At 65.1% G+C, this 169,199-nt stretch carries 160 protein-coding genes; 75 read left to right on the top strand and 85 right to left on the bottom strand.

Annotated elements, in window-relative coordinates; genetic code table 11:
* Window positions 1–233: 233 nt before the first annotated feature.
* Window positions 234–851, bottom strand: coding sequence for an XRE family transcriptional regulator (locus tag FJ967_RS22865; RefSeq protein WP_140734077.1), 618 nt, complete (start codon window positions 849–851; stop codon window positions 234–236).
* A gap of 132 nt (window positions 852–983) precedes the next feature.
* Here FJ967_RS22865 and FJ967_RS22860 point away from each other — a divergent pair, with 132 nt between their 5' ends.
* The 3 genes from FJ967_RS22860 to FJ967_RS22850 are packed head-to-tail and all read left to right on the top strand — an operon-like array spanning window position 984 to window position 4,926.
* A complete protein-coding gene (locus FJ967_RS22860; RefSeq protein WP_140734076.1) occupies window positions 984–2,117 on the top strand; it encodes an FAD-binding oxidoreductase in 1,134 nt (377 codons plus the stop codon).
* Window positions 2,118–2,161: 44 nt separating this feature from the next.
* A complete protein-coding gene (locus FJ967_RS22855; protein WP_140734075.1) occupies window positions 2,162–3,766 on the top strand; it encodes an ABC transporter substrate-binding protein in 1,605 nt (534 codons plus the stop codon).
* A 59-nt stretch (window positions 3,767–3,825) separates the two neighbouring features.
* Window positions 3,826–4,926 (top strand): serine hydrolase domain-containing protein, encoded by a 1,101-nt coding sequence (locus tag FJ967_RS22850; protein WP_140734074.1) that lies wholly within the window; start codon window positions 3,826–3,828, stop codon window positions 4,924–4,926.
* 32 nt (window positions 4,927–4,958) lie between these two features.
* On the opposite strand, the gene FJ967_RS22845 is transcribed toward FJ967_RS22850, so the two are convergent.
* Window positions 4,959–5,684, bottom strand: a complete 726-nt coding sequence (locus FJ967_RS22845) for a 3-keto-5-aminohexanoate cleavage protein (protein ID WP_140734073.1) — start codon at window positions 5,682–5,684, stop codon at window positions 4,959–4,961.
* A gap of 211 nt (window positions 5,685–5,895) precedes the next feature.
* On the opposite strand from FJ967_RS22845, the gene FJ967_RS22840 reads away from it, so the two are divergent.
* Window positions 5,896–6,090 carry a hypothetical protein gene (locus tag FJ967_RS22840; protein ID WP_140734072.1) on the top strand — a complete coding sequence of 65 codons (195 nt, stop codon included), beginning with the start codon at window positions 5,896–5,898 and terminating at the stop codon, window positions 6,088–6,090.
* 77 nt (window positions 6,091–6,167) lie between these two features.
* Here FJ967_RS22840 and FJ967_RS22835 read toward each other — a convergent pair whose 3' ends face one another.
* Window positions 6,168–8,270, bottom strand: a complete 2,103-nt coding sequence (locus tag FJ967_RS22835; protein WP_140734071.1) for an EAL domain-containing protein — start codon at window positions 8,268–8,270, stop codon at window positions 6,168–6,170.
* A 230-nt stretch (window positions 8,271–8,500) separates the two neighbouring features.
* On the opposite strand from FJ967_RS22835, the gene FJ967_RS22830 reads away from it, so the two are divergent.
* The 7 genes from FJ967_RS22830 (at window position 8,501) to FJ967_RS22800 (ending at window position 13,119) form a co-directional block, all read left to right on the top strand.
* Entirely contained in the window at window positions 8,501–8,950 is a 450-nt protein-coding gene (locus FJ967_RS22830; RefSeq protein ID WP_140734070.1) for an ester cyclase, read from the top strand.
* Between the two features lie 332 nt (window positions 8,951–9,282).
* Window positions 9,283–9,465, top strand: a complete 183-nt coding sequence (locus FJ967_RS22825) for a hypothetical protein (protein ID WP_140734069.1) — start codon at window positions 9,283–9,285, stop codon at window positions 9,463–9,465.
* 83 nt (window positions 9,466–9,548) lie between these two features.
* Window positions 9,549–10,163 carry a hypothetical protein gene (locus FJ967_RS22820; protein ID WP_140734068.1) on the top strand — a complete coding sequence of 205 codons (615 nt, stop codon included), beginning with the start codon at window positions 9,549–9,551 and terminating at the stop codon, window positions 10,161–10,163.
* A 166-nt stretch (window positions 10,164–10,329) separates the two neighbouring features.
* Complete coding sequence (gene ada, locus FJ967_RS22815) at window positions 10,330–11,445, top strand: bifunctional DNA-binding transcriptional regulator/O6-methylguanine-DNA methyltransferase Ada (RefSeq protein WP_140734067.1); 1,116 nt, start codon at window positions 10,330–10,332, stop codon at window positions 11,443–11,445.
* Between the two features lie 21 nt (window positions 11,446–11,466).
* Entirely contained in the window at window positions 11,467–11,691 is a 225-nt protein-coding gene (locus FJ967_RS22810; protein ID WP_246675353.1) for a hypothetical protein, read from the top strand.
* A gap of 133 nt (window positions 11,692–11,824) precedes the next feature.
* Window positions 11,825–12,379, top strand: coding sequence for a methylated-DNA--[protein]-cysteine S-methyltransferase (locus tag FJ967_RS22805; protein WP_140734065.1), 555 nt, complete (start codon window positions 11,825–11,827; stop codon window positions 12,377–12,379).
* Window positions 12,376–13,119 carry a 2OG-Fe(II) oxygenase gene (locus FJ967_RS22800; RefSeq protein ID WP_140734064.1) on the top strand — a complete coding sequence of 248 codons (744 nt, stop codon included), beginning with the start codon at window positions 12,376–12,378 and terminating at the stop codon, window positions 13,117–13,119. The genes FJ967_RS22805 and FJ967_RS22800 overlap by 4 nt, the downstream gene beginning before the upstream one ends.
* Window positions 13,120–13,129: 10 nt before the next feature.
* Here FJ967_RS22800 and FJ967_RS22795 read toward each other — a convergent pair whose 3' ends face one another.
* From FJ967_RS22795 to FJ967_RS22775, 5 genes are all read right to left on the bottom strand, one after another.
* The gene (locus tag FJ967_RS22795) at window positions 13,130–14,080 is read right to left on the bottom strand and encodes a sigma-70 family RNA polymerase sigma factor (protein ID WP_140734063.1); all 951 of its coding nucleotides are present in this window, start codon (window positions 14,078–14,080) and stop codon (window positions 13,130–13,132) included.
* A gap of 73 nt (window positions 14,081–14,153) precedes the next feature.
* Window positions 14,154–15,095: an alpha/beta hydrolase gene (locus tag FJ967_RS22790; RefSeq protein ID WP_140734062.1), complete on the bottom strand. Its 942-nt coding sequence runs from the start codon at window positions 15,093–15,095 to the stop codon at window positions 14,154–14,156.
* Window positions 15,096–15,202: 107 nt separating this feature from the next.
* On the bottom strand, window positions 15,203–16,084 hold the full coding sequence (locus tag FJ967_RS22785; protein WP_140734061.1) for an SDR family oxidoreductase: 882 nt from the start codon (window positions 16,082–16,084) through the stop codon (window positions 15,203–15,205).
* A gap of 127 nt (window positions 16,085–16,211) precedes the next feature.
* Window positions 16,212–16,799 carry a dihydrofolate reductase family protein gene (locus tag FJ967_RS22780; protein WP_140734060.1) on the bottom strand — a complete coding sequence of 196 codons (588 nt, stop codon included), beginning with the start codon at window positions 16,797–16,799 and terminating at the stop codon, window positions 16,212–16,214.
* Between the two features lie 38 nt (window positions 16,800–16,837).
* Window positions 16,838–17,719 carry an NmrA family NAD(P)-binding protein gene (locus FJ967_RS22775; RefSeq protein WP_140734059.1) on the bottom strand — a complete coding sequence of 294 codons (882 nt, stop codon included), beginning with the start codon at window positions 17,717–17,719 and terminating at the stop codon, window positions 16,838–16,840.
* Window positions 17,720–17,840: 121 nt separating this feature from the next.
* Here FJ967_RS22775 and FJ967_RS22770 point away from each other — a divergent pair, with 121 nt between their 5' ends.
* Both FJ967_RS22770 and dinB read left to right on the top strand, forming a co-directional pair.
* Window positions 17,841–18,257 carry a helix-turn-helix domain-containing protein gene (locus FJ967_RS22770; RefSeq protein WP_140734058.1) on the top strand — a complete coding sequence of 139 codons (417 nt, stop codon included), beginning with the start codon at window positions 17,841–17,843 and terminating at the stop codon, window positions 18,255–18,257.
* Window positions 18,258–18,415: 158 nt separating this feature from the next.
* On the top strand, window positions 18,416–19,663 hold the full coding sequence (gene dinB / locus FJ967_RS22765; protein WP_140734057.1) for a DNA polymerase IV: 1,248 nt from the start codon (window positions 18,416–18,418) through the stop codon (window positions 19,661–19,663).
* 23 nt (window positions 19,664–19,686) lie between these two features.
* On the opposite strand, the gene FJ967_RS22760 is transcribed toward dinB, so the two are convergent.
* Both FJ967_RS22760 and FJ967_RS22755 read right to left on the bottom strand, forming a co-directional pair.
* Complete coding sequence (locus FJ967_RS22760; protein ID WP_140734087.1) at window positions 19,687–20,157, bottom strand: hypothetical protein; 471 nt, start codon at window positions 20,155–20,157, stop codon at window positions 19,687–19,689.
* A gap of 269 nt (window positions 20,158–20,426) precedes the next feature.
* Window positions 20,427–20,957, bottom strand: a complete 531-nt coding sequence (locus FJ967_RS22755; RefSeq protein ID WP_140734056.1) for a sterol desaturase family protein — start codon at window positions 20,955–20,957, stop codon at window positions 20,427–20,429.
* Window positions 20,958–21,149: 192 nt separating this feature from the next.
* On the opposite strand from FJ967_RS22755, the gene FJ967_RS22750 reads away from it, so the two are divergent.
* Window positions 21,150–21,617 (top strand): NUDIX domain-containing protein, encoded by a 468-nt coding sequence (locus tag FJ967_RS22750; protein ID WP_140734055.1) that lies wholly within the window; start codon window positions 21,150–21,152, stop codon window positions 21,615–21,617.
* Between the two features lie 48 nt (window positions 21,618–21,665).
* Here FJ967_RS22750 and FJ967_RS22745 read toward each other — a convergent pair whose 3' ends face one another.
* Window positions 21,666–22,853, bottom strand: coding sequence for a Gfo/Idh/MocA family oxidoreductase (locus FJ967_RS22745; protein ID WP_140734054.1), 1,188 nt, complete (start codon window positions 22,851–22,853; stop codon window positions 21,666–21,668).
* A 152-nt stretch (window positions 22,854–23,005) separates the two neighbouring features.
* Between FJ967_RS22745 and FJ967_RS22740 the strand changes: the two genes are divergently transcribed.
* From FJ967_RS22740 to FJ967_RS22705, 8 genes are all read left to right on the top strand, one after another.
* Complete coding sequence (locus FJ967_RS22740; RefSeq protein WP_140734053.1) at window positions 23,006–23,899, top strand: MurR/RpiR family transcriptional regulator; 894 nt, start codon at window positions 23,006–23,008, stop codon at window positions 23,897–23,899.
* A 78-nt stretch (window positions 23,900–23,977) separates the two neighbouring features.
* Window positions 23,978–24,760 carry an SDR family oxidoreductase gene (locus FJ967_RS22735; RefSeq protein WP_140734052.1) on the top strand — a complete coding sequence of 261 codons (783 nt, stop codon included), beginning with the start codon at window positions 23,978–23,980 and terminating at the stop codon, window positions 24,758–24,760.
* Entirely contained in the window at window positions 24,757–26,289 is a 1,533-nt protein-coding gene (locus tag FJ967_RS22730) for a mannitol dehydrogenase family protein (RefSeq protein ID WP_140734051.1), read from the top strand. Before FJ967_RS22735 ends, FJ967_RS22730 begins: the two co-directional genes overlap by 4 nt.
* A gap of 35 nt (window positions 26,290–26,324) precedes the next feature.
* On the top strand, window positions 26,325–27,239 hold the full coding sequence (locus FJ967_RS22725; protein WP_140734050.1) for a sugar phosphate isomerase/epimerase: 915 nt from the start codon (window positions 26,325–26,327) through the stop codon (window positions 27,237–27,239).
* A gap of 128 nt (window positions 27,240–27,367) precedes the next feature.
* On the top strand, window positions 27,368–28,402 hold the full coding sequence (locus FJ967_RS22720) for an ABC transporter substrate-binding protein (protein WP_140734049.1): 1,035 nt from the start codon (window positions 27,368–27,370) through the stop codon (window positions 28,400–28,402).
* Window positions 28,403–28,666: 264 nt separating this feature from the next.
* Window positions 28,667–30,235, top strand: a complete 1,569-nt coding sequence (locus FJ967_RS22715; protein WP_140734048.1) for a sugar ABC transporter ATP-binding protein — start codon at window positions 28,667–28,669, stop codon at window positions 30,233–30,235.
* The gene (locus tag FJ967_RS22710) at window positions 30,232–31,203 is read left to right on the top strand and encodes an ABC transporter permease (RefSeq protein ID WP_140734047.1); all 972 of its coding nucleotides are present in this window, start codon (window positions 30,232–30,234) and stop codon (window positions 31,201–31,203) included. Before FJ967_RS22715 ends, FJ967_RS22710 begins: the two co-directional genes overlap by 4 nt.
* Window positions 31,204–31,279: 76 nt before the next feature.
* Entirely contained in the window at window positions 31,280–32,278 is a 999-nt protein-coding gene (locus FJ967_RS22705; RefSeq protein WP_140734046.1) for an ABC transporter permease, read from the top strand.
* A gap of 273 nt (window positions 32,279–32,551) precedes the next feature.
* On the opposite strand, the gene FJ967_RS34015 is transcribed toward FJ967_RS22705, so the two are convergent.
* The 7 genes from FJ967_RS34015 to FJ967_RS22670 form a co-directional block, all read right to left on the bottom strand.
* A complete protein-coding gene (locus FJ967_RS34015; protein WP_181176094.1) occupies window positions 32,552–37,021 on the bottom strand; it encodes an inverse autotransporter beta domain-containing protein in 4,470 nt (1,489 codons plus the stop codon).
* Window positions 37,022–37,294: 273 nt separating this feature from the next.
* The gene (locus FJ967_RS22695; protein WP_140734045.1) at window positions 37,295–38,125 is read right to left on the bottom strand and encodes a hypothetical protein; all 831 of its coding nucleotides are present in this window, start codon (window positions 38,123–38,125) and stop codon (window positions 37,295–37,297) included.
* The gene (locus FJ967_RS22690) at window positions 38,118–39,539 is read right to left on the bottom strand and encodes a glycosyltransferase (RefSeq protein WP_140734044.1); all 1,422 of its coding nucleotides are present in this window, start codon (window positions 39,537–39,539) and stop codon (window positions 38,118–38,120) included. Before FJ967_RS22690 ends, FJ967_RS22695 begins: the two co-directional genes overlap by 8 nt.
* Before the next feature lie 467 nt (window positions 39,540–40,006).
* Window positions 40,007–40,417 (bottom strand): hypothetical protein, encoded by a 411-nt coding sequence (locus FJ967_RS22685; RefSeq protein WP_140734043.1) that lies wholly within the window; start codon window positions 40,415–40,417, stop codon window positions 40,007–40,009.
* Window positions 40,414–40,698: a hypothetical protein gene (locus FJ967_RS22680; RefSeq protein ID WP_140734042.1), complete on the bottom strand. Its 285-nt coding sequence runs from the start codon at window positions 40,696–40,698 to the stop codon at window positions 40,414–40,416. The genes FJ967_RS22685 and FJ967_RS22680 overlap by 4 nt, the downstream gene beginning before the upstream one ends.
* Window positions 40,699–40,751: 53 nt before the next feature.
* On the bottom strand, window positions 40,752–41,846 hold the full coding sequence (locus tag FJ967_RS22675; protein WP_140734041.1) for a DUF5666 domain-containing protein: 1,095 nt from the start codon (window positions 41,844–41,846) through the stop codon (window positions 40,752–40,754).
* Entirely contained in the window at window positions 41,843–42,706 is an 864-nt protein-coding gene (locus tag FJ967_RS22670) for a DUF6502 family protein (protein WP_246675352.1), read from the bottom strand. Before FJ967_RS22670 ends, FJ967_RS22675 begins: the two co-directional genes overlap by 4 nt.
* Window positions 42,707–43,057: 351 nt before the next feature.
* Here FJ967_RS22670 and FJ967_RS22665 point away from each other — a divergent pair, with 351 nt between their 5' ends.
* Window positions 43,058–43,510 (top strand): MucR family transcriptional regulator, encoded by a 453-nt coding sequence (locus FJ967_RS22665; protein ID WP_140734084.1) that lies wholly within the window; start codon window positions 43,058–43,060, stop codon window positions 43,508–43,510.
* A 21-nt stretch (window positions 43,511–43,531) separates the two neighbouring features.
* On the opposite strand, the gene FJ967_RS22660 is transcribed toward FJ967_RS22665, so the two are convergent.
* The 3 genes from FJ967_RS22660 to FJ967_RS22650 all read right to left on the bottom strand — a co-directional run bounded on the left by FJ967_RS22660 (window position 43,532) and on the right by FJ967_RS22650 (window position 46,849).
* A complete protein-coding gene (locus FJ967_RS22660; RefSeq protein ID WP_140734040.1) occupies window positions 43,532–44,347 on the bottom strand; it encodes a sulfotransferase in 816 nt (271 codons plus the stop codon).
* A 7-nt stretch (window positions 44,348–44,354) separates the two neighbouring features.
* On the bottom strand, window positions 44,355–45,857 hold the full coding sequence (locus tag FJ967_RS22655) for an ATP-binding protein (protein ID WP_140734039.1): 1,503 nt from the start codon (window positions 45,855–45,857) through the stop codon (window positions 44,355–44,357).
* Window positions 45,858–46,201: 344 nt separating this feature from the next.
* On the bottom strand, window positions 46,202–46,849 hold the full coding sequence (locus FJ967_RS22650) for a glutathione S-transferase family protein (RefSeq protein ID WP_140734083.1): 648 nt from the start codon (window positions 46,847–46,849) through the stop codon (window positions 46,202–46,204).
* Window positions 46,850–47,032: 183 nt separating this feature from the next.
* Between FJ967_RS22650 and FJ967_RS22645 the strand changes: the two genes are divergently transcribed.
* From FJ967_RS22645 to FJ967_RS22615, 7 genes are all read left to right on the top strand, one after another.
* A complete protein-coding gene (locus FJ967_RS22645; protein ID WP_140734038.1) occupies window positions 47,033–49,606 on the top strand; it encodes a caspase family protein in 2,574 nt (857 codons plus the stop codon).
* A gap of 91 nt (window positions 49,607–49,697) precedes the next feature.
* Window positions 49,698–50,006 carry a hypothetical protein gene (locus FJ967_RS22640; RefSeq protein ID WP_140734037.1) on the top strand — a complete coding sequence of 103 codons (309 nt, stop codon included), beginning with the start codon at window positions 49,698–49,700 and terminating at the stop codon, window positions 50,004–50,006.
* 123 nt (window positions 50,007–50,129) lie between these two features.
* Window positions 50,130–51,137 carry a LacI family DNA-binding transcriptional regulator gene (locus FJ967_RS22635; protein ID WP_140734036.1) on the top strand — a complete coding sequence of 336 codons (1,008 nt, stop codon included), beginning with the start codon at window positions 50,130–50,132 and terminating at the stop codon, window positions 51,135–51,137.
* 73 nt (window positions 51,138–51,210) lie between these two features.
* On the top strand, window positions 51,211–52,002 hold the full coding sequence (locus FJ967_RS22630; protein WP_140734035.1) for a 3-methyl-2-oxobutanoate hydroxymethyltransferase: 792 nt from the start codon (window positions 51,211–51,213) through the stop codon (window positions 52,000–52,002).
* 22 nt (window positions 52,003–52,024) lie between these two features.
* Complete coding sequence (locus FJ967_RS22625; RefSeq protein ID WP_140734034.1) at window positions 52,025–53,029, top strand: sterol desaturase family protein; 1,005 nt, start codon at window positions 52,025–52,027, stop codon at window positions 53,027–53,029.
* Between the two features lie 111 nt (window positions 53,030–53,140).
* Window positions 53,141–54,106 (top strand): substrate-binding domain-containing protein, encoded by a 966-nt coding sequence (locus FJ967_RS22620; RefSeq protein ID WP_140734033.1) that lies wholly within the window; start codon window positions 53,141–53,143, stop codon window positions 54,104–54,106.
* Window positions 54,107–54,176: 70 nt separating this feature from the next.
* On the top strand, window positions 54,177–54,494 hold the full coding sequence (locus FJ967_RS22615; RefSeq protein WP_140734032.1) for a MocE family 2Fe-2S type ferredoxin: 318 nt from the start codon (window positions 54,177–54,179) through the stop codon (window positions 54,492–54,494).
* 40 nt (window positions 54,495–54,534) lie between these two features.
* Here the strand turns inward: FJ967_RS22615 and FJ967_RS22610 are convergent, their stop codons facing one another.
* The 3 genes from FJ967_RS22610 to FJ967_RS22600 form a co-directional block, all read right to left on the bottom strand.
* Window positions 54,535–55,365, bottom strand: a complete 831-nt coding sequence (locus FJ967_RS22610; protein WP_140734031.1) for an aldo/keto reductase — start codon at window positions 55,363–55,365, stop codon at window positions 54,535–54,537.
* 85 nt (window positions 55,366–55,450) lie between these two features.
* Window positions 55,451–56,083, bottom strand: a complete 633-nt coding sequence (locus tag FJ967_RS22605; RefSeq protein WP_140734030.1) for a PQQ-binding-like beta-propeller repeat protein — start codon at window positions 56,081–56,083, stop codon at window positions 55,451–55,453.
* Between the two features lie 61 nt (window positions 56,084–56,144).
* Window positions 56,145–57,365 carry a helix-turn-helix domain-containing protein gene (locus FJ967_RS22600; protein WP_140734029.1) on the bottom strand — a complete coding sequence of 407 codons (1,221 nt, stop codon included), beginning with the start codon at window positions 57,363–57,365 and terminating at the stop codon, window positions 56,145–56,147.
* Between the two features lie 292 nt (window positions 57,366–57,657).
* On the opposite strand from FJ967_RS22600, the gene FJ967_RS22595 reads away from it, so the two are divergent.
* Window positions 57,658–58,410, top strand: a complete 753-nt coding sequence (locus FJ967_RS22595; protein ID WP_140734028.1) for a thioredoxin family protein — start codon at window positions 57,658–57,660, stop codon at window positions 58,408–58,410.
* 137 nt (window positions 58,411–58,547) lie between these two features.
* Entirely contained in the window at window positions 58,548–58,796 is a 249-nt protein-coding gene (locus FJ967_RS22590) for a hypothetical protein (RefSeq protein ID WP_246675351.1), read from the top strand.
* 48 nt (window positions 58,797–58,844) lie between these two features.
* On the opposite strand, the gene FJ967_RS22585 is transcribed toward FJ967_RS22590, so the two are convergent.
* The 6 genes from FJ967_RS22585 to FJ967_RS22560 all read right to left on the bottom strand — a co-directional run bounded on the left by FJ967_RS22585 (window position 58,845) and on the right by FJ967_RS22560 (window position 65,555).
* Window positions 58,845–59,843 (bottom strand): bestrophin family ion channel, encoded by a 999-nt coding sequence (locus tag FJ967_RS22585; protein WP_140734027.1) that lies wholly within the window; start codon window positions 59,841–59,843, stop codon window positions 58,845–58,847.
* Window positions 59,844–59,998: 155 nt separating this feature from the next.
* The gene (locus tag FJ967_RS22580; RefSeq protein ID WP_140734026.1) at window positions 59,999–61,150 is read right to left on the bottom strand and encodes a substrate-binding domain-containing protein; all 1,152 of its coding nucleotides are present in this window, start codon (window positions 61,148–61,150) and stop codon (window positions 59,999–60,001) included.
* Window positions 61,151–61,225: 75 nt separating this feature from the next.
* On the bottom strand, window positions 61,226–62,221 hold the full coding sequence (locus tag FJ967_RS22575) for an ABC transporter permease (protein ID WP_140734025.1): 996 nt from the start codon (window positions 62,219–62,221) through the stop codon (window positions 61,226–61,228).
* Window positions 62,218–63,804 (bottom strand): sugar ABC transporter ATP-binding protein, encoded by a 1,587-nt coding sequence (locus FJ967_RS22570; RefSeq protein ID WP_140734024.1) that lies wholly within the window; start codon window positions 63,802–63,804, stop codon window positions 62,218–62,220. The genes FJ967_RS22575 and FJ967_RS22570 overlap by 4 nt, the downstream gene beginning before the upstream one ends.
* A 249-nt stretch (window positions 63,805–64,053) precedes the next feature.
* Window positions 64,054–64,785, bottom strand: a complete 732-nt coding sequence (locus tag FJ967_RS22565; protein WP_140734023.1) for a DeoR/GlpR family DNA-binding transcription regulator — start codon at window positions 64,783–64,785, stop codon at window positions 64,054–64,056.
* 158 nt (window positions 64,786–64,943) lie between these two features.
* On the bottom strand, window positions 64,944–65,555 hold the full coding sequence (locus tag FJ967_RS22560; RefSeq protein WP_140734022.1) for a TetR/AcrR family transcriptional regulator: 612 nt from the start codon (window positions 65,553–65,555) through the stop codon (window positions 64,944–64,946).
* Window positions 65,556–65,806: 251 nt separating this feature from the next.
* On the opposite strand from FJ967_RS22560, the gene FJ967_RS22555 reads away from it, so the two are divergent.
* The 4 genes from FJ967_RS22555 (at window position 65,807) to FJ967_RS22540 (ending at window position 70,256) form a co-directional block, all read left to right on the top strand.
* Entirely contained in the window at window positions 65,807–66,289 is a 483-nt protein-coding gene (locus FJ967_RS22555) for a (2Fe-2S)-binding protein (RefSeq protein ID WP_140734021.1), read from the top strand.
* A complete protein-coding gene (locus FJ967_RS22550; RefSeq protein WP_140734020.1) occupies window positions 66,286–67,269 on the top strand; it encodes a xanthine dehydrogenase family protein subunit M in 984 nt (327 codons plus the stop codon). The genes FJ967_RS22555 and FJ967_RS22550 overlap by 4 nt, the downstream gene beginning before the upstream one ends.
* Window positions 67,266–69,575, top strand: coding sequence for a xanthine dehydrogenase family protein molybdopterin-binding subunit (locus FJ967_RS22545; protein WP_140734019.1), 2,310 nt, complete (start codon window positions 67,266–67,268; stop codon window positions 69,573–69,575). Before FJ967_RS22550 ends, FJ967_RS22545 begins: the two co-directional genes overlap by 4 nt.
* A gap of 93 nt (window positions 69,576–69,668) precedes the next feature.
* A complete protein-coding gene (locus FJ967_RS22540; protein ID WP_140734018.1) occupies window positions 69,669–70,256 on the top strand; it encodes a hypothetical protein in 588 nt (195 codons plus the stop codon).
* A 21-nt stretch (window positions 70,257–70,277) separates the two neighbouring features.
* Here the strand turns inward: FJ967_RS22540 and FJ967_RS22535 are convergent, their stop codons facing one another.
* The 14 genes from FJ967_RS22535 to FJ967_RS22470 all read right to left on the bottom strand — a co-directional run bounded on the left by FJ967_RS22535 (window position 70,278) and on the right by FJ967_RS22470 (window position 88,717).
* Window positions 70,278–71,159, bottom strand: coding sequence for a DMT family transporter (locus FJ967_RS22535; RefSeq protein WP_140734017.1), 882 nt, complete (start codon window positions 71,157–71,159; stop codon window positions 70,278–70,280).
* Window positions 71,160–71,283: 124 nt separating this feature from the next.
* On the bottom strand, window positions 71,284–72,780 hold the full coding sequence (locus tag FJ967_RS22530) for a sulfatase (protein WP_140734016.1): 1,497 nt from the start codon (window positions 72,778–72,780) through the stop codon (window positions 71,284–71,286).
* 82 nt (window positions 72,781–72,862) lie between these two features.
* Window positions 72,863–73,837, bottom strand: a complete 975-nt coding sequence (locus FJ967_RS22525) for an aliphatic sulfonate ABC transporter substrate-binding protein (RefSeq protein WP_140734015.1) — start codon at window positions 73,835–73,837, stop codon at window positions 72,863–72,865.
* A gap of 15 nt (window positions 73,838–73,852) precedes the next feature.
* On the bottom strand, window positions 73,853–74,623 hold the full coding sequence (locus FJ967_RS22520; RefSeq protein ID WP_140734014.1) for an ABC transporter ATP-binding protein: 771 nt from the start codon (window positions 74,621–74,623) through the stop codon (window positions 73,853–73,855).
* Window positions 74,623–75,426 carry an ABC transporter permease gene (locus tag FJ967_RS22515; RefSeq protein WP_140734013.1) on the bottom strand — a complete coding sequence of 268 codons (804 nt, stop codon included), beginning with the start codon at window positions 75,424–75,426 and terminating at the stop codon, window positions 74,623–74,625. Before FJ967_RS22515 ends, FJ967_RS22520 begins: the two co-directional genes overlap by 1 nt.
* Complete coding sequence (locus FJ967_RS22510; protein WP_140734012.1) at window positions 75,423–76,553, bottom strand: ROK family transcriptional regulator; 1,131 nt, start codon at window positions 76,551–76,553, stop codon at window positions 75,423–75,425. The genes FJ967_RS22515 and FJ967_RS22510 overlap by 4 nt, the downstream gene beginning before the upstream one ends.
* A 141-nt stretch (window positions 76,554–76,694) precedes the next feature.
* Complete coding sequence (locus tag FJ967_RS22505; RefSeq protein ID WP_140734011.1) at window positions 76,695–77,381, bottom strand: aspartyl/asparaginyl beta-hydroxylase domain-containing protein; 687 nt, start codon at window positions 77,379–77,381, stop codon at window positions 76,695–76,697.
* Window positions 77,382–77,439: 58 nt separating this feature from the next.
* Window positions 77,440–78,939 (bottom strand): efflux transporter outer membrane subunit, encoded by a 1,500-nt coding sequence (locus tag FJ967_RS22500; protein WP_140734010.1) that lies wholly within the window; start codon window positions 78,937–78,939, stop codon window positions 77,440–77,442.
* Window positions 78,940–78,950: 11 nt separating this feature from the next.
* Complete coding sequence (locus FJ967_RS22495; RefSeq protein ID WP_140734009.1) at window positions 78,951–82,097, bottom strand: efflux RND transporter permease subunit; 3,147 nt, start codon at window positions 82,095–82,097, stop codon at window positions 78,951–78,953.
* Between the two features lie 4 nt (window positions 82,098–82,101).
* The gene (locus FJ967_RS22490; RefSeq protein ID WP_140734008.1) at window positions 82,102–83,382 is read right to left on the bottom strand and encodes an efflux RND transporter periplasmic adaptor subunit; all 1,281 of its coding nucleotides are present in this window, start codon (window positions 83,380–83,382) and stop codon (window positions 82,102–82,104) included.
* On the bottom strand, window positions 83,366–86,512 hold the full coding sequence (locus FJ967_RS22485) for an efflux RND transporter permease subunit (RefSeq protein ID WP_140734007.1): 3,147 nt from the start codon (window positions 86,510–86,512) through the stop codon (window positions 83,366–83,368). The genes FJ967_RS22490 and FJ967_RS22485 overlap by 17 nt, the downstream gene beginning before the upstream one ends.
* Window positions 86,509–87,660 carry an efflux RND transporter periplasmic adaptor subunit gene (locus FJ967_RS22480; RefSeq protein WP_181176093.1) on the bottom strand — a complete coding sequence of 384 codons (1,152 nt, stop codon included), beginning with the start codon at window positions 87,658–87,660 and terminating at the stop codon, window positions 86,509–86,511. Before FJ967_RS22480 ends, FJ967_RS22485 begins: the two co-directional genes overlap by 4 nt.
* Window positions 87,641–87,883, bottom strand: coding sequence for a hypothetical protein (locus tag FJ967_RS22475; RefSeq protein ID WP_140734005.1), 243 nt, complete (start codon window positions 87,881–87,883; stop codon window positions 87,641–87,643). The genes FJ967_RS22480 and FJ967_RS22475 overlap by 20 nt, the downstream gene beginning before the upstream one ends.
* Before the next feature lie 114 nt (window positions 87,884–87,997).
* A complete protein-coding gene (locus FJ967_RS22470; protein ID WP_140734004.1) occupies window positions 87,998–88,717 on the bottom strand; it encodes a hypothetical protein in 720 nt (239 codons plus the stop codon).
* 208 nt (window positions 88,718–88,925) lie between these two features.
* On the opposite strand from FJ967_RS22470, the gene FJ967_RS22465 reads away from it, so the two are divergent.
* Together FJ967_RS22465 and FJ967_RS22460 are read left to right on the top strand one after the other, a co-directional pair.
* Complete coding sequence (locus FJ967_RS22465) at window positions 88,926–89,654, top strand: response regulator transcription factor (RefSeq protein WP_140734003.1); 729 nt, start codon at window positions 88,926–88,928, stop codon at window positions 89,652–89,654.
* Complete coding sequence (locus tag FJ967_RS22460) at window positions 89,651–90,892, top strand: ATP-binding protein (RefSeq protein ID WP_140734002.1); 1,242 nt, start codon at window positions 89,651–89,653, stop codon at window positions 90,890–90,892. The genes FJ967_RS22465 and FJ967_RS22460 overlap by 4 nt, the downstream gene beginning before the upstream one ends.
* A gap of 36 nt (window positions 90,893–90,928) precedes the next feature.
* Here FJ967_RS22460 and FJ967_RS22455 read toward each other — a convergent pair whose 3' ends face one another.
* From FJ967_RS22455 to minC, 4 genes are all read right to left on the bottom strand, one after another.
* Window positions 90,929–91,252 carry a hypothetical protein gene (locus tag FJ967_RS22455; RefSeq protein ID WP_140734001.1) on the bottom strand — a complete coding sequence of 108 codons (324 nt, stop codon included), beginning with the start codon at window positions 91,250–91,252 and terminating at the stop codon, window positions 90,929–90,931.
* A gap of 308 nt (window positions 91,253–91,560) precedes the next feature.
* The gene (gene minE / locus FJ967_RS22450; protein WP_140708723.1) at window positions 91,561–91,833 is read right to left on the bottom strand and encodes a cell division topological specificity factor MinE; all 273 of its coding nucleotides are present in this window, start codon (window positions 91,831–91,833) and stop codon (window positions 91,561–91,563) included.
* Complete coding sequence (gene minD / locus FJ967_RS22445; protein ID WP_140734000.1) at window positions 91,830–92,645, bottom strand: septum site-determining protein MinD; 816 nt, start codon at window positions 92,643–92,645, stop codon at window positions 91,830–91,832. The genes minE and minD overlap by 4 nt, the downstream gene beginning before the upstream one ends.
* 171 nt (window positions 92,646–92,816) lie before the next feature.
* Window positions 92,817–93,689: a septum site-determining protein MinC gene (gene minC / locus FJ967_RS22440; protein WP_140733999.1), complete on the bottom strand. Its 873-nt coding sequence runs from the start codon at window positions 93,687–93,689 to the stop codon at window positions 92,817–92,819.
* Between the two features lie 258 nt (window positions 93,690–93,947).
* Between minC and FJ967_RS22435 the strand changes: the two genes are divergently transcribed.
* Entirely contained in the window at window positions 93,948–94,367 is a 420-nt protein-coding gene (locus FJ967_RS22435) for a VOC family protein (RefSeq protein WP_140733998.1), read from the top strand.
* Window positions 94,368–94,500: 133 nt separating this feature from the next.
* Here FJ967_RS22435 and FJ967_RS22430 read toward each other — a convergent pair whose 3' ends face one another.
* The 7 genes from FJ967_RS22430 to FJ967_RS22400 form a co-directional block, all read right to left on the bottom strand.
* Complete coding sequence (locus FJ967_RS22430; RefSeq protein WP_140733997.1) at window positions 94,501–94,650, bottom strand: hypothetical protein; 150 nt, start codon at window positions 94,648–94,650, stop codon at window positions 94,501–94,503.
* Between the two features lie 48 nt (window positions 94,651–94,698).
* Window positions 94,699–94,983: a PRC-barrel domain containing protein gene (locus FJ967_RS22425; protein ID WP_140733996.1), complete on the bottom strand. Its 285-nt coding sequence runs from the start codon at window positions 94,981–94,983 to the stop codon at window positions 94,699–94,701.
* 226 nt (window positions 94,984–95,209) lie between these two features.
* Entirely contained in the window at window positions 95,210–95,548 is a 339-nt protein-coding gene (locus FJ967_RS22420) for a DUF2934 domain-containing protein (protein ID WP_140733995.1), read from the bottom strand.
* 111 nt (window positions 95,549–95,659) lie between these two features.
* Window positions 95,660–96,181 (bottom strand): DoxX family protein, encoded by a 522-nt coding sequence (locus FJ967_RS22415; protein ID WP_140733994.1) that lies wholly within the window; start codon window positions 96,179–96,181, stop codon window positions 95,660–95,662.
* Window positions 96,182–96,544: 363 nt separating this feature from the next.
* Entirely contained in the window at window positions 96,545–97,024 is a 480-nt protein-coding gene (locus FJ967_RS22410) for a tetratricopeptide repeat protein (protein WP_140733993.1), read from the bottom strand.
* 31 nt (window positions 97,025–97,055) lie between these two features.
* Window positions 97,056–98,027: an MBL fold metallo-hydrolase gene (locus FJ967_RS22405; protein WP_140733992.1), complete on the bottom strand. Its 972-nt coding sequence runs from the start codon at window positions 98,025–98,027 to the stop codon at window positions 97,056–97,058.
* Window positions 98,028–98,139: 112 nt separating this feature from the next.
* Window positions 98,140–98,361, bottom strand: a complete 222-nt coding sequence (locus tag FJ967_RS22400) for a DUF680 domain-containing protein (protein ID WP_140733991.1) — start codon at window positions 98,359–98,361, stop codon at window positions 98,140–98,142.
* A gap of 215 nt (window positions 98,362–98,576) precedes the next feature.
* On the opposite strand from FJ967_RS22400, the gene FJ967_RS22395 reads away from it, so the two are divergent.
* The 4 genes from FJ967_RS22395 (at window position 98,577) to FJ967_RS22380 (ending at window position 106,208) form a co-directional block, all read left to right on the top strand.
* Window positions 98,577–100,388, top strand: coding sequence for a hypothetical protein (locus tag FJ967_RS22395; protein WP_181176091.1), 1,812 nt, complete (start codon window positions 98,577–98,579; stop codon window positions 100,386–100,388).
* A 572-nt stretch (window positions 100,389–100,960) separates the two neighbouring features.
* Window positions 100,961–105,088: a Pls/PosA family non-ribosomal peptide synthetase gene (locus FJ967_RS22390; RefSeq protein WP_181176090.1), complete on the top strand. Its 4,128-nt coding sequence runs from the start codon at window positions 100,961–100,963 to the stop codon at window positions 105,086–105,088.
* The gene (locus tag FJ967_RS22385) at window positions 105,085–105,567 is read left to right on the top strand and encodes a GNAT family N-acetyltransferase (protein ID WP_140733988.1); all 483 of its coding nucleotides are present in this window, start codon (window positions 105,085–105,087) and stop codon (window positions 105,565–105,567) included. The genes FJ967_RS22390 and FJ967_RS22385 overlap by 4 nt, the downstream gene beginning before the upstream one ends.
* Window positions 105,564–106,208: a 4'-phosphopantetheinyl transferase superfamily protein gene (locus FJ967_RS22380; RefSeq protein ID WP_140733987.1), complete on the top strand. Its 645-nt coding sequence runs from the start codon at window positions 105,564–105,566 to the stop codon at window positions 106,206–106,208. Before FJ967_RS22385 ends, FJ967_RS22380 begins: the two co-directional genes overlap by 4 nt.
* Before the next feature lie 29 nt (window positions 106,209–106,237).
* On the opposite strand, the gene FJ967_RS22375 is transcribed toward FJ967_RS22380, so the two are convergent.
* The 6 genes from FJ967_RS22375 to FJ967_RS22350 form a co-directional block, all read right to left on the bottom strand.
* Window positions 106,238–107,332: a KamA family radical SAM protein gene (locus tag FJ967_RS22375; RefSeq protein WP_140733986.1), complete on the bottom strand. Its 1,095-nt coding sequence runs from the start codon at window positions 107,330–107,332 to the stop codon at window positions 106,238–106,240.
* Window positions 107,333–107,463: 131 nt separating this feature from the next.
* Window positions 107,464–110,172: a TonB-dependent receptor gene (locus FJ967_RS22370; protein ID WP_140733985.1), complete on the bottom strand. Its 2,709-nt coding sequence runs from the start codon at window positions 110,170–110,172 to the stop codon at window positions 107,464–107,466.
* A gap of 119 nt (window positions 110,173–110,291) precedes the next feature.
* Window positions 110,292–111,251 (bottom strand): FecR domain-containing protein, encoded by a 960-nt coding sequence (locus FJ967_RS22365; RefSeq protein WP_140733984.1) that lies wholly within the window; start codon window positions 111,249–111,251, stop codon window positions 110,292–110,294.
* Window positions 111,252–111,362: 111 nt separating this feature from the next.
* Entirely contained in the window at window positions 111,363–111,866 is a 504-nt protein-coding gene (locus tag FJ967_RS22360; protein WP_140733983.1) for an RNA polymerase sigma factor, read from the bottom strand.
* Window positions 111,867–112,193: 327 nt separating this feature from the next.
* A complete protein-coding gene (locus FJ967_RS22355) occupies window positions 112,194–113,087 on the bottom strand; it encodes an NmrA family NAD(P)-binding protein (protein ID WP_140733982.1) in 894 nt (297 codons plus the stop codon).
* Window positions 113,084–113,296, bottom strand: coding sequence for a DUF1127 domain-containing protein (locus FJ967_RS22350; RefSeq protein WP_140733981.1), 213 nt, complete (start codon window positions 113,294–113,296; stop codon window positions 113,084–113,086). Before FJ967_RS22350 ends, FJ967_RS22355 begins: the two co-directional genes overlap by 4 nt.
* A 215-nt stretch (window positions 113,297–113,511) precedes the next feature.
* Here FJ967_RS22350 and FJ967_RS22345 point away from each other — a divergent pair, with 215 nt between their 5' ends.
* The 3 genes from FJ967_RS22345 to FJ967_RS22335 all read left to right on the top strand — a co-directional run bounded on the left by FJ967_RS22345 (window position 113,512) and on the right by FJ967_RS22335 (window position 115,670).
* Window positions 113,512–114,423: a transcriptional regulator GcvA gene (locus FJ967_RS22345; RefSeq protein WP_140733980.1), complete on the top strand. Its 912-nt coding sequence runs from the start codon at window positions 113,512–113,514 to the stop codon at window positions 114,421–114,423.
* Window positions 114,424–114,593: 170 nt separating this feature from the next.
* Window positions 114,594–115,436, top strand: a complete 843-nt coding sequence (locus tag FJ967_RS22340; RefSeq protein WP_140733979.1) for a hypothetical protein — start codon at window positions 114,594–114,596, stop codon at window positions 115,434–115,436.
* Between the two features lie 18 nt (window positions 115,437–115,454).
* Window positions 115,455–115,670: a hypothetical protein gene (locus FJ967_RS22335; RefSeq protein WP_140733978.1), complete on the top strand. Its 216-nt coding sequence runs from the start codon at window positions 115,455–115,457 to the stop codon at window positions 115,668–115,670.
* A 94-nt stretch (window positions 115,671–115,764) separates the two neighbouring features.
* Here FJ967_RS22335 and FJ967_RS22330 read toward each other — a convergent pair whose 3' ends face one another.
* The gene (locus tag FJ967_RS22330) at window positions 115,765–116,808 is read right to left on the bottom strand and encodes an aldehyde reductase (RefSeq protein WP_140733977.1); all 1,044 of its coding nucleotides are present in this window, start codon (window positions 116,806–116,808) and stop codon (window positions 115,765–115,767) included.
* A gap of 133 nt (window positions 116,809–116,941) precedes the next feature.
* Between FJ967_RS22330 and FJ967_RS22325 the strand changes: the two genes are divergently transcribed.
* Entirely contained in the window at window positions 116,942–117,895 is a 954-nt protein-coding gene (locus tag FJ967_RS22325) for an AraC family transcriptional regulator (protein ID WP_140733976.1), read from the top strand.
* 195 nt (window positions 117,896–118,090) lie between these two features.
* Here FJ967_RS22325 and FJ967_RS22320 read toward each other — a convergent pair whose 3' ends face one another.
* The 3 genes from FJ967_RS22320 to FJ967_RS22310 are packed head-to-tail and all read right to left on the bottom strand — an operon-like array spanning window position 118,091 to window position 119,982.
* Window positions 118,091–118,303 (bottom strand): 4-oxalocrotonate tautomerase family protein, encoded by a 213-nt coding sequence (locus FJ967_RS22320; protein WP_140733975.1) that lies wholly within the window; start codon window positions 118,301–118,303, stop codon window positions 118,091–118,093.
* A 28-nt stretch (window positions 118,304–118,331) separates the two neighbouring features.
* The gene (locus tag FJ967_RS22315; RefSeq protein WP_140733974.1) at window positions 118,332–119,222 is read right to left on the bottom strand and encodes an SDR family oxidoreductase; all 891 of its coding nucleotides are present in this window, start codon (window positions 119,220–119,222) and stop codon (window positions 118,332–118,334) included.
* Between the two features lie 10 nt (window positions 119,223–119,232).
* A complete protein-coding gene (locus FJ967_RS22310; RefSeq protein ID WP_140733973.1) occupies window positions 119,233–119,982 on the bottom strand; it encodes an SDR family oxidoreductase in 750 nt (249 codons plus the stop codon).
* A gap of 103 nt (window positions 119,983–120,085) precedes the next feature.
* Here FJ967_RS22310 and FJ967_RS22305 point away from each other — a divergent pair, with 103 nt between their 5' ends.
* Window positions 120,086–120,979 carry a LysR family transcriptional regulator gene (locus tag FJ967_RS22305; protein ID WP_140733972.1) on the top strand — a complete coding sequence of 298 codons (894 nt, stop codon included), beginning with the start codon at window positions 120,086–120,088 and terminating at the stop codon, window positions 120,977–120,979.
* 104 nt (window positions 120,980–121,083) lie between these two features.
* Window positions 121,084–122,733 carry an acyl-CoA synthetase gene (locus FJ967_RS22300; RefSeq protein ID WP_140733971.1) on the top strand — a complete coding sequence of 550 codons (1,650 nt, stop codon included), beginning with the start codon at window positions 121,084–121,086 and terminating at the stop codon, window positions 122,731–122,733.
* A 197-nt stretch (window positions 122,734–122,930) separates the two neighbouring features.
* Here the strand turns inward: FJ967_RS22300 and FJ967_RS22295 are convergent, their stop codons facing one another.
* Window positions 122,931–123,560 carry a CGNR zinc finger domain-containing protein gene (locus FJ967_RS22295; protein ID WP_140733970.1) on the bottom strand — a complete coding sequence of 210 codons (630 nt, stop codon included), beginning with the start codon at window positions 123,558–123,560 and terminating at the stop codon, window positions 122,931–122,933.
* 53 nt (window positions 123,561–123,613) lie between these two features.
* On the opposite strand from FJ967_RS22295, the gene FJ967_RS22290 reads away from it, so the two are divergent.
* Window positions 123,614–124,408 (top strand): DUF2066 domain-containing protein, encoded by a 795-nt coding sequence (locus FJ967_RS22290; RefSeq protein ID WP_140733969.1) that lies wholly within the window; start codon window positions 123,614–123,616, stop codon window positions 124,406–124,408.
* 117 nt (window positions 124,409–124,525) lie between these two features.
* Here the strand turns inward: FJ967_RS22290 and FJ967_RS22285 are convergent, their stop codons facing one another.
* Both FJ967_RS22285 and FJ967_RS22280 read right to left on the bottom strand, forming a co-directional pair.
* On the bottom strand, window positions 124,526–124,705 hold the full coding sequence (locus FJ967_RS22285; protein ID WP_140733968.1) for a hypothetical protein: 180 nt from the start codon (window positions 124,703–124,705) through the stop codon (window positions 124,526–124,528).
* Window positions 124,706–125,205: 500 nt separating this feature from the next.
* The gene (locus FJ967_RS22280; RefSeq protein ID WP_140733967.1) at window positions 125,206–126,096 is read right to left on the bottom strand and encodes a LysR family transcriptional regulator; all 891 of its coding nucleotides are present in this window, start codon (window positions 126,094–126,096) and stop codon (window positions 125,206–125,208) included.
* A 207-nt stretch (window positions 126,097–126,303) separates the two neighbouring features.
* Between FJ967_RS22280 and FJ967_RS22275 the strand changes: the two genes are divergently transcribed.
* On the top strand, window positions 126,304–127,233 hold the full coding sequence (locus tag FJ967_RS22275) for a DMT family transporter (RefSeq protein ID WP_140733966.1): 930 nt from the start codon (window positions 126,304–126,306) through the stop codon (window positions 127,231–127,233).
* 45 nt (window positions 127,234–127,278) lie between these two features.
* Entirely contained in the window at window positions 127,279–128,001 is a 723-nt protein-coding gene (locus FJ967_RS22270; RefSeq protein ID WP_140733965.1) for a haloacid dehalogenase type II, read from the top strand.
* Window positions 128,002–128,033: 32 nt separating this feature from the next.
* Here FJ967_RS22270 and FJ967_RS22265 read toward each other — a convergent pair whose 3' ends face one another.
* The gene (locus tag FJ967_RS22265) at window positions 128,034–130,058 is read right to left on the bottom strand and encodes an ABC transporter ATP-binding protein/permease (RefSeq protein WP_140734081.1); all 2,025 of its coding nucleotides are present in this window, start codon (window positions 130,056–130,058) and stop codon (window positions 128,034–128,036) included.
* Window positions 130,059–130,231: 173 nt separating this feature from the next.
* Here FJ967_RS22265 and FJ967_RS22260 point away from each other — a divergent pair, with 173 nt between their 5' ends.
* Both FJ967_RS22260 and htpG read left to right on the top strand, forming a co-directional pair.
* Window positions 130,232–131,116, top strand: a complete 885-nt coding sequence (locus FJ967_RS22260) for a hypothetical protein (RefSeq protein WP_140733964.1) — start codon at window positions 130,232–130,234, stop codon at window positions 131,114–131,116.
* Between the two features lie 213 nt (window positions 131,117–131,329).
* Window positions 131,330–133,216, top strand: coding sequence for a molecular chaperone HtpG (htpG, locus tag FJ967_RS22255; RefSeq protein WP_140733963.1), 1,887 nt, complete (start codon window positions 131,330–131,332; stop codon window positions 133,214–133,216).
* 92 nt (window positions 133,217–133,308) lie between these two features.
* Here htpG and FJ967_RS22250 read toward each other — a convergent pair whose 3' ends face one another.
* Both FJ967_RS22250 and FJ967_RS22245 read right to left on the bottom strand, forming a co-directional pair.
* A complete protein-coding gene (locus FJ967_RS22250) occupies window positions 133,309–135,207 on the bottom strand; it encodes a hypothetical protein (protein ID WP_140733962.1) in 1,899 nt (632 codons plus the stop codon).
* 36 nt (window positions 135,208–135,243) lie between these two features.
* The gene (locus FJ967_RS22245) at window positions 135,244–136,374 is read right to left on the bottom strand and encodes a hypothetical protein (protein WP_140733961.1); all 1,131 of its coding nucleotides are present in this window, start codon (window positions 136,372–136,374) and stop codon (window positions 135,244–135,246) included.
* Window positions 136,375–136,740: 366 nt separating this feature from the next.
* On the opposite strand from FJ967_RS22245, the gene FJ967_RS22240 reads away from it, so the two are divergent.
* The 6 genes from FJ967_RS22240 (at window position 136,741) to FJ967_RS22215 (ending at window position 143,258) form a co-directional block, all read left to right on the top strand.
* Entirely contained in the window at window positions 136,741–137,619 is an 879-nt protein-coding gene (locus tag FJ967_RS22240) for an ABC transporter permease (protein WP_140733960.1), read from the top strand.
* Between the two features lie 13 nt (window positions 137,620–137,632).
* Window positions 137,633–138,475, top strand: a complete 843-nt coding sequence (locus FJ967_RS22235; protein WP_140733959.1) for an ABC transporter permease — start codon at window positions 137,633–137,635, stop codon at window positions 138,473–138,475.
* A complete protein-coding gene (locus FJ967_RS22230; RefSeq protein WP_140733958.1) occupies window positions 138,472–139,614 on the top strand; it encodes an ABC transporter substrate-binding protein in 1,143 nt (380 codons plus the stop codon). Before FJ967_RS22235 ends, FJ967_RS22230 begins: the two co-directional genes overlap by 4 nt.
* Window positions 139,607–140,755, top strand: a complete 1,149-nt coding sequence (locus FJ967_RS22225; RefSeq protein ID WP_140733957.1) for an ABC transporter ATP-binding protein — start codon at window positions 139,607–139,609, stop codon at window positions 140,753–140,755. The genes FJ967_RS22230 and FJ967_RS22225 overlap by 8 nt, the downstream gene beginning before the upstream one ends.
* Before the next feature lie 194 nt (window positions 140,756–140,949).
* Window positions 140,950–141,369 (top strand): hypothetical protein, encoded by a 420-nt coding sequence (locus FJ967_RS22220; protein WP_140733956.1) that lies wholly within the window; start codon window positions 140,950–140,952, stop codon window positions 141,367–141,369.
* A 362-nt stretch (window positions 141,370–141,731) separates the two neighbouring features.
* Window positions 141,732–143,258, top strand: coding sequence for an FAD-dependent monooxygenase (locus FJ967_RS22215; RefSeq protein WP_140733955.1), 1,527 nt, complete (start codon window positions 141,732–141,734; stop codon window positions 143,256–143,258).
* 29 nt (window positions 143,259–143,287) lie between these two features.
* Here FJ967_RS22215 and FJ967_RS22210 read toward each other — a convergent pair whose 3' ends face one another.
* Complete coding sequence (locus FJ967_RS22210) at window positions 143,288–143,767, bottom strand: Lrp/AsnC family transcriptional regulator (protein ID WP_140733954.1); 480 nt, start codon at window positions 143,765–143,767, stop codon at window positions 143,288–143,290.
* Window positions 143,768–143,897: 130 nt separating this feature from the next.
* Between FJ967_RS22210 and FJ967_RS22205 the strand changes: the two genes are divergently transcribed.
* The 4 genes from FJ967_RS22205 (at window position 143,898) to FJ967_RS22190 (ending at window position 147,260) form a co-directional block, all read left to right on the top strand.
* Entirely contained in the window at window positions 143,898–144,533 is a 636-nt protein-coding gene (locus tag FJ967_RS22205) for a LysE family translocator (protein WP_140733953.1), read from the top strand.
* A gap of 305 nt (window positions 144,534–144,838) precedes the next feature.
* Window positions 144,839–145,750, top strand: coding sequence for a glycosyltransferase family 25 protein (locus FJ967_RS22200; RefSeq protein WP_246675350.1), 912 nt, complete (start codon window positions 144,839–144,841; stop codon window positions 145,748–145,750).
* Entirely contained in the window at window positions 145,713–146,414 is a 702-nt protein-coding gene (locus FJ967_RS22195; protein WP_140733952.1) for a polysaccharide deacetylase family protein, read from the top strand. The genes FJ967_RS22200 and FJ967_RS22195 overlap by 38 nt, the downstream gene beginning before the upstream one ends.
* A gap of 117 nt (window positions 146,415–146,531) precedes the next feature.
* Window positions 146,532–147,260: a hypothetical protein gene (locus FJ967_RS22190; RefSeq protein ID WP_140733951.1), complete on the top strand. Its 729-nt coding sequence runs from the start codon at window positions 146,532–146,534 to the stop codon at window positions 147,258–147,260.
* A gap of 25 nt (window positions 147,261–147,285) precedes the next feature.
* Here the strand turns inward: FJ967_RS22190 and FJ967_RS22185 are convergent, their stop codons facing one another.
* Window positions 147,286–147,651 (bottom strand): hypothetical protein, encoded by a 366-nt coding sequence (locus FJ967_RS22185; protein ID WP_140733950.1) that lies wholly within the window; start codon window positions 147,649–147,651, stop codon window positions 147,286–147,288.
* A gap of 328 nt (window positions 147,652–147,979) precedes the next feature.
* Between FJ967_RS22185 and FJ967_RS22180 the strand changes: the two genes are divergently transcribed.
* Window positions 147,980–148,420: a hypothetical protein gene (locus FJ967_RS22180; protein WP_140733949.1), complete on the top strand. Its 441-nt coding sequence runs from the start codon at window positions 147,980–147,982 to the stop codon at window positions 148,418–148,420.
* Window positions 148,421–148,489: 69 nt separating this feature from the next.
* Here FJ967_RS22180 and FJ967_RS22175 read toward each other — a convergent pair whose 3' ends face one another.
* Entirely contained in the window at window positions 148,490–150,112 is a 1,623-nt protein-coding gene (locus FJ967_RS22175) for an ABC-F family ATP-binding cassette domain-containing protein (RefSeq protein ID WP_140733948.1), read from the bottom strand.
* A 207-nt stretch (window positions 150,113–150,319) separates the two neighbouring features.
* On the opposite strand from FJ967_RS22175, the gene FJ967_RS22170 reads away from it, so the two are divergent.
* From FJ967_RS22170 to FJ967_RS22155, 4 genes are all read left to right on the top strand, one after another.
* Entirely contained in the window at window positions 150,320–152,560 is a 2,241-nt protein-coding gene (locus FJ967_RS22170; protein WP_181176088.1) for a caspase family protein, read from the top strand.
* A gap of 146 nt (window positions 152,561–152,706) precedes the next feature.
* Window positions 152,707–153,021, top strand: coding sequence for an EthD family reductase (locus FJ967_RS22165; RefSeq protein ID WP_140733946.1), 315 nt, complete (start codon window positions 152,707–152,709; stop codon window positions 153,019–153,021).
* Between the two features lie 162 nt (window positions 153,022–153,183).
* Window positions 153,184–153,495: a hypothetical protein gene (locus FJ967_RS22160; protein ID WP_181176087.1), complete on the top strand. Its 312-nt coding sequence runs from the start codon at window positions 153,184–153,186 to the stop codon at window positions 153,493–153,495.
* A 32-nt stretch (window positions 153,496–153,527) separates the two neighbouring features.
* The gene (locus FJ967_RS22155) at window positions 153,528–153,788 is read left to right on the top strand and encodes a hypothetical protein (RefSeq protein ID WP_140733945.1); all 261 of its coding nucleotides are present in this window, start codon (window positions 153,528–153,530) and stop codon (window positions 153,786–153,788) included.
* Window positions 153,789–153,964: 176 nt separating this feature from the next.
* Here FJ967_RS22155 and FJ967_RS22150 read toward each other — a convergent pair whose 3' ends face one another.
* Complete coding sequence (locus tag FJ967_RS22150; RefSeq protein WP_140733944.1) at window positions 153,965–154,594, bottom strand: NADPH-dependent F420 reductase; 630 nt, start codon at window positions 154,592–154,594, stop codon at window positions 153,965–153,967.
* Window positions 154,595–154,646: 52 nt separating this feature from the next.
* The gene (locus tag FJ967_RS22145; protein WP_140733943.1) at window positions 154,647–155,339 is read right to left on the bottom strand and encodes an SDR family NAD(P)-dependent oxidoreductase; all 693 of its coding nucleotides are present in this window, start codon (window positions 155,337–155,339) and stop codon (window positions 154,647–154,649) included.
* 175 nt (window positions 155,340–155,514) lie between these two features.
* Here FJ967_RS22145 and FJ967_RS22140 point away from each other — a divergent pair, with 175 nt between their 5' ends.
* Window positions 155,515–156,144 (top strand): glutathione S-transferase family protein, encoded by a 630-nt coding sequence (locus FJ967_RS22140; protein WP_140733942.1) that lies wholly within the window; start codon window positions 155,515–155,517, stop codon window positions 156,142–156,144.
* A 7-nt stretch (window positions 156,145–156,151) separates the two neighbouring features.
* Here the strand turns inward: FJ967_RS22140 and FJ967_RS22135 are convergent, their stop codons facing one another.
* Window positions 156,152–156,751 carry a YdeI/OmpD-associated family protein gene (locus FJ967_RS22135; protein WP_140733941.1) on the bottom strand — a complete coding sequence of 200 codons (600 nt, stop codon included), beginning with the start codon at window positions 156,749–156,751 and terminating at the stop codon, window positions 156,152–156,154.
* A 196-nt stretch (window positions 156,752–156,947) separates the two neighbouring features.
* Here FJ967_RS22135 and FJ967_RS22130 point away from each other — a divergent pair, with 196 nt between their 5' ends.
* Together FJ967_RS22130 and FJ967_RS22125 are read left to right on the top strand one after the other, a co-directional pair.
* Window positions 156,948–157,292, top strand: a complete 345-nt coding sequence (locus FJ967_RS22130) for a VOC family protein (RefSeq protein WP_140733940.1) — start codon at window positions 156,948–156,950, stop codon at window positions 157,290–157,292.
* 190 nt (window positions 157,293–157,482) lie between these two features.
* Window positions 157,483–158,211, top strand: a complete 729-nt coding sequence (locus FJ967_RS22125) for an SDR family oxidoreductase (protein WP_140733939.1) — start codon at window positions 157,483–157,485, stop codon at window positions 158,209–158,211.
* 17 nt (window positions 158,212–158,228) lie between these two features.
* Here FJ967_RS22125 and FJ967_RS22120 read toward each other — a convergent pair whose 3' ends face one another.
* Both FJ967_RS22120 and FJ967_RS22115 read right to left on the bottom strand, forming a co-directional pair.
* The gene (locus FJ967_RS22120; RefSeq protein WP_140733938.1) at window positions 158,229–159,197 is read right to left on the bottom strand and encodes a LysR family transcriptional regulator; all 969 of its coding nucleotides are present in this window, start codon (window positions 159,195–159,197) and stop codon (window positions 158,229–158,231) included.
* Between the two features lie 16 nt (window positions 159,198–159,213).
* Window positions 159,214–160,119 (bottom strand): S1C family serine protease, encoded by a 906-nt coding sequence (locus tag FJ967_RS22115; protein WP_140733937.1) that lies wholly within the window; start codon window positions 160,117–160,119, stop codon window positions 159,214–159,216.
* Window positions 160,120–160,386: 267 nt separating this feature from the next.
* On the opposite strand from FJ967_RS22115, the gene yghU reads away from it, so the two are divergent.
* A complete protein-coding gene (yghU, locus tag FJ967_RS22110) occupies window positions 160,387–161,259 on the top strand; it encodes a glutathione-dependent disulfide-bond oxidoreductase (RefSeq protein WP_140733936.1) in 873 nt (290 codons plus the stop codon).
* A gap of 94 nt (window positions 161,260–161,353) precedes the next feature.
* Here the strand turns inward: yghU and FJ967_RS22105 are convergent, their stop codons facing one another.
* A complete protein-coding gene (locus tag FJ967_RS22105) occupies window positions 161,354–161,653 on the bottom strand; it encodes a DUF1236 domain-containing protein (RefSeq protein WP_140733935.1) in 300 nt (99 codons plus the stop codon).
* A gap of 548 nt (window positions 161,654–162,201) precedes the next feature.
* Between FJ967_RS22105 and FJ967_RS22100 the strand changes: the two genes are divergently transcribed.
* A complete protein-coding gene (locus tag FJ967_RS22100) occupies window positions 162,202–162,942 on the top strand; it encodes a sulfotransferase family protein (RefSeq protein WP_140733934.1) in 741 nt (246 codons plus the stop codon).
* Window positions 162,943–163,366: 424 nt separating this feature from the next.
* Here the strand turns inward: FJ967_RS22100 and FJ967_RS22095 are convergent, their stop codons facing one another.
* A complete protein-coding gene (locus tag FJ967_RS22095; protein ID WP_246675354.1) occupies window positions 163,367–163,903 on the bottom strand; it encodes a hypothetical protein in 537 nt (178 codons plus the stop codon).
* A 111-nt stretch (window positions 163,904–164,014) separates the two neighbouring features.
* Window positions 164,015–165,142 (bottom strand): YadA-like family protein, encoded by a 1,128-nt coding sequence (locus FJ967_RS22090; RefSeq protein ID WP_140733933.1) that lies wholly within the window; start codon window positions 165,140–165,142, stop codon window positions 164,015–164,017.
* Between the two features lie 261 nt (window positions 165,143–165,403).
* On the opposite strand from FJ967_RS22090, the gene FJ967_RS22080 reads away from it, so the two are divergent.
* Window positions 165,404–166,540: a helix-turn-helix transcriptional regulator gene (locus FJ967_RS22080; protein ID WP_181176086.1), complete on the top strand. Its 1,137-nt coding sequence runs from the start codon at window positions 165,404–165,406 to the stop codon at window positions 166,538–166,540.
* Window positions 166,541–166,589: 49 nt separating this feature from the next.
* On the opposite strand, the gene FJ967_RS22075 is transcribed toward FJ967_RS22080, so the two are convergent.
* The 3 genes from FJ967_RS22075 to FJ967_RS22070 form a co-directional block, all read right to left on the bottom strand.
* Window positions 166,590–167,804 carry an amidohydrolase family protein gene (locus FJ967_RS22075; RefSeq protein ID WP_181176085.1) on the bottom strand — a complete coding sequence of 405 codons (1,215 nt, stop codon included), beginning with the start codon at window positions 167,802–167,804 and terminating at the stop codon, window positions 166,590–166,592.
* Window positions 167,805–167,935: 131 nt separating this feature from the next.
* Window positions 167,936–168,100 (bottom strand): hypothetical protein, encoded by a 165-nt coding sequence (locus FJ967_RS33475; RefSeq protein WP_181176084.1) that lies wholly within the window; start codon window positions 168,098–168,100, stop codon window positions 167,936–167,938.
* Window positions 168,097–169,199: WD40 repeat domain-containing protein (locus tag FJ967_RS22070; RefSeq protein ID WP_140733931.1), on the bottom strand; the 1,103-nt coding region annotated here is incomplete at its 5' end. The genes FJ967_RS22070 and FJ967_RS33475, both read right to left, overlap by 4 nt.

Genomic DNA, 169,199 nt, shown 5'->3' with positions numbered 1-169,199 from the left:
AAATGCAACTTGACACAACAGATAGTCGCTCATTGCCCTGCCGGGCATTTCTCCCCGTATAGTGACGGGGAGAAAGAGGCTGCCCGAATCGCCGGCACTTTCCTTGCAGCGCTGGCGATTGGCGAAATCATTCCTGACAGCGTCCCTCTCCCCGTCACTATACGGGGAGAGGATGCCGGCAGGCAGGTGAGGGGCGGCGCCGACATCCGGTAATTGGAACGCAGGCGCGCCCCCTACCCCTCCACCACGTCGAGCACACTGAGCAGCGTGCCTTCCATATCGGGTTCGTCGCCGGAACAGACGCACAGCATCTCTGCATCGCCTTCGCCCACCGACAGATAGGCGTGGCCCATGGTGGAATCGATGTAGACGCTCTCGCCCTCTTTCAGCCGCACCGGCGCGTACTGGTCGGTGTGCAGCTCGATCTCGCCCTTGAGCACGATCAGGAATTCCTCGCCGGCATGCCGGGTCAACGGGCCGAATTCCTCCGGCGTGCGGGCGCGCGCATAGGCGTGGATCGGCACCATGCGCTTGCGCACCAGATCGGTGGCGAGATAGCGGTAGTCGTAATTGCGGGTGAGCTGGCGCAGCGTGTTGGACTGCGAGGTTACCGAGCGGCGGGTGCGCGCCGAAGGCTGATTGCGGTCGCCGCTGAGCAGCTCCGTCACATGGATGCCGAGCCCTTCGCAGATCTGCAGCAGCTTGTCGTAGCTCAGCGACATCTGGTCATTCTCGACCTTGGACAGCGTCGACACCGCGACGCCGGTGAGCGCGCTGACCTCCTGCAGGGTCCAGCCATGCGTCTTTCTCAAAGCGCGCAGACAATCACCGAGATTGGGTTGCTCCGACATTGCCAGCTCCAAGGCGCGGGATCGCGCCGCTCCACCCTAGGTAGTCGAACTCCCCTGCGCCATCAACAACGCCAACAATTTTCTTATACGCTAAATATTGACGGGATACGAAATTATTTTTACGACTGATGGATGCAGTCGAAGTCCTCCCCAAAGATCGTCGTCATCGGCGGCGGCATTGCCGGCCTCTCGCTCGCCGCCGCCGTCGCCGGCTGGGCCGACGTCACTGTCCTCGAGCGCGAGACGCATCTCGGCTACCACGCCAGCGGCCGATCCGCCGCCCTGTTCACCGAGACCTATGGCAACCGGCTGGTGCGCGCGCTGACGCTGGCCAGCCGGCAGGCCATCGTCGGCGGCGGTTTCGTCGCCCATCGGCGCGGCGCGCTGCATGTCGGCTGGAGCGGCGACGATGCGGCAATAGACCGGCTGGCCGGCGAATTGCAGGCGCTGGTGCCATCCGTGCGGCGAATGTCCGCGGCCGAGCTGAACGCGCTGGTTCCGGTCATTGCCGCCGAGGCCACCTGCGGCGGCGTTTACGAACCGGACGCGGTCGATGTCGACACCGGCAAGATGCTGGCGGCCAGCGCCTCGGCGCTGAAAGCCGGCGGCGGCGTCATCCGCACCGGCGAGGACGTCCGCGCCATCTCGCGCAACGGCAGTGCTTTCGAGGTGGAGACGGCCGCCGCCGTCTACCCCGCCGACATCGTCGTCAATGCAGCCGGCGCCTGGGTCGATCTCGTCGCCGCAATGGCCGGGCTGTCAGGCCTCGGCTTCCAGCCCAAGCGGCGCACCGCCTTCCTGTTCGATGCGCCCGCCGGCGCCGATATTTCCGGCTGGCCGCTGGTCGTCGACCTGCATGAACAGTTCTATTTCAAGCCCGATGCCGGCAGGCTGATCGGCTCGCTCGCCGATGAGACCGACACCGAACCTTGCGACGCCTGGCCCGAAGACATCGACGTCGCCATCGCCGTCGACCGCATCGAGCAGGCGACGTCGATGCGCATCGGCCGTCCCTCGACGCCTTGGGCGGGCCTGCGCACCTTCGCGCCCGACCGCACGCCGGTCGCCGGCTTCGACCCGCGCCTGCCCGGCTTCTTCTGGCTCGGCGGCCAGGGCGGCTACGGTTTTCAGGTGTCGCTGACCCTGGCCAGGCTGAGCGCGGCGCTGATGCGCGGCGCGCCTCTGCCCGCCGATATCACGGCGCTCGGCGTCAGCGCCGCGGCGCTGGCGCCCGACCGCTTCCTCGTCCCGGCGGCGACGCCATGAAGTTCCTTTCCTCAACCCCGAATGTGTCATCAGGAGCGTTTGCGATGAAATCCACCGTTCTGCGCACAGTGCTTGCCTCATCCCTGCTTGCTTCATCCGTCCTTCTGGGCGGGCAAGCCTATGCCAAGACCCTGGTCTATTGCTCGGAAGCCAATCCGGAAACCTTCAACCCGGCGATCGGCATCGCCGATTCCACCATGGACGCCGCCGCCAAGACGATCTTCAACCGGCTGGTCGAGTTCAAGCCGGGCACGACCGAGGTCGGACCGGCGCTGGCCGAAAGCTGGGACGTTTCGCCTGATGGCAAGGCCTACACCTTCCATCTCCGGCACGGCGTGAAGTTCCAGTCGAACGAGCATTTCACGCCCTCGCGCGATTTCGACGCCGACGACGTGCTCTACACCTTCAACCGTCAGCGCGACGCCAACAACCCCTATCACAAGCTCGGCGGCGGGAATTACGAGTACTTCAACGCGCTGGGCATGGGCACGCTGATCGACAAGATAGACAAGCTCGACGACTACACGGTGCGCTTCACGCTGACGGCTCCGAACGTCACCTTCCTCGCCGGGCTGGCGCTCGACTATCTCTCCATCCTGTCGCTGGAACAGACCGAAAAGATGGTGGCGGCCGGCACGCCGGAACTGATCGACAGCGCCCCGGTCGGCACCGGCCCGTTCGTGCTCCAGGCCTATGTGCCCGACAGCCAGGTCCGCTACGCCGCCAACCCCGACTATTGGCGCGGCGCGCCGAAGATCGACACGCTGGTCTTCGCCATCACGCCCGAGCCGACCACCCGCGTCGAGCGCATCAAGGCCAATGAATGCCAGGTCGCCGCGCCGCCGCCGCCAAGTGCCGTCGCCGACCTGCGCAGCGATCCGGATATCACTGTCCTCGACCTCAAGGGCCAGAACATCGGCATCCTCGGCTTCAATGTCGAACACCAGCCGCTGGGCGATGTCCGGGTGCGCACGGCGCTCGCCAAGGCAGTCGACCGCAAGGCGATCGTCGATGCCGTCTATGCCGGGGCCGGCACGGTGGCCGGCAGCGTCGTGCCGCCGGCGCAGCTCGGCGCCGTGACCGATGCCGGTATCGACTATGATCCCGATGGCGCGAAGAAGCTGTTGAAGGAGGCCGGTCACGAAAGCGGCCTGAAGATCAGCCTGTGGGCGATGCCGGTGTCGCGCCCCTACAACCCCAACGCCAAGCGCATGGCCGAGATGATCCAGGCCGACTGGGCCAAGGTCGGCGTGCAATCGGAAATCGTCAGCTTCGAATGGGGCGAATACCTCAAGCGCACGGCGGCGGGCGAACAGGACACGTTCCTGCTCGGCGGCAGCAGCGACAATGGCGATCCCGACAACATGCTGAGCTATCTCCTGTCCTGCGACGGCGTGAAGGGCGGCTCCAACCGCTCGCGCTGGTGCGACAAGGATTTCGAGAAGCTGCTCGACGAAGGCCGCGTCGCCGCCGACCCGAAGGAGCGGGCCGCGATCTACGGCAAGGCGCAGGCGATCCTGAAGGAAGAAGTGCCGGTGGCGCCGATCGCCCACTCGATGGTTGCGATCCCGATCCGCAAGAGCGTGCTCAACTACGTGCTCGACCCCTTCGGCCGGCAGAATTTCGCCGCTGTCGACATGGCGGAGTGAAGCGCGCCGCCCTTCCCTTCTCCCCTTGTGGGAGAAGAAAAAAAGAAAGCGAGACATCCATGCCCAAAGACCTGAACGCCCTCCTCGCCAGCTACCTCACCGATGGCGCGGTTGGCGCATCGCTCGCCTATGCCAGGGGTGATGCCGCGCCGACGGCCCTCACGGCAGGCCTGGCCGACCGCGGGCATGGCGCGCCCGTCACGCCGGACCAGCTGTTCAAGATCGGCAGTTGCACCAAGACCTTCGTCGCCGCCGCCCTGGTCAAGCTTGCCGAGACCGGCAGGCTCGACCTCGGCGCGCCGATCTCGTCCTGGTTCCCGGACCTGCCGGGCGCGAGCGCCATCTCAGTGCGCCAGTTGATCAACCACCGCAACGGCCTGCCGGAATTCGAATACTACATTCCGATGGACCCGACCCGGCAGTGGACGCCGCAACAGCTGGTCGACATCGCCTTCGCCTCCGACAAGCAGAAGGCACCGGGCGGACCCGCAGTCTACAACAACACCGGTTATGTCCTGGCCGGCATGGTGATCGAGGCGGTGTCAGGCCAGTCGCTCGGCGCCTATGTCAGGAGCGCGATCCTCGAGCCGCTTGGCCTGAAGAACACCTGGTCGCCGGCGACCGAGCCGTTTCCCGAGAAATCGATGGTGCGCGGCTATTATCACCGCCCGCCGCCGGCGCCGAACGCGCCCACCGATATCGCCTCGGGCGGCGAGATGTGGCGCATGGACGGTGTGCTGCCCTATTCCAACGAATTGCAGGATTCCTCCAACGCTTTTCCCTACGGCGCCGCTTATGGCTGCGGCGACATGGTGTCGACCCCTTCCGACATGGTGGGTTTCATGCGCGGCCTGTTCTCCGGAACACTCTTGTCGCCGCCCTACTTCGCCGAGATGTTCGAGAACCGTGTGCCGGCAAGCTTCCCCGGCACGCGCATGCGCGAGACGGGCGCCGGCATGTTCCAGAGCGCCTATGCCGACCGCGCCTTCTACGGCCATCAGGGCAGCATTCCGGGCTATGTCGCGGTCATGCTGCATGATCCGCTGACGGACCTCACCATCGCCATGACCAGCAATGTCGGCTCCGGCAACCGCCTGTCCTTCCAGGCCAGCGGCCTGCATCCGGTGGTCGATCAGGCGATCGGTATCATTCTGGGATAAGGCCGGCGCCGTCCGGCTGAAGCCTCGAAATGCTAGGCCGCGGTGGTCGACCGAAACATCGCCACCGCGGACGCGACGATTTCCGCATTGTCCTTCACGATCCTTCCGTCCGCCAGCGTCCTGCCATCCTCCAGCCCGACCCGCGTCGACCAGCGCTTGCCCTGTGCCAGTTCCAAGAACGGCCATACGGTGGCATCGACGCCGTGCAGCAGGATAGGCCGGCGCACACCGGCGCGTTCGAGCACCGATGCGATGCCATGCGCCTCGTCGAGCGCGGCGGACAGGTCCGGTATGTCGATCTCGATCAGGATGCGCAGCACGCCGATACGATCGGCAAGCGCCACGAAGCGCTCGGCGTCGGTCACCGTGGCCAGCCCGGCCTCGACGCCGACGCCGCGCCCGCGCAGCAACGCCATCACACCAGGCGCGTCGGCTTCCGAGAGATTGACCGAGGCGTAATCGGGCAGTTCCCGCCAGCCGGCGATCGCCGCGCGGGTCCGCTCCACATCGTTCTCGATCCAGGCGCCGGTCGACACGCCGATCAGCGTGCCCGGACAGGCCTGGCGCACGGCAAGCACCGTCTCATCCACGGCGGCCAGGCTTTCGCGTCCGCCGGCGTCGCGCGGATGAATGTGCAGCTCGGCCGCCCCCGCGGCGACGCAGGCCGCTGCATCGGCTGCCATCGCCTGCACCGTCAGCGGCAGGCCGGGATGGAAATCGCGCGGACGCGCGCCGTTGATGCAGGCCTGTACGATCATCGATTTCGCCTCGGACAAAAAAGCGCACCCTAGCCGCGCCGTTCCCTCGCGCAAAGCCGCGGGCGGCATCATTCCTGACAAGATCGGCCAGCCGCCGCCGCGCCTTGCCAGGGCATTCGCCGGCCTTTGAATAAAAGGCGCCTATGAATATTTACCGCACGTTGCGCCAAGCCGGCCAAGATACATTAGGGCGGGATCATGGAGGGAATCATTGACCAGCGATTTCTCAGCCGCCCGTCTCCATCTCGAACGCGCCTATGACTATCTGCGCGGCAATGACGAGACGAGCCGCTCGGCATGTGTGGCCCTCGACCTGTTGATCGAGACGGTGGCGGAAGCACAGCACAGGAAGCCGGAACCCGGGGTGCTGGAATTTCCGCAAGCCGCTATGCGGCAGATTGTATGATTTGCCTGGGAACTATGATTTGCACGGGAACAGGGGCTTGAAGCACAGCACCCGCATCCGTTTCGACGCAACGCGCCTCAGGATGCCTCGCGGGCCGCTGCCTCCCGGGCCGGCCCGGCGGCGTGGCTGACGATGTGCTGCAACGGTTCGGGCCGGTGCAGCAGAAAACCCTGGCCGAACTCGACGCCCATGTCGCGCAGCATCGCCACCGTGTCCTGCCGCTCGATCTTCTCGGCCACGACGGCGCAGCCGAGGCTGCGCGCAATGCTGGTGATGGCCAGCACGATCTCGCGGTCGAAACGGCTTTCCGTGATGTGCTCGATGAAGGAGCCGTCGATCTTGATGGCGTCGACGGGGAAGCGCCTGAGATATTCGAACGAGCTCATGCCGGCGCCGAAATCGTCGAGGCTGACCCGGCAGCGCCGCTCGCGTGCCTTGCGCACGAAGGTTTCGGCGGCATCGAAATTGGTGACGGCTGCGGTTTCGGTGATCTCGAAGCCGATGCCCTGGTGCGGCGCCCCCGTTTCCTCGATGATGCGGTCGACGAAGTCCCACAGCCCGGGATCGCTCAGCGTCTGCGCCGACAGGTTGAAGCCGAGCGTGACCGCGCCCGATTTCATCGCCGCGCCGTGCCGCGACAGCGCGGTGCGGATGATCCAGCGGTCGAGCCGCGCGGCAATGCCGAAGCGCTCCGCCGCCGGAATGAACTCGCCGGGCGGAATCAGCCGGCCGCCCTTTCCGTCAAGCCGCGCCAGCACCTCGACATGGCGGTTCTCCTGCCAGGGCCTGCCAAGCCGGTGGATCTGCTGGCCGAACAGTTTCAGCCTGCCGTCCTCCATGGCGTCCACCGTGTCGGCGGCGAGCCGTGCCGCGTTGAGGCCGCCCGAACCTGAGGCCGCATCGGCCGAAAACAGCGCGAAGCGATCGCGCCCGGCGGCCTTGGCCGCGTAGCAGGCATCGTCGGCGCAGGCCAGCGCGTCGGCAACCGTGGTGAGACGGTCGTGGACGATCGCGATGCCGATGCTGGCCGCCAGCCGCCGCGACGTCGCGGCGAGGCCGAGATCGGCATCGCGCACCGCCGCCAGGATGGCCCCCGCCAACCGCTCGGCTTCAGCGGCATCGCAATCGGGCACCAGCAGCGCGAACTCGTCGCCGCCGAGCCGCGCCGCATGCGCCGATGGCGGCAGGCAGCGACCGATGCCCGCCGCGACGCTCTTCAGCGCCAGATCGCCGGCGGCGTGGCCGGCGAAATCGTTGAGCGCCTTGAAGTAGTCGAGGTCGACATAGAACACCGCCAGCGGTGCGCCCGTGGCGATATGATCGGCGAGCAGCCTGTCGAAGGCGGCGCGGTTGAGGAGCCCAGTCAGCGCGTCGTGGCGGGCAGCATAAGCCAGTTCCTGCTCGCGCAGCTTGTCTTCGGTGATGTCACGCACGGTGCCGAGGATCTGCCCCGCTTCGCCGGCGGCGATGAAACGCACCAGCGATTCGACATGACGGACGCAGCCGTCGCGCCTGACGATGCGGTACTGGCTGGCTATGATGGTGTCCGTTCCCAGCGACACCTGGTGGACGCGTTCGGTCGCCTCCTTGTCGTCGGGATGCAGATAGGTGTGCCAGAGGTCGGCCGACACCTCGTCGGTATCGGCGACGAGGCCGAATATCTCCCGGGTGCGGGTATCCCAATAGCTCTTCCGGGTGGCGATATCGTGATGCCAGATGCCGGTGCCGCTGGCGGCGAGCGCCAGGCGGAAGCGCACATTGACCTGTTCGAGTTCGGCCTCGGCCGCCTTCTGCCTGGAGATGTCGGTCTGCACGCCCATCAGCCTGAGCGGCCGGCCGGCCGCGTCGCGCTCGACGATGCCGCCGCGGTCGAGCACCCAGACCCAGTGGCCCTGCTTGTGCTTAAGCCTGAGTTCGGTCTCGATGGCGTCGGTCAGCCCGGCAATGTGGCGGTCGCCGCTGGCCAGCGCCCGTTCGCGGTCGTCGGGGTGGGTAAGACGAAACCAGAGGTCGCTGGTGTTGGCGAGCTCATCCTGGCTATAGCCCAGCATACGCGCCCAGGTCGCAGAGTAGAAGCAGTCGCCGGTGCGCAGATCCCAATCCCAGACGCCAAGATGAGCGCGTTCCAGCGCGCGTTCCCACCTCGTTCCATCGCGGCTTTTCTTGCCCTGACGCGCCATTTTCCGTTTCGCCTGCCCAATCGCGGGCAATCTGCGGCAAAACCAGAGAAGAAACAGTTACCGGCAATGCCAGACGGTCGGCCGCCGGCTTCCCGTCCGCCGTTACCACGGCTCCGTCTTTCGATTGTCCGGCAAGAACCGGAGTTCGGTCGCCGGCAGTCGGTCCTACTGATGACGCGGGTTCGCCGACCAATCCGGCGATCTCCCGCAAACAGGAAGAGGACCTCCCTATGACCAAGCAAGAAGACAACAAGGCCGTCGTCGTCAGATGGTTCACCGACTTCTGGGGTGAAACCTGCGACCTCGCCGTCGTCGACGACATCGCCGCGCCCGACATGCTGCTGAAATATTCGCTGCATGAGCCGCGCCGTGGCCGCGACGACATCAAGGCCTTCATGACCGATTTCCGCGCCGCCTTCCCGGATCTCAACTTCTGGGCGACCGCCGATCTCATCGCCGAGGGCGACTATGTCGTCGGCCAATGGGAAGGCGGCGGCACGCATACCGGCCCGGCCTTCGATGATTTCCTGACCGGCTCGCTGCCGGCCGCCACCGGCCGCGCCATGCGCTTCACCGGCACCACGGTGCTCAAGGTGATCGACGGCAGGATCGTCGAGGAGATCGGGCTCGACGACGGCGTCGCCGCCCTTACCCAGCTCGGCCTGATCAAGGCCGCCTGAGGCGCCCGCACACGTGAAAGTGGCTCGCACGCGGCATGCGGGCCACTTTCGACGGTTTGACGGAACGTCCGAATCGACCTTCGCCAATCACGCAATTGTTCGCGGCACCGTGGCTGGAATGCCACACTTCGGGTTGAAACCAGCTGAGGCAGGGCTTACTTCAGTCGTCGAGCAAGCTGAATTCGCCACATTTTCACTATATTGGTTGAAGAAACGCTTGTTGTGCAACCACGTTGCCGGCCCGGCGTTTGACTTGCCGGTACAACTAGGATTTTTATGGCCCCTGATGCAGCCAGAGGGGATCTGGTTGCGATCAACAAGGGAATACGACGATGAATGATTTCGATCAAGCGCACGCGGATGCGCTCAAGGCCAAGGAAGCAGCGCGGCAATTGCCGCATGTCCAGGGCTATGGCTCGAATCGCACGTCGGAGACCGTACAGATGTGGACAGATGCGCAGCTTTCCAGCTATATCCGGGACCACGCAAGAGCGCAGGCAGCATCCGCAGAATAAGCGATAGTATTTCTGGGAGACGAAAGGGGGCCGTGCAGCCCCCTTTTTTACGTGAAGAAATAGGGGACGGGGGGAATTTTGGGGTGGAAAACCGCGTCACGCATGCGGACCTCGATTCACTGCATTTTATCCAGGGCAGTGCGTTCGCGAGGCAGAAGATCAAATGGTATGCGGATGAATACGCTGCAGGATTTGGCGAGTGCCTGATAATTTGGGACGATGCCGCTCTGGCGCAAGTCATGGGCCATTGGCGAGAGTCATACGTTCTATGGCGTCAGAAGGCTCTCGGCGAGGCCATGGCCCAGGGGGTGCTTGAAGCTGATTTCGGCGAACTGAGCTTCATAAAGACCCTTGCCATCCTCTTGTGGGCGATGACGCAAAACGGTCTCGAGCCGATCAAGCTGGTGAAGATAAAAGGGCTGCTCCCGCCCGAGACCCGGGACCTTGTGACGGCATATCCCAATGAATTTTTCTCATTCATGGGCATTTTCTGGATGTTCCACGACCTCCAGCACCAACGGAAGATCGATTCCCGGTATGATCTTCGTAACCCTCCAATGCACTACCGCTACTATCGGGCCATGGTCCATTACCTAGCCAAGCAGGATCCGCGACAGGACGATCTGTATCTCGTCCTCAAGACATTCGACTTGGCTGCGATGAAGACGGACTACCGTCAAAATCCCACGATTGGTTGAACCGCAGGATGACGCCGCACCCCATTCGGCTTGATCAAGGCGATCTGGTGCATTGATCCGATGGGGCCGGCATGGCTATTTCGCGACGTCGCCAGTGATGGCGCTCCCGCGATAATTGTCAGGAAACGGGTGGCGCGGCCGACCTGGGACCGCTTCAGTACCTGCCATGTTCATCACGCTTCAAAGAGACCTGAAATCCGCGCCGCTGCCGGTCATCGACGATCCGCGCTGGGCGCGCGTCGTGGCGCGCGACAAATCGGCCGACGGAGAATTCTGGTATTCGGTGGCGACGACCGGCGTCTATTGCCGGCCCTCCTGTCCGTCACGGCGAGCCAACCCGAAGAACGTGCAGTTGCACGATACGCTGGCCCTGGCCAAGGCAACCGGCTTTCGCGCCTGCCGGCGGTGCAATCCGGATGGCCCGTCGCTTGAGGCCGGCAATGCCGCGATGGTGGCGGATGCCTGCCGCAGGATCGAGGCGAGCGAAGCCGAACCGTCGCTTGCCGAACTGGCCGCTGCCGCCGGCCGCAGCGCCGGCTATTTCCACCGCGTCTTCAAGGCCGTCACAGGACTGACGCCGAAGGATTATGCGGCGGCCCGGCGCGCCGCCCGGGTCCGCCAGGGTCTGGATGACGGCGCCAGCGTGACGGCGGCGATCTATGATGCCGGCTTCAATTCGAGCGGCCGCTTCTACGAGAAGTCGACCGGCATGCTCGGCATGACGCCGAGCCGCTACCGTGCCGGCGGCGCCGATGAGGAAATCCGCTTCGCCGTCGGCGAATCCTCACTGGGCACCATCCTGGTCGCCTCGAGCCGCAAGGGCGTCGCCTCGATCCTGCTCGGCCAGGACCCCGACGCGCTGGTGCGCGACCTGCAGGACCGTTTCCCCAAGGCGCGGCTGGTCGGCGGCGACAGCGATTATGAGGCGCTCGTCGCCCGCGTCGTCGGTTTCGTCGAGGCGCCGGCGCTCGGCCTCGACCTGCCGCTCGACGTGCGCGGCACCGCCTTCCAGCAACGCGTCTGGCAGGCCTTGCGCGACATCCCCGCTGGCCGCACCGTCTCCTATGCCGAGATCGCCGGCCGTATCGGCGCGCCGAAGGCGACCCGCGCCGTCGCCGCCGCTTGCGCGGCCAATGCCCACGCGGTCGCCATTCCCTGCCACCGCGTCATCAGGCAGGACGGCGCCCTGTCGGGCTACGCCTGGGGCGTGGAGCGCAAACGCGCTCTGCTCGAGCGCGAGGCGGTGCCGAGCGACAGCGCCTGGCCGTCTACCCGGGACTGACGGGAACCGGCGATGCGCGCAATGGCAAGCTCTCCCGCCGCTGGCGAAACCCGACAGATCCATGGCAAGGCCGATGTCCGCCGGCACATGGACGATGCGAAGTCGCTGGTGCTGGCCGCCATCGGCGAATGGGTGGATGACGGCAAGGCCGAGTGGAGCCGCACCGCAAGCGGTGAGATCGAGCTGCGGCTGTCGACCGGCGAGGTGTTCGTGCTGGGCGAAGCTTCGGTGACGCGGATCGCATGAGCGCTTGGCTTTGGGCGAAGTTGGCACGCCGCGGCGATAACGGCACGAACGAATTCGAATTTGAAAGCAAGCACCGGAGTGAGAGCCGGCCGGCGCAAGGTTAGGGTTCAGGCACACAGAAGGAGTGAAGGCAATGAACCACATGCAAACCCCAATGCCGGCGGCGGACTCCAAAGCGGCCGCCCTCGACATCGTCACCTATGCCATTGGTGAATCCGCGATCGGCGCCATCCTCGTCGCGCGCAGCCCGGTCGGCGTCTGCGCCATCCTGATCGGGTCGGCTCCGGAAACCCTGGAGCAGGATCTTGCCGAGCGCTTCCCGGGCCGCGTGCTGATCGAAGACGAGCCCGGCCTGCGCGACGATCTCGCCGCGATAGCACGTTTCGTCGAAACGCCGGGCGCCGGTCTCGACATGGCGCTCGACATGCGCCACGGCACGCCTTTCCAGCAGCGCGTGTGGGAGGCGCTGCGCACGATCCCGTGCGGCGCCACGGTCACCTACACAGCCCTTGCCCGGCGCCTCGGCATGCCGGACGGCGCCCGCGCCGTCGCCACGGCCTGCGCGGCCAACGCCATTGCGCTCGGCATTCCCTGCCACCGCGTGCTGCGCGCCGACGGCTCGCTGTCCGGCTACCGCTGGGGTGTCGAACGCAAACGCGCCTTGCTGGCACGGGAGGCCGCGATATGAACGCCGATATCAGGATTGCCGCATCGCCAGTCGAAGCCGCCGAGACACGCATCGCCGCCTATGACTGGCCGGCACTCACCACCGAACTCGACGGCTTCGGCTGCGCGGTGATGGAAAAGCTGCTCTCACCCCAGGAGTGCCGGCAGCTTGCCGGCCTCTATCCGCAGGAGCAGCACTTCCGCAGCCACATCCACATGGCCAGGCACGGTTTCGGCAAGGGCGAGTACCGCTACTTCCGCTATCCCCTGCCCGACCTTGTCGGCGGTCTGCGCACCGCGCTCTATCCCAGGCTGGCCGAGGTCGCCAACCGCTGGAACGAGCGCATGGGCATCGCCATGCGCTATCCCCGGTCGCATGGCGAATTCCTCGACCAGTGCCATGCCGCAGGCCAGGCCAGGCCGACGCCGCTCCTGCTGCAATATGTGCCCGGCGACTTCAACTGCCTGCATCAGGACCTCTATGGCGACCTCGCCTTTCCGCTGCAGGTGGCGATCCTGCTGTCCGAACCCGGCGAGGATTTCACCGGCGGCGAATTCGCGTTGACCGAACAGCGGCCGCGCATGCAGAGCCGGGTCGAGGTGGTGCCTTTGCGCCAGGGCGACGCGGTCGCCTTCGCCGTCCACAACCGGCCGGTGCAGGGAACCAGGGGCAATTACCGCGTCAACCTGCGCCACGGCGTCAGCCGCCTGCGCTCAGGCATGCGCCACACGGTCGGCATCATTTTTCATGATGCGAAATAGGCGTTTCTTCCTACTCCCAGGGGGATTCATATCCCGCGTCGGCGGCCAGCATGTCCAGCATCCACGGACAGGCATAGTAATCGGCGATGCGGTCGATGACGCCGCCCTCGGCACGGATCCGTACAAAATAGGCCGGCCGCCAGACCTCGTCACGCAGTCTGTCGACGACCAGCACGATCTCCCCTTCGACCGCGCCTGGCCGCATGCGCCAGGGCTCGCCGCGCTCATATTCGACGAAATAGGGCGAAGCCGAGAGCAGGCCATTGTAGCAGTCCGAGACACGCAACCGCGCATCGGCGCTGGTCAGGGCCCGCACGCCGTCCCAGTCCCTGGCATTGAAGAGTTCGACATAACGGCCAAGCAGCCGTTCCAGTTCGGGGTCGTGTGCCGGCGCCGTGGACGGCTGCGCGGGCAAGGCGGCGAGCTTGGCGCGTCCGCGGTTGAGCGCCGACTTCACCCCGCCCGATGTCGAGCCGACCAGGCCGGCGATTTCTTCCAGCGAGTGGTCGAAGACATCCTTGAGCAGCACGCAGGCGCGCTCCTTCGGCGGCAGGTGCACGACCAGCCGCTCGATGGCGCGGCCGGCCCCCGGACCAGCCGGCTCGACGGGCAGCACGATCTCGTCGGCCGCATAGCCGGCTTCGGCCTTGAGCCGCACGCCGCGGCTCCTGATGAAATCGATGCACCTGTTATGGGCGATGCGAAACAGCCACGGCCGCAACGCCCCGACATCGTCGAGCTGCCCGATCTTGCGATAAGCCTCGAACAGCGCCTCCTGCATGATGTCCTCGCCGTCGAGCACCGAGCCGGTCATGCGCGCGCAATATCGATGCAGCCTGACGCGCAGATGCGAGACGGTCTCCAGAAACGCCCTGTAGCGCAGGTCGAACAGCCCTTCGGGGTCGAGGCGCGGCTCGACGCCTCGCCTCGTTTCACGGGGTTTGCGGATATGCTGGTTCATCGCCGCATCATCGCACCATTGCGCAAGCGCGGCACTTCACCATGCGCAAGCTCGACGATCAACCGGGACATGCTCACGCCGCCTTGTCGCCGGCGATTTTTTCGCCGCCGTCCGCGAGCCCCAGCCTCGGCCGCACCCAGGCGGCCAAGCGGCGAACCGCGTCGTCGGCTTCCGGCGCCCGGCCGGCCATCATCTGGAAAGAATGCAGCATGCCGTCGAACACGTCGAGCCGCGTCTCGACGCCCGCCTGCCTCGCCCGCTCCGCGAACATGCGGCTTTCGTCGACCAGCGTCTCGTCGGCGCCGGCCTGCAGGAAGACGGGCGGAAAACCGGTGAGGTCGGCATAGAGCGCGCTGACCTCCGGATCGAGCCGGTCGCGGTCGCCGATGAAATTACCCACCAGCCAGTCGACGGCTTCCCTGGCGAAGGCCGGGTCCTTTTCGCGGTTGGTGCCGTAGCTGGCGCCGGTCAGCGCCATGTCGAACCAGCCCGAAATGATCAAGGCGGCGACAGGCAGCGGCCGCCCCTCGCCACGCAACCGCTGCAGGACGCCATAGGTCAGCACCGCACCGCAGGAATCCCCGGCAAGCGCGACATGGCCGGCGTCGAACCCCTGGTCGACAAGCCAGTTCCAGGCCGACATCGCCGCCTCGAGCTGGGCCGGGTGCTTGGCCTGATGCGCCAGCGGATAGTTGTAAAGCAGCGCCCTGCAGCCGACCGCCTTGGCAAGATGCCCGACCAGCTTGCGGTGCGTGTAGATCGAGCCGCCGATGAAGCCGCCGCCATGCGCATACAGCAGCGCTCGCTTGTCGTCGGCGCCCTTGGGCAATATCCACATCGCCGGCACGCCGCCGGCATCGACCTCGACATAGTCGACGCCGCCCGGTTCGCCGGTCAGCGCCGTCCAATTGACGTCGTTGTAATCGATGATCGCCTGCGGGCTGGTCAGCTTGCCCGCATTGGCCGCGATCGCCGCGTAGTGGTTCTTGTTTGCCTGGCTCTCGATGCTGGCCATGACTGTGTCGCCTGTGGTTGCGGATCGCGGTTTCGGCGCGACCTTCAAGACAGAGACGGACGGGCAGGCAAAAAGGATACGCGCCCAGCTACGGTTTTTTCGGCGCTCTATGCCCCGCCTCGCAGCATCGCCGTGTGGCGCTGCGCGAATTCGACGAACGGCGTCGCCCGCACGCCGAACATTTCATGCGTGGCCAGATGTACCCGCGATTTCGGGCGTCGCAGCCGCTCGGCCAACTGCTCGTCCAGCGCATCGGCGAAGGCGGGAGAAATACCGCTGGCCATGAGCGCACGCCGCCGCTCCTGCGGGCTGACGTCGATATAGCGGACCGGCTTGCCGATCGCCTGCGATATCCGCGCCGCGACGTCGCTCATGGTCAGCGCCTCGGGTCCGGTCATGTCCAGGCTCTCGCTCTCATGACCGCCGTCGCGCAGCAGACGGAAGGCGACCTTGGCGATGTCCTCGACATCGACCGGCGACAGTTCGGTGTCGCCAAGCGCCAGATAGAAGGCGCCCTCGGCGGCGATGGTCGGTGCGTCGCGCAGATAGACCTGCATGAACTGGCTGGGGCGCAGATGCGTCCACGCCATCCCCGCTGCTTCGAGATAGCGCTCCACCTCCTCATGCATGCGCGTGAAGCGGAACTTCGTCGCGTCATAGCCGATGTTGGATTCGGCACCTGAAAACTTCACCACATGGGCAATGCCGGCCTGCCTGCAGGCATCGATGAAGCGGCATTGCGTTTCCGTCATGTCCTCGGCTGCCGTCGAGATCATCAGCACGCGGTCAATGCCGTCGAGCGCCGGGCCAAGTGTCTGCGCCCGGCGCATGTCGCCGCCAACCAGTTCGACGCCGGCAAGCCCGCCGAGCCCCGCCGCCACGGCCCGGTCCTGATCGCGAACCAGCGCCCTCACCTCATGCTTCTGCCGCGCGAATTCGCGCACGATTGCCTTGCCGTTGAGGCCGGTGGCGCCCGTCACCAGGATCATGGTCTGTCTCTCCGTTGAGGATTGATGCGGCCGCCCGTCCGACGGCCGCACCTTGAAGACGAGGAGAAGCGGGCAAAGGATTCCGGCCAAACGCCTTTTTTTGGCCGCGAGGCCCGCGCGCCCGCGATCAGCCGGCCGGCGCATAGCGGTTGACCACCATGCCGCAGGCATAGGCCTTGGAGCCGAGTAGAATCAGCCTGCCAAAACCGCCCTGGTCGAAGATGCGGCGGCCGGCGCCCAGCACCGCCGGATTGACGAACAGCTGGAACTCGTCGACCGCTCCGGCCGCAATCAGCGCCGACGCGAAGCCGGCGCCGCCGAACACGCCGATGTCGCCGCCCTCGCCTGCCTTCAACGCGCCGACCTCGCGCACCAGGTCGCCGCTCACCACCGTCGTGCGCTCCCAGCGCGGGGCCTGGAGCTTGTCGCTCGCCACCACCTTGCGCGCGTCGACGATGCGCCGGGCGAAGGCATAGAAGGGATCGACCGGATATTTCCCCGCCGCCTTGCCCCAATGGGTGAGATAGCCCTCCTCGGCCATCTTGCGGCTGAGCAGGATGGTGTCGATGCCGGCGAAGACGGTGTTGAAATCCCGTTTCAACTCCTCGTCCCAGCCATTGTCCTCGCCCCATTCCCAGAGCTGCCACGGGTGGTCGGCGGCGGCGCCGACGAAACCGTCGACCGACATCTGCATCTGCAGGATGAGCTTTTTCATCGGCTTGTACTCGTTTTCGGATTCTACACGGGAAGAGATCAGGCAGCGCCATGCGAGCGGGCGAAGTCTCGTGCCCATGCTTCGAAGGTGGTCGGCGTGGCATTGTCCGGCGACGGCGCCTCCAGCGCCCAGCGCTCGCCTCTGTTGAAGCTCGCCGCCGTCTCGCCCAACGCATCGGCGAAGCTCGCCGACAGGCCGCCGGCGATCATCCCGGCGCGGGCATCGGCAAAAGGCGCCGCATGATAGGTCACCTCGCGGCCGATAGCCTTGCCGAGAATGCCGGTCGCCTGCTCGAATGTGTAATAGCCGCCGCCATGCAGCTCGACGACGCGCCCGGCCGGCAAACGCTCCGCGCCGAACAAGGCGGCGGCGCGCTGGCCGATGTCGCGCGCGGCGATCAACGGCATCGGCAGATCGCCACGGAAGGGCGTGGCGAAGACGCCTCCGGCGGCCTGCTCGATAAAGCCCATGCCCCTGACGAAATTCTCCATGAAGAAGGACGCGCGCAGGAACACCAGCTCGTCGAGACCGATCGTCTCGAGCCGCTCTTCCATCATCGCGGCGCCCAGCGAAGTCCCCATCCTGAGATGCGTGTTGAGGCCGCTGAGCAGCACGACGCGGCGCACGCCCGAAGTCCTGATGGCTTCCGCCAGCCGCTCACCGACCTCATCCTCGAAACGATGCAGGTCCGGCGCGGTGACGTCGAAGGGGATCATCACATAGGCGCTGTCGGCGCCGGCGAAGGCGGACGCGAGTGCCGCGGCATCGTCGAGCGCGACACCCAGGCTCCGCGCCACGGCGCGCACCGCATGTCCCTGCCCGGCCAGCACCGAAGCGACTTGCCCGCCGACGTCGCTGGTGGCACCGACGACCACGACGGTCCTTGGCGCGCTGGTTTTGCCGATGGTTTGTTTGCTCATGACGTCCTCCTCCTGGTGAAACCGCGAGCCGTCGGGCCGCAATTGATTTACTTTTGGAACCATTTGACGCATGGCAAGAATGATGTCAATAGTAAATTGATTTAAAAATGGAACCACTGGGATGTCGACGCGCGAACGATCCGGTTGCCCGATCAACCTGTCGCTTGAATTGCTCGGCGACCGCTGGACGCTGCTCATCATCCGCGACCTGATCTTCGCCGGCAAAAAGCATTTTCGCGAATTCCTGCAATCCGATGAAGGCATCTCCTCGCGCACGCTGGCCGAGCGGCTGCAGACACTGCAGGATGAAGGCATCCTCACCCGCAGCGACGACCCGAGCCACGGGCTGAAGGCGATCTACCGGCTGACCGAGGCCGGCATCGATCTGCTGCCGGTGCTGGCCACGCTCGGCGCCTGGGGCAGCAAGCACCGCAAGTCCGACGACAAGCTGGCCCGCATCGCCGACGAACTGGCGGCGGGCGGCGAGCCGGCGCTGGAACGGATGAAGGCGGCGCTGCGGGCGGAGCATATCGTCTAGGGATGCGCAGCTTCCTTCTTGCGCAGGGCGGAAGGAGGAGCTTTTCGCGCCTCGGTTACCGCCAAGGGGTATCGGCGCGCCGAGCTCCGATTGACAACGATCCCTTTATGTTCTTTATTTGTTCCGATCTATCAGCAATCGCGGATGAGCGGAACGGGATGGAAACGACGGCCACCATCCTGCATGCCGATCTCGACGCCTTCTATGCTTCGGTCGAGCAATTGCTCGACCCGGCGCTGCGCGGCAAGCCGATCGCGGTCGGCGGCGGCGTGGTGCTCGCGGCATCCTATGAGGCGCGCGCCTTCGGCGTGCGCGGCGGCATGCCGGGGCGCAAGGCGCGCGAGCTTTGCCCGCAATTGATCTTCGTCGGCGGCAATTTCAGCCACTACCAGCGGCTGGGAGACGCCGCGATCAGGGTGCTCGACGATTTCACGCCGCTGGTCGAGCGCATCTCCATCGACGAGGCCTTCGCCGACGTCGCCGGCTGCACGCATCTGTTCGGGCCGCCCTGTGAGATCGCCGCCGCGATCCGCCGCCGCGTGCGGACCGAACTTGGCCTGCCGATCTCGATCGGCGTGGCGCGCACCAAGCATCTGGCCAAGATCGCCTCGCAGGTCGCCAAGCCCGACGGGCTGGTGGTGGTCGAGCCCGGCACCGAGCTTGCCTTCCTGCACGATTTGCCGGTCGGCCTGATGTGGGGCGTCGGACCGGCAACCAGGGCGCGGCTGGCCGAGATCGGCGTCGAGACCATCGGCCAGCTGGCCCGCACGCACAGCGGCGCGCTGACCCGGCTGCTTGGCCCCGCCGCCGGCGAAAAACTCGCGGCGCTGTCCTGGAATCGCGATCCGCGCAAGCTGGAGACGAAGCGTCGGGCGCACTCGGCCGGCGCGCAATCGGCGCTCGGGATGAAACCAGCCGTGGCGCGGGTGATCGTGCCGGCGCTGCTGCATCTGGCCGACCGTGTCGCCAGCCGGCTGCGCGCCAAGAACCGCCCCGGCCGCACGGTGACGGTGCGCGTGCGCTTTGCCGATCTCAGCGCCGTCACACGCTCGATCACGCTGGAGCAGCCGATCTCGGCGACCGCAATGCTGGCCGAAATCGCGCAGGACCTGGTGCAGGGCGTGCTCGCCGACCATCGCCACGAGAAGACGATCTCGCTGCTGGCGATTTCGGTCTCGCATCTGGAAGAAAGCGCGGAACTGCAGCTCGACCTGCCGCTCGGCCTCGCCGACGAGAAGCGCCGCCCGGGCAGCCGAAAAGGCCTGGCACGCTTCGGCGCTGACCGCGCCATCGACAAGATCCGCGAACGCTTCGGCAAACAGGCGGTCGGCTACGGCACTGTGGCGCTGGAGGCGGCCCGCTCGGTGCCCGACGAATTCAGGGAACTGGCGCAGAAGGAATTGTAGCCAAGCCGCCGATGCGGCCTACGTTAGAATCCGTCCGGCACGAACTCGCAGGCGAGCAACGTCCTGCCTTCAAGCGCGCTTCCCTCGCGCGCCACGATCGACACCTTTCCCGGGCCGGCCAGTCCCTCCGGCGGCTGCTGGTCCGCCGGCAGTTCCAGCGCATAGCCCTTGCTGGAGGCACCCATCAGATCCGACGTCTCGGGCTTCAGGCCATAGGCCTTGGCAAGCTCGTCGGCGCGCTCGCCCTTGATGAGCACACCGACCGCGCTCGAGGCGAAGAACACTTCGTCCGACTCGAAGCCGTCGCGGCCGATCTGCTGCGGGATCTTGTAGATCGCGGCGCCCAGCGAAGACATATCAGGCTTGGCCAGCTTTTCCGCCGCATCGTAGATTTCCGTTGCCGAAGCCGTGGAATAAGGCGGCTTGCACAGCGCGGCATCGAAGAATGCGGCATCGGCCACGGCGGCCATCGCACTGCCGGCAAAATTCGTCATGGCAACGAAACCCGACAGAATGACAACACGATAGATGGACTTGAGTTTCGGCACGCGGACAATCCTTTGATGGCTGACAAGGCATTACGGCATTGCCTGAGCAACGCCAAATTATATTAGGTAAATCTGATTTATAACTACGGCACCTCGCCTGCCTATTGCAGCGCGGCAGCAAGCACAATGCCGGAAACGTCCGCCATCGGGACATCGCTGGCATTATCCCCAGGCGCCTGCGCCGCTTGGGCTGGCCGCACAGGCCGCATCCGTTCTCAGAGCCGCGCGGTGCCGAAAATCCGGTCCCAGATTATCGACGTCACGCCGAAATTGGCGGTCTCGTCGACATGATGATGCACGGCGTGGCGGCGCTTGAGCGTGTAGAGGTAGCTCGGATGCGCCGGATGCCAGTGGTGGATCATGTGGTGGACGCTGATGTACCAGAGATAGCCCAGCATCAGCCCGCAGCTCACCGCGCTGGCAGCAGCGAAGCCGGCGAGCAGCCATACGGGCAGTGCGACCAGCGCATGCACACCGAGGCTGAGCCAGGTGGGCGTGCCCACAGAACTGCGCTCCTCGACATGATGGCGGTCGTGCAGATCCTTGATGTAGGGGATGTGATGAAGGACGAAGCGGTGCAGGACGTATTCGATCAGCGTCCACAGACCGAGACAGACCAGCACGGTGCCGATCCAGTCCGGCGCGCTTTCTTCCCCGGCCTCGATCAGCCCGGCCACGCCAAGCACGGCGATCACCAGGGGATAGACGACGAAGTCGCTGTAGTAGCCGATCAGACCCAGTTGCATTCGAACGCCCCAATGACTTTCGACGCCGCCCCAAAAACGATGCTATCAGATTGCCGGACTCGCGGATGAGCTGCAATGCGGATGCATCTGACATGGCGTCGCAATCTGCCGATGCAAGGCCGGGGCCGCTGATTCCCGAAGAATCACAGCGACGACCGACTTCGCGCCGACACCGCAACCGGACACACAAAAATGGCAAAACGCAGTGCGGGCTTGCTGATCTATCGCCTGGGCGGCGGCATCGAGGTGCTGCTGGTGCACCCGGGTGGGCCGTTCTGGGCGAAGAAGGACGACGGCGCCTGGTCGATCCCGAAGGGTCTCGTCGACGAGGGCGAGGATGAACTGGCGGCGGCCCGCCGCGAGACAAGCGAGGAAACGGGCATCACCACCGGCGGCCCGTTCACGCGCCTGGGCGAGTACAGGCAGCCGGGCGGCAAGATCGTCATCGCCTGGTCCGTCGAGGACAGCACCGGGATCGATCCCGGCGCGATCAGGAGCAACAGCTTCACCATGGAATGGCCGCCCAGGTCCGGATCGATGAAGGAATTTCCTGAGATCGACCGGGCCGGCTGGTTCACCTTGGCCGAAGCCGAGGTCAAGATCCTTCAGGGACAGCGCCCGATGTTGGCGGATCTGGCAAGGCAGTTGGGGGCCGATTAATCGCCGGCGGCAAAGCTGCCGATCTCCGCCACGCAGGGGAGATCGGCCTCATTCCCCAAACCGCGCGCCCGTCCAAGCTCCGCCCGCCGCATTGGATTCCACCGCCGCCGCCACGAACTTCACGCCCCGCGCGCCGTCGACCACGTCGGGCACCTGCGCCGCGCGCGCCGCATCGACCACACCGCCGGAACGATGCGCGCGGATGATGTCGGCGGCGTCGCGGTAGAAATTGGCGAAAGCCTCGATATAGCCCTCCGGATGCGCCGCCGGCATGCGCGAGACGCGACGGGCTTCCGCCGTCGAGCCGTGGCCGCCGCGCACCAGCGTGCGGGTTTCCTCACCGTAGACCGAGAAGCGCAGTTCTTCCGGTCGCGCGCCCGACCATTCGAGCCCGGCCTTGTCGCCATAGACGCGCACGGAGAGGTCGTTGTAGTGGCCGGGCGAGGTCTGGCTGGCCAGGATCGTGCCGCGCGCGCCGTCGGTCCAGCGCACCAGCACATGGGCGTTGTCGTCGAGCCGCCTGCCGGGCACGGCGGTGAACAAATCCGCCGACACCGCCTGCGCCTCGCGGCCGGAGATGAAGCTTGCCAGGTTGAAGGCATGCACGCCGATATCGGCCAGCACCGCCGACTGCCCGGCGCGCGCGGGGTCGGTGCGCCACTCCGCCTGCTTCTGGCCGTCCGCGTCGATCGGCCTTGTCAGCCAGTCCTGGATGTATGAGCCGTGCACCGACACGAGCCGGCCAAGTTCGCCCGCCATCACCATTTCGCGCGCCTGCCGCACCATGGCGTAGCCGGTGTTGTTGAGGGTGACGACGAAGCGGCGCTTTTTCGCCCGCGCCAGCGCCACCAGCGCTTCGGCGTCGGCCAGCGTCGTCGACAGCGGCTTGTCGCAGATCACGTCGATACCGGCTTCGAGAAAGGCGGTGGCGATCGGCGCGTGCAGATGATTGGGCGTGACGATGACCACCGCCTCGATACCGTCCGGCCGCGCCGCCTCCGCCTTGGCCATGGCGTGGTAGTCGCCGTAGCTGCGCTCCGGCGCGATGCCGATCTCGGCGGCGGAAGCCGCGGCGTTCTCCGGATCGGACGACAGCGCCCCGGCGACCAGCGCGATCTGGTCGTCCAGGCGCATGGCCAGCCTGTGCACCGCGCCGATGAAGGCGTTGCGCCCGCCGCCGACCATGCCGACGCGCAAACGCTTGCCCGCCGACCCGTCCGATGTTGCGTAGACCATGTTCTCTCCTCCTGAGTATCCGCCTGTTCGGCCGAGTTCTGTGGCGCCGTAGAGCGTCAACCTTGGATGTTCATATTGCCGCGTGCATCACCATCGAACAGGATTTCCAAAATCCATATTGTAAAACGATCGTATCGCGCTAGCCTGAATTCATGAGCGGGGCGAGAAAACCATCCGGACGATCCAGTGCCGACGAGGCGGCGACGCGCAAGCGCGGGCGTTCGCTGGCGGCCCTGGGCTACATCCACCCACAGACCTATGAGGAACTGCGCGCGGTGCTGTCTTCCGGCACGGTGCACTTCCCCAAGCGGCTGCGGCAGGTGGCGATCTTCCTGTGGCAGCATCCGAGCGAAGTCGCGCTCGGCACCATCGCCCAGGTGGCGGCGCAGGCCGGCGTGCAGCCCTCGACGCTGGTGCGCTTCGCCCAGATTTTCGGCTATGCCGGCTTTTCCGATTTTCAGGGTCTGTTCAAGGACCACGTCAAGGGCTCCTGGCCCGAAGGCCGGGCCGAGCAGCGCGCCGAGGCCGAGCCCAACGCCGCCTTGCATTTCCTGCACGGCATGGTCGGCGCCTCGCAGGCCTCGCTCGGCCGCGTCGAGGCCGGCTTCGACGTCGAGAGCTTCGACAAGATGGTGACGACGCTGGCCGGTGCCGACCTGATCTACGTGATCGGCTCCAAGCGCGCCTTCCCCGTGACCACCTATCTGTCGCTGACGCTTTCGCAGCAGGGCGTGCGCAACGTGCTGGTCGACAATGTCGGCTCGACCGCGCTCGACCAGGTCGGCTGCATCGGCACGCAGGACGCGGTTCTGGCGGTGTCCTTCAGCCCCTACAATTCGATCACGCCCGATCTGGTGGCGGTGGCGCATGAGCGCAAGGCCCGCATCGTCACCCTCACCGACAGCACGTTTTCGCCACTGATCCGGCTGTCGGACAGCTGGCTGGAGGTGGTGGAATCCGACTTTGCCGGCTTCCGTTCGCTTGCCGCCTCGCTGGCGGTCGGCATGGCGCTGGTCCAAGGCGTGGCGGCACGGCGCGGCAAGTAACGCGCCGCTGGCACAATTGACTATCGGGAATTTGCGTTCCATATTTATGAAAATAGAAACTTTGTTCCAGGAGAAGGAATGGAGCTTCATCTCGACGGCAAGGTCGTGCTGGTCACCGGCTCGACGCAAGGCATCGGCCGGGCGACCGCCGAGACGCTGGCGCGTGCCGGCGCCGGTGGCCTGGTGATTACCGGTCGTGACAAGCCGCGCGGCGACGCGGTGGCGGCGGAATTGTCCGCGCTCGGTACGCCGACGCTGTTCGTCGCTGCTGATCTGGCCGATGAAGCCACGCCCGCCCTGCTGGCGCGATCCTGCATCGAGCGCTTCGGCCGCATCGACGGCCTGGTCAACGCCGCCGGACTGACCGACCGCGCCTCCTTCCTCGACGCCACCCTCGACGACTGGGCGTCGCTGTTTGCCGTCAACGCTCGCGCGCCGTTCTTCCTGATGCAGGCCGCCATCGCCGACATGAGAAAGCGGCAGGCACCCGGCGCCATCGTCAACATCCTGTCGATCAACGCTCATTGCGGCTCGCCCGAACTCGCCGTCTATTCCGCCACCAAGGGCGCGCTGGCGACGCTGACCAAGAACGCCGCCAACGCCCACCGCTTCGACCGCATCCGCGTCAACGGGATCAATGTCGGCTGGACCGACACGCCGGCCGAACGGGTAATGCAGGCTCAGACGCTCGGACATGGCCCGGGCTGGCTCGACGCCGCCAATGCCGCGCAGCCCTTTGGCCGGCTGCTCGACCCGCACGATATCGCCAACCTCGCCGTCTTCCTGTTGTCCGACGCGGCCGGCCCGATGACCGGCGCGGTAATCGACCAGGAGCAGTCGGTGATCGGGGCGAACCGGTGAACGGCATCGAAACACTTGGACCCGGCCTGCTGGAGCGGCTTCCCGCCGCCGTGCAAAGGCCGGCCTACGACCGGGCGTCGCTGGCTGCGGGCATGGCCCATCTCGGCGTCGGCGCCTTCCACCGCTGCCACCAGGCCGAATACACCGACGACCTGCTCTCGCTGGAATTCGATCGCTGGGGCATCATCGGCATCAACATCCGCCCGCCTGCCCTTGCCGACACGCTCGGCCGGCAAGACGGCCTCTACACCAGGCTGATCCGCGAGAACGACCATGTCGAGGCGCGCGTCATCGGCTCCATCGTCAAGGTGGTGGACAGCCAGGAAAGCCCCGAACCGGCGCTGACCGTGCTCGCCTCGCCCGACATCGAGCTGGTGACGATGACGGTGACGGAAAAAGGCTATTGCCATATCCCGTCGACCGGTGCGCTCGACCTCGGCCATCCCGACATCGTCCATGATCTCGCCAGCCCGCAGGCGCCGCGCAGCCTGCCCGGTATTCTCGCGCGGGCGCTCGACCTGCGCCGGTCAACGCATGGCAGACCGCTGACCCTGCTTTCCTGCGACAACATCCCGACCAATGGCGTCATCCTGGAAAATGTCGTGCGAGGCTTTGCCGAACAGCGCGGCGATGGCCTCGCCGACTGGATCGCGGCCAATGCCGCCTTCCCCTCGGCCATGGTCGACCGCATCGCGCCCGCGGTGACCCGGCAAGACATGGACAGCGTCGAAAAGCGCTACGGCTATCGCGATGGCGCCGTCGCTGTCGGCGAACCTTTCCGGCAGTGGGTGATCGAGAAGAAATTCGCCGGCCGCATGCCGCGCTGGGACCTGGCCGGCGTCACCTTCGTCGACGACGTCACACCGTTCGAGCATCTCAAGATGCGGGTGCTGAACGGCGCCCAGACGACGCTTGCCACGCTCGGCGTGCTGGCCGGGCTCGAACACACATTCGATGCCATCGCCGACCCACTGCTGTCGGTTTTCGTCAGGCGCATGCTGCTCGAGGAGACGCTGCCGACCCTGACACCGGTGCCGGGCATGGAGCCGCATGCCTATCTCGAGCAGAGCCTTTCGCGGCTGAGGAACACCGCGATCCGCCATCGCAACCACCAGATCGCCACCGATGGATCGCAAAAGATCGTCCAGCGCCTGCTGAACCCGATCCGCGACCGGCTGTCCGGGAGCGCGAGTATCGGCCTGTTGTCGGTGCCGGTCGCCGGCTGGATGGCTTACCTGATCCAGGCCTCGGCGCGCTTCGGCAAACGCTGGCGGGTGTCGGATCCCTATGCCGGCAAGGTCGCCGCGATCGCCGATGCGACCGGACGCGACCCGCACGCACTGACCTCCGCCATCCTGGCCATCGATACGATTTTCGATCCCGGCCTTGCCGCCGACGGGACGTTTCGCGAGGCGGTGACTTCGGCGCTCGACGAACTGCTTTCGGACGATCCGATGGCGGCCGTCCGTCGCAGTCTCGAACAAGATGGGGTCGCGAGGTTGAAGCGATCCAAACAATCGGCATTATAGACAGTGGCCGTGCAATCACGGTCAAGGGAGGCACAATGAAACTTGGACTGCTCACCGCGCCGTTCGCGGAGACGCCGCTCGCCGATGTCGCCGACTGGGCGCATCAGGCCGGCTTCGAGGCGCTGGAGATCGCCTGCTGGCCGAAAACCTCCGGCGCCACCCGCCGCTATGCCGGCACCAGCCACATCGACGCCGCCGGCACCTCAGCGTCGCAGGCGAAGGAAATCACCGCCGCGCTGGCGCAAAAGAACATCGCCATCTCCGGCCTCGGCTATTACCCCAATCCGTTGCACCCCGATGCCGCCCACCGCGAGGCGGTCATCGGTCACCTGAAGAAGGTGATCGTGTTGGCCGCCAATATGGGCGTGCCGGTCGTCAACACCTTCTGCGGCGGCGATGCGTCGAAAACCGTCGACGTCAACTGGCAGGACGCGCTGAAAGTCTGGCCCGAGATCGTCGCCCATGCACGCGACCACGGGGTCAAGCTTGCCTTCGAGAACTGCCCGATGATCTTCAGTTATGACGAATGGCCGGGTGGGCACAACATTGCCTATTCGCCCCAGATCTGGCGCCGGATCCTGGAAGCCTGGGGCGGCGATGTCGGCATGAATTTCGACCCCTCGCATCTGGTCTGGCAGATGATCGACCAGGCCCGCTTCATCAGGGAGTTCGGCCCCTACATGCTGCATGTCCACGCCAAGGACCTGATGATTGATCATGATGGTTTGTACGAGCGCGGAATTCTGTCGGCCGGCATAGGCTGGCAGGTGCCGCGCATGCCGGGGCTGGGCGATGTCGACTGGAGCGGCTTCTTCTCGGGCCTCTACCGCGCCGGCTATGACGGCGCAGTCATCATCGAGCACGAGGACAGGCGATTTGAAGGCAGCGACGAGGATGTGAAGCGTGGCTTCCTGCTTGCCCGCGACGTGCTGCGCCCCCTTGTGAAGTAAGGAAGGGGACAGGGCCGGCAACGGCCCGCGGAGGACAACGAGTTGAGACGGGCGGCCTGGATCACTTTCTAAGCAGCACGCCTCAACGACTTGGAACTGAACTGAAAACAATGTGGAGGAAGACTGAAATGAAGAAGATACTGACCATGGTTCCGCTGCTTGCCGGCGCGGCCCTGCTGGCCTCGATCGGCGTGTCATCGGCCGAAGGCAAATACACGATCGGCATTTCCAACACCGTGCAGGGCAATGGCTGGCGCGAGGAAATGGTGTGCGCCATGAAGGCACAGGCACTCGCCTCCGGCGAAGTGACCAAGCTCAACATCGCCCACCGCAACACCGATGCCGCGGGGCAACTCGAAGACATCCGCAACCTGATCAGCGCCAAGGTCAACGCCATCGTCGTCAACCCCGCCGATCCGGCCGGCATCAAGGCGGGCCTGGAAGAGGCCACCAAGGCCGGCATCGTCGTCGTCGCCGTCGACCAGGCGGTGACCGAACCGTCGGCCTACATCATCTCCAACAACCAGGAACAATACGCCTATCTCGGCGCCAAATGGCTGTTCCAGCAGATGGGCGGCAAGGGCGAGGTGTTCTACATGCGCGGCGCCGCCGGCGCTTCGGCCGATTCCGATCGCGACAAGGGCTTCAAGAAGGCATTGGCCGAATTCCCCGACGTCAAGGTCGCGCAGGAGGTCTTCACCGGCTGGCAGCAAGACCAGGCCAAGCAGCAGATGCTGTCCTTCCTGGCCACCGGCACGCCGTTCAACGGCGTCTGGACGTCGGGCATCGACAACGTCATCGTCGACGCGCTTGTCGAATCGCAGGCGCCGCTGGTGCCGGTGGTCGGCGCCGACAATGCCGGCTTCGTCGGCCAGTTGAGCTCGGTCAAGGGTCTGGTCGGCGCCGCCGTCACCAACCCCGGCTCGATCGGCGGCGCGGGCGTGACGCTCGCCTTGCAGATCCTCGACGGCAAGAAGCCGGCCCAGCAGACCGTGCTGGTCGACCCGCAGCTCTGGGACAACGCCACCGACGAAGGCAAGGCCAAGCTCAAGGCCGCCGCCGATCCGTCGCTGAGCCCGGAGTGGCCGGTCTCGATCTCGATCCCGGACTGGACCACCTACACCAAGGAGCAGATCGTGGCCTGCAAGGGCCCGGGCGAGTAAGCTCGATCCATTGTATGGCGAGGATGGCGAAGTGCCGTCCTCGCCATACAGGCTGGCGCTCTACGGCCCCCCTCTGTCCTGCCGGACATCTCCCCCACTTGTGGGGAGATTGGCTGTGATCTCGGCTTTCGCCAATTTTCAACGTTGCAAGACGAGAGCGGACGCCGGAACTGGCAATCTCCCCCCTCGTGGGAGAGATGTCCGGCAGGACAGAGGGGGGCGCCGTAGAGCGCAGATGGTTCCTGAATCGAGAGCAGACACGTTTTGACGACAAGTCCTCAACAGCAAAGCCCCCTCCTCGACGCCTCCGGCGTCGCCAAGAATTACGGCGCGGTCGCGGCGCTGCGCAACGCCTCGCTGTCCGTGCTACCGGGCGAGGTGCATGCGCTGATGGGCGCCAATGGCGCCGGCAAGTCGACGCTGGTGAAGATCCTGACCGGGGCGATTTCGGCCAATGCCGGGCGCATCCTGATCCGCGGCGAGGCCCGCGACATCCGCTCGCCCGCCGCCGCGCGCCGCGCCGGCCTGCTGCCGGTCTACCAGGAGCCGTCGCTGATCCCCGATCTCGACGTCCTGTCCAATCTCAGGCTCACCGGCACGCCGGTCGAGCCGTTCCGCGCCTGGGTGCGCGAACTCGGTATATCGGATCTCGACCTGCGCGACACCGCGCGCGACATTCCGCTGGCCATCCTGCGCGTGCTCGACCTGGCGCGCGCGCTGGCCGTCGAACCCGACGTGCTGCTGCTCGACGAGATGACGGCGGCGCTGCCCGCCAACCTTGCCGAAAAAGTGCTCGAAGTGGTGCGCCGCCAGGGCGACGCCGGCCGCGCGGTGATCTTCATCTCGCACCGCTTCGTCGAAATATCGGCCCTTTGCGACCGCGCCACGGTGCTGCGCGACGGCGCGACCGTCGGCGTCGTCGACATCGTTCCGGGCGTCGAGGAAAAGATCGTCGAGCTGATGCTGGGCACCCGCATCGAAAAGACCAAGGTCGCTGCGCGCGCCGGCCAGGGCGCGGCATCGGCCCCTGCCCTGCCGCGCATCGCCGTTCGCAATTTGCGCGTCGGCACCAAGCTCAACGATGTCTCCTTCGATTTGAGGGATGGCGAGGTGGCCGGCGTCGTTGCGCTGGAGGGCCAGGGCCAGGACGAATTGTTCGCAGCGCTTGCCGGCTCGATCAGGCCATCGGGAGGAGCAATCGAGGTCGACGGAAAGCCCGCGAAATTCGCCCACCCGATCGACGCCATCCGCGCCGGCATCGCCTATGTGCCGGGCGACCGATCCGAGGCGCTCGCCATGCAGCGCTCTGTGCGCGAGAACATCGCGCTGCCCTTCAGCGCGGCCTTGCGCAACTGGGGCCCGATTGCCATGGGCCGCGAGCGCGCCACGGTGGCCAGCGCCATCCAGCGCCTGCAGATCGACACCCGCGCGCAAGGCGAGGTGCAGCGCCTGTCCGGCGGCAACCAGCAGAAAGTGACCATCGCCCGCTGGATCGCGGCGGATGCCCGCACCATCCTGTGCTTCGATCCGACGCGCGGCATCGATGTCGGCACCAAGCAGGAAATCTATAAATTGCTGCGCGAACTCGCCGGCAACGGCAAGTCGGTGCTGTTCTACACCTCGGAACTCGAGGAAGTGCAGCGGGTCTGCGACCGCGTCATCGTCATCTTCGGCGGCCGCCTGGTCGATATCTTCTCCGTGGAGGAGGCTGACGAGCCCGCGCTGATGCGCGCCGCCTATGGCCTGCCGCGCGGCGCCAAGGCCGATGTCGGCATCCTGGCCGATCCCTCGGCGAATCCATCGGATGCGCCCGCGCCGGAGGCCAGACCATGAGCCACTTCCTGCGCCGCCAGGGCTGGGTGACAGGCCTGTTCGCCTTGCTGATCGTATTGTTCATCGTCACCAAACTGATCCAGCCCGGCTATGGCAGCGGCGATTTCGGCTCGCTCGCACGCGCCGTGCTGCCCTACGCCTTCGCGGTCGCCGCGCAGACCGTGGTGGTCATCGCCGGCGGCATCGATCTCTCCGTCGCCGCCATGATGGCGCTGACCAGCGTCACCGCCGCCTCGATGATGGCCGGCGCCTCGGAAGAATACGCGCTGTTCGTCGTACCCTTCGTGCTTGCCATGGGCTTTGCGCTGGGCGCGCTCAACGGCCTGCTCATCGTCGTCACCCGCGTCCCCGACATCGTCGTCACGCTCGCCATGCTGTTCGTTTTGCAGGGTGCGGCCCTTCTGGTGCTCGGCGCGCCGGGCGGCGGTGCCGCCGAATGGCTGAAGGCAATGATCTCGGGCACCGTGCCGATCCCCGGCCTGCCCGATGCCGTCGACGCCTGGGCCCCGAAGGCGCTGCTGGTGCTGATCGTCTGCCTCTGCGTGATCTGGATACCGCTCAGGCGCTCGCGCCTCGGCCTCTCCATCTACGCCATCGGCTCCAGCGAACTGGCCGCGTTCCGATCGGGCGTCCCGGTCAAGCGCACCCGCATCCTCGCCTACGCGCTGTCGGGCCTGTTCGCCGCCTTTGGCGGGCTCGCCCTGACCATGAGCACCGGCATCGGCGCGCCCATCCCCGGCCCCTATCTGCTCGCCAGCGTCGCGGCGGTCGTGCTCGGCGGCGTGGCGCTCGGCGGCGGCAAGGGCGGCCTGCTCGGCCCCATCGTCGCCGTCTTCGTGCTGCGCCTGGTGCGCACCGACCTCACTTTGCTTGCCATCGACCCTAACGTCACCGCCATCATCGAAGGCCTGATCATGGTGGCCGTGGTGATGTTCGGGGCGTTCATCACGATGCGGGGGCGGCAATGATGAGGAGGCATGGAATAGAGCATAGCGCTCTACGGCGCCGTAGAGCACAATCCTCGCAGAACATCGGGCAAACCCCATGAGCACATCAGCGATCACCCCCGCGCCCATCCCCCTTGGCCGCCGCGTCAAGCGCTTCATGGCCGACCGGCCGCTGATCCCGCTGATCATCCTGCTGGTCATCCTGGTGGTGATCCTGCAGATCCTGCGCCCCGGCATCGTCAATGAGCGCTGGATCGCCAACACCATCAAATTCGCCATTCCGCTGGCGATCCTCGCCGGCTGCCAGACCATGACCATGCTGACCGGCGGCATCGACCTGTCGGTCGGCACGGTGGCGACGATGAGCGCCTTCATCATGGCGACGCAGATCGTCAACCAGGATCCGGCCGTGGCCTTCCTGCTGGCGATGATGCCGGCTGTGCTGATCGGTCTCGTCAACGGCATCGGTGTCGGCGTCTTCCGAGTCCACCCGTTGATCATGACGCTGGGCACCAGCCTGATCGGCACCGGCTGCCTGCAGGTCTACCAGCGCACGGTGATCGCGTCGGGCGCGAAAATTCCCGATTTCCTCGCCTGGCTCGGCACCGGTGTCACCCCCATACTCGGCTTTGCCTTCCCCAACGCCCTGCTGTTGTTCGTGCCGCTGGCGGCGCTGATCGTCTTCACACTGGCGCGCACCGGCTTCGGCCGCCTGCTCTACGCCGTCGGCGACAACGAACGCGCGACCCGCCTCTCCGGCGTGCAATACTGGCAGGTGATCACGGCGCTGTATGTCACCTCCAGCCTGCTCGCCGGCATCACCGGCCTGCTCTATATCGGCCTGATCAAGGCCCCGTCGCTCTCGCTCGCCGAACCCCTGGTGCTGCCGTCGGTGGCGGCGGCCGTCATCGGCGGCACCTCCATCTTCGGCGGCCGCGGCGGCTACACCGGCACCATCATCGGCGCGCTGATCCTGACGGTGCTGACGACGCTGTTGACCATCCTGCAGATGCCTGAAGGGGCAAGGCGCATCCTGTTCGGCCTGATCGTGCTGTTCGTAACGGCCGCCTATCTGCGGATCGTCGAGGAAAGGTAGCTTACAGCCTCGCAGCTCCAGCTCTGTTTTTACGCAGTTCCGAACCGGAGACGCTCGCACTTTCCCTGGAGTTGCCTAGCGCGCCGCCGCCCGCCGCGCCAAAGACGCCGGTCGGGTCGCGCACGCGGCGAATGCCACGAATAGTGCCGCTAGGTCCTGGACACGCCGAAGGCGAAGCCACCACGCCATCCGTCTCAGCAACTGAACCAACGCAAAGGTCGCGCAATCGATGGTCAGGGCACGGTCGTGCCAATCAATCTTTATGCGAGGGCTTCATGGCGGTCCGGTAGTGACCGAGCCGGAATGTCCGTCGGCGTTGTTCTCTTGCGGGCCGGCGATGCCGGCCGAGCCGCTACCGCTGTTACCCGCCGCGCCGACTGTAGCCTGTTCGTTTCTGAAGGTGCCTGTTGCGCTCTGACCGTCGGTCCCGGACGTGTTGTTGTTGATTAAGGTGCCGCCGGTGCCGGTCTCGGAAATGGCGCCGCTGGGAACTATCCTCGTGACTGTGAAGGTTCCCCCGCCGGCAGCGCCGGCTACACCTTGAAACGCGATGCTGGCAAAGGCCGAAGCACTACCGCCAGTCCCGCCTCCAGGCCCCGTTCCGCCAAACGACGTACTGCTATCGACGATGATTGGCGCACCGATGCCGGGCGCTGCAAAGCCGCCCGGATTGAGATTGATGCTATTGCCGCCATTGCCGCTACGATTGTTGCTTGCGCCACCCGACGGCTGTATGCCGCCGTCGCCGCCATCACCACCATCGCCGCCGAAGGCACGCGAAATACCGGAAGCAGCGCCAAACCCATCGCCGCCGTCACCGGCGGTTCTGGAAAAGGTAACATCGACGGTGGTCGTGTCGGCAAATCCGCTTGCCGTGTTGAGATCGAGACCTACCAGCGAACCCGATCCTACCGCGGCGCCTGCATTGCCCGCCACTCCTCCGAAGCCGCTCCCTGCTGCCAGGGCTGTTGCAGCGCCGCCATCGCCGGCCGCTCCGCCCGTCGACTGGCCGCTATCGCCCGGCGAAACGTGAGCCTGTCCGCCGCTGCCGCCAACGCTGAATGTAAGCGCGCCGCCGCCGTTGCCGGCAGCGCCGTTGCCGCCGTCTCCAGCGGAATTGCCATCGGTGGAGCCGCCTTTGCCGCTCAAGGCGTCGCCACCGTCGCCGCCATGGCCTCCGGTCGCGATGGCTGTACCGGCTTGGGCGCCCACGGCATCGCCGCCATTGCCGCTGCGGGTGTTGCCGACGATGTCAACGCTAACGCCCTGCAGCGATACTTGCACGGCGCCAGCCACGGACATGCCCGATACGCTGGCCGCGCCTATGCCAGCCCCGCCGTAGCCGGCTATGTCGGCGAAGCCGCCTCTGCCAGCCGTGGCGGTCGCATCGCCGCCATCGCCGCCCGCGCCGCCCTGCGCGTCGCCACCAGCGCCGCCAGTGGCAAGCATGGATCCCCCCTCGCCGCCTTCGCCCAATCCACCGTTAGTGCTGCCATCTCCGGCTGCCGCCGAACCGCCGGAGCCGGCCGAGTTGTTGGAGATATCGCCGGCATTGCCGGCGGTCGCATTGCCGCCACGGCTGGTTCCGCCGGATGCGGTAGCATTGCCGCCAGCGCCGCCCAGCGAGTCTCCGCCAGTGCCGCCGGTTGCCGCGATGGTGAGCGATGTCATCGCCCGGTTGAACGAGATGTTGGAGGCAGCCCCTGCATCTATGCCGCTTGCCGTGACATCGACAATACCGGCACCGCCGCCGCCTGCTGCGCCACCCCTTCCGCCCTCGCCGCCGGTGGCGGTTGCTGCGCCACCGGCACCGGCATCGCCACCTGTGGCATTGCCGCCATTGCCCGAAGCTAGGACGGCTTTGCCGCCATTGCCGGCGAGGGCTCCGCCGCCAAGGCCGATGACGCGTGCGTCGCCACCTGTGGCCATCCCCCCGGACCCCGCATCGTTACCCTCGAGCGAGCCTGCATTGCCGCCGATGGCATCTCCGCCGATGCTGGACCCACCGGTGGCCACAGCGCTGCCGCCGAATCCGGCTGAAGCGCTGCCGCCGTCGCCTCCCGTACCGGAAATGACAACAGCTGTGGAAAGGTTGGTGAAAGTGATGTCCGATCCACCGGCGGCCTTCAGGCCGCCGATCGACACCGTGCCCAAGCCGTTGCCGCCAGTGCCGCCGACGCCGCCAGCGCCGCCGTCGCCGCCAATGCTTGACGCTTCCGCTCCTGGCCCGGCACTGCCACCAATGGCATCGCCGCCCGAATTGGTGTTGAAGGTGATCGAGCCGCCCGAGCCGCCAACACCGGTGCCGCCGCCGGTGTCGCCGTCGCCGCCGGTGCCATTGCCGCCATTGGTGCCGTCATTGTTGTTGACGTCACCGGCATTGCCCCCGGTAGCATTGCCGCCGGTGCTGTCGCCTCCGGTCGCCGTGCTCGAGCCGCCATTGCCGCCACGGGCCTCACCGCCGGCGGCGCCGACGCCGCTAAGGCTGGCAGAGATGGTGACGCTGCTGGCCGTCACGCCGGCCGCGTTGGATAGATCGAGAGCCAGGACGTTTGCCTGCGCCACGCCGTCTCCACCGGTTCCGCCCACGCCACCCTTGCCGCCTGCATTGGCGGCGATATCGGCGGTAGCGCCGGCCGTGCCGGTCCCACCCTCGGCGCTGCCCCCGGAGCCACCGCTGGCGACGAAATCGTTGGTTCCGCCACCTGTGCCGTCGCCGCCCATACCGCCCGTGGATGAACCGCCGGTGGCGTCGCCGGCCTTGCCGCCGACATTGTTGTTCGAGGCGCTTCCGCCATTGCCGCCGACAGCATCGCCGCCGGTTCCGCTGCCTGAAGTTACCGAGCTTGCGCCGGCTGATCCGCCGGAAGCGTCGCCGCCTGCCCCGCCCGTGCCTGAAATGCGTGCCGAGACCTCGAGGTTACGCAGCATCACTTGCGAGCTGCTCGAGAGATCGACGGCGACCACCGTTGCGTTGACCACGCCAGTACCGCCCTTGCCTCCCACGCCGCCCGAGGCTTCTTTGCCCGGCGCCGGTGTGCTGCTAACACCGCCCTGGGCGTTTCCTGCGAAGCTGTTGCCGCCATCGCCGCCGGACATTGCGCCAACCAGGGCATTGCCACCATCGCTGTTCCCACCATTGACACCCGTACCGTCGACGCCTGTGCTGTCGCCGGCAATTACGGGCTCCGCACCGTCGGAGCCGCCGCCGTCGCCACCTTCGGCGATGTCGCCCGCCCCGTCACCTGCCGTATAATCGGTACCGGTGCCCGCAGCAGCGGAAGCACCTGCACCTCCGCCGCCCGTCCCCGAGACTTCGCTGGTCACGGTCGTGTCGTAAAGCCACACATTGGAAGCGCCGGCGAGATTGATGCCGGTCATTGCCACCGTGCCGACACCATCCTGGCTGGCACCACCCGTTCCCGCGATCCGCGTCGTGACATTGCTGTCGACGATGGCGACGAAATTGGTGCCGGCGCCCTGGATGCCGGTCAGCGTCGCCGATGCCACGGTTCCGCCCGGCGCGTAGCTCGCCAGCACGTCGACGCTGTCGACAGTGTTATAGCCGGACAGGCCAAGGCCGTAGCCGCTGCCTGTCAGATTCTGGATCACCGGCCTGACGCCGGGCGCGGTGATCTCACCGACCGCGCCAGTGTCGAGCCCCTTCACCAGGAGTGTGCCGCCGCCGCCAAGCAGCGACTGCTCCGCCGCCAGTTGCTTGTTGCCGTCGATCGGCCCGCCGGCGCCATCGAGGATGATCAGCGTGTTGGCGCCCTGGCCGATGGCGCTGTCGAAGCTGGCGTTGTCGTTGGCGCGCGCGACGCGGTCGAGCGCGACATTGGTGAAGAAGTCCTGCACTCCTTCCCTGGAGCGGCCGACCATGACTTGGTCGTTGCGTTCGATGCGGTCCGCCATCAGCACTTCCTGTTCGGTCAGCCTGGCGCCCGAACCGCCGCCGCCGAAGGGAATGCGCAACGTGGCGCCGATGGTCTGAATGGTGCCGCGGGCACCGTCATGGCTAAGCTGATAACGCGCCGACAGGGTAGAGCCCGGACCGACGATGTCCTGGAAGGACAGTTCGGCCCGCACCTTGCCGCCGGCGATCTTGTCGAACGAATCGTCGCCGTCGAACCAGTAGCCGCCGCCATATATGCCGAGCTTGGCGTTCCCGAAATTGAGCGGCACCTTGAAACCCGCCTCGGCATCGACCCCGCGCAGTGGCTTTTCCTTGCCGCCGATGAGGAAGATGGCGTTCTGGTCGAGAGTAACGTCGGCAGTGCCGGAAGCGGCGGTCTTGGTGCCGTTGAACGGCACATAGCCGTTGAGACGGAAGGCCCAGCGATCGGAAATCGCCTCGACGCCGGACGACCATTGGGTAAACGTATTGTCGCCCTGGCTGCGGCTGGCGTCGATCGCCGTCCAGACGCCGAGATTGAAGCCGGAACTTGTCATGGTGCGGTAGCCGACGGCCGCCCCACCGCCGACGAGGCCGCCGTCGTAGACATTGCCCCTCGCTTCGCCGAACAACAGGCTCTGACCGTTCTGCCAGAGCGGCGCGAAGAGCAGAAGCTCGCCATGCGAGGTGCCATCCGTACCCGCATATCCGCCGAATGAAACCCAGGGACCCCACCGCTTGTCGAATTCGATGGACGTAATCGGCGGCGAGGCCGTATCTGCCGTAGCCAGCCTGGTCGAAGCCATCAATGCGGCAAACGTGACCGCAAGTATCGATTTCCGCACCATGAGCCCCCGCCCGATTTTTGATCGCCAAGCAATCGACGGCCAAGTTACGCACGGATTTTCCAGACAGCAACAACAGGCTTATTAGCGCGTTGAAATTTAGGGTTTTGTTGCCTTGAAGCTACATAATTCGAGCCGAATCAGGTCTGCGAGCGGCGTATCTCACCCTAGACAGCCGCCTAAACTTGAAACCAGCATGGACGATCGCATCCTCAGAATCAGGCTTTACCGCCGAGAAGGCGGCATCCGCGCCGAAATTGTCGGCCGCACTCCCCCTCACCAGAAACCGACCAGCGACCGCAGCACGGCCTTCGCGCCGACGGCCTCTCGACAGGTCTGGCGAAACCCGGCCCGTCCGGTGGCGGCAAGCACGTCATCGTCTACCGCGCGCAGGATGAGGCTGGCGTTGCGCCAGCCGATCCTGGCCAGCGCCGAGGCCAGTTCCGCGCGGGCGGGGTCGAACGGGGTTTGCTCATGCGTGCCGGCCCGGTCGATGTCGTTGCTGGCGTCCAGCGTGTGGCCGGGGATTTCCACGCCCGTGCGAATGTCGAAAGGCCTGGTGCGCCCAAGGAAATGCGACAGCATGTGCAGCGACAGGGCCGGCGTCGAAACCAGCTGTTCGTAGCCCATGAAATGCACCGGCACGCCGGCACGCCGCAGCGCGTCCATGGCGAAGTAGAACTGGTTCCAATAGTCGGCCGGCGAACGGAACCTGTATTCCATCCGCTTCGGCTTGGTGAAATCCTGCCTGACCTCGAAGGGGCGCGTGAGAAACGAGGCGAGGTTGCCGTTCGGCTTGAAGATCGTGTCGTTTCGCGCAAGGCGGAACCACGACAGGATCTGGCTCACCGGGTCCTTGCTCATGACGATGATGGGCAGGCCGCCATGGTCGATGTCGCGTCCGTTCATCAGCGCCGGGAAAACCCCGTGTTTCCAGAAACCCTGGTCGAACACGACCGGAACCTTGAGATAATTTTCGACGAGATGCTTGGCGAGGTTCGTGCCCGAGCGCGGCGTTCCCATCACCCGCACGGCCGCACCGCCATGGCCGGCATCCTTCGCGACGGTTTCCATCCCGCCCACCGAAAACACCGGCCGCTCACCCATGGATCCGCTCCGCCCGCTGGCGGGCCTCGGTCGCCACGGCCGACCGCGCGGCACCTTGGCCGAGTGCCTCGGCGTGACCCACTATGGTCGCGAAAAAGTCCCGCTCCTTGATCGGCCGGTAGCGTGACGCGATGATGTGGCGCAGTTCGGCGAGCCAGACCGGATCGGTACAGGCCTTGGCCACCGCAGCGCACCAGGCCTCGACGTCGCGTGCGGGAAGCGTCGGCATCAGCCCCTGCGTGGCTTCCGCCAGGGATGGCGCGTCCGAGATCAGCACCGGCAACCCGAAATCGAGGCACTCGGCCGCGCCCAGGCCCCAGCCTTCGACCGCCGAAGGATAGACACTGAATTCGGCGTCCCGATAGAGTTCGGCGAGCTCGCGGTCGCTGAGGTTGGAGCGGAACTCGACATGGTCGGCCAGTTCGGGATGCCCGGCCATGAAGGCGGTGAGCTCTTCATACATCCAGCCCCACCGGCCGCAGAAGACCAGCCTCGGCAGCCGCTCGCCCAGCAGCGGCAGCAGCCGGTGCCAGACTTTCAGCAGCAGGATGTGGTTTTTCCTGATCTCGATCGTCGAGCAGTAGAGGACGAATTTGCGGTCGCGTTTCCGCCGCTCGGTGGACATCCCCCGATCCGCGACGCCCTCCCGCAGGAAAGCGCCGAGCGATGCGACCGCGATGCGCGGAATCCGTCCGGGATTGGCGGCCATGGCGTGGCTGTTCACCCTGTCGGCGGTGTAGTTCGACACGCAGACCAGCAGGCGCGCATTTTCCAGCTGCCATTGCGTGTTGCGCACGAAGCCGCGGGCGTGATGAGGACCGACGAAATGCGGGTAGTCGATCGGGATGAGGTCGTGCATCAGGGTGAAGATGCCGCATCTGGCTTTCTTCCCGGCGATCTTGCCCGAGGCAAGTTCGTGCACGCTGGCGCTGGACAGGAAACAAACGGCGTTTTCGTCCTTGAGCGGATCGCCGGTATCGAGCCTCGTGGGACGCAGCGCCGACTTGGCAATCTTGAAGAGCCGTATGGCCGTCTTGGACAGCTGGAATTTGATGCCGCGCCGCTTCTCGGAGCCTGACAGGAAGATGGCCGCGACGCGATCGAATTCGCGCCCGCAGGCAAAAGGCGCCGCCCGCAGGATCGACAGCACCTTCCACAGCCGCGCCAGATAGGAGCTGCCCTCGCCGCCCGTCGGTTGCGGCAGGTCACCCTCGACAAGCCGCCTGAGATAACGAAGTTCCGCTTCGTCGAGCCTTTGGCCTTGGCCCCATTTGTCCACGATGAAGAACCCGACCGGCGAGGCCCTCCAGCGCAGCGCCTGACGGATGAGCGCGGTTTCGACGCGGGGAATGCCGACAGGCGGATGAGGCCCCCAGCGGAACGGCAGGGAGGCATCGATATACAATGTCTTCAATGGCTTACCTTCGAAATTGGTCGGTTCGCAGACAGCGGAAAGCCGCGGCGGCCAAAGCCGCTCGATCTCGGATTCCGTTTCCGATGCAGGCCCGGGCTTCGCCGACGATCTTTCCCCTGGGCGTTGGTTTCCAATATGTGGGAAAATTACCCACGTCAAGATCAGACAGTTGACTTGTGGGTATTTTTCCCACAGTATGCCCAAACCAACGAGAGGATCCCAGACAGTTCGACCCAGATTTCAGCGGACCATCCGCCCCCCGCGTGGTCCGCCGAATGCAGCCGTATCCCCCTCAGGAAAGCTCGAGCCCTACAACGAGCCGATACGGCTGCGCCGGCCGGCGCCGTCCATCGCAAAGGACGCGCCGGCCGGATTGTTGCGCCATGACCTCATCGCGCCTTTTGAATTTTTGCCGTAAGTGGTTGTCGCGGGATCCGATTGGCCGCCATGGGCCGCCACCTACCCGCTCAGGGATTTTCCCGCGTCAGGATCGCATAGCGGTTGTGCTCGTCCAGCTCCTTGCGGTCGACCGATACGGTCGAAAGCGTTCCCGCCCTTGACGCGAGAAGGAATGAATAGGGGTCGGCAGTGGCGTCGTTCGCCAGCAGCAGCGACCTGCCGAGCAGTCGTGCCAGTCGCATGCCGCTCTCGACAGCGTCCGGCTGGCGGCTGGCCGGCGAGAGATGGAGCGTGACGATTTGCGAATATGCGCCTTGCGATCCGCCGCCGACAAGGCAGGTGGCGGGCGCATCCCGCGATTTGCCGATGTTCCGCACGACCTCGACGCCTCCCGTCCCAAGTCCGAGCAGCATGGCGACGCAGCGCCTCAACAGCTCGTCATCCGCGGCATATTCGAGGGCTGCGTCGAACCAGATCACGGCTGGCGCGCCCGCTCCGGATGGTCGTCGTCATGCGGGGCGCCGCTGTCGAATTCCCTTCGCAGCCCGCCCCTGATGTCCGCCAGGATCGCCCGATAGGCGGGATCGAGGACGAAATCGATTTCCGCCTCCAGCGTTGCCTCGATCTCGCGCAGCACCAGTTGCTCCTCCGGTGCAAGATCGAAGCCGCCGCTCCTGGCGCAGATATCCATGAGCACGGCTGCCCTGGCTTGCGACAGGTGGATGGTGAGCATCCTTTCAAGATCGTATTTTTCGCTCATCTGCTCCATCCATGTTGGCCAGCCCCTTGGCGCCGACATTTGCCGTGCGCGGCCTAGGGCGCGCCCGGGCCGCCGCCGCCGGGGCCACCGGGTCCATCAGGTCCACCCGGCCCGGGCGGCCCGCCGGGGCCAGTCGGCCCGCTGGGGCCGCCCGGCCCTGTCGGCCCTGCCGGTCCGCCAGGGGGCTGGCCGCCCTGGGGCATGCCACGCTGGTTGGGCGCCGGCCCGCCGGCCCCTTGCCCGCGCGAGGCCGATGTGATGTTGCCCGCCCGATCGAACCCGACCTCGAGGAACACCCGGACCGCAGTTGTCGACTTCGAACCGCTTTCCGGCTTGCCGACGGCGATGCCCAGGCCCGATTCCAGGCTGTTCCCCCGGCGTTGCAGGAACGTTTCGTAGAGAACATTGGCGACATGGGCCTGCGGCACCGGTGCCTCCGCTTCCAGATGCACGATCCTGTAGCCGCCCGCGGCCTTGGTCAGGGTCAGCTCGACGCGCCGGTTTGCCAGCTCCGACGCTTTCGATCCGATCTTGAGCCGGCCGACCAGCAAGGCGCCGGCGCTCACGACCGCAAGGCCGCGAACCACGTAGCGTGTTTCATGCGGTCTCGCCTCCACCAGGCTCGCGACGATCTTGCCGTCAGGCCGGCGGATGCCATGGACAGCGACGATATCGCCCGTCTTGACCGTCACCCCCCCTGCAATGGCGCCGATGTCGACATGCTGGCCCACGACCCACATCGAGCCGGCGGTCTTGCGCTCGACAGGCCCGACCACCTCGCTGGTGACATGGATGGCGGAGGTGACGACGCGGTCGGCCTTGCGTGCGACGGCGACCCGCACCACCTGGCCCACCTTGAGCGCGCCAGGGGCAACACGCACGCCGTCCAGCCAGACCGGCACGTCGGGATCATAGGCAACGCGCACGTCATTGACGAAAATGCTACCGAAGCGCTGGATCGTTCCGACAATGCCGGTGCCGCCTATGCCCTGGTCGCCGCCGTCCGTCCCGGCCGTCCAGCCGGTACCGCCTATGCCCTGGTCTTTCGACGCTTCGGCCGCCTTTGCCGAACGGCTGGAAAGCGCCATCGGCAAGGCGGCGCCAAGGCTGAGGAAATCCCGCCTCGTCGGCCTCCAGTTCCAGCTCATGCCGTCTCTCCGCCGGCGTCGCCGGTGCGCGAAGCGTCTTCGGCAGCCAGCGGGCTGCCATGGGCGGTGACGACATAGACGCCCCAGTTCCACCGGCTCGTGCCGCCGGGATCGCTCTGTATGGCCTGGTTGGCGTATTTGTTCAGGCGCAGCAGCGTCTCGACCGCGATTTCCCGACTGTAGGCCTCGAGCGACCTGGCAAGCTCCTCCGACAGCCCGTCATAGTGGACGGCGCGTTCGAGGAAGGGCGGCGTATCGGCCAGTACGTTCTCGACGGCGGCGCCCGCATGGTCGCCGAGGTTGCGCGCAAAATAATAGAGCCGGACCTCGCCGTCCCCACGCGGCACCATGGCCCCTTCCATGAGCACGATCCGGTCCTCCGCGTCGATCTCGACCAGCCCCCGGTCAAGCCAGTCGTCCAGCACGGCGCGCGGCCTGAGATCGCGTGTCACCGATTCCACGAGGCCGGCAAAGGACGGCTCTGCGGCCTCACTCGTGCGCGCCAACGGCAACGGCATGCCCCTGGGATCGAGGAACAGCGGGTCGGCGAGCCAGCGCGCGACGATGGCGCTCGTCCTGGAAACCGCATCGGGCACCACCCGCACCGGTGCGCCGGCGCCCCGCAGCCGGCTGACTTCCTTCCTGTGGACGCCTGTCAGCAGGCTGACCCTGGAGTCGGTCTGCTGCTTGTCGGGCAAGGCAAACTCGTGCTCGGCTACATTGACATAGAGTTGACGCAGCAGGTCGACGAAGGCCGGAAATGTCACGCCGCACTTGATGGCCAGCCGCACCAGCGGGCGAAGCACCCGGTTCAACGCGTTCTGGACCCCTGCGGCCTCCAGATGTTGTCCTCTGCTCATCACCGTCCTTCACTTCCCAATCCCGAAATCGGTCGTCCATCCCCCGGAAATTCCTGGCGAAAATAGCGCGTGGGAAATGCTTCCACAATAGGCGGACGGCACGGAAGCTCTATGGCGACCCCTTCGCCAGATCGATCCCCGCCCCGCGTCCGCCGGATACGAAGCCCCGCGCCCGTGGGACGATGATCCCTGGCTGGCGCGGTTTACACCGGTTGACACGTGTGAAATTTTCCCACAACTTGTGCCCATCAAACAGCTGCAACACCGAACTGCCCGCGCCCAAGGAGACGTCTTTTGAAGAAACCTTATGCAAGCCCAACCCTGGTCAGGACCGGAATGGGTTTCGAAGACATGCCGATCGACCTTGCCGACGGGGGCGGCGCATATGCCGGGAAAAGCGGGCCTATCGACCCGATTATTGCGATAACCGCCGATATCGTCTCCTCCTATGTCTCGAACAATCCGGTCCCAGCCGCCGATCTGCCTGACTTCATCGGAAAGATACACGCCTCGATCCGAGCCATTTCGGATGGTGTCGTCGACGGCCGCCCCGACGAGATCAGGTTCGCCGTCCCGGTCAAGAAATCCGTCACGCCCGATTTCATCATCTGCCTGGAGGACGGCAGGCGCTTCAAATCGCTGAAGCGGCATATCGAGACGAATTACGGGCTGACGCCGGACCAGTATCGCAAGAAGTGGAACCTGCCTTCCAGCTATCCGATGGTGGCGCCGAATTATTCGGCGACCCGCTCGAAACTGGCCAAATCCATGGGTCTCGGCCGCAAGGCGAAAGGCGGCGCCTGAGGAGGGCGCCGCAGCGCCCCCTCACCAGAAGCCGATCAGCGACCTCAACAGCGCCGCTGGCCCCATCGCCTGCCTGCAGATCCCGCGAAATCCGGGCCGCCCCGTCGCACCCAGCACATCCTCGTCGATGTCGCGCAGGATGAGGCGCGCATTGCGCCATCCGATCCTGGCGAGCGCCGACGCCAGATCCGCGCGCGTCGGGTCAAACGGACCCTGCCTGGCGGCCGGATCGGAAGGCCTGTCGATGTCGTTGCTGGCGCCGATCGCATATCCCGGGATTGTCACCGCGCTGCCGGCATCGAAAGGCGGCGAAAGGTCAAGGAAACGGGAGATGGAAGCGAGGCTTGTGGCCGGCGCGGAAACGAGCTGCTCATAGCACACGAAATGCACCGGCGCGCCGGTGCGGCGAAGAGCCTCCATGGCGAAGTAGAACTGGTTCCAGTAGTCGGCCGGCGTGCGGAACCTGTACTCCATCCGCCTGGGTTGCGTGAAATCCTGCCTGATTTCGAAGGACTGGCTCAGGAACGGGCCGAGATATTCGGCCGGCCTGAAGATGCTGTCGTTCCTGCTGTAGCGGAACCACGACAGAAGCTGGGTTATGGGATCCTTGCTCATGACGATGATGGGCAAATCTCCATATTGCAGCGTGCGCCCGTCCATCAGGGCGGGAAAAACCCCATGCTTCCAGAAACCCCGGTCGAACACGACCGGCATGCTGAGATGGGTTTCGACCAGGAGCTTGGCAAGGTTGGTGCCGGATCGCGGCGTCCCCATGATACGGACCCGGGCTTTGCCGCCGGGCTCGATCCGCGAACCGCCGGGAGCCGGGCTGCTCATGAGGTCGTCACAGCGCCAGGCTGCCTTGCCCCGCCCCTTCGGCGTTGGGGTCGCCGGGCGCGGTGGCCCAGGCCAGTTCGACCAGCGTCACCGTGCGTTTTCCCGTACCGTCGAGCTGGCAGACGATGAGGCCCTGCTCCTCGATATAGGTCAGCAGGCGCCGGGCGCGGCGCATGGAATGCGAACCATAGGCGCGGGCGATCGCGCCATCGCTCGGGCACGGCCAGCCTTCCTTGGCGGCACGCGCGATCATCATGAAAACGCCCTGCATGTCCTCCGGCAGCAGCGAGGCGCGCACCGAAACATCGCGCCACGCATCGTCCTCGGCCATGTCGGACCCGACCCCGGCGCGGGCGCGGGTCAGCATGCGGCGGAATTCCTGGAGATCGGGTATGACCGAAGCCAGACCCTCGATGCGGCAGCGCACGACGAATTCCTGGTAGAGCACGCCGATGACGCGGAATCCCGCATCGGGCTCGGCCAGGATGGCGCGCAGGACACGGTCCATCCGCTCGCGCCGTTCGGCCAGATCCTCGGCGCTGGGCGCCGGCCCGGCCGGTTCGGGGCGGATGTCGAGCGGCGCCGCTTTCGCCGCCATCAGCTGCTCCAGCAGATCCGGTGACGCCACCCGGCGCGGCGCGCGCACCGTCTCGGGCGGCGGCGCGGCCAGGATGATGGCGCGGGCGTCCTCGAGCGCGGCTTCCGGCAGCGGCATCAGCCTGGGCGTGCCGTTGCGCGGGCTGGTATCGGTCGGGCCGATGCGCAGGCCGAGCGGCCGCCGCGACAGCGCCGGCCCGAGCGCCATGAACTGGCCGCGCTCCAGATCGCGAAAAGCTTCCGCCTGCCGCCGCTCCATGCCGAGCAGATCGGCCGCGCGCGCCATGTCGATATCGAGGAAAGTGCGGCCCATGAGGAAGTTGGAAGCTTCCGCCGCAACATTCTTGGCGAGCTTGGCCAGCCGCTGCGTGGCGATGATGCCGGCGAGCCCCCGTTTGCGGCCACGGCACATCAGATTGGTCATGGCGCCGAGCGAGAGCTTGCGCGCCTCGTCCGAAACCTCGCCGGCCACAGCAGGTGCGAAAAGCTGCGCCTCGTCCACCACCACCAGCATCGGATACCAGTGGTCGCGGGCCACCTCGAACAGCCCGCCGAGGAAGGCGGCCGCGCGCCGCATCTGGTTTTCGGCATCGAGCCCTTCAAGGTTGAGCACCGTCGAGACGCGGTGAATCCGCGCGCGCTCGCCGGCCGCCTGCAGGCCGCGTTCGGTATGCTCCTCGGCGTCGATCACCAGATGGCCGTAGCGTTCGCCCAGCGACACGAAATCGCCTTCCGGGTCGACGATGGTCTGCTGCACCCAGGGCGCGCTCTGTTCGAGGAGCCGACGCAGCAGATGCGACTTGCCGGAACCGGAATTGCCCTGCACCAGAAGGCGGGTCGCCAGCAACTCCTCGAGATCGAGCTTCGCCGGGGCGCCCGCCGTCGTCTGTCCCATCTCGATCGCAACGGTCATGTCAGACTCATCGGCTCCTTCGCAGACGGGCTTATCAACCCGATCGCGGCCCGTCGAGCCGCGCAGGCCAGGCGATTCGCGTTGCGCACAGATGAGAGAGCGTCGCCGTGGCCGCCATGGACGGGCCGGAAACCGCGTGCCGCCTGCCGGTTCCCGCCTCGGGCCTGTGGATAGTAACCACCTGTTCACCATGAGACGGTGTTCCGATTTGCGGACCCGGCACATGCGCCTAGCCTGACCCTGCATCGTGCCCCAACGTGATGCACCCAAACGCCCCAAATGGCGGCCGGCGTCTTCAAGTTGTCTTTCGTATACGCCGGTCGTCAGTTTACGCTTCCAGCCGCCTAAGCGCCCTGCCCCGGCACCGGCGGCAGTTCGGGCGCATCCAGCCCCTCGAACGGATTGTGCCAGGCGTCGATGGCATCGAGCCTGCGATACCAGCGCGCGAGGCAGGGATGGTCCTCGAGCGGCTGTCCGGCGACATGGTTGAACGGCAGGAACGTCGCCATGCGGAAGTCGGCATAGGAGACCTCGTCCCCCAGGAGCCACTGCCGGCCTGCCAGCGCCGCATCGAGAATGGTCGCGGTGGTGTGAAACAGTTTCAGCCCCTCCTCGACCAACTGATGGTCGATCGGACCGAGGCGGTAGCGCTGTTTGGTGCCGCGCTCGAAATGCACCATGTCGCAGGCCCGTGCGAAGTTCTCCTTGCCCCAGCTTATCCAGCGAATCATGTCGGGCTCGTCGTCACCGCTCCGCCAGAAGTTCGAGCGCGCGTCACGCGACAGCCTGCAGGCTATGGCATCGGCCTCCCACAGGCTGCCGCCTGGCCATGCCAGGATGGGAATGGAGAGATTGGGATTGAGCGGCCGGAACCGCTCCGCTTGCCCCGGCGCAAAGGGTGACGCGAATTCGAAGGTCACTTTCGCGTCGAGGTGACGAGCCACCGCGACCGCCAGGCGCGGATTGGGATTGCGGCTGAAGTAGAGTTTCATTTCGTCCGCAACCGACGTCGCTTCGATCTTGTCACGCATCAATGCTTCTCCTTGTCCTGGCGACCATCGCCGGACCCAGGACGTAAATGGCCGATGCGATCCGACATTTGGTCTTGCCGCCGCATCGGTCATTGAGCCGCCACCTTATGCCGGTTACGATGGCATGGGTCATCGGGGTTGTGCATGGCGGGTCGACATCGCTTTGCCTTTTGCGCTGCATTGCTGCTGGCGTTGCAGGCTGTGTTGCTGGCATGGCCGGCACGGGCCGACGATGCCAAACCGCTGCGCGGCGTGGCACTGGTCATCGGCGAGTCCCACTACCTGTCCCTGCCCGCGCTGCCCAATCCGGCCAATGACGCACGCGCCGTCGCCCAGCTTTTGACCAGTCTCGGTTTCGAGGTCAGTTCCATCCCCGATGGCGACGGGGTGCGCCTGGCGCGCGGCCTCAAGCATTTCGTCGAGGACGCCGCCGGCGCCGACGTCGCGCTGCTCTACTATTCGGGCCATGGCATCGAGGCCGCGGGCGAGAACTATCTGGTGCCGGTCGAAGCGGACGCCACCTCGCTCGCCGATCCGGCCAACCGGCTGGTTCGGGTCTCGGCTCTGTTGGCTGAGCTCAAGGCCAGCGTTCCGGTGGCGATTATGCTGCTCGATGCCTGCCGATCCAACCCCTTCCCGCCCGGTGCGACGCTCAACACCCCGTCCGGCCCGGCGGCGGTGGCCGCCGCCGGGCTCGATCTCGCGCGTGGTGCCGCACCCCTTGCGGATGCATCCGGCGCGCCGGAGAGCCTGGGCGAGGTCATCGGCTTTGCCGCGGCGCCCGGCCATGCGGCATTGGACGGCGAAGCTGGCGGCAACAGTCCCTATGCCGCCGCTCTTTTGAAACATCTCGCAGCCGGCGGTTTTGCCTTCGGCGATGTCATGACCATGGTCACCGAGGAAGTCTATGTGAAGACCGGCGGCCGGCAATTGCCCTGGACCAATGCCAGCCTGCGGCGGCTGCTCTATTTCGGCCAGGCACCGGAGGAGACCGGCAGCGACGAGGCCTCGATCCGCTCGGCCCGGCGCAAGCTGCTGCTGACCATAGCCACCACGCCTGCCGACCAGCGCGCGATGGTCGAAACCGTCGCGGCGCAGAACGAGGTGCCGCTCGACCAGCTCTACGGCATGCTCGGCGCCCTTCGGATCGACACATCTGCCGGCCCCGCCGATTTGCAGGCGCAGCTCGCGGCCGGCGCACAGAAGCTGCGCGAAATCATAACCCGGCACGACACCGAAACCAGGCAGGATCCTGAATTGATTCGCCTTTCTGGCCTTGCCGACCGCGCGCAGACGGAAGGCGCCATCCAGCTCGCGCTGACCTTCCGCGCCAAGGCCAGCGCGCGGGCCGAGGAGATCGACAAACAGCTGGACGAAGCCGAGGCTGACATCAGGCAGAGGCGGCTGGAACTCGCCAATACTTTTGCCGACCATGCGCGCACCGCTATCTTGAACTTCGACTACCGCACCGCCGCCGAGCGCTATGAGGACGCGTTCCGGCAGGCCGAGCGCTGGGACCCGAAGACCGCCTTCATCTACAAGATCTTCGAAGGCGACGCGCTGACCGACCAGGGCATGATCAAGGGCGAAAACGCGGCCTTGTCAGAAGCGGTCGACGTCTATGAGGCGGCCAAGCTGCTGCCCGGCGTCACCGTCTTCACCGGCGGCCCGGCCGGCGTCGCCATCAACGAAGGCATCACGCTGACGGCATTGGCCGCACGCGAAAACGGCACGGCGCGTGTCGAGCAGGCGATCAAGGTCTATGAGGACGCGCTCGAGATCTTCAGCCGCAAGCGCACGCCGCAATTGTGGGCCACCGTGCTGATCAACCTTGGCAACGCCTACGACCTGATGGGGCAGCGCGCCGGCGGCACGGCCTACTACGCCAAGGCGATGGACGCCTACCGCCAGGCGACGAAGGTCTATACGAAAAAGACCAGTCCCGACGAATGGGCGGGGTTGCAAAACAACATCGGCAACGAGTTCACCGCGCTCGGCGATGCCGGCGACGCAAGGAAGAACTACACGGACGCCATCGACGCCTTCCACGGCGCCCTCACTGTCTGGACCCGCGGCAAGGTGCCGGTGCAGTGGGCGATGGCGATGGCCAACATGGCGGTGGCGCTGCAGAAGCTCGGCGAGATCGAGGACGGCACCGAAAAACTGGAGGCGTCGCGGGCCGCCTTCCAGGACGTGCTGGAGGTCCGCACCCGCGAGACCCAGCCGGTCGACTGGGCCAACACCCAGAGCAATCTCGGCGCCGTGCTTCTGTCGCTTGGCCAGCGCGGCAAATGCGCCGACTGCTTCGAGCAGGCGCTGGCCGCCTTTGACAGGGCGCATGAGGTCATTACCCGCAAGCAGGACCCTTTCACCTGGGCCACCATCACCTACAATCAGGGCCGCGCCTACCGTTTCATGGGCGACGCCGAGGACAGCGTACCGCGCTACCGCAAGGCGCTTGAGCAGATGGACCTGGCGCTGACCGAACTGACACGCGAAAAGTCGCCGATCATCTGGGGCAAGACCCATTCGGTGCGCGGCGAAATACTGCTCGCAATCGGCACCAGGACGCATGACAGGGCCAGCCTGCTCGCGGCCCGCGACGCTTTCATCGCCGCCCGCGACATTTTTCGCCAACAGCATTACGCCCAGGGCTTCGAAGGCTTCTACGAGAAGGAACTCGGCCTGGTGGAACAGCAGCTGGCGATGAAGTTCTGAACGGCTTTTCGCGAAAGTCCGGGTTGACCGGCTCCCGGTGCAAGGCGACTATCCCTCCTTCGAGCGCAGCAGTACCCGAGGAGGAAATGCGATGGACGAGCCCGAACGGTGGCGCCACATGTCGACGGCGCCGAAGGACGGCAGCCGCATCCTGGTCACCGTGCGCTCGTCCGAGCAGGGGCCGGCGGAAGTCGATCTCGCCTACTGGTCGCGCGCCGACCAGTTCGCCGAGGAAGGCTGGCGCGCCTCCGATTCCTCGCCCGGCCGCGTCGTCGAATATGCCGAGCCCGAGCTGAAATGCTGGATGCCGCTGCCCACCGCCAATCCCGGCCGGGGTGCCTCGATGCCCGCTCCCTGGGAAGGCGATGATGCCCAGCAACTGGACGGCTCCGGGATTTAGGGCGCCGACGGCGGAAACTGCCAATCTCCCGTCGTGGCGAGATGCGGCTTCCCCAGCCGAGGCGTAAAGCATTCAATGTGAAAACATGCTACCTCCTGATCAAATCGCATCAGGGAGGGCGCCATCGCCAAACCCACCTTCGCCGACATCGCCCGCCGCGCCGGCGTCGGCACCGCGACGGTCGAGCGCGTGCTCAACGGCCGCGGCGGCGTGCGGCCGCAAACAGTGGAAAAGGTGGTCGCCGCTGCCCGCTCGCTCGACTATCCGCGCCGGCTGCCCGAAGCGCATCGCGGCATCATCCGCATCGAGGTCATCCTGGTGCGGCCGGACTCGACCTTTTTCTCGCGACTGTCCCGCGCCTTCGAACGCATCGCGGCAACGCTCGACCGCACCGTCGCCGTGCACCGGACGTTCCTCGACGAGGGCGATGCGTCAGCCGTTGCCCGTCGCATCCGCGAGCCCGGCATGCGCCGTGGCGGCCTGATCCTGGCGGTGCCGGACGATCCGCTGATCCGCGCCGCTCTGGCCGAGATCGAGGCACAGGGCGTGCCGACGGTCCAGGTGGTGACCCGCATCGCCGGCTCGAAGGCCGACTATGTCGGCATCGACAATTACGCCGCCGGCCGCATGGCGGCGCAATTGATGAGCCGCATGCAGCCACGCGGCGGCAGCATCGTGGCGCTCTGCCACAGCCAGATCTACCAGGTGCATCGCGACCGCATCCGTGGCTTTTCGGACTATCTGGCACAGCATCCACGCGCCGATCATGCTTTCGCCGAGGTGCTGTTCGGCCATGACGAGGGCCACCGCAGCGCCGACCTTCTCGTCGAGGTGCTGCGGCAGCGCCCGGACCTTGCCGGCTTCTACAATGCCGGCGGCGGCAACGGTTCGCTGAACGAAATGCTGGCCCGCCATCCGCGCCGCCACGAGATATTCTTCGTCGGCCATGAACTGACCGAGCGCAGCAGCGCGGCGCTGCGCCAGGGCACCATGGACGTCGTGCTCGACCAGGCGCCCGAAGCGCAGGCGCGCCGCGCCATAGACCTGATCCTCGCCCGACTCGGACTGCACGACTTGCCGATCGAAAACCCGCCGATCCGCTTCATCACCTTCACCGCCGAGAACCTTTGATCTGATTTGATCAAGGAACAGGCGGTCTTCCGTCGGCAGCGATGCTACGCCTCCCGCAACGGGAGGATGTCGAGTGACGAGACGGCTGAGCGTACACGACCTGCAAAGCGCCAAGGGCAGCCGCAAATGGCTGCAGCTTCATGTCGACACGCCGGCCGAGGCGCGGGCCGCCGTCGCCAGCGACATCGTCATCCTGTCCTGCGAGCCCGATCACAATCTGGAGGCCATCCGTCAGGCGGCACCCCTCGCCTTCCTCTCCGTGGGTATGCCGCATGGCGCTATCGCTTCGTCTGATGAGGCGGTGCGGCTCGGCTTCTCCATGATGAAGCGCGGCGCCGATGCGGTCTATTCATCGCATTCGCCGCGCTTCATCGAGGCGATGGCCGCCGAGGGCGTTCCCGTCACCGGCCATGTCGGCCTGGTGCCCAACCGCGCCACCTGGACCAATTTCCGCGCCATCGGCAAATCGGCCGAGGAGGCGATCAAGGTGCTGCGCGCGGCAAAGGATCTGGAGAACGCCGGCGCGGCCTGCATCGAGGTCGAGGTGGTGCCGGTCAGGCTCGCCGACCACATCACCCGCTCGACGCCGCTGGTCACCATGGGTATGGGCTGCGGCAACGCCTGCGACACGCAATATCTGTTTTCCAGCGATGTGCTGGGCACCCACAGCGGCCACTACCCGCGCCATGCCAGGCGCTATGCCGATTTCGTCGCGCTGGAAGCCGAGTTGCAGGACAAGCGCATCACTGCCTTCCGCGCCTTCGGCCGCGACGTGGCCAATGGTCTTTACCCCGAAGCCAGGCACCAGGTGGACATGGACGATGCCGCCTACGACCGCTTCCTCACCCTCTCCCAGTCCTTGTGAACCCAGACATAGTGAGGCCGTCATGGACGATCTGAAATACGGCACGCGCAACAAGCGCGGCGACTGGGCGCCGAACGAGCCGGCCGGCACCGCGCCGCTGTTTGCCTTCCCGCCGCGCCCGCTGGCGCTGCTCAAATGGCTGCCGCACTATTTCCTGCCCTATAACATGCTGTTCGCGCTCTCGGCCGTGGCGTGGTGGCATTTCGTGCTGCCCGACACCGAGGCGATGAAGACGCTTTCCTTCGGCTGGATCGCCAGGCTCTTCCTCGTCAACTGCGTGGCGCTGCTGGTCTTCTTCGGCGCCTTCGAGATGCGGCTCTACACGCTAAAAGCCCAGGGCAACCGATTCAAATACAACGGCAAATGGCCGTCCGAGCAGAAGAACAAGGCGTTCCTGTTCAAGAACCAGAACATCGACAACATGCTGCGCACCTTCGGCACCGGCATGCCGATCTGGACGGCGATCGAGGTGGCGATCCTTTACGCCTACGCCAATGGCTACGTGCCGTGGCTGACCGTGGCCGAGCACCCGGTCTACCTGTTCGTGCTGGCGCTGGTGGTGCCGATCATCCACGAGACGCATTTCTTCCTGCTGCACCGGGCGATCCACTGGCCGCCGCTCTACAAATGGGTGCATTCGGTGCACCACAATTCAGTCAACCCCTCGCCCTGGTCGTCGCTGGCCATGCACCCGGTCGAGCAGCTCGGCTATCTCGGCGTGGCGCTCTGGCACCTCATTATCCCGTCCAATCCGCTGCTCGCGCTCTATCAGCTCCACTATGCCGGTTTCGGCGCCATTCCCGGCCATGTCGGCTTCGACAAGGTCGAGCTGACCGAGGATAGCTCGGTCGATAGCCACGCCTACATCCACTACCTCCACCACAAATATTTCGAGGTGAACTACGGCGACGGTCTCATTCCGTTCGACCGATGGTTCGGCACCTTCCACGACGGCAGCAAGGAGGGCGAGGCGCGGATGGAGGCCCGCTACGAAAAGAAGAAGGCACGCGCCAACGCCCCTCGCTGACCTCGGCCGACCAGACAGCCACAGGGATGGCGCGGCCATCCCTCCAGCCATCCCGCAAGGGCCGGAACGAAGAGGGGTGAACCGGCACTCCATCCGCAAGGGAGGAAAACCGTGAAGAAGCTTCTCATTTCGACGGCATTGGCGACGCTGATGTCGACGGCATTCGCCGCGACGATGTCGACATCGGCCTTCGCCGCCAAGATCGGCGTTTCGATCGTCAACTTCGACAACAATTTTCAGACGCTGCTGATGCACGGCATGCAGGACCGCGCCAAGGAAAAGGGCGCCGGCATCCAGGTCGAAGACGCGCAGAACGACGTCGCCAAGCAGCTCGACCAGGTCAAGAACTTCATCGCCTCGGGCGTCGACGCCATCATTGTCACGCTTGTCGACACCAATGCCTCCAAGACCATCAGCGAGGAGGCAGCCAAGGCCGGCATTCCGCTGGTCTTCGTCAACCTCGAACCATCAGACATGAAGAACCTGCCGGAAAAGCAGGTCTATGTCGGCTCCAACGAAACCGAGTCCGGCACGCTGGAGGCTTTCGAAGTCTGCAAGCTGTTGCGCGCCAAGGGCAAGTCGGCGGGCGCGACGGCCTATATCGTCATGGGCAGCCTGGTGCATCAGGCAGCACTGCAGCGCACCAAGGATGTCGAGCAGGTCTTTGCCACCGACATGTGCAACTTCATCAAGATCACCGACAAGCAATCGTCCGAATGGGCGCGCGACAATGCGCAGAACCTGATGACCAACTGGCTGACGGCGGGTCCGGCGCCGGACGCGGTGATCGCCAACAACGACGAATCCGCCATCGGCGCGATCCTGGCGCTGAAGGCAAACGGCGTCGACATGAAGAACGTCGTCGTCGGTGGCATCGACGCCACCCAGGACGGCCTGCAATCGATGAAGGCTGGCGATCTCGCGGTGACGGTGTTCCAGAACGCCAAGGGCCAGGGCGGCGGCGGTGTCGACGCGGCACTGGCGCTTGCCAAGGGCGAGAAGGTCGACCGCGTCGTCTACGTGCCGTTCGAACTGGTGACGCCGGCCAACGCTGCCGACTACCTCAGCAAGAATTGATCCCAGGAGCGAAATCTCCGGGACGGCAAGACAGCCGTCCCGGAGACCGCACGGAGCTCACGAGGAAAGAATGTCCAGCTGGATCAGGGCCTGCGGCCTCGACGACATCGAACAGGAAGGCGCGCGCCGTTTCGACCATGGCGGCCGCACCTACGCCATCTTCCGCTCGCCCGACGACGAGGTGTTCTGCACCGATGGGCTCTGCACCCATGAGGCCGTCCACCTCGCCGACGGGCTGGTCATGGACTACGAAGTCGAATGCCCCAAGCACGCCGGCGCCTTCGACTATCGAACGGGTGCGGCCAAGAGGCTGCCGCCCTGCGTCAATCTCGGCAGCTACCTGGCGCGGCTGGATGGCGATGCGGTGATGGTCGAGCTGCCGGAGTGAGGTGCCATCGGCGAAGCCGCCACGCCTGCCTGTCCAATCGTCAAAACAAGAACGCCGCCGTCGCCGGGTTCGGTCCGCCGCGTCCGCTGGCCGAATCCATGCCTCGGATGGTCGCCAGGTCCTGCGCGTCCAGTTCGAAATCGAAGACGTCGAAATTGGCCGCGATGCGGTCCTCGCGCACCGACTTCGGAATGACGATCAGTCCTTCCTGGAGATGCCAGCGGATCATCGTCTGCGCGGCTGACTTGCCATGCTTCCTGGCGATGCCTGCTATGGTCGGGTCGCCGAGCAGCTTGCCGCTGCCCAGCGGGCTCCAGCTTTCGGTCTGGATATTGTGCCTGGCATGGAATTCCCTGAGCGCGCGCTGCTGGAAGCGCGGGTGCAGCTCGACCTGGTTGACGACCGGAACCACGCCGGTCTCGCCGATGATGCGCTCCAGATGATCCGGATTGAAATTCGACACGCCGATCGACTTGATGCGGCCGGCCTTGCGCAGTTCGATCAGCGTCTTCCACGCCTCGACATATTTGTCCTGGCTGGGCACCGGCCAGTGGATCAGGAACAGGTCGAGCTGCTCGATGCCGAGCTTTTCCATCGTATCGTCGAAGGCGCGAAGCGCCGCGTCGCTCTGGTGCGCACCGTTGCGCAGCTTGGAGGTGATGAACAGCTCGGCTCTCGCCACGCCGGCGCTACGGATGGCCTCGCCGACGCCCTCCTCGTTCTGGTAGCCCTCGGCGGTGTCGATCAGCCGGTAGCCGGCCTTGATCGCCGAGCCGACCACTTGCGCTGTCATGTCGGCATCGACCTGCCACACGCCAAGGCCAAGCTGGGGAATGGCGGCGCCGTCGTTCAACGTGATCTGTTCGGGCATGGTCTGGTCCTTTTGCGGGGGAATGGTCCAGCCTATCTAGGCACGCCACCGCTCAACGACCAGCCGATTTCAGATAAATCGACCGTCACTTCGGCCGGCGCACCGCCCTCACCACGCCGACATTGCCGCCGCCGCAGAACAGACGCTCGCCGCCGTCGGATTCGAGCCCCGATATGCCCATGCCCGTGGGCATATCGAGCTTCTCCAGAACCTTGCCCGTCCGCGGGTCGATGCGCCTGAGATCGCTCTCGTCGCCTTCCCAGGTGGCGTGCCACATCTCGCCCTCCACCCAGGTCACCCCGGTGACGAAGCGGTCGGATTCGATGGTGCGCAGCACCGCCCCGGTCTCGGGATCGATCTGGTGTATCTTGCGCTCGCGGTACTGCCCGACCCACAGCGTTCCTTCGGCCCAGGTCAGCCCGGAATCGCGACCGCCACCCGGCGCTGGAATGGTGCTCAGAACCTCGCCGCTGTCAGGGTCGATCTTCAGGATGCGGTCGTTGGTGATCTGGTAGAGATGCCTTCCGTCATAGGCGGTGCCGGCATGCGCCGCGACATCGATCGTGCGCAGCGGTTTGCCGGTTTGCGGATCGAAGGCATTGAGCCTGTCGCCCGAGGCGAACCAGACGCTCTTGCCGTCGAAGCTGACCCCACCCACCTTCTCGACCCCCGGAAAGGGTCCATATTCCTGCAGGATTTCAGCCGCCGAATGTTTCATGTCCTGATCCTCGATCGTGGTCGCTATTTGCAGGCCGGCCTCACCTGAATATCGACGCACCTTAGCCATTCGGCAGCGGTGCCGGGAGTAACAAGGTCGTCGTGAATCCCGCCACCGGCGGCGTCATCCAGCGGCGCGCCCGGCCGTGGCCGAAAGACTGCACCTTGCCGGTTTCGGCAAGCGGCTCAAGCGCCCTTTGCACGCTGCGCTGGCCGGTTCCGAGCGCCAGCGCCAAGGCCGAGCTCGACCACGCCTCGCCATCGGCGAGCAAGGCGAGCACCGCCGCGTGCCGTTCCTCGATCGGCCGCGCCAGCACCATCACCGCGCGCGCCTGGCGCGGCGCCAGCGTGAAGCCGCGCTTGGTGGCGCTGATATCGGCCAGCCCGCCAAGCTCGCCGCGCAGCCGTCCGATTTCGACGCGCAGCCGGGCGCGGTGCGATTCATCGGCATGCTTGCCGCCAAAGGCCCGCGCCACCAGTTCCTCCCGCGACACGTCCGCCGGCCATGCTTCGGCGAGCGTTCGCGCCAGCGAAAACAGCACCGGCCGGCTCGCCAGCGAAACCGTGGTGCCGCCGCCGCGCACCGCGTAGTGAAAAGCATCGACGACCAGCCCCGGCGCCCCCTGCAGCGCCTCCACCTCTTCGAGCAGCAGCGGCCGTTCTTCACCATTGGCGATCAGCCGCGCCGCCGGCGTCTCAAGTGCCAGGGACGCGCTCTCCACTTCCGCGATCAGGCCGGCAATGCCGGCCTTGCGGGCGGCGGCTCGCGCCCACTCGAGTGCCGCGCGCGCCGGGCGGGTCCGCAGTCGCCGCAAAGCGATACCGGCCACGGCCAGCTCATGCGCGGCCCGCGACGCCGGCGGCAGCGGCGCCGGGTCGAGCCCGGCCAGCACCTGCTCGGCCTCGTCGAGGCGGCCGATCAGGAGCAGGCGCCGTACCTTGAGATGGCCGGCATGCGCCGCATTGAGCCGGTCGCCATGCTTTTCCAGCGTAATGCGCGCCGCGTCGAGCGCCTTGGCCGGCCAGCCAAGGTCGCGCGAGACCAGCGCGATCTCGGCCTCGGCGACGACGCACCGCGCCCGCGCCACCGCTTCCCTCGGGCTGAAGGCGCGCGCGGCGCGCCGCAACAAGAGCTTGGCGCGATCGAGATCGCCGAGCTGCGCCATGGCGATGCCGCGCAGCGCCAGCGCCGGCGCGTCCTCGCGCAGCGCAACGCGGTCGAGCGCGCCGAGCGGATCGCCTGCCGCCAGAGCCAACGCCGCAGCTGTCATCAGCGAGTCCATTCAAATCCCGTCACACTTGTAACTCCCACCCCGCCGCGTCGGCGCCCTACCTTAAGTCAGTACCGTCAACCAGCAAGTCGTGCCGGCCATGACGGCATGCAAGGGAGAACCAGAAAATGCCTGCTTCCACCGACCTCGACCTCGCCACGGCGAATGATACGGCCAAGCCAGCCGGGCGCCACCCCTGCTGCGCCGGGCCGGATTTCTTTGAACCCGCCACGCCTCAGACATCCCGGCATCCCCAGGCAACGACACACCGCAACGACGCCATGACTGGCAAAGGAGAAGACCAATGACCAAGCACATGACCATGAAGACCCCGCCGATCGTTTCGCCGCAGGACTGGGCGGCCGCGCATGAAAAGATGCTGGTGAAGGAGAAGGCGACGATGCGCGCCAGGGACGCGCTGTCGGCCGAACGCCGGCGCATGCCATGGATGGAAGTGGACAAGGCCTATGTCTTCGAAGGCCCGAACGGCAAGGCAAGCCTGCTCGACCTGTTCGAAGGCCGCCGCCAGTTGATCGTCTACCGCGCCTTCTTCGAACCCGGCGTCTATGGCTGGCCCGACCATGCCTGCCGCGGTTGTTCGCTGGGCGCCGACCAGGTCGGACACCTCGCCCACCTCAACGCCCGCAACACCACGCTGGCCTACGCCTCGCGCGCGCCGCAGGCCGACATTGTCAGGCTGAAGGCACGCATGGGCTGGGAGATGCCCTGGTACACGATATCAGACAGTTTCGACAAGGATTTCGGCGTCGACGAATGGCACGGCCACAACGTCTTCATCCATGACGGCGACCGCGTCTTCCGCACCTATTTCATCAACAGCCGCGGCGACGAGGCGATGGGCACGGTGTGGAGCTATCTCGACGCCACTCCGCTCGGCCGCCAGGAGATCTGGGAGGACTCGCCCGAAGGCTATCCGCAGACGCCGCTCTACAGCTGGTGGAACTGGCACGATAATTATGAGGCCGGCGCCGACAAGAAATGGGCCGAAGTCTCTGCCGCCGGCGAGGCCGCGTTCCGCGACAAGGGCGAGAAGTAGGGCTTCGCCAAGGAGCTGGCCGTGGCCTGCGAAAGCCCCGGCCGCCTCTCGGCCACCGCGCCCCGCCCCCGGGCGGGGCGCGGAAATCAAGTCTTGGCGCGTCGCGTCCCGACCCTCGGCACATCAGGAGAAAAGCCGTGAGCGATACCCATCGCACCGAAAACATCGCCGCCCTTGGCATCGCCGATTGGCTGTGCCTTGCCGCCGCCCCGACCTTCGCCTTGATGGCGCTCGTCTCGCTGGGCGGCGAGGGAGCAATGAGCTGCATGGGCGCCCCGTCGCCGATCGCGGGTATGCCGGCCATGTACCTCCTGATGAGCGCCTTCCATCTGGCGCCCTGGCTGCGGATCGTTTCCGGCCGGAAGGCACGGACTGGTCGGGACTGACCGCCGGCCGGCATAGCCCTGAGATCGAGGCTCGCGAGCGTACAAACTCTACATCGCGATGTCGTTGACCGGCAGCAAGGGCCTGGGCAGATCGCTTTCGCCAAGCCCGGCGCGCATCTCGATCTCGATGTCGCGGCATATCTGCGAGATCGGCACGTCGTTGGCATTGCCCTCGAAGGGATTGGCACTGCTTTCACCCACCTGGTCGAGCGACATGTAGGCCCAGCCCAAAAGCGTGCTGAACGGGATCGTCAGCCAGATGGCGATCGCGCCGAGCATGCCACCGAGCTTGCCCATGTCGGCGAACACCGGAACCACGCCGAACGGCAGCAGCGTGCAGAAGATCATCACGAACATGGAACTGACGATGGCGTATTGCCGGGGATAGGGATTGTTCTTGATGCGGTCGCAACGCGCCTGCTGATCGTGGAAGTCGCGGATCAGCTTGGTCAGTTCGCCATAGATCTGCGGTGGGATCTGGGCGTCCTTGAAGAGCCCGTTGACTTGGACCGACTGCATTTCGAGCAAGGCTATCGCCGGACGGGGCGACCTCAGGACATCGGCTGTCGTCTCGCCCAGCAGCGGGCGCAGATCGTCGGCGATCGAGCCCTTGTCCTCCTGGATATCGTAACGCCGCCGGTATTCGACATTGGCGGCCTTGCCCATCGATTCCCACGGCATCGGCCGCCGCAGCGAATAGCGCAGCGCCGTCATCCAGGCGATGTGGCGATAGATGAGCTGCCGCGCTGTCGCCGCATCCAGGAAGTCCCGGCAGAAATTGGACCAGACGCGGCTGCTTGCCGTGATCTGCGTGAACGCCTGCAGCGCTTCGCCGCTGCGGGTGAACACTTGCGAATTCTTGAAGCCGGCAACCAGCGACACCGTGGTGCCGAGCACCAGCACCACCGACCACGGCACCGAAAACCCGGCAAGGCCCGGAAGCCGGTAGGCCGCCACGGCCAGCCCGCTCACCACCACCATGTAGATGACGCTGCGCCGCGACCACAGCGCGAAATCGACCACCTTGTAGGAACGGCCTACATACATCGGGCACCCCTCGAATCGCGGACAGCCGGCAAATCAGGCCATCCCGGCCTGACGCCTAGCATACCGCGTGCCCACGACGAAGAGCCGTCGGGGCCGGTCCGGGGGCCGCCAGTGACGGGCGCGGAACCTCCCCGCGCCCATGCCTTTCATCTACCTCAGTTGCACTTCGGCTTTGCCGCATTGCAGGCGTCGACCAGTTCGGCCGGCGGGTCCTTGTGGAAGACGGTCTTGTAGGATTCCAGCACGTTGGACTGCACCACCGGCAAGGACTGCACGCCGACCCAGGCGGGCGTGGGTTGTCCGATCAGCGCCTTCATCATGGCCAGCGCCTCGGCGACGCCCTGGTCGTAGGGACGCTGCGAGCCGGTAGCCTTGAGCGGCCCGCCCTTGGCGATCTCGATCGCCGATTGCAGGCCGAGATCGACCGTGGTGATCGGAATGTCGATGCCTTGCGCGCGCATCGACGACAGCGTGTCGAGCGCCGGCTGGTCCCAGACCGCGTAGAGGCCCTTCACGTCGGGATTGCCGGTCAGGAAATCGCCTGCGATCTGCGAGACTTTCGACGGATCGGTGAAATCGACCTGCTTCATGACGATGTCGGGCCGGTTCTTCTTCATCCACTCGCTGACGCCCTTGGTGCGCTCATTGGTGCTGAAATAGTCGACGCCGAAATTCACCAGGCCGATCGTGCCGCCCTTGGGCATGCAGGAGGCGAGGATCGTCGCGGCGATCTGGCCATTGCCCTGGCTGTCGGCCGAGATCATCGAGGCAAAATCCTTGGGCGATGAAAGGCCGACCGGAATAGAGTCCATGAACACCAGCTTGATGCCGGCCTCGCCCACCTTCTTGTAGGTCGGTGCCGTCGCGGTGAAATCGACGGGGATGGAGATGATGCCGTCGGGATGCTGCTGGATGGTGTTTTCGATGTCGGCGATCTGCTTGTCGACCTGATATTCGGCCGACGCCACGCCGGTGACGGTGACGCCATATTTGGCCAACGTCTCGCTGATGCCTTGCACCTGCAATTGCGACCAGTCGAGGTTCACCGTCTGCATGGAAATGCCGACCTTGAAGTTGCCGGCCTTGACCTTGGCGGCTTCGTCGTCGGTCAATTTCAGCTCGTCGGGCGAGGCAGCCTTTTCGCCATGCGGGCCTTGCCCGACAATGCCTTTGGGACCGAGCGTGGCGAGGTCGACGCCGGTAACGCAGGTGTCGGGCGTTTGCGCGAGACTGAGCGACGTCGACAGCGCGAAGGCGCTGGCGGCGAGGCTCAATGTGCCGAGTAGGATTCTTGCCGATTGTCTCATGACTTCCTCCGTTGATCGTTGATGTTATGCCGTTTGGAGCCGGCGGTTTTCTGCTGATATTCGCGAATGCGCGCCTTACCTCCTCGTGAACGCGACCGCGGCGACGATGATTGCTCCCTTGATGACGAGTTGCAGCGACGAGCTGACGCCGAGCAGCACCAGCCCATTGTTGAGCGTGCCGATGATCAGGCTGCCGAGCAGCGTGCCGAGCACGAAGCCGCGGCCGCCGAACAGGCTGCAGCCGCCGAGGATCACCGAGGCGATGACATCGAGCTCCATGCCTTGCACCACGTCGGGGCGCGCCGCGTGCGAACGCGCCGACAGGATCAGCGATGCCAGTCCGGCGAGCGTGCCGGTCAGCACGAAGGCCAGCGTCGTGACCTGCTTGATGTTGACACCCGAATAGAGCGCCGCGGTCGGATTGCCGCCCGCCGCATAGACGCGCCGCCCGTAGACGCTGTAGTGCAGGAGCAGGATGCCGGCGATGGTGACGCCGAGCGTCCACAGGATCGGTGCGGGAATGCCCAGCACCGAGCCCTCGCCGAAGATGGCGAAATAATACTCGTTGGTGATGATGACCGGCTTGGTGTTGGTGACCATCAGCGCCAAGCCGCGCGCGCCGCTCAGCGTGCCGAGCGTCACCAGGAAGGACGGGATTTCGAGGCGCGTGGTCAGAACCCCGTTGACCAGTCCGATCAGTGCGCCCGTACCCAGCCCCGCAACCGCGCCGACCACCCAATTGTTGGCGACAAAAGCCATGGCCAACGACGCGCTCATGCCCGAAAGCGCCAGCGTCGAGGCCACCGACAGGTCGATCTGCCTGGAGATGATGACGAATGTCATGCCCACCGCAATGATCGAGACCAGCGTCGTCTGCCGACCGATGTTGAGAAAATTGTCGATCGACAGGAACCAGGGCGACGCCAGGCTGAAGACAACGAGCATGACGGCGAACGCGACATAGAGCATGTAGGGCCGCTCCCCCTGCAGCAGATGCCGCAAGGCCGAGCGGCCGCCGGCCGGGTGGGCGGCACCCTTGGCCGTTGCTGTGTTTGGCGGGGTCTCGGTCATGCCGCGTGTTCTTCCGATGGCTGCGAAAGCTGGATGAGGTGGTGGAGATCCTCGGCACTGCCGAGGTCGTGGCGCGAAATCGTTTTAGTGATCCGGCCGTCGACGACGATGGAGATGCGGTCGCAGAGCTGCAGCAGCTCGGAAAGATCTGAAGACACCAGAAGCACGCCGCTGCCGGCCGCTGCCGCCGCGCGAATGACGCCGTAAATCTCCTCGCGCGCGCCGACATCGACGCCGACCGTCGGCTCGTCGAGCAGCAGCACGCGCGGCCTAGGCTCATTCCATTTGCCGAACACCACCTTCTGCTGGTTGCCGCCGGACAGGTTCTTCACCGGCGTCAGCGCGCCGGGCGCCTTGACCGCCAGCCGGCGCATCGCCGCATTGGCGTGCGCGCTGGCCGTGCGCCGCCGCAGCCAGCCGAGACGGGAGAAATCCGGCAAGCGTGGCAAGGTCAGGTTGCGCTCTATCGAATGGTCGAGCACCAGGCCCTGGACGTGCCGGTCCTCCGGCACCAGCGCGATGCCTTGCCCGATCGCGGCGGCTGGACCCGATGCCGCCAGCGCGGCGCCGTCGAGGCTGGCCTGTCCGGACTGGACCGGCAGCAGGCCGAAAATGGTCTGCAGGATTTCGGTGCGCCCGCTGCCGATCAGGCCGGCAAGGCCATGGATTTCACCGCCGCGCAGTTGGAGATTGACCCGGTCGAGCCGGTCGTTGCCGACATCCCTCAAGTCGAGCACCGGCCTGTCGGCCGAATGCGCCGGTGCGCGCGGGCTCTGTGCGCTTGCCGTGTCGTCCGCCTTCAGCACGGCGTGATCCGGTCCGACGATCGCGCCGACCAGCTGCCGCATATTGGTTTCCTGCGTGATGAATGTCCCGGCGTTCTGGCCGTCGCGAAACACCGTCACCCGGTTCGAGATCCGGAACACCTCGTTGAGGCGGTGGGTGACGTAGATGACGCCCACGCCGCGCGCGGCGACAGCGCGGATTGCCTCGAACAGGATCTTCTCCTCATCGTCGGTCAGCGCCGAGGTCGGCTCGTCGAGGATAAGCAGCCGCACGTCGCCCATCAGCGCCTTGGCGATCTCGGTCATCTGGCGATAGGCGAACGGCAACGACCCGACCATGGCGCGGGCATCGAGCGGAATGTTCTGCGATTTCAGGAATGCCTCGGCCTGCGCCATCAGCAGGCTCTTCCTGAGGACGCCGAAGCGGGTCCGGGGCTCCCGTCCAAGCAGCAGATTGTCGGCTACCGAAAGCGACTCGACCAGGCTCAGATCCTGATAGACGACCGCCACGCCGGCATCGCGCGACTGGGCGGGTGAGGCAAAGGAGACGGGCTTGCCGTCGATTTCGATCGAGCCGCCATCATGCACATGCACGCCGCTCAGGATCTTGATCAGCGTCGATTTGCCGGCCCCGTTTTCACCGAGCAAAGCGTGGACTTCGCCGGACCGGATTTCCAGGCTGACGCCGCGCAGCGCATTGACGCCACCGAACCTCTTGCTGACGCCCTCGACGCGCAGCAAAGGGGACATCCCTGCAATCGAACCCTGTTCGATCGCGGTCGAACCCTGTTCGATCATGACGTCCGCGCTTCCTCCCTTGGACGCGTCCCCTACCCAAGACTGCCGAGATTGTCGCTTGAGACTTCCCTTACTTTTTTTGTGACTTTTCCATCAGAATTGCCAAATGTCAAACGAAGTCAGGCCGGCGGCTGGTCGCGTTGCACAGGGAATTTGGCAGAACCCGGGCGTCGTCATCCCAAGGGCGAAGCTTGTTGCGGAGCCCCGAGGATGCCGAAGCGACGAGCGCTCGCACCCATCGCCAGGGAATCAGAACGAATCCGGTGAAGCCTCGCCGTGCTCGGTGATGACCGCGTCAAAGCCGTCCATCGGCGCGAAGAAGGCGCGCTTGAGCTTGCCGATCTTGCTCGAGTCGACAATGAGGTAGTTCTCGCGAGCCAGGCCCATCACCTTCTGCTTCACCACCGCCTCGTGGAAATGCTCGCAGGTGGCGCCACGCTTGGCGTCCACCCCGGCGGCCGAGAGAAAGGCGGCGTTGATGCCGACGCTCTTCAGGATGTCGAAATCATGCGTGCCCGAGAAGGACGCCGAGGCCGGGTGATAGACACCGCCCAGCATGATGATGGTTATGTTGGCCTTGCGGCTCAGGCGCTCGGCGACATTCATGGCGTAACATATTGCGGTTATTTGATAATCGTCGGGAATAAAGTCGATCAGGTGGATCAGCGTCGTGCCGCAGTCGATGAAGATCGTCTCGTCGGGCCGTATCTTGCGCACCGCATGCGCGCAGGCCTCGCGCTTTGCCGCCGCATGGCTGTCGGCCGCTGTCGCCAGTTCGTAAGGCGCGTCGGCATCGATCTCGGCCGCCGCCAGTATGTGTCCGCCGAGATAGGCGATCTGCCCCTGGTTGGTGGCGATATCGCGCCGCACCGTCATCTCCGAGACGCCTAGCAGCGTTGCCGCTTCGCTGAGGTGAATGACCCGCCGCTCCGTCAGGAGATGCATCAGCCGGGCAGTCCTTTGCGCTTTGCGAGCCGTCATCAATGGGGCCTGTCGATCGTCTGAAATGTGAGGAATTTAACAAACGCTGTCATTCAGATGCAAGGGCGGTGTGCGGGGAGGACGCGGCATGGCTAACGGGCGGCCTGCCTAAAAGCCGCTGCGCTATCGGATCGATCGCTGGACGACCAGGCCTTCGCCTATTTCCCCGCCCCGAACCGCAGCCCATCCATCAACAGCTTAACCAGCCGCCGCGAGCGGTCGCGCCATTCAGGGGTCTCCGGCGCCGAGTAGATGCCGCCGAGCGCGTGTAGCACGTCGGAAGCATCGACGTCGCCGCGGATGGTGCCATCGGCCACCGCCGCCTCGACCAATTGCCGCAACGCCTGCGACACGCGCCCCGACGTGTCGGAGAACAGCGTCGAATTGGTGGTGAGCAGGATGCGCAGGCTGGTCGCCAGGCCGCGCTTGGTGGCGATGTAGTCGACGAAGCGGCGCATCCATTCTTCCAGCGCGACATCGGAGGCATGCCTTGCCGCGAGCTCGCCCGCCGCCGCGCACAACCCCTCAACCTCGCGGCGATAGACCACTTCGACCAGATGCTCGCGCGTCGGGAAATGCCGGTAGAGCGTGCCGATGCCGACGCCGGCGCGCCGCGCGATCTCCTCCAGCGAGGCGTCGATGCCGCGCTCGGCGAAGACCGAAGCCGCCACCTCGACCAGCCGGTCGCGATTGCGCTGCGCATCCGCGCGCAACGGCTTTTGCGCCGTTTCGGGTTTTCGGTCGACAGATGCGGGCGGCTCAAAAGCCAATTTTTCTCTCCACTCTCGGATATGGGGCTTGAACCATGCCTGGCCAGCCCCCACGTAAATAAACGGAGGCGCCTCCGCTTTAGTGGAGCACCTTTATCATATAATCAGGGGAACCGGTATGTCACGTCTTTCGAAGCCGCAAGCTGTCACCGTCCCCACGCGCGCCGGATTGGCTGTCGCCTGACCTTGCCCTTCCCGTCCAAAGCGCCAGATCATTCCCCTCAGCGTCAAGCAAGCGGAGCCAGACGCCCATGACCAGCAAGACCACGATCCCCGTCCATCTCGATATTAACGGCCAGCATCACGAACTGCGGCTGGAGCCGCGCGTCACGCTGCTCGACGCCTTGCGCGACCGGCTTGGCCTGACCGGCACCAAGAAAGGCTGCGATCACGGCCAGTGCGGCGCCTGCACCGTCCATCTCGACGGCGAGCGCGTGCTGGCCTGCCTGACGCTGGCCGCGCAGGCCGAAGGCCGCACGGTCACCACCATAGAGGGGCTTGCACGGGAGGGCGAACTGCATCCCGTGCAGGCTGCCTTCCTCGAACAGGATGCCTTCCAGTGCGGCTATTGCACGCCGGGGCAGATCATGTCGGCGGTGGCCTGCATCCGCGAGGGCCATGCCGGCTCGGATGAGGAAATCCGCGAATACATGGCCGGCAACCTCTGCCGTTGCGGCGCCTATCCCCACATCGTCGCCGCCGTGCGCCAGGCAGCATTGGAGGCAGCCCAATGAGGGATTTCTCCTATCTTCGCGCCACCTCCCCCGACGCCGCACGCCAGGCGGCAGCACTTCCCGGCGCCATGCTGCTTGCCGGCGGCACCACGCTGATCGACCTCGCCAAATGCGGCGTCGCCGAGCCCGACGCATTGGTCGACATCACCCATCTCAAAGGGCTCGACGCGATCGAGGTGACCGAGCGCGGCGCCACAATCGGCGCGCTTGCCAGAATGGGCCATGTCGCCGACCATGCCGACATCAAGAGCCAGTTTCCCGCAGTGTCCGAAGCGCTGTGGCAGGCGGCTTCGGCGCAGATCCGCAACATGGCGACCATCGGCGGCAATCTGATGCAGCGCACGCGCTGCCCCTATTTCCGCGATCCCTCGAATTTCTCCGCCTGCAACAAGCGGCAGCCCGGCAGCGGCTGTTCGGCGATCGGCGGCGTCACCAGGGGCCATGCCGTGCTCGGCACCAGCCAAGCCTGCATCGCCATGTATCCCGGCGATCTCGCCACCGCGCTCGTCGCCTTCGACGCAACGGTTCATCTCGGCGACCGCCGGGTGCCGGTCGACGAGTTTTTCCTGCTGCCGGGCACGACGCCCGACAAGGAACACGCAATCGAGCCTGGCGAGATGATCACCGCCATCGAAATCCCCTCCTCCATTGCCGCGCGGCGATCGACCTATCTCAAGGTCCGCGACCGGCAATCCTATGAATTCGCCGCCGCCAGTGCCGCCGTCGGGCTCGAACTGGAAGCCGATGGGCGCACCATCCGCACGTTGCGCGTGGCGCTGGGCGGCGTCGCCACCAAGCCGTGGCGGGCGCACGCCGTCGAAGCCGCCCTGAAAGGCAAGGCATTGGAGCCGGAGGCCGTCCGCGCGGCCAGCCTGCTCGCCGTCGAAGGCGCCGTCGACCATGGCGCCAACCACTACAAGATCGAACTCGCGCCGCGCGTCGTCGCACGCGCCATCCTCAAATTGGGAGAAGCGGCATGACCGTTCACGCAAGACATGGCAGCACAAGACATGGCGACGCCTCCGACGGCGCGTCGATGGAAGCCGTCGGCGGCCGGCTGTCGCGCGTCGACGGTCCGGCCAAGATCACGGGTGCGGCCAGATACGCTGTCGAGCAGCAACTCGAAGGCCTCGCCTATGCCGCGCTGGTCGAAAGCACGATAGCGTCGGGCAAGGTGCGCGCGATCGACACCACTCGAGCCGAGGCAGCGCCGGGTGTGTTGAAGGTGCTGACGCCGGACACAATCATCAGCCTCAGAACCGCCTCCGACTGGTTCGGCACCCCGCCGCCCGACAAGCCCTATTGCCCGCTGGCCCGCGACATCACTTTTTCGGGCCAGCATGTCGCGGCCGTCATCGCCGAGACCTTCGAGCAGGCGGTCGCCGCGGCCGCACTCGTCGAGGTCGGCTATGACGAGACGCCGGCCATCGTCGACCTCAGCGACGGCAAGGCCGGCGACGGCATCCCGATCGACGCCATGACCAAGGAGTGGGGCGACGCGGCCGCCGCCTTCGCCGCCGCGCCGGTCCGCATCTGCGCCGCCTACAACACGCCGCGCGAATACCAGGCGCCGATGGAGCCGCATGGTCTGATAGCCCGCTGGGAGGGCGACCATCTCACCGTATGGGAGCCGAGCCAGTGGCTGGACGGCATGGCGCGTACTTATGCCGAATGGTTCGAAGTGCCGTTCGAGAATGTCCGGCTGATCTCGCCCTATATCGGCGGCGGCTTCGGCTCCAAGGCGCTGGCGCTCAGCCACGGCGCGGTGGCGGCGAGCGCGGCGAAGATGCTCGGCCGGCCGGTGCGGCTGGTGATGACGCGTCCGCAGACTTTTACCGGCTATGGCGGCCGCGCCGCGACGCGGCAGACGGTAACCATCGGCGCCGGCCATGACGGCGTCATCCAGTCGATCGTGCATCGCGGCGTCAATGAAACATCCATCGACGGCATGTGGGTCGAGCCGCTGGGCTCGGTCACCTCGATCATGTACGCAACGCCGAATTTTTCGTCGAAGCAGAACGTGGTGCGGGTGAATTCGGTGGTGCCGGGCGCCATGCGCGCACCGGGCGAAAACCCCTCGGCCTTCGGCATCGAAAGCGCCATCGACGAGCTCGCCTACGAGGTCGGCATCGACCCGCTGGAGATCCGGCTGCGGAACTACGCCGAGCAGGATCCGCACGCCAAAAAAGCCTGGTCGACCAGGCAGTTGCGCGAAGCTTTTGCAACGGGTGCCGAACGTTTCGGCTGGGCAAGGCGCTCGCCCGAGCCGCGCTCGATGCGCGACGGCAACCATCTGATCGGCTGGGGCGTCGCCGCCGGCACCTATCCGGTGCGGCGCGCCTATGGCGAAGCTGTCGTGCGCATCCTGGCCGACGGCTCGGTCGAGGTCGAAAGCTCCTCGATCGACATGGGCCAGGGCACCTACACCATCCTGGCGCAGACCGCCGCCGAGACGGTCGGTGTGAGCGCCGAGGACGTGGTGGTGAAGCTCGGCGATTCGCGCTTTCCCCGTGCCGGCGTCACCGGCGGCTCACGGCTCGCCGGCGTGATGACGGGTGCGGTCCACAAGGCCGCGACCTCGGCGCTCGACCAGTTGGTGGGCCTGGCGATCAGCGATCCGCGCTCGCCGTTCAACACGCTGCAGGCCAACACCCTGACGGTCGCCAATGGCCGCATCACCGCGCCGCGCGGCGATGGCCCCGATGTCTCGATCGCCGAACTGCTGAGGCGCGTCGGCCGCGACCAGATCGAGGCCACGGGCGACACCATGCCGGCCAATTCGAGCGCCGAGGACCGCTACAGGAACTACACCACCATCGCCATGTCGCTGCCGCACACCGAGGGCGACTATTCCCGCCACTCCTGGTGCGCGCATTTCGTCGAGGTGCGCGTCGACGAGGACTTCGGCACGGTGCGTGTCTCGCGCGTGGTGTCGGCACTGGATTCGGGCCGGCTCTACAATCCCAAACTCGCCGAAAGCCAGTGGAAGGGCGGCATCATCATGGGCATCGGCCAGGCGCTGCTCGAAGAAGGCATCCTCGACCGCCGCCACGGCCGCATCGTCAACAACAACCTCGCCGACTATCTCGTGCCGACCAATGCCGACATTCCCGACATCGAGACCATCTCGGTCGGCATTCCCGACCTGCATTCCTCGGTGCTCGGCGGCAAGGGCGTCGGCGAACTGGCGATCGTCGGCATCGCACCGGCCATTGCCAACGCGGTGTTCCATGCAACGGGAAAACGCGTGCGCGATCTGCCGATCACGCTGGAGAAGCTGATCTGAGTGTAAAGTCACGATAAAACAGCTTGAAAGCACGATGCAACGCCCTTGAGCTAGTCAATCTGAAACCAGCATCTTGCTCACAAGGACGGTTGCTTGAGCGAAACCAAATTTCGATCATTTGAAAAGATTGAGCCTTCCGACCTTGTACGGCTGCGCGAGATAGCTCTTGCCGACCTAGATAGCCTTTTCGATAGAATACCTCGGTTGGCGCCTCTGAAAACTCACCTATTGCTGCTCTGCCTTTGCCAAGGATCGGCTCTGCATTATGCAAAAGCAACACGGGGCGTCCAAGATTTTGATGTCTGGGCATTTTTCCGCAAGAGCGCCGAGGTTGGGTCTTTTCCTTGGCGTCGAATATCTCGAGCCGATTTTGGTGGATCCAAATTCTGGCGAAACCCTGAAGACGGCGAACGGTTCAACGGTCGTCGGATCGACATGCTGGGGCGGTCGATCTATGCGGCGGCTTCTGAAGCGCCTACTCACGCCTTATGCAGGTATCTCCAGAAAAAACCTACACAGACAGCTGTTGCTCTCTCTGAACGACCCGTTGTTGTAATCTCTGAAGGGGGAGATTTCGGGAAAGTGATCTGGCCTGGGACAAAAAACGAACCCTGGACAGGGGAATTTTTTGCAACCGAAGCAGATGCCGTGGCAGCGGGCAGAATGTCAGACCGTCGGTAGGCATATATCGCCGAACCCCGCCTACTCCGGCGAAGGCACGGGCGGTTTAGAGGTCAGCGCGGTGCCGGCGACGGCCACGATCACGGCGGCGATGCCGGCCAGTTGCGGCATGGTCAGCTTTTCATGCAGGAACAAGAAACCGGCCAGCGCGCCGAGCCCCGGCTCCAGGCAGGTCAGCGTGCCGTAGATGCGCGCCGGCATGCGGGTCAGCGCCACCATCTCCAGGAAGAACGGCAGCGCGCTGGAGAACAGGCCGACGAGCAGCGCGCTGACCAGGATCGACGGAGCCAACAGGCCGCTGCCGGCCTCGGCAATGCCGAAGGGCAGCACCAGCACGGCGGCAATCGCCATGCCATAGGCGGTGGTGCGGGTGCCCAGTTCCGCGCCCGCCTTCTGCGCCAGCACGATGTAAAGCGCCCAGAAGCCGCCGGCGGCCAGCGCCAGCATCACTCCGATCGGATCGAGCGGCTGCAGCGAGCGGATGAAGGGTGACAAGAGCACGATGCCGGCGACCGCCAGCGCGATCCAGGCAAAGTCGCTGGCGCGCCGCGACGTCAAGGTTGCCACCAGCAGCGGGCCTGAGAATTCCAGCGCCACGGCGATGCCGAGCGGAATCCTGGCGAGCGCGGCATAGAATAGAAGGTTGAGTGCGGCGAGCGTCACCCCGTAGGCGACGAGCCACGGCAGAGTGGCGCGCGACGGCCGCATCTGCCAGGGCCGCAGCACCGCGATCAGCATCAGCGCGCCGATGACCAGCCTGAGCGTCGTCGTGCCTTGCGCGCCGATCACCGGGAACAGCGTCTTGGCGAAGGTGGCGCCGATCTGGATCGACACCATGGCGCCCATCAGCGCCGCGACCGGCAAGGGCGCCGCTTCACGGCTGGCAACCGGCATCGATGTCACTTCTGGTCATCCTCCATGCCGCCATGAACCAAGGGGCGGCATGGGAGATAGGGCGAACCGGCGCGCCTGTCGTGAGGCAGGGCCGGCATCTTGATGGGGCACGGCCAGGGCGGCCGCAGCCGCCTCAGTTCAGCGACTGGCGCCGTAGCGGGGGTGCCGGGTGGCGTTGTTCGAGTGCCGCCGCCGCCTCGGCGCGGCCGGTCCGGCGCAGCCTTTCCAGATAACCGGGCAACTCGCCCCTGCAATGGAATGGCCCGCCCTCGCGCATCACCGTCACAAGCGGATCGACATCGCTGTCGCCGCGCACCGCCATGGCGGTGCGCCAGTCCTCGAGCAGGCGGCTGGCATGGTCGACGACATCGCCCCGCGAACCCGAGAGATCATGCTCCTCATGCGGATCCTCGGTCAGGTTGAACAGGCTGACCGGGCCGAAATCCTTGTAGCCGTCATGGTAGGTGCGCAGCATCAACCAGTCGGCCTCGCCGAGCCGGAAGCGCACGCCGCGCTGCACCGCCCAGGCGCCCTGGCTCAGCACCAGGAAATCGCGCCCGCCCTCCTGGCCGGCAGCGAGCGCCGGCGCGAAGGATTGTCCGTCCCACAGTGCCGGCACGCTGCCGCCAAGCCGGTCGATCAGCGTCGCCGCCCAGTCGAAATGATAATGCAGCCCGGAATTGACGCCGCGCATGTCCTTGGCGCCGGGCCAGCGGATGACCAGCGGCACGTTGCAGGTGTATTCGTCCGCCGTCTGATGGTCGCCCCAGACATTGAGCTCGCCAAGGTTCTCGCCATGGTCGGCGCCGATGACGATGATGGTGTCGTCGAAAAGGTTCTGCCGCTTCAATTCCTCGATGATCAGGCCGACATGGTGATCGGCATAGAGCACGCCGGTGTCATAGCCGTCGAACCAGGCCTTGACCTTGCCCATGTCGTCGATCGGCGACGGCATGCGCCGGAACTTCGACCCGCCGGGTTCGACATCGAAGCCCGAGGGCTCCTGCGGGCTGTGCGGCCCATAGCCGGCATGGCTCTTCTCGAACACGTCCTTGGTCATCCAGTCGGGAAGCGGCTGGTCGGCGAAGGGGTCGCCGAAGGAGTCGGGCGCGCGATAGGGCGTGTGCGGATCCCAGACATTGACGTGCAGGAACCACTTCCTGGCCGAGCCATTGCGCTTCAGCCAGTCGAGCGCCAGGCCCGAGACCTCGTCGGCATTCTCCATGCCGGCCTTGCCAGGATTGATGATCTCGTTGAAGCCGGCATACCAGTGCCAGCAGCCATGCCGTTCGCCGAAGCTGCTGATGGTGGTGGTATGGTAGCCGAGATCGCGCAGCGCCCGCATCCAGCCCTCCTCGTAGAAAGTGCCGGCCCAGGCGCGCTCCGGCCCCTCCCGGAACGGCTCGCAGGCGGTGCCGCCATGGCCGACGACGCCGGTGCGCATGCCGTGTCGGCCGCTCCACAGCGCCGTGCGCGAGGGATGGCAAGGCACGTCCGAGACATAGACATTCTCGAAGCGTATGCCGTCGCGAGCGAGGCCGTCGATGACCGGCGAGGTGTTGCGATGATAGCCGTAGCAACCGAGATGGTCGCGCCTCAGGCTGTCGATGTCGATGTAGAGAACGTTCATGGATTTTTCGCCGCTGGTGGTATGATTTCAGAAATCAGGCCCCGGCTCGATTTCCGGGGCCTCTGGTTTTCAACGATCGGCGTCAGGCCGATATGTATTGCTCGCCGAGATAGTAGTCCTTTGGGTCGAGCGAGGTGTCGAGCTTGCCGAAGGTCTTGAACAGGTCGTTCATGGTCGCAAACCAGCCGTTGACGCTGCCGTCCTTGGTCAGCTTGATGAGCTCGGCCGAGGTCATGAAACGGCCGTAGCCGGCCTCCGTCTTCAACTGGTCGGCGGGAATGCCGAGCAGCTTCGAGGTGATCTCGATCGCCTTGTCCTGGTTGGCGGCGCGGAAATCCTGCGCGTCCTTGATGGCGCGCACGACATTCCTGACGAGATCGGGATTGCCCTCGACCAGATCGTTGCGGGCGATGAAGACGCTTGGAAACGTCGTCTGCGGGTAGAAATCATCGTTCTTGGCCAGTTCCACCAGGTCGGGAACGCTCTTCTGGATGATGCCGACGAACGGGTACCAGATGCCGGCGGCGTCGACCTGCTTGGAGGCGAAGGCCGCAACGATCGTGCTCGGGTCCATCTGCACGATGTCGAGGTCGGTCATCGCCATGCCCGCCTTGCGCAGCGCCAGCCGCAGCAGCATGTCGCCCGACGTGCCGGCGGGGATCGCGACTTTCTTGCCCTTGAGATCGGCGATCGACTTGATGCCGGCCTGCGCGATCACCCGGTCGGAGAAGCCGACATCGTTGACGGCGATGATCTTGGCCTTGCCGGTCGCCGGCAGCCACAGCGCGCCCGGCCCGAGATAGCCGAATTCGAGGCTGTTGGCGCCGAGCGCCTGGACCTGGATCGGTCCGTTGGTGAAGACCTTGATGTCGGCGTCGACGCCGTGCTTGGTGTAGAAACCCTGGTCGGCGGCAATGCCGGCGATGCTGGCGCCCCAGAAATCGCCGTTGTAGCCGATGCGCGCCGCCGTTCCCGCCGCCCTGGCGTGGATACCGCCCGCGGCGAACGCGGCAAGGGCCGCCGACGATGCCATGAAATTCCGTCTTGTCAGTGTCATGTTACTCTCCTCCTGTCACTGGTGGTACACCGCTTGCCAGACGCGGTTGCGGATGGTCATGAAGTCGGCCGAAAGCCGGATTTCCTCGGTCCTGGGATAAGGCAGCGGGACGTCGATGATCTCCTTCAGCCGGCCCGGCCGCGCCGCCATGACGATGACGCGGTTGGCGAGATAGACGGCCTCGTCGACATCGTGGGTGATGAACATCACCGTGCGCCGCTCGCGGCTCCATGTGTCGAGCAACTGGTCCTGCAACTGCACGCGGGTCAGCGCGTCGAGCGCGCCGAACGGCTCGTCCATCAGCAGGATCGAAGGATCGACCGCATAGGCGCGCGCGATGGCGCAACGCTGCTTCATGCCGCCCGACAGCGTCTTGGGCAGCGCGTCGGCGAAGTCGCTCAGGCCGACGAGCTCGATGAAGCGCTCGGCGATCTGCCTGCGGCGCGCGGCCTCCTCGCCCTTGATGCGCAGCCCGAACTCGACGTTCTGGCGCACGGTGAGCCACGGAAACAACGCGTATTGCTGGAAGATCATGCCGCGCTCCGGCCCCGGCCCTTCGACGGCCTTGCCGTCGACCAGCACGGTGCCCTCGCTCGGCTTCAACAGGCCGGCGGCGATGTTGAGCGCCGTCGACTTGCCGCAGCCGGAGGGGCCGACGACGGTGACGAACTCGCCGTCGGCGATGTCGAGCGACAGCCTGTCGAGCGCGATGAAGCTGTTGTCGCTCAGATCGAAGCGGCGGGTGACATGATCGAACACGATCTTGGGGGTGGGTTTGGAAGCCATCACACGCGCTCCTGCCAGACGGTGAGCCGGCGTTCGATCACCAGCAGGATGCGGTCCATGGCGAGGCCGAGGATGCCGATGGTGATCAGGCTGACGAAGATGGTCGGCAGATCGTAATAGAGCTGCGCCTGCTGCATGCGGAAGCCGAGGCCGGACTGCGCGGCGATCAGCTCGGCCGCAACCAATGTCGCCCAGGCCGATCCCAGGCCGATGCGCACGCCGACCAGGATGAACGGCGTCGAGGCGGGAATGATGACGCGCAGGAAAATCGTGAGGTCCCTGGCGCCGAGCACCCGCGCGGCGTTGATCATCGTCTTGTCGACGCTGATGACGCCCTGATAGGTGGCGACCACGCTGGCCAGGAACGACGCCAGGAAGATGACGAAGATCTTCGGCGTCTCGTTGATGCCCATGGTGACGATCGCCAGCGGTATGATGGCGAGCGGCGGGATCATGCGGAAGAACTGCAGATAGGGTTCGATGAGCGAACGCGCGACCTTGTACCAGCCCATGACGAAGCCGACCGGGATCGCCAGGATGACGCCGAGCAGGAAGCCGGTCAGCACCCGCGCCAGACTGGAGGCGATGTCGGTGAAAAGCTGCCCGCTGGCGATGACATCGGCGAACCGAACCGCCACCTGCGGCGGCGGCGGCAGGCCGACCGCGCCGCCCGCCGTCAGCGCCCACCAGATGGCGATGCCGGCGACGAGCCCGACGAGATTGAGAGCGAGGCCGGAATAGTCGGTGCCCTGCCCTTCCGGCGGTCCACCGCCGGCGCGCGTCGTCTTGGCCGGTCCGCTCATCGCGACACCCCCGAATAGAAGAAATGGTCGAGCGCCGCGGCCGCCGCGCCGATGGCGCCCGCGCCCGGGCCGAGGCTCGACCGCTCGATGCGCAGCACGTCGCGCATCGGCGGCAGCACGCGCGGCGGAACCTCTTCGCGGATATGGTCGATGAAGCGTTCCGGCGCTTCGGCGAGATAGCCGCCAAAGACGATCAGGTCGGGATTGAGCAGGTTGGTCGCGGTTGAAATCGCCGTCGTCAGGTGCTTGAGCGCCGCGTTCCAGGCTTCGGGATATTTCTCCAGCTCGGCCAGCAGCCGCTTGGGGTGCGGCGCCTCGATATGCGCGTCGCGGGCAAGCGCGCGTTCGGACAGGAACGTCTCCAGGCAACCTCTGTTGCCGCAGGCGCAGCGCTCGCCATTCTCGACCACCTGGACATGGCCGAGTTCGACCGCGCCGTAGCCGCCGGGGCGAAACGGCATGCCGTTGATCACCAGCCCGGCGCCGAGGCCGGTGCGCAGATAGATGTAGAGCAGCGCCGTGGCGTCGCGGCCGATGCCGTAGCGCGATTCCGCCAGCGCCATGGCGCTGACATTGTGCTCGACGACGGCCGGCATGCGCAGCGCCGTTTCGAGCTCGTCGGCGAAGGGTACGTCCTTCCAGTCGTAATTGACCGACTGCAGATTGCGCCGCCGCTTGGTGTCCACCGGACCGGGCACGCCGAGCCCCAGCCCGACCAGCCGGGACCGCTCGACGCCGGTCTTCTTGATCAGTTGCTCGACAGTGCGCACCACCTTGCCGATCACCGCGGCCGGTTCGCTGGTGGCGGTGTCGAAATAGTGCGAGGCCATCGCCTTCGAGGACGCCTTGAGGTCGGTGATCGTGGCGTGGATGGTCCCGGCGCCGATGTGCACGCCAACCACCGAAAGCGCGTCAGGCACCAGCGCGACCCCGATCGCCGGCCGGCCGACGGGGGCGTCGCCGGCGGCGGCCTGGTTGAGCTCGACGACAGTCCCTTCCCGCAGAAGATGCGCCGTCAGATGGGTTAGCGCGGTGGGCGACAGCGCGGTGCGCCGCGCCAGTTCGGCACGCGACTGCGGACCGTCGTCGCGCAGGATGCGCAGGATCGCTCCGTGGTGGACGCCCATCTTTTCCTCCCTATTATTTTCTAATGTTAAGAAATTAATTAGGGCTGTCAAGGATGCGGTTGCGCCCGAAACAGGAGCGCCACGCTGCCTGATCCTCGCCGCGTGACGGGAAGCAATTTCAGGAAGAATGCGCAGCCAGGCTCAGCCGGAGAACGACACGCCCCTGTGGCGCATCCCCGCCTGAACGCCACGCACGATGAGCCGGGACAGGATCTCCATGTCCAGCGGCATTCCCGGGCGCCAGACATCGAGCAACAGCGCGATACGGGCCTCGTCGGCGTTGTTCACCACCTCGTGCGGGAATGTGTCGTCCCACAGCATGCCTTCGCCGTCCGTGATCCGCTTCTCCTGATGGTTGATCGTCATGATGGTCGCCGGACGGCCGTCGGCCTGCCGCGGCATGACCAGGCCGAGATGAAAGCGCATGATGCCGCGAAACGGCCCGCGGTGGCTCGGAATATGCTTGCGCGGCGCCAGGAAGGAGATGGCCGCCGATTTGACTTCGGGGCACGCGGCGAGCAACCGGCTCAGAACCGGCATCCGCGCCAGATTTTCAGGGACGCCGATATCATAGGCCTTGAGCACGAACATGCGCCAGTCCAGGCCGTCATTGGCCGAAATCCCGGCCTGTTCCGCCATGATGTCATGGAAGCGCGGCGCCTTGCCCGGCCGCACGGCAAGCGCCTCGTCGCGAATGCCTTGCCAGGCGGCGGTGAACTTCGCCGCGTTCGGAAAGTCGGCGGCGCAATCCAGGATCGCTGGCGCGTCTAGGCGCTTTTCGTAGACGCGCCGGATCATGCCGGACGCGAGATCGTATATGGCGGACATCTCATGGCCTCCATCACACTATAGTCGGGCGGGCGATCATCCCGATTACACATTTTGCTCACTGCGTGGTCGCCTTCGCCGCCAGCCGCGGTCCCATCTTGACGTCGACGATCTCGGGCCTGGCGCTGTCGACCGCGCCGTCCCAGCCGCCGCCCAGCGTCTTGTTAAGGGCGATGTAGTTGGTCGCCAGCAGGACGCGGCTCTGCAGCAGCGAATCCTCGGCCGTGTAGAGCGAGCGCTGGGCGTCGAGCACGTCGAGAAGGCTGGTCTCGCCGGCCTTGTAGAGCGTGCCCTCCAGCCGCGCCGCATCGCCATAGGACTTCGCCGACGAGGCAAGCTTGCTGATGCGGATACGCTCCTGCGCCAGCGAAACCAGCGCGTTCTCGACATCCTCGAGCGCACTCAGAACCGAGGCCCGGTAGGTGATGAAATACTGGTCGCGCTGCGCCTGGGCGACCTCGACGGCCGCCTTCAATTGCCCGGCGTTGAACAAAGGCACGCTGAGCGTCGGTCCGAACGACCAGCCGATCGAGGAGTTCTTGCCGAGATCGCCAAGCTGATAGGCCGTCGTGCTGATGTTGCCGGTCAGGCTGACCGAGGGATAGCGCGCGGCCTCGGCCTGGCCGACCTTGGCGGTGTATTGCGCGTATTGCCGCTCGGCCATGCGCACGTCGGGGCGAGAAAGCAGGATGTCGGCTGGAATTCCAGTCGGGATCGGCAGCTTTGGCGCGGGGATAGGGGCGCTCCGCTTCAGCCGCTCGCTGAGCGCCGCCGGCGGCTTTCCGGTGAGCACCGACAGGCGATGCACCGCCTCGGCATAGCTTGCCTCCAGTGTCGGCACCGCCGCCTCGGTGCTGGCCGCCTGCCCCATCGCCTTGGCGACATCGGCCGCCGTCGCCGAGCCCGCCTGCGCCATGGTGCGGGTGAGTTCGGCGGTCTGTCTCTGCGACACCGCCGAACGCCTGGCCAGCGCGATACGGGCCTGATAGCCGCGCGCCTGGGCATAGGTGGATGCGACATCGCCGACCAGCGTCAGCAGCGTCGAGCGCAACTCCTCCTGCGAGGCGTCGACACCGTAGCGCGCGGCCTCGACGTCCCTGCGGTTGGCGCCGAACAGGTCGAGTTCCCAACTGGCGTCCAAGCCGGACTGGAACTGACTGTACACGTCGCTGGCGGTGCCGCCCGTCGTGGCGGCGGCCGTCTTGTTGCGCGTCGCCGATGCCGAGCCGTCGGCCGACGGGAACAGCGTGCCGGCCGACTGCCGGTAGCTGGCGCGCGCCTCGCGAATCTTGGCCCTGGCGGTGGCGACATCGAGATTGCCGGCAACCGCTTCCTCGACAAGCGTGTTGAGCGTGGGGTCGCGCAGGCGCTGCCACCATTGCGACAGTTGCGCCGGCTGGGCGGTTTTCGCCGGCTTCTGGCCGCTCCAGTTTGCCGGCATCGGCAGGAGGGGCGTGCGGTAGTCCGGACCGACGACGCATCCCGCGAGCAAGGTCGCGCTGAGAATAGGCGCAAGGAGCCGCCTCGCGGCCACCGAGCCACGTTCAAAACCTGTCATGTGAAGAACCCTTATTGCTGCTGGTTGGCCGTTGCCGGCGTCTCGCCCGTATCCTGTTTAGCCACCCTGCCCTTGAAGATGCGTCGTACCGCGACGAACAACAGCGGCACCAGGAACACGCCGATCACGGTCGCCGCGATCATGCCGCCCATCACGCCGATGCCGACCGAGTTCTGCGCGCCCGAACCCGCGCCACTGGCGATCGCCAGCGGCGTCACGCCGAGGATGAAGGCCAGCGACGTCATCAGGATCGGCCGCAATCGTTGTCGCGCCGCTTCCAGCGTCGCTTCGACCAGTCCCATTCCGGCCGCCTGCCGCTCGATGGCGAACTCGACGATCAGGATGGCGTTCTTGGCGGCAAGGCCGATCGTGGTCAAAAGCCCGACCTTGAAATAGACGTCGTTGGTCTGCCCGAACAGCGTTGCCGCCGCCAGTGCGCCGAAGATGCCGATCGGCACCGACAGCATGACCGCGAACGGGATCGACCAGCTTTCATAAAGTGCCGCCAGGCACAGGAACACGACCAGCGCCGAAATCGCATAGAGCGACAGCGCCTGGTTGCCCGAAAGCCGCTCCTGGTGCGAAAGCCCTGTCCATTCATGGGAGTAGCCCGGCGGCAGCTGCGCGACGAGCTTGTCGATCTCGTCCATCGCCGCGCCCGAGCTGACGCCCGCAGCGGCAGCGCCCTGGATCTCGACCGCCGCCGAACCATTGTAGCGTTCGAGCCGGGGCGAGCCGAATGTCCAGTGGCTGGAGGCGAAGGCCGAGAACGGCACCATGGCGCCGCTGGAATTGCGCACCTGCCATTTGTCGAGATCCTCCGGCTGCATGCGGAAATTCGCGTCCGACTGCATGTAGACCGGCTTCACCCGTCCGCGATCGATGAAATCGTTGACGTAGTCGCTGCCCCAGGCGCTCGACAATGTGTTGTTGATGTCGGCAAGGCTGACGCCCAGCGCGCTCGCCTTCTCCTGATCGATGTCGACCGAGAATTGCGGCTGGTCCTCCTGGCCGTTGGGGCGCGTGTTGGCCAGCACCTTGCTCTGTGCCGCGAGGCCCAGAAGCTGGTTGCGCGTCTGGATCAGCGCGTCATGGCCGGCGCCATTGACGTCCTGCAGGTAGAAATCGAAGCCGTTGGTGTTACCGAAACCCTGGATCGCGGGCGGCGCCAGCGCGAACACCTGCGCGTCCCTGATCCCTCGGAACGCGCCCATGGCGCGACCGGCGATCGCCTGCGCCGCGGAAGCCGCCGATTTACGCTGGCTGAAGTCCTTCAGCCGCACGAAGCCGATGCCGACATTCTGCCCGGCGCCGCCGAAGCCGAAGCCCGAGGCGGTGAAGACGCCTTCGACCGCGTCCTTCTCTTCCTTGAGATAGTGATCCGTCACCTGCGCCAGCACCCGCTCGGTGCGGTCCTGCGTGGCGCCGACCGGCAGCTGCACGCTGGTGATCAGGATGCCCTGGTCCTCTTCCGGCAGAAACGAGCTCGGCAGGCGGGCAAACATCCAGCCCATGGCCACGACGATGGCCAGGAACACGACCAGGAAGCGCTTGCCCCGGTTGATGATGCCGTGCGAGCCGTCGCGATAGGCCGTCGTGCCGCGGTCGAACATCCGGTTGAACCAGCCGAACGGACCGGTCTGTGTCGCATGGTCCTTCGGTGGCCGCAGGATGGTGGCGCACAGCGCGGGCGTCAGCACCAGCGCCACCAGCACGGACAGCACCATGGCCGAGACGATGGTCACCGAGAACTGCCGGTAGATGATGCCGGTCGAGCCGCCGAAGAAGGCCATCGGCACGAACACCGCCGACAGCACCGTGGCAATGCCGATCAGCGCGCCGGTGATCTCGTTCATCGATTTTCGCGTCGCTTCTTTTGGCGGCAGCCCCTCCTCCGCCATGACGCGTTCGACATTCTCGACCACGACGATGGCGTCGTCGACCAGCAGGCCGATGGCCAGCACCATGGCGAACATGGTCAGCGTGTTGACGGAATAGCCGAACAACGCCAGCACGCCGAACGTGCCGAGCAGCACCACCGGCACCGCGATGGTCGGGATGATGGTCGCCCGCAGATTCTGCAGGAAGATGAACATCACCAGGAACACCAGCACGATCGCCTCGGCCAGCGTCTTGACCACCTCCTCGATCGACAGCCGCACGAAGGGCGAAGTGTCGTAGGGGTAAACGACCTCGACGCCCTGCGGGAAGGTCGAGCTCAGCCTGTTGATCGTCGAGCGCACCGCCTCGGCGGTGCTGATGGCGTTGGCGCCGGTCGCCAGGTTGACGGCGACGCCCGCCGCCGGCTTGCCGTTGTAATTGGCCTGCGTCGTATAGCTTTCGGCGCCGAGCTCGACGGTGGCGACGTCGTTGAGGCGCACCAGCGAGCCGTCGGTCTGGCTCTTCAGGATGATGTTGCGGAACTGTTCGGCCGTCTGCAGCCGGCTCTTGGCCGTCACCGTCGCGTTGAGCTGCTGGCCCTTGCGCGCCGGCAGGCCGCCGAGCTGGCCGGCCGAAACCTGCGTGTTCTGCGCCTCGATGGCGCTCGCCACGTCGCTCGGCATCAGCGCGTATTTGGCGAGCTTGTCCGGGTCGAGCCAGATGCGCATGGCATAGCCCGAGCCGAAGAGCTGCGTCGAGCCGACGCCCTCGACGCGCTTCAGCGTGTCGTTGACGGTGGCGTCGACATAGTCGGCGAGGTCCGTCGAGTTCATCTTGCCGTCGCTGGAGACGAAGCCGATGACCATCAGGAAGCCGGTCGAGGATTTCGAGACGGTGATGCCGTTGCTCTGCACCACCTGCGGCAATTGCGACTGCACGAGCTGCAGCTTGTTCTGCGTCTGCACCTGGGCGGTATCGGGATCGGCCGAGCTGGTGAAGGTCAGCGTGATGGAGGCAGAGCCGGTCGAGGTTGACGTCGCCGTCATGTAGTCGAGATTGTCGATGCCGGTCATGCCTTGCTCGATGACCTTGGTCACCGAGTTCTCGACCGTCTGTGCGTCGGCGCCGGGATAGGTGGCGCTGATGTTGACCGTGGTCGGCGCGATCTGCGGATATTGCGAGATCGGCAGCGTGGAGAGCGCGAGCAGGCCGCCAAGCATGATCACGATGGCGATCACCCAGGCGAAGATCGGCCGGTTGATGAAAAATGCTGACATCGGCTCAGTTCCCGGTCGCGGCGGCGGGTTGCTGGCCGGCGCTGGCCATCTTGGACGGGGCTGGCAGTGCCGAGGTCTGGCCGCGGTCCTTGATCTCGCCGGTCGCCTCGTCGATGGTCACCTCGACGCCGGTCGCGTCGCCGCCCGGTCGCACCAGTTGCAGCCCCTCGACGATGACGCGGTCGCCGTCGCCGACGCCGCTATCGACCAGCCAGTTGTTGCCGACGCTGTTGCGCACAGTGAGCACGCGCGTCTCGACCTTGCCCTGCGCGTTGATGACCATGGCCGTCGCCTCACCCTTGGTGTTGCGGGTGACGCCGCGTTGCGGCACCAGGAAGGAGTTCTGCGCGACGCCTTCCTCGACCAGGGCGCGCACATACATGCCCGGCAGCAGCAGGCGGTCTGGATTGGGAAATTCGGCTCTCAAGGCGAAGGTGCCGGTGGTCTGGTCGACATTGGCGCCGGCGAATTCCAGCTTGCCTGTCTGCTGATAGATGGTGCCGTTCTCCAGCTTCAGCTTGACCGAGACATTGGGACCGCTGAACTTCAGCCGTCCTTCCGAGATCGCCTGGCGCAGGTTGAGCAGGTTGGTGCTCGATTGGGTGACGTCGACATTGATCGGATCGAGCGAACGGATCGTGGTCAGCACCGTCTCCTGGTTGGCGGTCACCAGCGCGCCCGGCGTCAGCGTCGACTTGTCGATGCGGCCGGCGATCGGCGCGGTGATCGAGGTGCGGTTGAAGCTGATGCGCGCTGTTTCCACGCTCGCCTTGGCCGAGGCGACATCGGCCTGCGCCTGCGCCAGCGTGGCGGCGGCATCGTCATAATCCTGTTTGGAAACAACGTTCTGCTTGAGCAGTCCGGCGTAGCGGTCGAACTTGGCCTGCGCGGTGGGCACCGCCGCTTCGGCCTTCTGCTGCGTCGCCACGGCGCTGTCATAGGCCGCCTGGTAGCTGGCCGGATCGATGAGGTAGAGCGGCTGCCCCACCACGACCTCGGCGCCTTCCTTGAACAGCCGCTGCTGGATGATGCCGTCGACCTGCGGGCGCACCTCGGCGACCAGCGAAGCCGCCGTGCGTCCCGGCAGTTCGGCCGTGATGGCGACCGACTGCGGATGCAGCGTGACGACCCCGACTTCCGGCTTGCCGACACCGCCCATGCCGGCCGGCGCCTTGCTTCCTTCCTGCGAGCAGGCCGCCAGCAGGAACGCGGCGCAAGCCATGCCGGCCCATGGCGCGAGGCGGCGGCGCATCGGCAGCGCAAAATGATTAGACTGGATAGGCATGGTCTGGATCTTTCGCTGGGGTTGCGGTCGCCGCCTGGCGGTCGGCATCGGATCGTTCGACGAGGAGCCGGGAGAGATAGCGGCCAAGGAGACGCTGAAGGTCGTCCATGAAGGTGTAGACCACCGGCACGTAGACGAGGCTGAGCACGGTCGAGGAGATGAGCCCGCCGATCACGGCGATCGCCATCGGGGCGCGTGTCTCGGCATCCGCGCCGATGCCGAGCGCGATCGGCAACATGCCGACGCCCATGGCTATCGATGTCATGACGATGGGCCGTGCCCGCTTGCGGGCAGCATCGAGCAGTGCCTCGAAGCGGCTCATGCCACGCTCCTTCTGCGCGACCAGAGCGTACTCGACAAGCAAGATCGAGTTCTTGGCCGCGATGCCCATCAGCATCAATATCCCGATCAGCGGCGATATGCCAAGCGCCTTGCCGGTGATCAGCATGAAACCGAGCGCGCCGCCGATCGACAGCGGCAGCGCCACCAGGATGGTCACCGGCTGCACGAAGCCGCGGAACAGAAGCACCAGCGTCAGGTACATCAGCAATATGCCGGCGGCGATCGCGATGGCGAAGCCGGAAAACAGCTCCTGCATGCGCTGGGCGTCGCCGCGCGACAGTTCCTGCACGCCGGCGGGCAGGTTGCGCATGATCGGCAAGGCACGGATCGCCGCTGTCGCCTGGCCAAGTGTCAGGCCGGAAAGGTCGGCTTCCACCGTCGCGCTGCGGCTCCGCCCTACCCTTGTGATGCTGTTGGGTCCGGCGTTGAAGCCTATGTCGGCGACGGCGCCGAGCGGCACCGTGCCTTTGCTGCCGGTCAGCGGCAGCAAGGCCAGTTTTGCCGGATCGTCGATGGCGCCATCTGGCAAGGTCACGACAATGGACACCTGCCGGTCGCCGAGATTGAACTTGGCAAGGCTGGTGTCGGTGTCGCCGATAGTGGCGATCTTCACCGTCGAGGCGATTTCGGTCGGCGTCACGCCGAGCGCGGCCGCCCTGGCGCTGTCGGGACGCACGATGAGTTCCGGCTTTGTCGTCGCCGCTGTCGAGGTCGGGTTGATGAGGCCGGGAAGCGATTTCATCTGCTCGATCAGCGCATTGCTCGCCTTTTCGAGCGCGCTGCCATCGTCACCAATCAGGGTGATCGACACCTTGGCGCCGGAGAACCCGTCGGCGCCGAACTGGATGCGGACGCCCGGAATGTCGTTCAGCTTGGGCGAGGTCTCGGCCTCGAACTGCTGCTGGCTAATCGTCCGCTCGGCGCGCGGCTTGAGATCGACGGTGACGGCGGCTGTGCGCACCTCGGCCGCCGACGTGGTCGAATTGGGTCCGCCGCCCGAGGCAGCCGCGGTGCCGATGGTGGCAAAGACGCTGTCGACGGCCGGTTCCTTCTCGAGCCGCCTGGTAATGTCCTGCACCGCGGCCGTAGTCTGCTCGATCGTCGAGCCCGGCTGCAACTCGACCGAGATCATCGAGCGGCCGCGGTCCGCTGCCGCCATGAATTCGGTCGGCAGCTTAGTCGCCAGCGCGAGCGAACCGGCAAAAAAGGCGATGCCGGCCAAAAGCGTTATCCAGCGGTGATCGAGCGCCTTGCGCAGCAGCCACAGATAGGTCGGCACCCAAGCCGGCAGATCGTCCTCGCTGTGGCCGCCGGCGCGCACCAGATAGGCGCCCATCAAGGGCGTGAGCATGCGCGCCACCAAAAGCGAGAACAGCACCGACACGCAGACCGCGACGGCGAAGGAGAAGAAGAACTTTCCCGGAATGCCGGACATGAAGGCGACCGGCAGGAACACCGCCACGATGGTTGCCGTGGTCGCCACCACCGCAAGTCCGATCTCGTCGGCCGCCTCGATCGCCGCCTGGTAGGCGCTGGCCCCGGTCTGGCGCATATGGCGCACGATGTTCTCGATCTCGACGATGGCATCGTCGACCAGGATGCCGACCACCAATGACAAGGCGAGCAAAGTGATGTTGTTGAGCGAGATGTTGAACGCCGCCATGACGGCGAAGGTCGGGATCAGCGACAGCGGCATGGCGACCGCCGACACCAGCGTCGCCCTGACATCGCGCAGGAACAGCCAGACGACGCCGATGGCCAGCAGCGCACCGAGCCATAGCGCCTCGAACGCGGCGTCATAACTCTCCTGCACGAAGCCTGACGAAGACGTGACTTCGGTGAATTTCGCAATATCGGTCTTGGCGCTGATGCTTGCGATCGCAGATCGCGCAGACTTGACCACGTCGATCTCGCTCGACCCGACGGAGCGGTAGACGTTGAAGGCGACCACCTGCCTTCCGTCGAGATAGGCCGCCTGGCGCGGCTTTTCCCACCTGTCGACGACAGTGCCGAGATCGGAGAGCTTGACGTCGCCGGCACCCGACAGCGCGATGCGCGTGTCGGCCAGCGCCTCGACGGTTGCAGCGCTTGCCAGCGTGCGCACCGACTGCTCCTGGCCACCGATATTGACGCGCCCGCCCGGCTGGTTGACGTTGTTGGAGGCGAGCGTCTGGCTGACATCACCGGCGCTGATGCCGAGTGCCGCGAGACGGTCGGGGTCGAGCTCGACGCGGATGACCCGGTCGACGCCGCCCGAACGAGTGATCTTGTAGACGCCGTCGACGCCGAGCAGCGCCTTGGCGACATCATTGTCGATGTACCAGCTCAGCGCGTCCGGCGACATGGAAGGCGCTTCGACGACATAAGTCAGCACCGAATTGCCCGTCGCATTGACCTTGGCCACGACTGGCGACTCGGCCGCCGCCGGCAGACTGGACTGCACTTCCGACACGGCGTTGCGCACATCGTTGGTGGCCGTTTCGGGATCGGTGCCGAGCGTGAACTCGACCGTGGTGACGGAAGAGCCTTCGCTGATCGAGGTCGAGACATCGTCGACGCCTTCGAGCGTCGCCACGGTGTTCTCGATCACGCGTGCGACCTGCACCTCCATTTCGCTCGGCGCCGCCCCCGGCTGCGAGACGGTGACGGTGACCGTCGGCAGGTCGATGTCGGGCATGTTGTTGGTGCGCAGTTGCATGAACCCGTCGAGACCGGCGATGGTCAGCGACAGGAAGAGCACGATGGTCGGCACCGGATTGCGGATCGACCAGGAGGAAATGGCGTTCATCGCGCCGCCTCCGGCGCCTGGGCGGCGGGTGCGCCCGCTTCGGCGGCGGCAACGCGCACCAAATTGCCGTCGTTGAGGAAGCCGGCGCCGGCGACGACGACGCGGTCGCCTTCCGAGAGCCCGTCTTCCACGGCGACGCGGCCGTTCAGATGGGCACCCACTGTGACCGGGCGCGCGCTGGCCTTGCCGGCGCCGTCGATCACGAAGACCACCGGCTTGCCGTCCTGCCAGACGAGGGCCGCCTCGGCGACGCTGAGCCGCAGCGAAGTGGGACCCGCGATCGAGACGCGGGCGAACATGCCTGGTTTCAGCCCCGAGCCTTCCGCGAGCGCGACATAGACCGTGGCAAGCCGCGTGGTCGAGTTGACCGTCTGGGCAATCGACGAGACGTTGCCGGCGAAGCGGCGGCCGGCGGCATCGACGACATCGGCCGACTGCCCGACCGCGATGGAAGGGAGATCCTTTTCGGGCACGAGCACGCCAACCTCCAGCCTGCCGTCCCGCATGATCCTCATCAGCTCGGTCCCGGCTTGGACGATCGAGCCGGTGACTGCCGGCTTGCTGGAGACGACGCCATCGAAGGGCGCGCGGATGGTGGTCCGGTCGAGTTCGGCCTGCAACTTGTCGGCGGCGGCCTGCGCCTGCTCGACGCCAGCCTGGTCGGTCTTGACCGCGGTCGCCTTTTCCTCGGCCGTCTCGGCGCTGACGGCGTTGCTGGCGAGCAGCTTGTCGGCGCGTGCGGCAGCCGATATCGCGGATTGAAGTGTCGCCTGGGCCTGCGTCACGGCGGCCTTCTGCTCGGCGAGTTGGGCCTTCAGCAAGGAGGCATCGAGCCGCGCGATGACGTCGCCCGCTTTCACGCAATCGCCTTCGGCGACCAGCACGTCGGTCAGGCGCAGGCCGCTCTCTTCGGAACCGATCGTCGCCTCCTGCCAGGCGGCAACCGTGCCGGTGGCGCTGATCGACGAAGCGATCGCCTCGGTGCGCACCGCTTCGACCGCAACCGTCAGGCTGGCGCGCGGCGCCGCCGCCGCGGGCGCGGCCGGTTCGGCATTGCCTCGGCCATAGGCCCTGAGCGCCGCCATGGTGGCGAGCGCGATCAACAGGGCCGTCAGGGCGAGATATGTCTTATGCGATCTTGCGGTCATGATTTTCGTGGCCATCGGACCGTTGAGAAAGCGGGAGCGACAGGCGCCAGGCGGCGAAATTCAGCCGGATCGCGCCCTTCAGCGTGTCGGCCGGCAGCGCCGCAACGCCCGCGCGCCCGGGCAGCGCGGCATCGCCGTCGCGCCTGGACAGCGCGCCCTGGCCAAGTGAAAGTCTCGGGCTTGCCGATGCGATCAGCCGCAGCAGCATCAGGGCTTCCCACATTGTCGTACCTTCATTCTCGTCGGGTGAATCCGGGATGGCGCGATCGGCCATCCCGGCAGGGAGACCGGCCGGCCCGGGAACGGGTTGAGTACCGGGGCCGGCCGGCGCAACCGGTCAGAGTTGCGCGCCGTTCCCGGGCTGGGGCGGCGGCATCAGGCCATCAGTGGGCGGGCCTGCTGGACCGGCTGCATCATTCGGCGGAGCGCCCCAGGGACCGGGGGGTGGTCCGTGTGGCCGATCCGCCGAAGCGAGGATTTCGAGTTGTTCGGGCGAGAGCTTGGCGCGCAGTTCGGCGATCGCGTCCTTCAGCTTCGCCGCCGAAGCCGCGCGCGCCGTGACGTCGTCCGCCAACCTTTCCTGGAAGGAGAAGGGGTCGGCCTTGCCGCCCGGGCCGGCATCCGGACCCTTGGCTTGCGGGCTACCCGTCCCGCCGGGGCCACGGTCGTGCCGTGGCGGCGAAAGCACCGCCTGCAGCGCACTGGTGTAGTCGCGCCAGGCATCGAGCTGTTCGCTGCGGATGCCGACGCGTGTCTCGAGCGCGGCAAGCCGGGCGGCCAGCATGAACTCGGGCGGCGGCCCCATGCGGCGGGGGCCAAAACCCTCGGGACCAGAATCTTGCGGGCCAAAGCCCTGCGGACCCCAGCCCTGCGGACCATGCCGCATCTGGCCGTACGGGCCAAAACCCTGCGGACCGGGCATCGGGCCGGGTCCATCCTGCATGGCCCTGACAGGCGGCGGCTCGCCGGGCGCCGCGACCGCATCGGACTGCGCCGCCAGCGCGGGGTGAATGGCGGCGACGGAAAACAGGCCGAGCGCCAGGAGTCTGCTTTGCATGACGGTATTCCTTTCATCCATGCCTTGGATACCGGAAGGATAGGAAGCGTCTTTGTCTGGTTCGCGTCGGCGTGTTGCCGAAGGTTTCCGCAAAAGGGCAATTTGTTTCCCAATGTTTCCAGCCCCGGGCCAGAAACATTGCGTTGCAATTTTCCATGCCGCTGGCGCGCGCTCTGCCTATAATCAAATCAAGGCAAAGGGCACGATGATGCAGTCACAACCCCATATCCTCGTCGTCGACGACGACCGCGAAATCAGGACGCTGCTCGGGCGCTATCTCGACGGCCAGGGTTTTCGCGTCTCGGTGGCGGCCGACCGGCGCGAATGCGAGCAGAAGCTCGCCTCGGGCCAGTTCGACCTGATCGTGCTCGACGTCATGCTACCCGACGGTTCGGGGCTCGACATCTGCCGCGCCTTGCGCGACCGCAAGCCGCATGTCCCCGTCATTCTCCTGACGGCGCTGAAGGAGGATGTCGACCGCATCATCGGGCTGGAGCTCGGCGCCGACGATTATCTCGGCAAGCCGTTCAACCCGCGCGAACTCACCGCCCGCATCCGCGCCGTGCTGCGGCGCGCGGCGCCCGAGGAGGCGGCACCCGCACCCCCTCCCCGCGCCTACCGCTTCGCCAGCTACCGGCTGGAGCCGGACACGCGCAAGGTAACGGACGCGCGGGGTGCGGCCGTCGATCTGACCGGCGCCGAGTTCGACCTGTTGCAGGTCTTCCTCGACAGGCCCGGCCGGCTCCTGTCGCGCGACCAGCTGCTTGACCTGACGCAGGGCCGCGAGCGCGATCCGCTCGAACGCTCGGTCGACGTGCTGATGAGCCGGCTGCGCCGCAAATTCACCGACACCGGCGACGGCCCGCTCTTCAAGACCGTGCGCAATGGCGGCTACCAGCTCACCGCGCGCGTCGAGACGGTGGAGGCGCAGGCGTGAACTCGCTGCGCCGCCGCCTCATCCTGCTGCTGGTTGCCTCGATCGTCGGCGTCGTCGGCCTGGCGACGGTCGCCGTCATCAGCGTGCGCGGCGGCGGGCCGCCGCCGGAGCTCACCGTGCCCTGGGTCGCCCAGCAGATGGAACTGGTGGTGCGGCTGCTGCCCGGCCCCATTCCCGACGTGCTGCGGGTGGAATTCGCCGACCGGCCGGCCGGCGGCAGGATCGACCGCGCCGAAACGAGGATGCTCAACGACATACTGCACCGCCGCGGCCTCGACCTGGTGGCCGTCGTCAGCGAAAAGCCGGGCGATCAAGGCCAGACCGCCTCGGTGCAACTGCCCGACAGCCGCTGGGCGATCATCGAGGTGCCGCACCTCAAGCCGCCGGGGCGCGAATGGCTGGTTCTGGCCGGCTGGATCTCGCTGATCGTTGCCGGCGCCACCGCCGTCTCGGTCTATTTCACCTCGGTGCTGATAAGGCCGGTCGAGATGCTGGAAGCCGCCGTCTCCAAGATCGGCTCGGACGGCGTGCTGGCGGCGGTGCCGGAAGTGGGCTCGGCCGAGGTCAAGGCGACCGCGCACGCGCTGAACCAGCTTTCTTCCCGGCTGAAGACATCGATGGAAAGCCGCATGCGGCTGGTGGCCGCCGCCGGCCACGACCTGCGCACGCCGATGACACGCATGCGGCTGCGCGCCGAATTCCTCGACGAGGACCGCGACAAGTGGCTGCACGACCTCGACGAACTCGACCGCATCGCCGACAGCGCCATCCGCCTGGTGCGCGAGGAGGTCAACCAGGACACCGTCGAGCCGCTGGATCTGGAAAAGATGGTGCGCGATATCGAGGCCGAGATGGCTACGCTCGGCCATTCCGTCGCGATCGGCCATCTCGACAAGGTATCGGTGCGCGCCGGCGCGCTCGGCCTGCGCCGCGCGCTGCGCAACCTGATCGTCAACGCAGCCACCCACGGCAAGGCCTGCGGCATCACGCTCGACCTCGCCGGCAAGCGCGCCGTGCTGACCATTTCCGACAGCGGCCCTGGCATTCCCCCCGACCTCATCAACAAGGCCTTCGAACCCTTCTTCCGCGTCGACCCCGGCCGCCAGCAATTCATTCCCGGCGCAGGCCTCGGGCTGGCCATCGCCAAGGAAATCATCGAGCGCTACGGCGGCACGGTGACGCTGGAGAACCGCAGGAGCGGCGGACTGGCGCAGACGGTGGTGTTCGACGCGGTGTGAGGGGCGTTGGCGCGCCGTGAGCGCAGCCGCGTCGCCTCACGGCGACATCAACGCCCACATCGCCTCGTTGAACTTGCGCATCTTTTCGCGGAATTTCTTTTCCGCCAGCATGCGCGCCAGCGTGGCTTTCTTGCGCCTTGTGTTGGCGGCTCGCCACAGCGCTTCGACGCGGTGGAACTCGCGGCCGGCGGCTGCGGTCGCCTCCTTGCCCTTGGCGCGCATCACCGCCTTGCTCGCGGCCTTCATCGCCGCCAGTTCAGGGTCTTCATCCTTCTGTGCCGCTTCTTCTTCCTGCCGCGCCGCGCCATAGTCCTGCGCGGCTTTGGTCAGGTCCTGCACTGCTTTCCCGATGTCCGGCATTGTTGCCTCCAATGTCTGTAATCGCAGGCTACAAACATTAGTGAGACCTTAAATTTGACCGATGTCAATGATGGCTGGTGCTGGAGAGGTATTGCTGACGATGAACTGGGAGAAATAACGGTCAGCGGGACAGCGCCCCTGCCGGACATCTCCCCCACGTGGGGGAGATCGGCAATTTCCGCGCGTTGCTCATTCCTGAAACGTAGGTGATAGCGAAGGCTTTGGTGACAGCCAATCTCCCCCTTGTGGGGGAGATGTCCGGCAGGACAGAGGGGGCGCGAAATGATTGCAGCCTTCCCTCCGCCGCCTCACCCCGCGATCGCCAGTGGTACCGCGCTCTTGTTGGGGATCTGGATGTCGATTTCCAGCGTCGACATGGTCTCGCCGCGGTCCATGGAGACCTGGAGATAGTCCTGGTCGATCTGCACGTGCTTGGCGATGACGGCCATGATCTCCTCGCGCAGGATGGAGACGAGGTCCGGCTGGCCGCGGCTGGCGCGCTCATAGGCGAGCAGCACCTGCAGCCGCTCGCGCGCCACCGGGGCGCTGGAGCGCCGCCTGAAGAGGTCGAAAACGTTCATGCCGCCCTCCTTCCGAGCAGCCTGTCGAGGAAGCCCTTGCGCTCGAAGGGCACCACCACCGGCAGGTCCTCGCCTTCTAGCCGCCTTGCCGCCTCGAGATAGGCCTTGGCGGCGCTGTTGAGCGGGTCCGTAAGCGTCACCGGCGAGCCGAGGTTGGAGGCGCGCAGCACATCCTGGCTTTCCGGGATGATGCCGAGCAGCGGCACCGACAGGATTTCCAGCACGTCGTCGATCGACAGCATTTCGCCACGCGCGGCGCGCGCCGCGTCGTAGCGGGTGACCAGCACGTGCTTGGCGATCTGCTCGCCATGCTCGGCGCGCATGGTCCGGGCGTCGAGCAGGCCGATGATGCGGTCGGAATCGCGCACCGACGACACTTCCGGATTGGTGACGATGACCGCCTCGTCGGCAAAGCGCATGGCGAGCTGCGCGCCGCGCTCGATGCCGGCCGGGCTGTCACAGAAGACATAGTCGAACACCGAGCGCAACTTGTCGATCACTTCCCCGACGCCGTCTTCGGTCAGCGCGTCCTTGTCGCGCGTCTGCGAGGCCGGCAGCAGGAACAGCGTGTCGACGCGCTTGTCGCGGATCAGCGCTTGCGACAGCTTGGCCGTGCCTTGGATGACGTTGACGAGGTCGAACACCACGCGGCGTTCAGCGCCCATGATCAGGTCGAGATTGCGCAGGCCGACGTCGAAATCGACCAGCGCCACCTTCTTGCCGGTCTTGGCCACCGCCGCACCCAGCGCGGCCGTCGAGGTGGTCTTGCCGACGCCCCCCTTGCCCGATGTGACGACCACTACCTTGCCCATGGAAAAAGCCTCCGTTGCCTGTTGTCGTTTGTTGTGCCGCGCAATACGCGGCTGTTGTCAGTGCCTGCCATTATGCCATCCGAACCCGGTCCGAGGCTTGCGCCCGGCGATCGTCCTTCGGCGCCTGTTGGAATCGCAACCGTGAAGCCGCACGCCAGCACCGCGCCGCCCCTAGTTCAGCGGCACGACGGCGAGCATGTCGCCTTCGAGGAAGGCCTGCACCGCCTTGCCGCGCGAGACGCCTTCCATCTCTTCGGCAGTCGTGTACCAGCCGTCGACCGAGATCAGCTCCGCCTCGTTGCGGCGGCAGAAGATGCGCGCCGAGCGGTCGCCCTGCGAGCCGGCGATGGCGCGGCCGCGTAGCGTGCCATAGACATGGATCGAGCCCGCCGCGATGATCTCCGAGCCCGAGGCGACCGAGCCGAGTACGATGACGTCGCCATGCGGATGGAAGATCGACTGGCCCGAGCGGATCGGTGACTTGATCATCAGCGTGCCGGCCTGCACCGCCGCATCGGCCGCGCCGGCGTCGGCCGCCCTGGCCATCTTGCCCTTGCCGGCCTCGGCCACGATGCCGTCGGCCTTGCCCTCGCCTGGCCTGTCCTTGCCGTGCGTGTCCCTGCCGTGCGTGTCCCCGCCCTGCATGTCCTTGCCGCGTTCGGAAACCACCGTTTCCGGCTTGCCGGTGTCCGCCTTGCCCTTGCGGCCTGAAAGCAGCCCGTCCGACGTCGCCTCCTTGGCGCCGGTCAGAAGCGGCGGCAGGTCGAGCCCGAGCGAAGCGCCTTCGAGCTCGATCGCATAGACCCGGATGCCGCGCGCACCGAGTGCCGCGACCAGCAGCGCGATATCGGCGACCTCAGGCTTCAGCACGTTGAGATCGAGTACCACCGGCCGCCCGGCGAAATAGCCCGGCGAATTGCCGATCCAGTGATCCAGCCCCTCCAGCCACTCCCCGATCGGCGCCTCCGGCGCCAGCGTGAAGGCGACGAAGGAGCGGGCACGGAAGCGAATGGATTTGGTCTCCAGGGGGGCGGCAAAGGTCACGGCTGGCGAATCCTTACTGAGAGGTAAACGCTAGGGGGCTAATGGTTAACGAATGGTTAACAGGGGTGGCGGGAACGAACTCAAGGAAGGCAATTGCAGACAATTGGCAGCGGCGCGTGGCCGTGTTGGCGCGCGTATGCTGCGCCGCGGCGCTGACGATCTAAAAAAAGTTGAGATGCGGTGTCGGATCCGCGGGCCGTCAAGCGTCTTGAAGGATGTGCCGCTGGACTGGCATCTCGACAACCAAAGGAATGATCGATGAACAAGAAGATTTTCGTGAGCCTGCCGGTAACCGACGTGAAGGCATCCAGGGCGTTCTATGAATCTCTCGGGTTCAAGAACAATCCAAGGTTCACGAGTGAGACGGCTGCTGGAATGGTGTGGAGCGAAGACATCAACTTCATGCTGCTCAGCCGCGAAGAATGGCAGACCATGACCACTCGGCCCATCCCGCCATCAACATCCAGCGAGGTCATGCTGGCGCTGTCCCTGGACAGCCGTGAGGCGGTCGATGCGATGGCCTCCGCTGCTGCCGCAAACGGTGGCACCGTCGATATCAATCCAGTGGAGGATCATGGTTTCATGTATACACGCGACCTCGCTGATCCCGATGGCCATGCCTTAGGCGCGATGTGGATGGACGCTTCCGCAATGCCCTCATCTGACAAGGCGGATTGAGACGCTCGCCTCACCGCGATGAGTCCGTGTGTGGGAAGAGAAAATGTTGTGGCGAGGAACAACGACATTGGACATTGAATTTCCAATGTCCGGTGTCGGGAGTTGACCCGTTCCGGCCGTCGCATCAGCTTTCTCAGTGCCGCTTGAAATACTGCACCTCCCTTTCATGCTTCTGCGCCGCCTCCCGCGTCTCGAACGTCCCCAGATTGCGCCGCTTCCCCGTCTTGTCGTCCTTCTTGCGGGAATAAAGCCGGTATTTGCCGTCCTTCAGCTTCCTGATCATGGCTTGCTCCTGTCGAAAAAAGGGGCCCGACCGGGCCCCTCTTGACTGTCAATCCCGATGCTCGGGCATTTGTTTCAATTGGTCCTTGGTCCAGCTGGTCACGGCGTGGATGTCGCCGTCCTCGTCGCGCATGAAATTGAGTTCGCTGGCGGTCACGGCCACGGGCTTGGCGCCGATGCCGAGGAAGCCGCCGACATCGATGACGACCTGGCCGGCATGAAGATGATCGACCGAGCCGATCTTCTCGTCGCCGGGGCCGTAGATGGTGGCGCCTTCGAGCTCGTCCTGGGTCAGTTCGGCGTCGGTCAGCCTGACGTGGTTGGTGTGGTCCATGGTTCGCATCTCCTGTGGTTGGGACAGGGGGAACCTGCGAGAGGGGCAAGGGTTCCGAGGAAAGTGGGCGCGGGATGGCGCCCCTACGGCGCCCCCCCTCTGGCCTGCCGGCCATCTCCCCCACAGCGGAGGAGATTGGCAGATTTGCCGCCGGCGCTCCTCTTGCGATTTTGGGTTGCGGTTTTGGTGATTGCGCCGCGCCAAGCATTGTTTTGAAAAGGCGCACTCAGCGCCTGCGTTTCGCCTTCAGTCCGCGCGCGGCGTCCTCAATGGCGGCGCGGTCGGTGCCCAGGCGGTCGATCAGGTCCTGCGCCTCGTCGCCCGAGATGCCGGTGCGCATGGCAAGGTCCTCCACCGTCAGCACGTCGGTGCTGGCGATTTCACCTGTCCCGGGCATCCTTGTCTCTGGCAGCGCATCGTCCGCCGTCAGCGGCAAGGCGGACTCACGGTCGATCTCCATCTCGGCCTGCCGCCAGTGCCGGTCATGGTCGCCATGGTGGCCGCCTTCGCGCTGCCAGATGTCATAGGCGCGGTCGCGGATCCTGTCGTCGCGGTTGTCGTTCATGTCGGTTCTCCCTAAGTGTCGGAGATGAACGTCGCGCCGGTGCGATCGATCCAAAAAATTTGCGTGATCGATCGGCAGAGGTAGCGCCGGAGAGCGCGACGGTGAAGAACCTCAAACCGGCAACCGCACCTCCAGGCAAAACTGGTTCTCCACCGCCAGCAGCGCCGCCACCATCTCCCTGTCGCGCTGGCGCTGCGTGAGATAGCCGGCGACGAGCCGGTCGAGCGAGAACCGGCCGGCGCCGGCCGCGGCCAGCACGAACATGCCGCCTGATATGGCGAGATCCTTTTCGAAATGCAGCAATTCGTTCTGGCTGGCGAAATTGGTGTGGAACAGCAACGCCGTCGCCAGGCAGAACAGTCCGAGCCCGATGGCGCCGAGCCGCGTCAGCAGGCCGGACGCCACTGAAAGCCCCGCTCCCAGTTGCAGTGCAACGGTGGCGATGAACAGCGGCAAGCCGACGCCAAGGGCGGCCATGGCGCTGGCGGCGGCGGCGAAATGGGTGGCGAGCGTGACGCCCTCGTGCAGGAAGATGAAGGACAAAAGCAGCCGGCCGGCGAGCAGGGCGGCGTCCCTGAGGTAGAGCCTGGTGGCGAGGCGGCAGGCCTTCGCGCGGAATTCGGTCGGTATCATGGGTCAGCCTCCGGTATTTTATAAAACAGGCGACCGCCGCGCGCCCCGGGGGACGCGCGAGAATGGTTCGCCCATCTGACGATTGAAGATGATTGAAAAGGGCCGGAGCCGGCGCGAGGGAGAGGTGCCGGCTCCGGCAATGGGCGCCAGCCACGAGCGCCCGAACTGATGGTTCACTTGGGGTTGAGGTCAGCGCCGGGCCCCCTCATCCGGCCGCTTCGCGTCCACCTCCTCCCCGTTGGGGAGAAGAGAAAGGCGCGCCAACGTGGCCCTCCTCTCCCCACGGGGAGAGGTCGGATTGCCCCGAATTGCTTTTCGCAATTCGGTCTTGGCAATCCGGGCGAAGGGGAACTTACGCGCGCCCTACTGCGTCACCTTGGTGTCGATGGCCTTCTGCAGGTCGGAGAGCTCGTCGCAGCCGGCGGGGCACAGTTTCTGCAGCGATGCCAGCTGCTCCTTGGCCTTGGCCATGTCGCCGGTTTCGACATAGAGCTCGCCCAGATATTCGCGGGCGGCCTTGTGGTCGGGCTTCAGCTCCAGCGCCTTGTTGTAATAGGTCAGCGCGGTGGTGAAATCGCCGGTCTTGCGCAGCGTGAAGCCGAGCAGATTGTAGACGTCGGCCTGCTGGTTGTCCTGCGCCAGGTCGCGCAGGTCCGCCAACGCGCCCTTGTAGTCCTTGGCCGCGATCTTGGCCTGGACGGCGGTGAGGTCGGGCGCGTCGGCGCCCTCGATATCGTCGACCGCATAGGCCGGCATGACGGTGGCGACGGGAACGACGGTCAGCACGGCAATGGCGCCGAGCAGGCCGAACAGGGCGTTTCTGCCCATGAGAAGCTGTTTCATTGTCTTTCTCGCTTTGGTCTGGGTTGCCCGTTCAGATTTGAACGGGAGTGAAGCCATAGGCATTGCCGTCCTTGACGAAGACGCCGGTGCCCGGGAACGGGAAGTGCGAACCGGAAACGCGGATATTGTCCGCGATCACCCGGTCGATGATCTTGTGGCGCGTGGCGATGGCGGTCGGCCCGTCCTGGTCGTAGCTGCCCTGCCATTCCGGATGCGGCGCCAGAAGTGCGGGCACATACATGGTGTCGGCCGAGATCATGAACTGCTCCTTGCCGGAGTTGGCGAGGTAGACGGAATGACCTGGCGTGTGGCCGGGCGCGGCGATGATCTGGATGCCGGGCGCAACTTCGGCGCCGTCCTCGACCAGCTTCCAGTTCTTCCATTTCGGAAAATTCTCGGCGATGCGTTTTCCCGCCGGCTTGCGGCCTTCAGGCAGCTTGGCCAGGCGGCTGGGATCCGTCCACCAGTTGTATTCTGTGGCGTTGACGATCAGCTCGGCATTGGGGAACACCGGCGCGTTGGTGCCCTTCTCCATCAGGCCCCAGACATGGTCGGGGTGGAAGTGCGAGATCATGATGGTGTCGATCGCCTTGTAGTCGATACCGGCGGCGGCCATGTTGGCCGGCAGGTGCGTGGCGTTGGTCTGCCACTGGCCGACGCCCGAGCCCGCATCCATCATGATCAACTTGCCGCCCATCTTCAGCACCACGACGGTGAGCGGAATGGGCATGAAGTCGGTGGTCAGCCCCGCCTTGGCGAGCGCGGCCTTGGTGTCGTCGACAGAGACGTCCTTGATGAAGGCGGGGTCGTGCGGCTTCTTCCAGATGCCGTCATAGATGGCGGTCACCTCGATGTCGCCGACCGTGTATTTGTAGAAGCCGACGGTCGGCTCCACCGGCGTCTGCGCGAAAGCGGGCCGGGTGAATTCGAGCTTGCCGGCAAGGCCGAAGGCGGCAGCGGCGGCGGCGGTTCCGAGCAGTGTGCGGCGTGTCATGCTGAACATGGTTGTCTCCTGTGGGTTGCGTGGCGGCGGAAGTGACGGAGGGCCACGCCACATGGCCCTCCGTCCTGATTGCGGGTGGGTCCGGTTTCGAGGGAGGTCCGGACCTCTGAACTCAGCGACCCCAATTGCCCTGGCCGGGTTCATCCGCATCAGATTTCATCGTCGCCTGCACGCCCTGCCGGACCATGTCCGGCTTGCGGATCGAGGCGGTATAGGTGTTGTCGATGGTGGCCGCCGTCGGGCTGACGGTGCGGTCGCCAAAATGGTCGCTGCCGGCAAAGGCGGAACTGGAGGCGAGCAACATCGCAGCCACGCTGAGAGCGAGCTTGGTCATTTCGATAAATCCTTGTTTCGTTTCTCTGGGTCGCGGGCCGAATGGCCCCGCTTGATGACAAGACCCGCAAGGCCGGCGCTTTATTCCCGGGCGGCGCAAGATTTCTGAAAAAAAGAATTCAACGCCGACCGCCGGCGACCCGGCGGCAGCCCGTTCGCGCTCTTGACTCGTCGGGGCGATGGCCTAGCAATCGGCACCGGGTGGGGATTTCTCGGATGATTGCAAAATCAGCTTCATTGGCCGCGCTCGCGCTCGTGGCGGCGACGATCGATGCCGCCGGAGGCGACTATCTACACCCCTCGCCGCATCCGGCATGGGACAGCCGCGTCCAGACGATTTATGACGCCGCCACCCGTTCGGTTTCGCGAAAGATGGTACGCGTCTGGGACCCGAGCCCGGAAAAAGGCCTCGACTTCGTCTGGGAGCCGGACCCGAAACTCGCCGATGGCGGCCTCTCCGCCGAAGGGCTGCCGTCCGGACCCGGACGGCTGCAATGGCGCATCGGCGGCTCACCTTCCTATGATCCGTCCGCTGTCTTTTCTACCTATGTCGGCACGCTTTCCCAGGGCAAACCGTCGGGACATGGCCGGCTGGAACTGCGAACGGGCGAATATCTCGATGGCGACTGGCTGGATGGCGCCCCGGACGGCGCCGTGCTCTGGGTGGACGAGGCCGGCAACCGCTATGAGGGCCATATGCGGCATGGCGTTGCCGATGGCCCGGCCCGCTACGTCTCGACCGATGGCGAAATCTTCACCGGCACGTTTCGCGACGGCGTGCGCGACGGCACGGCAACGACACAACTGCCCGGCGGCACGACCTATCAGTCGCTCTGGCAGAACGGCCAAGAGGTCGGCGGCAAACGTCCCGACCTTTTTGCCGATGCCAGGACGGGCGGGCTGCTGAAAGCCGGAACCAAGGCGGGTCAGGCGGCCGGGTTCTCCATCTCGGCGGCGATCGACGAGCGGATCAACCTGGAGTCAGAGGAGATACTTCAGTATGACACAGCGGCGTCAGGCGACGAGACAGAGTTCTACCCCAGATCAAACTACCTGATGAAATTCTGGAAGAGTGGAACCAATATTGACGTTCAAGACCATGTCCTAAGCATGGTCTCCTGGGACGAGGTTTTTGCCTTCCTCAAGGTGGACCTGTCTTCGGAAAACGGCCGGAAAGGCAAGATTGCCGGCATGTCGCTGGATTTTTCCGAGAGCCAGGCCTTCAACAAGCCGATGCTCTCTCTTTATCCCGACGTCGGGTGCCTTGGCTTCAGTCCGCAATTCTCCATCATAAACGAGGGTTGGGGCAAGGTTCTGGAGCCGGAATTCCATTTCGTCTTTTCCGACGATAAGGGCCACACCTCCGCACCGTTCGATATAGAGGGAGCCGATGATTTCGATTCATCGGGGAATATCGACGTGCTGAACTCGATCCGGCAGGCTGGCGCGGATGTGAATGCGCTGGCGACACGGCATTTCAAATGCGCATCGATCGAGGGGCTGGAAGCGTGTTCGCAGCAGTTCCTGGCCAACACCGAGCTCGGCGTGATCGGAAAGTCGATCTACAGGAACGAAGGCGTGATGCTGACCGATCTGGTCGGCAAGATGAAATACAAGTGGAAGGACCCGGCAAACAAGATCCATACCGAGGAACAGTCTTTCACCGTTCCGGTATCCCTCGCCGCGCTGGAGGTGCCCGAGCCCGTTGCCGAATGCGGCTCCGGCATGAGCGGCTCACCCGAGGCGGCGCAGTATCAGGATGTCCATCTGCCGCTCAACAAAAAGAATTACAGCATCAGCGTGCCGATGCGAGGCAATCGTGACATTTCGCGCCTTGTCGCCCGGTTGAAGCTTCACGCCGACCGCTCGTCCATTCACAAATTCCGCGTCAGGGCGAAGTTCGCGGATGGAAGCGAGCGGCAGAGCAAGCCGCTGGAACTGCTTTGGTTCAGGCCGCGCAAGGATAGTTTCGCATACTATTCGGGCCGCAAATGCGATCCGGGTATCCAGTACAATGTCTGCCATTGAGTAGACCGGCTTCGGACAGCCCTTCATCGCCACCCGCGATGCCCGCCTGCCGCTGCATGAGATAGCCGCAACCGCCCCTGCCCGCCTCGGCGAATCCGCCCGTCCATCGCCATGCTCACGGCCGCCTGGACACAATCCAGAAACATAATTCAACAGTTCGGAAAAACTGCTGAAAAGATCGGATGGCATAACCCTCCCTCAACGGCCGGGATTCGGCCGTCGCACAGGCGCACGGGTATGGGCAATGCAACGAGGTTCGAACGGATGGATGAGTGCCCGGCACGTCGCTCGCCGCCGGCCGCGCCGAGGCCATGCCCCACCCCTTGCCCATGCTCCCGAACATGTGAAGACGAAGCGGTCTGTTCCGTGATAACCGCCCGGCCAAAGAGGGTCCGCCGGTCGGTGATCGTCGGTCCGGATTGCCGAAGCTTCCGTTTTGGAAGCTTCGGTCATTCCACCTCCATCAACACAAAGCAAATTGCACCGGCGCCGATGCCGACAATGCCTGCCAGCCTGGCGGCATGATCGGGATGTGGCTGTCGCGATTTCATTAGGACGAGAAAGTTTTGGAAATGGATCACGGTCTCGATATTGCCGCACTCGACAGGGATTTGGCGCGACCAGGCGGGGAGCCCGAAACGGAACTGGCAGGCGTCGATGCGCTGGCAAGGATCGCCCGGCGCTCCGTGGCCGCTCCCGGCCAGATCCTGACCGGCGCGGACTTTGCTCGGCAAGGCCAGCCCGACGAACGGCTCGACAAGGTTTTTGAGCAGCTCGCCGAAACGTTCGCCGCCCTGCCGGCGGTGATCTCCGAGGGGCGCACCTGGACCTATCAGGAGCTGAACAGCCGCGCCAACCAGTTCGCCCGCCTGCTGGTCAAGCGCGGCGTCCGCCCGGGCGACCGCGTCGGGCTCATCCTCGACCGGGCGGCGGAGACCTATGTCGCCCTGCTCGCCGTGGCCAAGGCCGGCGCCGCCTTCGTGCCGCTGGCCACCGCCTTCCCGCAAGAGCGCATGGCGCTCATCATCGAGGACGCCGGCGTCAGCCTCATCGTCACCATCGCCACTTATGCATCGCGGGCCGGCGAGTTGCCGGTTCCGCATCTCTTGATCGACAGCGCGGCGGGCGAAATCTCCGCCCAGTCCGGCGCGCCGCTGAAGCCGCACAAGGCGCAGGCGCCGACCGCAAGCGACGACATCTGCTATATTCTCTACACGTCTGGCACGACCGGCAGGCCCAAGGGCGTCGCCATCCGCCACCAGAGCTTCGTCAACTTCATTCGTGTCGCCGCCGCGTCCTACGGCTACAAGCCGGGCGACCGCGTCTACCAGGGCATGACCATCGCCTTCGACTTTTCCTCCGAGGAGATCTGGGTGCCGTTCATCGCCGGCGCGACCGTCGTGCCGGCCCCGGGCCAGATGCCGCTGGTCGGCGAGGAACTCGCCGATTTCCTGCGTCATCACGACATCACCTGCATGGCCTGCAGCCCGACGCTGCTGTCGTCCATGACGTCAGATGTGCCCAGCCTGCGCACGCTGCTGGTCGGCGGCGAAGCCTGCCCGCGCAATCTGGTGGTGCGCTGGTCGAAGCCCGGCCGCCAGATCCTCAACACCTATGGCCCGACCGAGGCAACCGTCACCGCAACCATGGGGGCGCTGACGCCGGACCGGCCGGTGACGATCGGCGCGCCGCTGCCCACCTATTCGATCGTCATTCTCGACACCTCGCTGCCGCAGCTTGCCGAGCCTGGTGAATTGGGCGAGATCGGCATCGCCGGCATCGGCCTCGCCGTCGGCTATCTCAACCGCCCGGACCTGACCGAACAGAAGTTCATCGCCGATTTCGTCGGCCTGCCCAACAACCCGTCCAGGCGCATCTACCGCACCGGCGATCTTGGCCGGATCAACGAGGCCGGCGAGATCGAATATGCCGGCCGCATCGACACCCAGGTGAAGATCCGCGGCTATCGCATTGAACTGGGCGAGATCGAGGCCGTTCTGCTCGACCAGCCCGAGATCGCGCAGGCCGCCGTCACCACCTGGGAGATCGAGCCCGGCCGCGTCGAACTCGTCGCCTATTACGCGCCCAAGGCCGGCCAGCCGGCGCTCTCGCGCGCCGACCTTGCCCAGACGATGAAGCGGCGGCTGCCGGACTACATGGTGCCCTCCTATCTGGAGGAGCTGCCTGCCATTCCGATGACCGTCTCCAACAAGGTCGATCTTCGACAGTTGCCGAAGCCGACCAGCGTCCGGCTCTCGGCCGACCGCGCCATGGTGGCGCCGGCCAGTGACGACGAGCGCTTCCTGGCCGAGGCGCTGGCCGCGGTGCTGAAATTCGAAAACGTCTCCGTCGAGGACAATTTCTTCGACGATCTCGGCGCCAACTCGCTGCTGATGGCGCATTTCTGCGCCCGTGTGCGCACCCGCAAGGAATGGGCGACGACGTCCATGCGCGACATCTATCTCCATCCGACCGTGGCGCGCCTGGCCAGGCACCTGGGCGCGGCCGACGAGACAACGGCGGCGACCAGCGAGCCTGTTCTCACGCGCCGGGCCTCCAATCTCGTCTACTGGACATGCGGCGCGGCACAGCTCTCGTTCTACGCGCTCTACAGCTATGTGGCCCTGTGGGCGATCAACAACGGCCTCAACTGGGTCTATGACGCGCTCGACGAGCCGCTGCAGCTCTATTTCAGATGCGTGGTTCTCTCGGCCGGTGTGTTCTTCGGCATGTCGGGCTTTGCCGTTGTCGCCAAATGGGTGCTGGTTGGCCGCTGGAAGGCGGAAGCGTTCCCGATCTGGGGCCTGCGCTACTACCGTTTCTGGGTGGTCAAGACCTTGATCCGCACCGCACCCGTCGTCCTGTTCCGGGGCAGCCCGCTCTACAGCCTGTACCTGCAGCTGCTTGGCACGAGGATCGGCAAGAACGTCGTCATCGAGTCGCGCGCCGTGCCCGTATGCACCGACCTGATTTCGATCGGCGACCGGACGATCCTGCGCAAGGAATCGCTGATCCTCGGCTATCGCGCCCAGGCCGGCTATATCCACACCGGGCCGCTGACCATCGGCAGCGACGCTTTCGTCGGCGTCGGCTCCACGCTCGACATCGCCACCGCCATCGGTGACAGCAGCCAGCTCGGCCATTCCTCCTCGCTGCAGCGCGGGCAAAGCATCCCCGACGGCGAGCACTGGCATGGGTCGCCGGCGGTGCCGACCACGGCGGATTATTGCAAGGTGCGCAACGTCAACCCTCCCCGCATCCGGCGCTTCATCTACGAGGCCGTGCAGTTGATCGGGCTGTTTGCCCTGGTCACCCCGCTGCCGCTTTTGTTCCACAGCTATTGGGAATATGTCGGCGACGACTACCAGGAGACGATCGGCCTCGTGGCGATCGGCACCACCGTCACGCTGGTGGGCTATATCGCCCTCGCCTTCCTCGGCGCCACGCTGGTGCCACGGCTGTTCAGCCTGATCCTGAAGCCCGGCCGCACCTACACGCTCTACGGTTTCCGCTACTGGCTGCAGGCGGTCGCCGAGTTCTCCAGCAATTCGCGCGTGCTCGGGCTGCTGTTCGGCGACAGCTCGGCCATCGTCCATTACATGCGCGCCATCGGCTGGAACCTCAACAAGGTGGTGCAGACCGGCTCCAATTTCGGCTCCAACCAGCAGCACGAAAACCCGCTCCTGTGCGAGATCGGCACCGAGACCATGGTCTCGGACGGCCTGTTCATGATCAACATGCACAAATCCGCTTCCGCCTTCCGCCTTGAGCCGACGCGGATCGGCGAGCGCAACTATCTCGGCAACAACATCTACTATCCATCGGACGGCCGCACCGGCGACAACGTCCTGCTCGGCACCAAGGTGATGGTGCCGATCGACGGGCCGCTGCGCGAGAATGTCGGCCTGCTCGGCTCGCCTTGCTTCGAAATCCCGCGCATGGTGGCGCGCGACAAGGAACTCATCGCCGGCATCGACGAGGACGACCGGCAAAAGCGCATCCCGCTCAAGAACCTGCACAATCTGGTGACGATCCTGCTGTTCATGGCGACGCAATGGGTCATGCTGTTCGTCACGCTGGCGATCTGGGACCGGGCGCTGAACTACTACACCGAATGGGCCGAGGTCGCGCTCTTCGTGGCGGTGATCTTGACGTCCCTGATCACCATTCCGTTCTACATCTTCGTCGAACGGGCAAGCCTCGGATTCCGCAAGCTGAAGCCCCAGATGACGACGATTTACGACGTCACCTTCTGGCGCCACGAACGCCATTGGAAGCTGGCGGATTCGCCCATCGTGCGCCTGTTCGCCGGCACGCCGTTCCGGCCGATGATCCTGCGCCTGCTGGGCGTCAAGGTGGGCAGCAGGGTCTATGACGGCGGCGCCAACCTGACCGAGCGTTCGCTGGTCGAGATCGGCGACGACGTCACGCTCAACGAGGGATCGGTGATCCAGGCCCACTCGCTGGAAGAAGGCGCCTTCAAGTCGGACTTCATCCGCATCGGCAAGGGCTGCACGCTCGGACCGTCGGCCTTCGTCCACTATGGCGTGGTGATGGGCGAAGGTTCGATGGTCGATGCCGACGCCTTCGTCATGAAGGGCGAGGAACTCGAGCCCAACTCCATCTGGCGCGGCAACCCGGCCAAGCTGCACCGCTTCGTCGAGCCGGTCACCGAGGCCTCCAGGGCATCGGCGTCTTGACGGACGGCTCGCGCGGCACCGCGGGCGTCCACCTGGCGCCCGTGACCAGGGCCAACCGGGCCAAGGTCACCGCCCTGCGCGTGGCCCCGGAGCAGGCGAACTTCGTCGCCGGCAATGCGGATTCCCTTCGCGAAGCCAGGTCCGATGAAGATGCCCGGCCGCGCGTCATCATGGCAGGCGAAGATGTCGTCGGCTTCCTGATGTACGATGCTGCCGAAGACGATAACGAAGCGCGCATCTACCGCTTCATGATCGACCGCGCCCGGCAAGGCCGGGGCTACGGCAAGGCGGCGCTACGCGCGGTGCTGGACGAAATCCGCGCGCTCGGCCACGTCAGCCACGTCTCGATCTGCTATGAACCGGAGAACGAGGCTGCGCGGCAACTCTACCGCGCCGCCGGTTTCGTGGAAGACGGGCTCGACGAGGATGGCGAAATGATCGCCGATCTGGTGCTGGCCACAGCGGCCGAAAAGCCATGACAACAGCCATCCTCGCAACCAACGAGATCGCCCTCGCCCGGGCGATTGCCGCCATGGCGCCCGCTGACGTGCGCACCGGATGCAGACTGATCCGCGACGGCGACGAGGCGCATCTGTTGCCCGACGAAGCGCGCTCGATGCCCGCCCGCCAGCCCGCCATGCGCCGCGCCAGCGGTGCGGCGCGCTTTCTCGCGCACCGGCTGTTGGCGGATGCCGGCTTCGACGGCTTCGCCGTCCTGCGAACGCCCTCCGGCGCTCCCGCCTGGCCGGAGGGTATAACGGGCTCGCTCGCCCATGACGACGACATGGCCGTTGCCGCGGTAGCGGCCATTGGCGATTTCGGCTCGCTCGGCATCGATGTCGAGCCGGCGCAGCCCCTGCCCCACGACCTCTTGCCGATCGTCGCGACGCCGGCCGACCGGACCGGCGCGGTCGGGGAACAGCTCGCCGGCCGCATTCTCTTCGCCGCCAAGGAAGCGGTCTACAAGGCCGCCTATCCGCTGGATCGCAAGGTGCTGGGCTATGAGGACATCGCCGTCGATCTCGAGACCGGCCAGGCGACGACGAGCACGGGACGCAAGGCGCGGCTGGCCTATTGCGTTGCCCCGCGCGTGGTCGTGCTGGCGACCGTGAGCGAATAGGCACGCAAAGGAAAGAGCCTGCGCCCGGCCTATTCGCCGACCACCTCGGTATAATCCCTCACCGCGCCGTCCAGACCGCGAATACGCCAGCTCCGCCCGTCCCGCGCCTCGACATGGCACGGCCCGAGCGGCGCCTTGCCGCCGCCCTCCGGCAGGTCGATGACATAGACCGGATTGCAGATGCCGGAGAGCCGCGCCCTGAGCGCCTCCACCAGCGCCTGGCCCTGGGCGATCGTCGTGCGCCTGTGCGCCATGCCGCGCGCGAGGTCGCCGTGATGGAGGTAGTAAGGTTTGACGCCCAGCCGGTACATCAATTCGCGGCAGAGCTCTTCCAGCGCCTCGACGCTGTCGTTGACGCCCTTCAGGAGAACGCTCTGGTTGAGCAGCACGAAGCCCGCCTGGCGCAGTGTCCGGCAGGCCGCCTCGGTGGCATCGGTGATCTCGCGCGCATGGTTGAAATGGGTGACCACGGTGACCATCAGCCGCCCCTGCAGCGCTTCGACCAGCCCAGGCGTGATGCGCGACGGCAGCGCCACCGGCACGCGCGTATGGATGCGCAGCAGCCGCACATGGGCGATGGCCTCGATGCGGGCGCGGATTTCGGCCAGCGCCTTGTCGGGCAGCGACAGCGGATCGCCGCCCGTCAGGATGACCTCGCGGATTTCGGGATGCGCCTCGATATAGGCCAGCGCCGGCTCCAGCGCCTCGCGCGTATAGCCGCGCCCGATCGAGGTCAGCGATTCCTTGCGGAAGCAGAACCGGCAATAGACCGCGCATTGATAGGTCGGGAACAACAGCACCCGGTCGGCATGGCGATGCGTCAGCCTGGGTACCGGGCTGAACGCGTGGTCGGCGATCGGATCGTCAAGCTCGCCTTCTGTTTCCACCAGCTCATCGGGCGACGGAATGACCTGCGCGCGGATCGGATCGGCCGGGTCGGTCCAGTCGATCAGGTCGAGATAGGCTTTTGGGGCACGCACCTTGTGGTGCGCGGCGGCTTGCTGGGCCGCCGCGCGCTCTGCCGACGACAGCGGCAGGGAAGCGAGGTCGCGCACATGGCGCACCCCCTGGCGGACATCGTCCTGCCAGGCGGGTTCGCGGGTTGCGTCTTTGAGGTCGGTCATTGCAGGTCTCGGCTGTTCGCGCGGACCTATCGGCCGGATGGGCGGCGCGGTCAACCGCCAAGGAGGCCTACGATACGCGCTGCGCTCTACGGCGCCCCGCCAGCCCTCGCCAGTTTCGTCGCCGGCGCGCCTTAGAACTTCGCCGTCAGCGACCCATAGAATGTTCGTCCCGGCCCAGGCTCGGTCACCAGGCCGAGCGGATCGACATAGTAGCGGTCGAACAGGTTCTCGATGCGCGCCGTCGCAGTCAGGTTCTCGGTCAGCTTGTAGTCGGCGAAGACATCGACCAGGGTGTACGGGTCCCATTTGACTTGCGAGATGAACTGGCCGAGCCCCTGTGTGGTGACCTGGCCGTGACCGATGGCGCGCGGACCGACATAGGAGACCCGCCCGCCCAGCATCAGCCTGTCTTCGAGGAACTTCTGGGTCAGCGTCAGGTCGACCGAATATTTCGGCGGCACCTGGTTGGTGGCATAGTCGCCATACATGGTCTTGGCGTCGCACGCGCCGTCCAACTGGCAGAACTCCACGTCGAGATAGTAGTTCGCCGCCAGATCCGCCGTGAAGCCGCCGGTTTCGTAGCGGCCCGAGAACTCCAGTCCCGAGAATTTGGCGCGATCGATGTTGTAGACCTGCATTCCGTACCAGGTGTAGCCGTCGCCCTGGAAAGCCCGGAATGACCGGGCGATGTAATCCGTCACGTCCCAGTTGAAATAGCCGAACTTCACCATGCCCGCATCGCTGTCGCTGAGCAGGCCGTTGCGATGGAAATTCATGCCGACTTCCCAATTGCTCGACCGTTCCGGCCCAAGGTTCGGATTGGGAATGATGGTGAAGGCCGAAACCGACTCGAACAGGCTCGGAAAACGCAGAGCATTGGAATAATTGACATAGAACTGCGTGCCGTCGAACGGCTCGACCGTGACGCCGACCGACGGGCTGACGCCGCCTTCGCTGCGGTCGGGCTTGGAATTGAGCTGGTCGGGGCTGTTGGCCACCGTGCGCCGGTCATGCAGCCAGTACTCCGAATAGCGCAGGCCGGTGTTGATCGTCAGCCAGCCCACCGGCTTGTAGGCCGCCTTGAGATAGCCCGCCGCCTCCTGCCGCTCGGCGTCGCGCAGGTTGAGCCAACCCTCGATCTGGTCGGTGAAGGCGCTGGGCTTGGTGTCCTCGTTGCGGTAGGTCAGGCCATAGGTGAAATCGAGCTGCCCGTAATCGGTGACGAACTTCGATTTGTTGGAGACCTCGCCGCCCCACATTATCGTGTTGGAACCAGGTCGGAAATCCTTCGGCAGCCCAAGCGTTTCGGGTTTCGTCCCATAGGCGTTGCGCGCGGGGTTGCGCATTTCCAGGCTGGTCGCCCACAATTTGGCGGTGAGATCGACGAGGTCGTTGCCCTCTGGATTGAGGCGATAGCTCAGCGTGCCGGTATCGAGCTTGGTGCCACTGGTCTGGGCTGCCTGCGTCGCCGGCGAGGCCACGCTTGCCAGCGCCGAGGCCAGCTTGTCGCCGGCCTCGCTGCGGAACCCCGTATAGCCGAACTCCAGGCTCTGCCCGTCCCCGAAGCGCCATGTGCCCTTGGCGATCCAGGACTGGGTCTCAAGCTGTGTGTTCAGCACTTCCTCGCCGGCTCGGTAGTTGGCGAGGCCGGCATTCTCGACATAGTCCTTGTAGGCCAGCGACGGCACGCATGTGCCGCTCGTATAGCAATAGGGGCGTGGGCCAAGATGCACCGGATCGGCCACCGGCCCGTAATTGCCGGCGTGATAATTGCCCTGCTTGCGGTAGGCATAGCCGGCGATGAAGTCGAAATCCTCCTCCTGCATGGCCGCCACCACGCTGCCCGAACCACTGGTCGGGGTCAGGAACGACGGGCGATCCAAGCCCGTGCCTGATTGCGTGACGATGGGCGAGCCGCCCGGTTGGTTGATGATCGTATAGCCTGATGTGGCGCCCGTCACGGGCGCCGAGGTGTTGGTGCCGAAGCCGCCCTTCAGCCGCAGACCGAAGCGCTTGCCGTCCTCGACGATATCGGATGCGTTCAGCGTACGCATGGCGACGGTGCCGGCGATGCCGTAGGAGGCCGCGTCCGAGCCCTTGGTGATGTCGACGCCGCCCAGAAGGTCGGGGTCGACATAGGACCGGTTGGAGATGCCCTGATAGCCCTGGTAGACCTGCAGCGAATTCTCGGCTCCGTCGACGGTGACGTTGACGCGGCCCATGCCTTGCATGCCGCGCACATTGACGTCGATGGAGCCGGCGCCGTTGCGCGCCTCGCCCGACATCACGCCGGGCGTGCCGCGAAACATGTCGGCCGGGCTGGACCCGCGGAACCGCTCGATGGTCTCGCCCGAAATGTAGGAGGTCGGCGCCGCCGTCTTGTAAGGCTGCTCGGCCGGGCTGCCGCCGCCGGCAACGACGCTGATCGGGGCGAGCGTGGTGCCATCGGCGCCGGCTATGCCTTGCGTGTGAGCGGCTGCGACCCTGTCGCTGATCGTCACCGTGCCGGAGCCGGTGAACGCATAGGTCAGGCCGGAGCCCTGCAGGATCCGCGCCAGCGCCGCGCCGGGTGCCATCGCACCCGAAACGCCCGGCGAACGCCTGCCGCTGGCGATTTCTGGCAGGTAGGTGACCTGCAGCCTTGCCTGACGGCCGAACGCGGCCAGTGCCCCTGAAAGCGATCCCGCCGGAATGTTGAAGCTCGCCTGTTGCACGGATTGCCCGAATGCCGGCCCCTGCATGGCAATCGTCGCCACCCCGACCGTCGACGACACCAGCGCCGCCATCACCAGCCTTCGTTCCAATCCGCCCGATAGAAAATTCTTATGCCCCAGCCCCATGGCTCAGCCGCTCCGTTTGATTTTGTGGGAGGGAAGGCCTGTTGGCAGCGGCTGACGGCAACCCCTGTGACATGAAACGAACGGGGGTTCGGGATTTTCTCCCCTTGCCGCCAATTTTCTCAGATCGATGAAATGACCGTCAGCCACGGCGACATAGGCCGCACCTTGCCGTTATAGGGCTGGACGACCGCCTCCAGCGCGCCGATCGGATTGCTCAGGTCGAACACACCGCTGATGCGCCCCGCTCCGAGGCCGGCGTCGGCTATCACCACGCGACCTGACTTCCAGCGCGCGATCCTGGCGACGACGGAAGCCACCGTCTCGCGATCGGCAACGATCAGCCCGTCCCGCCATGCCGCGATCTGTCCGGCATCGCGCGTTCCACGCTCGACGGCGAGCGTGCTGTCGTCCAGCGTCAGCCAGTCGCCGCCGGAAAGCCTCTGCGGCTGTGCCGGCGGCCACCCCTGCGCCGTGACGTCGACAAGGCCATGCGCGACCGACACCGACAGCAGCCCGGCATCGCGGCTGACATCGAAGGCGGTGCCCAGCGCCGTCGCGGTCATCGTCTCCACCCGCACCTGGAAGGGCCGTCCGGCATCGGGGGCGACTTCGAAGAAAGCCATACCGGCCAGCAGTTCGACTTGCCTGAGGTCGGGCGTGAAATGGCTGCTCATGGCGCTGTCGGGGCCGAGCGTCACGACACTGCCGTCGGACAGCGTCACACGGCGCAACTCCGCCGTCGAGGTGACCTGGTCGGCCCTGAGGCACAGCAGCGCTTGCGGCCCATAGAGGGCGCCGGTGCCGAGCACGGCCAGACCACCAAGGCCGCCGAGAATGACCTTGCGCCGCGACACGCTCGTCGCGGCGTTTTCGGCCTTGCGGCGGTCCTCGAACACCTTGCCGGCCATACCCTGGATCTCGGCCGCCTCCGCCCAGGCCGCTTCATGCGCGGGACTGCGTGCGCGCCAGCTCTGGATGAGCTCGCCTGCGACCGGATTGGCGCGTTCGTTCTGAAGGCGGATGACCAGGTCAACCGCCTCCTCGAACAGCCTGTCGTCCTCGCCGATCTCCTCAGTCATGCCGCAAACCCGATGAAGCCCTTGCCCGCGAAGCCATTGCGAGCCCATGCCGTTTGAAACGAACGGGCGGCCGCGATTTCCTGCACCGGCGCGGATCATGTCGCGCGATCGTCACGGCGCATCGTCCTTGAGGCGGGCGCGCAGATGCTGGTAGGCGCGGCGGATCAGCGTCCAGGTCCGCGATGTCGAGAGGCCGAGTTCGACGGCGACTTCGCTCATCGTCTTCTCGCCCAGCCGGTGCATCTCGAAGGCGATGCGAGTGCGCTCCGGCAAGTCCAGCAATGCCTGCTCGACGATCGCCAGCCTCTGCCGGTCATAGACGATTGCTTCGGGAGACGGCGCGCTGTCGGCGATCCGCTGCAACGCATCGTCGGGCAGATGCACATGTTCGACGATGCGTTCGCGCCGCTTGAGATCGATCGAAAGGTTGCGCGCGATGCGCCAGAGATAAGCGCGCGGGTTCTCCTCCTTGCCGCCGGGCGTGGCTGTCATCACTCGCACGAATGTGTCCTGGGTCAGGTCGGCGGCGGTCTCGGCCGTGTGCCCACGGCGGCGCAGGAAGCGGTCTATCTCGCGTGCATGGCTAACGAACAGGCCGTGCAGGTCCCACCTCATGCGACCCTCGCCAGACAGATCCGGTCCGGACTGTCGTTTGACGACGGCCGGACCAGACTGAAGGGAAGAAGAAAACGAGGATGACGATGAACCATTGGACGCATGGGTGAGCCGATGTAGTCGTTAACCTCCATCCCTATGACCTCTGAAATTCTCCTGCAATGGCAACAAGTTAGAATGATTTTCCGGCCACGGCCGGCGGATGCTTTAATAGATGACTATTTTAATCATGTTTTTCACGCAGATAGCGGTCGGGAGCCATGGTGGAGCCAAGCTCCGCCATGACCTCGGCTTTCGGCATTTGCCCTGATCTGTTGCCAAAATGCCTCAGGCAGACGGACGCTTTGCCGCCATCGCCACGAAAGCACTTTCGATGCTCTCGAACTTGAGGTCCCGATAGAGGCTTCCCGCCTCCGGCGTGTCCGTCTCCAGCGCGGTCTCGCCACGGATCCAGAAGGCCCGCAGCAATCCGAGCCCGGGAACCGCCGCGATCATCGCCTCCAGCTCGTCGGCGCTCATCTGCTTGACGCGCGGCGAGCGGCCGCTCACCCGGCGCCACAGCTCGATCATCGCACTCTGCGTGATCCTGTTTTGCGCGATGCGGATTTCTGTGCGCGCAGCTTTGGGATCCTCCAGCGCGCGCAGAGTGACCGCCGCGATGTCCTTCTCGCTGACGAAGGTCGCCGGCACATTGCCCTCGCCATAGAGCGTCACCTCGTCGGGCGGCAGGGGCGACGAGCCGAAACGCGTCAGGTCGCCCAGCGTCGCCACCCAGGTCGAGAAGAAACCGTTGGTGTAGATCACAGTATAGGGCAGATCGGCCTCCCTGACCGCGTCGAAGACGGCCCGCTTGATGTCCAGAGGTTCGATCGAGCCGGGTGCCGCGGCGGCAAAGTCGAGGCCGAAGCCGGCGGACGGCACATAGCGCGAGACCCCGGCATCCCTGACAGCGCGTACCAGCGTCATCTCGCTGGCCGAGCCGACATGCACCGAGCTGATGACGCGGTCGACCGAGCCTGCGGCGCGCACCAGGCTGTCATAGTCGTCGAGATCGCCGGCATGGATGGTGGCGCCGAGGTCCTTCAGCGGGCGTATCCGCTGTTCATTGGCCGCCGTTGCCGGCCGCATCAGAAGATGCACCTGGTCGCCGTTGCGGGCGCTGGCCTTGGCCATCTCGCTGCCGAGAAGGCCACTCGCGCCGATGATCAGCGTGCTGGTCATATCGCCCTCCCATTGGCAAGAATTCCGCTGGCAAGGATGGACCCGTCCCAGTCACGCTCCAGGCCGATGTCGTCCAGGCGGCGATCCGAGAAGCGCGAAACCCGGCGCAACGCGCGATGGCGTTCGAACGCTGCGGCGCTCCGCCTGGCGAGGCCGCGCATGGCGGCGCCGATGGCTCCAGGGGTCAAGGTCTCATAGGTCAAGCTCATTGTCCTTCTCCTTATGTTCGCCAGGCGCAAGCGTGCCGGTGCCGCCCATCGGGCGAGCATGACGATTGCTCACACTTGTCTGGTCAATTCAGCGCGTCGTTGGGCGGGAAAGTCCGGTGCGGGCGCTTGGTACGCCTTAATATTGGAGGATCAGGGGCTGGACGACAAACGACTCTTTGTGCAGGATTTGTGAGCATCACTCACAGGTCAAGGCCATGCCTCGCAGATTGCCGCCCCTCACCGCTTTGCCCGCCTTCGACGCCGCCGCCAGGCATTTGAGCTTCTCCAGGGCAGCCGAAGAGCTCAACGTCACCCATGGCGCCGTCAGCCGTGCCATCCGCAACATCGAGGACAGGCTGGGCATCCAGCTTTTCGACCGCGGCACGCGCTCCGTGCGCCTCACCGCTGTCGGCGCGACCTATGCGACGGAGGTCGGCAAGGCGCTGGACCAGATCGCCGCCGCCACCATCGCCGCCACGCCCGACCGCTCGACACGCATCCTGAACGTCAGCACGTCGGACGGTTTCGCCGGCCGCTGGCTGGTGCCGAGGCTGCATCGCTTCCACCGCGCCAATGCCGATATCGACGTGCGGCTGGCCACCTCGGGCGTGCTGGCCGATTTCGTCAGCGATGGCATCGACATTGCCATCCGCTACGGCCGGGGCGGCTACGCCGGCGTGACGGCGGAATTCCTCGCCGACGAGGAGGTTTTCCCCGTCTGCAGCCCCGAACTTCTGACAGGCGACCATCCACTGCGGCAGCCCGGAGATCTGAGGCATCACAAGTTGATCCACGACGCCTTCCGCATCGACTGGGCGGCATGGCTCGAACAGGCCGGCGTCACCGACATCGATCCCAAACGCGGCGTGCGCTTCGATTCCGCCACCTTCGCCGTCGAGGCGGCGGTGCATGGTGAAGGCGTGCTGCTCGGCCGCAGCGCACTGGTCTCGGCCGATCTCGCATCCGGGCGGCTGGTGCGGCCCTTCGACCTCGCGCTGAAGTCAGCCGCGCGCTACTACGTCGTCTATCCCGAAGGCGCGTTGCGCCAGAAAAAGGTCAGGGCGTTCCGTGATTGGCTGTTCGCCGAGATCGCGACCGACTGGGCTGGCGCCAGGGCAGGAAACTGACCCGCATTCCTTGGAAGAGAAGCCCGCTTCCCACAGGCATCTGAACGCAACCTAATCACTTTTTCTTGATCGTATTCTACATAAGCAACGATTTGTATAATGTATTAGCACAGTAGAAATTGGCTAATTTCCATAATCTCTGGTGGTGGGGGATCACATTGAGATATCTGTTGACTGCACGCCGTTTTTCGGCGGCGGCTTGCCTTTTACTTTCCAGTTGCGGCCTCTATGCGCCTCAAAAAGAACTGTTCTACGCCAATGCGATCGACCAGAACGGCCGGTCGCGAAACGGCAAGATTGAAAGCAATGTGATCGCGAATATTCGATGCGAGATCACGAAGGGCATATATGACGCCGTCAATACTGGAAGTGTGCCGTGGATGGCGACGTGGGGAACCACGATCTCTCTCAATCTTGTCTGGGACGAGCAGTCGAGCATCAGTCCAGGTTTGTCCTACTCCGATCCTTTCGGCGTTTCGAAGACGTTCACCCTTGGCGCGGGAGGCACCGCTTCGGCGCATGCCACCCGCAACGAGGCCATCACCTTCACGCTCGAAAACAAGACGCTCCTTGCCGAGGCCGTCCTGACGCGAAGGGCAAACGGCAAGCTCGATTGCAGCGCGCTGGCCGATGGTGTGACGGTCGAAAGCGACCTCGATATCGACCAGTTCATCTACGACAAGGCGACGATCGCGGGCGGACACGAGGCCACCACCAAGACGATCGACTATCCGCAGTTCAGCACCTTCCAGGAGACTCTCACCTTCGTGGCTTCGGTCAGCGCGAACATGACGCCGACATGGAAGCTCACGCGCTTCACCGCCAATCCGAGCGGCAACTTCCTGAGCGCCACGCGGATGAAAACAAGCACGGTCGTCATCACGCTCGGCCCTCTGGCAAAACACGCCAGCCCGGCCGGCCCCGCCGAACTGGCGATCCAGGCACAGGTTCAGCACGACGCCGCCCTCACGGGCGGAGCGGTCGCATCGTCACTGCTCAGTCAGGGCCGGTAGGCTCACGGAGGAAAAGACATGGCACGCAAAGACAACGCCCGGTCGATCGACAAGGATCTTGTCCAGACGCGCAAGGGCAAGAACTACTATCCCCTCGATACCGTTCTCGCCTCGATCAACCCTTGTGCGGGCAAGAAAGACAATACGTCGTGCGGCAGCGGCTGCATCTGCCTGGGCGGCCAATGCCACTACACGCTGTACCAGCTGACGACGAAGGGCTTCACCATCGAGTAATATGGGGTCACCGGGAGCGTGATGGACGGCCAGCATTTCGCAACCGGACCCGACCCGCCTGCCCCGGTCACCCGCCTGCCGCCCGCCGCTTGGCCTATGCTGCTTTCGAGCCGCCCACCAGGCCCAGCCGCAGCAGGCTCTCGGCCGTGGCGACGATCGCTTCCTCCGCCGGACGCGGCGTCCAGCCGAGCAGGCGCGCCGCTTTTTCGCTGGTGGCGTCCATCGTCACGCCGAGATGCCTGGCGAGCATCCTGATCGTTGGATCGCCGCGCAGCGCCAGCAGGCGGATCACCCAATTGGGGATTTCACGGGTCGGCACCTTGGCTGCCGCGGCGCCCATCCTGCGCCGCAACACCTTGGCGACATCAGCCATCCACAGGCTGTGGCCGGAAATGCCGATGAAGCGCTCGCCCTTCGCCGCCGGACTGGTCATCGCCAACAGGTGCAAATCCGCCAGGTCGCGCACGTCGACATAGCCGGAATTGACCTTGGGACAGCCGGGCATGCCATCCATCAGCCGCTTGATCAGCCCGATCGAATGCGAATAGTCGGGAGCCAGGACCGGCCCGAGCACCGCGACCGGATTGACGGCGGAAAGTTCGAGGCCGCGCCCTTCCCTGGCGATGAAATCCCAGGCGGCGCGTTCAGACAGCGTCTTCGACTTCTGGTAGGCCGGCACGTAGCCCGAAAGATCGGTCCAGTCGGCCTCGTTGAACGGTTGCGTCCGAGGCCCGTGGCCCATGGCGACAGCGCCTATGGCCGACGTCAGCACCACGCGCCTGACGCCGGCGTCGCGCGCGGCGCGCAGCACCCGGAGCACGCCGTCGACGGCCGGCCTCACCCAGTCCTCCTCGCGCGTCTGGCTGCCGGAAGGCGTGGGCGAAGCGCCATGCATCACAAAGGCACAGCCCTTCACCGCCTCCGCCCAGCCGGCGTCCGAGGTCAGATCCGCCTCGGCGAAGGACAGCCGCTCGCCAGGCTCGGCGCCGCCTTCCCGCAGCATCGCGCGCACCTCGGCCTCACGGCTCAGCGACCGCACCGTGGTGCGCACCCGGTAGCCGGCCTCGAGCAGCTTCAGCATGCAATGCGAGGCGATGAAGCCGGAGCCGCCGGTCACCAGAACCAATTCGTCGTTCATGTCGGTCTCCACTTGTCCGCCGCTCGAGGCGGCCTGTTCACTGGCCGTCTGCTTGGGCCCTGGCCATCAGCTATGCCTGCCCGCTCGATTGTGAATGCTTGAAACTCCGCATAAATTGCGCGAGAGTACAAAGATGACGGCAGACCCCTTCTCCGAAATCCTCAAATTCACCAGCGCGCAAACCATGGTGACGGGCGGGTTCACCGCCGGCGGGCTGTGGGCGCTGCGCTTTCCCGCGCCCGAGAAGATCAAGTTCTTCGCCGTGGTGAAGGGCGCTTGCTGGATCCGTCTGGAGGGCGAGGCCGAGCCGGTGCATGCGCTGACCGGCGACGTGCTGCTGCTGGCGGCGCGGCGCGCCTTCATCCTGGCCAGCGACCTTTCCGTCCCGCCGCTCGACGCCATGGCGGTGTTCTCCGGCTGCAAGATCGCGCAATTGGGCGACGGCAACGACTTCACGCATATTGGCGGCCATGTGCTGCTCGACCAGGCGAGCGGGCGCCTGCTGGCCGATGTCCTGCCGCCCTGGATCCACATCAAGGCGTCCTCGCCGCAGGCCGCCATCCTGCGCTGGATCCTCGACCAGCTCGTCCGCGAGCAGGCCGATGGACGACCGGGCGCCAGCCTTGCCACGGCGCAACTGGCGCAGCTCCTGTTCATCCAGGTGCTGCGGGCGCATCTGGAGACCTCCGATATGATGCCTGCCGGCTGGCTGCGCGCGCTCGCCGATCCGCGCCTGGCGCCGGCGCTGCGGCTGATGCATGGCGAGCCCGGCCGCGACTGGCATCTGGACGAACTCGCCAGGGCAGCCGCCATGTCTCGCACCAGTTTTGCTTTCCACTTCAAACAGATCGCCGGCGTCGCGCCGCTGACCTATCTGACGCAATGGCGCATGCATCTGGCCGAACGCGCCTTGCGCGAGGAGGATATGCCGGTGGCAGTGCTTGCCCGTTCGCTGGGCTACACCTCGGAAAGCGCCTTCAGCAACGCCTTCAAGCGCGCCACCGGCAACGCGCCCAAGCGGTACCGGACCGCAAGGCAGGCCGAGCCGCGGGACGCGGAGGCACAGCCGTTGAGTCTTGTTTCCTGAGATATTCGAGGCGACAGGCGAGACAGGTGGACAGCTCGGGGCTGTCCACCTGGCCCCCGCCTGATGCGCGTCGCCCCAATGGGGGCATCGATTTTAGGGAACGACACGCATCGAAAGGCCCCGAGGCCAGAGTGGACGCTGGCGTTAGCGGCGACCAGTCGTCATATGACGGTATTGAGCGCCTGGGGCTTTGGCCTACTCCCTGGCGCGGTAGGCTTCCGGAATGGTGAACACCTCGTCGGCGCGGCCATAGCCGCCATCGGCGACCTCCTCCACCAGCACCATCGTGGTGGGCCGCACGCCCTCGCCAAAAAAGTCGACGAACATGGCCGTCGTGCGGTGGATGAGGTCTTCCTTCTGCGCCCTGGAGAGCGCGGCCTGCGGTACTTTAATGTTGGCGAACGGCATTGTCGTAGTCCTTCTCTTAGGTTGGATGTCAGGCTTGGGGATGGATGAGGTCGGCAAGGCCGATCCGCTCCAGGAGTTGCGCGCGCACGCGGTCGGCAACGCCGTTGACGATTTCAGCGCCATCCTGGGAAGGGTCGATATGGACGCGCAGCGGCCGCTTTCCATGCGGCATGGCGACGAGGCCGACGATGGCCGCCGCGACCTCGGCCGGATCGGCATCGGCCGGCTCCAATGCCGCCAGCCCCTTCAGCACCTTCTGGTCGACACTTTCATAGGGGCCGGACCAGTAGAGGCCGGCGCGCCCGGCATCCGCGGGTGCCGCCGCATGGTGGAAATGCTCCGTGCCCCTGGTGAAGGCGCCCGGCACCACGATGGTGGTCTCGATGCCGAAACGGACCAGTTCCAGCGCATAACTCTGCGCCAGCGCGTCCATGCCGGCCTTGGCGGCGAAATAAGGTGCCAGGAAGGGCGGCGTGCCGCCGCGCGTGCTGCTCGACCCGACCCAGATCATCTGGCCGCGTCCAAGCGCCCGCATGTGCGGCAGCGCGGCGCGGTTGACACGCTGCGTGCCGACGACGTTGACGTCATAGAGCTGCGCCAGTTGCTCGGGCGAGAACGCTTCCGCCGGTCCGAACCCCATATGCCCGGCATTGTGGATCAGCACGTCGAGCTGGCCGGCCTCACCCAGGATTTGCTGGATCGCCGCTTCGGCGGAGGCATCCGAGGTGACGTCGAGCGCGATCGGCCTCAGCACCACGCCCTCCTTACCCGCCAGCGCCTCCATTTCGGCTACCGCCGCGCCGCGTGCCGAGGGGTCGCGCATCGAGGCGTAGACCTTGTGGCCGGCCCTTGCCAGCGCCCGCGCGGTCATCGCGCCGAAGCCCGAGGAGGCACCGGTGATCAGGATTGTCTTTTGCATGGCCATCTCCTCAGATCACGCCGCCATTGGCGCGGATGATTTGCCCGTTGACCCAGAAGCTGTCCGGCCCGGCCAGGAACGAGACCACGCCGGCAATGTCGTCGGGCTGGCCGAGCCGGCCAAGCGGGATCATGTTACCGATGGCCTCGATTTGCGTGGCGCTCTTGCCGTCGGTGAACAGCGCCGTCTCGACCGGTCCAGGCGCCACCGCGTTGACGGTGACGCGGCGCGCGCCGAGCTCCTTGGCCAGGATGTGCGTCATCGCCTCGACCGCCGCCTTGGTGGCGGCGTAGACGCCGTAGCCCGGCTGGTAGAGGCCGACGACGCTCGATGAGAAATTGACGATGCGGCCGCCGTCGCGCAGCCGGCGCGCGCCTTCGCGCATGCCGCGGAACACGCCGCCGAGATTGATCGCGACCTGGGTTTCGAAGAAGGCGTCATCGGCCTGCGCGATCGGCGAAAGCTTCATGATGCCGGCATTGTTGACCAGGATGTCGATGCCGCCGAACGTCTTCTCGCCGGCGTCGAACAGACTGGTCATGCCGGCGGGATCGGCGATGTCGGCCTGCACGGCGATCGCCTTGCCGCCATCGGCCTCGATGGCGCGCACCAGCGCCTCGGCCTCGGCCTGTCCGCGTGCATAGTTGACGACGACGGCGACGCCGTCGCGGGCGAGCCGCCGCGCGATCGCCGCGCCGATGCCTTTGGAGGCGCCGGTCACGATCGCCGCCCTGGCTTGCCCTGCTTGGTCAGATGTCATGGAAGTCTCTCCTTGTTGTTGGTGAGACGGATATAGGCCACGCCATCTTCCGGATAATCAGCCTTCAATTGACATCACTATTCGGAAAATGCGAACAAAGCGCATGGATCGGCTCGACACGATGCGGCTCTTCGTTCGCGTGCTGGAGCGGCGCAGTTTCACCGCCGCCGCCGCCGATCTCGGCCTGCCGCGCTCGACCGCGACGGAAGCGATCCGGCGGCTGGAAGAGCATCTTGGCGCAAGGCTGCTGGAACGCACCACGCGCCAGGTGAACGCCACCCAGGACGGCGAGGCCTATTACCGCCGTTGCCTGTCCATCCTGGCCGAGATCGAGGATGCCGAGGCCGCCTTCCGCGACGCCGAGCCCTTCGGCCTGCTGCGCATCGATGCCAGCACGCTGCTCACCCGCACTTTCCTGCTGCCGCGCCTGCCGCAATTCCTCGAGCGCTATCCGCGCATCGACCTGCAGATCGGCCAGAGCGACCGGCTGGTCGACCTCGTGCGCGAAGGCGTCGACTGCGTCATCCGCGTCGGCGAGCCGCCCGACTCCGGCATGATTATGCGGCGCCTGGCCATGATCCGCGAGATGACCTGCGCCAGCCCCGCCTATCTCGCGCGCCACGGCATGCCCGCCTCCCCCGACGCGCTGGACGGCCACCAGGCGATCGGCTTCGTCTCCTCGCGCACCGGCGAGGTGCTGCCTTTCGAATTCACCGTCGCCGGCAGGACGCGCGAGGTCAGGCTGCCCGGCCGCGTCGCCGCCAACAATTCCGACACCGCCGCCGACCTCGCCCGGCTTGGGCTCGGCCTCATCCAGGCGCCGCGCTACCGCTTCGAGAAGGACCTTGCCGACCACACGCTGGTCGAGGTTCTGGCCGACTATCCGCCCTCGCCGACGCCGCTATCCGCACTCTACCCGCAGAACCGGCAGCTTTCGCCGCGCCTGCGCGTTTTTCTCGACTGGGCGGCGCGCATCTTCGCCGAGGCCAACCTGTAGGGCTGGAGATGGAGGACAGGCATCCATCGTTGCCCATCGGCGCGATCTGATGGCATTGTCGCCACGCGCCACGGGGAGATGGCGCACCGCAGGGGAGGACTGCCATGACCGGGCTGCCGCGCTATGACGATGCCGTCGCGGGTTTCCGCATCGAGGATGAGATCGCCCGGCTGCAAGGCGACCCGGCGACCGGCATCAACGCCTATGTCGAATGCTGCGGCCGCCATACCGGTCATAACCGGTTGGCGCTGCGCGCCATCTCCGCCGGCGGCGAGCTCCGCGAATTCACCTTCGACGATCTCGACGCCCTATCCGGCCGCGTCGCCAACCTGCTCGGGCAATTGGGCGTCGGCCCCGGCGATGTCGTCGCCGGCATGCTGCCGCGCATTCCCGAACTGCTGGCGCTGATCCTCGGCGTCTGGCGCATCGGCGCCGTCTACCAGCCGCTGTTCACCGCTTTCGGCCCGAAGGCCATCGAGCACCGGCTGGGATACTCCGGGGCAAAGCTGGTAGTGACCAATCCGGCCAATCGCGGCAAGCTCGACGAGGTCGCGAACCCTCCCCCCATCGCCACCATCCTCGGCACCGGCGATGCGTTGCATCGAGGCGACATCGATTTCCGCGCCGCCCTCGCCGCCGCCTCGCCAGGCTGCGAGCCGGTGATGCGCCGGGGCGAAGACCTGTTCATGATGATGTCGACCTCTGGCACCACAGGTCTGCCCAAGGGCGTGCCGGTGCCGCTTGGCGCGCTGATGGCCTTCGGCGCCTATATGCGCGATGCGATCGGGCTGCGCCCCGACGACGTCTTCTGGAACATCGCCGATCCGGGCTGGGCCTACGGCCTCTATTACGCCATCACGGGTCCGCTGCTGCTCGGCATCGCCACCACCTTCAATGAAGGCGCCTTCACCGCTGGGAACACTTACGAGGTCATCGAGCGGCTCGGCGTCACCAGCCTTGCCGGCTCGCCTACCGCCTTCCGCCTGCTTCTTGCCGAAGGGCCTGAAGCAGCCACCCGCGTAAAAGGCCGGCTGCGCGTGGTGAGCAGCGCCGGCGAGCCGCTCAACCCGGAGGTGATCCGCTGGTTCGACGCCCATCTCGCGGCACCCATCCACGACCATTACGGCCAGACCGAGAACGGCATGATGGTCAACAACCACCATGGGCTTTCGCATACCGTTCGCGCGGGGTCGGCGGGCTTCGCCATGCCGGGCTACCGCATGGTGGTGCTGGACGAGGCCGGCCGCGAGCTCGGCCCCAACCAGCCCGGCGTGCTCGCCGTCGACATCGCCAACTCGCCGCTCCGCTGGTTCGGCGGCTACCACCAGGCCGAAACCCCGGCGATCGCGGGCGGCTATTACCGCACCGGCGACACGGTGGAATACGAGCCGGACGGCTCAGTCTCCTTCATCGGCCGCGCCGACGACGTCATCACCTCGTCCGGCTACCGCATCGGCCCCTTCGACGTCGAAAGCGCGCTGATCGAACACCCCGCCGTCACCGAAGCCGCGGTCGTCGGCGTGCCCGACCCCCAGCGCACCGAAATCGTCAAGGCCTTCGTCATCCTGGCGCCAGCCTACCAGGGTAGCCCCGAACTCGCCGACGACCTGGCGCAACATGTGAGAAAGCGCCTCTCGGCCCACGCCTATCCCCGCGAAGTGGAATTCGTGACGGAATTGCCGAAGACGCCGAGCGGGAAAATACAGCGGTTTTTGTTGCGGAAGGCGGAGGTGGAGAAGAGGAAGGGGGCTTGAATGGGGCCGCAAGCTGACTGTCGGGTTTCGGTCACGCTCGGCGGATAGCTGCCGTTCAGCGACGGCCCCAACGGGTGTTCGACGACATCGAGCTTATGCAAAAGCCGGTAGAGCTCCGGCGTGTCGTGGCCAGCATGGCACGGGCAATTGGCGAGGCAGGCCGCGAGTGCCAGCCTAAGCGGTTGGAAGGCGCCAATTTATTTGCGATGTACCAGACGATGTCGGGCTGCCTTGGCCCGGTTCCCGCAACCATCCATCGAGCACCAGCGCCGTGGTTTTGAACGGCTCTCGTTGATGAAGAAGCCGTCGCAATGGTTGGCTTCACAACGCCTGATGTCGTTCCCTGGGGGAAACAACAACAGCATGGCGGCCGCCGCAGCCGATCGGCGCAGGGGCAGGTGAATGGCCTCGGTTGCCGAGGCGGAGGCAAGGTTCAGGATTTCGCCAAGCCCGGCAGAGCCGCTCGCTTGCGCGATCGATGCCTTCATGTCGCGCAAGCTCGCGCTTTTTGCTGCTGGGCTTGTGTTGAGATTTCTCGCCGACCGCATGAGCCATGACTTCAGGCTCGCGCGCAACGTCAGCACCTCGACATGCACGTCGCCGGCGAGGCCTCCATGATTTCGCGCCAACCGCTTGAGAGATCGCGCTTCTGCTTCCGATAGCAGTTGGGCGGGAATGCAAAAGGCTAGCAGGTCCTGATAGGACGCAATGAAGTCTACCTCGTTCCCGTCGCGCCAGTGCAGCGTGTTGGCAAGGTCGAGCGCGGGAGCACCGCCCAGCATGCGCATGGAGCCGAGCGGCGAAACGTAGGTTCGGGTTGATTCCATCCCGCCAGTATGTAACCCTTTAAAAGGTTACTCAAGAGTGCAGGAGGGGTTCATTGAAGAAGGCGTTGTTGACATTGCTGGCCTGGTTTGCGTTTTCCGCCGTGGCCAACGCGGACGACGATGTGCTCTATCGCTCGAGCCTGATCGTCACAGGAGATCGCGAGGAGACCCGAGTCCCCGCCATCCCACAGGGATTTGAGTTGGCCGCGCAAAAGCTGACGGGAAATCCCGACATCGCGCAAAACCCAGCCTTCGCTTCGCTGGCCGTCGGGTCGCGCGGCATGGTCTGGTCCTATACCTATCACGACCGCATGTTCGGCATTCCAATCCATGATGAGCAAGGCACGCGCGATCGTCCTTTCGATCTCACCTTCCAGTTTGACCGAAAGCGGATGAACGATGCGATGGCGGCGATGGGTGAACTGCCGTGGCTCGGCGCGCGCCCGAAGCTGGCAGTCGTCATCGAAGTCACCGATCTTGCACGGAGCTATGTGCTCGCAGCCGACGGCCCCCACGGCTCTGACCTGCGCTCAAGCTTTGAAGACGCTTCTGCACGCTTCGCGATGCCGATCGTCTTCGCTAGGGAGACCGATCTGGCTGGGATCACGCCGGAAAAGATTGACACCATGTCGCTAGAGGTTTTGACCGGGCTGAAATCCAAACTGCGGGCCGACGCGATCCTGGTCGGTCATCTCGACTGGGAGACCAGGGAGCCGGGCTGGCACGCGATTTGGCGCCTGCCATTGAGCGCTCACAGTCCGATTTGGGAAACAGCCGGCGTGAACTTCGATGCTGCGTTCCGCCACGCCGTCGGCGGTGCAGCTAAGCGATTGCGGCCAAAAGAATAGTTCATTGCCGCAGCCACGATCCTCTTGCGGAGGCCATGCTGAAGGCCGCTGCGGAGAAGGTCAAGCTCTACTTTCGCCAGCAACGCCGCTTTAGTGACTGGAATGGTGGAGGTAAAACTAGTCACGGTCTCGCGGCGGCTTCGGTGGCCGGACCTGGGTGGCAAGCCCAACCGCGCCCAACAGGAGGCCGAAGGCGATCAAGGCGGGTGCGCCGTCGATTTCGTAGTAGACCGACACGCTCAGGGCTAACAACGTGGCGACGAGGAACAGCACAAGCTGCGGGAGGTAGCGATTCAAAACAGAGCTCCGGCGGTCTAACCGCCGGGCCGTCCCGGACATTATCACTCGTAGAGAGTGGAGGACGTGGCCTCTGATAAAAGGCTACGTTTTGTGGCACTGTTGGTCAATGGCCGGAAGTTCGCATCAGTTCAATGGCAGCTCACGCGCAACGAGGAGAAGTCGGTTGCTGCTCGGAAGGTCGGAACACTCGACGATGACTGGCCTGAGCCTGAGAGTTCCGGCGAAACTCAATTGACCGTTAGGTTACATGTCCCGGGTACGGCTCCACGCAAGCCACTATGCCGAAGCTGCGACGTTTGAGGGTTCTCAACCCGTCGACCCTGCTGCTGGATTCCGCGACTGAGCACCCTTGCAGCAAGCGCCCATCTACGCACAACGTCCGCTTTCAGGAATATCAACGCTTGGCTCTACCACTGCTGCGGAGGCGCGAAGCGGACGTCCAGCATTGGTGATGAAAGCACGAATATCCGATTGTGGCCCGGAACGCCAAAGCCCCCTCACCCCGCGATCTGCAGCGCACCCTGGCGCCGCACCTCGGCCTCGATCTCCTTCACCAGTGTCTCCAGCGCCGGGTTGCGGGCATTACGGGCGCGGCGGATGATGTAGGCGAGGTCAGGCGGTTTGGGGAATGTCTTGTCGACGATCTCCATGCCGGGCTGGAGATGGCGCTGGCTGAGCAGTGCGACGCCGAGGCCGGAGGTGACGCCGGCGATGATGCCGGCCGCACTCGAACATTCGAACACGATCTCGAACACCGTTCCTTCGTCCTGGCCGAGATCGAGGCCCCAGCGGCGATAGAAGCAGTTTTCGTCGAAGGACAGGAACGGCACCGGGTCGCCTTTGGCAAGGGTGAGTTCGGGCGACTTCACCCAATGCAGCGTCTCGCGCAAGAGCACGACGTCGGTGGGCCGGACCTCGTGCTGGAACACCTGGATGATGGCCGCGTCGAGCGCGCCTTCGCCAAGCAGCTTCTGCAAGGCGAGGCTCATGCGCACCTGCGTGCGCACGCTGACCTCGGGATGGAGCCGGCGGAACCGGCCAAGGATGCGCGACAGGTCGGTGCAGGTCGTGTCCTCGGTCATCCCCAGCGCGATCTTGCCCTGCAGCGTGCTCTTCGACAGGCTGAGGATCGCCTCGTCATGGATGCCCAGTATGCGCCGCGCGTAGCCCAGCAGGTCCTGGCCCGAACCGGTGAACATCGGCGCATTCGCCTTGCGGCTGAGGAGCTCGCAGTCGAGGCTTGCCTCCAGCCGCCGGATCTTGTGGCTGACGGCCGACTGCGACAGGCCCAGCATCTCGGCCGCGCGCGTGACGCCGCCATGTTTGTCGATCGCCACCATCGCCCGCAAGGCGTCGACATCCAGGCGGCGGCTCATCACTCCAGCCATGACAATCCTCGTTTGAAACGACGTCCCGTTCCAGTTCCTTGCGCGGAACCGGCTCCAAGGCAAATTCATATGCCAGATTTCGTGGCTATTTCATGAGTTCATCGAAATTTGTCATGTGCAAAGGCGTGCCCGCCGCCATAAATCCGCGGCTCGGATCGGCCGTGATCCGCCTGGCGCAGCACCGCGCCGCTTCGACGAAGAGACCGCATGACGCTGCCCAAACCCAACCGCCTTGCCTGGCCGCTTCTGGCGACAGCACTGGTCGTCAGCTGGAGTTCGGGGTTCGTCGGCATCCGCTATGCCAGCGAGAGCGCCGACGTCATGCTGGTGCTGTTCTGGCGCACCTTGATGTCGGGGCTGGTGCTGCTGCCCTTCGCGCTGATGGTCGGACCGCGCATCGGCGCGCGCGCCCTGATGCGGCAGATGGCGTTCGGCGTGGCGATGATGTTCCTTTATCTCGGCGGCTTCGCGCTTGCCATCGGCCAGCGCGTGCCGACTGGCCTTGTCGCGCTGATCTCGGACCTCGTCCCGCTCGCCATCGCGGCGCTTTCCCAGCCCATCCTCGGCCACCGGCTGACAGCGAGGCAATGGACCGGAACCGCGCTCGGCGTGCTCGGCGTGCTGATCGTCTCGCTGAACAGCCTCAGCCTCGGCACGGCGCCGGCCTGGGCCTATATGGTGACCATCGCCTCCATGATGGTCTTCGCGCTGGCGACCGTGCTGCAGAAGCGGCTGGGCACGATCGACATGCCCATCCACCAGAGCCTGTGCATCCAGTGCCTGACGGCGGCGGTCTTCTTTGCCGCCTGCGCCGGCTGGAATGGCGGGCTGATACCGCCGCTCGATGGCCGGTTCGAGTTCGGCATCGCCTGGCTGGTGCTGTTTTCGACCTTCTTCTGCTACGGCGTCTACTATGTCAGCCTGCGCCTCCACAGCGCCGCCGAGGTCAGCAGCGTGATCTATCTCAGCCCGCCGGTGACGATGCTGTGGGCCTGGCTGCTGTTCGGCGAGCCGCTCTCGGTGGCCATGGCCATCGGCCTCGCCGTGACATTGTTCGGCGTCTGGCTGACCTCCTCGCGCGGCACGGCATCGACGGCCGAGGCAGGTTTGCGGCCGCTCGGGCAGCCGGCCGACTGATCGCGATCCGCAACGTCAACCATCCACCCCGAGGGAGTGAACCCGATGAAGCTGACTGATTTCAAGGCCCTGACCTTCGACTGCTACGGCACCCTCATCGATTGGGAAACCGGCATGATCGAGGCGCTGAAGCCGCTGACCACGCGGGTCGGCCGCCCCTTGAGCCGCGACGACATCCTGCAGGCGCATGCAAGGCACGAATCCAGCCAGCAGACCTGGACGCCGCAAAAACGCTACAGCGACCTCCTGGCGGTCGTCTACAAGCGGCTGGCGGAGGAATGGGGTGTCGTGGCCACGCCGCAGGAATGCATCGCCTATGGCCAGAGCGTGAAGGACTGGCCGGCCTTCGCCGATTCCGCCGCCGCCTTGCACTATCTGAAGCAGCACTACAGGCTCGCCATCCTGTCCAACATCGACAATGCGAGCTTCGCCTTCAGCAACAGGAAGCTCGGCGTCGATTTCGATGCGATCTATACCGCCGAGGACATCGGCTCCTACAAGCCGTCGCCGCGCAATTTCGACTATATGCTGGAGAAGCTGGCGACGCTCGGGATCGGCGACAAGGATATCCTGCATACGGCCGAGAGTATGTTCCACGACCATGCCGTGACCACCCGCATCGGCCTCGCATCGTGCTGGATCCATCGCCGGCACGCCGATCAGGGTTTCGGCGCCACGATGCATCCCGGCGACATGCCGAAAGTGGACTTCCGCTTCGAAAGCATGGCCGCCCTCGCCGAAGCCCACAGGAAAGAAATACGCGGCTGATTGACCGCGCGGCGGACGATCCCTGGCAATCGTCAGCTCTTCTTACGAGACGCCGCGCCACGCTCGGACGGCTTTTCGGCTGAAGCGCCGGAGCCCCACAAGGCGCGGCCGAGCAAGCCCCTGCGCTTGCGCGGCAGGAGATCGATGTCGCTGACCAGCTTTGCCCCGCCCTTGCGTCGTTCCAGCGTGATCTTGCGGCTGTGAAAAGCCTCCAGCTCGGCCCGGTGCGCCACGCTGACGATCGTGACGTCGGGCAATTCCTTGATGACGGTCTCCATCATCTTGTCCTGGCTCTTGTCGTCGAGTGCCGCCGTCGCTTCGTCCAGCACGACGATGTCGGGCGCGTGCAGCAAGAGCCGCGCGAAGGCGAGCCGCTGCTTTTCTCCGCCCGACAGGGTCTGGTCCCATGGCGCGTCTTCCTCGATCCTGTCGCCGAGATGACCGAGCCCCACCTTGTCGAGGGCGGCCTTGATCTGGGGCACTGTCCAGTCTTCGGCCGCACCGGGATAAGCCGTCGCCCGGCGCAGCGTGCCGGAGGGGATGTAGGGGCGTTGCGGCAGCATGAACAGGCGCTTGCCCGGATGGAAGTCGACGCTGCCGCCGCCCCACGGCCACAGGCCGGCGATCGCCCGCACCAGCGTGCTCTTGCCCGAACCGGATTCGCCGGCCACCAGCAGCCGCTCGCCCGGCTGGATCGCGACCTCGGTTTCCTTGACCACGGCGGTGCCGTCGTCGAGCGAGACGGAGAGCTCGTTGAGGCTGAGCATCGTATCGTCCCTGGTCTCGCCGCGGTTGATGCGGCCGAGCGCGTCGCTCTCCTCGGCGCGCTCGAGCCCGTCGAGCGACATCATCAGCGAGGCGATGCGGCGCGCGGAGGCGTTCCAGTCGGCGAGCCGCGGGTAATTGTCGACCAGCCATCCGAACGCCCCCTGGACGATGGCAAAGGCGGATGCTGCCTGCATGACTTGCCCAAGCGACATTGAGCCGTCGAGGAATTTCGGCGCGCACAACAGCACCGGCACCACCGGCGCGAACAGGCTCGACCCCTGCGAGACCAGCGCGGTTCGCATATGCTGGCCGGCAAGCATCGCCCACCGCTTCAACACGCCGGCGAAGGTCCTGTCGATGCCGCTGCGCTCCTCCTCCTCGCCGCCGAGCAAGGCGATGCTCTCGCCGTTTTCGCGCACGCGCGTCAGCGTGTAGCGGAATTCCGCCTCTGCCTGGTTCTTCTGCTCGGAGAGTTCGACAAAATGCCGGCCGATGATCACCATCGAGGTGGAGGTGATGGCGGCATAGATGACCGCGGTGATGACGAGGAAGCCCGGAATGGTGACGCTCGAGGAGCCGATCGGCAGCGTCAGCGCGCCGCCGATCGTCCACAGCACGACGATGAAGGTCGAGGCCGCCAGGAAGGCGTTGATGACGCCGGACACGAAATCGACGGGCGATTCGGTGGCGATCCGCAGATCCTCGGCGATGCGGGCTTCCGGGTTCTGGTGATCGCCGCTGACCAGATTGAGCTGGTAGTAGCGGCCATTGGTCAGCCAGCGGCCGATGACCGAGGTGGTGAGCCAGGAGCGCCAGCGGCGCTGGATCGTCATGCGCAGATAGACCTGCGCGACGACGAGGCTTGCGCTGCCAAGCACCAGCGGCACGAACACGGCGCTGAGGAAATAGACGGTCGGCGCATTGCGCTGCTCGATGGCGTCGAAGATCGAGCGGTTCCACACATTGATCCCGTACTGGATGCCGACATTGACGCAGATCAGGATCAGCAGCCCGATCGTGCACGGCCAGGCCAGCCTGTCGCCGCGCCGGCTCCAATAGCCGCGCGCGCTGATCCAGAAGCGTTTCAGGAGGTATTTCTTGCGCGCCCGCTCGGCCTGTTCGGGGGTCAGTTGCGGATCGGGCTCCACCGCCTCCGGCGGCGGCGGCGGCGCCTCGCCGACGACCTCGGAAACGGCCTCGACATCGGGCGCTTTCTTTCGGCGCGGCTTCCCCGCACCGTTCGGTCTGGTGCCGCCGGCCGGCTTGGGTCTGGATTTGATGTCTGCCACAACCGCCATAACGGCCTCGAAATCGGAAGGTTTCATTGTTCCCGGCCGATCTTGCTTGCGAGCATGCGGAGCCGTTCAGCCGTCATGGGATCAGACAATGGCCGCCTGCGGCTTCATTGCCGCACAATCGCCACCAAGCCACGCCAAGAGCTTGCGAAATGGGAGGGTCCACGATGCGTCTGGTTTGGGGTTTGGTGTTCGCGCTGGCGAGCGGTGCGGCTTATGCAGCCTCGCCCGAGGACGACTACATCGCCGCGCGCGACAAGGCGATCGCGGCCATCGCCGCGATGGAAAGCGCGAACGACCCCGTGGAAACGCTGGACGCGGCCAATGAAAAGGCCCGCGCCGACCTCGAAAAGCGGCTTTCGGCGCTGCTCGGGCCTTTCACTGTCAAGGATTTTCCGGCGGCCGGCACCATCAACATCGAAAGCCTGAGCTCTTCCGATGTCGGCTTCGGCATGCTTGACGGGCTGCGCCATGGCACCGAGGACGGCCCGAGCATCGTTGCCTCGACGCGCGGACTGGTCGAGCGCTGGCTGAAATCGCGCGCCGCCGAGACCGACGCCGATCTCAAACTGCCAACCGGTTTCGACGCCGCGCTGAAGCTCGATGCCTTCTATACCCAGGCCATCGGCAGCGACGCCGCCTTCACCGGCACGCTCGACTTCAAGCTGAAGACGCCTGACGGCGCCGACATGGCGATCGCCCGCCTCGGCGGCTGGGCTCAGGATGTCGGCCCGAACTACGACCAGGAAATCGTCGTCACTGTCGTCAAGGGCAACAGCGTCCTGATCGCCGAGGCGCCGGCGACACCGCCGGTCCCCAAGATCGCGGCCTGCGATGCGGTATGGACCGCCGCCGACGACGCCGCCCAGAAGCTCGCCAAGCAGGCCACCGACGACAGCGACGAAAATACCTCCGATGCCGCCAACGCCGCCTGGGCCAAAGGCGACAGCGACTTCCGCGCCTGCATCGGCAAGAGCCTGCCCGACAACCCGGCCTTCCCCGCGCTGCTCGCCCAGGCACAGGCGCTTGCCGACAAGATGGCGGGCAAGTAACGGCGCAGACGCGGCCGATCTCCCCCACGTGGGGGAGATCGGCAGTTTCGCCGCCGCGCCAATTCCACCCCCTTGTCGCCTTCGCATCGCGTCACGATATTGTCGGCGCGCTGGTTTGCTGAGCGCAGTTGCCGGCGCAATTGAAAATGGTTGAACGACGAAGCCGGATCGTGCATGGCGCGGCGGGTGAATGAACAGCGTGGGAAACCTGGAATGACGACAGAGACGAAACCGACGGAAACCAGGGCGTTCGAGGCCGACGTTTCGCGGCTGCTGCACATGATGGTGCACTCGGTCTATTCCGATAAGGACGTCTTCCTGCGCGAACTGATTTCCAACGCCGCGGACGCCTGCGAGAAGCTGCGCTTCGAGGCCGTCAGCCGTCCCGAACTTCTGGCCGACGACGCCAGGCCGCGCATCGCGATTACCGCCGACGCGGACAACAGACAGATCACCGTCGAGGACAACGGCATCGGCATGAGCCGCGACGACATGGCCGAGGCGCTGGGCACCATCGCCCGTTCGGGCACGCGCGCCTTCATCGAGCGCGTCGGTTCCGATAGCGAGGACACACAGCTCATCGGCCAGTTCGGCGTCGGTTTCTATTCCGCCTTCATGGTGGCGGACAGGGTCGACGTCATCAGCCGCCTGGCGGGAAGCGACGAGGCCTGGCGCTGGTCGTCCGACGGCAAGGGCTCTTACGAGATCGCGCCGGCTCCACTCGAAGCAGCACCCCGGCGCGGCACCCGCGTCGTGCTGCATCTGATGGAAGACGCCGCCTCCTACACCACATCATACCGGCTCGAAGGCCTGGCCAAGTCGCAGTCCGGCCATGTGCCCGTGCCGATCACGCTGGTCGAAAAACCCGGCGCCGAGCCGCGCGACATCGCCGACGGCACCGCGCTCTGGGTCAGGCCGAAAAGCGAAATCAAGCCCGAGGAATACACCGATTTCTACCGCGGTCTCGCCGGCCAGTACGACGAGCCGGCGGCCACGATCCATTTCCGCGCTGAAGGCCGCCAGGAATACTCGGTGCTCGCCTTCGTGCCAGGGTCGCGACCGTTCGATCTCTTCGACCAGGACCGCAAGGGCCGCATGAAGCTCTATGTGCGCCGCGTCTTCATCACCGACGATGCGGAGCTCCTGCCGCGCTACCTGCGCTTCGTGCGCGGGCTGGTCGATTCCGCCGACCTGCCGCTCAACGTCTCGCGCGAGATGATCCAGGAAAGTCCGCTGCTGGCCTCGATCCGCAAGGGCCTGACCAACCGCGTGCTCGGCGATCTTGCCAAGCTGGCCGAAAACGACGCCGAGGCCTATGCGAAAATCTGGGAAAACTTCGGCGTCGTCCTCAAGGAAGGGCTCTATGAGGATCATGAGCGGCGCGAGCAGCTCCTAAAACTCGCCCGCTTCCGCTCAACGGCCTCGGGCGAAGGCTGGCGCGGTTTGGCTGACTACGTCTCGGCAATGAAGGACGGCCAGAAGGCGATCTTCTTCATGGCCGGCGACGACCGCGCCCGGCTCGAAGCCTCGCCGCAGTTGGAAGGCTTCAAGGCGCGCGGCATCGAGGTGCTGCTCCTCACCGACCCGGTCGACAGCTTCTGGGTGACGATGGCGCCGGAGTTCGACGGCAAGCCGTTCAAGTCGGTGACGCAGGGCGGGGCCGAGCTTTCCGACATCCCCCTGGCTGACGAGGCGAAGAGGCCGGACGTGTCGGCGACGCCCGAAGTCGACAGCTTCCTCGCCTTCGTCAGGACCGCGCTTGGCGATGCCGTCTCGGACGTGAAGCCCTCCGACCGCCTGACCGAAAGCGCCGTCTGCCTGGTGGCGCCCGAGCACGGACCGGACCGGCAGTTCGAGCGGCTGATGAACGCCGCCGGCCGCCTCGACAAGGCGGCAAGACCCATCCTCGAAATCAACCCCCGCCACGAGCGCGTCCTGGCGCTGGCCAGACTCGGCGACGACGAACAGGCCTTCAAGGACGACGCCGCCCACCTCCTCTACGACGAGGCACGCGTGCTCGACGGCGACAAGCCGGCCGACGCCAGGGCGTTTTCGGAGCGCTTGGCGCGGTTGATCGCAAGGGGTATCCCGAAGGGCTGAGGCCAGAACAACTCCAGGGAAAGTGTGAAACGGTTTTCCGTTCGGGATTGTATCAACGCCGCAGGAATCTCATCGTCTCATGCCAGCCTTTTTCAATTCGAGGTAAGGCGCCGATAGTATCCCTCGACATTGACAAACCTTGCTCCGGCAGGAATCTGGATTGAAATCGCATCCCGTGGCCGCAGCACCATTCGGTGCGCGGCGACTAAGGTTGCCGACCCCAACATTTTCTCCCCGGCATCAAACGAGACCTCGGAGAGGAATGAAACCTCGGGCTCCAATTCCTTGATGATTGCCCTTCGCGCTCCCTCCGGAATGGCGACAGAATCCCGCTTCGCAAGCGCCTCGGATGTCGCCCCGACCAGAACACGGCCATAGCGCTCGACCGAGCCATCGTTCATCTCAAAATACACGAACGGGCAAGAACCCATCTCGCCTATGCCTGAATAGGTCAAAGCCAGACTTGGAGCATCTCTGACGAGCACGGTTTGACTGCCGATCTCCAGACTCTGCAATTGGTGGGCAACACCATAGTAGTAGTCAATTTTCTTGTCGTCGCCAGGTTTCACATCAGCCTGCGCGACGGCTTGGCCAGGTAAATCCTTCAGCTTCTGGGAAAGGAATGGCTTGCACTGTCCCCTGGATTTGCCGCCGTCATCGACAGGTGGCTCGCAACGCTGGAAATTGACCTGACTATCGGGATACTTCACAAAAACGGACGACAGATCCTGGTATACATCGAACGATGGATCACCGTCGTCTTGCTCGGATTGGCTGTTCAGCTTGAAGCCGATATTGAGCGGGATAATCATTGTCTGTCCTTGAGCAGCCGAAAGGGCCACATCGCCGAGTGACATGTCGCGGGGGTGGGCATCTGGATGAAGGTCCCTGCGCAGACCCGGTGTATTGTCGTCCACGACGGATGCTCCCTTGACTATGACCCCTTCCCCGATTGGAGAGATCACGGCCACCAGCACGCGTAGCAGCGGCGGCTTCACCACAAAATTCAACCCGCCATTGCCGTCGATCGCATTCTCGTCGCCGCCACATTGATCGACATCGAGTTCTCCATTTGTCAGCGTTCCGGTGACAGCGAGAAAATCGGATGGAAACGAGATTTTGGTAATCTCATCAAAGAACGCATAGGATTCGCTATCAGACATCGAATGCAGCAGATAGCTATCATCAGACTCCTGTACAAACTTCCAAGCATCTGAAAGATTATCAGTCTCTTTGCTAGCCAATTCATCTATACGCCGCCAGTACGACGTCCAATCACTCTTCGACAAATTCTTCTTGAAACGAAAGCACTCTGCCAGCATTCGCGCCAGGTCCTTGTTCTGCTTGCGTGCAGCTTTCTCTAATTGCCTGACGAATCCGGACTTTGTATCGGCAAACTTGCTCGTCGAAAAGATATAATTGTAAGAATAATCACCAGGCCACTGACCAGATTTATTGATCCCTTCTAGAAAATCGGACTCCGGCCATATGATGTCTGCTTCGAAAGCCGGCAGCCTGAATTTCTGCCGTATCTTGGCGGGCATCCTTGATGTTTCTTCCGACAGATCACTGGATTGAGAAGAATCAGAATTTCCTATTTTAATGGAGTGTGAGGCGTCTTTCTCATCCGAGAAAGACGCGATTCTCACGCCATACTTGCTGTAGAGATCTCTAAGGGTGGCAACGACATCATTGTCGGCAACAATCGGATCCGCCCCCCACAGCGCCTTCAGACCGGGGTCGACGTAGGACGCCAGCATGTAGCTCACTTCGCCGGCATCCAGCCAGATATATCGAACTCTTACCGACTGCTTGTCATTGGGGCACGATAAACTGCCAAACCTCTCAGTACCGGTCGCGTCCTTGGTAACTTCCAGCGAACAAGTCTGCCCTCCCGCAGGGACAGGCCTGGTCTCGGAACGGGCCGGCAATCCGCATAGCAGCCAAGCACAAGCCAGCATCGGCAGATAGCTATTGGTCAGCTTTCTCATCGACTTGCTCCTCCAAGGAACCTACATGATTTGTACTTATCCATCTCCTCCGCCTGGAGGCGAATAGCGGACACGAAGCCACATATGGCTTTCCGATTTGCTTGGGCCATTTACGTCTATGTAAACTACATAGAGGCGCTGCCCGACAGGCAATGTCTTGCAAGTGTAGTCGACATGACCATTCAGCGAGAACGGGCTGTCCAGGGCTCTCGTCTGACCCGTTTTACTATAGTCAATGATCATTGTTTTTCTAGTAGAGGTCAGTTCAATCCAGTCACCTCGTCGAACATCCTCAGGGCGTCGATCCGCGCCGCTTATCGAGAACACGGCTTTCGAAGTGAACGTGCGCGCGTTCTGGTCAAACTCGCCGGCATAGACCCACGCCGTCTCGCCCGGCAGGCCGGGGCAGGCATCTTCATGCGGCCAGGGCAACCAACCGATCCCGGGAACAATGCCGGCGGAGGCCGCCGGCAGCCATAACAGAGCGCAAACAAGAGCAGCGGAAAGTAGATACTTCAGCTTGACTATGTTTATTATCGAGGCAAATCGCGACGGCCTCTCCGGATGAGCGGAGTCAGGCACAATGGTTCCGTCCAAGAGAAATGGCACCCAATACTTTTTGCAAAACGCTTGATTGAGAAAATACCCGTGATGGGCCCCATTATGCCAGCGATCGTAAACCAGGGGCCTGTGGAAGCCGAAGGTCCCAGCGGAGCCGTAACCGGTGGTGACGCTCTCCGCCATGGCTGGCCAGATGTCCTTGGTTCCGACTTCGTTGACGATATCGGCAGAGAACCGGTTCTGGTAATCCTCGAAGGGAAAATTGTATCTTAGCACGCACCCACAGAATATGACCTTGTCGAATTTAACATTGAAATTATTGGCAATTATCTTCCCTATGAGATATGTTCCGAAACTATGCGCTATTACGGATATTTTTGCGGACGGGTATCTTTGCTCGACAATCTGCAATTGCCGAAGGACCTCGGCTTCTGCTTTCTTTCTAAAATAGGGAAGAGGTAAAAGGAAGCGAAAGAGGTCGAAGCGACCATAGTTGGTCGGCTCCACCACCATGGCATATGATCTCAAAGTATCAGCAATTTCCTTTTGCCATAGCGCATGATCGCGAATGCCATGAACCAAGACGACTACATTTTTGGTGGTCATGTTGGTGATCCAAGGTGCCCGTCTTCGCCTATGTTTGGCACAAGGTGGGCTGAAGTAGTAGTGGGGAGCTACCATGCTTCGGTATTTGGGGCCGGAAAACGTTATTTTCTCTGATTGCCACTCCGGCGGAGATAGGCGTTTGCCTTGCCGGTCAATTGCCACGGCTCAGGCAACACACATGCGGTTCTGCGATGGCTGGCGGGAGGACCGGCGCCCCTTCCCTACAACGAGGCGCAAGTGCTCGATGTCAACAAGCCGGCAGTTGTCCTACTGGCTCAATCGCCCGGTATAGACATCGGGCCACCAATCACCCAATCTTGGCCCGGGAACAAAACACGCGCTTCAAAGAGAGCGCACCGGGTGCTCATGAAACGACGATGGACATTGTATGATCCACGGCTGGCCTGGATGCTCGTCGCGCCGGTGCTCTTGCTGCTGATCTTCTTCCTGATCCTGCCGATCGCCGTGATGGCCGGCTACACCTTCTTCACCTTCGTCACCGCCGGCGTCGAAACCAGCGCGTTGACGACCGCGAACTGGCACGAATTCCTCACCGACAGCTATTATTCCGGCTTCCTGCTGAAGACGCTGCGGGTCGGCGCGATCACGGCGCTGCTGTGTGGGGTGCTGGGCTATTTCCCGGCCTATTTCATCTGGGCGACCACCTTCAGGCACAAATGGCTGCTGCTGCTTTTGCTGATCGTGCCGTTCTGGATCAGCTTCACCATCCGCACCTTCTCCTGGATCAACATCCTGGGCGAACAGGGCGTCATCAACGTGGCATTGCTCAAAATGGGCATCATCCATGAGCCGCTGCAGATGCTCTACAATGAAGGCGCGGTTATCCTGGGCATGCTGCACTTCCTGCTGCCCTACATGATCCTCAACGTCTATGTCAGCCTTGAGAGCATTGATCGCACATTGATTTCGGCGGCCCGCTCCATGGGCTGCACCAGCGCGCAGGCGTTCCGGGAGGTCACCCTGCCGCTGTCGCTGCCCGGCCTGGCGGCGGGCCTGCTGCTCTGCTTCGTGCTGGCCGCCGGCAGCTATGTGACGCCGCAGCTTCTCGGCTCGGGCCGTGACGCGCTGTTCGGCAACCTGATCTACGACACCATCATGGGCGAGTTGAACTGGCCGATGGGCGCCACGCTCTCGATCGTGCTGTTCATCGTGCTCGGCTTCTTCGCGGCCGTCTACACGCGCTACATGGGCATGTCGCAGATCGTCAAAGGCCTTGGAGGATGAAGGGATTGGGCGCATGAACAGGGCTCGGCGCAAACAGGAAGGCAGATGGGCCTGGCGGCTGACCGGCTTCGTCACGGTTTGCGTCTACATCTTCATGTTCGCACCGATCGTAGCGACGGTGGTCCTGTCGTTCAACGCCTCGATGTTCGGCGGCTTCCCGATGACCGGCTTCAGCCTGCAATGGTATGGCAAGCTGATGGCCAACGAGCAGGTGCTGGCCGCCTTCCGCACGTCCTTGTGGATCGCATTGGTCACCGCCATCGTCACCACCGCCATCGGCGTCACCACGGCGTTTGCCCTGGTGCGCTTCGAGTTTCGCGGCAAGCAGGCGCTGAGCACGCTGGTGATCCTGCCGGCGCTGGTGCCCGAAACAATCCTCGGCGTCGGCCTGCTGGTGCTGATCAAGGCCGTCGACCAGCCGAGAACCATGCTGCTCCTGGTGCTCGGCCATATCCTGCTTGCCGTGCCCTATGTCGTGCTGATCGCCCAGGCGCGCATGATCGGCATCCGGCGCGTCTATGAAGAGGCGGCACTGTCGCTTGGCGCCTCGCGCTTTTCTTCCTTCCGCGAGATCACCCTGCCGCTGCTCGTTCCGGCGGTCGTGGGCGGCGCCCTGCTCGCCTTCACCATCTCGTTCGACAACACTTCGGCCAGCCTGTTCTGGCGGCCGGCCGGCGTCGAAACCATGCCGACCCAGATCCTTTCCATGCTCAAGATCTCGATCAGTCCGGAAATCAACGCACTCGGCACCGTGATGATCCTGGTGACCGTCGGCATCCCGCTCGTCGGCGGCCTGATCCTGCAAAGCCTGACAAAACTGAGAAGACAAGGCGAACCGAAGGAGGAAACACAATGAAACTCACCACCACCAAGCGGCTGGAGCGGCTGCACGACCGATATGCCAATGGCGACCTGAGCCGCCGCACTTTCCTGACACTGACCGCCGCCGCGGCGGCATCGGCCGGCCTGTCCATGCCATGGATGGGCCGGGCGCTCGCCGCGGTCCAGGAGGTTCGCTTCGACGGCTGGGGCGGCACGGTGCAGGACGCGATCGACAAGTTCGCCTTCCAGCCCTACACCGGCAAGACCAAGATCAAGGTGGTCCAGGGCACGTTCGGCGACGAGGACGAGATCATCACCAAGATCAAGACCGCCAAGCCCGGCGACTACCAGGTCATCCATTCCTCCGGCGTCAACTACTACATCAAATACGTCAATGCCGGCCTGACCTCGGAGATCAACGAGGCCAACATTCCCAACATGGCCAATGTGCTGCAGCCGATGATCGAGCCGTTCCGCAAGCTGACGCCGAAACTCTCCGCCGTCCCCTACGACTACGGCACGACGGGCATTGCCTACAACACCAAGGTGATTTCACCCGAGGAAGCCAAGGAAAAGGGCGCGGCACTGCTGCTCGACAAGAAATATGCCGGCAAGGTCGGCGGCTATTCCGACATGACGACGCGCGTCTGGTACGCCGCACTGGCCACCGGGCAGGATCCCAACAACCTCAAGGACATGGACGCCATCTGGGCCAAGGTGCGCGAGACGCGCGACCTCGCCAAGAAATTCTGGAGCTCCGGGGCCGAGCTGATGGACCTGCTTTCCAAGGGCGAGATCGTGGTGACCGATGCGTGGTCGGGGCGCGTCGCCGCGCTGCAGGACCAGGGCCATCCGATCGGCTATCTCGATCCGTCCGGCTCCTATGCCTGGATGGAGGATATGCTGATCCTGAAGGGCTCGCCCATGGCCGAGTGCGAGGAGCTCATCAACTTCATGCTCGACCCGGCGACCTCGATCGCGGTGGCCGAGGGCCAGAGCTATCCGCCCTCGCTCGACCCGACAAAGGTCAAGCTGACCGAGAAGATCGAGAAGCTGCCGGCCTTCGACAAGACCGGCACCATGAAGTCGCTGACCTTCGCCGATCCGACCTACTGGGCGACCAACGAGGACGCCTGGACCAAGCAGTGGAACAGGATCTCCAAAGGTGCCTGAGGCCACGATATCCAGCCCCCGGCCGGCCTCGGCCGGGGCGACCGCTCCGGGCGCAGCCGCCACGGCGGACAGCCCGGCGGTCGAGTTCCGCGACATCGACATCGCCTACGGCAAGTTCGTCGCGGTGCGGGATTTCTCGCTGTCGATCACCAAGGGCAGCTTCGTCACCTTGCTCGGGCCTTCCGGCTGCGGCAAGACCACGATCCTGCGCTCCATCGCCGGCCTGGTCGACATTTCGGGCGGCCAGATCATGATCGACGGGCGGCGCGTCGACGACATCCCGATCTACAAGCGCAACATCGGGCTGGTCTTCCAGAGCTACGCGCTGTTCCCGCACAAGACCGTGTTCGACAACGTCGCCTTCGGCCTGAAATACCGCAACGTGCCGAAGCCCGAGATCGCGCGCAAGGTCGGCAAGGCGCTCGAGATGGTGCGGCTGCCGGGCAGCGAGAAGAAGCTGCCGTCGCAACTGTCGGGCGGGCAGCAGCAGCGCATCGCGCTGGCGCGCGCCATCGTCTTCGAGCCGCAGGTTCTGCTGCTGGACGAGCCGCTCTCGGCGCTCGACGCCAACATGCGCGAGGAAATGCGCGTCGAGATCAAGAAGATCCAGAAGGAAACCGGCATCACCGCCATCTTCGTCACGCACGACCAGGAGGAAGCGCTCTCTATGTCGGATCGCATCGTGGTGATGAACGCCGGCGCGATGGAGCAGATCGGCACGCCGCAGGAGGTCTATGAGACGCCGGCCACGGCTTTCGTCGCCGACTTCCTCGGCAAAGCCAACATGCTTGCCGGGACCGTGAGCAGGTCCGGCCAGGCGGTGGTGCTCGCCACCGGGCAGACGATCGACGTCGCCTCTCCAAGGCCGCTCGGCGACGGCAGCAAGGTCACCGTCGTGGTGCGGCCGCAGAAGTTTTCGGTCGGTGCCGGAACGAGCGTCAACCGGCTCACCGGCCGTGTCGTCTCGGCTTCGTATCTGGGCGGCAGCGCAATCTACGAGATCGACATCGGCGGCAAGACCAGCCTGCGCGCCAACGCGCCGATCACCGGCCGCGTCCTGCGCGAAGGCGAGACGATCGACCTCGGCTTCGATCCCGAGAGCTGCATACTGCTCGATGAGGACGGTCAGCGGATTTCCTAGGGTCAAGACTCATAGTTGCGGTGCGAGTGCTACAGCGCTGTCGTTGGTCTCGGCAAGATTGTGCCTGAATGGTGATGAGGCGATCAGGGCGAACCTGCCCGGGTTAGGATTCGCACCGAAACGGGCTACTCGTGTTTTCAATTCTCCACCATGGAGAGACACCGCGCCTATCCTTTGGGGAGATGTTTACAGTCATGGGTCTCGATGTGGCCGTTTTTAAAAGTGTTTCGACCATGGAGCGGGAATTCCCCTTCCATCGCTTTCAGAGGGACCCGGTGACGGGCGAATGCGAGGCAATCCATCCCGGGGGAGTGAATCTCGGCTGGGACGATGTCACGGCATGCCAGTGGCGTGTCGGAAACATCCTTCATGTCGCCGCGCTTCGGGAGACGATCGCTGGCTCTCTCGGCGAAGGATCGGCTTTGGAACAACTTGTCCTCTTTTCAGGCAGCCATGCCGGAGACGTCATCAACGACCCGAGCTTCGACGAAATCGCGCGCGAATTGCGGCTGATCAGATCCAGCACCGACGCATGGGTACGGGAGTTTATCGATGGGCTATCGGAATTGATGCGCATAGCACGGCGCGAGAAGAACCCTATCGTGTTTGTGTAAGTCGATGATCTAGACCTGAGGTTCTTTCGTCTTCGGATCCGCGCTGTTCTTCCCATGGCGTTGCTCCCGTGAGGAATGGGACCGAAGAGATAAGCCATAGCCAACCCGGCGGCGCCCGCTATCCGCAAAACCATGGATTCACACTGTTGCGGATCGATCGTCATACCCCTATATAGCCGCTGTCGGAAAAGGCAGGGTTGGTTTGGTAAGCCCAACTCCTCTCGGTAACGAGAGCTCTGGTCTTTGGCTTCGTGCACGAGATCCCCGCGACGAACATCGGACGCTGATGGCGCCCAATCGTTCGTCTGTGTGGTTCTCAAGGCGAGGAACGCTCCGGTCGAACACCGACCAAGGAGCAGTTCATGCATACCACCAATCCCTATGATGTTATCATTGCCGGCGCCGGCCCTGTCGGCCTGTTTCTCGCCTGCGAGCTGCGTCTCGCCGGCCTTTCCGTGCTGGTGCTGGAGCAGAGCGAGCAGCCCGGTTCGCCGCTCAAGCGGCTGCCATTCGGCATGCGCGGCCTTTCGGCATCCACCATCGAGGCTTTTCACCATCGCGGCCTGCTCGAAGGCATCGCCGCGCCGCAACAGGCGGCGGCCGGCGCTTCGGCCGGCGCGCACTGGATAAAGCAGCCGCGCCGGCCGGGTGGCCATTTCGCCGGCATCCAGTTCCACCTCGACGCCATCGACAGCTCGAAATGGCCGTATCGCCTGCCTGGTCCGGCAGGCACCAACATGGCGGTCGAACTGGAACAGCTCGAAACCGTGCTCGCGGCGCGGGCAAGCGCGATGGACGCCGAGATCAGGCGCGGCCTCGGCGTCGACGACCTCGACCAGTCGGACGGGGACGTCACCATCCGTGCCGGCGGCGAGACTTTTCGCGCACGCTGGCTCGTCGGCTGCGATGGCGGCCGCAGCACGGTCCGCAAGGCCGGCGGCTTCGCCTTCGCCGGCACCGATCCCGAATTCACCGGCTATTCCGTCGAAGTCGAACTGGCCGATCCGGACAGGCTCGAGCCCGGCCGCCACTACACGGCGACGGGCATGTACACTTACGGACGGCCGGGCACGATCGCGATGGTCGAGTTCGACGGCGGCGCTTTCCACCGCACCCAACCGATCACGGCTGAGCATGTACAGGCGGTGTTGCGCCGCGTTTGCGGGATCGACGTCACAGTAACGGCGCTTCGACTCGCCACCACCTGGACCGACCGCGCCCACCAGGCGACCGCCTACCGCAAGGGCCGGGTGCTGCTCGCCGGCGACGCCGCGCACATCCATTCCCCCCTGGGCGGCCAGGGCCTCAATCTCGGCCTGGGCGACGCGATGAACCTCGGCTGGAAGCTTGCCGCCACCATCCGCGGCGATGCGCCGGCCGGCCTGCTCGACAGCTATTTCGAGGAGCGGCATCCCGTCGGTGCCGATGTGCTCGACTGGTCGCGCGCGCAGGTCGCGCTGATGCGCCCGAACCGCGGTTCGCGTGCGCTCGGAGCCATCATCCGCGACCTGATCGACACGCGCGACGGCGCCAGCTATTTCGCCGACCGCGTCTGGGGCACATCCCTGCGCTACGATCTCGGCGGTGTCCATCCGCTGGTCGGCCGCAGCGCGCCCGACTTCGAGCTGGTTGACGGGACCAGGCTGGGCGAGCTCATGAGGTCTGGACGCGGCCTGCTTCTGGACTTCGACGGCCGTGCCCCGCTGCGGGCGCTCGGCAGTCGCTGGACTGGGCGGATTGCCTATGTCGCCAGCACCGCCCGGGAACGGCTCGGCCTGAGCGCCCTGCTCATACGCCCGGACGGCTTCGTCGCCTGGGCCGCGGACGGCGAGCCTGACATCAAGGAAGCTGCCCAAGCCGCGTCGCGATGGTTTGGCGAAACCCGATAGGCGCGCTGGCCGCATCCGCAATCATGCGCTCACGGCAGATGGTGGAGCGGCAACGGTGCGTGGGCTTTTACGGTCTGGATGGCGAAATTGCTTCTTATGTCGCTGACGCCGGGCAGCTTGAGCAGGGTTTCCAGCAGCAGCCGTTCGTATCCAGCAAGATCGGGAACCACGATCTGCAGCAGGAAATCGGCCTCACCCGAAACTAGGTGGCAGGAGATCACGTCAGGCAGCGTCAGCACAGCGTTTCTGAAAGCGGTTGCCGTCTCGTCATGATGCCGTTCGACCTTGACACCGACAAACACCGTCAGGCCAAGCCCGACCTCCACCCGGTTGAGGTTGGCATGGTAGCCGGAGATGATCCCGGCTTCCTCCAGCATGCGGACGCGGCGCAGGCACGGTGATGGCGACAGGCCGATCTCGTCGGCCAATTGCACATTGGTGAGCCGGGCATCGCGCTGCAAGGCGGCGAGGATGCGACGGTCGATGGCGTCGAGCTTGAATGTTGGCATGATCTGATCAATCACTGATCCATTTTGGTGCGATCTACCACATTTCTCCCATTCCACGCCACAACTCGCAAGGACATGCCTTGCCCGTTTCAGCTAATTTACCGGCGGAAATCAATAGGGCGTAGCCGTCATGACTGAACTTTGGATCTTCATCGGAACCTTGGCCGTGGCCTATCTGCTGCCGGGGCCGGACATGCTCCTTCTGCTGCACACCGGCGCGCGGTGGGGGCGGTCCCATGCGCTTGCGACCTCGGTCGGGCTGGGCGCCGCGCGTGCCACGCATGTCGCTCTGGCGGGGTTGGGCCTTGCGGCCCTGTTGCGCACGGCGCCTTTGGCTTTCGACATCATCCGCGTCGGTGGCGCGGCCTATCTTATATGGCTCGGGATCGGCATTTTCCGCGCACGGTCGCTGCTGCCGAACGGATCGGAAGCACCGTCCCGGGATTTGCCGGCGCCTTGTGCCACGGCGGCCTGGCAAGGGCTTCTCACCAACCTGCTCAATCCCAAGGCGCTGCTGTTCTGCTCGGTGCTGCTGCCGCAGTTCATTCGGCCCGACCATGGCAGTGTTGGCCAGCAGTTCCTGTTCCTGGGCACCATCCTGGTCGGCATCGGAGTCGTCTTCGACGTAATCTACGCGCTCACCGGATCAACGCTTGGCCGCTGGATCGCACGGCACGCCCTGGCACAGAGACTGCAGCGCTGGAGCTTTGCCATGCTGCTTGTCGGCTTCGGAGCGCGGCTTGCATTTTCCGGAAGGCCCGCCTGACAGCGGGGGGCTCCAGCCGGTTGGAGACCGCGGACTGTCCCGGCTCGCCCTGCTCACGGATCCCGACGTCGCCGTAGCCTGGGCCACGGATGCCGAGCCTGGACTGGAGGGCTCTGCCCAGACCGCACATGGCGGACGACGAGTGGATTGGGCCGAGGCAAATTTACCACTCTGGCAAATACTATTTGCGCCATCTGGCACACTGCTTGACCGGACGTGCGGCGTGGTAATAACAAGCGGGCGGGTTGGGGTGATAACTTGCAACGCGATGTCTTTTCATTCGCTTTGGCTGCGAACTGCTTGCCATGGATATGCGCGGTCAAGTGGCGGGCCGTGCGATGAGGTGTCTGGTCATCAATCTGGACCGAGCTCCTGGTCGGCTTGCCCACATGACTGCCGAGTTTGCACGCATCCAGATCAAATTCGAGCGTGTTTCCGCCGTTGACGGGATGTCGCGGCCGGAGATCGCCGCAATGTCGCATATCCTGTCGCCCACCGAGATTGCCTGCTTTTTGAGCCACAAGGCATGCTGGCACATCATCGCGGAAGGCGTCGACGCCTATGGCGCGGTGTTCGAGGATGACACGGTCTTCACCGCCAAGGCAGGCCCGTTGCTTGCCGACGTCAGATGGATACCGGCTGACGCAAACATTATCAAGCTGGAGACGGTGTTCAGGAAGGCCGTGATAGGCATGATGCCGTCGCCTGTCGGCTTCAGTTTTTCGCTGGCGAGGCTTTACGGAGTGCATCTTGGCGCCGGTGCCTACATCATTTCAAAAAAGGCAGCCCGCGACCTCCTTCAAGCCACTGGAGATTTCAATATTCCGGTCGATCATGTGCTTTTCGACCCCACCGTCGCGACATCATCGTCCAAGACCATCTACCAAATCTTGCCAGCGGCTTGCGCGCAGGGGCTGTTTCTCAAGGACAAATCGATCGAATTAGCGAGCCAGATCGAGCCGGATCGATTGCCGTACCAGATGAGGCGCAATCTCGTACAAAGGCGCAGAAAAACGCCATTGACGAACGTCAAGACCGAAGCGCGGCGGATAGGCTTGCAAATTGCCAACGTCTGCAAGCTGAGGCTGGAGAAGACGATACCATTCCACCATCATGGAGCGCGCATTCAGCGCGGCATGAACTGGATGGAATATCCAACACACCGTCCGGCACCGCTGAATGCCAATACCAATCTTGATGTACCATCAAATCGATGAGGCCGCCGCAGAGGGCAGCCCATTCGATCATTTGACGGTCTCCCCACGCGCCTTCCGCAATCAGATGAATTGGTTGAAGCGCCTGGGATGGACAGGCCTGTCGATGCGTGACCTGAAGCCCTATCTGGGCGGAGAAAGGGTCGGGCGGGTGGTTGGCATCACGTTCGACGACGGCTTTCGCAATGTACACTCGAACGCGCTGGCGACCCTCGACAGATGTGGTTTCACCGCAACCAACTACCTGGTCAGCAGGCAGATTGGCGGTTTCAACAAATGGGATGCGGAACTCGGCATCCCGCACTCGACCTGTATGTCGAAAGACCAGGTGCTCGATTGGGTCCGCTCGGGTCATGAGGTGGGCGCCCATACGTTGGACCACGTTCGCCTGACAGTTGCCGCGCCCGCCGAAGCCCGGCGTCAGATCACCGATGTTCGCCACGAGTTGGAAGATCTGACCGGCAATACGGTCGATGGGTTCTGTTACCCCTACGGCGATGTGTCCGTTGAGGTCAGGAGCGTGGTTGAGGAGGCGGGCTACACCACCGCCACAACCATTCGCGGCGGCAAGGCGCAATCGGGAGACGACCCGCTGCTTCTCCCACGCATATCCGTGCGCCCAAACGACGGCATATACAGCATCCTGCGCAAATGGCTCAGCGGCTGATTGCTGTCGTGGTTCCCTACATCGCCCGGCTGCGGCAAAGGAACCGTTGGGTCGCGATTTCAGTTGTCCAGTGCGAATGTCGTTCCCAGCAAGCCATCTGATGAGCGAAAAGGACATATGGCGGACAAGAAGCGCGGATCCCTGCGCAATGTCGTGAGCGGCATCGTCGCGAAAATTGGCGCCGCTCCCCATCGTGCATCGGAGCGCGGCGCGAACACAACTGCGTCGATCGTTGCCGAATGGCCGCTGCCGCCATCGGTGACGCTTGGGTCCGCCGCAAGGCTGAAGGGGATCGAGCGCGAAATCAGGGCAAGGCTGCCCTGGGTGGTGAGGAAATTCGCCAAGGCCGAGACCGGCCGCATCGTCTTGCGCATGCTGTCGACCGACGCGGATGCGTTCCAGGCCGCCTCGGCAACCATCGCCAGGACGCTGGAGAAGATCGAATCCCTGGCCGTGCTGCCGCGAGAAGTGGAGGACATTCTCGCCATCTCCCCGCGCGAGCGTCACAAATGGCTGAAGGATGGTCGCCTGAAAAGCATCGGCACGCGCACGGTGAAGATGCGCGGACGCTCCAAGGCCGTAACTTTCCATGTCTTCGATCCACGCCACATCGAGGATCTTCTGGACCGTGACCTTGTCAGCGCCTGGCGCGAGGAGGACGCACGCGAAGTGTCCGAAAACAGACGGCGCGGCGCCGGCAAGGCCGCGCTGACGAGAGCCGGCAAGCAGCCCGCCAAACCGCACGGCCCCCAAAATACGGGAAACGACCATGCGCGAAAGGACGATGCGCCCCGGCCGAAGCTGGAAGGCTGGGACACATTCGAAGCGGAAGGGCTGCTGCGCTAAGTCCAGGAAAAGCGCGGCTTTGCTTCTATGGATATTTCGCCGGCTTCGGGCCGTCGGAGCCGATATCGCCCTGCAATTCCTTCGGCAGCGGCAGGCTTGAGCATTGCAGGTGAACCTCGCGGGCGAGCAGCTTGCGCTGCTTCTGCTCATGCTCCTTGGTGGCGGCTATGATGCCCAGCCCGTACGGGCCAAGTGCCGCGAATTCCCAGCCCGGATGGGTCTTCTCGCGGACCGCGTAGTCGGATGCCGCGGCCCGGGCCTGCTGGCATTGCGGCGTCGCCCATTTCTGGTCCTGCTGCGACAGCGAGGCTTCATAGTCGACCGGAGAGGTCGCGCATCCGGCCATCGCCGCGGCCAATGCGGACATTGCAATTGCCATCGCAATTCTCATCCAGAAGCCCTTTCCCAGCCATCGCGGACAGTACACGGAACCCCGCTCCCGGCAAGGAGCCCGATGAGACGGGAAGCCGACGACAGCCGTCCAGCGCTGTACGAAAATCGACCGCCGCGTGTCGATAGCGAAAATGTGTTCGGACATCATGTCCGGTTTGCGCGAGAAACGGTCATTCGTCGCCAGTCATTCAAAAGCCGCGATTCGCCGAAAACGAAAGACGGTGCTTGGAACCAAAGCCGGGGCAAGACTGTTCTGCTGTGACTTTGGCTACGATGCCGACGTACCAGGCCGATTGGATAAGCGGCGACCTTGAGGAGCTCCCATCATGACCATCTCATCCGGATTTCGTTCAATCGCGGTTGCCGCCATTGCCACCGCGGGCATCGGCTTTGCCAGCGCGGCACACGCCGATAGCGGCACGATCCGCTTTTCCGTCTACAAGGCTGCCTTCTTCGTCGGCGGATCGGGTGGCGAAGGCACGTTCACCTTCCACGGCAAGACCTATCCCATCTCGATCGGCGGCGTCTCGGGCGGCCTCGCGTTCGGCGTTTCCAAAACCTATTTCCACGGCACCGTGCGCCACATCAGGCGCGCGCGCGACGTGACGGGGGTCTATGGCGCGGCGGGCGGCGGCGGCACGATCGGCAAAGGCGCCCAGGTCATCCTCATGAGCAACGACAAGGGTGCGCAGCTCGAACTCACCGGCAAGCAGGTCGGCCTGCAGGTCAATGCCGATCTCTCCGGCATGGCCATCTCGCTGAAATAAACGGACATCGCCTGAGGCGCGTCGCTTCGGACCGTGCGACGCGCCTCGGCGCAAATCCCGAAGCTGGAATCAGCTCCGCAGCCCGGGCGCCTCGTGCCCGGTGCGCTCGACATATTCGGTATAGCCGCCACCATAGGTCTGGATGCCTTCGGGCGTCAGCTCCAGCACGCGGTTCGACAGGGCGGCGAGGAAGTGCCGGTCGTGCGACACGAACAGCATCGTGCCCTCATATTGCGACAGCGCCTCGATCAGCATCTGCTTGGTGGTGATGTCGAGATGGTTGGTCGGCTCGTCCAGCACCAGGAGGTTGGGCGGATCGAACAGCATCAGCGCCATCACCAGCCGCGCCTTCTCGCCGCCTGACAGCACGCGGCATTTCTTCTCGATCTCGTCGCCGGAAAAGCCGAAGCAGCCGGCAAGTGCCCTGAGCGGCGCCTGGCCGGCCTGCGGAAAATTGTCCTCCAGCGTCTGGAACACGGTGCGCTCGCCATCGAGCAGTTCCATCGCGTGCTGGGCGAAATAGCCCATCTTCACGCTCGGGCCGCGCACCACCGAGCCGGTATCGGGCTCGGAAGCGCCAGCCACCAGTTTCAGCAGCGTCGACTTGCCGGCGCCGTTGACACCCATGATGCACCAGCGCTCGCGCCGGCGGACCTGGAAGTCGAGCCCCTCATAGATGGTGCGGCTGCCATAGGCCTTGTGCACGTCCTTCAGGGTGACGACGTCCTCGCCGCAGCGCGGCGCCGGCTGGAACTCGAAATTCACCACCTGGCGGCGCTTGGGCGGCTCGACGCGGTCGATCTTGTCGAGCTTCTTCACCCGGCTTTGCACCTGCGCGGCATGCGAGGCGCGCGCCTTGAAGCGCTCGATGAAGGCGATCTCCTTGGCCAGCATCGCCTGCTGACGCTCGAACTGCGCCTGCTGCTGCTTGTCGGCGATCGCCCGCTGCTGCTGGTAGAATTCGTAGTTTCCCGAGTAAGCGGTAAGCGAACCGGCATCGATCTCGACGATCTTGTTGACGATGCGGTTCATGAATTCGCGGTCGTGCGAGGTCATCAAAAGCGCGCCGTCATAGCCCTTCAGGAACTGCTCCAGCCAGATCAGGCTTTCGAGGTCCAGATGGTTCGACGGTTCGTCGAGCAGCATCACATCGGGCCGCATCAGAAGGATGCGGGCCAGCGCCACGCGCATCTTCCAGCCGCCGGAGAGCTTGCCGACATCGCCGTCCATCATCTCCTGGGAAAAGCCCAGGCCATCGAGCACCTCGCGGGCGCGGCCGTCCAGCGCATAGCCGTCGAGCTCCTCGAAACGGTGCTGCGCCTCGCCATATTTCTCGATGATCTCGTCCATGCGGTCGGCCTGGTCGGGATCGGCCATGGCCGCTTCCAGCTCCGCCATCTCGGCCGCCACCTCGCTTACCGGTCCGGCGCCGTTCATCACCTCGGCCACGGCGCTGTGGCCTTCCATGTCGCCGACATCCTGGCTGAAATAGCCGATGGTGACGCCACGATCGACCTGCACCTGACCCTCGTCGGGCAGTTCCTGCCCTGTGATCATGCGAAACAGCGTCGTCTTGCCGGCGCCATTGGGTCCGACAAGGCCGACCTTCTCGCCCTTCTGCAGCGAGGCCGACGCCTCGATGAAGACAAGCTGACGGCCGTTCTGCTTGCCGATGTTTTCTAGTCTGATCATGGGAATTCCAGGCGCGATATCTGCGGTGATTGAGGATTTGCCCGGGCCTTACGCGAATGACGGTGCCGGGGGAAGAGGCAGAAGCGCCGCAGCGCTTGATCGGCCATCGTGCAAGACGGCATCGAACGGCCGCGAACGCCGGCCATCGCGTCACTTGATCGCCCCAATCGCATATCTATGATCTGCCGGGGCAACCGGGTGGGTTTCATGGGCGCTTCCTTGTCGAGGGTTTCGGCTCTGGTGCTGGTGATGCTCGCCGCGCTGCTCGGCGGCATGTCGGCGGGCCGCGCCGGCGTCGTCATGAACCAGTCGTGCGAGGGCGGGTGCGCCGACACGCTGAAGGCATGGCTGTCCGCCGAACAATCGGCATGGTTTCCGGTGCTTGCCGGTCCGGCCGAGCGCTTCGAGGTGACGGGCGACCAGGCGGCCTGCCCGGCCAGGCAAGGCGCGCAGCCCATCGTCCACGCGATCGTGCTGGCGCCCTACTACCGCCATTTCCTCAAACTGCCGGGCACGCAGAACGATGCCGTGCTGCTCAAGGCGCTGTTCGAGAAACGCGGCGTCGCGCCGGAGAACCTGCATGTGATGGATGGCGACGCGGTCACGCGCAAGGCCGTGCTCGACGTCATGCGTTCGACAATTGCCTGCGCGCGCGAGCGCGACCAGGTGGTGGTGAGCTTTTCGGGCGGTGCGAGCTCCTACATGAAATGGGGTGCGCGCAGCGATCCCGACGGCTTCCTGTCCAGGCGCTGTTCCGATCCCTCGCTTGACGCCGAGACGCGGCGCGACCTGTGCGCCGACACGGTCAGGACTGCGGTTTCGGAGCGCTTTCTGGCGTTGGAGAAGAACTTCAACGAGCATGTGCTGTTCACCTCCGACACCATCGTCGTCGGCCACACGCGGATGGCCGAAGGCTCGGCGGTGATCGGTATCCGCACCAGCGAACTGTCGAATTTTGCCATCCAGCTGCAGAACCGCGGCGCCGACGTGATCTTCATCTTCGACACCAACTATGCCGAGGACTTCAAGCTTCTCGAACAGAACGAAGCCGCCCGCTACAAGGCGAGATGGCACTGGCAACGCGGCGACGACAGCACTGCCCCGCCCGCCGACGCCGTCGAGCTGTTCGGCGCGGGCGAGATGGCGGCGCTCTATGCCACGCGATGGAACGAACTCGGCTACGAGACCAGCCACACCGGCGACGTCGTGCTGGGCGAGCTGACCTTTGCCGTCTCGCAAGCCTTGCGCAGCAACCCAAGCCCGACGATCGAACAGCTTGCCCGCGAGGTCGACCGCACCATGGCGGCGCAGAACCGCGACCAGATGCCGGTGTTCGAGGCCACCAATCCGAACCTGCGCTTTCTGGCCACCCGCGACGAACCGCAATCCAACCCCGACCGCATCGAGGTCATCAATCCCAAGCTCAGCCGTGGCGCGACACCGATCCACGATCCGCAGATGGACATCGTCGCGCGCTATCGCGGGCCGGGACCGGCGGCCTTCGCCTCCATCGACGGCGTCAATGTCGAGATCGACGCCAACGGCCAGTTCCGCCGCCCGGTCAAGCTCGAAACCCGCGGCGAACTGCCGATCCGTGTCTATGGCCGCGACGCCTCGCTGCTTTCCGAGCGGCGGCTTCTGTTCGGCGAGAGCGAGACGGTGGCCTCGCTGGCGCCGGTCGGCCGGCGGCTGGCGCTGGTGATCGCCAACCAGCACTATGCCGATCCCGCCTTCCCGACGTTGCGCACGCCCATCGACGACGGCAAGGCGGTGGCGCAATTGCTTGCCCAGCGCTTCGGCTACACGACGACGCTGACAATGGCCTCGGGGACGGAACGCAGCCTGCTGCTCACCGACGCCACCAAGGCCGACATCCAGAAGGTGCTGTTCGACCTGCGCAAGTCGCTGACGGCGGAGGACCAGTTGTTGATCTACTACGCCGGCCACGGCCAGACAGACCAGGAAAACACCGCCTACTGGGTGCCGGTCGACGGCGATGCCAGCGAGGATTTCACCTGGGTGCGCGCCTTCGAGATCACCGAGGACCTGCGCAAGCTGGCCTCCGGCTCGGTGCTGCTGATTTCGGACTCCTGCTATGCCGGCGGCCTGTCGCGCGACGCGGTGAAGGCGCCCGAAGGCCCGCGCGACCGTTACCTCGCCAAGTCGACGCGCTTCAAGGCCCGTCAGCTGATCGCCAGCGGCGGCGACGAGCCGGTGCAGGACGGCGGCGGCGGCGACCACTCGCTGTTCACGCGCGCGCTGCTCGATGGGCTTGCCGAAATGCCCGACAAGGTCTTCACCGCCAACGAGCTGTTTGCCGGCAAGGTCAAGCCCAAGGCGGTCGAATATGCCTTCGCGACATCGGCCAACGGCCAAACGCCTGTTTTCTACCGCATGGTCCAGGCCGGCGACGAGCCGGAGTCCGAATTCGTCTTCGTCGGCAAGTGAGCCGCAGGAACGCGTCCTCTTCCGCCACCGCAACCCCTCGCGCCCATAAAATTCGGCGAGCGGTCGAAATCCGCTGCTGTCGAACGACTTTGGCACGGGGACCCGCGCGGCCCGACCAGCAACGCCAACAGGACAGGATAATGGCAATGGCCAAGATGCTCGTGATCTACAAAACCCCGGCCGATCCGGCCGCCTTCGACCGCCACTATTTCGACGTCCACATACCGCTGGCCAAGAAGCTTCCCGGTCTGCGGCGCTACGACGTCAGCCGGCGGCCGATCATCAAGCTTTCGGCCGGCGAGATGCCTTATCTGGTGGGGACATTGTATTTCGACAGTCTCGACGACATCCGCACCGCCTTCGCCAGCGACATCGGCGCCGCCTGCGCCGCCGACCGGCGGATATTGGCGCCGGGCGACGACGACCTGACGATGCTTTTGTTCGACGCCGACGAGGTGTGAGCCCTGTCTTCCCCCTCCCTGCAGGGAAAGCTCCGCTCCAGACACACTTCAGAAACAAGATTCAACATCCGGGAAAAACTGGCGAAAAAATCGTCTGCGATAACCATTCCCGTGGCAGCCGGACAGCGGCCGCCGCGCCAACGCAAAGGGATGGTCCCGAAAATGCAGCGACTGACGACCGGATGGATGGGTGCCCTGCTTGGCATTTCGCTTGCCATCACTGCGGTCGCACAGTCGGACGCGCAAGCGGCGGTCACCCGAAGCGAATATTGCAGCCGGCTCGGTCTTCAGCTCGACGGAGCCATCCGGACCAAGGCCGAACCCGGTGCCAGCGCGAGCCAGATCGCGCAGGCCACGGCATTGCAGGACAAGGCGAACCGGTTCTGTGCCGAGAGCAAGCAGGCGCAAGGCATCCGCACCTACGCCAACGCCCTGAAGCTGCTCGGCGTGACACCGGTCGACCTCAACCAGTGACGACAAGCATCAACCTCGAAGGAAAGCCTCTGATGAACAAGCCCCTCCTCTCCGCACTCGGCCTTGCTCTCGCCCTCGGCCTCGTCATGCCGGTTGTCGGCGCCAGCACCGCCAACGCGGCCGCCACCACCACTGCCGCGTCGACCATGGCGCCGGTTGCCGCTTCCGCCACCGTCAAGCCGGTCCAGGTTGCCGCGAAGAACAAGCATGTCAAGAAGCACGTCGAACATATCAAGCATGGCAAGCAGCACCACAAGCATGTGAAGAAGCACACCCACAAGAAGCACGCCTAGCCGTTACCTGACCCCATATTCCTTCTGATTTCTCCCTGACTTCCTCCCGGGAAAAGGCCGCCACTCGCACCAAGCGAGGGCGGCTTTTTCTTGCGTGCAATTACGCAGACCAGGTCGCTGAAAGCGCGCCGGAACAGGCACTTGCAGCCATTCCACGATTCAGATCGTCAACCGCCTCATACGACGCCGAGTGCTGCCCGCACCTGCGGCCCGCTCATGTCGCTGTCGAAAACCGCTGCGCCGGGATCGAAGCGGCGGGACTGCGACAGCGGTCCGACAACCACCGGATCGAATCCGGCATCCGCCACCAGCCGCGCTGCCAGGGCAACGGCCTCTTTGTCATCGCCGGCGAGCGGGATGCCGATCCTGTCGCCAGCGCGGTGCGCCTGCGATTGCAGCGTCGTCCACATCACCGTGCTGAAGGCACGCACCAGTTTCGCCCGCGGCAAAAGTGGCGCCACGGCAAAAGCCACGCCATCCCCGCGCGCCAGCGCCGCGTCACCGAACGCCCCGTCGCGCGGCGGATCCGGCACCGTGGCGTCGAGCAGCGCCTTGTCGCCGAGCGTGGCCCCGATCTCGGCCGCGACATCGGGCCAGGCCCGGAACGGGATGGCGGCCAGCACGATGTCCGCGCCATCGACCGCATCGATGGCCGAACCTGCCCTGGCTTTGCCGCCGAATTCGCCGAGCATAGGCCGCAGCCGCTCGGGATGCCTGACCCCGAAGGTCACGCCATATCCGGCGTCTGCCCACAGCCGCCCGACCGTGCCGCCGATCATGCCCGCGCCGAGAATTCCGATCCTCATTTTCGCCTCCTGTTGAACAGAGCGATCCGTTCTCGCCACAGCGGCCCCGCCGTCACCACGGCAATCTCTTGCCGTCGCGAAAAAAGCCGCCGGTCGGGCCGTCATCGGGCAAGGTCGCGGCCCACACGATGCCCGCCGCCCCTTGCGCCACCGGGCGTCCGCCCGGTCCGCCCATGTCGGTGGCGACCCAGCCGGGACAGACGGAATTGACCAGCACGCCCGAGCCGCGAAGGTCCGCCGCCAGCACGCGGGTCAGCGCATTGAGCGTCGCCTTCGAGGTCGAATAGGCCGGCGCGCCCGCCCCCATCGAGGCCAGCGAACCGCCTTCGGAAGAGACATTGACCAGCCGTCCATGGCCGCCCGCTCCAAGCAGCGGCGCAAGGGCGGATGCCACGCGCCAGGCGCCGAAGACATTGGTCTCGAACGCTTCGCGGATCACGGTCCAGTCCGGCGGCAGGGCGCGCGAGCCGCTGTCATAGTGGATGGCGGCATTGTTGATCAGCACGTCGAGCCGGCCGAACCGGCGCCTCACCTCGCCGGCTGCCCTCTCCGCGGCGTCAGGCGCGGCGACGTCGAGCGCGATCGCCTCGATGGCGCCATCGTGCCCTTTCGCCGCCGCCTCGCCCTTGGCGAGATCGCGCACGCCGAGCAGCACGATGAAGCCGAGCGCGGCGAGCTGGCGGCCGGTTTCGAGACCGATGCCGCGATTGGCGCCGGTGACGAGGGCGACTTTGTTTGTGTTCATGGCAAAATGCCTCTCCGTGTCGGTCATCCCGGGAAAAATGGCACGAATGGAATTGTTTTTTTAGACGGCGGAGATCGCAGTCGTCATGCGACGGTGCGCATGAGTTGATTGCGCTGGAATCGGGTGTCGGCGAGGGCCGCACGATGCGATCTTCGATCCATCACGAGGTCAGGCCATGCTCACGCTCCACGATTATCTACCGTCGCAGAACGGCTGGAAAGTCCGGGTCCTGCTCGGGCTGCTGAAGATTGCTCACGACAGCCGCCTCGTCTCGATTTTCGAAGGCGAGAGCCATACCGACGCCTTCTTGGCGCTCAATCCGGCCGGCGCGGTCCCGGTCCTTCAACTCGAGGACAGCAGCACCATTGCCGAATCCAATGCGATCCTCACCTACCTCGCCGAAGGAACGCCCTTCCTGCCGGCCGATCGCTATCGGCGCGCCAAGGTCATGCAATGGCTGTTCTTCGAACAGTACAATGTCGAGCCGGTAATCGGCTCGTTGCGGTTCTGGACCTTGACCGGACGGCTCGAGCGCAATCAGGCCATGGTGGCCGGCAAGCGCGAAGCCGGCGCCCGCACCCTCGTCGCCCTTGATCGGAGCCTCGGCGAGACGCTGTTCCTCGCCGGCAATGACTTCACCATCGCCGACATCGCCGTCTATGCCTACAGCCACCTGGCCGGCGATTGCGGCTTTTCCCTCGCGGACTACCCCGCGTTCGCCGCCTGGGCCGGCCGCGTGAAAGATGCAATCGGGCCAAGCTACCCCATCCATCCCTACGGCATCGATTCGCATTCGGGCGCCTGACGGCGCCTCACTTCTTGCCCTGCGGATGGATCGTCTCGCCGCGCTTCAGCATCGCCACGAAGGTCTCGATCTTCTTCTTGCGGCCGGCCTCGGTTTTCATGTTGTGGGTGCGGAAGGCGAGCGCGAAGCGGTTCTGGGCGCTGAGTTTTTCCAGCATCGCCTTCGCCGCCGGCTCGGCATCGATGGCGGCTTGCAGATCGTCGGGGATCTTCATCTCCTTGCTGCCGCGATAGGCGCGCGCCCAGCGCCCATCTGCCTTGGCCGCATCGACCTCCTTCAGCCCTTGCCCGGTCATGCGGCCCTCCTCGATGAGCCGCGCGACATTGTCGATGTTGATCTTGCTCCAGATGCTCTTTTTGCCGCGCGGCGTGTAGCGCTGCAGGAAGCTGTTCTCGTCCAGCCCCTTGCGCACCGCGTCGATCCAGCCGAAGCACAGCACCACGTCGACGGCTTCCTTCGGCGTGATCGATTTCAGGCCCGAGCTCACCTTGTGTACCTTGATCCAGACTTCGGTTTCCCTGGCGTGGTGCCGGCCGAGCCAGTCGTAAAAACTGGCGGCGTCGGGGAATTCCCTGACCTTGTCGGGATCGACCTTGACCGGCGCCATCAACCGGCCCGCCAGTTCGCAATCGAAGTCGCCGGTGTCGGTGTCATCTTGCCTCCTGCATCATGTGATTCCGGGCATCATGGCATGATCCACTGTCAGTTTTCGGCAGCAATGGAGCCGGCCGCCGCCAGGCAACGGAACGCACCATCCATCGCCGCGTTGCGGCAAGAGTGCAACCACCCCATGGAGGGTCCCGATGGCGATAGAGACCATTTTCGCCCATGTCAGCTGCTCCGATCTGGAGGCCAGCATAGGCTGGTATGAAAAGCTGTTCGGCAAGCCGCCGCTACGCCGGCCGATGCCGGGGCTGGCCGAATGGCAGTTCACCGAAAGCGCCGAGGTCCAGTTGTTCGAGGACAAGGACAAGGCCGGCACCTCTACGCTGACGCTCGGCGTGCTGCCGCTGGCGCCCGAGCGGCAGAGACTGGTCGATGCCGGCCTCGCACCCGGCCCGATCGAGGAAGCCGACCATTTCTGGATCATGCGCATGCGCGATCCCGACGGGAATCTGGTGGTGCTCGCGAGTGCGCAGAAGGCGTAGAACCGGTGCAACAGTTGGAAAGGTAAGCTCCTTCCGACGCCCCTTCGGTCCTGTCGGACAGGTGACGCCCAAAGTCTTCTTGTCCCATCATCGGCATCTCCGATGACGCCATCGGCTTCTTCCGTTTCCCCTGGCCTTACCGACCTGCCAATCCCCTGCCGGTGTCCATCCAGACAAAGGCAGAGCGGATATGAACATGACCAGACAGAAGATCCTTATCGTCGGCGGAGGCTCCGGCATGGGCCTGGCGTTGGCCAGACATTGTGTGGAGGCCGGTGCCGGCGTCACCATCGCGGGGCGCGGCAACGATAGACTGCGGCAAGCCCGCGAGGTGCTCGGCAATCCGACCGGCTTGGAAACTGCCGTCGTCGACGTCACGCGCGAGGACCAGGTCGCTGCGCTGTTCGCGGGCATTGGCCGCCTCGACCACATCGTCAGCACCGCGGCCGACATCGAAGGCGCCTACCGGCTGCTGCCGGAGCTCGACCTCAGCGCCGCGCAACGCGTGGTCGACAGCAAGCTCTTCGGCCCGCTGTTGCTGGCCAAGCACGGCGCGCCACGGCTGGCAGCCGCAGGCTCGATGACTTTCGTCTCCGGCATCGCCGCCTACCGCCCGGCGGCGCGTGGCTCGGTCGTCGCCGCCGTCAATGCGGCACTCGAAGGACTGGTGCGGGCCTTGGCGGTGGAACTCGCGCCCATCCGCGTCAACGCGGTGTCGCCGGGCTGGGTCGACACGGAAATCTGGGCGCAGGTTGCCGGTGACAGGAAGGCCGAGACGCTGGCGGCCATGGCCGAGCGGCTGCCGGTCGGCAGGATCGGCCAGCCCGAAGATATTGCCGACGCGATCTGCTTCCTGATCGGCAATGGGTTTACCACCGGAACGACGCTGCATGTGGAAGGTGGACATCGCCTGATCTAGACGGAAGCGCCGCGCTCTCAGGACTTGTTTGGAAACAAGACCTTGGGGCGGTTCGCCGATTGAGGACCTGAACCAGCGCGCACGCGGTCGGGCACAAGCGTTTCGCGCGCGGCGGCGAGGAATTGCCGGAGCGCCGGCGGCTGGACGCGCCGGCGCCGCCACATCATCGTCAGCGGCGCCGTCCGCGTCTCGCCGGGCCACGTCAGTTCGGTCAGGTCGCCACGCGCCAGCGCGTCGGCCACGGCCAGACGCGGGACGAGGCCCAGCCCGGCGCCGGCGGCGACCAGCCCCGCAATGGCGCCGATGCTGCCGACTTCGGCGGCGATTTGCGGCGCGCCAATGCCGGCTTCGGCAAAGGCGGTATCGACCATGTGCCGGTAGATGCATCCGGGTTCCGTCGCCACGAAGCGCAGCGCGGCGAGTGCGATCAGGTCGCGTGGCGCTACGCCTTGCCCCGCGGCCGCGACCAGCACCAGCGGTTCGGCCCCTATCGTGCGCCTGGCCAGATGTTCGTCGCCGGTGCCCTTCGTGACATCGCGACGCTCGAAGCAGAACGCAACGTCGATGCCGCCATCCTCCACCAGCCGCCGTAATGTGCCGCTGTCAGCCACCTTCATCTTGAGGGTGATGTCGGGATGACCGGCCTGGAAGCCCGGCAGCCAGGGCGCCAGCCGGGCCGAGGCGATCGTCTCCAGCGCGCCGATGGTCAACGCACCGCTGGTCTGGCCCGCTGCCACCTGAACGGCGGCGCGCGCCTCGCCGTCAAGCCGCAGCAGCTCCTCGGCGATGGGCTTCAGCGCCAGTCCCGCCGGCGTCGGTTCCAGACCCGATTTCGTGCGCGTGAACAGGGCGGCACCCAGTTCGGCTTCCAGCGTCTGGATCTGGTCGCTGACACTCGATTGAGCGAGGTGAACCGTCTCGGCGGCGCGCGTGATGCTGCGGCTCAGCGTCACCGCCAGAAAGGTCTTGAGCAGCCTTGGATGCATTGCCGATGCAGCGCGACTACTGCAGCTGCGGCTTCTTCAAGAAACTGCCGCGGTCGGCGGATTTGACGCGCAGCCAGGTCTCGCGGCCGTCGCGTACCACCCGCATCGGAATTTCCGCCCCGGCCGAGCCGCTGTCCCACAGCTTTCGATAGAAGTCGGCAAGCCCGTCGACCGCGCCGTCGCGCACCTCGGAAATGACGTCGCCTTCGCGCAGGCCCGCCTTGGCGGCCGGGCCGCCCTCGGTCACGCTCATCACCACCACCTTGCCGTCGCTTTCGGCCGACAGCGCGCCGAGCCATGGACGCGGTGGCTTGGCCACCTGGCCGCGCGTCAGGAGGTCGTCGAGTATCGGCGGCAACAGGTCGATCGGCACGATCATGTTGATATCGGCAACCTCGCCGGCGCGGCTCATCTGCAGGCGCAGCGAGCCGATGCCGAGCAGCGCGCCCTCGGCGCTGAATAATGGCGCGCCGCCCCAGGACGGATGCGCCGGCGCAATGAAGATCGCCTCGTCGAGCAGATATTCCCAATAGCCGGCGAATTCCTGCTTGGTGACGATCTTGGCCTCGACCGCCCGGCCGATGCCGTCGGCGAGCACCACCGCATCGCCGATCCGGGCCTTGCCGGCATCGCCAAGCGCCACTGCCGGCAGGCCGGTCGGCGCCAGCGCCTGGACGAGGCCGAAGCCCGATTCCTGGTCGTAGGCCAGCGCGTGCGCCGGGATGACGCGGCCGTCATGCGCGGTCAGCCAGACCTCCTCGGCCTCGGTGATGAGATACCCGATGGTCAGCACCAGCCCGTCATCCCTGATGACGACACCGCTGCCTTCCCTGAGCGTGCCCAGCGCCCCGGCCGTGAAGGCGTCGTCCGGAACGGTTGCCCGTACGGCGACGACGGAGCGCGGATTGGGATTTTGCGTCATGATTTTGTCCTGCGATGCGAATGCCTGACGGCTTGTTCTATAGGTATGCCGTGGGCGGGATGGTGCAAGGGGTGGGAAGCGGTGGTCATGGGCCACGGAAAGCCAATTGTCTGGCTTTTCGTGTTTCGAACGCCTGGCAGCGATGCGTCCATCCCCAAGGCTGTCCATCCCCAAGGCATTGACAATAGTTCAACACAAGTTGAACTTCCCGCCCCGCAGCCCTAGCTATATCCCACCTTTGCCCTCCCCCACGAGACGAGAGCCGACATGACCGAATACACCCCGCCGAAAGTATGGACCTGGAACAAGGGCAATGGCGGCGCCTTTGCCAGCATCAACCGGCCGGTCGCCGGGCCGACGCATGACAAGGACCTGCCCGTCGGCAAACATCCGCTGCAGCTCTATTCGCTGGCGACGCCGAACGGCGTCAAGGTGACGGTGATGCTGGAAGAACTCCTGGCGCTTGGCCACAAGGGCGCCGAGTACGATGCATGGCTGATCCGCATCAACGATGGCGACCAGTTCGGCAGCGGCTTCGTCGAGGTCAATCCCAATTCCAAGATCCCGGCATTGATGGACCGCAGCGGCAAGGATCCCGTACGCATCTTCGAGTCCGGTTCGATCCTGGTCTATCTCGCTGAAAAATTCGGCGCCTTCCTGCCGACCGAACAGCCGGCCCGTGCCGAGGTTCTGTCGTGGCTGTTCTGGCAGATGGGTTCGGCGCCTTATCTGGGCGGCGGCTTTGGCCATTTCTACGCCTACGCGCCGGCGAAATTCGAATATGCCATCGACCGTTTCTCGATGGAGGTGAAGCGGCAGATGGACGTTCTCGACCGCCGGCTGGCTGAGGTCGAATATCTCGGCGGCAAGGACTATTCGATCGCCGACATGGCGGTGTGGCCCTGGTATGGCGGGCTGGCGCTCGGCCGGATGTACAATGATTCAGCCGACTTCCTGTCGGTGCAGGAATACAAGAATGTGCAGCGCTGGGCACAGGCGATCGATGCACGCCCGGCGGTGAAGCGCGGCCGCATGGTCAACCGCGCCTTCGGCGAACCGGCCATGCAGTTGCATGAACGCCATGATGCCGGCGATTTCGACACGAAGACGCAGGACAAGCTGGCCGCCGCCGCAGAATAATCCCTGGCGCCATCATCGAAAAGCCCGCCACGACCCTGTTGTTCGTGGCGGGCTTTTCGATATCTGAAGCTGGTTCGGCTATCGCCGACCCGGATCAGTGAAGGACCTCGACGACTTCACGGGTGTCGGGGTCGACCAGCACGGTCTGGTCATTGATCACCGCAACGCGATACTTGACGTTCGGCACTTCGCGCAATTCCACCTTATCGGGCACCGGGGAACCAAGTTTCAGCTCGACGCCCAGCAGGTTCACCGACGCCAGCGGCTCCTTCTTCACATATTCGCGTACGACCGTTTCCTGTTCCGGCTGGACCACGATGGTATCCGCCATAGCGGCGCCCACGCCGCCCAGCAAAACGATGGCAGCCGCGGTACTGGTAAGGTAATGTTTCATGACAACCTCCATGATTGGCTATTCCGAATTCCGCCCTGGGAGGAAAACTCGCTGACATCTCTGAGGTTCCGCTACATTTCTTGAAATAAATGTGGCGGAAAAAAAGCAATATGCCACATTCTACTATCTTCTTGAATGAAGAATCTGGCACAAATAGCAATATTTGAATCAAACGACTTCGCTACCTCTGCAAGAACCACCCGTTGCCTGACAGGATGGGTCCACAGCAGCGCCGTCTTAGCAACCGCTAACGTATGGCGCGCGCTGTCGTTCCGGATGCATTCGCATCGGCGATAAAAAAGGCTCGCCCTGCCGGGAGCAAGGCGAGCCTCCAAGCGGCCGGCGGAGGTGGCGCCTCGCCGGTCTCGCTCCAGACAACGCGGGTATCTCCACCTGGTTCCTTGTAGTCGAGGTCTGTGCGTTCGACCCGCCCGGCGACGCAATTTCTGCCAAATGTAGAAAATTATTGCGCGATACCCCACCTGGGAGCAACATGACTCCAACAGGCCGCAATAAGAAAGAACAACGGTCTATCAGGGGATTGGGGCATGACACTCAAATTGATCGGGGCCGGTTTTGGCCGCACCGGCACATGGTCGACCTTTGCCGCGCTGAACAAGCTCGGCCTGCCCTGCTACCACATGCAGGAAGTGATCATGAACAAGGCCAATGCGGGCCATCTCGATTTCTGGCGCAAGGTGGCCAACAGCCCGCCGGGTTCGCAGCAGGACTGGAACAAGGTTTTTGCCAGCTACACCGCCACTGTCGACAATCCCGGCTGCTGCGTCTGGCGCGAACTGATGGTGGCTTACCCCGACGCCAAGGTGCTGCTGACATTGCACCCACGCGGCGCCGAAGCATGGTACGAGAGCACGATCGACACGATCTACTTCACCGAGAATCTGTGGCAGTTCAAGATATTGGAATGGCTGACGCCGTTCGGCCGCAAGTTCGGCGACATGTCGCGCAAGCTCATCTGGGGCCGCACATTGGCCGGCGTCATGGGCGACCGCGACAAGGCGGTGGCTCGCTACAATGCCTATGTCGACGAGGTGAAGGCGGCCGTGCCGCCGGAAAAGCTGCTGGTGTTCAAGGTCAGCGAAGGCTGGGGTCCGCTCTGTCATTTTCTCGACGTGGCACAGCCGAACGAGCCCTTCCCCAACCTGAACGACCGTGAAACGATCAAGAAGATCATCCGCGACATCATCAAGGGCTCCTATATCATGCTGGGGCTGACGGTGGCCGCCATGGCCGCGCTGATCGCGGCATTGTGGTGGTGGCTGGGCTAAGGGCAGTCCACGCGCCCTGACGGCATGGAGCGCATCGCGTTTGCGCTTATCTTCCCGCCACCAATCCAGGCTTCTCCGATCAGGGCTCTGGCCCTTCTTCAACCTGGCCGCGAGCGTCGTCATTATATATCAATTGGCTAAAATAGCGGAACGTCCAATGGACATTGCCGGAACCGAACAGGTCCTCCCGGACCTTTGCGCGCGCAACCCAAGACCTTGGTCCTACAGGGAAAACCGAATGCCAGGACGTCCTACAGCGGCGGTTTTCCAAGGTGCGCCTTGGCGCGGAAGCCGGCATCGCTAAATCGGCACGTTGCGTCTGGGTGCAGCCTTGTCGCGATGGATCGCCCTTTGAATACAACCGACCGGCCTCGCCGGGGAATCCCGATGCTCATCGAACCGGGATTCGACGGTGTGGCCAACGTCAGGGCTTCGTCGACTTGACCTTCTTGCCAACCGAAATCGACGGCGGCTCCGGCGGCGAGGTGGCCGGCGCCGGCCTGGACTGATCGGCTACCGGCTTGTCCGGAGCCTGCGGGCCACCTGCCTTGAGATTGACCGAGACGGCGAAAATCCTCCAATGCCGGTCCACCGGCTCGAACAGGAGCTCGAACTCGATCTGCAGCGGCGCCGATGGAAAGAACCCCGCCATGTGCAGCATGCCATCGGGCTCGATCTGCGGCAAAAGGGTAAGTTGCGGTTCCAGCACCGCGATGGCGCCGAAATCAAGCGCCTGCTTGCGCTGGGCAGCGAATATCTCGCCGAGCCGCGCGGCGCTGTTGGCCTGGAAATTCGGCGAGCCGAGATCGCGCAGTACCGTGTAATTGCCTGTCTTGTTGGCTTGGTCGAGGGCCAGCAGTGTGCTGCGCGTCAGGATCAGCACGCCGTTGCGGTCGATCTGGGCGGGCTTGGCCTGCCCTTTGTCCGAGCTCTTGGATTGCGCCAGTGCCGGCGACGCCATGCCGCCTGGCACAGCGGCAAATGCCAGCCATGCCACCACGGCGCTTTGCCGCCAGGTCCGGTGCAAGCCTGCTCGCTGGCCAAAACCCATGCCGCGGCCCGTCGGACCGGGCTACCAGGCCACCGTCACGCCGGCGCGGCCGCCAACCGTGTGATTGCCGGCGCCCACGCCGATGCCGCCGCTCAGGATGACATTCTCGCTGATGCGGGCCTGGGCGCTGCCGGCAAAGGCGTTCTCGCCCTGGAACGTGCCCCAGTTCAACGACACCGCATAGTTCTTGTCGCCGGGAAGGCCGCTGCCGGCCATCGCCAGCGCCATCGCGGTGCCCTCGAATGCCTTGTCGATCCTGCCGTTGACGGCGTTCAGTCCGCTTTCCAGGCTGCCGACGCGGCCGTCCAGCAAGGCGATATTCGTGGTGTTCGTGGCAATGTTGGCCGTGTTGACCGCAATGTTCGCCGTGTTGGTGGCGATGTCGGCCGTGTTGGTGGCAATGTCGGTGGTGTTCGTGTTCACCCGCGTGTCGAGCGAGGAAATCTGCGTCGTATGCAGGGCGATATCGCTCTCATTGTCGGTGATACGCGTTTCGTGGTTGGCGAGTTCCGTGGTGTGGCCGCTCACGGTGCCTTGCAGTGCGCCGATGTCGGAACTGTTCTGCGCGACGGTTGCCGGCAGTGTCGACAGCGACGCGAAGTCGAACGTCGAGGCAGCCAGGTTCCCGGCGCTGTCCGTCGTTACCATGTAGGTGGTGCCGGACTGCGCGCCGGTGCTGGCGGCGGAAGGAAGGCCGGCCAGCGTGTAGGTCGCGGCGCCGGTGCCGATGGCAACCTGGTTCACCCTCGTCGTGGCAACACCCTTGCCTATAGCGGTGGACCCCGTGAACCCCGCATTGGCGCCCGCGCCAACAGCAGTGGTGTCACTGCCGAACGCAGTGGAGTCGGAGCCCAAGGCCGTGGTATTGGCGCCGTTGAAGGCCGAGGCACCGGCACCGATGGCTGTATTGTGGCCGCCATCAAAAGCATGGGCCTCGTTGCCGAACGCGCTGTTGGTGGAACTGCCGGACGCCAAGGCGTCGACGCCGCAGGCATAGGCACCGTCAAGGCCGTCCCCGTCGCCGCAATCGTCGGCGAAAGCCGGCGCCGCCGAGGCTAATGTCACGCCGACCACCACCGAAGCGACGCCAAGGACGGTGCGCATCAACGGCGGTTTGAAGAAACCGCCACGCCTCGAACCGTCGGCCACGAACGCGCACCCTGCTGCGCCGCACTGCTTTTCCATCCGCACACGCCCCCGCCTGATCGAACGCAAGATTCGCAATCCGGAAAGAAGCTAGCGGCCGTCCCGGGCCACGGCATCCACCAGATGGTGGATACGGAACCGCTTGTGCGAATGTATAGGTGATGGCGTACCGATTAACCTGACAACTTGGTTGAATAACCTAGCCAAGACACCGGCCGTATGTTGTATTTTCCGTCTTTGCACGCTTTCGGGGGAGAGCATATTTTGCTGGATGAATTTTCTGAACTGGCCGGGATGATCGGCACATTCTACGACGCCGTCATCGAACCCGACCTCTGGCAGAAGGCGCTCGACGACATGCGCCGCCATTTCGGCTTCCACCTGGGCGCGCTCTCGGTCATCGCCCTGCCCTCCGGCACCGGGGTGGTGCAGGTCACCACCAACATTCCCGACGGCTACCTCGCCGGGATGAGCGCCTACAATGACGACGTGATCCAGCTTTGGGGCGGATTGGCCCGGATGGCCGAATTCCCCCTGGAGGAGCCGGTCCTCCAATCGACGGTCACCGGTCCCGAAATCTGGAATGGAAATCGTTTCTACGAGGAATGGGTGAGGCCGCTCGGCCTCGTCGACCAGGTCGGCATTCTCCTGGCGCGCGACAGGACGATGGTCGGCAACCTCGGGCTCGGCCGCCATGAATCCGCGCCGCCCCTGACGGAGCGTGACATGGACGGCCTGCGGCTGCTGGCGCCGCATCTGCGCCGCGCCGTAACCATCAGCCGCATACTCGAAGGGACGGCGGCGGCCGCCGCCACGTTCGAGGCAGCGCTCGACGCGACGCGCTCGGCGGTGGTGCTGCTCACCCAGGACATGACGATCTTGCATGCCAACGCCGCCGCCAGGACCATGCTGAGCAATGGCGATCCGATATCGTCGGTACGCGGCAAACTCGCGCTGCCGCGCGAACTGGTTCCCAATCGCTTGCAGGCGGCCGTGCAGGCGGCGGCGCGCGCCGAGCAGGAGCTCGGCCGGCGCGGCATCGGCATCGCCGCGAAGTCGCGCGACGGCACGGCGCTCGCCATTCAGGTGATGCCGCTCGAGAACCGCTCGCTGCGCGGCGGGCTCGACCGCCGCGCCGTTGTGGCGGTGTTCATCGGCGATGTCGCCGCGCCGCTGGAAATGCCGGCGGATGCCATGCGCCTTCTCTACGAATTGACGCCGGCCGAACAGCGCGTTTTCGAACTGGTGGTGGGGGGAGAAAAGACGGCCGACATCGCACGCACGCTGGGTGTGGCGCCAAGCACGGTGCGAAGCCATCTGCTCAAAGTGTTCGAGAAGACCGGCCGCCACACGCGAGGCGACCTCGTCAAGCTCAGCCGGGAAATCACCTTGCCGGGCTAGCTCAAGACGATATGCAGCCGCGGCATCGCCGGACCGGCTTGAGCAGCCTTCATGCCCAGGGGACCAGCACCTTGCCATCGCGGGCAACCGCCTTGCCCGCACGATACACCGTGCGCTGCTTCGGCACCGCCACCACGGCCTCCGGCACATGCTGAGCCGGCATTGCCACGAAATCGGCCCTGGCGCCGACCGCCAAGCCATAACCCTCCAGCCCGAGCGCGCTCGCGCCGGCATGGGTCACCACGTCAAAGGCGGCTTCCAGTTCGTGGTCTTCGTAAAAGCCGGAGCGGTAGCCGATCATGTTGGCGCGCGAAAGCATGTCGCCATCGCCATAGGGCCACCAGGAATCACGGATGTTGTCGGAGCCGCTGAATACGGTGACGCCGGCCTGCCTCAGCGCCGCCACCGGCGGGAAGGCATGGTTGCCGGGCGCGTTGGTCATGATCGCAACGCCACGGGCCGCCAGCATCTCCCCGGCTTTCGCCAGGGCATCGGCCGGGATGTCGCCAAGGCCGTAGGCATGGCTGACGGCGACATGGCCCGCCATGCCCGATGCCTGTGTTCGTGCCGCGATCTCCTCGACCTGGAACAGGCCGAGCGTGCCGCTATCGTGCAGATGGATGTCGACGCCCGCGCCGTGCTTTTGCGCCAGTCCGAAGATTACGTCGAGATGGCCGTTGACGTCGCGGTCGAAGCTGGCGGGGTCGAGCCCGCCGACAAGATCGCAGCCGAGCTTCAGCGCCTCGTCGAGCAGGTCCGCCGTGCCGGGCGACGACAGAATACCGCTTTGCGGGAAAGCGACGAGCTGGATGTCGATGAGGTCGCGGTATTTTTCGCGTACCGCCAGGATGGTTTCGACGTGCTTCAGTTCGACCGACGCGTCGACCATGACATGGCTGCGCATGGCGAGGCTGCCATTGCCGATGCAGAGTTCCAGCTGGTTTTTCGCCCGCTCCGCCATCGGCGCTGCCGCCGCAAGGTTCCGCGCCTGGAAGGCAACGCGCTCGCGCACGTCGAAGCCGTTGGTGCAGGGAATATGCGGGCGCCAGGCATCGCCGTAAAAGGACGTGTCGAGATGGATATGGCCCTCGACGAAGGCCGGCACGACAAGCTGGCCGCCCAGATCGATGGCGGCTGGTTCCACGGCGGCGCGGTCAGCCTGCCCGGCCGGAGCGATGGCGCTGAAGCGGCCGCCGATGACGGTGAGGTCGGCCAGCGACCCATCAGCCAGCCTTGCATTGCGGAAAATCGTCTGTTCGCTCACCGGCGCTATCCCTCGTTGTGAAGCGCCACTCCTCGCCGCTGCCCCGCCACAGGTCAATGCCACGGGCGGGAGAAACTGTTTCACGCAACTGCTTCGGTAACCAGACAACCGATCCACATTGCGGCCCCAGCCTATTCCGCTTTCACGGAAGTTTCGAACGCCAGCCGATGTGCGATGGTGTTGGTGCGGCGGTACGAGCCGCCCTGGTTGACGCGGGCGCCGAGCACACCCCAACAATGCGCCCCCTCGCCCGCGTCGACCATGGCAGGCGCCTGCGCGGCAACAATTCCCCTCACTCCGGCGCCCCCGCGAACAGCACCACGCCCTCGCCGCCCGCGGCCGGCCAATCCCTGATGGTGCGGTCGTAGCCGCCGGTCAGCACCGTGCCGTCGGCGGCGAAGGCCACCGCGTAGATCGGCCCGGTCCGGCTGTCGAACATGGCTATCTGGTTGCCGCTCTCCATGTCCCACAGCCTTGCGGTGCCGTCGAGCGAGCCCGACAGCAGGCGCTTGCCGTCGGCCGACAGCGTGAGCGTGTAAACGGTGCCCTCATGGCCCTCGAAGCGCTTGACCTCGCGGCCGCTGTCGAGATCCCAGAGCTTGATCGTCAGGTCGCCGCTGCCGGTGATCAGATGATGCCCGTCGGCCGTGAACGTGGCGCCGTATGTGCCTTGCTCATGGCCGTGCCAGCTGCGCAGCTGCTTGCCGCTCTCGATGTCCCAGAGTTTCAGCGTCCCGTCGATGCTGCCTGAAACGGCCTGCTTGCCATCGGGCGAGACGGCGACCGCGCTGACCGACCAGTCATGGCCGGTCAGGACGTGCAGCACGGAATTGCCGACGACGTCCCAGACGATGACATTGCCCGTGTCGTGGCCGCTGACGGCGCGCTTGCCGTCCGGGCTGATCGCCAGCTGTCTGACGCCGCCGTTCTGGCCGGACTGGAAAACGTGCAGGATGGCGCCGTCGGCCAGTCTTCGCCGCACGATCTCGCCGTCGTCGCCGGCCGTCAGCGCGCTGACGCCGTCGGGCATGTAGAGCGCGGTGCGCGCCATGTCCTTGTGGACGCCGAGATCGCGGATCAGGTGCTTGCCGCCGACGTCCCAGAGCTTGATCGTGTGGTCCGTACTGGCGCTCATGATCGAGCGCCCATCGGGCGCCACGGCCAGCCAGACGACAGCGTCGCGATGGCCCTCGGGCAGCGTCGGCAGCGGTGGCGGCGCCGGCGGCAGCGGCGCCACGGTGGCCGGCGGAATGACCGCGACCTCCGGTGGCGCCGGCGCGACGGCCGGTGGCGACACCACGGCGGGCGGAGCTGGCTGTATGGCCGGAGGAGTTGCGACGACCGGCGGCGCGGCTGGCGGCGTGACAGCCTGCTCGGGTGGCGGCGGAGCAGGAG

This window comes from Mesorhizobium sp. B2-3-4 (assembly GCF_006442315.1).
In the GTDB taxonomy this organism is placed as follows: Bacteria; Pseudomonadota; Alphaproteobacteria; order Rhizobiales; family Rhizobiaceae; genus Mesorhizobium.
The sequence above is the reverse complement of the archived record's forward strand: the minus strand, read 5'-3'. Positions and strand labels throughout refer to the sequence as shown.

Bases quoted from the DNA above. Each gene is read 5' to 3' on its own strand.
- FJ967_RS22865 (WP_140734077.1), bottom strand. From the start codon at position 851: ATGTCGGAGCAACCCAATCTCGGTGATTGTCTGCGCGCTTTGAGAAAG.
- FJ967_RS22860 (WP_140734076.1), top strand. From the start codon at position 984: ATGCAGTCGAAGTCCTCCCCAAAGATCGTCGTCATCGGCGGCGGCATT.
- FJ967_RS22855 (WP_140734075.1), top strand. From the start codon at position 2,162: ATGAAATCCACCGTTCTGCGCACAGTGCTTGCCTCATCCCTGCTTGCT.
- FJ967_RS22850 (WP_140734074.1), top strand. From the start codon at position 3,826: ATGCCCAAAGACCTGAACGCCCTCCTCGCCAGCTACCTCACCGATGGC.
- FJ967_RS22845 (WP_140734073.1), bottom strand. From the start codon at position 5,684: ATGATCGTACAGGCCTGCATCAACGGCGCGCGTCCGCGCGATTTCCAT.
- FJ967_RS22835 (WP_140734071.1), bottom strand. From the start codon at position 8,270: ATGGCGCGTCAGGGCAAGAAAAGCCGCGATGGAACGAGGTGGGAACGC.
- FJ967_RS22830 (WP_140734070.1), top strand. From the start codon at position 8,501: ATGACCAAGCAAGAAGACAACAAGGCCGTCGTCGTCAGATGGTTCACC.
- FJ967_RS22825 (WP_140734069.1), top strand. From the start codon at position 9,283: ATGAATGATTTCGATCAAGCGCACGCGGATGCGCTCAAGGCCAAGGAA.
- ada (WP_140734067.1), top strand. From the start codon at position 10,330: ATGTTCATCACGCTTCAAAGAGACCTGAAATCCGCGCCGCTGCCGGTC.
- FJ967_RS22810 (WP_246675353.1), top strand. From the start codon at position 11,467: ATGGCAAGCTCTCCCGCCGCTGGCGAAACCCGACAGATCCATGGCAAG.
- FJ967_RS22805 (WP_140734065.1), top strand. From the start codon at position 11,825: ATGAACCACATGCAAACCCCAATGCCGGCGGCGGACTCCAAAGCGGCC.
- FJ967_RS22800 (WP_140734064.1), top strand. From the start codon at position 12,376: ATGAACGCCGATATCAGGATTGCCGCATCGCCAGTCGAAGCCGCCGAG.
- FJ967_RS22795 (WP_140734063.1), bottom strand. From the start codon at position 14,080: ATGAACCAGCATATCCGCAAACCCCGTGAAACGAGGCGAGGCGTCGAG.
- FJ967_RS22790 (WP_140734062.1), bottom strand. From the start codon at position 15,095: ATGGCCAGCATCGAGAGCCAGGCAAACAAGAACCACTACGCGGCGATC.
- FJ967_RS22785 (WP_140734061.1), bottom strand. From the start codon at position 16,084: ATGATCCTGGTGACGGGCGCCACCGGCCTCAACGGCAAGGCAATCGTG.
- FJ967_RS22780 (WP_140734060.1), bottom strand. From the start codon at position 16,799: ATGAAAAAGCTCATCCTGCAGATGCAGATGTCGGTCGACGGTTTCGTC.
- FJ967_RS22775 (WP_140734059.1), bottom strand. From the start codon at position 17,719: ATGAGCAAACAAACCATCGGCAAAACCAGCGCGCCAAGGACCGTCGTG.
- FJ967_RS22770 (WP_140734058.1), top strand. From the start codon at position 17,841: ATGTCGACGCGCGAACGATCCGGTTGCCCGATCAACCTGTCGCTTGAA.
- dinB (WP_140734057.1), top strand. From the start codon at position 18,416: ATGGAAACGACGGCCACCATCCTGCATGCCGATCTCGACGCCTTCTAT.
- FJ967_RS22760 (WP_140734087.1), bottom strand. From the start codon at position 20,157: ATGACGAATTTTGCCGGCAGTGCGATGGCCGCCGTGGCCGATGCCGCA.
- FJ967_RS22755 (WP_140734056.1), bottom strand. From the start codon at position 20,957: ATGCAACTGGGTCTGATCGGCTACTACAGCGACTTCGTCGTCTATCCC.
- FJ967_RS22750 (WP_140734055.1), top strand. From the start codon at position 21,150: ATGGCAAAACGCAGTGCGGGCTTGCTGATCTATCGCCTGGGCGGCGGC.
- FJ967_RS22745 (WP_140734054.1), bottom strand. From the start codon at position 22,853: ATGGTCTACGCAACATCGGACGGGTCGGCGGGCAAGCGTTTGCGCGTC.
- FJ967_RS22740 (WP_140734053.1), top strand. From the start codon at position 23,006: ATGAGCGGGGCGAGAAAACCATCCGGACGATCCAGTGCCGACGAGGCG.
- FJ967_RS22735 (WP_140734052.1), top strand. From the start codon at position 23,978: ATGGAGCTTCATCTCGACGGCAAGGTCGTGCTGGTCACCGGCTCGACG.
- FJ967_RS22725 (WP_140734050.1), top strand. From the start codon at position 26,325: ATGAAACTTGGACTGCTCACCGCGCCGTTCGCGGAGACGCCGCTCGCC.
- FJ967_RS22720 (WP_140734049.1), top strand. From the start codon at position 27,368: ATGAAGAAGATACTGACCATGGTTCCGCTGCTTGCCGGCGCGGCCCTG.
- FJ967_RS22710 (WP_140734047.1), top strand. From the start codon at position 30,232: ATGAGCCACTTCCTGCGCCGCCAGGGCTGGGTGACAGGCCTGTTCGCC.
- FJ967_RS22705 (WP_140734046.1), top strand. From the start codon at position 31,280: ATGAGCACATCAGCGATCACCCCCGCGCCCATCCCCCTTGGCCGCCGC.
- FJ967_RS34015 (WP_181176094.1), bottom strand. From the start codon at position 37,021: ATGGTGCGGAAATCGATACTTGCGGTCACGTTTGCCGCATTGATGGCT.
- FJ967_RS22695 (WP_140734045.1), bottom strand. From the start codon at position 38,125: ATGGGTGAGCGGCCGGTGTTTTCGGTGGGCGGGATGGAAACCGTCGCG.
- FJ967_RS22680 (WP_140734042.1), bottom strand. From the start codon at position 40,698: ATGAGCGAAAAATACGATCTTGAAAGGATGCTCACCATCCACCTGTCG.
- FJ967_RS22675 (WP_140734041.1), bottom strand. From the start codon at position 41,846: ATGAGCTGGAACTGGAGGCCGACGAGGCGGGATTTCCTCAGCCTTGGC.
- FJ967_RS22670 (WP_246675352.1), bottom strand. From the start codon at position 42,706: ATGAGCAGAGGACAACATCTGGAGGCCGCAGGGGTCCAGAACGCGTTG.
- FJ967_RS22665 (WP_140734084.1), top strand. From the start codon at position 43,058: ATGCCGATCGACCTTGCCGACGGGGGCGGCGCATATGCCGGGAAAAGC.
- FJ967_RS22660 (WP_140734040.1), bottom strand. From the start codon at position 44,347: ATGAGCAGCCCGGCTCCCGGCGGTTCGCGGATCGAGCCCGGCGGCAAA.
- FJ967_RS22655 (WP_140734039.1), bottom strand. From the start codon at position 45,857: ATGACCGTTGCGATCGAGATGGGACAGACGACGGCGGGCGCCCCGGCG.
- FJ967_RS22650 (WP_140734083.1), bottom strand. From the start codon at position 46,849: ATGAAACTCTACTTCAGCCGCAATCCCAATCCGCGCCTGGCGGTCGCG.
- FJ967_RS22645 (WP_140734038.1), top strand. From the start codon at position 47,033: ATGGCGGGTCGACATCGCTTTGCCTTTTGCGCTGCATTGCTGCTGGCG.
- FJ967_RS22640 (WP_140734037.1), top strand. From the start codon at position 49,698: ATGGACGAGCCCGAACGGTGGCGCCACATGTCGACGGCGCCGAAGGAC.
- FJ967_RS22625 (WP_140734034.1), top strand. From the start codon at position 52,025: ATGGACGATCTGAAATACGGCACGCGCAACAAGCGCGGCGACTGGGCG.
- FJ967_RS22615 (WP_140734032.1), top strand. From the start codon at position 54,177: ATGTCCAGCTGGATCAGGGCCTGCGGCCTCGACGACATCGAACAGGAA.
- FJ967_RS22610 (WP_140734031.1), bottom strand. From the start codon at position 55,365: ATGCCCGAACAGATCACGTTGAACGACGGCGCCGCCATTCCCCAGCTT.
- FJ967_RS22605 (WP_140734030.1), bottom strand. From the start codon at position 56,083: ATGAAACATTCGGCGGCTGAAATCCTGCAGGAATATGGACCCTTTCCG.
- FJ967_RS22600 (WP_140734029.1), bottom strand. From the start codon at position 57,365: ATGGACTCGCTGATGACAGCTGCGGCGTTGGCTCTGGCGGCAGGCGAT.
- FJ967_RS22595 (WP_140734028.1), top strand. From the start codon at position 57,658: ATGACCAAGCACATGACCATGAAGACCCCGCCGATCGTTTCGCCGCAG.
- FJ967_RS22585 (WP_140734027.1), bottom strand. From the start codon at position 59,843: ATGTATGTAGGCCGTTCCTACAAGGTGGTCGATTTCGCGCTGTGGTCG.
- FJ967_RS22580 (WP_140734026.1), bottom strand. From the start codon at position 61,150: ATGAGACAATCGGCAAGAATCCTACTCGGCACATTGAGCCTCGCCGCC.
- FJ967_RS22575 (WP_140734025.1), bottom strand. From the start codon at position 62,221: ATGACCGAGACCCCGCCAAACACAGCAACGGCCAAGGGTGCCGCCCAC.
- FJ967_RS22570 (WP_140734024.1), bottom strand. From the start codon at position 63,804: ATGATCGAACAGGGTTCGACCGCGATCGAACAGGGTTCGATTGCAGGG.
- FJ967_RS22565 (WP_140734023.1), bottom strand. From the start codon at position 64,785: ATGACGGCTCGCAAAGCGCAAAGGACTGCCCGGCTGATGCATCTCCTG.
- FJ967_RS22555 (WP_140734021.1), top strand. From the start codon at position 65,807: ATGACCAGCAAGACCACGATCCCCGTCCATCTCGATATTAACGGCCAG.
- FJ967_RS22550 (WP_140734020.1), top strand. From the start codon at position 66,286: ATGAGGGATTTCTCCTATCTTCGCGCCACCTCCCCCGACGCCGCACGC.
- FJ967_RS22545 (WP_140734019.1), top strand. From the start codon at position 67,266: ATGACCGTTCACGCAAGACATGGCAGCACAAGACATGGCGACGCCTCC.
- FJ967_RS22530 (WP_140734016.1), bottom strand. From the start codon at position 72,780: ATGAACGTTCTCTACATCGACATCGACAGCCTGAGGCGCGACCATCTC.
- FJ967_RS22525 (WP_140734015.1), bottom strand. From the start codon at position 73,837: ATGACACTGACAAGACGGAATTTCATGGCATCGTCGGCGGCCCTTGCC.
- FJ967_RS22520 (WP_140734014.1), bottom strand. From the start codon at position 74,623: ATGGCTTCCAAACCCACCCCCAAGATCGTGTTCGATCATGTCACCCGC.
- FJ967_RS22515 (WP_140734013.1), bottom strand. From the start codon at position 75,426: ATGAGCGGACCGGCCAAGACGACGCGCGCCGGCGGTGGACCGCCGGAA.
- FJ967_RS22510 (WP_140734012.1), bottom strand. From the start codon at position 76,553: ATGGGCGTCCACCACGGAGCGATCCTGCGCATCCTGCGCGACGACGGT.
- FJ967_RS22505 (WP_140734011.1), bottom strand. From the start codon at position 77,381: ATGTCCGCCATATACGATCTCGCGTCCGGCATGATCCGGCGCGTCTAC.
- FJ967_RS22500 (WP_140734010.1), bottom strand. From the start codon at position 78,939: ATGACAGGTTTTGAACGTGGCTCGGTGGCCGCGAGGCGGCTCCTTGCG.
- FJ967_RS22495 (WP_140734009.1), bottom strand. From the start codon at position 82,097: ATGTCAGCATTTTTCATCAACCGGCCGATCTTCGCCTGGGTGATCGCC.
- FJ967_RS22490 (WP_140734008.1), bottom strand. From the start codon at position 83,382: ATGCCTATCCAGTCTAATCATTTTGCGCTGCCGATGCGCCGCCGCCTC.
- FJ967_RS22485 (WP_140734007.1), bottom strand. From the start codon at position 86,512: ATGAACGCCATTTCCTCCTGGTCGATCCGCAATCCGGTGCCGACCATC.
- FJ967_RS22480 (WP_181176093.1), bottom strand. From the start codon at position 87,660: ATGACCGCAAGATCGCATAAGACATATCTCGCCCTGACGGCCCTGTTG.
- FJ967_RS22475 (WP_140734005.1), bottom strand. From the start codon at position 87,883: ATGTGGGAAGCCCTGATGCTGCTGCGGCTGATCGCATCGGCAAGCCCG.
- FJ967_RS22470 (WP_140734004.1), bottom strand. From the start codon at position 88,717: ATGCAAAGCAGACTCCTGGCGCTCGGCCTGTTTTCCGTCGCCGCCATT.
- FJ967_RS22465 (WP_140734003.1), top strand. From the start codon at position 88,926: ATGCAGTCACAACCCCATATCCTCGTCGTCGACGACGACCGCGAAATC.
- FJ967_RS22455 (WP_140734001.1), bottom strand. From the start codon at position 91,252: ATGCCGGACATCGGGAAAGCAGTGCAGGACCTGACCAAAGCCGCGCAG.
- minE (WP_140708723.1), bottom strand. From the start codon at position 91,833: ATGAACGTTTTCGACCTCTTCAGGCGGCGCTCCAGCGCCCCGGTGGCG.
- minD (WP_140734000.1), bottom strand. From the start codon at position 92,645: ATGGGCAAGGTAGTGGTCGTCACATCGGGCAAGGGGGGCGTCGGCAAG.
- FJ967_RS22435 (WP_140733998.1), top strand. From the start codon at position 93,948: ATGAACAAGAAGATTTTCGTGAGCCTGCCGGTAACCGACGTGAAGGCA.
- FJ967_RS22430 (WP_140733997.1), bottom strand. From the start codon at position 94,650: ATGATCAGGAAGCTGAAGGACGGCAAATACCGGCTTTATTCCCGCAAG.
- FJ967_RS22425 (WP_140733996.1), bottom strand. From the start codon at position 94,983: ATGGACCACACCAACCACGTCAGGCTGACCGACGCCGAACTGACCCAG.
- FJ967_RS22420 (WP_140733995.1), bottom strand. From the start codon at position 95,548: ATGAACGACAACCGCGACGACAGGATCCGCGACCGCGCCTATGACATC.
- FJ967_RS22415 (WP_140733994.1), bottom strand. From the start codon at position 96,181: ATGATACCGACCGAATTCCGCGCGAAGGCCTGCCGCCTCGCCACCAGG.
- FJ967_RS22410 (WP_140733993.1), bottom strand. From the start codon at position 97,024: ATGAAACAGCTTCTCATGGGCAGAAACGCCCTGTTCGGCCTGCTCGGC.
- FJ967_RS22405 (WP_140733992.1), bottom strand. From the start codon at position 98,027: ATGTTCAGCATGACACGCCGCACACTGCTCGGAACCGCCGCCGCCGCT.
- FJ967_RS22400 (WP_140733991.1), bottom strand. From the start codon at position 98,361: ATGACCAAGCTCGCTCTCAGCGTGGCTGCGATGTTGCTCGCCTCCAGT.
- FJ967_RS22395 (WP_181176091.1), top strand. From the start codon at position 98,577: ATGATTGCAAAATCAGCTTCATTGGCCGCGCTCGCGCTCGTGGCGGCG.
- FJ967_RS22390 (WP_181176090.1), top strand. From the start codon at position 100,961: ATGGATCACGGTCTCGATATTGCCGCACTCGACAGGGATTTGGCGCGA.
- FJ967_RS22380 (WP_140733987.1), top strand. From the start codon at position 105,564: ATGACAACAGCCATCCTCGCAACCAACGAGATCGCCCTCGCCCGGGCG.
- FJ967_RS22375 (WP_140733986.1), bottom strand. From the start codon at position 107,332: ATGACCGACCTCAAAGACGCAACCCGCGAACCCGCCTGGCAGGACGAT.
- FJ967_RS22370 (WP_140733985.1), bottom strand. From the start codon at position 110,172: ATGGGGCTGGGGCATAAGAATTTTCTATCGGGCGGATTGGAACGAAGG.
- FJ967_RS22365 (WP_140733984.1), bottom strand. From the start codon at position 111,251: ATGACTGAGGAGATCGGCGAGGACGACAGGCTGTTCGAGGAGGCGGTT.
- FJ967_RS22360 (WP_140733983.1), bottom strand. From the start codon at position 111,866: ATGAGGTGGGACCTGCACGGCCTGTTCGTTAGCCATGCACGCGAGATA.
- FJ967_RS22355 (WP_140733982.1), bottom strand. From the start codon at position 113,087: ATGACCAGCACGCTGATCATCGGCGCGAGTGGCCTTCTCGGCAGCGAG.
- FJ967_RS22350 (WP_140733981.1), bottom strand. From the start codon at position 113,296: ATGAGCTTGACCTATGAGACCTTGACCCCTGGAGCCATCGGCGCCGCC.
- FJ967_RS22345 (WP_140733980.1), top strand. From the start codon at position 113,512: ATGCCTCGCAGATTGCCGCCCCTCACCGCTTTGCCCGCCTTCGACGCC.
- FJ967_RS22335 (WP_140733978.1), top strand. From the start codon at position 115,455: ATGGCACGCAAAGACAACGCCCGGTCGATCGACAAGGATCTTGTCCAG.
- FJ967_RS22330 (WP_140733977.1), bottom strand. From the start codon at position 116,808: ATGAACGACGAATTGGTTCTGGTGACCGGCGGCTCCGGCTTCATCGCC.
- FJ967_RS22325 (WP_140733976.1), top strand. From the start codon at position 116,942: ATGACGGCAGACCCCTTCTCCGAAATCCTCAAATTCACCAGCGCGCAA.
- FJ967_RS22320 (WP_140733975.1), bottom strand. From the start codon at position 118,303: ATGCCGTTCGCCAACATTAAAGTACCGCAGGCCGCGCTCTCCAGGGCG.
- FJ967_RS22315 (WP_140733974.1), bottom strand. From the start codon at position 119,222: ATGCAAAAGACAATCCTGATCACCGGTGCCTCCTCGGGCTTCGGCGCG.
- FJ967_RS22310 (WP_140733973.1), bottom strand. From the start codon at position 119,982: ATGACATCTGACCAAGCAGGGCAAGCCAGGGCGGCGATCGTGACCGGC.
- FJ967_RS22305 (WP_140733972.1), top strand. From the start codon at position 120,086: ATGGATCGGCTCGACACGATGCGGCTCTTCGTTCGCGTGCTGGAGCGG.
- FJ967_RS22300 (WP_140733971.1), top strand. From the start codon at position 121,084: ATGACCGGGCTGCCGCGCTATGACGATGCCGTCGCGGGTTTCCGCATC.
- FJ967_RS22295 (WP_140733970.1), bottom strand. From the start codon at position 123,560: ATGGAATCAACCCGAACCTACGTTTCGCCGCTCGGCTCCATGCGCATG.
- FJ967_RS22280 (WP_140733967.1), bottom strand. From the start codon at position 126,096: ATGGCTGGAGTGATGAGCCGCCGCCTGGATGTCGACGCCTTGCGGGCG.
- FJ967_RS22275 (WP_140733966.1), top strand. From the start codon at position 126,304: ATGACGCTGCCCAAACCCAACCGCCTTGCCTGGCCGCTTCTGGCGACA.
- FJ967_RS22270 (WP_140733965.1), top strand. From the start codon at position 127,279: ATGAAGCTGACTGATTTCAAGGCCCTGACCTTCGACTGCTACGGCACC.
- FJ967_RS22260 (WP_140733964.1), top strand. From the start codon at position 130,232: ATGCGTCTGGTTTGGGGTTTGGTGTTCGCGCTGGCGAGCGGTGCGGCT.
- htpG (WP_140733963.1), top strand. From the start codon at position 131,330: ATGACGACAGAGACGAAACCGACGGAAACCAGGGCGTTCGAGGCCGAC.
- FJ967_RS22250 (WP_140733962.1), bottom strand. From the start codon at position 135,207: ATGAGAAAGCTGACCAATAGCTATCTGCCGATGCTGGCTTGTGCTTGG.
- FJ967_RS22245 (WP_140733961.1), bottom strand. From the start codon at position 136,374: ATGACCACCAAAAATGTAGTCGTCTTGGTTCATGGCATTCGCGATCAT.
- FJ967_RS22240 (WP_140733960.1), top strand. From the start codon at position 136,741: ATGAAACGACGATGGACATTGTATGATCCACGGCTGGCCTGGATGCTC.
- FJ967_RS22235 (WP_140733959.1), top strand. From the start codon at position 137,633: ATGAACAGGGCTCGGCGCAAACAGGAAGGCAGATGGGCCTGGCGGCTG.
- FJ967_RS22230 (WP_140733958.1), top strand. From the start codon at position 138,472: ATGAAACTCACCACCACCAAGCGGCTGGAGCGGCTGCACGACCGATAT.
- FJ967_RS22220 (WP_140733956.1), top strand. From the start codon at position 140,950: ATGGGTCTCGATGTGGCCGTTTTTAAAAGTGTTTCGACCATGGAGCGG.
- FJ967_RS22215 (WP_140733955.1), top strand. From the start codon at position 141,732: ATGCATACCACCAATCCCTATGATGTTATCATTGCCGGCGCCGGCCCT.
- FJ967_RS22210 (WP_140733954.1), bottom strand. From the start codon at position 143,767: ATGCCAACATTCAAGCTCGACGCCATCGACCGTCGCATCCTCGCCGCC.
- FJ967_RS22205 (WP_140733953.1), top strand. From the start codon at position 143,898: ATGACTGAACTTTGGATCTTCATCGGAACCTTGGCCGTGGCCTATCTG.
- FJ967_RS22200 (WP_246675350.1), top strand. From the start codon at position 144,839: ATGGATATGCGCGGTCAAGTGGCGGGCCGTGCGATGAGGTGTCTGGTC.
- FJ967_RS22195 (WP_140733952.1), top strand. From the start codon at position 145,713: ATGCCAATACCAATCTTGATGTACCATCAAATCGATGAGGCCGCCGCA.
- FJ967_RS22190 (WP_140733951.1), top strand. From the start codon at position 146,532: ATGGCGGACAAGAAGCGCGGATCCCTGCGCAATGTCGTGAGCGGCATC.
- FJ967_RS22185 (WP_140733950.1), bottom strand. From the start codon at position 147,651: ATGAGAATTGCGATGGCAATTGCAATGTCCGCATTGGCCGCGGCGATG.
- FJ967_RS22180 (WP_140733949.1), top strand. From the start codon at position 147,980: ATGACCATCTCATCCGGATTTCGTTCAATCGCGGTTGCCGCCATTGCC.
- FJ967_RS22175 (WP_140733948.1), bottom strand. From the start codon at position 150,112: ATGATCAGACTAGAAAACATCGGCAAGCAGAACGGCCGTCAGCTTGTC.
- FJ967_RS22170 (WP_181176088.1), top strand. From the start codon at position 150,320: ATGGGCGCTTCCTTGTCGAGGGTTTCGGCTCTGGTGCTGGTGATGCTC.
- FJ967_RS22165 (WP_140733946.1), top strand. From the start codon at position 152,707: ATGGCCAAGATGCTCGTGATCTACAAAACCCCGGCCGATCCGGCCGCC.
- FJ967_RS22160 (WP_181176087.1), top strand. From the start codon at position 153,184: ATGCAGCGACTGACGACCGGATGGATGGGTGCCCTGCTTGGCATTTCG.
- FJ967_RS22155 (WP_140733945.1), top strand. From the start codon at position 153,528: ATGAACAAGCCCCTCCTCTCCGCACTCGGCCTTGCTCTCGCCCTCGGC.
- FJ967_RS22150 (WP_140733944.1), bottom strand. From the start codon at position 154,594: ATGAGGATCGGAATTCTCGGCGCGGGCATGATCGGCGGCACGGTCGGG.
- FJ967_RS22145 (WP_140733943.1), bottom strand. From the start codon at position 155,339: ATGAACACAAACAAAGTCGCCCTCGTCACCGGCGCCAATCGCGGCATC.
- FJ967_RS22140 (WP_140733942.1), top strand. From the start codon at position 155,515: ATGCTCACGCTCCACGATTATCTACCGTCGCAGAACGGCTGGAAAGTC.
- FJ967_RS22135 (WP_140733941.1), bottom strand. From the start codon at position 156,751: ATGGCGCCGGTCAAGGTCGATCCCGACAAGGTCAGGGAATTCCCCGAC.
- FJ967_RS22130 (WP_140733940.1), top strand. From the start codon at position 156,948: ATGGCGATAGAGACCATTTTCGCCCATGTCAGCTGCTCCGATCTGGAG.
- FJ967_RS22125 (WP_140733939.1), top strand. From the start codon at position 157,483: ATGAACATGACCAGACAGAAGATCCTTATCGTCGGCGGAGGCTCCGGC.
- FJ967_RS22120 (WP_140733938.1), bottom strand. From the start codon at position 159,197: ATGCATCCAAGGCTGCTCAAGACCTTTCTGGCGGTGACGCTGAGCCGC.
- FJ967_RS22115 (WP_140733937.1), bottom strand. From the start codon at position 160,119: ATGACGCAAAATCCCAATCCGCGCTCCGTCGTCGCCGTACGGGCAACC.
- yghU (WP_140733936.1), top strand. From the start codon at position 160,387: ATGACCGAATACACCCCGCCGAAAGTATGGACCTGGAACAAGGGCAAT.
- FJ967_RS22105 (WP_140733935.1), bottom strand. From the start codon at position 161,653: ATGAAACATTACCTTACCAGTACCGCGGCTGCCATCGTTTTGCTGGGC.
- FJ967_RS22100 (WP_140733934.1), top strand. From the start codon at position 162,202: ATGACACTCAAATTGATCGGGGCCGGTTTTGGCCGCACCGGCACATGG.
- FJ967_RS22095 (WP_246675354.1), bottom strand. From the start codon at position 163,903: ATGGCGTCGCCGGCACTGGCGCAATCCAAGAGCTCGGACAAAGGGCAG.